At 34.5% G+C, this 230,686-nt stretch carries 180 protein-coding genes, 3 tRNA genes, 1 other RNA gene and 1 pseudogene (1 of these 185 only partly in view); 85 read left to right on the forward strand and 100 right to left on the reverse strand.

From position 1 onward, the window contains the following. Nucleotides 1-138 precede the first annotated feature (138 nt). The 3 genes from ACMDB5_RS08580 to ACMDB5_RS08590 form a co-directional block, all read right to left on the reverse strand. A complete protein-coding gene (locus ACMDB5_RS08580) occupies nucleotides 139-1,110 on the reverse strand; it encodes a DUF6600 domain-containing protein (RefSeq protein WP_413997849.1) in 972 nt (323 codons plus the stop codon). A gap of 249 nt (nucleotides 1,111-1,359) precedes the next feature. After that, nucleotides 1,360-5,013: a phosphoribosylformylglycinamidine synthase gene (gene purL / locus ACMDB5_RS08585; protein WP_413997850.1), complete on the reverse strand. Its 3,654-nt coding sequence runs from the start codon at nucleotides 5,011-5,013 to the stop codon at nucleotides 1,360-1,362. A 141-nt stretch (nucleotides 5,014-5,154) separates the two neighbouring features. After that, nucleotides 5,155-6,669, reverse strand: coding sequence for a hypothetical protein (locus ACMDB5_RS08590; RefSeq protein WP_413997851.1), 1,515 nt, complete (start codon nucleotides 6,667-6,669; stop codon nucleotides 5,155-5,157). A gap of 137 nt (nucleotides 6,670-6,806) precedes the next feature. On the opposite strand from ACMDB5_RS08590, the gene ACMDB5_RS08595 reads away from it, so the two are divergent. The 4 genes from ACMDB5_RS08595 (at nucleotide 6,807) to ACMDB5_RS08610 (ending at nucleotide 9,311) form a co-directional block, all read left to right on the forward strand. Then, nucleotides 6,807-7,244: a PaaI family thioesterase gene (locus ACMDB5_RS08595; RefSeq protein WP_413997852.1), complete on the forward strand. Its 438-nt coding sequence runs from the start codon at nucleotides 6,807-6,809 to the stop codon at nucleotides 7,242-7,244. 39 nt (nucleotides 7,245-7,283) lie between these two features. After that, on the forward strand, nucleotides 7,284-8,348 hold the full coding sequence (locus ACMDB5_RS08600; protein ID WP_413997853.1) for an isochorismate synthase: 1,065 nt from the start codon (nucleotides 7,284-7,286) through the stop codon (nucleotides 8,346-8,348). A 95-nt stretch (nucleotides 8,349-8,443) separates the two neighbouring features. Beyond that, nucleotides 8,444-9,160, forward strand: coding sequence for a bacillithiol biosynthesis deacetylase BshB1 (bshB1, locus tag ACMDB5_RS08605; RefSeq protein ID WP_413997854.1), 717 nt, complete (start codon nucleotides 8,444-8,446; stop codon nucleotides 9,158-9,160). A gap of 75 nt (nucleotides 9,161-9,235) precedes the next feature. Then, nucleotides 9,236-9,311 (forward strand) — tRNA-His (locus ACMDB5_RS08610). A 191-nt stretch (nucleotides 9,312-9,502) separates the two neighbouring features. Here ACMDB5_RS08610 and ACMDB5_RS08615 read toward each other — a convergent pair. From ACMDB5_RS08615 to ACMDB5_RS08630, 4 genes are all read right to left on the reverse strand, one after another. Beyond that, nucleotides 9,503-10,531 (reverse strand): M28 family metallopeptidase, encoded by a 1,029-nt coding sequence (locus ACMDB5_RS08615; protein ID WP_413997855.1) that lies wholly within the window; start codon nucleotides 10,529-10,531, stop codon nucleotides 9,503-9,505. A 9-nt stretch (nucleotides 10,532-10,540) separates the two neighbouring features. Further along, the gene (locus ACMDB5_RS08620) at nucleotides 10,541-11,596 is read right to left on the reverse strand and encodes a DUF3667 domain-containing protein (RefSeq protein WP_413997856.1); all 1,056 of its coding nucleotides are present in this window, start codon (nucleotides 11,594-11,596) and stop codon (nucleotides 10,541-10,543) included. Nucleotides 11,597-11,629: 33 nt separating this feature from the next. Continuing rightward, nucleotides 11,630-12,403, reverse strand: a complete 774-nt coding sequence (locus ACMDB5_RS08625; RefSeq protein WP_413997857.1) for a dienelactone hydrolase family protein — start codon at nucleotides 12,401-12,403, stop codon at nucleotides 11,630-11,632. A 106-nt stretch (nucleotides 12,404-12,509) separates the two neighbouring features. Continuing rightward, on the reverse strand, nucleotides 12,510-12,962 hold the full coding sequence (locus tag ACMDB5_RS08630) for an Lrp/AsnC family transcriptional regulator (protein ID WP_413997858.1): 453 nt from the start codon (nucleotides 12,960-12,962) through the stop codon (nucleotides 12,510-12,512). A gap of 218 nt (nucleotides 12,963-13,180) precedes the next feature. On the opposite strand from ACMDB5_RS08630, the gene rocD reads away from it, so the two are divergent. Further along, on the forward strand, nucleotides 13,181-14,431 hold the full coding sequence (gene rocD, locus ACMDB5_RS08635; RefSeq protein ID WP_413997859.1) for an ornithine--oxo-acid transaminase: 1,251 nt from the start codon (nucleotides 13,181-13,183) through the stop codon (nucleotides 14,429-14,431). 13 nt (nucleotides 14,432-14,444) lie between these two features. Beyond that, a complete protein-coding gene (gene rocF, locus ACMDB5_RS08640; RefSeq protein ID WP_413997860.1) occupies nucleotides 14,445-15,410 on the forward strand; it encodes an arginase in 966 nt (321 codons plus the stop codon). 81 nt (nucleotides 15,411-15,491) lie between these two features. Here the strand turns inward: rocF and ACMDB5_RS08645 are convergent, their stop codons facing one another. The 4 genes from ACMDB5_RS08645 to ACMDB5_RS08660 form a co-directional block, all read right to left on the reverse strand. After that, nucleotides 15,492-16,043, reverse strand: a complete 552-nt coding sequence (locus ACMDB5_RS08645; protein ID WP_413997861.1) for a DUF1697 domain-containing protein — start codon at nucleotides 16,041-16,043, stop codon at nucleotides 15,492-15,494. Between the two features lie 169 nt (nucleotides 16,044-16,212). Further along, on the reverse strand, nucleotides 16,213-18,051 hold the full coding sequence (locus ACMDB5_RS08650) for a right-handed parallel beta-helix repeat-containing protein (protein WP_413997862.1): 1,839 nt from the start codon (nucleotides 18,049-18,051) through the stop codon (nucleotides 16,213-16,215). Nucleotides 18,052-18,430: 379 nt separating this feature from the next. Further along, nucleotides 18,431-18,691, reverse strand: a complete 261-nt coding sequence (locus ACMDB5_RS08655; protein ID WP_413997863.1) for a heavy-metal-associated domain-containing protein — start codon at nucleotides 18,689-18,691, stop codon at nucleotides 18,431-18,433. Between the two features lie 50 nt (nucleotides 18,692-18,741). Next, nucleotides 18,742-19,794: a zinc-dependent alcohol dehydrogenase family protein gene (locus ACMDB5_RS08660; RefSeq protein ID WP_413997864.1), complete on the reverse strand. Its 1,053-nt coding sequence runs from the start codon at nucleotides 19,792-19,794 to the stop codon at nucleotides 18,742-18,744. A 430-nt stretch (nucleotides 19,795-20,224) separates the two neighbouring features. On the opposite strand from ACMDB5_RS08660, the gene ACMDB5_RS08665 reads away from it, so the two are divergent. Together ACMDB5_RS08665 and ACMDB5_RS08670 are read left to right on the forward strand one after the other, a co-directional pair. Then, on the forward strand, nucleotides 20,225-20,590 hold the full coding sequence (locus ACMDB5_RS08665; RefSeq protein ID WP_413997865.1) for a hypothetical protein: 366 nt from the start codon (nucleotides 20,225-20,227) through the stop codon (nucleotides 20,588-20,590). Nucleotides 20,591-20,691: 101 nt separating this feature from the next. Continuing rightward, the gene (locus ACMDB5_RS08670) at nucleotides 20,692-21,261 is read left to right on the forward strand and encodes a DNA polymerase ligase N-terminal domain-containing protein (protein WP_413997866.1); all 570 of its coding nucleotides are present in this window, start codon (nucleotides 20,692-20,694) and stop codon (nucleotides 21,259-21,261) included. 37 nt (nucleotides 21,262-21,298) lie between these two features. Here the strand turns inward: ACMDB5_RS08670 and ACMDB5_RS08675 are convergent, their stop codons facing one another. Beyond that, nucleotides 21,299-22,078, reverse strand: coding sequence for an RMD1 family protein (locus tag ACMDB5_RS08675; protein ID WP_413997867.1), 780 nt, complete (start codon nucleotides 22,076-22,078; stop codon nucleotides 21,299-21,301). Between the two features lie 396 nt (nucleotides 22,079-22,474). Here ACMDB5_RS08675 and ACMDB5_RS08680 point away from each other — a divergent pair, with 396 nt between their 5' ends. The 18 genes from ACMDB5_RS08680 (at nucleotide 22,475) to ACMDB5_RS08765 (ending at nucleotide 54,087) form a co-directional block, all read left to right on the forward strand. Next, nucleotides 22,475-23,647 (forward strand): acyl-CoA dehydrogenase family protein, encoded by a 1,173-nt coding sequence (locus ACMDB5_RS08680; protein ID WP_413997868.1) that lies wholly within the window; start codon nucleotides 22,475-22,477, stop codon nucleotides 23,645-23,647. A 355-nt stretch (nucleotides 23,648-24,002) separates the two neighbouring features. Further along, the gene (locus ACMDB5_RS08685; protein ID WP_413997869.1) at nucleotides 24,003-24,971 is read left to right on the forward strand and encodes a type I phosphomannose isomerase catalytic subunit; all 969 of its coding nucleotides are present in this window, start codon (nucleotides 24,003-24,005) and stop codon (nucleotides 24,969-24,971) included. Between the two features lie 246 nt (nucleotides 24,972-25,217). After that, entirely contained in the window at nucleotides 25,218-26,228 is a 1,011-nt protein-coding gene (locus ACMDB5_RS08690; RefSeq protein ID WP_413997870.1) for a LacI family DNA-binding transcriptional regulator, read from the forward strand. A gap of 324 nt (nucleotides 26,229-26,552) precedes the next feature. After that, on the forward strand, nucleotides 26,553-29,669 hold the full coding sequence (locus tag ACMDB5_RS08695; RefSeq protein WP_413997871.1) for a SusC/RagA family TonB-linked outer membrane protein: 3,117 nt from the start codon (nucleotides 26,553-26,555) through the stop codon (nucleotides 29,667-29,669). Nucleotides 29,670-29,690: 21 nt separating this feature from the next. Continuing rightward, nucleotides 29,691-31,595, forward strand: coding sequence for a SusD/RagB family nutrient-binding outer membrane lipoprotein (locus ACMDB5_RS08700; RefSeq protein ID WP_413997872.1), 1,905 nt, complete (start codon nucleotides 29,691-29,693; stop codon nucleotides 31,593-31,595). A 347-nt stretch (nucleotides 31,596-31,942) separates the two neighbouring features. Next, complete coding sequence (locus tag ACMDB5_RS08705; RefSeq protein ID WP_413997873.1) at nucleotides 31,943-33,943, forward strand: beta-mannosidase; 2,001 nt, start codon at nucleotides 31,943-31,945, stop codon at nucleotides 33,941-33,943. Between the two features lie 112 nt (nucleotides 33,944-34,055). Next, nucleotides 34,056-36,332, forward strand: coding sequence for a GH92 family glycosyl hydrolase (locus ACMDB5_RS08710; RefSeq protein WP_413997874.1), 2,277 nt, complete (start codon nucleotides 34,056-34,058; stop codon nucleotides 36,330-36,332). Nucleotides 36,333-36,384: 52 nt separating this feature from the next. Continuing rightward, nucleotides 36,385-38,673, forward strand: coding sequence for a GH92 family glycosyl hydrolase (locus ACMDB5_RS08715; RefSeq protein WP_413997875.1), 2,289 nt, complete (start codon nucleotides 36,385-36,387; stop codon nucleotides 38,671-38,673). A 6-nt stretch (nucleotides 38,674-38,679) separates the two neighbouring features. Further along, complete coding sequence (locus ACMDB5_RS08720) at nucleotides 38,680-40,140, forward strand: glycoside hydrolase family 125 protein (protein ID WP_413997876.1); 1,461 nt, start codon at nucleotides 38,680-38,682, stop codon at nucleotides 40,138-40,140. 114 nt (nucleotides 40,141-40,254) lie between these two features. Further along, nucleotides 40,255-42,564, forward strand: a complete 2,310-nt coding sequence (locus tag ACMDB5_RS08725) for a family 20 glycosylhydrolase (RefSeq protein WP_413997877.1) — start codon at nucleotides 40,255-40,257, stop codon at nucleotides 42,562-42,564. Nucleotides 42,565-42,696: 132 nt separating this feature from the next. Continuing rightward, nucleotides 42,697-43,614, forward strand: coding sequence for an ROK family protein (locus tag ACMDB5_RS08730; protein WP_413997878.1), 918 nt, complete (start codon nucleotides 42,697-42,699; stop codon nucleotides 43,612-43,614). A gap of 48 nt (nucleotides 43,615-43,662) precedes the next feature. Beyond that, nucleotides 43,663-44,661 (forward strand): isoaspartyl peptidase/L-asparaginase family protein, encoded by a 999-nt coding sequence (locus ACMDB5_RS08735; protein WP_413997879.1) that lies wholly within the window; start codon nucleotides 43,663-43,665, stop codon nucleotides 44,659-44,661. Between the two features lie 3 nt (nucleotides 44,662-44,664). Next, complete coding sequence (locus ACMDB5_RS08740) at nucleotides 44,665-45,336, forward strand: copper homeostasis protein CutC (RefSeq protein WP_413997880.1); 672 nt, start codon at nucleotides 44,665-44,667, stop codon at nucleotides 45,334-45,336. Nucleotides 45,337-45,909: 573 nt separating this feature from the next. Next, nucleotides 45,910-46,491 carry an RNA polymerase sigma factor gene (locus tag ACMDB5_RS08745; protein ID WP_413997881.1) on the forward strand — a complete coding sequence of 194 codons (582 nt, stop codon included), beginning with the start codon at nucleotides 45,910-45,912 and terminating at the stop codon, nucleotides 46,489-46,491. 61 nt (nucleotides 46,492-46,552) lie between these two features. Further along, on the forward strand, nucleotides 46,553-47,701 hold the full coding sequence (locus ACMDB5_RS08750) for a FecR family protein (RefSeq protein ID WP_413997882.1): 1,149 nt from the start codon (nucleotides 46,553-46,555) through the stop codon (nucleotides 47,699-47,701). A 196-nt stretch (nucleotides 47,702-47,897) separates the two neighbouring features. Next, entirely contained in the window at nucleotides 47,898-51,257 is a 3,360-nt protein-coding gene (locus ACMDB5_RS08755; RefSeq protein WP_413997883.1) for a TonB-dependent receptor, read from the forward strand. A gap of 15 nt (nucleotides 51,258-51,272) precedes the next feature. Further along, nucleotides 51,273-53,114, forward strand: coding sequence for a RagB/SusD family nutrient uptake outer membrane protein (locus ACMDB5_RS08760; RefSeq protein ID WP_413997884.1), 1,842 nt, complete (start codon nucleotides 51,273-51,275; stop codon nucleotides 53,112-53,114). Nucleotides 53,115-53,253: 139 nt separating this feature from the next. Then, a complete protein-coding gene (locus ACMDB5_RS08765; protein WP_413997885.1) occupies nucleotides 53,254-54,087 on the forward strand; it encodes a glycoside hydrolase family 16 protein in 834 nt (277 codons plus the stop codon). 244 nt (nucleotides 54,088-54,331) lie between these two features. Here ACMDB5_RS08765 and nagB (ACMDB5_RS08770) read toward each other — a convergent pair whose 3' ends face one another. From nagB (ACMDB5_RS08770) to ACMDB5_RS08785, 4 genes are all read right to left on the reverse strand, one after another. Then, nucleotides 54,332-56,260 (reverse strand): glucosamine-6-phosphate deaminase, encoded by a 1,929-nt coding sequence (gene nagB, locus ACMDB5_RS08770; RefSeq protein WP_413997886.1) that lies wholly within the window; start codon nucleotides 56,258-56,260, stop codon nucleotides 54,332-54,334. A 40-nt stretch (nucleotides 56,261-56,300) separates the two neighbouring features. Continuing rightward, nucleotides 56,301-57,683, reverse strand: coding sequence for a sugar MFS transporter (locus ACMDB5_RS08775; protein WP_413997887.1), 1,383 nt, complete (start codon nucleotides 57,681-57,683; stop codon nucleotides 56,301-56,303). Nucleotides 57,684-57,762: 79 nt separating this feature from the next. Then, on the reverse strand, nucleotides 57,763-58,638 hold the full coding sequence (locus ACMDB5_RS08780; RefSeq protein WP_413997888.1) for a sugar phosphate nucleotidyltransferase: 876 nt from the start codon (nucleotides 58,636-58,638) through the stop codon (nucleotides 57,763-57,765). A gap of 27 nt (nucleotides 58,639-58,665) precedes the next feature. After that, complete coding sequence (locus tag ACMDB5_RS08785; RefSeq protein WP_413997889.1) at nucleotides 58,666-59,742, reverse strand: mevalonate kinase; 1,077 nt, start codon at nucleotides 59,740-59,742, stop codon at nucleotides 58,666-58,668. A 680-nt stretch (nucleotides 59,743-60,422) separates the two neighbouring features. Here ACMDB5_RS08785 and ACMDB5_RS08790 point away from each other — a divergent pair. Next, nucleotides 60,423-61,463 carry a substrate-binding domain-containing protein gene (locus ACMDB5_RS08790; protein WP_413997890.1) on the forward strand — a complete coding sequence of 347 codons (1,041 nt, stop codon included), beginning with the start codon at nucleotides 60,423-60,425 and terminating at the stop codon, nucleotides 61,461-61,463. A gap of 2 nt (nucleotides 61,464-61,465) precedes the next feature. On the opposite strand, the gene ACMDB5_RS08795 is transcribed toward ACMDB5_RS08790, so the two are convergent. Further along, entirely contained in the window at nucleotides 61,466-62,116 is a 651-nt protein-coding gene (locus tag ACMDB5_RS08795) for a sugar-binding protein (protein WP_413997891.1), read from the reverse strand. A gap of 815 nt (nucleotides 62,117-62,931) precedes the next feature. On the opposite strand from ACMDB5_RS08795, the gene ACMDB5_RS08800 reads away from it, so the two are divergent. The 16 genes from ACMDB5_RS08800 to ACMDB5_RS08875 all read left to right on the forward strand — a co-directional run bounded on the left by ACMDB5_RS08800 (nucleotide 62,932) and on the right by ACMDB5_RS08875 (nucleotide 86,901). After that, on the forward strand, nucleotides 62,932-66,126 hold the full coding sequence (locus tag ACMDB5_RS08800; RefSeq protein WP_413997892.1) for a SusC/RagA family TonB-linked outer membrane protein: 3,195 nt from the start codon (nucleotides 62,932-62,934) through the stop codon (nucleotides 66,124-66,126). An 8-nt stretch (nucleotides 66,127-66,134) separates the two neighbouring features. After that, complete coding sequence (locus ACMDB5_RS08805) at nucleotides 66,135-67,961, forward strand: RagB/SusD family nutrient uptake outer membrane protein (protein ID WP_413997893.1); 1,827 nt, start codon at nucleotides 66,135-66,137, stop codon at nucleotides 67,959-67,961. 21 nt (nucleotides 67,962-67,982) lie between these two features. Then, entirely contained in the window at nucleotides 67,983-68,984 is a 1,002-nt protein-coding gene (locus tag ACMDB5_RS08810; protein ID WP_413997894.1) for a BT_3987 domain-containing protein, read from the forward strand. A gap of 620 nt (nucleotides 68,985-69,604) precedes the next feature. Beyond that, nucleotides 69,605-72,724, forward strand: coding sequence for a SusC/RagA family TonB-linked outer membrane protein (locus ACMDB5_RS08815; protein WP_413997895.1), 3,120 nt, complete (start codon nucleotides 69,605-69,607; stop codon nucleotides 72,722-72,724). 9 nt (nucleotides 72,725-72,733) lie between these two features. Then, nucleotides 72,734-74,431 (forward strand): RagB/SusD family nutrient uptake outer membrane protein, encoded by a 1,698-nt coding sequence (locus ACMDB5_RS08820; RefSeq protein WP_413997896.1) that lies wholly within the window; start codon nucleotides 72,734-72,736, stop codon nucleotides 74,429-74,431. A gap of 109 nt (nucleotides 74,432-74,540) precedes the next feature. After that, the gene (locus ACMDB5_RS08825) at nucleotides 74,541-75,869 is read left to right on the forward strand and encodes a DUF3472 domain-containing protein (RefSeq protein ID WP_413997897.1); all 1,329 of its coding nucleotides are present in this window, start codon (nucleotides 74,541-74,543) and stop codon (nucleotides 75,867-75,869) included. A 101-nt stretch (nucleotides 75,870-75,970) separates the two neighbouring features. Continuing rightward, a complete protein-coding gene (locus tag ACMDB5_RS08830; RefSeq protein WP_413997898.1) occupies nucleotides 75,971-77,347 on the forward strand; it encodes a Gfo/Idh/MocA family protein in 1,377 nt (458 codons plus the stop codon). Between the two features lie 333 nt (nucleotides 77,348-77,680). After that, nucleotides 77,681-78,691, forward strand: a complete 1,011-nt coding sequence (locus ACMDB5_RS08835; protein ID WP_413997899.1) for an aldose epimerase family protein — start codon at nucleotides 77,681-77,683, stop codon at nucleotides 78,689-78,691. A 59-nt stretch (nucleotides 78,692-78,750) separates the two neighbouring features. Next, the gene (gene galK, locus ACMDB5_RS08840) at nucleotides 78,751-79,920 is read left to right on the forward strand and encodes a galactokinase (RefSeq protein ID WP_413997900.1); all 1,170 of its coding nucleotides are present in this window, start codon (nucleotides 78,751-78,753) and stop codon (nucleotides 79,918-79,920) included. After that, nucleotides 79,921-80,973, forward strand: a complete 1,053-nt coding sequence (gene galT, locus ACMDB5_RS08845) for a galactose-1-phosphate uridylyltransferase (protein ID WP_413997901.1) — start codon at nucleotides 79,921-79,923, stop codon at nucleotides 80,971-80,973. A gap of 81 nt (nucleotides 80,974-81,054) precedes the next feature. Further along, complete coding sequence (gene galE / locus ACMDB5_RS08850; protein ID WP_413997902.1) at nucleotides 81,055-82,068, forward strand: UDP-glucose 4-epimerase GalE; 1,014 nt, start codon at nucleotides 81,055-81,057, stop codon at nucleotides 82,066-82,068. A gap of 173 nt (nucleotides 82,069-82,241) precedes the next feature. After that, entirely contained in the window at nucleotides 82,242-83,906 is a 1,665-nt protein-coding gene (locus ACMDB5_RS08855; RefSeq protein ID WP_413997903.1) for a sodium/sugar symporter, read from the forward strand. Nucleotides 83,907-84,118: 212 nt separating this feature from the next. Then, nucleotides 84,119-84,997, forward strand: coding sequence for a pirin family protein (locus ACMDB5_RS08860; RefSeq protein ID WP_413997904.1), 879 nt, complete (start codon nucleotides 84,119-84,121; stop codon nucleotides 84,995-84,997). A 17-nt stretch (nucleotides 84,998-85,014) separates the two neighbouring features. Continuing rightward, entirely contained in the window at nucleotides 85,015-85,896 is an 882-nt protein-coding gene (locus ACMDB5_RS08865; protein ID WP_413997905.1) for a pirin family protein, read from the forward strand. A 3-nt stretch (nucleotides 85,897-85,899) separates the two neighbouring features. Continuing rightward, the gene (locus ACMDB5_RS08870) at nucleotides 85,900-86,292 is read left to right on the forward strand and encodes an OsmC family protein (protein ID WP_413997906.1); all 393 of its coding nucleotides are present in this window, start codon (nucleotides 85,900-85,902) and stop codon (nucleotides 86,290-86,292) included. Between the two features lie 87 nt (nucleotides 86,293-86,379). Further along, nucleotides 86,380-86,901, forward strand: coding sequence for a DUF4833 domain-containing protein (locus ACMDB5_RS08875; protein WP_413997907.1), 522 nt, complete (start codon nucleotides 86,380-86,382; stop codon nucleotides 86,899-86,901). A 120-nt stretch (nucleotides 86,902-87,021) separates the two neighbouring features. On the opposite strand, the gene nagA is transcribed toward ACMDB5_RS08875, so the two are convergent. The 9 genes from nagA to ACMDB5_RS08920 form a co-directional block, all read right to left on the reverse strand. Beyond that, entirely contained in the window at nucleotides 87,022-88,140 is a 1,119-nt protein-coding gene (gene nagA, locus ACMDB5_RS08880) for an N-acetylglucosamine-6-phosphate deacetylase (protein ID WP_413997908.1), read from the reverse strand. Nucleotides 88,141-88,404: 264 nt separating this feature from the next. After that, complete coding sequence (locus ACMDB5_RS08885; RefSeq protein ID WP_413997909.1) at nucleotides 88,405-89,550, reverse strand: sialidase family protein; 1,146 nt, start codon at nucleotides 89,548-89,550, stop codon at nucleotides 88,405-88,407. 139 nt (nucleotides 89,551-89,689) lie between these two features. Beyond that, nucleotides 89,690-90,874 carry an AGE family epimerase/isomerase gene (locus tag ACMDB5_RS08890; RefSeq protein WP_413997910.1) on the reverse strand — a complete coding sequence of 395 codons (1,185 nt, stop codon included), beginning with the start codon at nucleotides 90,872-90,874 and terminating at the stop codon, nucleotides 89,690-89,692. A gap of 192 nt (nucleotides 90,875-91,066) precedes the next feature. Continuing rightward, nucleotides 91,067-92,311, reverse strand: coding sequence for an MFS transporter (locus ACMDB5_RS08895; RefSeq protein ID WP_413997911.1), 1,245 nt, complete (start codon nucleotides 92,309-92,311; stop codon nucleotides 91,067-91,069). Nucleotides 92,312-92,386: 75 nt separating this feature from the next. Continuing rightward, nucleotides 92,387-93,520 (reverse strand): galactose oxidase, encoded by a 1,134-nt coding sequence (locus ACMDB5_RS08900; protein WP_413997912.1) that lies wholly within the window; start codon nucleotides 93,518-93,520, stop codon nucleotides 92,387-92,389. Between the two features lie 75 nt (nucleotides 93,521-93,595). Beyond that, on the reverse strand, nucleotides 93,596-94,516 hold the full coding sequence (locus ACMDB5_RS08905; RefSeq protein WP_413997913.1) for a dihydrodipicolinate synthase family protein: 921 nt from the start codon (nucleotides 94,514-94,516) through the stop codon (nucleotides 93,596-93,598). A gap of 379 nt (nucleotides 94,517-94,895) precedes the next feature. After that, nucleotides 94,896-96,128, reverse strand: coding sequence for an ROK family protein (locus tag ACMDB5_RS08910; protein WP_413997914.1), 1,233 nt, complete (start codon nucleotides 96,126-96,128; stop codon nucleotides 94,896-94,898). Nucleotides 96,129-96,392: 264 nt separating this feature from the next. After that, nucleotides 96,393-97,967 carry a RagB/SusD family nutrient uptake outer membrane protein gene (locus ACMDB5_RS08915; protein WP_413997915.1) on the reverse strand — a complete coding sequence of 525 codons (1,575 nt, stop codon included), beginning with the start codon at nucleotides 97,965-97,967 and terminating at the stop codon, nucleotides 96,393-96,395. Nucleotides 97,968-97,971: 4 nt separating this feature from the next. Next, complete coding sequence (locus ACMDB5_RS08920; RefSeq protein WP_413997916.1) at nucleotides 97,972-101,406, reverse strand: SusC/RagA family TonB-linked outer membrane protein; 3,435 nt, start codon at nucleotides 101,404-101,406, stop codon at nucleotides 97,972-97,974. Between the two features lie 666 nt (nucleotides 101,407-102,072). On the opposite strand from ACMDB5_RS08920, the gene ACMDB5_RS08925 reads away from it, so the two are divergent. Further along, on the forward strand, nucleotides 102,073-102,669 hold the full coding sequence (locus tag ACMDB5_RS08925; RefSeq protein WP_413997917.1) for a dihydrofolate reductase family protein: 597 nt from the start codon (nucleotides 102,073-102,075) through the stop codon (nucleotides 102,667-102,669). Nucleotides 102,670-102,756: 87 nt separating this feature from the next. Here the strand turns inward: ACMDB5_RS08925 and ACMDB5_RS08930 are convergent, their stop codons facing one another. Continuing rightward, entirely contained in the window at nucleotides 102,757-103,386 is a 630-nt protein-coding gene (locus ACMDB5_RS08930) for a YiiX/YebB-like N1pC/P60 family cysteine hydrolase (RefSeq protein WP_413997918.1), read from the reverse strand. A 336-nt stretch (nucleotides 103,387-103,722) separates the two neighbouring features. On the opposite strand from ACMDB5_RS08930, the gene ACMDB5_RS08935 reads away from it, so the two are divergent. Then, the gene (locus tag ACMDB5_RS08935; RefSeq protein WP_413997919.1) at nucleotides 103,723-104,793 is read left to right on the forward strand and encodes an endonuclease/exonuclease/phosphatase family protein; all 1,071 of its coding nucleotides are present in this window, start codon (nucleotides 103,723-103,725) and stop codon (nucleotides 104,791-104,793) included. Nucleotides 104,794-105,106: 313 nt separating this feature from the next. Here the strand turns inward: ACMDB5_RS08935 and ACMDB5_RS08940 are convergent, their stop codons facing one another. From ACMDB5_RS08940 to ACMDB5_RS08955, 4 genes are read right to left on the reverse strand one after another with little or no spacing between them, the layout of a single operon-like run. After that, entirely contained in the window at nucleotides 105,107-105,493 is a 387-nt protein-coding gene (locus ACMDB5_RS08940) for a DUF2867 domain-containing protein (RefSeq protein ID WP_414000372.1), read from the reverse strand. A gap of 14 nt (nucleotides 105,494-105,507) precedes the next feature. After that, nucleotides 105,508-105,651 (reverse strand): hypothetical protein, encoded by a 144-nt coding sequence (locus tag ACMDB5_RS08945; RefSeq protein WP_413997920.1) that lies wholly within the window; start codon nucleotides 105,649-105,651, stop codon nucleotides 105,508-105,510. Next, on the reverse strand, nucleotides 105,651-106,019 hold the full coding sequence (locus tag ACMDB5_RS08950) for a hypothetical protein (protein ID WP_413997921.1): 369 nt from the start codon (nucleotides 106,017-106,019) through the stop codon (nucleotides 105,651-105,653). Before ACMDB5_RS08950 ends, ACMDB5_RS08945 begins: the two co-directional genes overlap by 1 nt. Next, the gene (locus ACMDB5_RS08955) at nucleotides 105,967-106,266 is read right to left on the reverse strand and encodes a hypothetical protein (RefSeq protein ID WP_413997922.1); all 300 of its coding nucleotides are present in this window, start codon (nucleotides 106,264-106,266) and stop codon (nucleotides 105,967-105,969) included. Before ACMDB5_RS08955 ends, ACMDB5_RS08950 begins: the two co-directional genes overlap by 53 nt. Before the next feature lie 162 nt (nucleotides 106,267-106,428). Between ACMDB5_RS08955 and ACMDB5_RS08960 the strand changes: the two genes are divergently transcribed. From ACMDB5_RS08960 to ACMDB5_RS08985, 6 genes are all read left to right on the forward strand, one after another. After that, nucleotides 106,429-107,097 carry a MarR family winged helix-turn-helix transcriptional regulator gene (locus ACMDB5_RS08960; protein ID WP_413997923.1) on the forward strand — a complete coding sequence of 223 codons (669 nt, stop codon included), beginning with the start codon at nucleotides 106,429-106,431 and terminating at the stop codon, nucleotides 107,095-107,097. 18 nt (nucleotides 107,098-107,115) lie between these two features. Next, complete coding sequence (gene uraH, locus ACMDB5_RS08965; RefSeq protein WP_413997924.1) at nucleotides 107,116-107,526, forward strand: hydroxyisourate hydrolase; 411 nt, start codon at nucleotides 107,116-107,118, stop codon at nucleotides 107,524-107,526. A gap of 35 nt (nucleotides 107,527-107,561) precedes the next feature. Beyond that, the gene (locus tag ACMDB5_RS08970; protein ID WP_413997925.1) at nucleotides 107,562-109,046 is read left to right on the forward strand and encodes a phytoene desaturase family protein; all 1,485 of its coding nucleotides are present in this window, start codon (nucleotides 107,562-107,564) and stop codon (nucleotides 109,044-109,046) included. 7 nt (nucleotides 109,047-109,053) lie between these two features. After that, on the forward strand, nucleotides 109,054-109,890 hold the full coding sequence (locus ACMDB5_RS08975) for a phytoene/squalene synthase family protein (RefSeq protein ID WP_413997926.1): 837 nt from the start codon (nucleotides 109,054-109,056) through the stop codon (nucleotides 109,888-109,890). Nucleotides 109,891-109,952: 62 nt separating this feature from the next. Next, nucleotides 109,953-110,342 carry a hypothetical protein gene (locus tag ACMDB5_RS08980; protein ID WP_413997927.1) on the forward strand — a complete coding sequence of 130 codons (390 nt, stop codon included), beginning with the start codon at nucleotides 109,953-109,955 and terminating at the stop codon, nucleotides 110,340-110,342. Between the two features lie 147 nt (nucleotides 110,343-110,489). Beyond that, nucleotides 110,490-110,945, forward strand: coding sequence for a beta-carotene hydroxylase (locus tag ACMDB5_RS08985; protein ID WP_413997928.1), 456 nt, complete (start codon nucleotides 110,490-110,492; stop codon nucleotides 110,943-110,945). 346 nt (nucleotides 110,946-111,291) lie between these two features. Here ACMDB5_RS08985 and ACMDB5_RS08990 read toward each other — a convergent pair whose 3' ends face one another. The 22 genes from ACMDB5_RS08990 to ACMDB5_RS09095 all read right to left on the reverse strand — a co-directional run bounded on the left by ACMDB5_RS08990 (nucleotide 111,292) and on the right by ACMDB5_RS09095 (nucleotide 139,630). Then, a complete protein-coding gene (locus tag ACMDB5_RS08990) occupies nucleotides 111,292-111,429 on the reverse strand; it encodes a hypothetical protein (protein WP_413997929.1) in 138 nt (45 codons plus the stop codon). 352 nt (nucleotides 111,430-111,781) lie between these two features. Continuing rightward, nucleotides 111,782-111,869: transfer RNA gene (locus ACMDB5_RS08995), tRNA-Ser, on the reverse strand. A 167-nt stretch (nucleotides 111,870-112,036) separates the two neighbouring features. Beyond that, on the reverse strand, nucleotides 112,037-113,170 hold the full coding sequence (ribB, locus tag ACMDB5_RS09000) for a 3,4-dihydroxy-2-butanone-4-phosphate synthase (protein WP_413997930.1): 1,134 nt from the start codon (nucleotides 113,168-113,170) through the stop codon (nucleotides 112,037-112,039). A gap of 9 nt (nucleotides 113,171-113,179) precedes the next feature. After that, on the reverse strand, nucleotides 113,180-114,619 hold the full coding sequence (locus ACMDB5_RS09005) for an LptF/LptG family permease (protein WP_413997931.1): 1,440 nt from the start codon (nucleotides 114,617-114,619) through the stop codon (nucleotides 113,180-113,182). Between the two features lie 7 nt (nucleotides 114,620-114,626). Beyond that, nucleotides 114,627-115,268: a LolA family protein gene (locus tag ACMDB5_RS09010; protein WP_413997932.1), complete on the reverse strand. Its 642-nt coding sequence runs from the start codon at nucleotides 115,266-115,268 to the stop codon at nucleotides 114,627-114,629. A gap of 4 nt (nucleotides 115,269-115,272) precedes the next feature. Next, entirely contained in the window at nucleotides 115,273-117,714 is a 2,442-nt protein-coding gene (locus ACMDB5_RS09015; protein ID WP_413997933.1) for a DNA translocase FtsK, read from the reverse strand. Nucleotides 117,715-117,732: 18 nt separating this feature from the next. Continuing rightward, nucleotides 117,733-118,107, reverse strand: a complete 375-nt coding sequence (locus ACMDB5_RS09020; protein WP_413997934.1) for a diacylglycerol kinase family protein — start codon at nucleotides 118,105-118,107, stop codon at nucleotides 117,733-117,735. A gap of 10 nt (nucleotides 118,108-118,117) precedes the next feature. After that, a complete protein-coding gene (gene tpx / locus ACMDB5_RS09025) occupies nucleotides 118,118-118,615 on the reverse strand; it encodes a thiol peroxidase (protein ID WP_413997935.1) in 498 nt (165 codons plus the stop codon). Nucleotides 118,616-118,804: 189 nt separating this feature from the next. Further along, the gene (locus ACMDB5_RS09030) at nucleotides 118,805-119,062 is read right to left on the reverse strand and encodes a DUF6952 family protein (RefSeq protein ID WP_072944863.1); all 258 of its coding nucleotides are present in this window, start codon (nucleotides 119,060-119,062) and stop codon (nucleotides 118,805-118,807) included. 118 nt (nucleotides 119,063-119,180) lie between these two features. Then, nucleotides 119,181-119,489, reverse strand: a complete 309-nt coding sequence (locus tag ACMDB5_RS09035) for a thioredoxin family protein (RefSeq protein WP_413997936.1) — start codon at nucleotides 119,487-119,489, stop codon at nucleotides 119,181-119,183. An 88-nt stretch (nucleotides 119,490-119,577) separates the two neighbouring features. Then, nucleotides 119,578-120,216: a peroxiredoxin gene (locus ACMDB5_RS09040; RefSeq protein WP_413997937.1), complete on the reverse strand. Its 639-nt coding sequence runs from the start codon at nucleotides 120,214-120,216 to the stop codon at nucleotides 119,578-119,580. Nucleotides 120,217-120,355: 139 nt separating this feature from the next. Continuing rightward, the gene (locus ACMDB5_RS09045; protein WP_413997938.1) at nucleotides 120,356-121,951 is read right to left on the reverse strand and encodes a glycoside hydrolase family 3 protein; all 1,596 of its coding nucleotides are present in this window, start codon (nucleotides 121,949-121,951) and stop codon (nucleotides 120,356-120,358) included. 24 nt (nucleotides 121,952-121,975) lie between these two features. Beyond that, nucleotides 121,976-123,256: an MFS transporter gene (locus ACMDB5_RS09050; protein ID WP_413997939.1), complete on the reverse strand. Its 1,281-nt coding sequence runs from the start codon at nucleotides 123,254-123,256 to the stop codon at nucleotides 121,976-121,978. Then, nucleotides 123,240-124,817 (reverse strand): glycoside hydrolase family 10 protein, encoded by a 1,578-nt coding sequence (locus tag ACMDB5_RS09055; protein WP_413997940.1) that lies wholly within the window; start codon nucleotides 124,815-124,817, stop codon nucleotides 123,240-123,242. Before ACMDB5_RS09055 ends, ACMDB5_RS09050 begins: the two co-directional genes overlap by 17 nt. Nucleotides 124,818-124,976: 159 nt before the next feature. Next, the gene (locus tag ACMDB5_RS09060) at nucleotides 124,977-126,248 is read right to left on the reverse strand and encodes an acyltransferase family protein (protein WP_413997941.1); all 1,272 of its coding nucleotides are present in this window, start codon (nucleotides 126,246-126,248) and stop codon (nucleotides 124,977-124,979) included. 77 nt (nucleotides 126,249-126,325) lie between these two features. Next, on the reverse strand, nucleotides 126,326-127,534 hold the full coding sequence (locus tag ACMDB5_RS09065) for an anhydro-N-acetylmuramic acid kinase (protein ID WP_413997942.1): 1,209 nt from the start codon (nucleotides 127,532-127,534) through the stop codon (nucleotides 126,326-126,328). A gap of 60 nt (nucleotides 127,535-127,594) precedes the next feature. Next, nucleotides 127,595-130,594: a glycoside hydrolase family 3 N-terminal domain-containing protein gene (locus ACMDB5_RS09070; RefSeq protein WP_413997943.1), complete on the reverse strand. Its 3,000-nt coding sequence runs from the start codon at nucleotides 130,592-130,594 to the stop codon at nucleotides 127,595-127,597. Between the two features lie 87 nt (nucleotides 130,595-130,681). Further along, entirely contained in the window at nucleotides 130,682-132,190 is a 1,509-nt protein-coding gene (locus ACMDB5_RS09075) for a sodium:solute symporter (protein WP_413997944.1), read from the reverse strand. 65 nt (nucleotides 132,191-132,255) lie between these two features. Continuing rightward, the gene (gene murQ, locus ACMDB5_RS09080) at nucleotides 132,256-133,083 is read right to left on the reverse strand and encodes an N-acetylmuramic acid 6-phosphate etherase (protein WP_413997945.1); all 828 of its coding nucleotides are present in this window, start codon (nucleotides 133,081-133,083) and stop codon (nucleotides 132,256-132,258) included. Nucleotides 133,084-133,156: 73 nt separating this feature from the next. Continuing rightward, nucleotides 133,157-134,356: an exo-beta-N-acetylmuramidase NamZ domain-containing protein gene (locus ACMDB5_RS09085; RefSeq protein WP_413997946.1), complete on the reverse strand. Its 1,200-nt coding sequence runs from the start codon at nucleotides 134,354-134,356 to the stop codon at nucleotides 133,157-133,159. 248 nt (nucleotides 134,357-134,604) lie between these two features. Next, nucleotides 134,605-136,338, reverse strand: coding sequence for a RagB/SusD family nutrient uptake outer membrane protein (locus ACMDB5_RS09090; protein ID WP_413997947.1), 1,734 nt, complete (start codon nucleotides 136,336-136,338; stop codon nucleotides 134,605-134,607). A gap of 25 nt (nucleotides 136,339-136,363) precedes the next feature. Beyond that, a complete protein-coding gene (locus tag ACMDB5_RS09095; RefSeq protein WP_413997948.1) occupies nucleotides 136,364-139,630 on the reverse strand; it encodes a SusC/RagA family TonB-linked outer membrane protein in 3,267 nt (1,088 codons plus the stop codon). A 244-nt stretch (nucleotides 139,631-139,874) separates the two neighbouring features. On the opposite strand from ACMDB5_RS09095, the gene ACMDB5_RS09100 reads away from it, so the two are divergent. From ACMDB5_RS09100 to ACMDB5_RS09145, 10 genes are all read left to right on the forward strand, one after another. After that, a complete protein-coding gene (locus ACMDB5_RS09100) occupies nucleotides 139,875-140,624 on the forward strand; it encodes a DeoR/GlpR family DNA-binding transcription regulator (RefSeq protein WP_413997949.1) in 750 nt (249 codons plus the stop codon). Nucleotides 140,625-140,758: 134 nt separating this feature from the next. Continuing rightward, the gene (gene nagB, locus ACMDB5_RS09105) at nucleotides 140,759-142,684 is read left to right on the forward strand and encodes a glucosamine-6-phosphate deaminase (protein ID WP_413997950.1); all 1,926 of its coding nucleotides are present in this window, start codon (nucleotides 140,759-140,761) and stop codon (nucleotides 142,682-142,684) included. A gap of 165 nt (nucleotides 142,685-142,849) precedes the next feature. Further along, on the forward strand, nucleotides 142,850-145,765 hold the full coding sequence (locus ACMDB5_RS09110) for an FAD-binding and (Fe-S)-binding domain-containing protein (protein WP_413997951.1): 2,916 nt from the start codon (nucleotides 142,850-142,852) through the stop codon (nucleotides 145,763-145,765). Between the two features lie 111 nt (nucleotides 145,766-145,876). Next, the gene (locus ACMDB5_RS09115) at nucleotides 145,877-146,704 is read left to right on the forward strand and encodes an alpha/beta hydrolase (RefSeq protein WP_413997952.1); all 828 of its coding nucleotides are present in this window, start codon (nucleotides 145,877-145,879) and stop codon (nucleotides 146,702-146,704) included. Nucleotides 146,705-146,714: 10 nt separating this feature from the next. Next, nucleotides 146,715-148,550, forward strand: a complete 1,836-nt coding sequence (locus ACMDB5_RS09120) for a PQQ-binding-like beta-propeller repeat protein (protein ID WP_413997953.1) — start codon at nucleotides 146,715-146,717, stop codon at nucleotides 148,548-148,550. 35 nt (nucleotides 148,551-148,585) lie between these two features. Further along, nucleotides 148,586-150,061, forward strand: a complete 1,476-nt coding sequence (locus ACMDB5_RS09125) for a glycoside hydrolase family 10 protein (protein WP_413997954.1) — start codon at nucleotides 148,586-148,588, stop codon at nucleotides 150,059-150,061. A gap of 10 nt (nucleotides 150,062-150,071) precedes the next feature. Then, nucleotides 150,072-152,576 (forward strand): beta-N-acetylhexosaminidase, encoded by a 2,505-nt coding sequence (locus ACMDB5_RS09130; RefSeq protein ID WP_413997955.1) that lies wholly within the window; start codon nucleotides 150,072-150,074, stop codon nucleotides 152,574-152,576. A 6-nt stretch (nucleotides 152,577-152,582) separates the two neighbouring features. Then, the gene (locus ACMDB5_RS09135) at nucleotides 152,583-153,887 is read left to right on the forward strand and encodes a serine hydrolase domain-containing protein (RefSeq protein WP_413997956.1); all 1,305 of its coding nucleotides are present in this window, start codon (nucleotides 152,583-152,585) and stop codon (nucleotides 153,885-153,887) included. Nucleotides 153,888-153,899: 12 nt separating this feature from the next. Continuing rightward, nucleotides 153,900-155,048 (forward strand): exo-beta-N-acetylmuramidase NamZ domain-containing protein, encoded by a 1,149-nt coding sequence (locus ACMDB5_RS09140; RefSeq protein ID WP_413997957.1) that lies wholly within the window; start codon nucleotides 153,900-153,902, stop codon nucleotides 155,046-155,048. Nucleotides 155,049-155,389: 341 nt separating this feature from the next. Continuing rightward, on the forward strand, nucleotides 155,390-157,321 hold the full coding sequence (locus ACMDB5_RS09145; RefSeq protein ID WP_413997958.1) for an amino acid permease: 1,932 nt from the start codon (nucleotides 155,390-155,392) through the stop codon (nucleotides 157,319-157,321). Nucleotides 157,322-157,496: 175 nt separating this feature from the next. Here the strand turns inward: ACMDB5_RS09145 and ACMDB5_RS09150 are convergent, their stop codons facing one another. Both ACMDB5_RS09150 and ACMDB5_RS09155 read right to left on the reverse strand, forming a co-directional pair. Next, nucleotides 157,497-158,003 (reverse strand): hypothetical protein, encoded by a 507-nt coding sequence (locus ACMDB5_RS09150; RefSeq protein ID WP_413997959.1) that lies wholly within the window; start codon nucleotides 158,001-158,003, stop codon nucleotides 157,497-157,499. A gap of 171 nt (nucleotides 158,004-158,174) precedes the next feature. Then, nucleotides 158,175-159,005 carry a UDP-2,3-diacylglucosamine diphosphatase gene (locus ACMDB5_RS09155; RefSeq protein ID WP_413997960.1) on the reverse strand — a complete coding sequence of 277 codons (831 nt, stop codon included), beginning with the start codon at nucleotides 159,003-159,005 and terminating at the stop codon, nucleotides 158,175-158,177. A 185-nt stretch (nucleotides 159,006-159,190) separates the two neighbouring features. On the opposite strand from ACMDB5_RS09155, the gene aroC reads away from it, so the two are divergent. The 3 genes from aroC to ACMDB5_RS09170 all read left to right on the forward strand — a co-directional run bounded on the left by aroC (nucleotide 159,191) and on the right by ACMDB5_RS09170 (nucleotide 164,056). Continuing rightward, nucleotides 159,191-160,261, forward strand: a complete 1,071-nt coding sequence (aroC, locus tag ACMDB5_RS09160; RefSeq protein WP_413997961.1) for a chorismate synthase — start codon at nucleotides 159,191-159,193, stop codon at nucleotides 160,259-160,261. Between the two features lie 95 nt (nucleotides 160,262-160,356). Further along, nucleotides 160,357-161,631, forward strand: a complete 1,275-nt coding sequence (locus ACMDB5_RS09165; RefSeq protein ID WP_413997962.1) for a dicarboxylate/amino acid:cation symporter — start codon at nucleotides 160,357-160,359, stop codon at nucleotides 161,629-161,631. A 289-nt stretch (nucleotides 161,632-161,920) separates the two neighbouring features. After that, nucleotides 161,921-164,056 (forward strand): response regulator, encoded by a 2,136-nt coding sequence (locus tag ACMDB5_RS09170; protein WP_413997963.1) that lies wholly within the window; start codon nucleotides 161,921-161,923, stop codon nucleotides 164,054-164,056. 77 nt (nucleotides 164,057-164,133) lie between these two features. On the opposite strand, the gene ACMDB5_RS09175 is transcribed toward ACMDB5_RS09170, so the two are convergent. The 3 genes from ACMDB5_RS09175 to ACMDB5_RS09185 form a co-directional block, all read right to left on the reverse strand. Continuing rightward, nucleotides 164,134-164,586 carry an Hsp20/alpha crystallin family protein gene (locus ACMDB5_RS09175; protein ID WP_413997964.1) on the reverse strand — a complete coding sequence of 151 codons (453 nt, stop codon included), beginning with the start codon at nucleotides 164,584-164,586 and terminating at the stop codon, nucleotides 164,134-164,136. A 179-nt stretch (nucleotides 164,587-164,765) separates the two neighbouring features. Next, nucleotides 164,766-166,019, reverse strand: coding sequence for a DEAD/DEAH box helicase (locus tag ACMDB5_RS09180; protein ID WP_413997965.1), 1,254 nt, complete (start codon nucleotides 166,017-166,019; stop codon nucleotides 164,766-164,768). Nucleotides 166,020-166,151: 132 nt separating this feature from the next. Then, nucleotides 166,152-167,189: a formimidoylglutamase gene (locus tag ACMDB5_RS09185; protein ID WP_413997966.1), complete on the reverse strand. Its 1,038-nt coding sequence runs from the start codon at nucleotides 167,187-167,189 to the stop codon at nucleotides 166,152-166,154. Between the two features lie 96 nt (nucleotides 167,190-167,285). On the opposite strand from ACMDB5_RS09185, the gene ACMDB5_RS09190 reads away from it, so the two are divergent. After that, complete coding sequence (locus tag ACMDB5_RS09190) at nucleotides 167,286-168,170, forward strand: hypothetical protein (RefSeq protein ID WP_413997967.1); 885 nt, start codon at nucleotides 167,286-167,288, stop codon at nucleotides 168,168-168,170. Nucleotides 168,171-168,219: 49 nt separating this feature from the next. Here ACMDB5_RS09190 and hutI read toward each other — a convergent pair whose 3' ends face one another. Both hutI and ACMDB5_RS09200 read right to left on the reverse strand, forming a co-directional pair. Further along, a complete protein-coding gene (gene hutI, locus ACMDB5_RS09195; protein WP_413997968.1) occupies nucleotides 168,220-169,458 on the reverse strand; it encodes an imidazolonepropionase in 1,239 nt (412 codons plus the stop codon). 13 nt (nucleotides 169,459-169,471) lie between these two features. Beyond that, on the reverse strand, nucleotides 169,472-170,548 hold the full coding sequence (locus ACMDB5_RS09200; RefSeq protein ID WP_413997969.1) for a glutaminyl-peptide cyclotransferase: 1,077 nt from the start codon (nucleotides 170,546-170,548) through the stop codon (nucleotides 169,472-169,474). Nucleotides 170,549-170,635: 87 nt separating this feature from the next. On the opposite strand from ACMDB5_RS09200, the gene ffs reads away from it, so the two are divergent. The 3 genes from ffs to fsa all read left to right on the forward strand — a co-directional run bounded on the left by ffs (nucleotide 170,636) and on the right by fsa (nucleotide 172,441). After that, an RNA gene (gene ffs / locus ACMDB5_RS09205) (signal recognition particle sRNA small type) lies at nucleotides 170,636-170,733 on the forward strand. Between the two features lie 112 nt (nucleotides 170,734-170,845). Further along, nucleotides 170,846-171,649 carry an SDR family oxidoreductase gene (locus tag ACMDB5_RS09210; protein WP_414000373.1) on the forward strand — a complete coding sequence of 268 codons (804 nt, stop codon included), beginning with the start codon at nucleotides 170,846-170,848 and terminating at the stop codon, nucleotides 171,647-171,649. A 135-nt stretch (nucleotides 171,650-171,784) separates the two neighbouring features. Then, entirely contained in the window at nucleotides 171,785-172,441 is a 657-nt protein-coding gene (fsa, locus tag ACMDB5_RS09215) for a fructose-6-phosphate aldolase (RefSeq protein ID WP_413997970.1), read from the forward strand. An 87-nt stretch (nucleotides 172,442-172,528) separates the two neighbouring features. Here fsa and fahA read toward each other — a convergent pair whose 3' ends face one another. Continuing rightward, complete coding sequence (gene fahA / locus ACMDB5_RS09220; RefSeq protein WP_413997971.1) at nucleotides 172,529-173,812, reverse strand: fumarylacetoacetase; 1,284 nt, start codon at nucleotides 173,810-173,812, stop codon at nucleotides 172,529-172,531. 107 nt (nucleotides 173,813-173,919) lie between these two features. Between fahA and glyA the strand changes: the two genes are divergently transcribed. The 6 genes from glyA (at nucleotide 173,920) to ACMDB5_RS09250 (ending at nucleotide 179,630) form a co-directional block, all read left to right on the forward strand. Beyond that, nucleotides 173,920-175,194, forward strand: a complete 1,275-nt coding sequence (glyA, locus tag ACMDB5_RS09225) for a serine hydroxymethyltransferase (protein ID WP_413997972.1) — start codon at nucleotides 173,920-173,922, stop codon at nucleotides 175,192-175,194. A 105-nt stretch (nucleotides 175,195-175,299) separates the two neighbouring features. Next, nucleotides 175,300-175,893 carry a tRNA-(ms[2]io[6]A)-hydroxylase gene (locus ACMDB5_RS09230; protein WP_413997973.1) on the forward strand — a complete coding sequence of 198 codons (594 nt, stop codon included), beginning with the start codon at nucleotides 175,300-175,302 and terminating at the stop codon, nucleotides 175,891-175,893. 41 nt (nucleotides 175,894-175,934) lie between these two features. Beyond that, a complete protein-coding gene (locus ACMDB5_RS09235) occupies nucleotides 175,935-176,432 on the forward strand; it encodes an N-acetyltransferase family protein (protein ID WP_413997974.1) in 498 nt (165 codons plus the stop codon). Between the two features lie 167 nt (nucleotides 176,433-176,599). Then, a complete protein-coding gene (locus ACMDB5_RS09240) occupies nucleotides 176,600-177,691 on the forward strand; it encodes an efflux RND transporter periplasmic adaptor subunit (protein ID WP_413997975.1) in 1,092 nt (363 codons plus the stop codon). After that, nucleotides 177,688-178,944, forward strand: coding sequence for an ABC transporter permease (locus ACMDB5_RS09245; protein WP_413997976.1), 1,257 nt, complete (start codon nucleotides 177,688-177,690; stop codon nucleotides 178,942-178,944). Before ACMDB5_RS09240 ends, ACMDB5_RS09245 begins: the two co-directional genes overlap by 4 nt. A 2-nt stretch (nucleotides 178,945-178,946) precedes the next feature. After that, complete coding sequence (locus tag ACMDB5_RS09250; RefSeq protein WP_413997977.1) at nucleotides 178,947-179,630, forward strand: ABC transporter ATP-binding protein; 684 nt, start codon at nucleotides 178,947-178,949, stop codon at nucleotides 179,628-179,630. A 5-nt stretch (nucleotides 179,631-179,635) separates the two neighbouring features. Here the strand turns inward: ACMDB5_RS09250 and ACMDB5_RS09255 are convergent, their stop codons facing one another. Continuing rightward, complete coding sequence (locus ACMDB5_RS09255; protein ID WP_413997978.1) at nucleotides 179,636-180,205, reverse strand: pentapeptide repeat-containing protein; 570 nt, start codon at nucleotides 180,203-180,205, stop codon at nucleotides 179,636-179,638. A gap of 188 nt (nucleotides 180,206-180,393) precedes the next feature. On the opposite strand from ACMDB5_RS09255, the gene ACMDB5_RS09260 reads away from it, so the two are divergent. After that, nucleotides 180,394-180,960: a DUF6642 family protein gene (locus tag ACMDB5_RS09260; protein WP_413997979.1), complete on the forward strand. Its 567-nt coding sequence runs from the start codon at nucleotides 180,394-180,396 to the stop codon at nucleotides 180,958-180,960. An 11-nt stretch (nucleotides 180,961-180,971) separates the two neighbouring features. Here ACMDB5_RS09260 and ACMDB5_RS09265 read toward each other — a convergent pair whose 3' ends face one another. Beyond that, entirely contained in the window at nucleotides 180,972-182,585 is a 1,614-nt protein-coding gene (locus ACMDB5_RS09265) for a tetratricopeptide repeat protein (RefSeq protein WP_413997980.1), read from the reverse strand. A gap of 482 nt (nucleotides 182,586-183,067) precedes the next feature. Between ACMDB5_RS09265 and ACMDB5_RS09270 the strand changes: the two genes are divergently transcribed. Together ACMDB5_RS09270 and ACMDB5_RS09275 are read left to right on the forward strand one after the other, a co-directional pair. Beyond that, complete coding sequence (locus tag ACMDB5_RS09270; protein ID WP_413997981.1) at nucleotides 183,068-191,047, forward strand: fibronectin type III domain-containing protein; 7,980 nt, start codon at nucleotides 183,068-183,070, stop codon at nucleotides 191,045-191,047. Between the two features lie 18 nt (nucleotides 191,048-191,065). Beyond that, nucleotides 191,066-191,971 (forward strand): type IX secretion system membrane protein PorP/SprF, encoded by a 906-nt coding sequence (locus ACMDB5_RS09275; RefSeq protein WP_413997982.1) that lies wholly within the window; start codon nucleotides 191,066-191,068, stop codon nucleotides 191,969-191,971. A 148-nt stretch (nucleotides 191,972-192,119) separates the two neighbouring features. Here the strand turns inward: ACMDB5_RS09275 and ACMDB5_RS09280 are convergent, their stop codons facing one another. From ACMDB5_RS09280 to ACMDB5_RS09330, 11 genes are all read right to left on the reverse strand, one after another. Beyond that, the gene (locus tag ACMDB5_RS09280) at nucleotides 192,120-192,893 is read right to left on the reverse strand and encodes an SDR family NAD(P)-dependent oxidoreductase (protein ID WP_413997983.1); all 774 of its coding nucleotides are present in this window, start codon (nucleotides 192,891-192,893) and stop codon (nucleotides 192,120-192,122) included. A 23-nt stretch (nucleotides 192,894-192,916) separates the two neighbouring features. Next, nucleotides 192,917-193,732, reverse strand: a complete 816-nt coding sequence (locus tag ACMDB5_RS09285; RefSeq protein ID WP_413997984.1) for a phytanoyl-CoA dioxygenase family protein — start codon at nucleotides 193,730-193,732, stop codon at nucleotides 192,917-192,919. A gap of 153 nt (nucleotides 193,733-193,885) precedes the next feature. Next, nucleotides 193,886-194,524, reverse strand: coding sequence for a phosphatase PAP2-related protein (locus ACMDB5_RS09290; RefSeq protein ID WP_413997985.1), 639 nt, complete (start codon nucleotides 194,522-194,524; stop codon nucleotides 193,886-193,888). Between the two features lie 340 nt (nucleotides 194,525-194,864). Beyond that, a complete protein-coding gene (locus ACMDB5_RS09295) occupies nucleotides 194,865-195,191 on the reverse strand; it encodes a class I SAM-dependent methyltransferase (RefSeq protein WP_414000374.1) in 327 nt (108 codons plus the stop codon). After that, nucleotides 195,188-196,165 (reverse strand): MlaD family protein, encoded by a 978-nt coding sequence (locus tag ACMDB5_RS09300; protein WP_413997986.1) that lies wholly within the window; start codon nucleotides 196,163-196,165, stop codon nucleotides 195,188-195,190. The genes ACMDB5_RS09295 and ACMDB5_RS09300 overlap by 4 nt, the downstream gene beginning before the upstream one ends. 3 nt (nucleotides 196,166-196,168) lie before the next feature. Next, the gene (locus ACMDB5_RS09305; protein ID WP_413997987.1) at nucleotides 196,169-196,948 is read right to left on the reverse strand and encodes an ABC transporter ATP-binding protein; all 780 of its coding nucleotides are present in this window, start codon (nucleotides 196,946-196,948) and stop codon (nucleotides 196,169-196,171) included. Nucleotide 196,949: 1 nt separating this feature from the next. Further along, nucleotides 196,950-197,744 carry an MlaE family ABC transporter permease gene (locus ACMDB5_RS09310; RefSeq protein ID WP_413997988.1) on the reverse strand — a complete coding sequence of 265 codons (795 nt, stop codon included), beginning with the start codon at nucleotides 197,742-197,744 and terminating at the stop codon, nucleotides 196,950-196,952. A 287-nt stretch (nucleotides 197,745-198,031) separates the two neighbouring features. Beyond that, entirely contained in the window at nucleotides 198,032-199,036 is a 1,005-nt protein-coding gene (locus ACMDB5_RS09315) for an FAD:protein FMN transferase (RefSeq protein WP_413997989.1), read from the reverse strand. An 18-nt stretch (nucleotides 199,037-199,054) separates the two neighbouring features. Continuing rightward, entirely contained in the window at nucleotides 199,055-201,253 is a 2,199-nt protein-coding gene (locus ACMDB5_RS09320; protein ID WP_413997990.1) for a PepSY domain-containing protein, read from the reverse strand. Between the two features lie 7 nt (nucleotides 201,254-201,260). Next, complete coding sequence (locus tag ACMDB5_RS09325) at nucleotides 201,261-201,746, reverse strand: DUF2271 domain-containing protein (RefSeq protein ID WP_413997991.1); 486 nt, start codon at nucleotides 201,744-201,746, stop codon at nucleotides 201,261-201,263. A gap of 4 nt (nucleotides 201,747-201,750) precedes the next feature. Next, entirely contained in the window at nucleotides 201,751-203,256 is a 1,506-nt protein-coding gene (locus tag ACMDB5_RS09330) for an ankyrin repeat domain-containing protein (protein ID WP_413997992.1), read from the reverse strand. A 395-nt stretch (nucleotides 203,257-203,651) separates the two neighbouring features. On the opposite strand from ACMDB5_RS09330, the gene ACMDB5_RS09335 reads away from it, so the two are divergent. Next, nucleotides 203,652-204,533 carry a helix-turn-helix domain-containing protein gene (locus tag ACMDB5_RS09335; protein ID WP_413997993.1) on the forward strand — a complete coding sequence of 294 codons (882 nt, stop codon included), beginning with the start codon at nucleotides 203,652-203,654 and terminating at the stop codon, nucleotides 204,531-204,533. A gap of 18 nt (nucleotides 204,534-204,551) precedes the next feature. On the opposite strand, the gene ACMDB5_RS09340 is transcribed toward ACMDB5_RS09335, so the two are convergent. The 13 genes from ACMDB5_RS09340 to ACMDB5_RS09400 form a co-directional block, all read right to left on the reverse strand. Then, nucleotides 204,552-205,361, reverse strand: coding sequence for a hypothetical protein (locus ACMDB5_RS09340; protein WP_413997994.1), 810 nt, complete (start codon nucleotides 205,359-205,361; stop codon nucleotides 204,552-204,554). 12 nt (nucleotides 205,362-205,373) lie between these two features. Continuing rightward, the gene (locus ACMDB5_RS09345) at nucleotides 205,374-207,404 is read right to left on the reverse strand and encodes a TonB-dependent receptor (protein WP_413997995.1); all 2,031 of its coding nucleotides are present in this window, start codon (nucleotides 207,402-207,404) and stop codon (nucleotides 205,374-205,376) included. Nucleotides 207,405-207,433: 29 nt separating this feature from the next. Then, nucleotides 207,434-208,315 carry an urea transporter gene (locus ACMDB5_RS09350; protein ID WP_413997996.1) on the reverse strand — a complete coding sequence of 294 codons (882 nt, stop codon included), beginning with the start codon at nucleotides 208,313-208,315 and terminating at the stop codon, nucleotides 207,434-207,436. A gap of 33 nt (nucleotides 208,316-208,348) precedes the next feature. Beyond that, nucleotides 208,349-209,047, reverse strand: coding sequence for a hypothetical protein (locus ACMDB5_RS09355; protein ID WP_413997997.1), 699 nt, complete (start codon nucleotides 209,045-209,047; stop codon nucleotides 208,349-208,351). A 7-nt stretch (nucleotides 209,048-209,054) separates the two neighbouring features. Beyond that, nucleotides 209,055-209,852, reverse strand: coding sequence for an urease accessory protein UreD (locus tag ACMDB5_RS09360; protein ID WP_413997998.1), 798 nt, complete (start codon nucleotides 209,850-209,852; stop codon nucleotides 209,055-209,057). 5 nt (nucleotides 209,853-209,857) lie between these two features. Continuing rightward, nucleotides 209,858-210,496, reverse strand: a complete 639-nt coding sequence (gene ureG / locus ACMDB5_RS09365; RefSeq protein WP_413997999.1) for an urease accessory protein UreG — start codon at nucleotides 210,494-210,496, stop codon at nucleotides 209,858-209,860. 17 nt (nucleotides 210,497-210,513) lie between these two features. Beyond that, nucleotides 210,514-211,209 (reverse strand): urease accessory protein UreF, encoded by a 696-nt coding sequence (locus ACMDB5_RS09370; protein WP_413998000.1) that lies wholly within the window; start codon nucleotides 211,207-211,209, stop codon nucleotides 210,514-210,516. Between the two features lies 1 nt (nucleotide 211,210). Next, nucleotides 211,211-211,714: an urease accessory protein UreE gene (gene ureE, locus ACMDB5_RS09375; protein WP_413998001.1), complete on the reverse strand. Its 504-nt coding sequence runs from the start codon at nucleotides 211,712-211,714 to the stop codon at nucleotides 211,211-211,213. Then, nucleotides 211,711-212,301 carry a hypothetical protein gene (locus ACMDB5_RS09380; RefSeq protein WP_413998002.1) on the reverse strand — a complete coding sequence of 197 codons (591 nt, stop codon included), beginning with the start codon at nucleotides 212,299-212,301 and terminating at the stop codon, nucleotides 211,711-211,713. The genes ureE and ACMDB5_RS09380 overlap by 4 nt, the downstream gene beginning before the upstream one ends. 90 nt (nucleotides 212,302-212,391) lie before the next feature. Further along, nucleotides 212,392-214,113, reverse strand: coding sequence for an urease subunit alpha (gene ureC, locus ACMDB5_RS09385; RefSeq protein WP_413998003.1), 1,722 nt, complete (start codon nucleotides 214,111-214,113; stop codon nucleotides 212,392-212,394). Further along, a complete protein-coding gene (gene ureB / locus ACMDB5_RS09390; RefSeq protein ID WP_413998004.1) occupies nucleotides 214,110-214,481 on the reverse strand; it encodes an urease subunit beta in 372 nt (123 codons plus the stop codon). Before ureB ends, ureC begins: the two co-directional genes overlap by 4 nt. A gap of 18 nt (nucleotides 214,482-214,499) precedes the next feature. Then, entirely contained in the window at nucleotides 214,500-214,802 is a 303-nt protein-coding gene (gene ureA / locus ACMDB5_RS09395) for an urease subunit gamma (RefSeq protein WP_301056723.1), read from the reverse strand. Nucleotides 214,803-215,371: 569 nt separating this feature from the next. Then, nucleotides 215,372-215,761, reverse strand: a complete 390-nt coding sequence (locus ACMDB5_RS09400; RefSeq protein WP_413998005.1) for a hypothetical protein — start codon at nucleotides 215,759-215,761, stop codon at nucleotides 215,372-215,374. Nucleotides 215,762-216,144: 383 nt separating this feature from the next. Here ACMDB5_RS09400 and ACMDB5_RS09405 point away from each other — a divergent pair, with 383 nt between their 5' ends. Next, nucleotides 216,145-216,372, forward strand: coding sequence for a zf-TFIIB domain-containing protein (locus ACMDB5_RS09405; RefSeq protein ID WP_413998006.1), 228 nt, complete (start codon nucleotides 216,145-216,147; stop codon nucleotides 216,370-216,372). A gap of 452 nt (nucleotides 216,373-216,824) precedes the next feature. Here ACMDB5_RS09405 and ACMDB5_RS09410 read toward each other — a convergent pair. The 6 genes and pseudogenes from ACMDB5_RS09410 to ACMDB5_RS09435 all read right to left on the reverse strand — a co-directional run bounded on the left by ACMDB5_RS09410 (nucleotide 216,825) and on the right by ACMDB5_RS09435 (nucleotide 219,841). Continuing rightward, a tRNA-Tyr gene (locus ACMDB5_RS09410) sits at nucleotides 216,825-216,905 on the reverse strand. 174 nt (nucleotides 216,906-217,079) lie between these two features. Next, nucleotides 217,080-217,466, reverse strand: a pseudogene (locus ACMDB5_RS09415) (TlpA family protein disulfide reductase); the annotation flags it as partial. An 18-nt stretch (nucleotides 217,467-217,484) separates the two neighbouring features. Then, the gene (locus ACMDB5_RS09420) at nucleotides 217,485-218,261 is read right to left on the reverse strand and encodes a DUF4369 domain-containing protein (RefSeq protein ID WP_413998007.1); all 777 of its coding nucleotides are present in this window, start codon (nucleotides 218,259-218,261) and stop codon (nucleotides 217,485-217,487) included. Nucleotides 218,262-218,595: 334 nt separating this feature from the next. After that, complete coding sequence (locus tag ACMDB5_RS09425; protein ID WP_413998008.1) at nucleotides 218,596-218,835, reverse strand: hypothetical protein; 240 nt, start codon at nucleotides 218,833-218,835, stop codon at nucleotides 218,596-218,598. 152 nt (nucleotides 218,836-218,987) lie between these two features. Next, entirely contained in the window at nucleotides 218,988-219,428 is a 441-nt protein-coding gene (locus tag ACMDB5_RS09430; RefSeq protein ID WP_413998009.1) for a KTSC domain-containing protein, read from the reverse strand. 164 nt (nucleotides 219,429-219,592) lie between these two features. Continuing rightward, a complete protein-coding gene (locus tag ACMDB5_RS09435) occupies nucleotides 219,593-219,841 on the reverse strand; it encodes a hypothetical protein (protein WP_413998010.1) in 249 nt (82 codons plus the stop codon). Nucleotides 219,842-219,927: 86 nt separating this feature from the next. Here ACMDB5_RS09435 and ACMDB5_RS09440 point away from each other — a divergent pair, with 86 nt between their 5' ends. Beyond that, nucleotides 219,928-220,476 carry a hypothetical protein gene (locus ACMDB5_RS09440; RefSeq protein ID WP_413998011.1) on the forward strand — a complete coding sequence of 183 codons (549 nt, stop codon included), beginning with the start codon at nucleotides 219,928-219,930 and terminating at the stop codon, nucleotides 220,474-220,476. A 39-nt stretch (nucleotides 220,477-220,515) separates the two neighbouring features. Here ACMDB5_RS09440 and ACMDB5_RS09445 read toward each other — a convergent pair whose 3' ends face one another. Further along, nucleotides 220,516-220,908 (reverse strand): response regulator, encoded by a 393-nt coding sequence (locus tag ACMDB5_RS09445; RefSeq protein ID WP_413998012.1) that lies wholly within the window; start codon nucleotides 220,906-220,908, stop codon nucleotides 220,516-220,518. After that, nucleotides 220,905-223,748 carry a PAS domain S-box protein gene (locus ACMDB5_RS09450; RefSeq protein WP_413998013.1) on the reverse strand — a complete coding sequence of 948 codons (2,844 nt, stop codon included), beginning with the start codon at nucleotides 223,746-223,748 and terminating at the stop codon, nucleotides 220,905-220,907. The genes ACMDB5_RS09445 and ACMDB5_RS09450 overlap by 4 nt, the downstream gene beginning before the upstream one ends. Before the next feature lie 285 nt (nucleotides 223,749-224,033). Here ACMDB5_RS09450 and ACMDB5_RS09455 point away from each other — a divergent pair, with 285 nt between their 5' ends. From ACMDB5_RS09455 to ACMDB5_RS09470, 4 genes are all read left to right on the forward strand, one after another. Then, entirely contained in the window at nucleotides 224,034-224,186 is a 153-nt protein-coding gene (locus tag ACMDB5_RS09455; protein ID WP_413998014.1) for a hypothetical protein, read from the forward strand. A 12-nt stretch (nucleotides 224,187-224,198) separates the two neighbouring features. Then, on the forward strand, nucleotides 224,199-224,429 hold the full coding sequence (locus ACMDB5_RS09460) for a hypothetical protein (RefSeq protein ID WP_413998015.1): 231 nt from the start codon (nucleotides 224,199-224,201) through the stop codon (nucleotides 224,427-224,429). 12 nt (nucleotides 224,430-224,441) lie between these two features. Beyond that, complete coding sequence (locus tag ACMDB5_RS09465; protein WP_413998016.1) at nucleotides 224,442-224,816, forward strand: YchJ family protein; 375 nt, start codon at nucleotides 224,442-224,444, stop codon at nucleotides 224,814-224,816. Nucleotides 224,817-224,993: 177 nt separating this feature from the next. Further along, nucleotides 224,994-225,587 carry a 2OG-Fe(II) oxygenase gene (locus ACMDB5_RS09470; RefSeq protein ID WP_413998017.1) on the forward strand — a complete coding sequence of 198 codons (594 nt, stop codon included), beginning with the start codon at nucleotides 224,994-224,996 and terminating at the stop codon, nucleotides 225,585-225,587. Between the two features lie 25 nt (nucleotides 225,588-225,612). On the opposite strand, the gene ACMDB5_RS09475 is transcribed toward ACMDB5_RS09470, so the two are convergent. From ACMDB5_RS09475 to ACMDB5_RS09495, 5 genes are all read right to left on the reverse strand, one after another. Continuing rightward, complete coding sequence (locus tag ACMDB5_RS09475; RefSeq protein ID WP_413998018.1) at nucleotides 225,613-225,816, reverse strand: YqaE/Pmp3 family membrane protein; 204 nt, start codon at nucleotides 225,814-225,816, stop codon at nucleotides 225,613-225,615. Nucleotides 225,817-225,849: 33 nt separating this feature from the next. Beyond that, nucleotides 225,850-226,560 (reverse strand): GYF domain-containing protein, encoded by a 711-nt coding sequence (locus ACMDB5_RS09480; RefSeq protein WP_413998019.1) that lies wholly within the window; start codon nucleotides 226,558-226,560, stop codon nucleotides 225,850-225,852. Between the two features lie 141 nt (nucleotides 226,561-226,701). After that, nucleotides 226,702-227,844 (reverse strand): saccharopine dehydrogenase family protein, encoded by a 1,143-nt coding sequence (locus ACMDB5_RS09485; protein WP_413998020.1) that lies wholly within the window; start codon nucleotides 227,842-227,844, stop codon nucleotides 226,702-226,704. Nucleotides 227,845-227,982: 138 nt separating this feature from the next. After that, on the reverse strand, nucleotides 227,983-228,543 hold the full coding sequence (locus ACMDB5_RS09490) for a 2'-5' RNA ligase family protein (protein ID WP_413998021.1): 561 nt from the start codon (nucleotides 228,541-228,543) through the stop codon (nucleotides 227,983-227,985). A gap of 9 nt (nucleotides 228,544-228,552) precedes the next feature. Beyond that, nucleotides 228,553-229,548, reverse strand: coding sequence for a metal-dependent hydrolase (locus ACMDB5_RS09495; protein WP_413998022.1), 996 nt, complete (start codon nucleotides 229,546-229,548; stop codon nucleotides 228,553-228,555). Between the two features lie 668 nt (nucleotides 229,549-230,216). Between ACMDB5_RS09495 and mgtA the strand changes: the two genes are divergently transcribed. Continuing rightward, on the forward strand, nucleotides 230,217-230,686 hold the start of the coding sequence (gene mgtA, locus ACMDB5_RS09500; protein WP_413998023.1) for a magnesium-translocating P-type ATPase. Its footprint extends 2,083 nt past the window's final position; only the first 470 of its 2,553 coding nucleotides appear in the window; the start codon lies at nucleotides 230,217-230,219; its stop codon lies off the right edge, out of view.

Raw genomic sequence — 230,686 nt, forward strand, 5'->3', positions numbered from 1 at the left:
GTATTACTGAACAGAATTTTTTTTAGAATTCAAGTTTATGATTGGCGATTAGAGAAGTTGTTTTTCCAGTCCCATCTGCCCCCAAAAGGGCAAGGGATTATCCTTCTTTTACCAATGTCTAATGAATTAATTGCTGTTTTAATGACGGTTATTACCTCTATTGCTTCTCGAAGGATAATTTTGGGAACGTTGCATCGGAAGTCTTTGTATATTGGTTCTTTGTTCACTTCTTTGCATCATTGGTCTTTGTTCCGGCTTGTTTATTGGTCGGTTTGTTCCTGCTCTTCTAAATTCTCTTGGTTGATTAAGCTGTTGCGGATGTTGTCTTGCTGTTTCTGCAGGATTCTGAATATTTGGTCTATAAACATTCATATTGTTTCCATTGTGTTTTACATCATTTATCCTATTCACATCCCTTACCGTATTTTGTTCAATTCTACGATTGACATGTTTTTGTACTTCCTGTACATCGGGTCCTTTTGAATAATACAAGTGATTTGCCCTGTTGCTGTTGTTAAAATTATTTATGACAGCTACTCGATTTTGGAAATTTGATAAACGTTCGGGTCTTACTAATGCACCTGAAAGATTTTGATCATAAATACGATTTCTGTTACAGACATTCCAATAAAATGAATTTGGTCTCCATGAATTGAATCGCTCTCGAGCATTTATGCCCGGCATTAATGGAGCCCAGCAATAATAATCATCAATATATCCCCAGGTTACCCATGCAGGAGACCAGTCATAACCCGGAATCCATAACCAACCATAAAAATCATCATACAACCAGCGCCCGTAATGAAAGGGTGCCCAACCCCAATTATAATTCGATACCCATGTCCATCCGTCATCGGAGGATGCCCAGTGTCCATTTGTAGCATAAGGTCTGAAGTCCCCATTTACATTAGGATTCCATACATGACCATATTCCGGATAGTCAATCCAGGTTCCGTAAGGTGATAAATTATCATAAAAAACTTGATAGCTGACAGTGCCATCACCGTAATCATTTCCATAGTTTCCAGCTGCTGAATAACTGCCCGAACAACTGGAAAGAAAAGTAGTAAATGCTATCAAAAAAAAACCGAATACGAATGACTTTTTCATTTCTTTAGGTTTTAAGTATTTATAATTTGTTCAAAACAATTTTTAGATACGTCTTGTCACTGAAAAATATATTTAAAATGTTTTTTGTTGATTTTTTAAATGTAATTAACTGTATATCAGTTTAATAAAGTTAGTGTTAATTTTGATTTTTATGAAAGATATTAACATTTTCTTGTGTTGTTAGTCAAAAAAATTCAATAAAAAAAGCGCTCCCTTTCGAGAACGCTTTTAGTATTTTAGAATAAAAACTTAGATTTTATCGATCCATTTTCTGGCATTGACAAAGGCTTCATGCCAAGGCGAAACCTCGTCGTTTCTGTCTTTTGGGTAATGCGCCCAGTTCCATTGGAAGGTAGAACGCTCAATATGCGGCATCATAACTAAATGGCGTCCCGTGATGTCACAAAGCATCGCCACATCATAATGAGAACCGTTTGGATTGGCAGGATAACCTTCGTAAGCGTATTTTCCAACGATGTTGTAACGCTCTTCGCCTAAAGGCAATTCAAATTTTCCTTCTCCGTGCGAAACCCAAACTCCTAATGTAGATCCAGCTAAGCTAGACAACATCACTGATTTGTTTTCTTGTATAGTTACTGATGTAAAAATACTTTCATGTTTGTTACTGTCATTGTGCAACATTTTCGGCATTTCTTCATGCTCTGAATGAATTAGTTGCAATTCGACAAACAATTGGCAGCCGTTGCAAATCCCAACTGAAAGAGTGTCCTCACGTTTGAAGAAATTATCCAAAGCGGTTTTTGCTTTTTCGTTGTATAAAAATGCTCCGGCCCAACCTTTGGCAGAACCCAAAACATCCGAATTCGAGAATCCTCCAACGGCACCAATAAATTGGATGTCTTCCAAAGTTTCGCGCCCCGAAATCAAATCGGTCATGTGAACGTCTTTTACATCAAAACCAGCTAAATACATCGCATTTGCCATTTCACGCTCGGAATTACTTCCTTTTTCACGGATAATAGCCGCTTTTGGTCTTGGTTTCGAATTGTCAATAACAGGAGCTTTACCAGTAAAATGAGCTGGGAAAGTATAGTTTAACGGTTGGTTTTTGTAATTGTCAAAACGCGCTTGTGCCATTTCGTTTTTAGATTGTTTTTGGTCTAATAAAAACGAAGTTTTAAACCAAACATCTCTGTATTTAGCGATGTCTAATTTGCAAGGACCAAAGTCTAAAGTCGCTTCAGTAGTTGCTGTTCCTAATTTGTAGAAAGAAACTCCATTAGCATTTAATTTGCTTTCCAAACTTGCATCGTCTTTCGCTTGGAAAACAATCCCGATATTTTCGGCAAAAAGATATTTTATGATGTCTTTTTCTTCAAAAACAGAGAAATCTATTTTAGCACCCAAATTCACATCGGCAAAACACATTTCCAATAAAGTAGTAATCAAACCACCGCTTCCGATATCGTGTCCTGCTAGAATATTGTCTTCCAAGATTAATTCCTGAATGGTGTTGAAGGCATTTTTAAAGAAAGCCGCATCTTTTATCGTTGGCGTTTCATTTCCAATTGTGTTCAAGGTTTGTGCAAATGACGAACCTCCTAATTTGAATTCGTCTTGCGACAAATTGATATAATAAATAGAACCACCGTCTTTTTGTAAAACTGGTTCTACTACTTTTCTGATATCGGTACAGTTACCACCTGCCGAAATAATTACCGTTCCCGGTGCAATTACTTCGTCATTTGGATATTTTTGCTTCATAGAAAGCGAATCTTTTCCAGTTGGAATATTGATTCCCAATTCAATTGCAAAATCCGAACAACCTTCAACAGCAGCGTACAAACGGGCATCTTCACCTTCATTTTTACAGGCCCACATCCAGTTCGCCGAAAGGGAAATTCCTTTCAAACCGTCCTTAATCGGTGCCCACACAATATTCGATAAAGATTCGGCGATTGCGTTGCGGCTTCCCGCAACAGGATCAATTAAAGCTGAAATAGGAGCATGACCTATAGAAGTTGCTATTCCTTCAATTCCTTGGTAATCCAAAGCCATGACACCACAGTTGTTCAATGGCAATTGCAATGGTCCGGCAGTTTGTTGCTTGGCTACTTTCCCGCCCACACAACGGTCTACTTTATTGGTCAACCAGTCTTTACAGGCAACAGCTTCTAATTGTAATACTTGCTCTAAATAAGTCGAAATGTTTTTTACTGAGTATTCTAATTCCGTATAATTGTAAGTAACCGTTTTATCAGTCATGACTGTTTTTGGTGAACTTCCAAAGAAATCTTCCAAAGCATAATCCATCGGTTTAGCTCCGGTTGTTTTTGATTCGAAAGTAAAACGGTGATCACCCGTTACGTCACCAACCTGATACATCGGGGAACGTTCTCTGTCGGCAATTCTTTGTAAAATATCGATGTCTTTTTTACCAATAACCAATCCCATTCTTTCTTGCGATTCGTTACCGATGATTTCTTTTGCCGAAAGGGTTGGGTCGCCCACAGGCAATTTATCCAAATCGATTAATCCTCCAGTTTCTTCGACCAATTCCGAAAGACAATTTAAGTGTCCTCCAGCTCCGTGATCGTGAATGGAAACGATTGGGTTGTTGTCGCTTTCCACCAAACCACGAATGGCGTTGGCAGCACGTTTTTGCATTTCTGGGTTCGAACGTTGGATTGCATTTAACTCGATTCCTGAACCGAATGCACCTGTGTCTGCAGAGGAAACCGCAGCACCACCCATTCCGATTCTATAATTTTCTCCACCCAAAATAACGATTTTATCGCCAGTTTGTGGTTTGTGTTTTATGGCTTGGTCTAATTTTCCGTATCCAATTCCACCCGCTTGCATGATCACTTTGTCGTAACCAATTTTGCGGTCGTTTTCTTGGTGTTCGAAAGTAAGGATAGAACCCGTGATTAAAGGTTGTCCGAATTTATTTCCAAAATCAGAAGCTCCGTTAGAGGCTTTGATTAAAATATCCATTGGGGTTTGATACAACCATTTTCTTTCTTGAACGGCATCTTCCCAAGGACGATTTTCTTCTAAACGAGAATAAGATGTCATATAAACAGCAGTTCCTGCTAATGGCAACGAACCTTGTCCACCTGCAAGGCGGTCACGAATTTCTCCTCCTGAACCAGTTGCAGCTCCGTTGAAAGGCTCTACGGTAGTGGGGAAATTATGCGTTTCTGCTTTTAACGAAATAACCGAATCGAATTCTTTTACTTCATAAAAATCAGGTTTGTCGGCAGTTTTTGGAGCAAATTGTTGTACTCTTGGTCCTTTTACAAAAGCCACGTTGTCTTTGTATGCTGAAACGATATCGTTCGGGTTTTCCTGAGATGTTTTCTTGATTAATTTAAAAAGAGAAGTTTCTTTTTCTTCACCGTCAATTACAAATGTTCCGTTGAAAATTTTGTGACGACAGTGTTCTGAATTGGCTTGTGAGAAAGCAAATATTTCAGAATCGGTTAGTTTTCTACCTAATTTAGTCGATAAATTATCCAAATATTCTACTTCATCAAGGCTTAAAGCCAAGCCTTCTTTTTTGTTGTAGCCATCAATATCTTCAATGTCTAAAATAGGTTCCGGCTGAACATTTATGGTAAAAATATCCTGATTTAATTCGGTATATTTTTGCGAAAGCATCGGGTCAAAATCCGTGAAATCTTCCGCTACTTTTTGAAATTCCTCAATTCGAATGATCCCTGAAATGCCCATATTTTGGGTTATTTCTACCGCATTGGTACTCCAAGGAGTTACCATGGTGGCGCGAGGTCCAACAAAAAAATCCGCAAGCACGGATTTTTCTATTTTATTTGAGTTGGCAAAAAGCCAGTTTAATTTTGAAATGTCTTGAGCTGAAATTTCGCCTTGCGTTTGTACGGCAAAAATAGCGTTGCTTTGGTTTTCAAAGAAATGGATCATTGTTGTGTAGTTTGTTGTATTTACAGTGCAAATTTAGTTTAAAAAAATAGTAACAACAAGTGTTAAAAAGCACTTTTAGAATTTATTGTGTTTTCAACAAAAGTGGAAAAAAAATGGTACTGTAGATATTTAAAATTTACGTTATTTCGGGAAAGGCATACTCTGGTAAGCACCCAAATCTGGTGGTGTAGTCCTAGCATTTCCTAAAATATCCAATGGAATTAGAAAAGCCGAATTCCCTTTTGCGAAAGCGGCAGAACTCGCATCAATATTGAGTTTGTTTTTCGAAATAGATTGAAATTTTGGATTTTGGTTCGAAATAATATTGTTATAATGTGCAATGTCCGTGCTAAAATTGTATAATGGATTGGTGTTGTTCGTGTCAAATTTTAGCAGGCAATTATTGAATTGGTATTCAAAAGCGGCAGCATTTTTTTTGTTCAAAACCATTTCGTTGGAATAAGAGCCATAGATAATGCAATTGTTGAAAGTGGCTTGCGTCAGGTCTTTTACTTCGGGAATTGCGCCTAAGCTATAATTACTCAAAGAAACCGCCACTTGTTGCGAACTGTTCCAATTGTTGTTGAAGGTGCAATGGGTAAATTTATAGTCTCCGCCATAGGAACAGCTTAGACTTGCCAGACCTGTATTGTTGATGACGATATTTTCGCCGATAATTTTTGCGGTCTGCGCCAAAATTCCATAGTTAGCGGAGTTGTAAATTTGGGTGTTTTTGATGTTTACGGTTGTTCCGTCATTATTTTGGATCAATAATCCAATGGTGGCGTTTTTGATCGTCAGGTGATTTAAATTATTATTAGTGCTTCCGTCGGTAAGCCAAATTGTTCCCCATTGTCCGGGAACATCCGAATATTCGGGTTCTAAGCGATCGCCTTCAAAAATAACTTCATTTTCTAATTTAGATGTAGTTGAAGTAGTTCCGTTTACTTGTATCGAAGCGGTATTGGAAACGATTAAGCCTGAATTGGCGTGAAAATGAACTCTGGTACCAGCATCAAAAATTGCCGTTTTTCCGGAAGGAACCGCCGCATAACCATAAATTACATAAGGTTTTGTATTGGTAAAATGGAGTTCATTTCCGTTTATTAGGTCGTTTTCATCCAAATAGAAGCCATCGATTTTTTGATTTTCTATCGGAAGCGTTTCTGTTGTTCCATCGCTAAAACGTTTTGGATACAAGAAAATAGCGTCCTGAATCAGGGTTGCCAATTCTACTTTTTGAAGGTTTTCGCCATTGTCAAACTGGATTTGGTCGGTATAGAGGAAATCGGTCGGATTGGCATCGGCAATATTGGCTGTTGTTTCTATGAAAATATACAGGCTGTCTTTGGCCAATAAATCTACATTGTTGAAAATTTTGCCATTGGTTCCCTGCATCCCATCAACGGTCATGCGGTATTTAGAATTCAATCCTTTCCCCAATTGTATAGTAGGAATGCGAATGTCGTTTTTACTTTTATTATAAACTTTTAAATGATAAGTACTAGAGCCGATGTTTGTGAAAACGGTGTCTAAATAGATAGTGTCTTTTGAAAATACCAAATCTCCCGTGCTGGCTACGGTCTCAAAATCCGAACGACAGGAGCAAACAAAGCATAATATTCCAATAAAAAATAGTAAAGTGACGGAGCGCATTTGGATTGTTTTTGTAAAAATAGGAAAAAACACATTTGAAAGTGAAAGGATTTTGAATTTGGATGCAGAATAAGTATTGTATTTACTTTTTGTGTCTTATCTTTTATTTATTTTTACAATCTATTAAAATATAATTCATGACATTCGATAAAAATAGAATATTGGAATACTGTAATCGTATTTCCAAAAACACTTTGATGGAAACCCTAAATATAGAATATATTGATGCAGGCGAAGGTTTTCTTGTTGCTAAAATGCCTGTAGATTCAACCGTTCATCAGCCTATGGGATTGTTGCACGGCGGCGCTTCTGTGGCATTGGCAGAGAGCGTGGGTAGTGCGGCTTCCTTTTTGTTTATCAATCCAGAACTTAGCGAAGTACGCGGAATCGAGATTTCGGCAAATCATTTAAAGGCAAAACGCAATGGAGTGGTGACTGCAACGGCAAGAATCATTCATCAGGGTAAGAGTATTCATCTTTGGGAAATTAGGATTGTGGATGAAAATGACAATCTGATTTCATTATGTAAGTTGACCAATATGGTTTTGCCAAAAAGGAAAAAGAAAGAAGAATAAACTTTTTATTAAAATTTGAACTTTTAAAGCGAAGTAAATATGATTGATTTTTTTATAAAAGTAAAACAACAACAAGCACAAAATTTGCCTTTTGTGATCTATAATAAGCCAAATAAAAAAAAGGTGATTGGTTTTTTTCAAAAAAACGATCATTTGTATTTTGCTGAGGATTTTAATGAAGTTGGTTTCGTTTTTGCTCCTTTTTCGGGAAATCAAATGATTCTGATTCCTAGAAAAGAATCTGTAAAATGGGTGTCTCAACTTGATTCTCTTGAAGAAAAAGATTCGTTTTATTTTCCCTTTCCTGAAAATGACCAAGACAAAGAACATTTTGAAGCATTGGTTCAAAAAGGGATTGATGCCATTGGGGAAGGCGTGTTTGAAAAAGTGGTGCTTTCCCGAGAAGAAATCATGGAGGTTCCTAATTTTGATTTGGTTTCGGTTTTTGAAAAATTGATTAAAGCCTATCCTACGGCTTGTGTTTATTGCTGGTATCACCCTAAGATTGGTTTATGGATAGGAGCAACTCCAGAACGATTGCTCAAAGCGAAGAAGGATAGATTTTATACGATGGCTTTGGCCGGAACACAGGTTTTTGATAAAAATTCTTCGAATGTTGTTTGGGGTGAGAAAGAAAAAGAAGAGCAACAATTTGTGACAGATTTTATCTTGGACAGTATAAAAATGCTGACTTCTGAGGTGGCCGTTTCGAGCCCTTACACCTTAAAGGCGGGAAATATATTGCACATTAAAACCGATATTGAAGGGATTATAAATAAAGATTCAAATTTGAAAGAGGTGGTTTCTGCTTTGCATCCTACACCGGCTGTTTGTGGATTACCTAAAAAAGCGGCTAAAGATTTTATTTTGGAAAACGAAGGTTATGATAGGCAATATTACACCGGTTTTTTAGGAGAATTAAATTGTGAATCGACCAATAAAGAAAAAACAAAAACCGATTTATTTGTCAATTTGCGATGCATGCAAATAAAGGACAAACAAGTTCATTTGTATATGGGATGCGGAATTACAAAAAACAGTATTCCGGAGAAAGAGTGGGAGGAAAGCCGTAATAAATCAATGACAATGAAAAGGGTTCTATAGTTCAATTGCTTTTAAAAAGCTTGGACTTGTATTGAATAAGATGATTATAATTATTAAAGTTATTTGAGCTTGTTTTAAGCTCTTAAATTAAAAAAATGAAATTAGATATATTAGCTTTTGGTGCACATCCTGATGATGTGGAATTGGGTTGTTCGGGAACTATTTTAAAAGAAATCTCATTAGGGAAAACCGTTGGAATTGTTGATTTGACCCGTGGAGAATTAGGAACTAGAGGTTCTGCCGAAATTAGGGATCAGGAAGCCAATGCGGCGGCTGCAATTTTGGGAGTTTCGGTTCGTGAAAACCTGAATATGCGAGACGGCTTTTTTGTGAACGATGAAAAACATCAGTTGGAAATCATTAAAATGATACGCAAATACAAACCAGAAATAGTTTTGTGTAATGCTATCGATGACCGACATATAGATCACGGAAAGGGAAGTAAGTTGGTTTCGGATGCTTGTTTTTTATCAGGTTTGATGAGAATAGAAACCTTACTCGATGGAGAGAAGCAAGAAGCATGGAGACCAAAATTAGTGTATCATTACATTCAATGGAAAAATATAGAACCTGACTTTGTGGTTGACATAACTGGTTTTACCGATAAGAAGATTGAGTCTATTTTGGCTTATGGTTCGCAGTTTTATAATGCGGCTTCTAAGGAGCCGGAGTCACCAATAAGCTCCAAAAATTTCTTGGAAAGCTTAAATTATCGCTCTAGAGATTTAGGAAGGCTCGTTGGGGTAGAACACGCCGAAGGTTTTACGGTTGAAAGATATTTGGCAGTCAATAGTTTAGCTGATTTGATGTAAAAATGATGCATTTTTTTGAAAAAAATATTTGCAGAAGTGAACTTTAGTTGTATCTTTGCCACCGCTAAGCATTATGGTGGTTGTAGCTCAGTTGGTTAGAGCATCGGTTTGTGGTACCGAGGGTCGCGGGTTCGAGCCCCGTCTTCCACCCAAAAAGGTAAAAGCCTCTCAGAAATGAGAGGCTTTTTTTGTGGATAAAACTCTCTTGCAGAATTATTAAAATGCTTAAAACTGTTTGTGAAATTCAGTTCACTTTGGTGAAAAAAAATAACCGCAGATTAGAAAATCTGCGGTTATTTTTTTTAGGTTTTTGGCTTAAGCCATTAATTTAAAGTGAAAAGCTTATTTCTTATCCACTACTGGGCGATTTTCTCTGTTTGCCAATTCCCAAGCTGTTACAAAAGCAAATTGAGTTCTTTTGGTCAAAGCATCGTATTCAATCTTATCGGGAGTATCACTTTCTTTATGGTAATCAGCATGAACGCCATTAAAAAGAAATACGGAAGGAATACCGTGTTTTGCAAAATTATAGTGATCAGAACGCTCATAAAAACGATTTGGATCTTTTGGGTCATTGTATTTATAGTCTAACTTCAGATTAGTATATTTTTTATTTACTTCAGTACATATATTATCTAAGTCAGAAGAAAGACGATCTGCGCCTATTACGTATACATAATTGTTGGAGTTGGCATTTGCTTCGTCACGACGACCTATCATATCAATATTGATATCGGTGATGGTGTTAGCTAATGGGAATAACGGGTTTTCTGAATAATATCGAGAACCGTGTAATCCGTGCTCTTCTCCGGTAACATGAAGAAATAAAATAGAACGTTTAGGACCGTGACCTTCTTTTTTAGCAATTTCGAATGCTTCGGCAATTTCTAGTAGTGCTACGGTTCCGGAACCGTCATCATCAGCGCCATTAAAAATTTCACCATTATTTACTCCCACGTGGTCGTAATGTGCAGAAACAACTACGATTTCGTTTGGTTTTTCTGAACCTTCAATGAAAGCCCAAATGTTTTCGGAATCTTGTAAGTTTTTATTGCGCTTGGCGTTCAGGTATGAAGCTGGAATGTGTTGGTAAAAGCTTGTAGCTCCTTTTGGAAAAGGAATGTTATTTTTTTTATATTGGTTTATTAGGTAAACTCCAGCTTTTTTTTGTCCTGCCGATCCTGTTTCACGTCCTTCCATTTCGTCAGAAGCCACAATATAAAGGTGTGTTTTTAACTCGTCGGCAGTAATGGTGTTCATGTATTTTGTAGGGTCGGAAACTTTTGAAGTGGTGTTTTCTAAAACAGTTTTCGTTGACGAGCAACCAATACATAGAGCCAGCAGGAGGCTTAACGGTACTATTCTTTTCATTTTTTTTGGTTAGTGTAAATTAATAAATGTGTAAAAGGAAAAAAACAAAAGTAATATTATTATCACAAAGAAATTTATGAAAAGGAGAAATATGGTTTTTATAAAGGAAATCAGCCTTGATTCGCCATAGAAACGATGATGAGCCGGAAAAAAATAGTAAAACATCCAGCTAAAACCGATGAAATAAATGAATCCATGGATGAAGTTTAATAGAGTTGAAGTTTTAAATAATGAAATTGTTTTATCGGTTAGGAAAAGTATTAAAATGATTAATAACAGGAATGAAAAATAGTGGAGGGTGAATATGCCGTGGTCAAAGTAATACCAACGTTTTTTGTTGTGAAATATCCACAAGAAAAAGGCGAAAAAAGGCATGTAGATAATTAATGTTTTTGGAATATCATGGATAAAAGATTCGCTGAATTTTTGAATAATTTCTTTTGTGGTGTTGTTTTCGGTAACGGTTACTATTTTTTTTATAATATAATATTCAAAGCTGGAGTACTTGTCTTTCTTCTTTGCAAATTTTTGGATAGAATCTAATTCTTGGATTGATTTTATTCCAAAATTAAAGGCACTGTCTTTCTGGATGTTAATTTCTTTGGATTTATTTATCTTCTTCTGAATGGTGTCGAGCTCTTCTTTTGATAGATAGCCGGGCGGAATTATATCATTTACTTTTGGATTCTTTTCAGTGATTATTTTTCCGATTGAGTCTCCAGCGTCTATTTTTAATAATTCGGAATCATTATTAGGGAATACACTGATTAAAAAAAAAGTGACAAAGCTGATAAAAATATAGAGACGAATAGGTGCTAAATAAGAAAGGCGTTTACCTGAAAGATATTCTTTGGTTAATGCAGCTGGTTTTATAAGTAGATTTTTGATGGTTTTCCAAAAAGCATTCTCATAATGTGTTAGGTCTTCAAAGAAGTGAACAAATAAATGAAAAAAGGTTTTTCTTGGATCAATATTTTCCTGACCACAGTTCGAGCAGAATCGATTCTCTACTACATATCTACAATTTAAACAGGTTTTGTCTTTTCTTAAGGGGCTTTTACTCATAAACGGTAATTTGAAATGGCAATTGGGTTTTAATTATTTCTTTAAGACTTCGTTTAGAAATAGTTTTAAGTGTTCGAAAGCGCGTTTAGCTGCGACTGCATTGTAAGCTGCGCCTTTGGAGTTGTCATTTCCGGATTCCGGATTGGTAAATGAGTGTACGGCATTGGCGTAATATATCATTTGCCAATCGGCTTTTGTATCACGCATTTCTTGTTGGAAAGCGGCAATTTCTTCTTTGGATTCGTAAGGATCATCTGCACCGTGGCAAACCATTACTTTTGCGGTAATAGGTTCAGTTGGTCTTGAGGCATCTCTTGCTAGTCCGCCATGAAAGGAAACCACACCTTTTACGTTGAGGTGTCCGCGAGCGGCTTCAAGTGCACCCGTTCCACCAAAACAATAGCCAATGACTACGATGTTATCGGGATTTGCGCCGGCGTTAATTAACTGTTTTAAGGCTAAAGCAATTCTGTTTTGATAGTCTTTGTAATTGGTTTTGTAATAGCCTGCTTTTTGACCCGCTTCGCTATTGTTTTTTGGATAATTGCCTTCGCCATATATATCGGCAATAAAGGCATAGTAGCCTAGATGAGCCAAGTCGGTTGCGATATCTTTGGATACTTTATCGATTCCTTTCCAAGCCGGAAGGATTAGAATTCCCGGTTTTGATTCCGTTTTTTTAGTTGGCTGAATTTTATATCCATTCAAAACCTGATTTTCGTCTTTGTATTTTACCTCTTTAAGTTGGGCAAAAGTACTATTTGAAAATAAAAATAATCCTAAAATTAGAATGCTATAATTTTTCATAATACCGTATTTTTATACAAATATCTGAATTATATGTAGATATTTAACTTTCTGTATCAGAATAAATTACTTGCTTGTTATTTTGGTATTTTTAAAATAAAAAAGTTTATAAGGAAATATTTCTTTTGAAAGCGCAACCCAATTCAATCATAGAATCTGTTTTTGAAATTCCGGGAATATTATCGATTTTCTCATAAAGCAGTTTTCTCATGTGCTCATGATTTCGGGCAATCATTTTTATATACAATGTGAAGGAACCAGTGACATAATAGCATTCGGTTATTTCGGGAATTTTTTTTAATTCTTCAATGATTCTACTGGAATCTGCATCTTTAGTCAAGGTAAGTCCGGTAAAAGCGCCCCAATCATATCCTATTTTTTTTTCATCTATAATAGGTTTAATTCCTGTTAGGATGTTTTGTTCTATTAAGCGATTGATGCGTTGATGCACCATGGTGTTCGAAATTTTCAAAGTATTGGCAATGGTCGAAAAAGCCATTCGTCCATCTTTTTCCAATTCTTTAATAATGTTAATATCGAATTCATCTAATACATCCATAATATTTGTTTTAAATAGTCGTAATTTTATAGCTACTAAGTGTATTTCACTTTTATAGTTCAGTTTTTTTATGTCGAAAATGAAATATAACTTTTTTATGTATTTTATTTGATTAAATTGACTTTTTAAAAAGCAAAACAAGTCAAAAATACTTAATTTAGTTGTGAAATAAAAAAACATTCTTATTTTTGTTTTAAAATTTTCAAAAAATAGATATCATGGAACAAACACATCCAACGCTTTCTTCGAAGTCAGAAGTGTTAATAGAGAAAGAAAATAAATATGGAGCCCATAATTATCATCCATTACCTGTAGTACTTGATAAAGGAGAAGGTGTATTTGTTTGGGACGTAGACGGAAAAAAATATTATGATTTCTTGTCGGCTTATTCTGCAGTAAATCAAGGGCATTGTCACCCAAAAATTGTTGGGGCAATGGTAAAACAAGCACAAACACTGACATTAACATCTCGTGCGTTTTATAATGACCAACTTGGAGTTTACGAAGAATATGTGACGAACTATTTTGGTTTCGATAAAGTATTACCTATGAATACCGGTGCCGAAGCGGTTGAAACAGCTTTGAAATTGTGTAGAAAATGGGCTTATGAAGTAAAAGGAATTCCGGAGAATCAAGCACAAATTATTGTTTGTGAGAATAATTTCCACGGAAGAACGACCACTATTATTTCGTTTTCAAATGATGAAGGTGCTCGCAAGAGTTTTGGACCGTTTACAGAAGGATTTATAAAAATTCCTTATGATGATACCGAAGCATTGGAAAATGTTTTAAAATCAACAACAAATATCGCTGGTTTCTTAGTAGAACCTATTCAGGGAGAAGCTGGTGTTTATGTTCCTACCGAAGGTTATTTAGCCAAAGCCAAAGCACTTTGTGAAGCGCATAATGTTTTGTTTATTGCAGATGAGGTTCAAACGGGAATTGCACGTACTGGGAAATTATTGGCGGTGAATCATGAAAATGTGCAACCCGATATTCTAATTTTAGGAAAAGCGATTTCGGGCGGAGTTTATCCGGTTTCGGCAGTTTTGGCCAATAATACAATTATGAATGTCATCCAGCCAGGGCAACACGGTTCTACCTTTGGAGGAAATCCTATTGCTGCGGCAGTTGCAATGGCAGCTTTGGAGGTTGTCAAAGACGAAAATTTGTCGGAGAATGCGGAACGTTTGGGGATTATTTTAAGAAAAGGTTTGAATGATATTGCCTCAAGAAATCCATTGATTTCTTTAGTGAGAGGCAAGGGATTGCTTAATGCGATTGTTATTGATTGTGATGAAGAATCTACATTGGCTTGGGAAATTTGTCTAAAATTTAGAGACTATGGATTATTAGCAAAACCAACCCATGGTAATAAAATAAGATTGGCTCCGCCATTGGTTATTACCGAAACTCAAATCCAAGACTGCCTTGCAATCATAGAAAAGGCATTAAACGATTTCAAATAATAGCAACAAAGGCATGGAGAGATTTATTAAGCTTATAAAAAACCGGTCGGATATAGGAGCAGGGACAAGAGGCTCTGATTTAGGAATTGATGCTATCGAAATTGCAGCGATTAATAAAAATAGTGATTACTTTAATCGATTTGAGTTTGATGATGTGAAATCGCATAATGAATCGATATACGATAAAAATAGAAACGCATTTGCCAAGAGAATAGAGCATGTTTTAGAGCAGTGTACCCGAGTTTGTTCTAGTGTAAAGAATAATTTAAAGGAGAATTTTTTTCCAATTGTTTTGTCTGGGGATCATTCTTCGGCTTTGGGAACAATTAGCGGTATCAAAGCTGTTTATCCGGATAAAAGACTTGGTGTTGTATGGATTGATGCTCATGCCGATTTGCATTCGCCTTATACTTCTCCTTCGGGAAACATTCACGGAATGCCATTGGCGGCAGCTTTAGGTGAAGATAATCTAAATTGCCAAGTCAATAAAATTATTCCTGAAACAAAGAAGCATTGGGAAGCATTGAAAAACATTGGTTATCCGGGAGCCAAAGTGGTTCCAGAGGATTTAATCTATTTTGGAGTTCGGGATACCGAAGAGGCAGAGGATAAGCAAATTGAAAAATTTAAGATCAAGAATTATAAGGTTGATGAAGTGCGTTATAGAGGTCTTGAAAACTGTGTTGAAGAGGCATTGGCAAGGTTGTCAAATTGTGATATGATTTATATTTCATTTGATGTGGATTCTATGGATTGCGACATGATTTCGTACGGAACAGGAACACCGGTGCCAAAAGGATTTGATCAATATGAAATAATCGATATCATCAACCAAATTATTAAAAGCCAAAAGGTAGTTTGTGTTGAATTTGTTGAGATAAACCCGCTTCTGGATACTAAAGGAAACAAGATGGCTGAAACTGCATTTGAGGTTTTAGAGCAGATAACACCTTCGATAATTTTACCAATCGAACAGTAATTGTTATTCTTTTGATTCAAATAAAAATCCCAAAATCTTCGATAGATTTTGGGATTTTTTTATAATTGGGAATATGGATTGTTATTCTTCCGATTCTTCATACATTTTAAGTAAATTAGAAACCGTGTTCCAATTTCGTATTGTAGCGGTTAGATTCAGCTTTTTTTCAATGTATTTTTGATCCAATCTGGTTTTTCCGGCAGAGAAGGCATATTTTATAAAAATTCGGCTAGAATCAATATGAACTTCATCGGGTTTCACGGAACTCATCTTAAGGTCATGAATACTTTGGTCATTTAAAACCGTGGACACAAAAGCGACATAAAGTTTTTTAGTATCTACTTCCTGTTCTTTCAAAAAAGGATTGTTTTTAAGACAGGCCAACAGATCTTCTTTGGCAATGACCACAACCGGAACATCATGTCCGAAAGTTTTGAAAATTTCCTGTTTAATATGGAACCCGACAGCCGCAGGGTTTTCTTCGGGGGTGCTTACAAATACATTTCCCGATTGGATATAGGTTTTAACGTCTTTAAATCCTGCTTTTTCCAATGCTTTTTGCAAAGCATCCATTTTAATCATATTGTGTCCTGAAACATTGATGCCACGAAGTAGGGCAAGATGTGTTTTCATAAATTTAAATTTTTTAAAAGCTGCTTGTTTATTGCAATTTCAAAGCTTTCGGATGTTGGCTTTATACTGACAGCAAAGTTAAGGCAAGTTTTTTTATTAGCGTAAAATTAATCAATGATGGATTGCAATGCTGTTTAAATGGAACGTTTTTTTTGATAGTTAATAATTGTTATTCATTAATATTGAATGTAAATGGCTTTCCATTAATAGTGTTGTTAGATATTTTACTGTTAATAACACGCTCAAAAAATATTTCCTTTTTATTCCAATGAAATGCTGGATATTCTTGATTCGTTTTTATTGTATTGTTGATAAAAGTAATGCCATCGACTGATTTTGCATATAGAATAGGTTTGTCAAAAGTTTCGAAAACGTTATTTTCGATTTTAATTCCACCATGAAAATATTTCTTTTGATTTTTTAAATCGGGGATTTCTGGGTAAATAGAGATAATCGCATTGGTAAATTGAAACATATTTGTCAACGCATTGATAAATTTATTGTTGCGAATAGTAATATCGCGGCAAGTGCCCGTCTCATACCAACCATTGCTGTCTCCACATAATAAAATAGCAGTTCCTGAAGTGTGATCGAATAGATTGTTCTCAACGATAGTTTTTTGAGGAGTACTGAATAAGGCTCCTCGTGCTCTGTTATTGCGTATTGTATTTCCTTTGAATACTACTTTTGGAGTCCACGTCAAATTTTCAATTCCAATATCCGTTCTTGTTGGATCAATAAAGGAATCTAGAGGTTCTGAAAATACAATTTTAAATTCTCGAATTGGGTCAGTTGATTTTTTACGAATGATATCAATAGATTGAATGGTATTTTTATTATCCCAAAGTTCCATTGTTTTGGATTGAATAAACTGTATCGAATCTCCGCTGTAGCCCCAGTCAAAACCATAAGATTGGTCATGCATATACTGAGCGATTACAGTTTTATTGTCAAGTTTTTTGATTACTTTCAGATAAGTACCATGTATATTGATTGCATCGTCCATCATATTTTCATACAAACCATTGTTGGAAACAATAACACCTTTACAGCCTGAAAAATGTGTTGCATCTGCTTGAGCTGTAAAATAACGAGGGTCATTTTTGCCTCTTAGCGAAACATTGAATTTTTCTAAGTAGATATTTTCAGTCAATTGTGCCAGCAAACCCATTCCTTCTGAGTAATGAACCGTGATGTTTTCTAATTTAATATCTTTTCCCTTGTGTACGAAAATGCCTGGATTGGGTCTTTGCCAGCTGCGCATTGCTACAACTGTACCTGGGATTAATTTTTTGTTTTTCCAATTATTTGCTTTAATAATGCCTTTTGACAATTCTACAACTTGCGATGTACCTACAGCAATGTCACTGGTATTGTATACAATTCGCTTTGTTTTTTCTTCGAATGCAATACCCGCTGTAGGTTTCATTTCCCAACCTTCGCCTGTGTTGTAGAAGTTTCCGTCTTTAATCGTGTAAGTGACCCAAGGAGCTGTTTGGTATGTTATTGAGCCCGATAAAGTGTCGTTTTGAATAATTTTTATTTGACAGATTTGGGGCTGTTCAAAATCGATATGGATATTTTTAAGTGTTAAGTTTTTGTTTTCAATTAATGAAATCGGTAACATTCTACCATGATAAATAAAGTCAGAGCCTTGACCGTCGATAGTGATATTATTAATCTGTTCTAAAGCAATACCAACTGTTTTTGGATTATCCTGATCATGATTTGATATGTAATATTCCCGTTTTACAGCACCCTCTGGATGGAAGTCATAGCGACCTTTTTTGAATTTTATAATGATAGGTGTGTTTTTTCCGGCTTGGGAAACTATTTTTTGAATAGCTTGATTAATTATTTCTGTACTATTTGCGCGGGTGTTTGGGTGAATTCCATATTTAGATAAGACATAGATTTTTGGTGGTTCAGCTGCATGTATAGGCATACCCAAGCCCATACTAATAACTCCTAATAATAAAATGATATTTGTTTTAATCCGATTTAACATAGTTTTTGTTTTAAAATATAAGGTTGAAATTTGTTACTATATTGGTTAATTATATTTTGCAAACATAAAATAAAGGCAATCATAAATTGAAATATATGTAAGAATTTTATTTTTATTTTTTTTAAAATAAATTGTGTTTTGTTATCACTAATCTATACCATCAGCGTGATTTAGAAATAGTAAAAATGCTAAAGTAAAACCAATTGTGCTTTTCTCGGGTGAAGCAGTAACTTAGTATCGATAGAAAGCTGGATGTTTGTTTTTTGATATAAATTACAAAATCCCAAAATCTACATTAGATTTTGGGATTCCTTATATTTTGTAATTTAAAAGCAATATTATTTTATGGGAATGGTATTCTAAATTAATTCGATAGATTTTACAATTCAAAAATTCCTTTTGGGATTGCATGAAAACCTAAGGACTTAATTGTTTTTTCAATTTCACTTATAGAGACTATTTTGTCAGTGTGTACGGTAAATTCTCTTGGGAAAATTTCGGTATTCAATATAACATCTTTGATGCCATCCAATTCTAATAACTTGGTTTTTATATGGGATAAGTCATTGTTTTCCATGGCATTTGTTCCGAAAACTCGACCGTGATTTCCCGGAATCACATTTTTAGATAATAAGTTCATATTTATTTTATTTTAAAAATAGATTACACAAGTTATTCAAGAAATCATTTTTAGGGCTCAATAATCACTTTCATTGCTTTTTCTTTTGCTGCATTGCCAAAAACTTCATAGGCTTCAAGGATTGTTTTCAACTTGAAATGATGGGTAATTAGTTTAGCAGGTTCCAGTTTTCCAGAAGATACTGTTTTCAAAAGCATTGGGGTGGTATTCGTATTTACTAATCCCATGGTTATTGTAATGTTTTGAATCCATAAATCCTGAATTTGCAATTCTACCGGTTTTCCATGAACGCCAATGTTGGCGATATGTCCTCCGGGGCGCACTATTTTTTGACAAACATCAAATGTCGCTGGAACTCCAACTGCTTCAATAGCTACATCTACGCCATCTTTAGTTTCTGATTGAATTCTTTTTAGAACGTCTTCTTTTGCGGAATTAATCGTATCTGTTGCGCCAAATTTTTTAGCTGTTTCCAAACGATTTTCATCAAGGTCAATCATATAAATTTTAGCAGGGGAGTAAAAGTGAGCAGTAAGTAAGGCTGACATTCCTATGGGACCGGCTCCTACAATTGCAATAGTGTCTCCAGGTTTTACATTACCGTTAATAATTCCAATTTCGTGCCCTGTAGGTAAAATATCGCTTAGCATGACTAGAGCTTCCTCATCAGATCCTTTAGGAATAAGATAAAGACTGTTGTCAGCATGAGGAATACGTACATATTCGGCCTGTGTACCGTTAATAAGATGCCCTAATATCCAGCCACCATCCTCACAATGAGAATACATTTGTTTTTTGCAATATTCGCAACTACCGTCAGAAGTGATGCAGGATATAATTACACGATCACCTTTTTTAAAATTCCTAACAGAAGTTCCAATCTCTTCAACTACACCAACACCTTCGTGCCCCAATGTCGTTCCGGGTTTTACAGATGGCGTTTTTCCGTGTAAAATACCCAAATCTGTACCGCAAATGGTAGTTTTAAGTATTTTTACCACTACATCTGTGGTTTTTTCAATTTTTGGTAATGGTACGTCTTTTAATTCAATTTTACCCGGACCTCCATATACGAGTGCTTTCATTGTTTTTGATTGTTCCATTTTTTTTTCTTTTTTAAGTGTGCTGTTTATTTTATTGGTAAGTGCTAAAAAAACACTTTATCCAAGTACTAAAATTTGCTTAATTAGAAATGGGTTTTTTTATTGTATTTATCTGTAAATCAAGTGTATCTGTATTCAAAGTTCGCTATTTTTTTCTTTAATTTCATGAAATAGACCAATTAATTAACATTAAATACTGAAAAAAAACAGAAAGGATAAAAAGATATTTTTTTTTGTACTACTGGAATAATTTTAATCAAAGAAATCAATTTGGCGAAGGTTTTTTATAAATAATTTAAAAAATAGATGATGTGTTTCTTTGGTCGATTTTAATTTGATTATCCACTTTTATAGTAAAAACAGAATATATTTTTGGATAAAAATGATTAACTTAGTGTGTTGAATTTTAGTTTCTTATAATATTGTAATTATGAAAGATAAAAAAGATAAAGCGTCCCCAATTACACCAAAATCCAGTAAGGAAGATAAAAATAAATTGCCGGATTCGCTCTTGTATCCACCTAAGGAAGATATTTACAATAAGTTTCATAAGGAGAGCGATATAGATCCCGAAGACATAACTCAAAAGAAAGCTCCTGTTGAAATAAATAACAGAAGAGAATTGAATGAAAAAGATTTTGAGGAAGATGTTTCCGGAGGTGACTTGGATGTTCCTGGTTCAGAATTAGATGATGAACAAGAAAATATTGGAAATGAAGATGAAGAAAATGGACATTATAGCATTGGCGGTGATAATCATAATGATTTAGAAGAGAATGACGGAAAGAAAAGCTAGCTTTTTTTTGAATCATTAGTGACGAGAATATTTTTACTGTTAGTTTGGTGAATCCCAAATTTTAAAGTTTTTTATCAGCTTCAATGATAATTCGATGCAAAATGTCATTAAATAGATATACTCAAAAACGCAATTTTAATTCCACTACCGAACCCCAGGCTAAGGAGGAAAAACCAAAAGCCGAATTGGTTTTCGTTGTTCAAAAACACGCTGCGACTCATTTACATTATGATTTTAGACTGGAAATAGACGGAGTATTAAAAAGTTGGGCTATACCTAAAGGCCCATCGATGAACCCAGAGGACAAAAGACTGGCGATTATGGTAGAAGATCATCCGTATGCCTACAAAGATTTTGAAGGCATTATTCCTGAAGGAAATTATGGCGCCGGTAAAGTGTTAGTTTGGGATCATGGAACCTACACTTTAACGGATGAAACTCAAGATATAAATTCTATCGGAAATACATTTAAATCCAATTTAGAGAATGAGCATCTTGGTTTTATTTTAAATGGGGAAAAGCTAAAAGGTGAATTTGCATTGGTGAAACTAAAAATCAAGCAGAAAAATGCGTGGCTTTTGATTAAGAAAAAAGACTCGTTTGCAACTGATGAAGATATTCTGAAAAAAGATAAATCCGTGATTTCAAATCTGACTTTGGAAGCTTTATAAAAAAGTGAAAAGCAGTGAAATTGAAATTGTTTTATTATCAATGAAAAAATGCCATAACTACTTCTATTGCAATTAAAATGATAACAATCCATTCCAGACGCGAGCTTTCCCGAACATTTAATACATCTGTAAAAAGAGTCAAATTATTTTCCACGATTTGTAGGCGATAATCCAAATCTTTGAAGCGGGTATTGATATCAAAATTAGCCTTTAATTGTCGGTTGAGTAAATTAAGTTCTTCGTTGTCCCAAACTAAATTTGGGTCATCCAATATGTATAAGTTATCGACAATACTGTTTTTAATATTCAGTACTTTACCAATATATTTGAGCAAATTGATTTTTGAAATCCTGATTTTACCTTCTTGTTCGAGTTGTTGAATATACAATTTTGATGAAGAAATAAGTTCATCCGTCAATACTTCATAATGCTCTAATGCTACCGACTGCCCAATATTGAGCATCATAATGCGTAAAATCGAGGAATCTATTATAGGAACAGTAGCAAAATTGTTTTTTACTGTAATTTTTTGCAGTTTTTCATCAGTTTCAATTCGGTACTCTTCAGATAAATCCAAATTTACAAGGTTAGTTGCATAATTTTTTATGAAGAGCATGAATTCACTTTTGGCAACGGCATCATAATTGGCAAAAACCACTACGCCATAATCAAAAACATATACAAAACGTTCATTATTTTCTATAGCATAAAAGACTTCGGTAGTGGAACCTGAATGGACTTCTGCGCGAAATTCTGCGCGAAATTTTTTGATGTTGAAGGATTCTGCAATTTGGATTGCTTCGATTCGAATTTCCATAATCAAATGATTTACACAAATTTACTGAAAATTATGGTTAATATATCGATACATTGTATTTTGTTTTAGGTCAAAATATTGGTTTGTAGTTGATTGTAGGTCTGAACTGTGGTTTTTAGATTACTCTTTTGTTTTTACGAGCGAGTTTTTTGAAGAAAACATTCTAGTCTATTAAAACTGTCTAAATAATGTAGCCAATAGAATAGCAATTGAAAGCAAAAATCTTGTAAATTGCAATAGGATCAATAGTTTATGTTTTGGTTTAGAGGAAAATGATTTTTTTGTTTTATTCATAAAACATCAGATTTCATCTGAATTTAATAAAATATTGATTTATTGTCTTTCTACATCTTTAATGATTCAATTCTATTTTGAAAATTGTAAACCGTAAAATATATGTTAGAAAATATTTTAATTGAGCGAAAAATTTATGCTTCCGAAGAGCATAAAATGATGCAAAATATGATTCAGGAGTTCATTTCGAATGAGATTTTGGATCAGATTGAAGAATGGGAAAAGAAAGGTATGGTAAGTCGTGAAATATGGAAGCGAGCCGGAGAATTAGGGTTATTGTGTTTAGATATGCCGGAAAAGTATGGAGGTGCAGGATTGGATTTTACCTATAATTCACTGTTAATCGAAGAATTGGCCAAAAAAGGAATTAACGGACCAGGCTTTTCGTTGCATTCTGATATTGTTGCTCCCTATTTATTAAAATATGGGACAGAAGCTCAAAAGGAGAAATATTTGCCACAAATGGCCAAAGGAACTATGATTACAGCCATAGGAATGACCGAGCCGAACTGTGGAAGCGATTTACAGGCCATAACAACAACGGCTGAAGACAAGGGGGATTATTATTTAGTAAATGGACAAAAAACCTTTATAACCAATGGTTATATGTGTGATATGGTAATTGTGGCTGTGAAAACGAACCCTAAAACGGATAATGAGGGGATTACTTTACTCATTTTAGAAGCCGAAATGGAGGGTTTTACGAAAGGATTTCCTCTCAAAAAAATTGGAATGAAGTCCCAAGATACAGCAGAACTCTTTTTTGATAATATAAAAGTTCCAAAAGTGAACCGACTTGGTGATGAAAAGATGGGATTCAAAATAATGATGCAGGAATTAGCCAGAGAAAGACTCACAGTGGCAATTAATGCGGTAGCTTGTGCTCAAGGCGCTATTGAAAGTACGATTGTTTATACAATGGAGCGAACTGCTTTTAAAACTCCAATTGCCGGATTTCAAAATACCCAATTTAAATTAGCAGAGTGTGCTTCGCAAATGCAAATTCATCAGGCTTTTTTAGATCGATGCATCGAATTATTGGTAGAACATAAATTAAGTTCCGAAAGTGCCTCAATAATTAAATATTCTGCAACCGATATGTGCTGTAATGTTGTTGATGAATGTTTGCAATTATTTGGTGGTTATGGTTATATGTGGGATTACCCAATTTCCCGAATGTATACTGATAATCGTGTTGCGAGAATATACGCTGGAACCAATGAAATAATGAAGCTATTGATTGCTCGTACATTGTTTAAAGATGTATTGAAATAATATAATCTTTTAGATTCTGGTTTTAAAGAATAGAATTCGATTTTGTACTATTTAAGCTAGATATTTATGTTTTAATGGTAATGATTTTTTAATACATTTGCTAAATCGATTTAGATGATATTTGATTAAAGTAATTATTGAAAATATTTTTTGGGTCAGTTTCTAAGTTTCAGATGCTAAAATTATAATTGTTTAATCATAATTTAAATAGTTTGGATGCTATTATTTAAGTCGGAATAAAATTAGTTTATCACTTTTTGGAGTTTTATATTGCCGCTTATTTACAATTGATATTTTAGATAATTAGTTAGATTCGCTTACGCTAAAGCCAATAATCATTAAAAAATAAAAATATATGAATGCAGAATTATACCCTTTGCAATTTAATCCGATTTTAAAAGAAAGAATCTGGGGTGGTGAAAAACTCAAAACGGTTCTCAATAAGCCAATTGAATCAAAAATTACTGGAGAAAGTTGGGAATTATCAACTGTAGAAGGAGATGTAAGCACAATTGCAAATGGTGTTTTGAAAGGGAAATCATTGACGGATATCATTGAGGAATTTCCAAACGAAATTTTGGGAACAGAAGTTTACGCAAAATTTGGTAAACAATTTCCGTTGCTTTTTAAATATTTAGACGCTCGTGAAGATTTGTCAATACAGGTCCATCCAAATGATGAATTAGCAAAAAAGCGTCATAATTCTTTTGGCAAAACGGAGATGTGGTACATCATGCAAGCCGATGATGACGCTCGAATAATTGTGGGTTTCAAAGAGAAATCAAATCCTGAGGAATATGTTCAGAGCCTAAAAAACCAAACTTTATTGAACTTACTAGATGATGTAAAAGTAAAATCAGGCGATGTTTTCTTCTTGGAAACAGGAACTGTTCATGCCATTGGCGCAGGGCTTGTTGTGGCAGAAATTCAGCAAACTTCGGATATTACTTATCGTATTTACGATTTTGATAGAAAAGATGCTCAAGGAAATACGAGGGAATTACATGTCGATTTGGCTCTAGATGCAATCAATTATAATAAAGTTGATACTTTTAAGGAATATACTAAGGAGATAAATCAATCCAATTCTATTGTAGATTGTCCTTATTTCACCACTAATTTTGTTCCATTGGATGGTGAAATTACAGCTAATAAAGATGGTAAGACTTTTACTGTTTATATGTGCATAGAAGGTAGTTTTGAAATCGAATATAAAAATTATAAGTTTCAATACAAAAAAGGGGATACTGTTTTAATACCTGCAGCAATGGATGTATACCTACTCAAAGGTAAGGCGTCAATTTTAGAAGTATTCATTTCATAAATATTTTTTTGGAATAAAATCAATAGACTTAGTAAGTATAGAATCCGTTCTAAATCGTATTCTATACTTATTTTAAGAATTGTACAATTATAATGATATCATTGTAAAAAACATCACCTTCGGAGTTTTTGATATTTTATTAACAATAAAAAAACACTTCTTTGAAAAAAAATATTTGCTAAAACGTTTTTGTAAATGTTTTTATATATATTTGTGATAGTATTAAGAAAAAAAATAACCCATTAGATGAAAAAAATCACCATTAAAGATATTGCATTAGAAGCTCAGGTTTCTATATCTACAGTATCTTTTGTACTTAATGATAAAGGTGAAAAAATGGGTATAAGTAAGGCGGTTATAAAGAAAGTCCAAGATATTGCGGATAAGTTACATTACAGACCTAATATGATTGCGACGAGTCTTAGAACAGGAAAGACAAGATCGATAGGCCTTATTGTTGAGAATATTTCTAATCAGTTTTTTTCTGTTCTTGCAAAAGTAATTGAAGAAGAGGCAAAGAAGTTGGGCTATAGAGTTTTTTATTGCAGTACAGGTAATGATGATGAAAGGTCTGCAGAGTTGGTACAGAGTCTTCTTCAGGCAAATGTAGATGGCTTTATCATTACTCCAACAGAGAAGTTAGACAAAAGCATTGATCAACTCTTAAAAATGAAAAAGCCTGTAGTTTTAATCGATAGGTATTTTCCAGGACAGGATGTTAGCCATGTGGTTATGGATAATTATGAAGGAGCTTATTCAGCAACGGAGTTTTTGATAGAAAAAGGGAGACGTAATATTGCCTTGATCAATAATAATTCTGGGATGATCCAAATGCAATTAAGAGAGAAAGGCTATGCAGATTCCATGAAAAAGGCAGGTCTTTATAATGAATCACTGATTCTTCATTTAGATTATCATAGTAGTGAAGAAAATAAAATTGAAGAGATGATTCAGTTCTTCGAAAAAAATAAAGCAATAGATGGAGTGCTGTTTTTGGCAAATTATATGGGACTTGCAGGTATTCAGGCTATCCGAAAAATAGGATTAAAGATACCGGAGCAATTGTCTATTATCAGTTTTGATGATCATTATAGTTTTAGATTGCATTCGCCATCTATATCTGTTGTTGAGCAACCATTAGATGCTATTGCAATAAAAACAGTTGCGTTGCTTATGGATCAAATGGTAAAAGAAGATGATTTTGTGGTTGAGAAAGTACTTTTAAAAGGAAAATTAGTAAAGAGAGAATCGGTATAAGTAAGTTCTCTAATTTGAGGTTTTGCTTTTTTAACATTTTACTAAATCGTTTTAGAAAATAAAGCTAATAGATTAAGAAGGTGTTGAAGGCATAAAACTAATAAAAAATTAAAAGGGTTGTTTAGGTAGAGAATGCGTTTCCAAAAAAGAATTTATTTTTAAAAAGATGTAAATTCTATTTTTTTATCTTTTTACTAAATCGATTTAGTAAAATGTAAAAGCAAGAAATGCAAATATAAAGGGGTGAACCAATAAATATAGATTGAAACTGAATTCTTATTTTATTAATATTTTTTACAAACCAAAACCAAAAAACAAATGCTTATGAAACGAATTTTAGCAGTGTTAGGATTAGTTGTGTTTAGCTGCCTAGGTGCAGTAGCACAAAACCGATCTATAACAGGTGTAGTCGCAGATGCGGATAACAAGGGTATTGTTTCCGCTACCATAAAGGTAAAAGGGATATCCATTAGTACAATAACAGATTTTGACGGAAAATTTACCGTAAGTGTTCCCGCAGGTAAAGCAACTCTGGCAGTATCATCAATTGGTTTTGTTTCGAAATCAGTAGATGTTGCAGCAAATGAAAATAATATCACCATTGTTTTAGCGGCCAGTTCACAAGAGTTAGGTGAGGTTGTGGTAACGGCCTTAGGTATTAAAAAACAAAAAAAATCGCTGGGTTACGCTGTTCAAGAAATAAAAGGGACAAGTCTGGTTGAAGCAAGAGAGCCCAATTTAGCTAATGCCTTAACGGGTAAAGTAGCAGGATTGCAAGTGGTTCGTTCCAGTGCTGGTCCTGGCGGATCTTCAAAATTGGTCTTAAGAGGTTTCAACTCTCTAACAGGGGATAACCAACCACTTATCGTTGTAGATGGAGTACCTATGGATAACTTTACAGGTGCTTCTAATAATGATTATTGGAACCCAAGTCTTGATATGGGAAATGGTATTTCAGATTTAAATTCTGAAGATATTGAAAGTCTTTCGGTATTAAAAGGTCCTTCGGCAGCAGCTCTTTATGGATCCAGAGCGGGTAACGGGGTAATTTTGATCACTACTAAAACTGGTAAAAAGCAAAAAGGACTTGGGATTACTTTTACTTCATCTGTTGGTTTTGAAAGTATTTTTACTAAACCCAAAATGCAAAATGATTTTGGTCAGGGATCTGATGGTGTATTTGAACGACTTTCAGGAGCGAGTTGGGGACCTAAAATTGCAGGACAAAGTGTAGTGAACTGGGATGGGAAAACAGAATCGTTAGCTGCTTATGATAATGTTGGTAATTATTTTAGCGCAAGCGGTATAACTAAAAACAACAGTATTTCGTTTCAACAATCAATTCAGAAAACATCTATTTATACTTCTATAAACCGTATGGAAGATCTTAGCATGGTTCCTGGTGCTAAACTTGGAAGAACGAACTTACTAGCAAGAGCTGTATCTAAATTTGGTGAGGGAGATCGTTGGACTGTAGATACTAAATTTCAATATACCAATGCAAAAGCACATAATAGAACAGTAGGTGGACCTAATGGTAGTAACCCATTTTATCTATTGAATCTCTTTCCAAGATCACTAGATATAAGACAATTTAGAGATGCCGTTAATACTGATGGTAATATGATTTGGTATGGAAGTGGAAGCGGTATTAATCCTTATTGGGCAAGTAGATATAATCTTAATGAAGATGTGAGAGACCGTTTTATGATGAATGCTTCTTTGAAATACGAATTTAACAGTTGGTTAAATGCCGAAATTAAGGGAGGTGCTGATATGTATACCAATAATTCTAACGCAAGAACATACAGTGGTAGTCCTTTGAGTCCTACAGGAAGATATAGTTTAGGAAAAGGAACATTTACCGAAACGAATTACCAAGCTTTGCTGGTAGCTAAAAAAGATGACCTTTTTGGGAAATTTGGAGGAATGGCTACTCTAGGAGGGAATTTGATGGCACGTAAGTCGTCCTCAATTGGTGCTAATGCAGGTCAATTAGTAGTACCTAATTTATTCACAATAAATAATGCTGAAGGTAATCCTTCTGTTTTTGAGGGTTTTAGTAGAAAATCGATTAATTCTCTTTTCGGATCAGCTCAGCTTAGTTATGATGGCTATTTGTACTTGGATGCTACTTTTAGAAACGACTGGTCATCTGCTTTAAGCAAGGCAAATCGTTCTTTCTTTTATCCTTCAGTGAGTTTTTCTTATGTGTTTTCTGATATGTTTACAGCTATGAATAAAGATTTACCAAAATGGTTTTCTTATGGTAAATTAAGAGCAAGTTACGCATCAGTAGGTAATGATCTAGATGCTTACCAATTAGAAAATGTTTATGGTATAGGAAAGGATCCTAACGGAAACGTTACGGCATCAAGAGGTAGAATTTTGTACGATAATAATGTGAAAAGTGAGTTGATAAAATCGACTGAATTTGGTGCAGAGCTACGCTTTTTCAATAGTAGATTTGGACTTGATGTATCGGTTTATAAATCAAATGCAACTAATCAGTTGATTAACCTTCCGCTGGATCCTTTAAGTGGGTACACAGCAAAGAAAATTAATGCAGGTGATATTCAAAATAAAGGGTTTGAGTTGGTGGTTGATGGGAAAATATTGACTAATCCTAATTCATTATTGTGGAATGTTACAGCTAATTTCTCAACTAACAAAAGTAAGATTATTGCACTTTCAGAAGGAGTAACAAAATATGGTTTAGGAGGATTTGATAATGTTTCTGTTGTAGCCGAAGTAGGTAAACAATATGGAGAAATCTATGGAACTCAATTCTTAAGAGTTACTGATAAAACCAGTCCTTCATTCGGACAGTTAATAATTGATGCAAACGGATTGCCACAAGCAGATAATGGACCAACAGTAAGTTTAGGAAACCAACAAGCAAAAGGTATGTTTGGTTTAACTAATACTTTTGCTTATAAAGGGATCTCTTTGGCATTTTTAATTGATGCAAGAATTGGTGGTAAAATGTTCTCAGGAACTTTAGCTGACATGCAAGCAAGTGGGAATTCATCTTTAACTGTGGTAAATGGTTTAAGAGATAATATTGTAGTGAATGGCGTTGTTACAAGCGGTTCAGGTTATACGCAAAACACAAAAACAGTTACTCCTCAATTGTATTGGGATAGGGTTGCCGGATCTGGTAATTTAGGAATAACTGAAGCTAATATATATGATGCTTCTAATATCCGTCTAAGAAATGTTCAGTTAAATTATGATTTTCCTTCTAGTTTCTTAGCGAAAACGTTTATACAAAAGGCTAAAATAGGTGTTTCTTGTAATAATGTTTGGATGATTAAAAGTCATATGAATGGTCTTGATCCAGAATCTGTTTTTGCAACTGGTACTAATGCTGTAGGTTTTGAAAATGGGGGAGCACCAACAACGCGTACCTTTTTGGTAAATCTGGCATTGAGTTTTTAAATCAATTATAAAATTTATATCATGAAAAATATATTAAAAAAATCAAGCTTGGCTCTGACAATAGTCGCTATGCTAGTATCTTGCGACAATTTCGACGAGATTAACACAGATCCTACTGCTGCAAATGCAGATCAGGTGCAAGTGGAGTATTTTATAAATAACTCCATAATCGGGGCACAAATGAATCCAGACGTAGCTGAAAGATCTTTTGTTCTATATTGGAAAACGGCAGGGCATCAAATGCTAAGTACTGGAATATCAGGTGGTACTTTTGATGATGGCTGGGCTACTGCTTATTACAATAGTTCTGCAGGTTGGTTAAATTCTATTAATACAGCTATTCAGGTAGCTGATGAAAAAGAGGCCAAAGGAATTATAAAACCTTATTCAGCTAACTTAAAGCAAGTAGCACGTATTTGGAGAGCCTATTTGATGAGTGAACTCGCTGATAACTTCGGACCTATAGCTATTGAGGCATTTCAGGCTAAAAATCCAGAATTTAATAATTTGAAAGATGTTTACTATTTCTTGTTGGCAGAATTGAAAGATGCTTCTGAGAAATTAAATGTTTCGGTTGTAAACCCTGATATCTTAAAGAAAGAAGATCCTGCCTTTGAATATAATTATGTAAAGTGGCGAAAATATGCTAATTCGATGCGTCTTCGTTTAGCGATGCGTTTGTCTGAAGTAGATCCGGCTAAAGCTAAAGCTGAATTTGAAGCAGCAGCCACTGGTGATTTGTTGAAAGATGTTTCGGATACTTTTCAAGTTCAAGAAAAATCAGGTTGGGATGATTTGACAGGCGTAATGAGTCGTGAGTGGAATGCACAGATTATGTCTGTAACATTAAATAACCTTTACATCGGTTTAGGTGGTGTTAAATCAACAGATCAATTGGCATCTTCTTTTCATGCAAGTGTCAAACCGGCAGATTATATTGGACTGAAATTTGCGGATCATTTCACAATGAAAACAAACGAACCGGCAGCAGGTTATTGGTTAGATGGTTTACCAAATACTATAGACCCTCGTGCTTACAAAGCATTTATAATTCCGGGTGATTTTGATAATCCTAATTTTTCTAAATACCCTTCATGGGATAATAGTGCTACGACTACATCTGCTAATTTATTAAATACCAGTGGTGCGGTAGTTAAGACAATTAATGCCACAAATACATGGAATGCTTTTGCTGTGGGTAATTGGGGAACTATGGCAAGTACAAATCAAGTAAGATCTTTTAATGGTACTATGCCACGTTTGTCTCAGGAATTTAGAGCAAGTAAGAGTAAACGAATCTTTTTTGCTCCATGGGAAACTTACTTTTTGTTGGCTGAGGCTTCTGTCAAAGGTTGGACAGTACCAATGAGTGGTAAAGCAGCTTATGAGGAGGGAATCAAAGCAAATTTTGCCTATTGGGGAGTTTCTTCTCATCTAAGCGCTTATTTAGCTTCTGAAGATTACAACAGAGTTGGTACTTCTGTAAGTTGGACGCATACGACTGAACCAGCAGCAAGCCATACAATGAATTATATAGACGGCTATACAAACGCAGCTGGGGTAGCTACAATTTTGTATCCTAACAATACCATTTATAAAAATGGTGTCGTGAAAAATGATTTGTTGACAAAGATTATAACCCAAAAATTCATTGCACAAACTCCTTGGTTACCGTTAGAAGGATGGAATGACCATAGAAGGTTAGGATTACCTTTCTTTGAAAACCCGGCAATAGAACAGCCTTTAGTTAATTTACCTGCTTTAACAAACTCTAATTTTATGAGTAATCAGGTTGGCTTCTTTCCGCAACGGTTAAAATATGTTTCAGGATTAAAAAATTCAAACCCTAAAGGATATGAGCAAGCGGTAGAATTTCTTGGAGGCGCTGACAATGTCTTTACGCCACTTTGGTGGGCTAAACATTAATGATTTAGTTTAAAATTTTGAGTTAGTTATAAAATGAGTCGGGTAGCAAATCTGCCCGGCTTATTTTTAATAATAAAAGTAGTAGCATAACTGATTAGAGTAATAAAAACTTAGTTATTAATAAAAAGATAGAAAAAATTTAAATCTCTTTTTTTTGCATAAAAACTATAAATGTTTCCTGCAAAAAAGATAGAATTTTAAACTTACTTATTTTAAGTATTAATCTGAAAAAGCTTAATGAGTTTATTTAAATATACTTTTATACTTGAGAAAAGTTTTGCCTTAAGTAAATTTGGAAAAGAAATCTACTGACTGTAGATTTCTGCATAATTTTTAAAAATGCTATAATGATGAAATATAAAAAAGGCTTTTATTGGTTAATTATTATTTGCCTGACAAATTTGTCTTTGGTAGTTAATGCCCAAAACAGCTCAGTCGTTTTAAAAAACGGTTGGCAATTTCGCCAAGAAGGAGCCACTAAATGGAATACGGCAACGGTGCCCGGTGAGGTTCATAGCGATTTGTTGAATAACAAATTGATTCCGGATCCGTATTACCGCGACAATGAGAAAAAAGTACAATGGATTGAAAAAAAGAATTGGGAATATAAAACTTCTTTTTCGGTAAGTCTGACAACTCTTAAAAATAAGCACGCAGAATTGGTTTTTGACGGACTCGATACTTATGCCACAGTGTATCTTAATGGAAAATTGCTGCTGAAAGCCGACAATATGTTTCGCCAATGGAGAGCTGATGTGAAATCGATTTTGCATTCAGGAAATAATGAATTAAAGATTGTGTTTCAATCGGCACAAAATGTGGTTGATTCATTGGCTAAAAAAGATTTACCATTTGTGATTCCGGATAACCCTCGTGTTTATGTTCGTAAAGCTCAATATCATTTTGGATGGGATTGGGGACCAAAATTAACAACTTGTGGCATTTGGAAAGAAGTAAGATTAGAGGCTTATAATGAAAAACCAAAAGAGAAAGAATATGTTCCAAGCCGCAAAATAGAATTGGTACAACAGCCGGATAGCCTCGGGAAATCATTTTATTTTAAAATTGATGGCAAACCGGTATATATGAAAGGGGCCAATTACATTCCGTCGGATGCATTGCTTTCGAGAGTTACTAAAAAAGAATACGAAAAAGTTGTAAAAATGGCCAAAGATGCCAATATGAATATGCTTCGTGTTTGGGGTGGCGGGATTTATGAAGACGATTATTTTTATGATTTATGCGATAAATACGGAATTAATGTTTGGCAGGATTTTATGTTCGCTGGGGCAATGGTTCCGGGTGATAAAGCCTTTTTTGACAATGTAAAAGAAGAAGTGAAATACCAAGTAAAACGTTTGCGTCATCACAAGAGTATTGTTTTATGGTGTGGAAATAATGAAGTTGACGAAGCATTCAATAATTGGGGTTGGCAAAAATCGATGAAGATGTCTAAACAGGATTCTACTCGATTGTGGAATGATTATGTTCGACTTTTTCAAGACAGTATTCCAAAATGGGTTAAGGAAGTGGATCCAACACGACCTTATATTAGTAGTTCACCATTATTTGGTTGGGGCAGAAAACAAAGCATAACCGAAGGTGATAGCCATTATTGGGGAACTTGGTGGGGATTGGAAGATATTGAAGTGACGAAAAACAAAACCGGCCGTTTTGTGAGTGAATACGGAATGCAGGCCATGCCTAATTATTCGACGGTAAAAAAGTTTACCGCTGAGGAAGATCGTTATTTATTTTCGGATGTTATAAAAGCGCATCAAAAAGCAGGTAATGGTTTTGCAAAGTTGAATTCCTATTTGAATCGTTATTTCATTGATTCCACCAAAGTGAAAAATATGAAGGTCGAAGATTACACCTATCTGACCCAATGTTTACAGTATTATTCGCTTAAAAATATAATTGGAATTCACCGTTCCAAGGCGCCTTATAATATGGGGACTTTGGTTTGGCAGCTCAACGATTGTTGGCCGGTGGCAAGCTGGAGTGTAACGGATTATTATAACCGACAGCCAAAAGCCGCATGGTATGCCATGCGAGAAGCTTATCGGGATGATATTGTTCCGGAAATTGATCTGACTCGTCCTATTGATTTGGCTTTAGAAAATCCGCATATAAGTTGGAAACTAAAAGGAAACGAAATTATCCTCATGGCTACTAAACCTGCAAAATATGTATATATAGAGATTGAAGGATACAAAGGAAAGTTAAGTGATAATTATATGGATTTAGAGCCCGGGAAAGCAATGAGAATTTCGTTTGAAGGCAAAATAGCCAAACCTGTAATTACCGTTATGTCATTGTATGATGTGCTTAACAGATACAAATAAAGAAGTGGAATTTTAGTTTTTTACAATTAAGAGATTAAGCTAAATTTCTTAATGGTTTCATTTTCTAGCAATTTCGAATTGCTAATAGGTATTAATAATAAAATAAAAAACAATGTTTACAAAATATAGTAAAATAGCTTACTCTGGTCTTGTCGCGCTCAGCGTTTTATTTGCCCAACCGACATTTGCGCAAGCGAAAGCCCAAAAACAAACTAGTTTAGATTACAGTCAATATGTAGATCCTATTATAGGTTCTGCTGGACACGGACACGTTTTTGTAGGTGCCAATGTACCTTTTGGGGCAGTCCAGCTCGGACCGGTTAATGTTTTTGAAGGCTGGGATTGGTGTAGCGGTTACAATTACGCCAGCAATACTATTTTGGGTTTTACCCACACGCATTTGAGTGGTACCGGAATAGGGGATTTGAGTGATATTCTATTATTGCCTGTAAGTGGAAAAGTGCCTCTTACCAAAGGGACCAAGGCAGATATGGAGCACGGTTATGGTTCTTACTTTTCGCATAAAAACGAAGTAAGCAAGCCTGGATATTACAGCGTTTTATTGGATAAATACAAAATAAAAGCAGAATTAACGGCCTCGGAAAGAGTGGGTTTTCATAAATATTCTTTCAATTCAGCGGATGATTCGCATATTTTGCTTGATCTAGCCGATGGTCTTGGCTGGGATAAACCCATGAAGACTTTTATCAAAAAAACAGGAAAAAACACCATTGTGGGTTATCGTCTTTCAAAAGGATGGGCAGATGACCAACGTGTTTATTTCGCAATTGAATTCTCAGAACCTATTGCAAATATATCATTGTATGACAGTATTTCAAGCGTAAAAGGAAATGAAGGGGAAGCGGTTCGAATGAAAGCAGTATTTGATTTTAATTTGAATAAAGGAAAAACAATATTGGTCAAAGTGGGAATTTCTCCGGTGAGTTATGAAAATGCTTTGGCAAATATAAAAACCGAAATTCCGCATTGGGATTTTGCAAAAACGACACAACAGGCCAAAACAAAATGGAATGCCGAATTAAACAAAATTCAGATAAAGGCTGATGAGGATACAAAGAAGGTTTTTTATACCGCTTTGTATCATACCATGTTTGCGCCTTCTATTTTTAACGATGCCAATGGCGATTACAGAGGAACGGATAAAAAAGTATATGAAAAAGCAGGTTTTACAAATTACACCACCTTTTCTCTGTGGGATACGTATCGCGCTTTACATCCATTATACACGATAACACAGCCGGATAAAATCAATGATATTGTAAAGTCTTTTCTGGCGATATACCAGCAACAAGGAAGATTGCCGGTTTGGCATTTGATGGGGAATGAAACCAATACGATGAACGGTAACCACTCGATAGCGGTTATTGTGGATGCTTATTTTAAAGGATTTAGAGACTACGATGTTAATCTTGCATACGAAGCCATCAAAAAAACATCGATGCAAACTCGCGCCGGGATGAACTACGTTCAAAAACTGGAATATATTCCTGCGGATGCTGAATTGGAAAGCGTAGGTAATGCTTTGGAATATGCTATAGACGATTGGTGCGTGGCGCAGATGGCAAAGGCAATGAACAAGCAAGAGGATTATGAGTATTTCTCTAAAAGAGCTAAATTATACACGCTTTATTTTGACTCGAAAACCGAGTTTATGCGTGGGAAATTGAAAAACGGACAATGGCGAGAGCCGTTCAACCCACTTTCTTCTTCGCATCGTGAGGACGATTATGTAGAAGGAAATGCCTGGCAATATACTTGGTTGGTGCCGCAAGATCCGTATGGCTTAATAAAATTATTTGGCAGCGAGGAAAAATTCATCAAGAAACTCGATACTTTATTCACTTTAGAAGAAGGTGTTGTGGGCGATAATGCATCGCCAGACATTAGTGGTTTTATAGGGCAATATGCGCAAGGAAATGAGCCAAATCACCATATTCCATATTTGTATGCCTATGTTGGTCAGCCTTGGAAAACGGCCAAATTAATACATGAAATTGCCGAGAAATTTTATACCTCAAAACCGGATGGTCTTTGCGGAAACGAAGATTTGGGACAAATGTCGGCTTGGTATATTCTTTCTACAATGGGATTCTATTCGGTTAATCCAGCCAATGGAATTTATGTTTTAGGAAGTCCCTTGGTTGAAATTGCTACTATCAATCATAAAAATGCATTGTCTTTCAAAATGACTGCGATTAATTATAAAAAAGAAAATATTTACATTCAAAAAGCGGAATTCAATGGAAAACCGTACACCAAATCATACATCACACACGATATGATTGCAAAAGGAGGCGAATTGAAATTATATATGGGAAGTAAGCCTTCGGCAACTTGGGGTGTGAAAAAAGAAGACAGACCTTTTTAGGTTTGATTTTAAAAAAAGGAGATTATTAAGTTTAGGAATTAATAGTATAAAAATGAAAAATAAGTATTTAGTTTTTATGGGTTTACTTTTTGTTTTGATGACTTCAAAAGCACAAACCAAAGCTATAGATCCGGTTGAATATGTGAATCCTTTGATGGGAACACAATCGGTTCACAGTCTTTCTAACGGGAATACATATCCTGCGATTTCAAGACCTTGGGGAATGAATTTCTGGACGCCACAAACCGGTAAAATGGGAGATGGATGGATATATACTTATACGGCCGAAAAAATACGAGGGTTTAAACAAACGCACCAACCATCGCCTTGGATGAATGATTACGGTCAATTCTCAATTATGCCGGTAACAGGGAAATTAGTTTTTACTGAAGATGAAAGAGCGAGTTGGTTCAGCCATAAATCAGAAATCGTAAAACCTTATTATTACAGCGTTTATCTGGCTGATCATGATGTGACCACTGAGATTACTGCAACAGAAAGAGCAGCTCACTTTCAATTTACTTTTCCTGAAAACGAAAAATCTTCGATAGTAATTGACGCTTTTGATAAAGGATCTTATATTAAGATAATTCCGTCTCAGAATAAAATTATTGGATACACGACACGAAACAGTGGAGGCGTACCTAGCAATTTCAAGAATTATTTTGTGTTAGTATTCGATAAGCCATTTGAAGCAAACCACACTTGGCGTGATGCTATTTTGGAGCAAGATAAATTAGAATTGAAGGATAATCATGTTGGTGGAATTGTCAGTTTTAAAACCAAAAAAGGCGAAAAAATAAATGTAAAAGTAGCTTCTTCATTCATCAGTTTTGAACAAGCAGAATTGAATTTGGCAAGAGAATTAGGCAACACTTCTTTTGAACAAACTGTTGTTGAATCTAAAAAAGAATGGAATAAAGTTTTAGGGAAGGTAGTGATTGAAGGAGGAAGTGACGAACAGCTGAAAACTTTTTATTCCTGTTTGTACCGAACTGTCTGTTTTCCACAAAAACATTATGAGAAAGATGCAACCGGAAAAATTATGCATTATAGCCCTTATAATGGAAAAGTGTTGCCGGGTTATATGTATGCAGGAACCGGTTTTTGGGATACATTTCGAGCGCTATATCCTTTGTTAAATTTGGTTTATCCTTCGATAAATAAAGAAATGCAGGAAGGCTTGATTAATGATTACAAAGAAGGAGGGTTTTTACCGGAATGGTCCAGTCCGGGCTTCAGAAATGTAATGGTAGGAAACAATTCGGCTTCTGTTGTTTCGGATGCGTACATGAAAGGATTGCGAGGCTATGACATCAATACATTGTATAAAGCATTGTTGCATGGAGCCAATAACGAAGGCCCAATGGATGCGGTAGGAAGAAAAGGTGCCGCTTACTACAACAGTCTTGGTTATGTTCCTTATGATGTAAAAATCAACGAGAATGCCGCAAGAACATTGGAATATGCCTATGATGATTTCGCCATTTGGAAACTAGCCAAGGAATTGAAACGACCAAAAAAAGAAATCAATTTGTTCGAAAAGCGAATGATGAACTATAAAAACCTTTTTAATCCATCAGTAGGATTAATGAGCGGAAGAAATAAAGACGGAAGTTTTCCTGCTAATTTCAATCCATTCAAATGGGGGGATGCTTTTACCGAAGGAAATAGCTGGCATTACAGCTGGAGCGTTTTTCACGATATTCAGGGACTGATTGATTTAATGGGTGGTGAAAGAAAATTCACAGATAAATTGGACTCGGTATTTACCATGCCTCCTATTTTTGACGAAAGTTATTATGGCTCCGTTATTCATGAGATTCGTGAAATGCAAATTATGAATATGGGGCAATATGCTCATGGAAATCAGCCTATCCAGCACATGATTTATTTGTATAATTATGCTGGCCAACCTTGGAAAACACAGTATTGGACAAGAGAGGTAATGAACCGCCTTTACAAACCAGAAGCTGATGGTTATTGCGGTGATGAGGATAATGGACAAACTTCGGCTTGGTATGTTTTCTCTGCGATGGGTTTTTATCCTGTTTGCCCGGCAACAGACGAGTACGTTTTGAGTGCGCCCTTATTTAAGAAAGTAACTTTGAATTTAGAAAACGGCAAACAGCTCATTATTAATGCTCCAAATAATTCTGAGACAAATAAATATGTCGAGGAACTGAAATGGAACAATGCAACTTATGACAAGAATTATATCAATCATTTTGATTTACTAAAAGGAACAACCTTAGACTTTAAAATGATTGACTCTCCTAACAAACAAAGAGGAACTTCGGAGACGAGCTATCCATATTCCTATTCAGCACAAAAAAAATAAAATCTTATGCAATCACGTAGAAAATTTATAAAAAATACAGGAATTTTATCGGCAGGATTATTGGCATTACAATCACAAGTTTTTGCTTCTGAGTCTAGTGTTTTTAATTTTGGAATTAAAGACTTTGTAAGTAATAGACCGCCATTAGCAGAAAGAAAATTTACCAGTAAGGCTATCGAAGCGGCCATTGTAAGAATCAAAAAACAAATAGCAAATCCTGAATTAGCTTGGTTATTCGAAAACTGTTTTCCAAATACTTTAGACACCACAGTCGATTTTGAAATTATAGATGGAAAACCGGATACCTATGTAATTACCGGCGATATTGATGCTATGTGGTTGCGTGACAGCACCGCTCAAATTTGGCCTTATCTTCCTTTTGTTAAAGAGGATTCAAAACTTAGAGAACTTATAAAGGGAGTAATAAATCGCCAAACCAAATGTATTTTACTTGATCCTTATGCGAATGCTTTTTATAAAGATTTTAGTCAGGTAAGCGAATGGAAGAATGATATTACTAAAATGAAGCCGGGAATTCACGAGCGCAAATGGGAGATTGACAGCCTGTGTTATCCGATCCGTTTGGCGCATGAATATTGGAAAAATACCGGAGATATCAGCATGTTTGATGCCGATTGGAAAAAAGCCATGCAATTGGTATTACAAACTTTCAAGGAACAACAACGATGGGAAAACAAAGGACCCTACACTTTTCAGCGCACCACCGCTTGGGCTACAGATGGCGTTCCTTTGAGCGGTTATGGTTATCCGGTAAAAGCTTGCGGATTGATCGTTTCTACTTTCAGACCTAGCGATGACAGTACCTTGTTTGGTTTTTTAATTCCAAGTAATATGTTTGCTATTGAAGTACTCGGTTATTTAGAAGAGATGTTCTCTTCTGCTAAATTGAAGGATGATGAAATGGTGCGTAAGGCTAGTGAATTAAGACAACAAGTAGAAAAAGGACTCCAAGAACACGGAATTATTGAGCACCCTAAATTTGGAAGAATCATTGCTTTTGAGGTAAACGGTTACGGCAGTTTCCACATGATGGATGATGCCAATGTCCCTTCTATATTGTCATTGCCTTATTTAGGAGCTATTGCTCCTGATGATCATTTGTATCTAAATACTCGAAAATTGGTCCTTTCAGAAAACAACCCATTTTTCTACAAAGGAAAAGCGGGCGAAGGTGTTGGAGGTCCACATACCGGTGCCGATACGATTTGGCCAATGAGTATTATTCTACGAGCGATCACTAGTGTAGATGAAAATGAGATAAAAAAATGCATTAAGATGTTGATTAACACCCATGGGGATACCGGTTTTATGCATGAGTCCTTTCATAAAGACGATGCGATGCAATTTACACGTAAATGGTTTGCTTGGGCAAATACGCTGTTTGGAGAATTGATTGTAAACACAAGTATCAATCATCCAAAAATATTGAGCAGTAAAGAGATCTGATTTTGAAATAAAGCTGTCTTTTTTAAACTTCAAAAGTAAGCCTCGTAAAAAATGGAGCATATCAGAAATGATTTAGATGTAAAAAAAATATACCCAAATTAAATAATTAAAAAAATGAAAAAAACAATTTTATTAGCCTGTCTGCTGTTCACTATGCTGCTACAGGCGCAACAAGCGGTTCATATCATTCCTCAGCCTTTGAGTTTGGAAATGAAAGCGGGCAGTTTTGTTATTGACGATAAAACATCGGTTAAAATCCCGAAAAACGATAAAGCAACTGCCGATGTGGTTCATTTTTTTACAGAATATGTAAAAAGAGTCACGGGCTTTTCATTAAAAACGAATCAGCCAAAAGGAAAGGCGATTGCTTTTAGCATCGAAAAAATAAAAGAAATAGGCGATGAAGGTTATTTGATTTCGGTAAATCCAAACGGGATTTTGGTGAAAGCAAACACTTCTAAAGGATTGTTTTATGGAGTTCAATCTTTACTGCAAACTTTACCTTTCATAAGAACTAACGATTTGGTGCAAATTCCAAGCATGGAAATCAAGGATTATCCTCGTTTTGGATGGAGAGGAATGATGCTTGACGTGAGTCGTCATTTTTTTGCACCCGAATTGGTAAAAGAGTTCATCGATTTGCTAGCAACCTACAAAATGAATGTTTTTCATTGGCATTTGGTTGATGGTGCGGGTTGGCGTTTGGAAATTAAAAAATACCCAAAATTAACCCAACAAGCCGCTTGGCGCGTTGATGATTGGGGAAAATCCTGGAATTGGTCTGAAATAGAATTTAATGCCGACAGAAGCAAATCGACTTACGGAGGTTATTACACCCAAGAACAGGCCAAAGATATTGTGGCTTATGCCAATGCAAGAAACATTACCGTAGTTCCTGAAATTGAAATGCCGGGCCACTCAGAGGCTGCAATGGCTGCTTATCCGGAGATGTCCTGTAATCCTAAAAATACTTTTGCTCAATCGGGGAATTTCTTTGCCAGTAAAGTAGAAAGCAATTATTGTGCAGGAAACGATCAGGCTTTTGCCTTTTTAGAAGATATTCTTACCGAGGTTATGGCTATTTTTCCATCTAAATACATTCACATAGGAGGAGATGAGGTTGACAAAACAAGTTGGAAAAATTGTGCCAAATGTCAGGCCAGAATGAAAAAGGAACATCTAAAAGATGAAAAAGAATTGCAGAGTTATTTCATTCATAGAATGGAAAAATTCTTGGTTTCCAAAAACAGAAAAATGATTGGTTGGGATGAAATCCTTGAAGGAGGATTAGCCCCTGAAGCTACCGTTATGAGCTGGCAAGGAGAAGCCGGAGGAATTGAAGCCGCCAAAATGGGACATGATGTAATCATGACACCGGGAACACCTTGTTATTTTGACCATTATCAGGGAGATCCGGAAACGGAACCTTTGGCAATTGGCGGATTTAACACTTTGAAAAAAGTCTATCACTACGAACCAATTCCGGCAGAATTGACAGCCGAAGAAGGAAAAAGAGTATTGGGATCTCAAGCTAATTTATGGACGGAATACATCCCAACTTACGAGCAGGCTGAGTATATGATTTTGCCTCGTATGCCCGCATTGGCAGAAGTATTGTGGTCTACAAAAGAACAACGCAACTGGGAAAATTTCAACCAGCGTTTACAACCTCATTTGGTAGGTTATGAGCAAAAAGGACTTCATTATTCAAAAGGAAATTATAAAGTAGATATTAAACCGATTGTGGCTAACAACTCGCTTTCTATTGCTCTTGAAACGGAGAATGCTGATGGCGTAATTTATTACACAACTGACGGTAGCATTCCTACAATTGGAAGTGCTAAATACGAAAAACCTTTCGTGGTAACGACTTCTATGACGGTAAAAGCGGTTATGGCATTGCACAACAAAGTGATGAATATTAAACCTGCGGAACAATCTTTTACTTTTAATAAAGCTACCGGGAAAACGGTGGTATACGAATCTAAAAACAGTCGTTATTATCCTGCAAATGGAGCAAATACTTTGACAGATGGTTTTAGAGGAACCAAGGAAATAGGTAAGCAATGGCACGCATTTAATGGCAATGATATGGTTGCAACAATTGATTTTGGAACTCCAGTTACGGCAAGCAGCATTTCATTGGGCTGTATTCAAAATTGGGGACAATGGGTGTTTTTCCCGCAATGGGTAAAGTTTGAAACATCTGTTGACGGAATCAATTTTAAGGAAGTAAAAACAGTTGCCAATACAATTCCTGTTGACGCAAGAGATACGCAAATCAAAGATTTTACAGCCAAATTTGCCGAACAAAAAATAAAAGCGGTTCGTGTTACGGCTAAAAACTTAGGACAATGTCCTGCTGGTCATCCGGGCGAGAAACAAGCTGCTTGGTTGTTTGTAGATGAGATTATTGTAGAATAAGTAGTGAAATAATTCGATGCTGTCTTTTGCATTGAGGGATTTGATGGAGAAATAGTTATGTGTCGGAGATAATTTAATTTGTAAATACATATTGAATTATTAAAAAGCGCATCGTACAATTAATAAAAATAAATGAAAGATATATTCGCTATAGGATTAGATATAGGAGGAAGCCATATCACAGCTGGAGTTATAGCTGTTAATGATATGAAATTGCTGGAACCTTCTTTATACAAAGAATCATTTGATTCTAATCTTCAGGCTAATCAGGTTATGGATATTTGGGAAAGAGTCATTCGTACTTCATGGAAAAACTCTGGGATCAAAGAATTCTTCGGAATTTCGGTATGCATGCCTGGTCCTTTTGATTATACAAATGGAATTTGTTGGATTAAAGGACAAACTAAATACGAACATTTTTATGGTTTAGATGTTCGGAAATTAATTCAAGATAGACTTAATTTGTCGGATGATTTTCCGGTTCTTTTTGAAAATGATGCTGATAGTTTTGGTAAAGGGGAAGTTTTTAAGAATGTTGAGAATCGTTCAAAGAAAGTTATGGCGGTTACCTTGGGAACTGGCTTAGGGGCTTGTTTTATCGATAAAGGAGAAGCAATTACAAGTGGTAATCAAGTGCCTACTGATGGCGAATTATACAATGCCCCTTATAAAGAAAGTATAGCCGAGGATTACGTTTCTGCGCGCGGATTAATTGCCAACTATCGTGAATTGAGCGGAGTGGCAATTGCCAGCGGCTTAGAAATATTTGATTTGGCTACAGCCGGAGACGTATTGGCGATACAAGCGTTCCGAAAGTTAGGTGAAGATTTGGCCAGAATTGTTGCGCCTTGGTTAAAAATATTCGAAGCAGACAGTTTTATTATCGGCGGAAAGATTGCAAATGCAAGCGTCTTTTTCTTGCCTTTTTTTGAAGAGAAACTCAAAAATGAAGGCTGTAAAGTGACTGTTTCAATTTCTTCGGATAATGAGATAGCGGCCTTATTGGGCGCTACAAGTTTGATTTACAAAGAATACTTTAATGAAAATTAATTCGTTTTTAGTTTTAAAATGAAATTATAGTTAATTAAAAATAATAAGATGAATAACCGTAGAAATTTTATAAAAACGGCAGCGGTTGCCTCTGTAGCTGTGGCATTAAATTCTTTTACATCAAAACCTGAAGAAGAACTAAATAATGTTACATCAAAAAAAGGTAAAAAACCTATTGTTCTTTCTACCTGGAGATTTGGTATTGAGGCTAATGAAGCTGCTTGGAAGGTATTGAAAAATAAAGGACGCGCTCTGGATGCAGTTGAAGCTGGAGTGAAAATTCCCGAAGGTGATCCAAAAGAGCGTAGCGTGGGATATGGCGGAAGACCGGATAGGGACGGACGCGTAACACTTGACGCCTGCATTATGGATGAAAATTCGAATATAGGTTCTGTGGCTTGTTTAGAATATATTAAGCATCCTATTTCTGTGGCACGAGGAGTGATGGAAAAAACGCCTCACGTAATGTTGGTGGGTGATGGTGCTTTACAGTTTGCGTTATCACAAGGTTTTAAGAAAGAAAATTTATTGACCGAGGAATCCGAAAAGGAATGGAAAGAATGGCTGAAAGATAGCAAATACAAACCTATAGCCAATATTGAAAATCACGATACCATTGGGATGATTGCTTTGGATGCCGATGGGAATCTTTCAGGCGCTTGTACCACAAGCGGAATGGCTTTCAAAATGCACGGACGAGTAGGGGATTCTCCTATTATCGGTGCGGGTTTGTATGTTGATAACGAAATTGGAGCCGCAACAGCCACAGGTCACGGTGAAGAAGTGATCCGTATTTCGGGTTGCCATTTGGTTGTCGAATTGATGCGTCAGGGGAAATCTCCACAGAAAGCTTGCGAAGAAGCCGTTGCCCGAATCGTAAAATTGACCAAGAGCAGAAACAAGGAACTAAAGGATATTCAAGTAGGTTTTATAGCCTTGAATAAGCAGGGTGAATATGGTTCTTATTGTGTTCAAGGAGGCTTTAATTATGCCGTTCATGACGATACAGGAAATAGATTAATTGATGCTAATTATTTTTTAAAATAATAAATGAAAAAAGACCAACTAGAAATTGCATGTTTTAATCTAGAATCCGCAATTATAGCGCAAGAAAATGGAGCAGATAGGGTAGAACTGTGCGCCGAGATGAAGGAAGGCGGAACAACGCCTGATTTTAAAATTACCGAACAAGCCCGAAAAGAATTGTCTATCGATTTGAATGTGATGATTCGCCCGCGAGGAGGGGATTTCGTTTACACAGATGCCGAATTTGAGCAAATGAAAGCAGAAATTGTACAGTTTAAAAAACTAAATGTCGATGGTTTTGTTTTCGGGATTTTAGATAAAGAGGGAAATATCAATAAAGAACAAAATAAGGAATTAGTGGCTTTGGCCAATCCGATTCCGTGTACCTTTCATCGTGCTTTTGATGTGGTGAATGTCGTTTATCAATCGCTTGAATCGGTAATAGAATGCGGTTTTAAAACAATATTGACTTCCGGACAGAAAGAAAATGTAGTAGAGGGAATTGATGTTTTGGCAGAACTAGATAAAAAAGCCAATAATCGAATTGTCATCATGCCGGGCGGCGGATTGCGCTCGACGAATATCGGTTTGTTAAAAGAAAAAACCAAGGCCGTTTTTTATCATTCTTCGGCAATTGTCGGTCCGGGTGAAACCGCAAATGGAGATGAGGTAAAAGCTTTGAAAACTAATTTGTAATAGAGATTATTATCTAATGGAGTAAATTCTGAACAGTTTTAAAGTTATTATAAAACAGTAAAAGGCGTCGTTTGCAATTTTGTAAATGACGCCTTTTTAATTGAAGAGTAGTAATGCTTTTATTTTGTGTTGTTGTTTGGTTATAATTCATGTAATTATTTAAATTATTTAATTATTTGCTTTTATTTATAAATTTTTTTGCAAATGCTTTATAAAATAACTAATATTGAAACTGCAAAAAAGAGTTTTATTTGTAGTTCTAAAACGAGTTTAGAATTACTGTTTTGATGAAAGTAAATTAGGTGCTTAATTCAAAAATATCCAAAGAAATCAATGATTCAAAGATTAAAAAAATAGAATTTTTTTGAAAAATATTAATTGAATAGTGGTTTTCTATATTGCATTCGGATTAAATAAAAAATTTGATTATTGAAATTCTCACGGAGTATAATAAATCGTATTGTATGAAAATAGCTTCATTTTTATAGCCTAATCTATTTTAGTTTTAACCGAAAAAACAGCAACTCTCTTATTTGTATTATTATAAAATTTAATTTTTTAAAGGATATTTTTTTGAAATCAATTAACACACATACTGATAAGGAGTTACTAATGCTGCTTTCTAATGATAATAAGACTGCCTTCGAGGAAATTTACCATCGTTATTGGCAGACCTTGATAGATATGTCATTTAAAAGGATAAAAGACATTGATAACAGTAAAGATATTGTGCAAAACGTTTTTATTGATCTATGGAATAGAAGAAGAAAAGTTGAAATTGAAAATTTAGCTGCTTACCTCAATACAGCTGTACGCTTTCAGGTTTTTAAACTTTTTTCTAAGAAAAAGACGAATCCTATGTTTATTGAATTGTTAGATACAATGATTTCAACTCAAAATAGCCCCGAAAATGAGTTACACGATAAGGAATTAACTATTGTTTTTGATACTTGGCTCAAGTGCTTACCCGAGAAAAGAAAAAAAATATTCATTTTACATTATCAGGAAAACCTTAGTACAAAAGAAATTGCTGAACGATTAGAAATTTCACAAAAGACAGTTCAAAATCAAATTGGTCGTGCAACTAATGATTTATATGATAAAGTGATACTTTCAACAATACTTTTGATAGCATTAAATGAAATTTTAAAATAAATTTCATTTTCATTTGGGAGTTCTACTTCTTTCCGGTACATATTAGTAAAGGGAAGATATTATGATCAAATCAAAGAGTAAAAAAATATTCATAAAAATTGTTAGAAAATACCTCAAGGGCAAAGCTTCTCAGGACGAAGTTTTGTTTCTCGAAAAGTATTACAATCTGTTTGAAAAGGAATTAGGGATTACTTCACAATTTTCGGAAAAAGAGAAAGAAACTTTTGAAAGGGAATTATTAGAGGGAATTCTGCAAAAAACGGAAGAAAAGAAGAAAACTTTCCAATTAAGTAAAATCAGCTGGTACAAACAATCGGCAGCAGCTTTAATCCTCTTGTTTATAGGACTTGGGGCTTATTATAATACTACTACATCTACGGAAGTTAAACCAATTATTTTAGCCAAAAATGATTTGCCTCCAGGAACTAACAAGGCTATCTTAACATTGGCTAATGGATCGCAAGTTGTTTTAGATTCTACTAATAATGGACTTGTTATACAGCAGTCCAATACTCAAATAACAAAGACAGCCAAAGGACAATTGTCCTATACTCTTTTGAAAAAACCGACTGCAGATGCGGGTTTTAATTCAATTAGTACTCCTCGTGGCGGTGAGTACCAACTTGTGTTACCAGATGGAACTAAAGTCTGGCTTAACGCATCTTCTTCCATTCGTTTTCCTGTTGCTTTTGTAGGTAAAGAACGAAATGTTACAATTAGTGGTGAAGCTTATTTTGAGGTTGCTAAAAATAAAAAAATGCCCTTCATTGTAAGTGCGGGCAAGATGAATGTTGAAGTTTTAGGAACGCATTTTAATGTTTTAGCTTATCAAGATGAGCCTGTACTAAAAACTACATTACTTGAAGGATCCGTGAAAATTATTAATGAAAAATCAGTAGCCTATCTTACGCCAGGGGAGCAATCTAGACTTACAGATAAGGGACAGTTATCCATTAAAAAAGATATTGATTTAAATAAAGAAGTCGCTTGGACTAAGGGCCAGTTTCAGTTTAATTCTAATACAATACAGGAAATTATGCTACAGCTTAGTCGTTGGTATGATGTAGAAGTTGTTTATCAAGGTACAATCAGTAATGAGACCTTTAGTGCGGTAGTAAAGCGTTCCAGTAATATTTCACAAGTTTTAAAATTAATGGAAACCTCAGGTGTAAAGTTTACAATTGAAGGACAAAAAATATATGTAAAATAAAAAACAAGACCATAAAAAACCGCGTAGTGTTTGCACCACTACACGGTTTAAAATTTAAAGTCAAAGTCAAAAAACTAATTGCGAAAAAAGTTATTTATCATGTTTAACCAAAATTCAAACCAAATTTATGAATTATTTATTTAAAAAGTACCCACCTAGAAATAATAGTAGGGACTATTCCAAAACATTACTAATTATGAAATTAAGTGTTGTTCTGCTTTTTGTTGCTTGTTTTCAGGTAAGTGCAGCTGTATTTTCACAAACAGTTACTTTGTCGGCTAATAAGATACCCTTAAAAAAGGTGTTTGAGGAGATTAATAAGCAAACAGGTTATGATTTTTTTATAAAAGATGCATTGCTTAAAAAAGTAGGTAATGTAAGTGTAAATGTTAAGAATGCATCTGTTAGTACTTTATTGCATCAGTGTTTAGATAACACGGATCTAAATTTTTACATTTCGAACAATACGGTAACAATTAATCAGAAGCAAATAAAAAATACCAGTATTGCAGTACAACAAAAAGTAACTGGTAAGGTTGTAGATGAGAACGGATTTCCTTTGGCAGGAGTTACTGTAAGCGTTAAAGGGAGTATTATAGCAACTGTTACCAAAGAAGACGGAACTTTTAGTATTGAAGTACCTGCAAAATCAGCACGACTTGTTATCTCATTTATTGGTATGGAATCACAAGAAGTGGCTGTAAGCAGTAATCCTATTACTGTTGTCTTAAAGGAATCGGACGAAAAATTAGATGACGTAGTTATCGTAGGTTATGGCAAACAAAAGAAAGAACAGATTGTTGGAGCTGTAAGTACAGTGAAAGGTCAGGATTTAAAATTTCCTACAAGAAGTTTGACCAATAATATTGCAGGACAAGTTTCCGGACTTCTTGCCATACAAAGGTCAGGTGAGCCAGGCTATGATAATTCAGAATTTTGGATTAGAGGAATAAGCACATTTGCAGGAGGTTCTCAGCCTTTGGTTTTGGTGGATGGAGTTCCTCGTTCTATTAATGATATTGAACCGGATGAAATCGAATCTTTTTCTGTACTTAAAGATGCGGCTTCAACAGCTGTTTATGGGGCTGAGGGAGCTAATGGTGTTATAATTATTACCTCTAAAAGAGGGAAATCCCAAAAGCCAGTTATATCTTTTAGAACAGAACACAGTATATCACGACCAACGAGGCTTCCTAAATTTGTTGGTTCAGCCGATTATCTTGAATTGTATAATGAATCATTAAAAAATGATGGAGATTCACCTATTTATAGTGATGAATTGATTTCAAATTATCGAAATGGGGTAGATCCAGATCTTTATCCTAATACGGATTGGATGGACGCCATGCTAAAGAACTTTACTGAAAATCATAGATATACCTTAAATGTAAGAGGAGGAACTGAAGCTTCTCGATATTTCGTTTCTGGGGCATATTATAATGAAAGTGGAATTTTTAAAGACAATCCTACCAATCGTTATGAGACAAATATAGGTGTGAAACGTTTCAATTTACGAAGTAATATTGATATGAATATTACACCTTCGACTTTACTAAGTGTTGATTTAAGCGGTCAATATTTGGTTAATAATTATCCTGGAACTGGTTCAGGTACTATATTTAGACAGATGTTGATTACACCAGCTCATGTTTTTCCAGCTGTATATAGTGATGGAACTATTGCCACTTTCAAGCAGGAAAGAGATGCAAATATGAGAAACCCTTATAATATGTTAATGAATTCTGGTTATGCTAAAGAATGGCGTTCCGGTATTCAATCAACAATACGTCTGGAGCAAAAATTAGACTTTATTACCGAGGGACTTTATTACCGAGGACTTGTGAGTTATGATTATAACGGAAATTTTTATTCCAGAAGATCTTACAACCCAAGCAGGTATTTTGCAGAAGGAAGAGATGCTGATGGCAAACTTATTTTTTCACGCACTTTTGCTGGTAGTGAAAACATGGACGAACCAACTGAAACTTCAGATGCTAATAAGAAAATTTATATGGAGTCAGCTATAAATTATAAGAGAAGCTTTGATGACCATTCAGTTGAAGGAATGTTGTTGTATATGCAAAAAGAAACCCAAATTAATACCGAGGCTTTGGCTTTTAGAAAGCAAGGTTTGGTTGGTAGATTAAGTTATTCTTATGATAAGAAATACTTTGTTGAAGGGAATTTTGGTTACACCGGAAGTGAAGCTTTTGCTAAAGGATACCGATACGGTTTTTTTCCTGCTGTGGGTGTGGGTTATCAAATATCTAATGAGAAATTTTATCCAGAGGGCTTAAAGGATTATGTTAGTACTTTGCGTTTAAGGGCGTCTATGGGACGTACAGGTAATGATAATACAGGAACATCAAGATTTCTTTACCGACCTACATTTAATTTAGCTGCTACGGGTTTCGACCAGGGTATTACTAGTGGTGGAGGATCAAATGGTTTAGGTGCTGGAGCTATTGAAGGCCAATTTGAAGCTCCTTATTTAAGTTGGGAAATTGAAGACAAACAAAATTATGGAGTTAATCTTGGATTGTTTAAAGGACGTGTAGAAATTGTTGCAGATTATTTCAATTCCGAAAGATCGGGTATTTTATTACAGCGTAGAACAATTCCAGGAAGTGTTGGTTTTAGAACTTCTCCTTGGCAAAATTATGGGAAAGTAAAAAATTGGGGAATTGATGGAAGTATCAATGTTAATGAACAAATCAACGATTTAAAAATTGGTTTTAGAAGTACATTTACTTTTGCCAGAAATAAAATTACTGAGTATGATGAGTTACCACAACCCTATCCTTGGATGGAAGTTACAGGAACAAGAGTTAATGAAAATGTACTTTACATAGCTGAACGTTTGTATACTGAGGATGATTTTAATGTAACAACAAACACAAATGGAACGAAATCCTATGCCTTAAAAAGTGGAATACCAAAACCTACTTTAGGAGGGTTGATAGCACCTGGGGATATTAAATATATAGATCTAAATGGTGATGGAGTTATTAATTCTTTTGACCGTAAAAGAGGAGTTGGTAATCCTCAAAATCCTGAAATTGTTTATGGTTTTGGGTTGAATTTGGAGTACAAAGGCTTTTATGCAAGTGCTTTTTTCCAAGGTGTAGCTAATACTTCAGTTGTTTTAGGTGGTAGTACACCGGAAGGATGGTTTCCTTTTGCTTGGGGTGTAGATCAATCGAATTACAGAACTTTTGCATTGGACAGATGGACAGAAGAAAATCCTAGTCAAAATGTACTAATGCCACGTATCCATAAGGATAATCGAAATTCTGCAAATAATACGGTTGGAAGTACTTGGTGGCTAAGAGATGGTAGTTTTCTTCGTTTGAAAAATGTTGAGGTTGGCTATAATATTCCTAAATCGATATTAAACAAGATAAATGCGCAATCAGCTAGAGTATATATGATGGGATATAACTTAACAGTTTGGGATCATATTAAACATTGGGATCCTGAAACAGGAAATGGTAACGGAGGTTTAAATTATCCATTGCCTACTACAATTACTTTTGGACTCGAATTGACACTTTAAAACTTAATTATTAGTATGAAAAATATAATAAAAATTATCCTATTCACCGTTTTAATAGGATCTAGTTCTTGTAGCAAAGATTATTTAGATGTATCGGATGAACTTGCAGGCGGTTTAAAATCTGTCGATGAAATTTTTGAGAATCCGAGCTATACCAGAGGGTGGTATGCAAATGTTTTTACAGGAATACCGGATTATTCAGAAATGGTTAGAGCTGATTGGGATGGTGGAGGACAAACTGGTCTACACAATCCTTGGACGGGAATAACTGATGAGATTAACAACTCTTACGGGGACAACGCTAATTATTCAATTTCTTTTTATAATCCTTCAAATGTAAAGTTCCACAGATGGTCAACTTTATATACTTTGATAAGACAAGCAAATATTTTCTTAGAAAGAGCTAAAGTCATACCGGCTTCAGGAACTAACTCAGATAAAATTGATCAAGAAGAGTTTGATAAGATGATAGTAAACGTAACGTTTATGCGTGCTTATTATCATTATCTTTTGCTAGAGCAGTATGGAGCTATACCTATCATGAATAGATCATATAGTATTCTAGAAGATCTTGATGTACCTCGTTCATCAGTTGATGAAGTGGTTAATTTTATAGATGCAGAGTTGGTAAAAGTTATTCCATTGTTACCTCAAGCACCAATTACCGATGATGCTTTCAAGGCTTTACCAACAAAAGGGGTGGCTTTGGCAGTCCGCGGGAAGTTATGGATCCACGCAGCAAGTCCTTTATTAAACGGAGGATTTGAGGAGGCACTTTCATTAGCTAATAAGGATGGTAAAAAATTATTCTCACAAGCTGATCCTGCAAAGTGGAATAAGGCGGCACAGGCTCTTAAAGATATGATCGATTATGCAAATGCTGGAAATTATCAGCTTTACAAAGAATTTACAGCAGGAGTCTTAGATCCTGATAAATCAGTTTATGGATTGTTTCAACAGTACAATAATGAAATAATTTGGGCTTCTTCTATTACTGGTTTTAATGGTATTCAGTGGGGAGATCGATTTGAAAGACGTTCAACGCCAAGAAGCGAGCCTAACGGAATTGGTAGTACTGCTGTTTTACAAGAACTGGTAGATGATTTTTATATGAAGGATGGATTACCAATTGCAAACACAAGTTTTTTAAGCTCTTCTCCTCTATATTCAGAAACTGGCAAAGGATTGTATAATGGGGTTCAAGTTTCTAATATGTGGGTTAATCGTGAACCAAGGTTTTACAACACCGTATTTTTTGCAGGTAGAAAATGGCATATTTCAAATAAAGAAACTTATTTTCATACCGGAACGCCAAATGACAGAACAGGGCAGCATACGCCTAATGGCTATTTACTTTATAAAAGATACAATAGAACGGTGCACTTTAATAGCCCAGGGGTTAGAAGTAAGTATAGGCCTTCTATCATTTTTAGATTGGGAGAATTTTATCTTCTTTACGCAGAAGCGCTTAATGAGGCTGATCCTGGAAATGCGGATGTATTGAAATATGTTAATTTAATTCGTGAGCGTGCAGGGATTCCTAAACTTGAAGTTTTAAACCCGTCGATTATTGGTAATAAAGCAGCTCAACGTGAAGCTATTAGGCGCGAAAGTAGAATTGAATTGGCAACTGAAGGGCAACGCTATTTTGATGTAAGACGATGGATGGTTGCCGAAACTCCTGAAGCAAAACAAGGCGGTGATTTCTTTGGGATGAATATGAGTGGCGATGCAACTACATTTTATCAAAGAACAAAATTTCAAACTCGAGTTTTTGAACGTAAACAGTATTTGTACCCAGTACCTTATGTTGAAATGCAAAAAAGTAAAAATTTAGTTCAAAACCCAGGCTGGTAATAGTTTAATTTTTGAAGTTTAAATAGATTATGCATTTCCTTCTTGATGGTAAAATGGTTGTTTTTCAATCCAAATAACATCATAGGAAATGCATTTTTTTAAAATAAATCTATTGATATAATAGAAAATTATTAGAGATATGAGTAGTATAAAAAATATAGGTTATGCATGCATTATCGCACTCTTTACTTATTGTGCGGATAAAGAAATTATACAAGAACCAATAATAATAAAACCTGCAGTAAAAGCTTGGAAATTAGTATACGTCGATGAATTTGATGGTACTGCATACGATCAGAAATATTGGACTAGCTATCAAACACAATCATGGACATCCCCTTGGAATCATTATGTGGTGCCTAACGATGCTTCGTTGGCAGAAGTGAAAAATGGAAATCTGCATTTAAGAGCTAGATGGAATACAATTACCGACTTACCTGAAACCGGTGCAATCCAAACCTTAAACAAGCTTAGTTTTAAATACGGGAAATTAGAGGTTCGAGCTAAATTTACTAAATCAGGAGTAGGAGCATGGCCAGCAATTTGGTTAATGCCACAAAAGCCAGTTTATAGCGGTTGGCCTCAAGGAGGTGAAATTGATATTATGGAACGACTTAATAATGATTCTTTTGTGCATCAGGTGGTACATCAAGTAGACGGAAATTCAAATCCAATTTCTACAGATAGTAAACCCTTAATATCCACATCAGATTATAATACTTTTGGAATCATAAAAACTCCTTATAAAATTGAGTTTTATGTGAATAACAAGCTAATTAGTACTTATGAGGCTACGGATAATAGAAAAGAAAAATGGCCCTTTGAAACCGATTTCTATCTTATTCTTAATTTTGCTTGCTCAGATAAGGGACAATCAGGAAAAAGTTTTTGGCCGGGAAATGTAACCTCTACTGCTAATTTTCCTTACGAAATGGCAGTTGATTACGTAAAAATTTGGGAGGAGGAAAAATAGATTTTAAATATTTTGTCATTCTATTTTAGTTTAAAAAAAGGCACTGTTTTACAATTTGTAAAATAGTGTCTTTTTTATTAAATTTAAATAATAACGAGTTGTTTTTTTGTCAATTAGAATATTTTGAACAAATTATAAAAAAATTCGTCCGTAAAAATCAACTTCGTTTAAATGAGGCAGATTTTTAGGACGAATTTTTTATTGAAATAGATTTAGTATTCTATTCTATTCTATTGGTTTTTTGTTAGAATTCCCATCTCACAAAAGCTTCCATAGCTGCATAACTAGACATTCCTAATTGATCGTATAATACTGCAGTTTCTCTGTTTCGGTCTTCGGCTCTTTGCCAAAATTCCCTTGCATCTGAACCTTGGAATACAACACCGTCTTTTTGAGATTGGTGTTTGAAAATCCCATGTCTTTTGGCCAATACTTGGTCTGGACTCATTGGAACAGCCATTTCGATTTCGTCGATTCCCCATTCCTGCCAAGCACCTCTGTACAACCAAACCCAGCAATCGTTCATGAAATCTTTCGATTTAAGATTTTTTACGGCTTCAAAAATAGCATCCAAACAAACTTTATGCGTTCCGTGTGGATCAGCCAAATCTCCGGCTGCATATATTTGGTGTGGTTTGATTTTTTCGATAAGATCCATTGTTAACTGAACATCTTCTGCTCCCAAAGGCTTTTTCTCGATAGTTCCAGTTTCGTAGAAAGGAAGTTCCATAAAATGGATTTGATTGTCTGTCAAGCCCACGAAATTACTCGTTGAGCGTGCTTCTCCTTTTCGGATCAAACCTTTTAAATACCTCACTTCAGCAATATCTATTTCACTATTCTTTTTGTTTTTAAGGAATTCAATCGATTTTTGAAAAATGGCATCAGCTTCAGGACTTTTAATTCCAAATTTTTCGTTGTAATCACATACAAAACGTGCAAAACGAAGCGCTTCATCATCAGCAACAGCAATGTTTCCTGAAGTTTGGTAAGCTACGTGAACTTCATGGCCTTGTTGTTGCAATCGCATAAAAGTTCCTCCCATACTAATGATATCATCATCAGGATGCGGACTAAAAATAAGGACTCTTTTTCTTGCCGGTTCCGCTCTTTCTGGACGATTCGCGTCATCAGCATTTGGTTTTCCACCTGGCCATCCAGTAATCGTATTTTGTAAATTATTGAATATTTTGATGTTGATGTCATAAGCTGGTCCTGAATCTGCCAATAAATCGCTCATTCCATTTTCGATATAATCGGCATCGGTAAGCATTAAAATCGGTTTTTTAAGATCAAGCGCCAATCCTAATACCGCTTTTCTGGTCAATTTTTCGGTCCACTCGATTTTATCAACTAACCAAGGTCTGTTAATTCGGGTTAATTTAGAAGCAGCTTCCTTGTCTAAAACATAAACGGCATTGTTGTGCTCTTGTAAGAAAGAAGCAGGAACTTGATTGGTTACGGCGCCTTCGGCAGAAGCTTTAACAATATTTGCTTTTCCTTCGCCCCAAGCCATCAATATAACTTGTTTGGCTTCCATTATTTTTTTAACTCCCAATGTAATGGCAGTTCTTGGCGTATTGTTTAATCCTGAGAAATCCTTACTGGCGGCTACTCTTGTAATGTGATCTAATGCAACTAATCTAGTTTTAGAATTTTGTAAAGAACCCGACTCATTAAATCCGATGTGTCCGTTTCCTCCAATTCCTAATATTTGCAAATCGATTCCACCTAAGGCTTCAATTTTTTCTTCGTAATTAGCACAATAATCCGCAATCGCTTCTTTTGTTAAAGTTCCATCAGGAATGTTGTAATTCTCAGGTAAAATATCAACATGATCCAACAATAACTCTTTCATAAATCGCACGTAGCTGTTTATGGAATTAGGTTCCATTGGATAATATTCATCAAGATTAAATGTAATTACATTTTTAAAACTCAGTCCTTCTTCTTTGTGCATACGAACTAATTCGGCATACAATCCTTTTGGAGAAGAACCAGTTGCCAATCCTAAAACACAGGATTGATTGTTTTCTTGTTTTGACTTGATAAGTGCTGCAATTTGTTGCGCAACGGCTTTAGATGCCGTAGTTGAATTTTCAAAAACTACGGTATCAATATTTTCGAATCTTTTTTCAAAACCCGTTGCCTTATCGATATTACTTTTTAGCATTGTTAGTTTTATTTTAAGTTATGGTATTTAGTAATCGGTATTATTTTCTAGACCAACTTCTGTATGTATTCCCTTTATAAGCAAAGAATAAAATCATTAAATAAGCTGGTAAAAGCATTAAATAAGCAATTTGATTTCCACTTTTTGCTGTTTCTGCAACTCCAGCGGCTTCATTGGCTAGATTGATGCTTTCGGCGATATAACCATAAACTAATGGAAAAATAGCTCCACCTATAATAGCCATAATCAATATAGCACCCGCTATTTTTGTATATCCACCTAAATCCTGAAGTGCTAAAGGCCAAATTGCAGGCCAACAAAGTGCATTAGCAAGTCCAAATAATGCAACTAAAATAATCACTAAAGGCATAGTTGGAAGAAATGGCAATTGAACCATAATATCTGGAGATAGCAATACAATTGAAAACACTAAAATTACACCTAGAATTCCCGAAGCTTTTAGCGCCGCAACCTGTGAAATATATTTTGGAATTAATGAAATTCCTAATATATAGCCAATTAGCATTGCTGTCATCGTAAATGAAGTTAATTTCAAATAAAAGTCGCCATTGTCGCCATAGACGCCTAATTGTTTACCAAAGGTTCCAATAGTGTCACCTGCAATAACCTCGGCAGCTACATACAACATTAAAGTAATCGAACCCAAAACTAGTTGAGGATGTTTTGACGCTTGAACCATTTGTTTAAAAATGCTTAAATGAGAAACATGACCATCTTCATCTAAATTAATTTCTGGTAATGGTGACAATTTAGCCAATAGTGCCAAGATAAGGATTACGACTCCCATATAAATGTAGGGAGTTTGCAATTGCAACGCAAGTGCATCTAAAGTTTGTGATTTAGCAACCGCATCCAATGCGTCTATTTTCTCTTTGGTATATTCTTTCATGTTTGAAAGTACCAAAGCAGTTAAAACTAAAGGCGCTATAAAACCTGCTAATTTGTTAGCAATTCCTAATACACTTATTCTTGCCGCGGCACTTTCTCTAGGGCCGATAACGACTACATAAGGGTTTGACGCTGTTTGCAAAATAGCTAATCCTGTCCCCATAACAAATAAAGCAATTAAAAATAGCAGAAAAGTTCGCATTTCAGCTGCAGGATAAAACATAAATGCACCGAGCGCAATTACAATTAGTCCCAATGAAATCCCGTTTTTATAACCTACTTTTTCTATTACCCATGAGGATGGAATTGCCATAACAAAATAGGCAATATAAAATGCAAAAGCCACAAAATAAGCTTGTGAACCGGTTAAGTCACAGGCTATTTCAAAGAATGGAATCAGCGGACCATTCAGCCAGGTTACGAATCCTAAAATGAAAAACAATAAGGTTAAAATAACCATCGGAATCAATACGCTGCCTTGATTTTTCTCTGTAGCACTTTTAATTTGTGACATATTTTATGTTTTTTAGCAATAGTTAAATTTATTTTTTTGAATTAATAAAAAGGCCTTAACCTAAATTAATCTTGTATTATTAGTTTTCCCAATCCAAGGTAGGATAATGTTTCTTTAAATATTCTTTCACTTCTGCGATATCCTCTTTTGCTGTTAAATCTGGAACGTGTTCAGAAAATGGGATTCCCAAAGCTATATTTCCATCTTCTTTCAATGAATTCAATAGTACAGTAGGTAATTCTTTCTCATCTCTTTCTGGATGTACAGGACAATTTTTTAGGTAAGGATATAGTGCTTCTCCTTTGAATTTAAAGGCATTCATGCTGACTCTTAATTTACCTTCGGCATCTTTATATTCTTCTAAAACATCGGCAGATGGTTTTTCAAGAATATCCACAAGACAGTTGTTCTGGTCTAATTTTGCAATCGCAAAACGAGAAATTCGTTCCAATGGAAATTCCATCGCATCTCTGTCATAACTGATAAAAGCATTAGGACTTTCGGTTTCTCTAAGAGCCAATAGGGCAGCAGTAGAATACAAATTATCACTATTACAAACAGAATAATATTTAGAATTTAACTCCGGATATTGCTCTACCGCCTGATATAAAGCATCAGCAGTACCAAATGGTTTTACTCTTCCTTCAGGAATATATTGCGTAGCAAAAGAGATGTTTAATCCATGGAAATTATTGTTTTTGTTTTCAGTTCCGTAAAATTCTTTAAACAAATCCCCTTGCTCTCCTATGATGATATATATGTTTTTATATCCGGCTCTTTTTGCATTTAATAAAAGATAATCCAATAGCGGTCTACCATTTGGACCAACACCTATTAGTCCTTTACTTCTTTCGTTTGCTTGTGCAATTTCCTCTTCACTTAAGTTGTCTAATACAACTTGCTTTTTCATTCTTGAGGAAGCCCCACCGGCTAAAATTATTAAATTATCGTGCATAATTAGTTCTTTATAGTTTTAATATATTTATTGAATTCTTGATCCCGGATCAACCGTTACGGCATAAGCCTCAATTGCACCTGCAGCAAGCATAGCCTCTACTATTGGAGCTTCATTTCCTGGTTCGGCCATTACCACAATACTGCCTCCGCCTCCAGAACCAACGATTTTTGCACCATAGGCACCCGCTTTTAGCGCTGCGTTGATCATGTCATCAATTCTTGGTACAGTTATTTTTAACAGATCTCTTAGTACGGCGTGATGTTGATTCATCAATGCTCCGATCGTTTTTAAGTCAAGAGAAGGTTTTTGAAATTCTATTAAAGCCATTTTAGTATAATGGTGATTTTTAATAGCGGCTTCAAAGAAAGGAATCAAACGATCCGGTAAATAATTACGGTATTTGTCTAAATCTTCAATTTCGGTTTTGTTTAAATCAAAATCAGGGAAACTCTGTTTTATGGTACCTATTGCTAATAAAGCATTTCCTTTCAAATCTCCAATTAAACCTATTGTTTCTTTAGGGACACCTGAAACACCGGTTATAAGTCCGCCTAATTCAGTTCCAATAACGGTAAAAGAAAACGGATCTCTTGTGTCTATATGTACAATATTTCCAACTCCGATACTGTAATGATCCATCATTCCTCCAGGTTCTCCGTGCTCTACAACTTCGGATAAATAACCCATTTTTGAAATAAACTCAGGAGTTACTTCTTCATTTACTCCATATGCGGTAACTAAAAAATTGATCCATGCCAATAATAAGGCAGACGAACTTGATGTACCTGAATTGATTGGGATATTTCCGGTTACTTTAATGTCATATCCAACATTTGGAATGCAACCGTGTCTTCTAAGAACTCTTAATGAAGATGCAAAATAATCACGTGGCTCTAATTCCGAAAAAATTTGATTAATATCAATGATTCTTTGTTGATCAATATCGATCATATCGAGTTTAAATACTCCAGTATTATTTTGTACTGCCGTTAATTTGATACTTCTACTGATTGCACAGGCGATGACAGGTAACCCAAGATAATCTTGATGATCTCCAAAAAGACAGGTTCTGCCGGGTGCCAATGATATGATTTCCTTCACTTTAAATTTGTTAAAATATTACTAAATAGTTGTTTATATTGTTATTAGTTGTGTTGTTTTCTTGTTTAAAATGTATTTAAAAACACGAAACTATAGATATAATTTTAATAAAACAAATAAAAACACAAAAAATGTGTTCGAACACATTTTTTGTGTTCTGTTATGAGTAGACTAAATAAATTGGTTAATATTGAATATTTCTTGATTAGAAAAATATCGTATACAAACTTGAGTTTAAAACAAAAACAACTTTTTTTAAATACTAGATGATCTTATTAATTTTAACTGATAAAATTTAGCTTGATTTTGGTATGCTTGTTTTTCGCAAACTTTATCTATCGGGTAATTTTAAAAAATGATTGTCCACTTTTAGTTTTGATGATTAATTTAGTCTAAACACCTGTATTATATCATAATTTAATATATTTTTAAGTGTTCTAATGAAAAATCAAAAATACTATAGTTTGTCAAAAAAACTACACCGGTACCTACCAGTTTATAACTGTTCTGATTGTTAAAATCATTTTATTTAGGTTGCTTGGCTTTAGTTATCAGTATTTTAAATGTTTTTAACAGTATGGTAGCGTATTTTTTAATAAAATAATTAAAATAATGCTATCGCTACGTAGTTTTTTGAATTCAAAATGGTTTAATGTAAAGTTTTTATATATTTGTTCATTATGGATAAAAAACTTACAATTAAAGATATCGCTCTGCTAGCCGGAGTTTCCAAAGGAACGGTTGATAGAGTCTTACATAAAAGAGGAAAGGTTTCTAAAAAAGCTTTTGATAGTGTGAATGCAGTTTTGAATGAGATAGACTACGAGCCCAATCTAATAGCGCGAAATTTAAAGAATAATAAAATTTATTCTATCAGTGTTGTTCTTCCTGATCCATCTTTTGATTCCTATTGGCTTCCTTGTGTAAAGGGAATTGAAGAGGCAATTAAGGAGTTTAGAGCTTTTAATTTATCTATCAAAACACATTATTTTAATCCAGAAAGTACCAAATCGTTTATAGATGTAAATGAGACTGTCTTGAATTTATCTCCAGATGCTGTTTTATTGGCTCCTTTGTTTTATAAAGAGGCTTTGAGTGCGATGGAAAAGTATCATCAGCAGGGTGTAATAGTTAATACGTTTAATAATCAAGTACAATCAGAAGATGTTAAGAATTTTGTTGGGCAGGATTTATACCGAAGTGGGAGAGTAGCAGCTAAATTATTGGATTTACTTTCTAATAATGGCGAGGTTGCTATTATACACATTAACGAAAGTTATGAGAATGCGGTACACATGCAGGAAAAAGAAAGAGGATTTAGGAAATATTTTAGCGAGAATGGTAGCCAAGATTCAAAAATTATAACCCTAAAATTAAAAAACCCAAGTATCGATAGTAGTTTTGCTAACTTTCTTGATGAGAATCCTAAGGTGGAAGGTATTTTTATTACCACATCTAAAGCATATCAAATAGCACGAATTATTGCTGATGCAAAGCGCAGTAAAATAGCCATTATTGGTTATGATTTGATAGATGAGAATGTGGCTTATTTAAATCAAGGCACAATTGATTTTTTGATACATCAAAATCCCAAAAGGCAAGCTTATCTTGGAATAACCTGTTTGGTTGATCATTTCGTTTTTGGCAAAGAAATTCCCAATACCACTCTTTTACCTATTGATATTGTTAACTCTGAAAACGCCAGTTTTTATATGGCGTAATTTTAATGCATTAAACGCAAGACACCAAAAGAGGATGCTATGTGGAAATTAGGAGTTTCAGTATTTGGATTTACCCATGTTATCCATGTAGGTTCAAAATTATTAGCACCTGTTGCGTTGTATTTTGCCCTGTAAATTCCGGTTTCAATTCGGTTTTCTTTAATCAAATGCAGTTTTTTTAGCGAGGCAATACTAATTGCGCCTTCTACTGTAAAGCTATTCCCGTTTTTGGATGATTTTACTGTAATGTCATTCTTTGGCCAATTCCAATCGTAATTAAATTTTTTATTTGGATAGGCAATAAAATCCATTATCCTTGCCTCGGTATCTATTTCAAGACAATAATATGGATTTAATGTATTATCAGGCCTGAAGAAAAGTTCTACTCTATCAGAATTACCAATGCTGTATTTACTATTGTCTTTTTTGTCAATATGAATTTGGGTATCATAAACAGTGAAACAGAAAAATAGAAATTTCTCATCCCATAAGGCTTTAAATTCAATTTTTGAAGGCGTTTCGGTATCCCAAGGTGATATAAAATTTGATAAAACTACGGCATCTTTCCATAATACGCTGTCTCCTTTTCCATTAATGTTCAGTTGCTCCTTTGCAATTAAATTTACTTCGTAGTTATTGGCGTCTTTTTCCATAATTATTCTAATGTTTTCTTTTTTGTCTAATGAAATTTTTACTGGTATAAAGTGTGTTTGTGTTTTGCAAAAGAAGTTAAATTTTAACAAAAAACAGATATGTTGACAGAAATATTTTTCACTAAAATTAATAAGATTGAAATTGTTAAATTAAATAAAAAAATGTGTTTTAAAATTATTGAAAATGAATTTGAATATAAAAAAGCACAGTGTTTTATTAAGTCTGTTTAGTTATTTATTTTTTTTAATTAAGGGGTGTTTTTTTTATATTATTTATAATTATTTGGCATTAAAAAAGTGTGATTATAATTTTTATTTTGATTACTGTTCTTTTGAATAATCTGTTAACACTTGTTGTTGTGGGTTTATTAGAGTAGTTTAAGACTTAATTGGTTTGTGTATAGTTTTAAATTTTCACAAAATACATATAGAATATTAATTTTTTTGTGCTCGATAACACATTTTTATTGTGTTCGTGCACATTTTTTTAGTGTTTTCTTGTTTTATTAAAATTTAATATATAGTTTCGTTAAATAATAAGAATTTACATATTTAAATTATGTTAAGTTGTTTTTATTTTTCAGCTATTCGAATGGCTAAAAAACTTTAGAAATACGATTCATTTTTAAATTGTAAAGGAGTAAAAGTTTTAAAAAGATCTTTTGCTATTGAGTTTTTTTATGGTCTGATTGAAAAAGACGCATTTGAAAAAGTGTTTGCTTTTTGCGGATCATTTATTAGGTAACTGTCATCAATTGATCCAAGAGTAACTCTAAATAAGAGCCATTATTATTAACTATTAACCAAACCAATTTATGAAAAAAAAATTACACTCGCGAGAGTCTAAGATGTCTAAGGGAAAGAAGAGATTAGTTCCTTGGATGTTAAAAAGATCAGCTATGATGTGTGTTGTGTTGTTCAACATCTCGGCTTTCGCAAACACCGAAGAGTTTTTAGTTACTTCTATAACTGCAGTAAGCAATAATGAAGACTTAAAAAAAAATGATTTTCAACAGAATAATATTAAAGGAAAGGTCACTGATAGTAGCGGTGCGCCAATACCTGGTGCCAATGTTATTGAAAAAGGCACAACCAATGGAGTGCAAACTGATTTTGAAGGAAACTTTTCTCTTTCAGTTGACAAAAAAAATGCAATTCTAATAGTTTCTTATCTTGGTTTTAATACTAAGGAAGTTTCTTTAAAAGGGCAGTCTTCTGTTAACATTCAGCTCGAAGAAAGTTCTTCAACTTTAAATGAAGTGGTTATTGTAGGTTACGGAAAACAAAAGAAAGAAAGTGTAGTTGGTTCTCAAGCTACTATTTCAGCAAAAGATTTAAGAAATCCTACTGGGAGCCTTACTGCTGCAATAGCAGGAAGGGTAGCGGGAGTTGTTGCCACCCAGAGAGGAGGTGGGCCTGGAGCTGCAGGAGCTGACTTATTCATTAGAGGTATTGGTACATTTGCGAGTAGTCCACAATCCCCTTTATTGGTTGTTGATGGTGTTCCAGATCGAGACATAAACAATATTGATCCAGAGGATATTGAAAGTTTTACCGTGCTTAAAGATGCTACAGCTACAGCGGTTTATGGAACAAGAGGAGCCAATGGTGTTATTCTGATTAATACTAAGACTGGTAAAATGGGTAAGCCAACCATTAATGCAGAATACAATCATGGAGTAACAAAATTCACTGAACTACCTGATTTTGTTGACGGTCCAACCTTTATGAGGTTATATAATGAAGGACTTGAGATGAGAGGAAGAGTGCCATTTTATAGTGAAGAGCGAATAGGAATGCATGAAAGCGGTATTGACCCAGATCTGTATCCTAATGTTAATTGGTATGATGTTTTGTTTAATAAATATGCTAACAACGATAGGGTTACAGTCAATGTTAATGGAGGTTCTGAATCAGCAAACTATTATCTTTCGGCAGGTTATTATGGAGAGACCGGCTTGTTTAAGACAGAAAATATCGATTCGTATAATTCTCAATTAAAGTTGAACAGGTTTAACTTTACTAGTAATTTGAACTTAAAAATTACAGAAAAGACGAAGTTAGATTTTGGTTTGAATGGCTATATTACCGATTACAACCGACCTGCATTCGGAGTGAATGAAATTTTTGGACTTGCTACGTCTACAGCTCCTCATACCATTCCTGCTCAATACAGCAACGGACAATGGCCACAAATTAAAGGAACATTACAAAGCCCGTATATGGCCTTAACTCAATCTGGCGTTACTAATCAGGCTAGTAATACGGTACGATCTAATCTAAGATTAACACAAGATCTGGATGTGCTTTTGGATGGCTTAAGTGCAACTGCAATGTTTGCATATGATATTAATAACAGCACTAATTTAACTCGATCAAGAACTTTGCAAACTTATTTTGCAACGGGTCGTGACGCTGAAGGAAATTTAATAACAGAAATCTCCTCTCCTGGGTCAGACCAATTGGGTTTTGGGCTTACACGTTTTGGAGATAAAAGATTGTACGTAGAATCAGCGCTAAATTATGCTCAGAAATTTGGCGATCACGATGTATCCGGATTACTATTGTTTAATCAATCTGATTATAAAGATGCATCATCACGCGTTGATACTTATAAAGCCGCTATTCCCTATCGACAACGTAATTTCGTAGGACGAGCAACTTACGGATACGCTAGTAAATATTTTGCAGAGGCAAACTTTTCTTATTCGGGTTCAGATAACTTTGTAGAAAGTGAACGCTACGGGTTTTTTCCTTCTTTTGGAGCAGGATGGATTGTTTCTAAAGAGAAATTTTTTGAACCTCTTGCAGATATTGTCTCACTATTCAAATTACGATATAGTTATGGCCTTTCAGGAAACGCAGCGGTAAGTAATCCAAATTTAAGATTTTTATATCTTACTACAATTGGTGATAGCGGCGGTTATACTTTTGGTGCTCCTGGCTCGCAACAATCTTTTACTGGATATAATGAGTCTCGTATAGGTGGTGATGTACGATGGGAAACCTCATACAGACAGAATTTAGGTATTGAACTTAAATTCCTTAATAATGATTTAGGACTTACTGTTGAACTTTTTCAGGAAAAGAGAGAAGGAATTTTACTCCCTAATTACGTGATTCCATACATTTCTGGATTTACAATAGGAAATATACCTTATAACAACGTAGGGAAAACAAATAATAAAGGGATAGATGTAACTCTTGATTACAATAAGAACTGGAGTAAAACAAGTTTCTTCACTTTTAAAGGTACCTTTAATTACAACAAAAATAAAGCTGTATTTGACGGACAACCGGAATGGAAATACCCATACCTAAATAGAATTGGTCAACCTATTAGTCAACGTTTTGGTTACATATCTCAAGGTTTCTTCGAGAGTGATGAGCAAATTCAGAATTCTGCAAAACAAGCGGGCGATGTACGACCAGGTGATCTACGCTATAAGGATTTAAACGGTGATGGAGTTATTAATAGTAGTGACCAGACCGCTATAGGTTACGGAAGTACACCACGTATCGTTTATGGATTAAACTTTGGTGGAGGTTATAAAGGTTTTGATATTAGTTTATTTTTCCAAGGAACTGGTCTTGTAGATTTTAATTATAGTGGAGGTTTTGGAACAACCCCGTTTTCTCAAGGTGCAAGTTATGGAAATATGTATACCACAATTAATGACAGATGGACACCAGAAAACCCTAATCCGAATGCATTTTATCCAAGATTATCTACAAATCAAGATCAGACTACTAACTATTACACCAGTACGCATTGGATTAAAAGAGCTGATTACATAAGATTAAAACAAGCTGAATTAGGCTATACTTTCAAGGATAATAGCTTTTTAGACAGATACGCTGTTCAAAAATTGAGAGTATTTCTGAGCGGAACAAATCTATTTACACTTTCACCTTGGAAATACTGGGATCCAGAGCTTGGCGATGGAAGGGGTGCCGCATATCCTAATATAAGTGTGTACAATGTAGGTGTGCGTTTTAATTTTCAATAAATATGACTATGAAAAAAATTAACAAAATAAAATTTATTACATTTTGCGTCTTTTTGTCAGCACTCTTTGTAGCCTGCGAAAAAGATTATTTTGACAGCCAACCTGATAATCTACTCTCTGTAGATAAAATTTTTACTAATAGAGGGCAAACAGAAAGATGGTGGGCAGGATTATTTACTAATATCCCAGATATTTGGGATCAGCCATACAGTTATCAATATGGTATTACTTCGGATGAACTTGATGCCAGCAATTGGACAAATCCAGGTATTAACAGTGGTGCTATAACACCCGATGGGACACCTTCAAATTTTGTCGCACTCTATGAAAGGATTCGTCTAGCTACTATTTTCTTGGAGCGCGTAGATGGAAACCAGGAAATTTTAGAACAGGCCAACGGAGCAGAAATTATTAAGCACTATAAAGCTGAAGCTCGATTTTTAAGAGCTTATTACTACTGGCTTATGATGAAGCAATTAGGTCCGGTGGCGATAGCACCGCTGGTATCTGCATTACCAGGCGATGATTTTCAAATACCAAGAAGTACTTGGGACGAATGCGTAAACTTTGTTTTATCTGAAATAGAAAAGGCAAAATTAGAGCTTCCTGTGGATTATTATTTGGATGGAACCACGGTAGATGGAACCAAAATAGGTAGAATCAATAAAATTATAGCTACTGCATTAGAATCTCAGATTTTGCTCTACCATGCGAGCCCACTTTTTAATGGTAATTCAGAATTAGCTGATTTTAAAAATTTGGATGGCACTGTCTTATTCAATCAAGTTTATGATGCTAACAGATGGGTAAAAGCTGCAGAAAAAGCAAAAGAAGCTATTGATATTGCTGAAAGCAATGGGAAAAGTTTGTACAAAGTAGTAGATGCTGATCCTTTTAGAGCAGGCTTTTTGTCTTGTCGCAATTTATATTGGGATGGCTGGAGAACCGAAGGAATATGGGTTAGACCTTCAACTAATGTATACCAGTGGGAAACACATACTTCGCCAAGATCTACGGCGGGAACTGCTTATAACGGAATAGCCGTAGTACAAAGTCTAGTAGATGAGTATAGAATGGCTGATGGGAAAAAGATCACAGAAAGCACCAACTATAACGAAACTAGTTATGCAACTACTGCTACACCCTATTATGTAGTAGGAACTAACGCAATGTACGCCAATAGAGAACCTCGATTCTACACCCAAATAACTTTCAATGGCGCTCTTAATCCAGGAGCTGCAAAGGCGGGTACGAATAATTCCCGTGTCGAGTTTTTTGCCAGTGGTACTTCTGGAAAATCTGGATCTGCTCGTGATTGGCCTAAAACGGGTTATTCTCCTAGAAAAAACATCCATCCTACTTTTAGTTTAAGTCCTGCTGTGAATGTAGACAGACCAGGAATGCTTATTCGATTAGCGGAATTATATCTTAACTATGCCGAAGCCTTAAACGAGTCAAGTCCAGGAAATCCAGATATCCTGAACTACTTGAATCAGATAAAAACCCGTGCTGGATTACCGGCTCTTGCGCCAGGACTTACTCAGGCTGAAATGCGGAACGAAATTCGCCACGAGAGACGAATTGAATTGAGCTTTGAAGGACATCGTTATTTTGATGTTCGCCGTTGGAAGATTGCAGATCAACCAGGGTCAAACCAAGGAGGTGCTTTTTACGGTATGGATATGAGCAAAGGAAGCGCATTAAATGATCCGGCTTTTCATCAAAGAACAATTAGTTTTTCTAGAGCAGCATGGCAACGTAAATTCTATTTTATGCCATATGGTCAAAATGAAATGGATAGAAACAAAAAACTGGTACAATTCCCAGGCTATTAGTAATTTAATACTATTTTAAAAATGAAAAAAAGATATTTACTCTACACTACGCTACTACTCGTATTCGGCCTATATTCTTGTGAGAAAGACACTCCTTCCTATGAAAAGTTGTCCGATTCTAAAGAAGGTGCTTTGGTTTATACTGCGAAAGCCAGAAATGGTATTCAAACATTGAAAACTTTTTCTTTTGAAGAAGATATGTATTTACCACAGGATACCGTTTCGTTTAATGCGGCAATTGGATCTTTAGGGCTTCCTGCTTCTGATATTGATGTAACTTACTCTATTAATAACAGAGCATTAGACAGTATAAATGTAATTCGCGAACTAAATGGACAAAAAAAATACAAACCATTTCCTGAAGATGCTTATACTATAAGCAGTTTGAAACTGACTATTCCAAAAGGAAAGGAATATTCTAATTCTTTGGAACTTGTATATAATCCTGAAAAGTTTGAGAAGGATAGTAATTATTTAATCGCCTTTAGTATCGTTGATGCTTCTGGCTATACTATCAATCCTGAAGTAAAAACAGTCATCTACGCTGTTACCGAAGCAATTGGGGTGCCAAGTAACTATACAAAAACCAACTGGGCCGTTATCAATTTTAGTACACAAGAAAGTACTGGTGAAGGGACGAATGGGTTTGCATCACTTATTATAGACGGAAAATTAGATACCTTTTGGCATTCTTGCTGGACTTGCGCTACTGCACCAACTTTTCCGCATTCTATTACTGTAGATATGAAAAATGCGCAGAAAGTGAACGGTATCGAATTTGCACAACGCCAACCTGGTGCTGCTCGGGCTGTCAAACTTATAGAACTAGAGGTTAGTGATGATAATGTGAATTGGAGAACACTTGGAGAATTTACTCTTGGTAGTGGCGCTGCACCTCAGTCAGTTGCGTTTCAAAAATTGGAAACTTTTCGATATTTCAAAACTATTATAAAAACTGGTTATAACGATGGCGGTGCTGGGTATACTGCTTTAAGTGAAGTAAGTCCTTATGTTTTAAAATAAAAACAAAGGTTCAGAACAGATTCTGGCCTCTAAGCGAGGGCGTTGAAAAGCCTTTAAGAAGTCAGTTTTTATTAAAAGAGTAGAAAATCTTAATTTTCTACTCTTTTTTTTTGTAGTAAATAAAAGATGTTTAAGCGGAAGCTGGGTTTTGATTGTTTATCTAAAATTAAGATTAATGGCTCTGTGGTTTATTGACTATAAAATAAATCGAATTAGAATTTTTAGTCTAATTATTTTATGGTATATGCTAAAATTTATCGAAAAAATTATTTTAACAAGATTTTTTGTGTTCGATAACATAAATATTATGTGTTCGAACACATTTTTATTGTGTTTTCTTGTTTTATTAAAATTTAATATATAGTTTCGTCATTCTTAAGCAAAAGGTTAACAAAAAAACAACACTAAAAGTGAAGTTTTTTTAGGATGAATTGTATGTGAATAGATTATGGTGTAGGGTATTTTCCTGGGGGTTAGCATGTTGTGGTTTTCTTTTATTTAAAAGATGTTAACAAAGACTTTGTCGATGTTAAGGGATTAATTTTTTTGAAAACAGATACGAAATATAATAAGTAAATGACCAAACAAAAATCAATATTAACTAATACTAATTCACAAGTATGAATTTATTAAACAAAAGCAAGCCGACTAATTTATGGGTAAATGCTATTTCGCAAAAAGCCATTAAATTAACGAGTCTATCATTGTTAACATTAGCGATTCCTATTTCGGCTTCGGCAGCTGAAAAAAATATTTCTGGAATAACTTTTAAAGAAAGTAATAGTCTTTTTGTTAATGCTATAGAGAAATTAGAAACTAATACTAGTTTTCAACAGACACAAAGAAGAGTTACCGGTACTGTGTATGATAAAAATGGGGAATCTTTGCCAGGTGCTAATATCGTAGCAAAGGGTACTAAGGCTTCTACACAAACTAATATTGATGGTACTTTTACATTAGATGTTCCAAGTAACGCAACTACCTTAATTGTTTCTTTTGTTGGTATGGAAGACCAAGAAGTTGCGGTTAAGGATACTCCGCTTAGAATTGTTTTAGTTGAAGCAGGACAAAAACTGGAGGAAGTTGTGGTGATGGGATACAACCGTGTGAAGAAAGAAAGTCTTACAGGTTCATTGCAAACTCTTGATAATAAAAAATTATTGGATGCTACTACATCATCTGTTGAGAATTTATTGGCTGGTAAGGCAACAGGAGTTTATGTAAATACAGGTTCAGGTCAGCCAGGAGGTAATGCTAAGATTGTTATCCGTGGAAAAAGTACTGTAAATGGAAGTACAGATCCTCTTTGGGTTGTTGATGGTGTTATTGTGGGGTCAGGTTCAAGTAATATTAATCCTTCGGATATCGAAACAATGACAGTTCTTAAAGATGCTGCTTCTACTGCTGTTTATGGTTCGCAAGGTGCAAATGGTGTTATTGTAGTGACCACTAAAAGCGGTAAGTCAGGAAAAGCTGTTATAAATGTATCAACTAAGATGGCTGCAACTACTTTAAATACGGGTAATTTCAAGATAATGAATAGTGCTGAATTGTACGACTTATATGATTCATTTCCTAATAAGGGGCAATTTTCAACTAATAAATGGTGGACTCCGGAGTTGAGAAACCAAAACTTTGATTGGTGGGATACTGCTACAAGAACAGGTTTGGTAAGGGATCATAATATATCTATAAGTGGAGGAAATGAAAATTTTAAAACTTATATGTCATTAGGAGCTTATGATGAAACAGGAGCTGTAAAAGGATACGATTTTAATCGTTATAATTTACTTATGAAAATCAGTTATAAAGTAAATGATTGGTTAACGGTACGCCCTCAAGTAAATGCAACCCGTAAAGATGTCTTAGATAAGCAACATTCTGTAGGTGCTATGTATGGTAATATGCCATGGGATAGCCCTTATTTAGCGGATGGTTCTTTGGTTGGGAATGCTCCAAATCCTACTTGGGTAAATACTACTGGATCTAACTATTTGTATGATTTACAATGGAATTATGGTGAGTCGCAAACCTATGACGTAAGAAGTAACTTTGATTTTGATGTCAAATTTAATGACTGGTTGACATTTACATCTACTAATAATTACATTTTCTCAAATGGAGAGTCAATGTACTATTCAGATCCACGTTCTTCAAGTGGTTTGGCTGTACAAGGTAGAATTCAACAAGATGGTTCATCATATAATAGAGCATATACGAATCAACTTTTTAAATTTAACAAATCGTTTGGTAAGCACGCTGTGAATGCCATTGCTGGTTATGAGTGGAACGAATACAACTCTAAATGGACTACAGGAATTGCTACTGGATTTGCTCCAGGATTTATTGTAGGTGATGTTGCTTCTATTCCTGAAAAAGTAAGAGGAAATAGGTCTCAATGGGCGGTACAATCTTTATTGACTAATACCAACTATTCTTATGATAATCGTTATTTGGGACAATTCTCAATTAGAAGAGATGGAGCTTCTAATTTTGGACCTAATGCACAATATGGAAATTTCTTTTCTGTAAGTGGTGGATGGAACATTCATAATGAGTCATTTTTTAAAGCAGATTATATTACAAATCTTAAACTAAGAGCTAGTTATGGTTCTGTAGGAAATCGTCCTAATAGTTTGTATCCGCACCAAGCGCTATATTCGCTTACTACAGGATATAATGAAAACCCGGGAGCACTTATTTCTCAAATATCCAATCCTGATTTAAGTTGGGAGAAAACATTTACGACCGGAATAGGATTAGATGTTTCTTTCTTGAAGCGTTTTAACTTGACTTTAGATTATTACGATAAAAACACTTCTGATTTATTATATCAAGTGCCTTTACCTGGTGTAATTGGAGTTACAAGTATCTGGAAAAATGTTGGAGCTGTAAGCAACAAAGGTTTTGAAGCTGCCCTTAATGTTGAAATCATTAATAACGATGACTGGAAATGGTCAGTAGATGCAAATATCGGTTTCAATAAAAATAAAGTAACAAGTTTATATGGCGATAGAACCCAAATAATTGTAGGAGACGGTAGTGGTATTGCTGGATCGGCTTCGAAATTATTAAAACCAGGATTGGATGTAGATACTTGGTACTTACCGGAATGGGCAGGGGTAGATCCTACTACAGGAAAGCCACAATGGTTTGGGACTAATACGGCAGGGGAACGCGTGAAGACATTCAGTTATAGTGAAGCTGCGAAAGCCCCAGTTGTAAAAGGAGCTTATACACCTGATTTCTTTGGAGGATTCTCAACTAATTTAGTTTACAAAAATTTTGATTTATCAGCTGTTTTTAGTTATTCTGTTGGAGGTCAAATCTATAATTATGCAAGAGCAGAATTTGATTCTGATGGAGCTTATACCGATCGTAACCAAATGAATTTGCATAGCGGATGGAACCGTTGGGAAAAAGAAGGAGATATAGCTACACACCCTCAGGCTTCTTATAACAATTCAAGTAATTCAAACAAGGTGTCTTCACGTTTCTTAGAAACAGGGACATACTTGAAAATGAGAAACCTTACATTTGGATATAACGTTCCATCAATTAATGCATTAGGTTCAACTAATATCAGATTGTTTGTATCTGGAGAGAACTTATTTACAATCACACACTTTTCTGGTGTTGATCCTGAAATTCCGCCAGCAAATGGTCAAATTACAGGAGTTGCTACTTCTGTATATCCACAGACTCGTAGAATTGTGTTAGGACTTAATGTTACACTTTAAACTAAAATCATGAAAAAAATATTTATATTAATTCTATCCGTTTCATTTTTGTCTTCTTGCGAATTAGAAAGGGATCCATTTAATTCCTATACTGAGGATAAAATTCTGGCTGATAAAGAAGCCTCAATCGATGTGCTTTTGAATGGCTGTTATGCACAACTTAAAGGTTGGTCGGATGTTATGCACCGTGTTGGAGAGTATCCGGGGGATAATATGATGATTAGAGGAACATCTACAGATTCATTTTATTCTTTTATCTCCTATCAACACATTCCAAACAACGATAGATTATCCGTTTTCTGGAATAACAGTTATAAAATTATTTCGCAATCAAGTGATTTAATAAAAATTATTCCTGAAGGAGAAAATAGCCAAATTGATCAAAAATTAGGAGAAGCCTATTATTTAAGAGGAATGATTTATTTTTATTTAAGTCGTGCTTATGGAAGACCTTATTATGATTCTCCAGAAACTAATTTAGGCGTGCCAATTGTAAATGGTATGCCGGCTAGTATCGACAATTTGAATCTTCCGGATCGTGCTACGGTAAAAGACACTTATGCGCAAGCGATTAGCGATTTGAGAAAAGGGGAGGCTTTAATGAATGAAAATAGAAATGCTGCCTATGCTACAAAAGAAGCTGCTCAGGCAATGCTTTCTAGAGTGTATTTATATATGAGCGGTACTTATGAAAATCCAAATCAACAATACGCTGATCTTTCTATTGAGTATTCTAATAAAGTAATCAATAGCGGAAGATACAATTTGTTAGGAAGATCAGAGTTCATGAAATACAATACTTATGCTCCTGATGATGCTGCACAAACGGAAACAATTTTCGCCGTAAAACGTGTCGCTTCAGAATATTCTGGATACGATCATTATTATGGAATTGGTGGTATGTATGCGAATATCCAAGGTCAAGGTTGGGGAGAAATGTATGCTAGTGCTGAGTATTTAGATTTATTGCGTAAAGCAGGTAAAAAGAATGATGCGCGTTGGGCATTTATCGATCCGCAATACGAACTTGATGCTTCAAAAAATAAAACGGAAGCTTTCCGTTTCATTTATGATTTAAAAGACAATAGCGGGACACAAACGGGTTACAACTATTTACAAGCACCTCTTGAGCGTAATGGCGATGGTTCGTTTTTTATAACTATAAGTAGCGTTAAATATAATTTAACAGTAGTTGATGCTAGTGAAAATAGTTACTCAATCAATTATCAAGGTAAAACCTATGTTGGAGAAAAAGACTATATGATGCTATTGAATCGTGTTTATCCAATGTATTATGTTACTAAATGTTCTTTGCAAAATAATGATTCGCATTTGCATTCTCCAATTATTTCAAGATTGGGTGAAATGTATTTGAACTTGGCGGAGGCTTATGCTAAAAAAGCGGACTATCAAAATGCACGTACTAACCTAAACGTAATTAGAGAAAGAGCAATTGTTGGTGGTGGATATACTTCATTGACAAGTACAAATGCTTCTCAATTAATAGATCAGGAACGTCAATTAGAATTAGCTTTTGAAGCACATAGAGGTTACGATGTGTATAGAAACGGACAAACGATGACTCGTCATTACCCAGGACCTCATACTCCTATGGTAGATTATCCGGCTTCTAGCTTGAGAGTGGTACAATACATTCCACAATCTGAAATAAATGCTTATCCGGGGATTTTAACACAAAATCCATAACCGCATACTTTTTAAGTAGTTTAATACCCCTTTTAATTTTGTTGATTAGAAGGGGTATTTTTAAAAGAACAATAAATTTTGTTTTGCCATTAACTATTAACCCAAAAAAATGAAAAAAATATATTACTTATTTTTTGCTTTTTTATCAGTGACAATTTCTTCTGCTAATAATAATGATAGTACAGAAATAGTAACTGGCAAAAAAAATCCAAAAACTTTAATTTCAATTCCTTTAGCGGGTAATGCTTACAGTTCTAAACACCTTGATGGGAGTAGAACTATTACTAATAAGGGAATAGAAAATTGGACAAATTCTGATGAGTATTTCACTACTTATTTTAGAGTTTCTAAACCTGGAACCTTTCAAATTAATATCGAAGAATCGGTGATTATTGAAGGGAAATCAGAATTGGAATTTTCAATCAACAACATTTCCAAAAAAGTAAAATTGGATGCTTCTTCTAAGAAAAAAGCGATTGTGGTAGGAAGTTGGAAAATTGATAAAGAAGGTTATGTTGCCATTGTAATTAAAGGTATAAATAAAACGGCAAAAAACTTTCCTTCTATTAGTCGTTTGGCTATTAGTAGTAATGATTTTGATGGAACAATTGCCTATGTGCCTAATAACGAAGGAAGTTTTTACCATTGGGGCCGACGTGGACCATCGGTACACTTAAACTATCAGGTTCCTGAAACGGTAAATGCCGAATGGTATTATAACGAACTGACTGTGCCTGTTGGTGAAGACAAAATTGGTTCCTATTACATGGCAAATGGTTTTGGTGAAGGATATTTTGGTATCCAAGTTAATTCAGCCAAAGAACGTAGAGTTTTGTTTTCAGTTTGGAGCCCGTTTACCACGGATGATCCTAAAAGTATTCCTGAATCGCATAAAATAAAGTTATTAAAAAAGGGAGAGAAGGTGACTACTGGAGAATTTGGTAACGAAGGTTCAGGCGGTCAAAGCTATTTGAAATACAATTGGATCACTGGAAATACTTATAAGTTTTTGCTTAAAGGGACTCCTCAAGGCAATAATTCTACGACTTATACAGCCTATTTTTTTGCGCCAGAGATCGGTCAATGGCAATTAATAGCAAGTTTCAATCGTCCACAAACCAATACTTATTTGAAACGTTTTCATTCGTTTTTAGAAAATTTTATTCCTGAACAAGGAGATTTTTCTCGAATGGTTTTATTCAACAATCAATGGTATTGTGATGATAAAGGAAATTGGAAAGAATTGAACACCGCTAAATTCTCTGTGGATAATACAGCTAAACAAGGTTATAGAATGGATTATTCCGGAGGTTTAAATTCAAATGGGTTTTATCTTAAAAACGGAGGTTTCTATAATGATTATTCTGTTCCGGGAGCTACCTTTGCGAGACCTGTTACAAATAATAAACCTAATATAGATTTCAGTAAATTGCCTTAAGTTAAATAAGTGCAATCAAAAATATACAAAGACATAAGTTGCTGGTCAATAAATGATTATCGACTTTAATTTTTAACCTTTAATAAATAAATTAATTTGACATGAAAAGTAGTATTTTTAAATTTTTTCTAATAGCCTGTCTATTCTTAGGCTGGGCTAGTGCATCTGCCCAGATGATTAAAACTCCAACGCCAAAAAGGGCAAAAGGACAAACTGATGTATTGCGTTTGGCACTTGATCCAATTCCTACAGTTCGTGTAGCATTTATTGGTTTGGGAATGCGCGGACCTGGAGCGGTAGAGCGTATGACACATATTCCAGGAGTTGAAATTGTAGCTCTTTGTGATATGTTAGAAGACAGAACGCAAAAAGCAAATGAAATTTTAGTTAAAGCTGGTCTTCCAAAGGCACAAGAGTTTTCTGGAGAAAATGCTTGGCGCAAAGTAACTGCTCTTCCTAACGTTGATCTTGTTTACATCGCAACAGATTGGAAACACCATGCAGAAATGGGAGTGCAAGCAATGAAAGATGGTAAAAACGTAGCGATCGAAGTTCCTGGAGCTATGACAATGAAGGAGATCTGGGATCTTATCAATACTTCAGAGAAAACTCGTAAGCACTGTATGATGTTAGAGAACTGTGTATACGATTTCTTTGAGTTGACTACATTAAACATGGCTCAACAAGGTTTGTTTGGAGAAATTCTTCATGCTGAAGGTGCTTATATCCACGGTTTACAACCATTTTGGGGAGCATATTGGGATAACTGGAGAATGGATTACAACAAGAAACATCGTGGGGATATATACGCTACGCACGGGATGGGACCAGCTGCACAAGCATTAAACATTCACCGTGGAGATAAAATGAACTACTTAGTTTCTATGGATACTAAAGCAGTTGGAAATCCCGCTTACATCAAAGAAAAAACGGGCGAAGATGTGAAAGACTTCAGAAATGGAGATCACACAATGACTATGATTCGTACCGAAAAAGGAAAAACAATCCAAATTCAACACGATGTAACTTCACCTCGTCCTTACAGTCGTATGTATCAATTAAGCGGAACTAAAGGTTTTGCTAATAAATACCCACAAGAAGGTTATGCATTAGACGCAAAAGAAATTGGTTCTGATGTTGCTCCTAACCACGAAAAACTAAACGCTCATAGTTTTGTACCTGCTGAAGTGAAAAAAGCTTTGATGGAAAAATACAAGCATCCTATAGTTAAAGGAATCGAGGAACAAGCGAAAAAAGTAGGTGGTCACGGTGGCATGGATTTCATCATGGATTACCGTTTAATCTATTGTCTTCAAAAAGGACTTCCATTAGATATGGATGTTTATGATTTAGCTGAATGGTCTTGTCTTGCTCCATTAACTGAGATTTCACTTGACAATAATTCTGCACCTGTTGAAATTCCTGATTTCACACGTGGAGGTTGGAACAAGCTTAAAGGTTTAGAATTTGCTAAATAATAATTTTGCATAAGTTTGGGAGAATTGCTTTTTTAGTTTTTCTTTCTGAATCCAAAAATAAAAACACCATTATGAATTCATAATGGTGTTTTTTTTATTTACTGTTTTTATTGGTTAATTTCATAAAACAGCTATTTTTATTGACTCGAGCAGTACTGAGATTGTTCTGAATGAATATGATTTCAGATTATATTTTTTTTGTAAAAGATTAGGCATAAAAAACTGGTAGGTACTGGTCCGTGTTTTTGTTGCTTTGTTTTACTTTTGGTTTTCAGAATTTAGTAAATAAAGATAAAAATTAAAGCTGATATCATATTTAAAGTTAATTATATAATGGAATTATTTGGTTTATTGACTGACGGGCAAGTTGTTAATTCTGTTGAATTGATTAACGAAAATGGAATGAAATTGAAGCTTATCAATTATGGAGCTACTATAACATCTTTGAAAATTCCTAAAAAAGGAGGCGGATTCGTAGATGTAGTGTTAGGGTTTGATACTTTAGATGCGTACTTAAAATCATTTGAATTAGCTGGTGCTCCTTATTTTGGATCAACTGTTGGCAGATTTGCAGGCAGAATAAATCAAGGTATATTTGGTTTGAATGGGACAAAGTTTCATTTGAATACAAATAATAATGGGCATTCCTTGCATGGTGGAATTAGTAATTTTAGCCAAAAAGTTTGGAAAGTTGAAAATGTAAAAGAAGGCAAAAATCCATCGGTAAGTCTGTCTTATTTTAGTCCTGACAAAGAGGAGAATTATCCAGGGGATTTATTGGTAACGCTAACTTTTACTTTGACAGAAGAAAACGAATTGATTTTGGATTATAAGGCAAGCACCAGCGAAGATACTGTTGTTAACCTGACACACCACAGTTATTTCAATCTAGACGGACATGATTCAAATATTGCCGATCAGGATTTAATTGTAAATTCCTCGAAAATATTGGAGAAAACGAATGAAAATATTCCAACAGGTAAATTTTTGGATGTGGCAAACGGGACTTTCGATTATAGAACAGCGAAAAAATGTCCTACTAATATTGATGATACTTTTGTTTTAGAAAACCAAAATGAATTTGCGGCTTCACTTTTTAATAAAGCCAACGATTTAAAAATGACAGTCTATACAAATCAGCCGGGAGTTCATATTTATGTTGGAGGAAGTTGCGGTTCCATAAAGGGAAAAAATGATGCTTTGTACCATTCATTAAGCGGAATATGTTTTGAAACACAAAACTTCCCTGACGCTCCCAATCAGGATCATTTCCCGAGTCCAGTTTTGAAAAAGGGCGAAACTTATCATCAGGAAACCAGATATAAATTCGAAATGGTTCAATAAACCAGATTCGTTTTTTATCATAATTAAAGAAAATAAAAACACTAAGAAAACACAAGATAATGAATGATGTTTTAATAAATAAAACGACAAGCTATTTTCAAAATGCATTTGGTTCATCCCCTGAAAAAGTAGTACTCTCTCCAGGGAGAATAAATATAATTGGTGAGCACATAGATTATAATGACGGCTATGTTTTGCCGGCGGCAATTGATAAAATTATATGTTTTGCTTTCAAGAAAAACAATTCCAATAGTTCTAGAATAATTGCCATTGATTTTGATGATGAATTTGAAATTGATCTTACAGAAATACCTCAGTTAGAGGAAAAAGTTTGGACTAATTACCTTCGAGGTGTAATCAATCAATTGAAAATAAATGGTTTTGAATTTAAAGGTTTCGACTGTGTTTTTAGCAGCAATATCCCTATTGGTTCCGGTTTATCTTCATCAGCAGCCTTAGAATGCGGTTTTTTATTTGGGATAAACGAGCTTTTTAATTTAAACATAAAACCAATAGATATTGCCCTTATGGGACAAAAATCAGAGCATTGGGTTGGAATCAATTGTGGTATTATGGACCAGTTCTCTAGTGTTATGGGAGTTGAGAATAAAGTTATAAAAATTGATTGCAAAACATTAGAATACGAATATCATGAAGCAGATTTCAGCGATTATTCGTTGATTTTATTTGATAGCAATGTAACGCATTCGCTGTTTACTTCGGCTTATAATAAAAGACGAGAAGAATGTGAAACGGGATTAACGATTATTAAAAACCATTTTGCGGAAGTTAATAGTTACAGAGATTGTACCGTAAGTCAAGTTTTGAGTTTAAAAAATGAAATGAGTGAAGATGTTTTCAAAAGAAGTCATTTTGTTGTAAACGAAATTAGCAGAGTTACTCAAGCTTGTGAAGCATTGGACAATGGAAATATCAAGCTTTTAGGGCAGCTAATGTTAGAGACACATGAAGGTTTGTCTTCAGAATATGAGGTAAGTTGTGCCGAACTTGATTTCTTGGTAAATACATTAAAAACAGAAAAAGCAGTTGTAGGTTCGAGATTAATGGGTGGCGGTTTTGGCGGTTGCACCATCAACTTGATTCAAAAAGGACATGAAGAAGAAATTAAGGATAAATTGAGCCAATTGTATTTTGAAGAATTTGGAATAGAATTAAAAATCTATGATGTTAAAATAGGAAACGGAACATCACTTTATACTAAGAATTAAATGAGAAAGTTTGATATCAACGAAGATCCGCACAGACGTTATAATCCCTTAATTAACGAATGGGTTTTGGTTTCTCCACACCGATCAAAACGACCTTGGCAGGGACAAAATGAAACACTGCCGTCTGATTCTTTGCCTGAATATGATCCAACTTGTTATTTGTGTCCGGGAAATCTACGTATCAACGGAGAACTTAATCCTTCGTACGAAAACAGTTTTGTTTTTGAGAATGATTTTGCGGCTTTAAAACAAGAAGAAATTGCTTTTGAGGATACTAAAGTGGATACTTTTTTCAAGGCGCAACCCGAGAGAGGAATTTCTAGAGTTGTTTGCTTTTCGCCAAAACACAATCTTACTTTACCTCAAATGTCGGTTGTTTCCATCGAAGATGTGATTCATACTTGGCAAAGAGAATATACCGATTTGGGTAAGATAGATTACATTAATCACGTTCAGATTTTTGAAAATAAAGGAAGTGTAATGGGCTGCAGTAATCCGCATCCACACGGGCAAATATGGGCACAATCATCATTGCCAACCGAAGTGGAAAAAACCCAGAATAATCTAAAGGCTTATTTTGATAAACATAAGACCAATCTTTTATTGGATTATTTACAGCAAGAATTAAATCTAAAAGAGCGTATTGTTATCGAAAATGAGCATTTTGTGGCATTGGTTCCTTTTTGGGCAATTTGGCCTTTTGAAACCATGATAATCAGCAAGCGTCATATTGAAAAAATCACTGATTTTAGCGAAGCGGAAGTAACCGGATTTGCAAAAATTTTGAAGCAATTGACCATAAAATATGACAATCTTTTTGAGACTTCATTTCCGTATTCTTCAGGAATTCATCAAGCGCCAACAGATGGAGAGTTGCATCCGGAATGGCAATTTCACATGCATTTTTATCCGCCTTTATTGCGCTCGGCAACCGTTAAGAAATTCATGGTTGGTTATGAAATGATGGGCGAATCGCAAAGGGATATTACACCCGAAAAGAGTGCCGAATTGCTAAGATCTCAATCCGAGATTCATTATAAAGATCAAAAATAAATTGATGCTGATTTAAGTCGTGTGGTTTTCTTATTAAAAAGGAATCCGTGATAGGCATTTATATAAATTAAAAAACAAATTATGAGAATATTAGTTACAGGAGGTTTAGGTTTCATTGGTTCCCATACGGTTGTTGAATTGCAAAATGAAGGTTTTGAAGTTATAATTATCGATAATCTTTCTAATTCTTCTGAAGAAGTTTTAAAAGGGATTGTAGCCATCACGGGTACGATGCCTATTTTTGAAAAATTAGATTTAAGAGATAAAAAATCGGTTCAAGACTTTTTTGCAAAATATCAAGATGTAAAAGGTGTTATTCATTTTGCTGCTTCAAAAGCGGTTGGTGAAAGTGTTGAAAATCCATTGTTGTATTATGAAAACAATATCAATGCGTTAGTGTATTTGCTTCAGGAATTGGAGAAGAAAGAAGATGCTAGTTTTATTTTTAGTTCTTCTTGCACCGTTTATGGTCAGGCCGAAACAATGCCTATCACCGAGAATGCATCCATTCAAACAGCAATGTCTCCTTATGGAAATACCAAACAAATTGGTGAAGAGATTATTACCGATGTAGCCAAAGTGAGTAGCATTAATGCTATTTTATTGCGTTACTTTAATCCGGTTGGTTCACATCCTTCGGCCGAAATAGGAGAATTGCCTATTGGAGTTCCGCAAAACTTGGTGCCATTTATTACCCAAACAGGTTTTGGTCTGCGTGATGTTTTATCGGTTTATGGAGATGATTATCCTACTGCTGATGGAACGGCGGTTCGCGATTACATTCATGTGGTCGATTTGGCTAAAGCGCACGTTATTGCTTTGCAAAGATTGGTAAACAAAAAGAATGAGACTAAGGTTGAAACTTTTAATCTGGGTACGGGTAAAGGAAGTTCTGTTTTAGAAGTAATTCACGCTTTTGAGAAAGTAAGCGGTAAAAAACTGCCTTATAAGATTGTTCCTCGTAGAGAAGGTGATATTACTGAAGCTTATGCCAATACGGATAAAGCAAACAAGATTTTGGGATGGAAAGCCAAATCTACTTTGGAAGAATCGATAGCAAGTGCTTGGAAATGGGAACAAAAGATTAGAGGATAAGAATCATTAATCTGAATGAAAATAAAGTTGCCCATAGAACGAGAATCTATATTTCTATTTGTACTTTTCGGCTTGAAAAAGGCCAAGGTTTATCAAAAGTAGAAAGGCTATCGTTTGGTTGTGGTACTTTATAATTAAAATAATAATTAAATAAACATTATAAGCTAAAAAGCATGGAAACACATTTTGGATTTATTGATTACTTGGTTTTTGCAGCATATGCCGTGCTGATTTTAGGTGTTGGATTGTGGGTTTCTCGAGAGAAGGAAGGTCATCAAAGAAATGCCGAAGACTATTTTCTTGCCAGTAAATCTTTGCCTTGGTGGGCAATTGGCTCTTCATTGATAGCCGCAAATATTTCTGCAGAACAATTCATCGGTATGTCCGGTTCTGGTTTTGCTTTAGGATTAGCTATTGCTTCTTATGAGTGGATGGCTGCTTTTACATTGATTATCGTTGGAAAATACTTTCTGCCTATTTTCATTGAAAAAGGTATTTATACTATTCCGGAATTTGTAGAAAAAAGATTCTCGACTAATCTTAAAACAATTTTGGCTGTTTTTTGGATCGCTTTATATGTTTTTGTGAATCTAACCACTGTTTTATATTTAGGAGGTTTAGCCATAGAAACCATTCTAGGTGTCGATATGATGTATGCAGTTATTGGATTGGCTCTTTTTTCAGCAGCATATTCTCTATACGGAGGATTATCTGCCGTTGCTTGGACAGATGTTATCCAAGTTGTGTTCTTAGTCCTTGGAGGATTAGTAACAACTTATTTAGCCTTAAATACGGTATCTGATGGTGCGGGAATGATAGAGGGATTAAAAGTAATTTACGAGGCTGCACCGGAACGTTTTGTTATGATTCTAGATGAAACCAATCCAGAATATATGAATCTTCCAGGAATTGGAGTATTGGTTGGTGGATTATGGGTTGCAAATATCTATTATTGGGGTTTCAACCAATATATTATTCAAAGAACTTTGGCGGCTAAATCTTTGGCTGAGGCCCAAAAAGGAATATTATTGGCTGGTTTCTTAAAACTGATTATTCCATTGATCGTTGTGATTCCTGGTATAGCAGCTTATGTAATGGTAAATGATCCTGCAATTATGGCTCGTTTAGGTGTTTCTGGATTAGAGAACTTACCAGGTGTTGGTACGGCTGATAGAGCGTATCCATGGCTATTGCATTTCTTGCCTGCGGGCTTAAAAGGATTAGCTTTTGCTGCTTTGGCAGCGGCAATTGTATCTTCATTGGCTTCGATGTTGAACTCAACTTCAACGATCTTTACAATGGACATTTACAAGCAGTACATTAATAAAAATGCTAGTGATAAAACAACCGTAAATGTTGGTCGTCTTTCAGCTGGTATCGCATTGTTGATTGCCGTAATTATGGCACCACTTTTAGGAGGAATAGATCAAGCATTTCAATTCATCCAAGAATATACGGGTATCGTGAGTCCTGGTATTTTGGCAGTATTTATATTAGGTCTTTTTTGGAAAAAAACGACAAACAAAGCCGCTATTTTGGGTGCATTGTTCTCTATTCCAATCGCTATGTTTTTCAAGGTAGGCCCTAAATCATGGGCTGTAGGAAGTGGTTTCGAATCCATTTTCCCAACACTGCCTTGGATGGACCAAATGGGTTATACTGCGGTTTTGACGATGATATTGATCATTGTTTTAAGTTTGTTCCAAAATAAAGGAGCTGATGACGCAAAAGGAATTCCATTGAAGAAAGAATTGTTCAAAACAAGCCCGCTTTTTAATATTTGCTCGTTTGCAATAATGATAATTCTTGTGGTAGTTTATGCTGTTTTTTGGAAATAATTTAAATTAGTTCAAGTAAAAAAGTGCGATTAAATTCTTTTAATCGCACTTTTTTTTTGGAGTTCTCGCATCTGCGGAAGAGGTCTGTTTTGCTTTTTTTTAGAATTAATATGGTCAATATTCTATTGCAATTGATTTGATTCATTTCTTAACACAGATTAAGTTTTTTCCTTTTTAAGAATCGTAAATTTGTTAAACTAAAAAGCATTACTATGAAAACTAAAAATATAGAATTAATTGTTGCTCCACAAACGCCTCATTTTGTTGGAGATGGATTTCGGGTACATAACTTTATTCCGAGTGTTCATGGCTTAGATATGAAACGAATGAGCCCGTTTATCATGATGGATTATAACTCCAAATACCATTTTCCGCCTTCTGAGATTCCAAAAGGGGTAGGAGTGCATCCGCATCGTGGTTTTGAAACCGTGACAATTGCCTACAAAGGAAAAGTTGCCCATCATGACAGTGCCGGCGGCGGCGGGATTATTGGCGAGGGCGATGTGCAATGGATGACGGCAGCATCTGGAGTTTTGCACAAAGAATTTCATGAAGCCGAATTCAGCAAAACTGGTGGCGAATTTCAGATGGTGCAGCTGTGGGTCAATTTGCCAGCAAAAGACAAAATGAGTTCGCCGAAATACCAGGGAATTACAAACGAAAAAATCAGTAAATTTATTCTTCCTGAAAATGCAGGAATTATTGAAGTAATCGCCGGAAATTATAAGGAAACCAAAGGCGCTGCTTCGACGTTTACACCGGTTCATTTGCAAAATACTAAACTAAACAAAGGCGGAAAAGCAAGTTTTTCTTTTCCGGCTAATTTCAATACCGCTTTATTGTTGATTGAAGGTAGTATTAAAGTAAATGATGCCGAGCTTGTTCCAACCGATCATTTTGCGTTGTTTAAGAATGAAGGCGAAGAATTCAGTATAGAAGCAATGGAAAATGCCACTGTTCTAGTGTTAAGCGGTGAACCAATTGATGAGCCTATTTTTGCCCATGGTCCGTTTGTAATGAATACGCGTGAGGAAATCATTCAGGCAATTGACGATGTGAATTCGGGGAAATTTGGTTATTTGGAAGATTAATTTTTAAAAGATATAAAATGTCAAATATTCAATTAATAATAGAAGAACGCGCAGCCGATATCGGTAATTTTCTCGTTGGGCGTTTGCTACCGTTTCGACAAAAACGAGCCGTTGGACCGTTTGTTTTTCTCGACCACATGGGACCGGCGCATTTATCGAATTATCAAAATCTGGATGTGGGCCCGCATCCGCATATTGGTCTTTCCACGCTTACTTATCTTTTTGAAGGAAGTATCATGCACCGAGATAGCCTTGGGAACGAGATTGAAATTAAACCCGGAGCCGTAAACTGGATGACGGCAGGAAAAGGCATCGTGCATTCTGAAAGAACCCCTGAATATTTGCGGACTTCGGAGAAAATGCTTCATGGCTTGCAAATTTGGGTAGCGTTGCCAATGGAATTGGAAAAAATGGAACCTTCTTTTGTTCATATCGAGGAAAAAGATATTCCCCATTGGACAGAAAATGGTCTTTCGTTTAAATTGATTGCCGGAGAAGCTTTCGGGAAAAAATCCGGCGTGCCTACTTATAGTCCGTTATATTTTATTGAAATTAAGAATACAGCAAGCCAAAAAGTGAATATCGGCAAGGATTTATTTGGCGAAGGTGCCTTGTATGTTCTGGAAGGAAGCATTAAAAGCGAGGGAACCACTTTTGGTGAAAAACAAATTTTAGTTGCCAAAGAAAGTACGCTCTGCGAATTTGAAATGGATGAGAATTCTACCGTTTATATTTTTGGAGGCGAAGCTTTCCCCGAGGAACGTTTTATTTACTGGAACTTTGTCGCCACAGATAAAGCCATTATAGAAGAAGCAAAAGAAAGATGGATTCAGCAAACATTTCCTGAAATTCCCGGAGAGACCGGATTTGTTCCTTTACCAGCACCAACTAAATTTTAAATTATGGAAAAGATAAAAACGCATCTTGGTCAGGAAAAATACAAAATCGAAATCAAATCGGCTACCAATACCATAATTGCCGATGAACCTGTAGAAAAAGGAGGTAAAGATTTAGGATTTAGTCCCAAGGAACTGCTGGCTTCTGCATTAGGTGCCTGTACTTCGGCAACAGTAAAAATTTATGCCGATTATAAAGGTTGGAACTTAACGGATATAAAAGTTGAAGTTACATTGAATTGGGATGATATTGCTTTAAAATCAAATATAACGCGAAATGTTGAACTCTTTGGAGATTTAGATCAGAAACAACGCGAAAGACTTTTAAGGGTGGCAAACAGCTGTCCTGTTCATAAAATTCTTTCTAATCCTGTTGAAATTGAAACTTTCCTAAAATAAAAAGGCAGCTTCATTAGTTGGCGAGATAGGAGTTTTAAATGGAATAATGACTAAATTTGTAAGTAACAATAACTTCAATAAAAAGCCATGAAAAAGTTATTTTTATTTTTTCAGTTACTATTGGTGAGCGTCGTGTCTGCCCAAAAAGATTATCCAATTCCGCCCGCTGCCGAAAACAGATTGTTCTATATTCAGCATGGCCAGAATCACAATACCTATGTTTATGACGCTAATTTTATTGAAACCACTTTTTTGAGTGATTCAGAACCAGTTAGTATTTATAGAATCGTTTATACGGAAGGCGGAGTGAAAAAAGAATTGACAAAGACTCAGCAAAAATTGGCTTACGGACTCAATACCAAAAAAGTTGGTCAAAATCAATATGAACTGAGTTTGGTTTCTTATCCAAAACAAAAATTATATCTCAGAGTTGATAAGAAAGCTAAGGCTTATGTGGAAACTACAATCAATGGAAAAAAAATGATTTTGGACCGAATGTTTTTGCAATCCAACAAGAAATCTTCCGGTTTTAAAGTGAAACTGGATTGTATTTTATTCTTTGGTAAAAATACAGCGGGCGAAAATATTTCGGAGAAATATCTCCTGTAAATTTCAATTATAACAGGATTTACTTAAATTAATCCCAAAATAAAAACTCCATAAATCGGTAAGATCTATGGAGTTTTGTTTGTATTTATATGGCAGAGTTGATTTATTATAAAGTCTATTTTAGTTGACGATTAAAGTTTGAATTTCTGATAAATCATCATTAAACTGAACGAAACTTGTCGGAAATCCGGGTTTTATTTTTCCAATTTCGTTTTCCATATTTATGGCACTTGCTACACGACTAGTAGCCATTTTTATCGCTTCTTCGGCGGAAACATTCAGATGTTTAAAAGCGTTTTGAACCGCATCAATCATTGATATACTGGCGCCGGCTAAATTGCCTTCCTGGTTTCTGTAAAAACCATTTTCCAGATGGGCATCAAAATTTTCCCATTTGAAATTAGTGACTTTTTTTCCTAAGAATGCCGCATCACTTATTAAGAAAAACTTGTCTTTCTTTAATTTGTACGCTATCCTTGCCGCTGCATAATCACAATGGGCACCGTCCAAAATAATAGGCGCATATACGTTTTCATTTTCAAAAGTGGCTCCAACCAATCCGGGTTCTCGATGGCGGAATTGACTCATCGCATTAAATAAATGAGTGACTAACTTGATACCTTTTGAAAAATAATATTGGGCTTGCTTATAAGTCATTTCAGAATGTCCGGCCGAGATGTTAATTCCGCTTTCTAATAGCATATCGATTTGCTCATCAGTAAAACATTCGGGTGCAATAGTGATGATTTTGATGGTATCTTTTCCATAACGGATGATTTCCTCTAATTCAGCATTAGTTGGTTTTCTTACTATAGCCGAGCTGTGTGCCCCTCTTTTTTTTGGGTTTAAAAACGGACCTTCTAAATGCATTCCTAAGACGCCATTGTTGTGTTTGCTCATGTAGTTACGAGTGGCTTCAATTCCTTGGAGAATCGTTTCATTAGAGGAGGACACTAGAGTTGGTAATGTATTAGTGGTGCCGTATTTTAGGCTGGATTGGTAAATGTCCTGAATGGTTTCTTCAGTAGGGAATTCGCTGAAAAAATATTTTTCACCCCCGTTGATTTGAATATCAATAAATCCCGGAGCAAGGTTTTTACCTTTTAAATCAATTTGTTGAATTGCAGACGGAATTTCTTTTTGAACCGAAATGATTTGTCCGTTTTCTATAATTACGACAGCCTTTTCGATTATTTCATCTCCAGTGTGAACGGTGGCGTTAACGATAGCTTGTTTCATTTTTAAAGGTTTATATGGTATTAACCTGAGTTCGGTTATTCATTTTATATCAGTTGTGGTTCTTCTGCTAGGTTTCCAAAAGATCATAGATGCTAAAATACTTTAAATTAATATCTACAAGGTCAAAAAAGACCTTACAGAAAACTAAAAGATGTTTTTTAAATTGAAAATCAGCTGTTTTATTTCAATGTATATTAATCGTAACTCAGGTTTTTTAAATTAAAACCCTCTAGGAATACTGAATTCGTAGAGGGTTAATAATTTTTATTTATTATTTGATTTTCTTTTTTTGGAGGCTTTTTTGAATTTGTCCTTTCCGTCAGTTAACCATTTCAAAGAAAAGCTTACAAACTCATTTTTGGTATGTTCATCTTTTTCAAAAAACACGGCGATATCTCCATTCTTTAATACAGTAAGCGAAGAATAGGCTGAACTTCCCGGATAAATAGTTTTTCCTTCTGACCATGTTTTACCTTCGTCATAACTGATACGAACATTCAAATTCATACGCCCTTTTTCCATTTTTGCATTCGAGAAAATGATTCGGTCTTTATCATAACCATCCGCTTTTGCAGTGTATCTAATAATGCTAGCATTACAACTTGGATCTATCAGCGCAGGCTCTGGCTTAGTTGTCCATGATTTTCCTTTATCTGATGAAGTATGTACATAACGCATTTTTCCACCGTTCACTCTTGCATTAACCATCCAACTTCCGTCGGCTAATTCGATAATTTTAGATTCATCTGCCGGTTTAATTGGCGTATCAATAAAGTACCAAGTTTTACCATGGTCATCACTTCCGAAAATGAATAAACCTTTACTTAGATTCACTAAAGTATGTAAAAGTTTCCCGTCTCTAGTTTGAATTCCGCGACCTGAGGTGATGAATTTAAAGTCTTTATGCCATTCTGGTTTTGCAATTTGGCTTGTAATGTCTTCTGGTTTACTCCAAGTTTTTCCGTTGTCCTTGCTTTTAACTACGTGTAGATAATAAATGTCTCTTTCTTTTTCAAAATCCATGTAATTATAAAAAAGAATGATTTCTTTAGTATCTCTATCTACAATCATAGAAGGATCTGAAGCTGATAGTCCCAATGGAAAATTAACTACCGTTTCAATTCCAGACCAAGTCTTACCATTGTCAGCACTTCGTCTCACAACAATATTAATATCACCGCTTCGGTTTAAATCACCGCAGTTAGGAACGCGCTCATCAATCGCGGCAATAAGATCACCGTTTGGAGCTGTAACAATTGCAGGAATTCTGAAACAGTTCACTCCTTCAACCATTGATGTATTGAATAGATCCTGATGACTAATGACACCTTCGGCTATTTGATGTGTTTTATTTTGAGCTGAAAGGCTCATTACAGTAATTAATATTAACGAGGTGAAAATTTTTTTCATGGTAAAAATAAATTAATGTTATTGTGTGTTTTTTGGTTATTGGATGAAATTAATATTAAAAATGGTTTTTGGTATATTTTGTTTCAATATACTGAAAAGTCAGAAATTTTTTTTAGGTAGTTTTCATCCTATATTTTGATTATTTATTCAAATGTTCATTCAAAATTTGAAGACAATACCATTCTTGTCTTGGCAAATGAAAGGGACCTTTAAACATATTCCCTTTTGCTGTTTGGGCAATAGTTCCGTCTTTATGTAAATATCCAAACCATTCTCCATTTTCTTTATCATGAAATTTGCTGTAGGCATAATCATGAACCATTTTGTGCCATTTTGCGTATTTCTCGTCGCCAGTCATCGTGTAGGCAAGGAGTGTGGCGATAATTACCTCGTTGTGTGGCCACCAAAACTTCATATCTTGCCAGTATTCTTGTACAGGTTTGTCGTACACATCACGGAAATATAAGATTCCGCCATGTTCTTTATCCCAACCGCGTTCCCACATATAGTCTAGCATTTTACATCCCAGTTCAATCAATCGGGGATCATTGTTTCTGTATTTCGCTTCATGCAAAATAAACCAAGCACCTTCTATGGCGTGTCCTGGATTCAGGGTGCGTCCGTCAATATGGTCTATAATTGAACCATCAGGCGCTACTTGTTCCATCACGCATTTGATATCGTCTTTGACAAAATAGGTTTCAATTTCGCTGATCCATTTATCAATCCATTCGTCACAACGTGGATCACCTATGGTTTCCCTTAATTGTTGCGCCGTGTTCATCATGATCATTGGTGCTCCAATTCCTTTTGTCGGACGAGTTGAAGTAAATTTGGGTTGCAATAAACCCGGTGTACTCGAATATTCAATACATTTTCCGAACAAATAACGGGCTTTTTCGGCAGCAGCCTCATCACCGCTTGCTTTGGCGTACGAAGCCATTGCGATAACCGCAAATGTTTCGGAGAAATAATAACGACGTTTGCGTATTGGTTGTCCGTCACGGGTTACATGAAAGAACATTTGTCCATCAGTGTCGAAACAATGCTTGTTTAAAAAATCAATTCCTGACTTAGCACCATCTAACCATTCTTGTTTAGGCTCTACAGTGTTGTAAAGTGTTGACAAAAGCCAGGCGGCACGACCTTGAATCCATACCGCTTTATCGTCATCTAGTAGACTTCCATCTTGATCCCGCATTAATAAATAGCCACCAAATTGAGTGTCTACAGAGCGTGGGAACCAAAATGGCACCGTGTCATTTAGTAATTGATTCTGATAAAACTCTTTTAAGTCTTGGAGATCTGTCGTTGAATAATTCATTTTTTAGAAGTATTTTTAAGTAGGTTTTTAAAACACCTACCTGCTTAATTTTATTTATTTTTATTGAGGCATCCTTTCGAATGCCTATTAATTTTTATTGTTTTGATTGAGTTCTAATTTAAAAGTAGAACAGGCCAAGCCGGCTTCATTTAGAAGATTTATAAATTAATATTTGATTTTGTGGATCAAATATTAAGCATCTACAAAATCATTTACTTTAGGTCGTAAAAAACTAATCTGAACAATTAATGCGACTAAGACAATAGATGCCATCAATGCAAATCCATTACCCAAAGTGCCACTATCAGAATATTTTCCTAATAGAGAAGTGACCAAAGCTCCACATCCAACTCCAATCATATTTAAAATTCCATAGGCTGTTGCTCTGTATTTTGATGATACAAATTGGCAAAGAATAGGCATATTGTTGGCGTCAAACATACCATAACCAATTCCGAAACAAAGCGCAGCTCCAACAACATTAAATAACGAATGACCAAAACCAATAAGTAATAGAGCAGGAATAGTCAATCCCAGACCAATTGCGCTGGTATAAACTCTGCCCTTAATGTTTTTTTGAACCCATTTATCGGATAATATCCCTCCAAAAATTACTCCCAAAAAGGAGGAGAATGATATAGTTATGGTAGCCAAAGGTCCTGCTTGTTCCATAGGAATGCTTAGGTTTTGAGAAAATAGGGTAGGTAGCCAGTTTTTGGTAGCCCAACCCGGTAAACTTGGTATGGCAAAATAGAATAAGATAATCCAAAAAGACATGTTGGTGAATAAAATTCCCAGCCCTTTGAACAAGGATTCTTTCCCTTTTTTTGTTAATGAAATGTTCTCATTTGTTTCCACTTCTGTACTTTTTTTCTCTTTCAAAAGAAAAACTAAAACTCCGGAATATACGATTCCGATTAACCCAAAATAATGAAAAGTGGTATGCCAAGAAAAAGAAGCAGCTATGGTAGCACCAAAACCTCCGATTGCCGAACCCATATATAATCCTGTCATGTGGATACCAATGGCAAGTGATCTTGTTTTTTGTTGATGATAATCGGCTATAAGGGACAAACCAGCGGGTATGTATAAGGCTTCACTAACTCCCATAAGGGCTCTTAACCAGTACACCTGATTATAAGTTGTTGCTAATCCCATGGCGTAAGTTACTGCCGACCAAACAAAAAGGCTACCTACAATTAACCATTTCCTATTCAATTTGTCGGCAATAATTCCTGATACGGGGCTCATTAAGGCATAAATCCAAAGAAATATAGCCATCAGTCGTCCAAAATTCTCGCCCGAAACTAATTCAGGAATATCGGTTTCCATTGACGGACGCATGGTTGCTAACATTTGTCTGTCCATGTAATTTAACAAGGCGACAATCCATAGTAAGCCCACGACTATCCAAGGATAATGTTTTGATTCTTTCATGTTTTGATTTGCTTTTTTAGTTTTTAGCCTGCTGTTTTGGAAAGAAACAACAGATTTTAAACTGTTCTATTTGTTTTATTTTTTGATCTTACCTAACATTACATCAGGAGTGCGAATTCCGGGTTTTATCTCTCCGTTTGATAGAATTATTTTTTTATCCCATAATACAGCCGGAGTAGTAACATGCGGCAGAAAAGGCAATTCGCCTATTTTTGACCATTTGTCCGTTAACGTATTGTATAATAAGATTCCATTATAGAATCCGGGATGATTTGTCACTAATTTATTCTTTTTGGCGATGAGGTCCGCTTTCTCTTCAGGAGATTCTACTTGAGCAATTTGGGATAGATAGGTTTCAATTTGATGAAAAATTACGCCATTGTCTCCACCAATAATTAAAACAGAATGGGATCCAATGGCAACTCCGGCTCCTGCAGAAAAGTTAGTGCTGTTTTTTCCATCGGATATTGTTGCGGCACTTTCCCACTTTTGTTTTTTTACATCAAAAACAAAAGTAGTTTTGTGTAAATCGCTTATTCCTGAATCGGTTTTTGTTCTTCCGCCTACAACATAAATGTTAGTTCCGTTTTTTCCTTTTTGGGCAATTACAACCGAATTGGCTAAAGCCAAAGGTAATTTGGGTAATGATTTCCATTGTGGATTTGCATCATTCAAATCAAGACTTGCAAAGAAGTCGGATGATTGTTTCGCTTCATCACCGCCAACTGCGTAAACAACATTGCCAATGTGGGTAAGCGCTATATTTGTAATGGCTAAAGGAAAATCCGGTAAAGATTTTGTCTCAACCTCTTTTTTGGTTGAATTCCATTTTAATAGAAACGATTTATTCGAAAGGCCATTTTCATTTTCTCCGCCTACATATACCACGCCTAAATCTGTTGATGTAGTTCCACAATAGGCAATAGGTTCCGGTAAGACGCTTTTTACTTTTTTTATCCAAGTAAATTGATTGTCACATTTTTGTAATACATGAATTACTTTTGAATAGTTCTTTTTTCCTCCTTCCCAAGGCATTTTATCAGGGAAATTTGCACCACCAGTTACAAGTAAAACGTCATTACTTATTCCATTAATAGCTCCTGCGAAGCCTAATGAAAGACTGCCGTCTTCATTTTGTAATTGGGCTGCTGTTTTCCATTCAACATGGTCTACATCTTTTTTTTGAGAAAAGGCATCAGTTGTTGACATAATAAGGGATATAAAAATTAAAGAAAAAATAGATTTGTTCATCGTTCCTATTTTAAAATAAAACGTGCTATTGGATTATTTTGATTTGAAAGTTTCAAAATTTAGGCTTGCAACATCTTTCTTGAATAATTCAAATTGATCTGCGCTCATGTTTTTGACAGGCAATCTGAATTCTCCTAGATTGTGTCCAACCAGTTTCATATAGGCTTTTCCTACTGAGATTCCGCCGTATTTCCCCAATAAACGAATCATATCGATTGATTTTTGTTGCAAGACACGTGCCTTAACCAAATCATTGGCATTGAATGCATCAATCAAATCATAGTATAGAGGGGCAGCATAATTAAAAGTACTTCCTACAGCACCTTTTGCTCCCAATACTAATGCAGATAACATATTTTCGTCACGTCCCCAAAGCATGTCAAATTTGCCATTTTCATAGCTCATACAGCTTTGGAAATCCATGAAATCTTCATGGGTATATTTAACTCCTGCGAAATTGGGAAGTTTTCCGTCCAAAGCCCTTACTAAATCGAACATTGGTAAATTTACACCTGTCAATACGGGAATATGATAGTAATAAAAAGGCATATTAGGCACTTCTTTTCCTACTTCAATACAAGTTTGTGCTAACATATCAACATTGGCTGGTTTGAAATAAAAAGGTCCCGTCATAGAAACAGCGTATAAACCTATTTCGTAAGCATGTTTAGCTAATTCGATGCAATCTGCAAGGCAGGTACCCGCTAAAAATGCCATTACCTTAAAGTCGGCATCATGATTACTACAATCAGCCCAAGCTTGAGCAACGGCTTTCTTTTCTTCTAAGGTTGTAGAAACTCCTTCTCCTGTAGAACCGTTAATGAATGCACCTGTTATTCCGTTTTGTTTTAAAAAAGAATAATAAGCAGGGATTAGACTAACATCTAATTTTCCATTGCTGTCAAAGGGTGTAAACGGAGCAGAGATAAGACCTTGTAGGTGTTGAATTTTCATAATATTTTTTTTAAGTTTTTTGTATCAAGTTGGGTGAAAATTTAAAATTTTCCACAGCAGAATATATATGATTTTATATTCAAAATAATAATGGTGGATGTTTTCAATGCTGAATCAGAGTCGTTTTGCTTTAAAAAAAAATAAAGCTAACTGCTATTGATTGAGGCTGTTGAATTGTAAATCCGATTTTTTAAAGCTAATTCTCTTTTATTCGATATATCTTTCAGTATTTATTTAGACAGATAAAACTGTAAAGAGATAAGTTAATTGAGAATTAAAAAAATGAAACATTCACTATTGAATTGTAAACATACGAAATAATTTAATAAACAAACAGTATTTATTAAAAAAATTTAATAATAAAATAAAAAGAATAATTTTAATTATTAATTAAGGAGGAGAGCATTTTTTCTTTGACAACGCAGCAAGCCCCAATAACGCCAGCGCGACGGCCTAAACTTGATTTTTTTAGTTTAACATCTCTATTGACTAATCCTAGAGAATATTTCTTTAAGGCTGATTGAATAGGTAATAAGGTATAATCTCCCAAGAGTGAAAAATCACCTCCAATCACAAGTAAATCCGGATTGAAAATGTTAAGGATAATAGATAAATAACGGCCCATTTTTTCACTTTGTTTAGAAACTAATTCTACACATAAGTTGTCTTCTAGGTTTAATGCACCAGCAATTATAGTGTGATGTTGCAAGCTTGTTGAATTTTCATCAAGTACGATCTTAGATTGTTTTCCTTCTTTGATGGCTTCCTTGAATTGATTTACTAAAGACCAACCGGATATTTCGGTTTCCAGACAGCCTAATTTGCCACATTGGCATAGAATGTCATTGTCTAATATGGTGCTGTGTCCAAATTCTCCTGAGTATCCCGATTTTCCGTAATATAGTTTACCATCTGTTATTATTCCTATTCCCACGCCCCAGCTGTAGTTTACATAGATTACATTTTGTTCTCCATCTACTACACCTTCACGATATTCACCAAAAGCCATTGCTCTGGTGTCATTTTCTAAACGAACGGGTATACCTAATTGATCTGAAATGATTTCAGTTAAAGGTCGGTTTTCGCTGAAAAAAAAGTTATAGCTAAATCCTTCCATCGAGTTAATACGACCTGATAAGTTGATGCAAGCCCCTACAATCATTTTTTTATCAACTAAACTATCTTCTATAAATGAATTGATTAGGTTGCATAACTCTAAAAGGGATTCTTGGGTGTTTTCTAAAACAAAGGAAGTTCCTAGTTCGATACTTACAAATTCATTTTTTATATTCTGTAATCCAATAGACATGCTGCTTCTGCCTACTTCAATACCTAAAAAGTAAGCACAAGTAGGATTGATGCTGTATAAAGAAGGGCGTCTGCCGCTGCTATTAGTGATTTTTCCCATGTCTACAACATAACCTTCAACAAGAAGTTCATTGACTGCCTTGGTAACGGTAGGAACACTTGATTGTAATTCGGAGCCTAATTCTGCTATTGTAGCATTTCCGGTAGATAATAAGCGTTTTACTATTGATTGTCTCAACATATGCCACTTTTGGCCCGAAAGGCTGTTGTCAATACTTACGTCTAATAAATCCTTTAAGCTCATTTTTTTTATTTTAATATTTGAAGGCATTTAATTACAAACTTAATATAATTTTTTTAAACTCAATGCGGATACAAACCGATGTTTGTTGATTAGCTAATCTAAATAATCTATTTAAGTGACTTCTGCTTTGTTTTTAAATAAATTATTGAAATTTAGTGGATTACTATCTTTTATTTTTTTAGATAATAAAAGTTTCAAGATGTAGCGAAATTAAAAAAAAAACCGACAAAGTATAGTTTGTCGGTTTTGATAATTATAATTGATTTAGGTTCCGCTGTACCCTGGATTTTGCTGTCCTTTTAAGGTTTCGTCGCTGTTTAGTGTACTTAGATCAATTGGCCATATTAATTTATGGTTTTGTCCTGTAATATTATCTAAAACACCTATCAGAGATAAATCTTTTCGGAATGCCAAAGGAGTTCCTGAGGCATCTTGCATACGACGTAAATCATACCATATTTTAGCTTCGGCTACAAATTCTTTTTGTCTTTCGGCAAAAATTGCTAATTCATTTTGCTCGAATGAACCATTTACATAAACCGGAGCAACACTTCCTGCATAAGCACGAGTTCTAATGGTGTTGATTTCAGCAGATGGATCCTGACCTTGTTTGTTTTTAATTTCGGCCAACATTAAGTAGGCATCAGCCAAACGATAAATAGGGAAATCATCTGTAAAAGAACGAGCGCCGTCAACGATTGTTCCGATAAATTTGCGCATGTTGGTGGCATGAACCGTTCCTTTGTTAAAGTTTAGGAAAGTAACATTGGCTCTGGTATCTGCAGCATCGTATTTTGCATATAACTCATATTTGTATTCGTAACGAATAATAGTTCCGCCACCATTTACTTTTAATGGATCAGCGGATGGAATAGCTACACCTTTGTCATCAACATAGTCTGCTAATGGATCGGTAACTGCATAAATAAATTGACTATAACTATTACTTGCTTCTCCAAAGCCATATCTCAAGGCAAAAATAATTTCATTATTCCCTTTTATAGCAGCCGTTGCAGCCGAGTTAAATACGTTAGCAAAACTAGGTTGCAAGCTGTATTTAGGTATAATTGCTTCAATTGCAGCTCGGGCTGTAGTTAAATCAGTAGTTGTTGTGGTTGGTGTAGCTCCGTCAATTTTAACTTTTGCTGACCATAAATACACTTCTCCTTTTAACATTTGTGAAGCAGCTAAAGACCATTGTGCTTTTTGCATCTTAGTTGTGTAATTATCAGCAAAATTAACGACAGACTTATCAATGTCTTCTTTGATGAAGTCTAAAGTTTCTTTCTCAGTTGCAGTACGTGGTAAATAGGCATCTTGAGCAGTAGCTGGCGTATTGATAGCTACTTTAGGCTCTTTTGCCAAAGGTACTCTACCATAAGTACGGTACAATTGGAAATAATAGAAAGCTCTTAAACCATAGGCCTGTCCTAAATAGTAACTTTTGTCAGCAGCGACCAAGTAATCTGCTTTTTCTACTTGATAGATAAAATTGTTTACCTGAAAAATGGCAGCGTACAAACCCGCCCAGCCTGAAATACCAGTAGAAGATTCTCTAATGTCTTGTCGAACAATGGAGCCTGAATTTAAAGATGCAGTTCCAGTAAAGCTAGTACCATCTCTTAATGTGCCTCCTCTTAGCTCTCCTAAGTTAAACAATGTAAATTGATAAGATCTTAACTGATTATGTAAGCCAACCATGGCTCCATCAACTTGAGATGGAGTTTTCCAAAAGCTTTCGCTGGCGTAATAATCTTCTGGAGCTAAATCTAAATTGTCGCATGCATTAAACGTAATTGATAACGTCAATAATGCAAATCCTAATACTATCTTTTTCATAATTTTATAAAATAAATTGAATACCAAATATTACTGTACGTGGCAATGGATATCCACCACCAACAGAAACTCCGTTGTCTGTTGCTTCTGGAGAGAAAAGAGTTGATTTGCTTAAATAACCTAAATTTTGTCCAGTTAAAGTTAATTTAATTCCATCAACCTTTAATTTACTCAATATAGCAGAAGGTATAGAGTAACTTAAGTTTATTTCACGGAAAGCAAGATAATCTGCTTTGTTGTAAAACATGCTTGAGGTACGGAAGGTATTGTTTTTGAATAATTGATCCGCCCAGTAATAGGTTGGGTATTTAGCATTTGGATTCTCAGGAGTCCAAGTATCTTTAACTTGTTCTATCGTGTTAAAAGTTCCTTGGGCATTACTTAAGAACCAAGTTCTAGGGCCATCATATTGAACAAAACCTAAAGCATAGTCAAAACGGCTACTCAATGTGAAAGCTTTATATCTTGCAGTGAAACCAAAACCTCCGGTCATTTTTGGTACTGTGCGACCCATGTATTGTCTGTCATAGGTGTTGATAATGCCATCACCATTAACATCTTTCCATTTTACATCTCCCAATGCTATAGGATAATGTAAAGATTTTTGCGCTGGAGTCATTGCATTGAAAGCATCTGGATGTACTAGTACTTTTGCGCCAATTAAATCGCGCAGTTGTAAAGCGTATGAATCCAACTCTGCTTGGGTTCTGATAATTCCCTCAGAAACATATGCATAAGCTATATTTGGATCTTGACCCTCTTGGAAACCGCCAACCCAAATAAGATTACCATTGTTGTCGTAAACCTGACTTCCTCCAATTCTATTGTTTTCTAATCCATTACTAGGTAATTTTAATATTTTATTTGCATTGGTAGCAAAATTGGCATTAATGTCTAATGACCAATCAGTTTTTTTAACTGCGCTATAATTCAAGTCTAACTCAATTCCTTTGTTCTGTAAACTACCTAAGTTTGTTGTAATTGTTGTAAACCCTGAAGTAGCTGGAAGGTTGAATGTCGAAATTTTATCATTGGTTTCTCTGTTATAATAAGCAAGAGAAAGGTCTAATTTATTAAATAAACGAGTATCTAAACCAAATTCATAAGTAGCGGAACGTTCCCATTTTAGGTTTGGAAAAGGCAATCCACCTACTTGATATCCTACAATACCATCGTATTTTGCTGACGAATAAGATCCTTGTAGTTGGTAAGGGCCAATACCACTAACATTACCGTTTTGACCATAACTAGCTCGCAATTTTAAGGTATTCACTACATCTGAAATTCCGCTAAAAAAATCTTCTTTATGCATGTTCCATCCTGCAGATATTCCTGGGAAATTACCCCAACGGTTGTCTAGTAATCTAGAATAACCATCTCGTCTTACAGTCAAGGTCATAAGGTATTTGTCGTCGTAGTCATAACTAACACGAGAAAAGAAAGATAAAATACGTTGACGTTGATGATAGGTATCGATAGCTCTTTTATCTTTATCTGAGCTGGTATATCCTAAGTCCATGAAGTCATCCGATGGAGCTCCTGAACCAGAGGCTGATAAGCCGTTTTGATAGATGTCGTAATACTCTGTTCCCACCATAGCATTTATATTATGCTTGTTTAAGATGGTTGTGTTATAGTTTAAAGCACCATTATAGGTTTGACTGAACTCCCTTCCGTAAGATGCACTTGATGAACGGGTTTTGTTAATGTTTCCTGGGCTTGATAAGAAATCTTTATTAAAGGCTTCATTGAATGCTAGGCTGTAAAACCAGTTAGCACTAGTCCTAAAACTTAGGTTTTTTAGTAGGTCTATTTTGAATGCCTGTGACATTGTAAACTTATCACTGTTATTATTTCGAATGAATTTAGCATCGTTTACTAGAGGGTTACCATCGGTGTAATCACGCCCTACTAATAGTTCACCATTAGCATTTGTACCTCTCATAGTAGGAGGTGCGCCTAAAGAACGAGTCAGATAATTACCTTCGCCGTTTGTTTGAGCATCTCTCCATTTGGCATCAGCAAAATTTAAACTAGAAGTGGAAGTTAACCAAGGCTTGATTTTGTATTCACCGTTAAAAACAAAAGTCAACCTTTTGTAGAAAGTGTTTATTGGTAAACCTTGTTCATCATAATATCCTAAACTGGCATAATAATTTCCTTTGTCGTTACCGCCAGTCATATTAATATTATAATCTTTAGTTAATCCCTGAGGTCTAAGAGCATAATCCTTATAGTTGAAATCCTTGTAAATAATTTCTTTATTGGTTCCGTTTGGATCGTAGGCTCCTAATGCGTTTGTTTTAACAGGATCCATTATACTTTGCCATCCTTGAGACAACAGTTCTTCATTTATAGGGCTTCTAAACATAGGGCTCCATACCGCTGAGGGGGTTTTGTTTCCGTCAAGAATGTTTCCAGCAGCATCTTTATAAAGATTTCCGGTACCAAAAGGACCTGTTGAATTCAATTGTCCTAATCGACTGGCATCATATTTTCCAGAATTTTCTATCGCTTTTCTAGACCAATATAAGTAGTCTTTGGCATCCAAGAAGTCAAAAGGGACGTTTAGTGTGTTAATTCCTATTTTTGAATTAATAGTAATATTAGAAGTACCGCTTTTTCCTTTTTTAGTGGTAATCAATATTACCCCATTATTTGCTCTTGCACCATAAATAGCAGTTGCTGATGCATCTTTTAATACTTCGATGGAAGCAATATCATCTTGGTTGATCTCATTAAAGCCGGCTCTTACAAATCCATCGACCATAACTAGAGGTGATCCAGAACCATCGTAGTTCGTTCCTCCACGTAAAACAATGGATGGTACAGCTCCTGGTCTACCTGAAGATTGCTGTACTCTTAATCCTGGAATGGTTCCTGCTAATGCTGAAGCTGGATTAGATCGAGTCCCTGTTTCTAGTACCTTGCTGTCAAGTTTAGATACAGAACCTGTTATTTTAGATTTCTTCTGAGTACCATAACCAACAATTACTACTTCATCTAAGCTTTGTCCAGATTCTTTCAAGACGATTGTTAGCGGAGATTTACCAATAGTTACTTCTTGTTGATCCATACCTATATAAGAAACAATAAGTTTGGTTACATTGTCAGGAACTTCAATGGTAAAATTACCGTCAAAATCCGTTTGTGTCGAGGCTGTGCTCCCTTTAGCGACAATATTTGCGCCTGGGATAGCGTTTCCATCAGCATCTAGTACTTTTCCGCTAATTTTCTTTAGAATTGCACTTGATTTAAATACTTCTGACTGTTTTTCTGTAGTGGTTTTATTTTCTAACAAAACTACTTTTTCCGAGGTGGCTGCCGTTGAAAGCTGAACCGTTAAGGCTGTAAGCAAAACAGTAGCTAGTTTTGTTGTGCCCCAAGCTGGCGAATCATGCCATAAATTTCTTGGTTTGTTTTTAGAAAAAATTTTCATAATTTTTTGATGGTTTGTTAATAATATATTTGTTTTCGTGGTTTTATTTATTTGCTCCCGGTCCTTATCTTTTGAAGGAATAAAAATGTTTACTCATTGTTTTTTATTGATTTGTTTTTAATTTTTATTAACTGCTTAAATTGTTTTCTTTTAAGATTAAATTGAAAGTTTAGCTTAAAAACGGATAAACAACCATTTTAATTTAATATGTGCAAGCAAATATATAAAAATATTTAAAATAAAGTACCTAATATTAAATAATTTTATTAACTTAAAAATAACCTTTTTTTTTAGGTTTTAATTTATTTTATTGATTTTCCTTGATAATTGTTGATAGTGAATTGTAGTAAAATGTTAAAGAGAGTTAGGGATAAGGCTGTAAATCGTCAGTAAAAATCGGGATGATTTAGGCAATAATTAAGGAAGATGTTTGTTGTTTTAAACCATACTTTACTTTGACAGATTAATCTTCTATAGGTAGGCTGCCTGTGTGTAATGCTTATGTTTTTTTTTTTTTTTTTGCTGATGGGATTTGTCTTGGGTTTTTGATGGCTCTCTATACATGACGATTAATATTTTCGTATCTTTATTTACGAGCTTTCTATTCAAGACAAAATTAATTTTGAAGAAGTTTTTTTTAATAAATTATAAATGAGGTGAGATAATATGAGAAAAATAATCGTTTTATCATTTATTACTTTAGATGGAGTAATGCAAGCGCCTGGTGGGCCTGAGGAAGATACATCGGGTGGTTTTAAATATGGAGGTTGGAGTGCACCTTATGAAGATGAAGTTGGTGGTAAGCTGGTGCAAAAAGAGCTGAAACAATCAGTGGATTATCTTTTGGGCAGGAAAACATTTGAGATTTGGGAAGACTATTGGCCTAAACATACGGGTATTTGGCCTGGCATCAATGATGGTATGAAATACGTTATGTCCAAAACTAGGAAAAAGTCAGATTGGAAAAATACCCTATTTATCGAAAGTTTGGAAGATATCAAAAAACTCAAGAATTCAGAAGGTTCTGATATTCAGGTTTGGGGTAGCAGTACCCTTATTCAACTGTTATTCAAGAATGATTTAGTTGACGAACTTCGGCTCAAAATTTACCCATTGACTCTTGGTACAGGAAAAAAGTTGTTTGACAATGGCACGATTGCAGCAGCGTTTACATTAATTGATAGTTCTGTTACACCAAGTGGAGTTGTTTTTGCCAATTACAAGCGAGCCGGAAAAGTCAAGACAGGTACTATTGGGTCTTAAAGAGAAGTAAAATGAAAAAAATGATTGTTTCACCAGATTATAGCTAGTTTTTTTAGATCTTAATTTTTACATAGGATCATTTTCGTTTTACTGAAAAGAATAATTCATTTTTTTTAACCTGATTTTTTGATCTAAACTCATTCCTCCTGGGTTGCAACCTGGTTTTCCTTCAGGTATTTCAATAGCCTGTTCTGCAAAATGTGCTACCCAAATAGGGAAGTAGTTTTGTGAATTTGGCTCTTTATATGTCATTGGAAACAACTGAAAAAAGGGTTGCTTTTTATTCGAAGATAGAAACGCGTCGTAAATTAATTCCGAGCAGTAATATTTGCCGTTATCGTATATAAAATCAGAATCATAAGCAACGCCTAATTGACTTTCGCAAAAGGCAATGGCTTCTGGGATAAGGTGACGGTATTTTCTTTTTAATTGTCCTATATAAACGGTTTGTTTTGTGTAAGAAAGAAATTCGTTTAGAGGTGTCTTAACTACGGCTTTTCCAATAGCTTCATACACATAAAAATCTTTATTGTTTTCTGAAACAACCAATCCCATGTGATTGAAATCGTTAGATTTATATCCTTCGGTTACGGCATTTATGGCTTCACACATCGGACCGCAATTGATGTTGATGAATAGTAAGTCACCATTTTTTAAGTGCGACTTTTGTGCAAATGTTGTGAAAGGAATTAATAAAAGTAAAAGTAGATTTTTCATACGGTTCATTTAAAAATTGTTTTGCTAAAACCAATGTCTAGAGGGCTGGTGTTGTATTAGCGGTAAAAATAGAATTTTGCGAATGAAGTACAATTGAATCGAGGCTAAAATTGATGTTGTTTTACTGGCGGAGGTGAAGTGTTTTTATATAGAGCATTTTTTTGGTGTTATAAATCAATTATATTTATTTTGTGCTGACAAGATAAAGCTCGTTTGTCGATTTTTAGACTTACTTATGTTAGTAATTAGTACAAATCATTAAAATATAGAGAATTTTATATTGTAGCATATCTTAGTTGGAAAAAAAAGAATTAAAATTATTATAACAAATCATTTATGAGTCGATATACGCTATTATTATATGTTCTTTTTGTTTGTATTGCATGTAAAAACGTTCCAAGAGAAAATAAAGCAAAAAAAGATAAGACAATAAATTCTGTTGAGCTTAAGCTAATGACTTTTAATATTTGGCAAGAAGGAACGATGGTTGCTAACGGATTGGATAAAATTAGAGATGTCATTTTAGCGACCGATCCAGATATTATAAGCTTTACCGAAGTTAGAAATTACAACAATGAAGATTGGACTTCAAAAATTTTAAAAAAACTAAAAGACAAAGGTTTTAATTATACGGGGAAATATGTGGGCGGTGACGTGTCAGTAATAAGTAAATACCCGATTACGGCGTCTGAAGTCATTTATGATGGAGAAGGCTCCGTCGTAAAGTACAATATAAAACTAAAAACCAAAACAATTGTGGTTGCGGTTGCTCATCTTGACTATACTAGTTACGCCTGTTATTTGCCAAGGGCGTATTATGGCGGAGTTCCAAATTGGGGTCTAATCGAAGATGAGAATGGAAATAAGGCTCCGATTACGAATATTGATGAAATTATAGCGTATAACTTAAAATCAAAAAGAGATGAACAGATCAATGCTTTTCTAAGCTCGGTAAAAAAAGAAACTAAGCCTGTGATTCTAATGGGCGATTTTAACGAACCGTCTCATTTGGATTGGACAGATAAAACAGCACAGTGTTTTGATCATAACGGAGTGGTTATTAAATGGCCGAGTACTTATGTGCTTCATAAAAAAGGCTTTATTGATGCCTATAGGAATTATTTTCCAGATGAAATAACTCATGCTGGAATCACTTGGCCTTCAAAAGCTCACGGTAAGGAGACAACTAGTTGGACTCCGCTTTCTGACGAGCGGGACAGAATTGATTTTATTTTCTATAAAGGAAATGGGATCAAAACGATTGATGCTTCTTTGGTTGGTCCAAAAGAATCTTATGCTTTTAATGAATTGGTTTCAACTTACACCTCCGAAGAAAACTTTGTTGCCGACACTTTAGAATGGCCATCAGATCACAAAGCTGTAATGGTAACCTTGAAGTTAGAATAAAAAGTCCTGTCTAAATGGTATCGTTTATAGTTGTGTTCTTAATACTGGATGTGATAACTTAGCATAAACTAAGAGAATGAATAAATCTTGAATTTAAACTAACTATGTTTGAAGCATGCTGTAAATTGGTAGTATAAATTGTTAATTTTAGCTTATTAATGATTTAATTTAACATTTACGACTGAACGAGAAAGTGTTGTAAAGCGAAAATATAGGCTTTTAAAAAAAAGCTAATTGAAAGCTAGAAAGTATTCACCTTTGTTTTCAAACTTCAGTAAATATTTTGACAATAAATTTTCAAAGTGTACTATAGCTATTTGGCAATTTTGTTTATCATCCCATTAAAAATAAAGTAGTGGAAAGGCAATACGGAGTACCAGTACAATCTACCAGCAACACCTAAAGGACTTAATGTGGCTGTTTGTGTTATTATATTGTTTTCAATCTTTAATTCCAGCCAGGCTTCACCAGGAAGTCTCATTTCGGCATATAAAAGCAGTCTTTTTTCTTTACGATCAGCATAAATAACACGCCAGAAATCAAGTGATATACCCACATCAATAAGTGTTTTATTTTTTCTGCCCCTTTTAAGACCTACACCTCCAAAAAGTTTGTCTAGAAATCCTCTGAAGTTCCATAGCCAATCGGCATAATACCAACCAGAATCACCACCTATAGCAAATATCCTCTCAAGTGAAATTTCAGGGTCTCTTGCTAAGGCAGTTCTTTATCAATAAATACTCCATACTGAGGTGTTTTAATTTCTTTTGATAAGCCCTTACTTAGCTTTCCATTTCCTATGGCATCTTTCCAACTTGACAATACAAGATTTTGCTCTATTTTGTCAAATGCTATCATTATTGCTTTTTGTAAGGCAGTAAGCTTATCCCTAAAGTTTCTCTAAGTTCATTTGGAATTGCTACAATGTCAATTTTCATACTCTCTACTAAGTTTTTGGCTAGTGGATAGGATGTGGAAGTAACAAAATAAAGCCAATATGAAGATAGGCGAGGTGTCATGATAGGCACAGTAATTACGAGCCTTTTGAGGCCTCTTATATTGGCAAACTCCAATAACATTTGTTTGTAAGTTAGAATATCGGGGCCATAAATATCATAGTGTTTATCAAAAGTAGTTTCTTTTAGTAAAACACCAGACAGAAATTCAATAACGTTACTGATAGCTATGGGCTGGCATTTTGTATTTAGCCATTTTGGAGCAATCATAAATTGGTAATTTCTCTACCAGATCGCGTATGATTTCAAATGAAGCACTTCCTGAGCCTACAATGATACCTGTTCTTAAGGTAGTTAAGTGTTTTTCTCCAGATACCAGTATATTTTCTACATTTTTCCTTGAGGAAAGATGCTTTGATAGTTTTTCTTTGTTAACGATGCCACTTAGGTAGATTATTTGCTTGCCTTTTGTTCTATTAATAGCTTCAACAAAGTTTTTTGCAGATTCTTCTTCCATTTTACTGAACTCTCCGCTTGAGCTCATTGAATGAACAAGACACTCTTTACACCAAATTTAGTATACTTATTTACACAAAAGTAATAATGTATTTAAATATACTAAATGTAAAATATAATAGTATATTTGTATACTAAATAATAATTTTCATACTCCAGTATTATGGACTATAACCTTATCAAAGAAGTTATGCACCTTATCGAGGAATTTGATACAAGTATTGAATCTAAGTTCTATTCAAAAGATTTATCTGGTTTTAAACGTTGGATATATGATGGTGAAAAAGATATAGAAAATATTATTGAAGAACCGGATTGGGAAGGCAAGGAAAACGGCAGAAGTGCAGAGAGTGTAATTAGTACTTTAATAGTACACATGAACAGGTATGCTAAAACATATTCCAAATCAGCTATTTACAATTCCAAATTCGCGACGCAGGAAGATTTTATTTATTTAATTAATTTAAAGGCTTTTGGCGCGATGACAAAAACAGATTTAATTAAAAAAAATATCCAGGAAAAGCCTGTTGGTATGCAAATAATCAATCGTCTCATTAAGCAAGGGTGGGTAGAACAAAGTGACTCGTTAGAAGATAAACGCAGTAAGATCATTTTGATAACAGCTAATGGGATAGCAGCTTTAGAGCAAAATATGAAACAAATTAGGAGGGCAACTGAAATTGTGACCGGTAATCTTATTTATGCAGAAAAAATTGAATTAATCAGGCTGCTTAAAAAATTAGAACATTTCCATCAACCTATATATACTGAAAATATTGACCCTTCACAACTGGTAGATATAGTATATCAACAATTGCATCGTAATAATTAAAATAAAAAAATATAAATTATGCTAAAAAGATTAATGTTTTGTGTGTTTTTATTTAGCTTTACTATATCTAGTGATGCTCAGGAACAAAAATTTCAATTGTCAAGTCATATACTTGATATCTCTCGGGGGTTACCAGTGGCAAATGTTCTAATAAAATTGGAAAAACAAACGGCTAATGGAAGTTGGGAATTTATTGCCAAAAATGAAACAGATAAAAATGGTCGTGTACAAAATTTCCTGCCTTATGCAAAAACTGAAAACAAAGGAATTTTTAAATTAACCTATTTTACGGAGCCATATTTCAATAATTTAAAACAAGATTCTTTTTACCCTTTTATTGAAGTAGTTTTTCAAATTAAGGACGATAAGCATTATCATGTGCCCATTACTTTAAGTCCTTATGGATATTCAACATATAGAGGGAATTAAAATAATTGTAATTTAAGCATCATTACTATTCATTTATGCAAAAAACAGATTCTAAGAAAACTATTGCTATAATTGGCGCTGGTATTTCCGGTCTTTCTGCAGCTGCTTATGCAGCGAAAGCTGGTAATAATGTACATGTTTATGAAAAACATGCACAACCAGGAGGAAGAGCCAGACAGTTTAAAACAGAAAACGGTTATGTTTTCGATATGGGACCCAGTTGGTATTGGATGCCTGATATTATTGATAATTTCTTTCAGGATTTTGGTTATAAAGCCACTGATTTTTATGATCTGGTATCCCTGAATCCTCAGTTTGAGATGATTTTTAACGATGGAAACATTGAGGTGCCGGAGACTTATGAAGACTTAAAAACCTTATTTGAAACTTTAGAAATTGGAGCTGGTAAAAAACTAGATGCCTTCATGAAATCTGCTAAATATAAATATGAGGTAGGAATGAAGGAGTTTGTAAACAAACCATGTCATAGTTGGTTAGAGTTTTTTTCTCCAAAGATTGCAATGAGTGCTTTGAAGCTAGATCTACTGTCTAATTTCAGAGATTATGTAAGCAAATACTTTTCTAATCCGAAGTTGAAAGCCCTGATGGAATTCCCTGTTATTTTTCTAGGTGCTTCACCTAAAAATATTCCGGCGCTTTATAGCCTGATGAATTATGGTGGCTACGTATTAGGAACATGGTATCCAATGGGAGGATTTTACCAATTAGTGCTTGGAATGAAAAAAGTAGCAGAAGAGCAGGGTGCAGTTTTCCATTTTAATCAGAATGTTGAAAAAATAATTACAGAAGATGGTGTTGCCAAAGGAATAGTAATAAATGGAGAATTTAAAGAATTTGATGCCATTATTGCCTCTTCAGATTATCATCATACCGAGACATTACTAAGTGATGAACTGCGTAATTATGATGAAAAGTATTGGAAAAACCGTACATTTGCACCTTCCTGCCTGATTTATTATCTAGGATTCAAAGAAAAACTTCCAAACCTTAAGCATCATACATTATTTTTTGAACATGATATGGACGATCATATCGATACTATCTATGAAGACAAAAAATGGCCTGAAAAACCTTTGTTCTATGTTTGTTGCCCGTCAAAAACCGATGCTCATTTAGCTCCTGAAGGACATGAAAATGTTTTTCTTTTAATGCCTTTGGCGACGGGTCTTTCTGATGATGAAAACACTCGTGAGCGCTATTTCCAAGAAATGATTTCCCGTTTGGAAAAACATACTGGAGTAAAGGATTTAGTATCAAAACTGGACTATAAAAAAAGCTATTGTGTAGCGGATTTTATTAATGATTACAATGCATATGAAGGTAATGCATATGGATTGGCCAATACGCTTTCGCAAACAGCAGTCTTAAAACCTGCCATAAAAAACAAACATTTGTCCAACCTATTTTACACAGGACAGTTGACAGTGCCGGGTCCAGGTGTTCCGCCATCAATTATTTCCGGTAAAATTGTTGCAAAAGAAGTAAATAACATTAGATAAAACAGGCATGAAAAAATTATATGATGAGTTGGCTTATAAAGTAAGTAAAATGGTGACTGAAAAGTACAGTACCAGTTTTTCTTTGGGTATTTTGGCCTTAAAGCCATCCATTCGCCCTTCTATTTATGCTATTTATGGGTATGTTCGTTTGGCGGATGAAATTGTGGACAGCTTTCATGATTATGATAAAGCAGTTCTATTAGAACGTTTTAAAAATGAGACGTGGAATGCTTTGGAAGAAGGGATATCTCTTAATCCGATTTTACAATCGTTTCAGGAAACAGTGCGTAAATTTGCTATTGATAAAGTCTTGATCGAAAAGTTTCTGCATAGTATGGAAATGGATTTACAGCAATTGGATTATAATTCAGATCTATATAAAGAATATATTTTAGGTTCAGCCGAGGTAGTAGGATTGATGTGCCTTCAGGTATTTGCAGAAGGTAATAAAGAAGTATTTGAAAATCTAAAACCTTATGCTATGAAACTGGGATCTGCTTTTCAAAAAGTAAATTTTTTACGGGACTTAAAAGATGATTTTGATGTTTTAGGGCGTACCTATTTTCCCAACATCGACATGAAAATTTTTAACAATAAAATAAAACGCCAAATTGAAAATGAGATTGAAGAAGAATTCAAGGAAGCATTAATTGGGATAAAAAAACTGCCGCCTTCTGCAAAATTTGGCGTCTATTTGGCTTATAAGTACTATTTTTCTTTATTTAAAAAAATAAAGAATACGCCGGCAGATAAAATTATGAATCAGCGGATACGTATTCCTAACGGGCAAAAGCTTTCACTGGCAATGAGCAGCTATGTTCAATATAGAATGTCGATACTATGAAATGCATAAAGATAATTTTATTGTTATTTACAGTATTAAGCTCTGTTTTTAATACACAAAGTATGGATTTGGAAACCATTAGAGCTAATTATGAAAAAGCTGTTTCCGATAAAAAAATTTGCCAGTTGATGATAGAGCAATTGAGTACAGCTAATGAAAGTGCAGTACATTTGGCTTATTTAGGTGCATTTCAAACAATATGGGCAAAACATAGTAGTGGACCTATTTCAAAACTTAGAACATTTACAACTGGTAAAAGGAATATTGAAGAAGCTGTAATATCAAAACCTAATAATATAGAAATTAGGCTTCTTAGGTTATCTGTTCAAAGTAATAGTCCATCTTTTTTAGGTTACAAAAAAAATATTGAAGATGATAAAAAATTCATTCAATCCAATAGTAAAAATATAACATCTGTTTTTTTGAAAGAATTAATGGCAGTTCTTATCTAAAAAAAACAAAAAATGATTTATCAGTTAAAAAGAATTCAGCAATTTTATTGCGATAGTCGTACGGATAGGTTTTTTTTTGTGGTCCTGGTAGTTTAATTATGGTTATCGAGTCTTGAAACAATTATTTAATAAACAAAAGAATTAAGTATGAACTTAATCATTATATTCATAACATTTCTACTGATGGAATGTGCCACCTGGCTTATTCACAAGTATATTATGCATGGTTTTTTATGGACATTGCATCGTGACCATCATGATCACAGCACTGATGGTGCTTTTGAAAAGAACGACTATTTCTTTGCTATTTTTGCATTACCGGCTATCGCTTTGATGTATTTTGGTTCCTTAAGCCATTTTAATTATTTGTTTTATATAGGCGTGGGGATTACTCTTTATGGTATGACCTATTTTTTTGTACATGATATTTTTATTCACCAACGAATAGATTTTTTGAAAAACACAGAAAATCCTTATCTATTGGCTATCCGCAGGGCACATAAGCAACATCACAAACATATAGGGAAAGGAGAAGGAGAATGTTTTGGATTTTTATGGGTACCAATAAAATATTTTAAAATGTATTTCAATAAAACAAAATAATGCCTAGTTAGATTAAATATTTAATTACATTAGACAGTTTTAATTGAAAATAAAATATGAAAAAAATAGTTGGATATGCAAACAAAAAGTGCACAATAAGTTAAGTAACATTTTTATAATTAATTTGATTGTTAAATTCTTCAATAGTTGAATAATTCAAAGCTGAATGTCTCCTTTTTCTGTTGTATCAAACTTCAATATATTCAAAGACTTCCAGTTTCATTTGTTCTTTAGAAATGAGTTTGTTTCAATAAATCAATTCCATTTTCAAGGATTTAAAAAAGCTTTCCGCTACCGCATTATCCCAGAAATTCACTTTTAGGCTCATACTTCGGGTTATTTTTTATTAGGAATCAAGAACATTTACAAACTTTTTGTTGGCATATTGAACACCTCTATCATAATGAAAAATCAGGTCTTCTTTAATATTTCGATTTTTAACAGCCATTTTCCAAGCTCCAAGCGTGGTTTGATCTGTACTCATTCCTGCAAATTCCAGCTATATTGACCACCCAATTCCAATTTAAAGTGACCACCTGATTCCAATTCAAAATGACCACCTCCATTTTTCATTAAAAACTACTTTTTTTCATTTGTTAATTAGTATTCAAATATACTTAAATATTAGCCTTTGTTTACAGGGAATTCCCGGGGAATTCTTCTGATTTAGTTACCCTAATTGAGCTTGATTAGCGCAAAAAATCGTAGGGTAACTTATAGGGTAACTGTTCTTTGATAAGATATGTGCTTTTTGAGACTTTGCAGAAAACAAAAAAGCCTTTAAACACTAGTGTTTAAAGGCTTTTGATTTTTAAAGTTTCTTTTGAAACTTCTACTGGCGGAGAAAGAGGGATTCGAACCCCCGGACCTGTTACAGTCAACAGTTTTCAAGACTGCCGCATTCGACCGCTCTGCCATTTCTCCAGTATGTCGCTTTCGTTATCTGATTGCGAGTGCAAATATAAGCACCTTTTTCGGTTTACAAAAACAATTTTGATAAAAATTTCAACTGTTTTTTAAAGTATTTTTTAATTGATTCATTTCCTTTGTTTTAGCTTGAAAATATTTTTAGGAAATAAAACCAAATAACTTTAGTAGCTTACGTATTCTGTTATTTCAAGACCGTAACCAATCATTCCAACTCGTTTTCCTTGCTCGGTATTGGATACCAATCGGATCTTAGAAATATCAATATCATGCAGAATTTGTGCTCCAATTCCAAAATCTTTATTATCAATTTTAATTTTTGGTGCTTTCATTTCTCCTCCAGCTTGTAATTCTTTCAATTCCGAGATACGACTCAGTAAATTTACCGATTGCATGTCTTGATTGATGAAAATTACAGCTCCTTTTCCTTGCTCGTTGATTTTTTTGAACATATCGTCCAATTGTTGATCTGCATTATTGGTCAAGGTACCTAATATGTCATTATTGACCTGTGAAGAGTTAATTCTAGTTAGAATAGGTTCTCCAAGATTCCACGTTCCTTTTGTCAAAGCAATGTGTATTTGTTTATTGGTTGTTTGTTGGTAAGCTCTTAAACGGAACGCTCCAAAACGAGTATTGATGTCAAAATCTTCTTTTTTTACAATCAGACTATCGTGTTGCATACGGTAAGCCACAAGTGCTTCAATAGAAACTAATTTTAAATCGAATTTTTTAGCAACTTTAACTAATTCAGGCAAGCGTGCCATCGTACCATCTTCATTCATGATTTCTACGATAACACCAGCAGATTTAAAGCCTGCCAAACGTGCAAAATCAATAGCAGCTTCTGTATGGCCTGTTCTTCTTAGAACTCCACCTTGTTTAGCGATAAGAGGAAAAATATGTCCTGGTCTTGCTAGATCATGTGGTTTTGTAGCAGAGTCTACTAATGATAAAACAGTTTTGGCTCTATCAGCTGCAGAGATTCCTGTTGTTACTCCATTACCTCTTAAATCCACAGAAACGGTAAAAGCAGTTTCCATAGGGTCGGTATTGTTTGTTACCATTACATGCAATCCAAGTTCTTTGCAACGGCTTTCTGTCAATGGAGCACAAATTAATCCGCGTCCGTGTGTGGCCATGAAATTAATCATTTCTGGGGTTACTTTTTCGGCTGCAGCCAAGAAATCGCCTTCATTTTCGCGATCTTCATCATCTACGACAATAATTATCTTTCCTTGACGAATATCTTCAATTGCTTCTTCTATTGTGTTGAGTTGTATTTTATTCTGAACCATGAGTGGTGTTTATTTTTGAGATGGAAATAGTTTTTGAAATAGTCTTTGAAATGGTGCTAAAATTACATCCATATTAATGAGTCCTATATCATTTGTTGCTCTGTAAGTCAGTAATATTGCTAGTGGAGAGAGAATAATGGATGACATCCAAGCTCCCATAAAAGGAGATAATCCGTTTTCTTGGGCAATTCTTTTTCCAAAAGTATTGATGAAGTGAAATGCAATAAAAATTAGAACTGCAAAAACAATTGGAAGTCCAAGCCCTCCTTTTCGTATAATTGCACCCAATGGAGCGCCAATAAAAAACATTAAAAAACAAGCAAATGCGATTACAAATTTATCGTAAAAAGCGAGTATGTGATTGTTGATGTTTTTCTGCTTGGTCTCTAAATTTACTTTTGTACTTTCAATGGAGTAGCCGGTGCTACTAACATTGCTGTTTGCCATTTTTAATATTTCTGTTTTTTGTTCATTGGAATACAATGATAAAATATTGTTAGGAAGCTCTTTTCTTTTCTGTTTGTCCTCTTTAATAATAGGAGTGCTATTGGGAATTCCTGTTCTTAAATTGATATTCTCTGCATAAGAAACAACTTCAGTCTTAAAACTTTTGTTCAAAGAATCTAAGCTGTAGTTTAGCTCATTTGCTGTCAACATAGTAGTGGTGTTAGCTATATCGTTGTTGTCAGCAGCAGTATTGTTCAATTGTGATAAGTCAATATTGATGGTGTATTTTTTGAAAGCGCTTTTAGCGAAAGGCAATTTGTTCCTATCTGTGTAATTTTTTGGTGTAATGTCTTCATAGTAGTTGCCCTCATTTAGAACTAATTGCAGGACGCTTGATTTTTCGCTACTGATTAATTCGCCATTTTTGGCTTTGATTACGGTTTTATTACCCTCACCATTATTTGATTTTTTGTGAATAGTTATTCCTGTTAGGATATTTCCGTTTTCGCCTGATTTTTTATTGACTTTGATATTGTAAGCACCCACATCGCTAAACTGGCCTTCGGCTATGGCTAGGGCTGGTTTTACCTGCGCAATATTTTTTCTGAAATTGATGAACTTGTATTCGGCATAAGGGATTACGTTATTGGCAAATAAAAAGGCAACAAAACTCAATAAAAGAATAAATATGGTTAGACTTCTCATGGCTCTTTGCAATGATATTCCGGAAGACTTCATAGCGGCAAACTCATAGTTTTCGGCTAAATTCCCAAAAGTCATAATGGAGGCAAGTAATATAGATAGGGGTAATACCAACGGAATTATTCGAGGCATTGAAAATAGCAAAAATTTAATAATCATGAATATATCTAAATCCTTGCCGGCTAATTCGGCAATAAACAACCAAATGGTTTGGAGTATGAATATAAAAAACAAGATTACAAATACCGTGGTAAATGTAATCAGGAATGTTTTTAATAAGTATTTGTCAAGAATTTTCACCTACAGATTAATCTAATTTATTGATGTAGTAATTTGGATATTTACTTTCTGCAAAGGTAAATTGATTTTTTGATAAAGGTTGGTTGGTTTTAAAAGAATTAACGGTTAAAGTTGTTTTTGTTCCTTTTTTACCTATTTCAATTAAATTGTAGATGTGTTTAGTTTGAATATCGATTCCTAATAATATTTCTTTTCTCTGATCTTTTGCATTGGTTGGAACCAATTTAACGTATTGAATCTTTCTACCTCTTATGTTTTGTAAATTATCCATAGTATAACGATATCCACTATTGAAAAAAGTTAAAAGTTTTGATGGAGTGATAGCGCTGTCGTCTTTTTCATTAAAATTCGAAATAGTGATTTCTTCATCTTCTGGTACAATAGTATACGTTTTTTTTCCGTCAAAAATTTTAGTGATTCCCATGAAGTTCAAAACATATTGATTCTTCTTCATTGTTACGTTTCCTTTACTATCCTGATTGATGTTTTCTTTAGAATTGTTCAAGGAATATTTAAAATCGATTACAATATTGTCATAACTTTTTACTTTTGAGGTTACCTGATCTAAAAGTTCTTTTGCTTTTTTGTCTTGGGCTTGTATCGAAAAGCTAAAAAGTAAAATAAATGCAACCTGAATAATTTTGTTCATAATATTAATTGTTTTGTTCATTGTTGAAAAATTGATCAAGAGAACTCATGTCAAGGATATTTACACTTCGCGCCTTACTACCTTCAAACGGCCCTACAATTCCGGCGGCTTCGAGTTGGTCAATTAATCGACCGGCTCTGTTGTAACCCAACTTTAATTTTCTTTGCAACAATGATGCCGAACCTTGTTGGGCATTCACAATAATTTCTGCTGCTTCTCTAAATAAAGTATCTCTTTCGGAAATATCCATATCAAGATTGATGCCACTATCTTCTCCTACAAATTCTGGAAGTAAATATGCGGTAGCATAAGCTTTTTGAGAACCTATAAAATCGGTTATTTTTTCCACTTCGGGTGTGTCTATAAAGGCACATTGTACACGTACCACATCATTACCATTGGTGTAAAGCATATCTCCACGACCAATTAGTTGATCTGCACCTTGGGTATCCAAAATAGTTCGGGAATCAATCTTAGAAGTAACTCTAAAGGCAATTCTGGCAGGAAAATTGGCTTTTATCAAACCAGTAATTACGTTTACCGAAGGTCTTTGTGTTGCAATAATCAAATGAATTCCAATAGCACGTGCTAACTGGGCTAAACGGGCAATAGGAACTTCAACTTCTTTTCCGGCTGTCATGATCAAATCGGCAAATTCATCGACAACTAATATAATGTAAGGCAAAAATCGGTGTCCATTTTCAGGATTTAGTTTTCTGGCTTTAAATTTATCGTTGTATTCTTTGATGTTCCGAACCATCGCATCTTTCAATAAAGAATAGCGATTATCCATTTCCACACAAAGTGAATTCAAGGTATTTACCACCTTGGCATTATCAGTAATAATGGCGTCTTCGGTATCAGGAAGCTTGGCCAAGTAATGTCTTTCAATTTTATTAAAGAGTGTTAATTCTACTTTTTTAGGATCGACCAAGACAAATTTAACTTCGGCAGGGTGTTTTTTGTAAAGTAAAGAAGTTAAAACAGCATTCAAACCAACCGATTTTCCTTGTCCGGTAGCACCAGCCATTAATAAGTGAGGCATTTTGGCTAGATCGACAACAAAAGTTTCGTTCGAGATTGTTTTTCCTAAGGCGATAGGAAGTTCCATTTCGGCTTCTTGAAATTTGGCTGAGCCAATAACGCTTTTCATCGAAACCATCGTAGGATTCTTATTCGGAACCTCGATTCCTATCGTTCCTTTTCCTGGAATAGGGGCGATGATACGAATTCCTAACGCGGAAAGAGATAAGGCGATATCATCTTCCAAACTTTTAATCTTAGAAATACGAATTCCGGCTTCAGGAACAATTTCATATAAAGTAACCGATGGACCAACGGTTGCTTTTATTTGCGCAATCTCAATTTTGTAATTGCGAAGCGTGTCAACAATTTTATTTTTATTTTCTTCTAATTCCTCTTGGTTTATTGTAATTCCACCAGTTGAATATTCTTTTAATAATTCAATTGTTGGGTATTTATAATTGGATAAATCCAAAGTAGGGTCGAATAATCCAAAATCAGAAACTAATCTAGAAGCTAAATTTTCCTCAATTATATCTTCTTCGGGAGCTGTTTCAATCACGAAAGAATCTGAAGAATCTGCTGTCTCATTGGTAAAAGGAGGAGGAACAGTAATAGGTTTCGAGATAGGATCCAAGTTAATTTCGGAAGAATTTGAAATCGTAGGTTTCAAAGATTCTTTGTTAATCTCAAATTGTGAAGTCTTTGGTTTTAAAACAATATCCTCAAGTCCGCTTTCATCTGTAATGGCGAATTCTTCTAAATTATAGGCACTATCATTCTTGTTAACTGTAATCGATCCTAAATCTGTTTTGATTTCTTTTTTGGTATTTTCAAAGACAGATTGGATTCTTTCAGGAGACAATTTGAGTTTAAAAATTACATAAATAATAAGACCAAAAAGGAGCGTAAGAAGAGTTCCTGTTTTTCCGATGTAATCCTGTAAAAATAAATTTAATTCATAGCCAACAACTCCGCCTAATTCTGGCAAAGAAGTTGCGAAAAAGCCAAATAAAATCGATATAATAATTAAGGCAAATAAATCCCAAAACCAGATCCCTTTGAGTTTTTTTGAAGAAAGACCCAGTATTAAAAAGATTCCAGACAAGAAAAACAAACGAACAAATAGGAATGAAGCTAGTCCAAAGCCATTATATACAATTAAATCAGCCAAAAATGCACCAAATTTTCCTAGCCAATTTTGAACAGTTTCTGCTCTGTTCGCTAATTCGGCTACGGCACTCTGATCTTGTTGTCCGTGAATGTAAAATGAAATAAAGGCAAGCGATAAAGCAATAGAAAATAATACCAAAAGACAGCCCAAGACAATCTTATGCTGTTTTGTTATCTCCCAGGTTTTGCTAGTCTCAGATTTGGACTTGTCTTTTTTTTGTAAAGGTTCCTTTTTTGTTGTTTTGGCCATTCTAAATTGTTATAATACCTAAAATAAGATTGGTATATATATGATTAAACCGATTGCGATTGCCGTCATTGCAGCAAAGAAAACAGCTCCAGCAGCAATGTCTTTTATAAATCCAATTCTCTCGTGATAATTTGGATGAATAAAGTCGGCAATTTTTTCTACAGCTGTGTTCAAACCTTCAACACTAACTACTAATCCTATCGCTAAGGTTTGAAAAAGCCATTCTGTTTTAGTAATGCCAAAATAGAACCCAGCAATAGTCATCAATATTCCTATTGAAAATTGAACCATTATACTGTGTTCGGTGGTGATTAATTTTACTGCTCCCTGAAAGGCATAAGTCATGCTTTTCATTCGTCCTGTAACGAAGGTATTGTCTTTTTGAAATTCCATTAAAGATGTATTATAGTGCCGCTAATGCCGCTTCGTAATTTGGTTCGTCAGCAATTTCAGAAACTTGTTCTGTATGAGTAATTGTTCCATTTTCATCAACAATTATAATTGCTCTAGAGTGCAATCCTGCCAAAGGTCCGTCAGTGATTTCTAATCCATTTGTTTTACCAAAATTTCCTTCTTGGAAATCAGATAAATTGACAACATTTTCAAGTCCTTCGGCACCACAAAAACGTTTTTGAGCAAAAGGTAAATCTCTTGAAATGCATAATACGGCTGTATTTGCTAAGTTTGAAGCGGTTTCATTAAATTTTCTAACTGATGTTGCGCAAGTTCCGGTATCAACGCTTGGGAAAATATTTAGGATTAATTTTTTTCCGGCAAAGTCATTCAATGAAGCAATAGAAAGATCGCTTTTAACTAATTTGAAATCAGATAGTTTTGTTCCTACTTTTGGTAACTCTCCTGAAGTGTGTATTGGATTTCCTCCTAATGTTATTGAAGCCATGATATGTGTTTTTTTGTGAGGTTCAAAAGTATGAAAATTATTTAAGATTTAGGTTTTAAGGTTTAAGATTTTAGAACAATAAGAAAAGCAATGTAATTCGATGTCTTTTTGATAAATAAAGCTAGGATAAAAAAAAACGCGCTTATTTCTAAGTGCGTTTCTATCTTTTAATAATAATATAAAGTGCCATTATTTATCAATTGAGCCTAAAACTCTTTTCATAAAAGTATTTAATGCTTCTTTTTTATCCGTTCCGTTTTTTACTAATTTGTGAACTTCTAATGCGCCATACATATTAGAAATCAGTTCGCCTATAACATCCAATTCTTCATCTTTCAATGAAGGTATTTCTGTCATTGCTTCCAAAACTTCAATAGTTTCTATGATATAATCTTGATCGTTTTCTTCTATAAACTGAGTTAGATGCTTAATTACAGGTAATTTCATTTTTTAGATTTTTAGAATAGTTAGATTTTTTAGATGAATTATATTGCCAGAGATTGTCGTAAAATCAAAGAACAAAACAGTCTAGCTGTTCTGAAATTCTAATGATCTAACAATCTAATTATACAATTTCGTTTACTAAATCAATCAGTACTTCTTGTTTATTTGTTTGGGTTTCGTTTACTAATTTTCCATTTACAAAAGTTGCAAAAGTTGGTAAATTGCTTACATTGGCTAACTTTCTCGATTCAGGAGAATTTTCTGCATCTACAAGAACAAAAGTAATCGCATCGTTTTCTGAAGCCAATTTTTTAAATTTTGGTTTCATGATTCTACAATTTCCACACCAAGATGCCGAAAATTGAACCACCACTTTATCGTTTTTAGTGATTAAATCAGCTAAAGTGTCTTCGTTTAAGTCTATTAACATAATTTGTGTTTTTTAAGGAGGTGAAAAAAATAATGGCAATTAAAGATACCACAAGTACTTTAATTGCCATTGTGATTTAAGCTAAATATTAGTTTAAGCTTAAGTATTCAGCAGTACTTTTTCTGTCAGCGCTCATCGCTTCTTTTCCAGCTTCCCAGTTTGCAGGACATACTTCTCCTTTTTCTTGAATGTGAGTGTAAGCGTCAACCATACGTAGGTATTCGTTTACATTACGACCAAGAGGCATATCATTTACACTTTCGTGGAAAATTTTACCTGTTTCATCAATTAAATAAGTAGCTCTAAAAGTTACGTTAGATCCTTCAACAATTACTGAATCAGTTTCTTCGCTGTATTCAGTTGAATCAATATCAAGAATACCTAAAATGTTAGATAAGTTTCTGTTAGTATCAGCAAGAATTGGGTAAGTTACACCTTCAATTCCACCATTATTTTTTGGAGTGTTTAACCATGCAAAGTGTACTTCGTTTGTATCGCAAGAAGCACCAATTACGATTGTATTTCTTTTTTCAAATTCCGGCAAAGCTGCTTGAAAAGCGTGAAGTTCAGTTGGACAAACAAAAGTAAAATCTTTTGGATACCAAAACAAAAGTACTTTTTTGTTGTTTTTTGTAGCTTCTTCAAAAATGTTGATTTTCAAATTATCACCCATTTCTGAGATGGCGTCAACTTCAATGCTTGGGAATTTCTTTCCTACTAATGACATATTATTTATTTTAGATTAATTTATTATTCTGCTGCAAAAATACGACAAACAGAAGGCTTAAAGCAATAAGATTTGATTGTAAAATTTTATCTATTGATAAGATTTAGCTATCATTTTGCTGTTAAGTCATAATAAAATATTATAAATCGCTGATAATTACCGGAAGTGCTCCTTTGCATTCAGAATTATCCAGCAATTGTTGTGCGGCATTTTCTTGAAATTCTGTAAAATCTTGGTATACTTGAACGATTCCTAAAGCCGATTTTAAGTTTGGAATTATTTGCAACGCATAAGGATTTCCAAATACATATAAAACACAGCGTTTAGCACTAAATATTTTTTTCAAAAAGGCTAAAACTTCCTCTTCGATATCAAAATTATTCAATGGCTTTGCCTTTGGAACAAATAGAGAAATTATTAAAGTATCATAATCAGTCAGGCTTTTTTCTATGCTTTCAATTGAATCGATATCCTCCATTTCAATGGCAAATTCCGGCGAAGGAATTGTCTTATTTAAGGTTTTGAAAAAAGCATTATCTGCGTTTTTGTAAAGACTTACTTTGGCGATTTTTCCTTTTTTGGATGCATCCAAAACAACCGCGGTATTGTTATTATCTCTTATTTTAGTGATGGAACTTTGAGCAATTTTACGGTTCAAAACGGATGCCGCTTCAAAATCTAAATTGCCTTTAGGCTCGTTATCAAATAGTATTCCTGCTTTTTGCTTGCATTTCATCAAACGATTATAGCTTGCTTCTATTCTTTCAGGCGTGGCTTTTTCGAGGATTTCCTGAATTCCTTCCTCAACATTTACGGCAAAACACAATATATCATTTCCGGCATTGAAAGCTTCCCATTCCAGCTGGCCTTTTTTGTCATATAGTTTAGAAACACTATGCATATTCAAGGCATCCGAAATCACCAAACCATCATAATTTAATTGCTTTCGCAAAAGGGTTTCAATTACCGATTTTGATAAAGTGGCCGAGGTATTTGCTCCGTTATTCAAAGCAGGAACAGCCAAATGGCCAATCATTATTGAATCGACATCGCTTTCTATTCCTTTGATAAAAGGATACAATTCATTTTCGAGTAATTCTTCCAGACTTTCCTCTAAAACAGGCAGACCAAGATGCGAATCTACGTTGGTGTTGCCATGCCCTGGAAAATGTTTCAAACAACCTAAAACGCCCACATCGTTCATTCCTCTTAAGTATTCAAGAGCAAATTGAGCCACTTTTTCTTTGTTTTCGCCAAAAGAACGATAGCCAATTACGGGATTATTTGGGTTGTTATTGATATCCGCCAAAGGAGCCAAATTATAATGAATCCCGGCCGATTTTAGGTCTAAACCAATTTGTTTTCCTACTTCATAAACTAAATGTGATGCATCAGTTGGCAAAGCACCAAGGGTAATGGCATAAGGATATTGCGGTGTTTTTTCGACACGCATGGCTAAACCCCATTCGGCATCGATACTCATTAATAATGGAGTAGTAGCACATTTTTGATAACGAACAATAAGATCTTTTAGGCGCTGGTAACTATCGTCGTTGAAAACAATTTTTTTCTTGGTTTCATAATTAGTGGCAGCACTGGCTCTACTGTGAAAAAAGGTAAGTCCGCCAATATTATGTTTTTTTATTAATTGTTCTGTTGCTTGAATGTTTTCTTCGGTATCGTTTATGAAAACGGCAGGAAAAAAAAACTGTCCTATTTTTTGTTCTAATGTCATTCGTGAACTATTGTTATTGTAAATTTAAGTTTTTGATTCTTCTGTTTTTTTGCCAAAATCATAAGGGAAAATCAAGAAACGAGACAATATCAGCCCCGGTATCGTTGCCAGAAACACCCAAATAAAGAAATTAGTGTAACCTAAATATTCTTGAATATAACCGCTAACCATTCCGGGAAGCATCATGCCTAAAGCCATAAATCCCGTAGCAATAGAGTAGTGGGAGGTTTTTGACTCGCCATCGGCTACATAAATTAGAAACATCATAAAAGCAGCAAAACCAAAACCATAGCCAAATTGCTCGGCAACCACCACAGCGTATACGTAATGAACAGATATAGGATGAAAATGGGCAAGTAAAATAAACCCAAGGATAGGCAAGTGCATGGCTAAGATCATGGGTAACATCCATTTACCAAGTCCGTCTCTAGAGATGACAATTCCGCCAATGATTCCGCCAACAGTCAAGGCAATCACTCCAAAAGTTCCATAAATAACGCCCACATCTTGGGTAGTTAGACCTAATCCGCCAACGCCTTTTTCGTCAATTAGAAAAGGAGTCAGCATCTTTAACAATTGCGATTCGCCTAATCTAAATAATAAGATAAAGGCCAAAATGAGTCCGATTTGTTTTTTTTGAAAAAAACTGGCAAATACAGCTCCGAAACTGGCGTTTGAAGTTTTGCTTGTTTCTTTTAGAGGAGTGGCTATTTCCGTTTTTGGCGTAGCAAAATAATTGTAAATGGTAAGCAGAGTCATAATTAATCCAACGATGATCATCGTGTAGGACCATGCTTTTTGTTTATCGCCATATTCTTGTTCGAGGTATCCTCCAATAATTACAACTAAACCATTTCCGGTAAGCATCGAAAGGCGGTAAAAAGTACTTCGTATTCCCAGAAAAAAAGATTGTTGGTCTTTTTCTAAAGCCAACATATAAAAACCATCGCTGGCCACATCATTTGAAGCCGACGCAAAAGCAGCTACCCAAAAAACAGCTAGACTTATCACAAAAAAATGATTCATTGGAATGGTTAATCCAACAACTAAAAAGGCAATTGAAATTAATAATTGCATGGCTATAAACCATTTTCTTTTGGTGGCATAAAGATCAATAAAAGGGCTCCACAAAGGTTTTATAACCCAAGGTAAATACAAAAGGCTGGTGTATATTCCGATGTCTTCATTGCTGATTCCCAGATTCTTGTACATGATTACCGAAACCGAAATGATAATAGCGTAAGGCAGGCCCGAGGCAAAGTTTAAAACAGGTATCCAATACCAAGGTCTATTGTCTATTTTCATTATTTGAAGGGCTTTGGATTATACTTGTTTGTGTTGTAGTGTTCAATAAAGTAGCTTCACTTTCATTGCCGTAAAAATCAACAAAAGATATGGCGTAGTTATAATTTGGATCTAAAATATTATTTTTAATAACAATGTTGATAGCATCTTTTTTCTCTGTGAAAGCTATTTTATCTATAATTTGACTTGGATCATTCACATCAATTTTTGAATTGTTTTGAACACCGTAGACCATAACATAACGCACCTTACTGTTGAGTGGATAATTAAGTGTGTATGTACAAGAGTTATCGTTATTAGTGGTGTTGCACACTGTTGGGATATCAATTACCGTTTTTCTTGAATTGGGAACTACGTTTGGAAGTGCTGGGTATTTATACTGATTTTCCATAAGTAGTTTGGTAACGGCTTTGTTTTTATTGACAAATGATTTGGCACTAAAAAAAGCATTACCGTTAATATTTTTATAAGAACGAGTCACATCGATTTGATTGGGAATTTCACTTGGATTATTCCATCTTTTATCAGAATCGGCATTTACCTTATAGCTTCCGTTACCTATATATACAGCGGTATTTTTAGAATTTTCGGACCACCATTTTATTAGTTTCGAATAGGAAGCCGTACGATGATCTAAACTCCAATACAATTGTGGAAGTATATAATCAACCCAGCTGTGTTCCATCCATTCCATCGGATCGGCAAACAAATCGTCATAATTTGTTTGGCCAGCCTGAGTATCGGAACCCTTTGGATCTACCGATTTATTTCGCCAAACTCCAAATGGGCTAATGCCAAATTGTACCCAAGGCTTGATGTTTTTTATAGAATAAGAGGTGTATTTTACAAAATTATTCACATTTAAACGACGCCAATCATCTAACCTCATTCCATTTCCATATTTTTTGAAAGACTCTGTATCATTGAAGTTTTCTCCGGTTATTTTATAAGGATAAAAATAATCGTCAAAATGAATCGCGTCAATATCGTAATTCCTAACGACTTCATCCACAACGGCAATCAGATGCGTTTGAACTTCAGGTAGGGCAGGGTTGTAATAATATTTTCCGCCATATTTAATCATCCATTCCGGATGTTTGAAATAATCATGCTCAGGACTCAAGGCTTCCGTTTTCAAATCCATGGTGGCGCGGTAAGGGTTTAACCAAGCGTGAAATTCAAAGCCTCTATTATGTGCTTCGGTAATCATCCATTCTAATGGGTCAAAATAAGGATTAGGCGCCTGTCCTTCTTTTCCGGTCAAATATTTAGACCAAGGGGCTAATTTTGAAGGGTAAAAAGCATCACCAACACTGCGTATTTGAACAATAACCGCGTTGTAATTTAATTTTTTATAGGTATCCAGAATCTCAAGATAATCCGCTTTTTGTTTCTCTACGGGATCAGCGCCAGCTTTTGGCCAGTCAATATTTACAACTGTAGCAATCCAAACAGCTCTGAATTCGTTTTTGGGATACATCAAATTTTCTTGTGCATTTCCATTAGAAAATGATAATAGAAATATGGGAAGCAGCAATAAGATAAAATTTTTTGGATTCATTGGTTTGAATGTTTTTTATGGAAATCAAAATTAGCCTTTTTAGTGACATTTATAAGATATAAAGGACCTAAAATTGTAATTGTTTAGTTCGTACAATTTCTTTGCCAAATTATTGATATTCATTACAAAAAGTAAATTTGGAAATAATTATTTTACGGGTTATACTTTAAAAATCAATTTGTATTTATAAAATATCCATAGGATTATTGACCAAAAAACGGCATAGGCTAATGCAAAACTTAATGACGCATTCAATGGATTGCTAAAAAGAGGAACAATACAAAATTTGTAAAAGTAATTCTGAAGATTGATTCTTTCAGCTGCTATTTCTGGATTTTCGATCTTAATTGCACTCAAAACTCTAGGAATTATTCCTGAAAATAAAAACACAATCATGGGATTTACTCCCCAAATTAAAAATAACTTAGTCCATTTTTTATAGTTTGCCACATCTATTATATAGTACAATATTGCTAAAGATAATGTTGCAATACCAGCGGTGTATAATACATAAGAGCTTGTCCAAAGTGATTTGTTTATAGGGAATATGATGTTCCATACTAAACCTATAATTACCAGAACAATTCCTGTGATTGCTGTTTTTTTTACAATTTCAATTTTTGGAATTTGAAGGTTGAGTATTTGTCCAATGAACATTCCTAAAATTCCTGTAGCTATGGCAGGTAAAGTGCTCAGTATTCCTTCGGGATCCCAAGTTTTAGAATAACTCCATAAATGCCCGTTTAGAAGTGAATTGTCTAGCCAAGCAGCTAAGTTGGTTCCTTTTTCAAAATTTGCCGCTCCATATCCTGGAACTGGTGCAAAAGCCATTAAAAGCCAATATCCTAATAACAGTGAAGCAGCAACCAGAAGTTGTGTTTTTAGGTTTGTTTTCAAAAATAAAAGAGAAGTAAAGAAATATACAATTCCTATTCGTTGTAAAACCCCAGGTATTCTTACATTCTGATAAGCTTCAATTTGACTGTATGCCAAGAATAGTAGAATTGCAAAAATTCCGAAAACCAAGTAGGTTTTTATTTTTAAACTGAAGTTTCCTAAAAGGGCATAAGCCACTGCAAAAGTGATAAGCAATCTGAGGATCAATAAAGGAATTCCTTCTAAACCCAAGATTTCTATTCGGCTAAAATAATTTAAGAATAATCCTAAACAGAAAATTCGTAACGAACGAACGATAATTTTATTAAAAACGGCAAAATCGAATTGTTTAGTTGGCATTGCAAAAGGAATTGCGGTACCCATTATGAAAATAAAAAAGGGAAAAACTAAATCGGTAGGAGTACAGCCATGCCATTCAGCGTGTTGTAAAGGCGGATAAATGGAAGCCCAGCTTCCGGGATTATTGACAATAGTCATCAATAAAATAGTAAATCCTCTGAATACATCTAGTGAAATTAAACGTTCTTTTATCATTGTTTTTGGTTGGTTTCTTGGTTTATTAATTAGTGAAAGAGTGAAAGTTTTTTAAACTTTAAATTTGGTTTTTATTTTTAACTGGGAAATGAAATTTTTCCCATGGAAACCGATGGAATTCCTTTGCGTATTCCAAAATCAGAATTTCCTCCAGAAACTGTCTCATTGGCTAAAATGGCAAATAATATTGCTTCTTTGGCATCGCCTGAAATCCCTAAGTCATCGGTTCTCGAAAAATTACAGGGCAATAATTCTTTTAGCCATTGTACTAATAGAGGATTATGAGCTCCGCCACCGGACATATAAATGGTAAAACTTTCAATAGGATATGTTGTATTGTCTATAGTTGAGCGTATTGCACTAGCTATAGTTTCGGCACTAAATCGAGTTAATGTTGCCAATAAATCTTGAATAGTAATGTTCTCAGTGTTGCTTTCAGTTTGTACTTTTTTGACGTATTCAATATTAAAAAGTTCCGGGCCTGTAGTTTTAGGATAAGGTTTTTGGAAGAATTCATTGGATTTTAAGGCATTCAAAAGTGATGGATTTATTGTGCCTTTTTTAGCAATTTCAGCATCTTTATCGTATGATTTGTCTGGGAAATAAAGTTTGGTAAAAACATCGATCAAGGTATTTGCCGTTCCGGTATCTGTTACAAAAACTTCCTCGGGACTCATACTCGAGGGCAAGAACGTAAAATTAGCAATCCCGCCCATGTTGAGCATAATACGATTTTTGCCTTTTTTCCCAAATAGAAAATAATCGCCGTAAACCGCAAGTGGAGCACCTTCGCCACCTGCTGCAAGGTGTTTTTGCCTAAAATCTGAGATAGTAATAATTCCTGTTTTTACTGCAATATGATCACCGTCTCCAATTTGTAAAGTGGCATTCGGGAATTTTTCTTGTTGGTGCAGAATCTTCGGAGCATGAAAAACGGTTTGTCCATGTGAGGCTATCAAATCAATTTTATCTGTTGAGATTAGCCAACGTTTCAGACAGTCCAAAATAATAGTAGCGTGAAGAACTCCAATCCATTCATTCAATAATACCAGTTTCTGGAAATCAATAGTTTGTTTTGCAAATACCGTTCTGATTTCTGATTTAATATCTTCAGAGTAAGCAACAGTCTCAAATTGGATTAATTTGACTTCTGTATTTTCGCCAGAACCTGAAATCTCACATAAAGCCACATCCAAACCATCCAAAGAAGTACCGGACATTAAACCAATAATAGTTCGCGATGGTTTTTGGGCAATTTTATAGAGCGATTCCAGATTTGCGTTCATGATTTGATTTTAAAAAGTTAATCCAATATTGAGATTTTTTCTAAATATATAGAAGTGTTTTTATTTTATAATGGCTTCCTGAATTATTTTCTGAATATCTTCTCTAATTCTTTCTTTGGCCAATTTATTTCCTTCGGCGCCAACTTCTGGATAGGTTCTGTTGGATAGAAACACATATACAATTTCTGTTTCTGGATCCACCCAAGCAATGTTTCCTGTAAATCCGGTATGACCAAAACTGGATTCAGAAATGCAGTTACAGGTAGAACCGTCTTTTCCTGTTCTTTTGTCAAAGCCTAATCCTCTTTGAACTCCTTCAGAAGCATAATGGGAAGTATTGAAGGCATCGAATGTTTTTTCAGAAAAATAACGTTGATTGCCATAAGTTCCTTTTTGTAAAAATAACTGCATCATTTTGGCAACATCCATCGCATTCGAGAAAATTCCGGCATGACCAGCAACTCCGCCTTCCATGGCCGCGGCCATATCGTGAACATATCCCTGAATAACTTGATGACGGAAATAATTGTCAACTTCAGTAGGAGCAATCACATTTTTATCGAATTTTTCTAACGGATTATACAGCGTATTATTCATTCCCAGTGAGCTGTAAAATTTTTGCTGACTTAGCTCTTCTAATTTATGTTTCGTCTTTCTTTCTAGGTATTCTTTCAGGATAATAAAGGTGAAATCACTGTATTTGTATTCTTTTTTAAGAGATAATGGAGTATCGGCAATGATTTTCATAATAGAATCATGATAGTCATTTCTAAGGTATAGATTATCTGCCACTTTTGTTGAAAATTGGGTATCTGCTACTTTGCGATAGTATTTTTCCGAAGGATTATTTTCACTGTCCAAGGTTGCTTTGTAAAAAGGAATCCAAGCCTGAAGTCCCGCATAATGGGTTAGTAAATCCTTGAAGTTGATATTTTCTTTATTTGTTTTTGCAAAAAACGGAACCATATCTTTTAATTTGGTATCAAGGTTCACTTTGTTTTGATCGTACAATTGCATCACGTTTGGAAGCGTCGAAATCATTTTTGAAATCGAAGCCACATCATACAAATCTGAATTTGAAACTTTTGTAGTAGCATCATATGTATGGTTGCCATAGGATTTTTGGAAAATCACATTTCCTTTTCGAGCTACCAATACTTGCATTCCTGGAGCCATTTTGCCATCAATTGCTTTTTGGGCTATCCCATCAATTTTGGATAAAATTTGCGGATTCATCCCTTCATTTTCCGGTGCGGTAAAACCCAAACGGTTTAATTTCTCAGTCGATAAACCATCATTTGCTTTGAAAAAATTATTTATAGATACCGGTAACTTTCCTTTGGCTTCAATAGCCCCAAATAATAATTCTGCCGAAACGACCTGACTAATATCCGAGTTTTGGTAGGAAACCACCAATCCTTCAATGTCATCAAAATTAGTGATTGGCAATAAAGAATACGGTTTTGTAAAAATGTCCAGAATCACTTTGTTTTGCTGCGCAATTTTTTGCAACCAAAGCAATTCCGTTTCGGTAAAATTCTGTTTTTCCCAAATTTTGTTTAATTTATGGAAACCAATAATAACAGTTTCGTACTTTTTTAATTCGTTGTTTAGGCTGTCAATATCGGTATGGGATACTTCGGTTACTTGCGTGTATTTTTTTAACGTAGTTACAAAAGCACTGTTTACATCATCTCCCAATTTTACGTAAGCAATTTTTTGATTCAAATTTTTGATCGGAAGTATTTCCTTTTCATTCTTTAAAACCGTAATAGCATTTTCGTACAATTGATAATGTAAAGCGTCATTTTCTGATGGATTAAGGGCAGCAGACAAATTTGTGGTATCAATAGGTTTGTATTTGTTTAAACCTACTTTGAATTTATAACGCAGTATTTTTTTAACCGAATGGGCCAAACGTTCTTCAGTGAGAATGCCTTCGTTATAAAATTTTTCCAATTTTTCAAACCCAACAGCTACATTTTCAGGGAAAAGTAAGATGTCATTTCCAGCAAGTAAAACGGCTAATTCAAGATCGCCAGGACCTTTAAAATTACTGGCGCCTTTCATGCCTAAACCATCGGTAAAAATCAAGCCTTCAAAGCCTAACTCTTTTTGAAGTACGTTGGTTACGACATTGTAAGAAGCCGAAGAAGGATAATTTTCTCTTGGTTCTAAACTTGGAATATTGAGATGTCCAACCATTACAGATGCCAAACCTTCATCAAACATTCGTTTGTAAGGATACAATTCGACCATATCGATTCGTTCTTTTGAAAAATCAACCAAAGGCAAGGTATGGTGAGAATCAGTAGAAGTATCGCCGTGGCCAGGAAAGTGTTTACCAGTGCTAAAAACGCCTTGACCTTGAACACCTTTCATCAAAGCGGTCGCTTTATCGCTGACATTGCGTTTGTTTTCGCCAAAAGAGCGGTTTCCGATAATCGGATTTTTAGGATTGGTATTGATGTCAATAACAGGAGAGAAATTGAAATGGATTCCCATTCGTTTGCTTTCTTTGCCCATATTTCGGCCCACTTTTTCTATTAAATCTAAATCTTGAATGGCTCCTAAAGTCATATTCCAAGGAAAAACATAAGTCGAATCCAGTCGCATGCTCAAACCCCATTCGGCATCAATTGCTACGAATAAAGGCACTTTTGCTTTTGACTGATACAGATTTGTTAATTTGGCCTGACGACCTGGACCACCTTGGAAAAAAATTACGCTACCGATATTATACTTTTGAATTAGTTCCTTGGTTTTATTTACATGAGCTGAATCTTTATTAGAATAAGCCGAAATCATATACAGTTGGCCTATTTTTTCTTGGGGCGTCATTTTATTGTATATACTATCTACCCAACGGGTTTCGGCATCAGAATCTTTTAGAAAAGTTTTTCTTTCGGATTTATTTAGCGGAACATAAATGTCTTTATCTTCTGTAAAGGAGGCTTTTTTTAAATCGGTAATCGTGTTGCTTTTTTTGGAAATAGCACAATTGGTAATTAAAAATATAAATGCGGCGTAAATGCTAATCTTTATAAAGTAATTTTTCATTTAATTGTTTTTTAGGGCAATTGAATTCCAATTTTTGCAAGCAGTTGGACTTCAATTAATTAATCAATTATTCTGTTTTTAAGGGGCTTAAAAACTTATTTTTTCACTGCTACGGGAACTGGTTAGGAACAATCCTAGATAGGTTATTAATCCGTTTAGCACTATTAATTCGTTGTCAAACACATATCCTGAAAACAATATTGTTGAATTTTCATTTATCAGATAAGTAAAGAAAGGAGATAACAAGCATATGAATGGAACCAGTTTGTCTTTTACGTTTCTTGATTTTTGAAATAAACCAAAGGCATACAATCCTAATAAAGGGCCATAGGTATAAGAAGCAACTTTGAAAATCATTCCCACTACAGAACTGTCATTGATGGAATTAAAAATAAGTATTACGAAGAAGATTAAGGCCGAAAAACTGATGTGAACTAAATGTCTTAGACGTACGGAGTTTTTCTTATTGCTGTTCTCAGCTTTATCCATGCCTAAGAAATCAACGCAAAAAGAGGTTGTTAATGCCGTTAATGCTGAATCTGTAGTGGCAAAAGTTGCTGCAATAATCCCTAGTAAAAACACAATTGCGGGAATCGTAGCTAAATGATTCAATGCTATTTCAGGAAAAAGTAAATCGGTTCTTGGTTTGCCTGTAATTAAGTCAGTAGGAATTGCAATTCCGTTTTTGTTAGCATAAATGTATAGTAAAGCACCAACACTCAAGAAAAAAATATTTATAAGAACAAAAATACCTGTAAAGGTAAACATGTTTTTTTGCGCTTCGCCAATGTTTTTACAGCTTAGATTTTTTTGCATTAAATCTTGATCCAGACCTGTCATTGCTATAGTGACAAACATTCCTCCTAATATTTGTTTTACAAAATGGAATTTGCTTCCTAGAAAATCATCAAAGAAAAATATTTTTGAATAGTTGCTGTTTTTTACTTCTTCAAAAGCGCCAATGGCACTTAAATCCATACTGTCGCAAATAAAATAGATTGTCAGGAAAACCGAAGTTACCAAGAAAAATGTCTGTAAAGTATCTGTTATAATAATTGTTTTGAGTCCGCCTCTGTAGGTATAAGAAAAAATAAGAAGTAAGGAGATTAATACCGTCATTGCAAACGGAATGTTGTAATAATCAAAAACGAAACGCTGCAATACAATAACCACTAAATACAGTCTGAATGCGGAGCTTACTGTTCTGCTGATCAAGAAAATAGTTGCCGCCGTTTTGTAGCTGAAAACCCCCATTCGCTGCTCTATATAGCCATAAATAGAGGTTAAATTCATTCTGTAATATAACGGTAATAATAATTTTGTAATTATTATAAAACCGATGGCATTACCCAATACAAACTGGAAATATTTGAATTGTTCGCCACTTGCGGCACCTACTTCTCCTGGGACAGATATAAAAGTTACCCCAGAAAGAGCGGTTCCTATCATCCCAAAAGCAACTAAATACCATTTCGAATTCTTATTGGCTGTAAAAAAAGCTTCGTTTCCGTCATCTTTTCGGCTGACTCTATGCGAGATATAGAATAATGTTCCGAAATAAACGATAATAAGGATTAGGATTGCACTTGGTGTCATTTTATATCTTTAGTGTTTTTCTATTTTTTTATAAATCTATGAAAAGAGTTTAAATAGTTTGGTTATTAAATTTCTAGATTTTTATTTTCAGCCAGTAAAACAGCTCTGACACTTTTGTGTTTTTTTAATAATTCAGAAGCTAATTTTTCATCAATATTGAGTTCCTCAACAATCATTTCGACACCTCTTTGAACTAGTTTTTTATTGGATAACTGCATGTCTATCATTTTGTTTCCGTAAATGCGCCCTAGTTTTATCATAACAGATGTTGAAATCATGTTTAAAACCAATTTCTGAGATGTTCCTGCTTTCATTCTGGTACTTCCGGTAAGGAATTCCGGACCAACAATCAATTCAATAGGATAATCAGCTTGTTTTGAGATCAGACTTTGACTATTGCAAGAAATACTTCCGGTAACAATATTGTTTTCTCTGGCTTTTTTTAATCCACCAATGACATAAGGGGTATTTCCTGAAGCTGCGATTCCTATTACTACATCTAAAGATGAAATATCGTAGGCTGATAAATCTCTCCAAGCTTGATCAATGTCGTCTTCAGCATTTTCGACTGCTTTTCTAATGGCTGAGTCACCGCCTGCTATGATACCAATAATCCAATTGTCTGGAACGCCAAAAGTAGGAGGACATTCAGAGGCATCAAGAATACCGATTCTCCCAGATGTTCCTGCTCCGATATAAAACAATCTTCCGCCAAGTTTCATTTTAGAAACAATAATATCTACTAATTTTTCGATATTAGGAATTTGTTTTTCAATTATATCCGCTACTTTTTTGTCTTCATTATTTATATTAGACAGCAATTCATTAGTACTCATTTTATCTAAGTTTGAATAAAGAGACTCTTGTTCTGTATCGGGATTGAATTTTGCCATTTTTATTTTTTGAATTTTTAACTTATTAGAGATGTTTTTTGTAGACTCATTTAGCTAATGAGTAAGCATTGATTTAATAGATTAGATATTTCACTCTCATTTTTTTGAAGGAAGTCAAATCTTTCTGCCAACTTTTTCTTATTTTATTTTCCGAAATTCCACTTTCAATTTGCTGTTGTAATTTCTTTGTTCCGGCAAGTTTTGTAAAAAAAGGATTGAAGAATTTAGTTTTATCACTGGTGTTTTGATAGGCTTTAATTAGCCATTTTAGTTCTAATCTTGTTAGTTTTGGGTAAGTTGTTAAATCTTCACCAAAACACTCTTTCCCGTTATAGAGGGGATCTTTGGCACCAAAATTTGGTTTAGGAGTAAAACTAAAATTAGTTTTTGTTAAATAAGGAGAACCATAAATTTGGAATTGTTTTTCAGTTCCGCGTCCCATACTTACATTGGTACCTTCAAAAAAGCACAAACTTGCGTATAGATTTATAGATTGATCGTTGGGTAAATTTGGAGATGGTTTTACGGGTAAACTATATTCCATTTTTCGGTTATAGTCAACGCAAGGAATAACGGTTAGCGTACATTGTGCCGCATTTTTAAGCCATTTTTCTCCATTAATCATTTTGCTATATTCTCCAATTGTCATTCCATGAAGTAACGGAATAGGATGCATTCCTACGAAACTGGTAAATTCTTTTTCTAAAAGTGGGCCATCTATAATGTTTCCATTCGGATTTGGTCTGTCAAGAATTATAAGTGGAATGCCATTTTCTGCACAAGCTTCCATGACATAATGCAAAGAGGAAATATAGGTATAGAAACGTGCGCCAACATCTTGTAAATCAAATAACATGACATCAATTCCTGCTAATTGTGCTGGTTTTGGTTTTTTATTGTCTCCATAAAGGGAAATAATTGGCAGTCCGGTTTTGGGATCTTTTCCGTCAACTATGTGTTCGCCTGCATCGGCAGTTCCTCTAAATCCGTGTTCTGGAGCAAAAATGGTTTGAATGGCTATTTTTTTCTCTAATAAAAAATCGACCAAATGTGTCTTATCGGATAAAATTCCTGTTTGATTGGTAATGATTCCTACCTTTTTATCTTTTAGTAAGGGTAGGTATTTCTCGTAATTATCGGCTCCGGTTTTAATTTTAGTGCTATTGTTATCTAGATGGTTATTTTTTACAATCGTTTCAAATGAATTAGAATAGGACTGAATGTAAAATATAGAAAAGGCAAGAATCGCACTTTTTTGTATGAATTTTATCATTTTAAATCAGAGTTTAATAGTTAGATCAAGAAATTAACTAAATTAGGTTTTGACCGCTATTTAGCGTTTTCTGGTTTGCATTGGAAGAGTTTATCTGAATGTGTCAGATAGTATTTTTAATATAGGAGGTTTTATTCTTCAAGTTCTATTTTGAATGAAAAATAGAATTTTAAAATACTAGCTCTGGGCTATATATGTCCAGAGCTAGTTTATTATTTTGTCAGTAATCAGAATCTAGGAATTCTAAATTACCAACCTGGGTTTTGTTTTAATTCTACACCTTGAGCTTTATATAAATCGATATCATTTGTAGGGATATTCAATAAATAATGTTTGGCTTCAAAGTTTCTTGTGCTTGTAGGATATATTTTTACATATCCGTTACCATCTACTGTAATTTGTGTTCCAACTGGAGTACCCACTCTTGCGCCAAGATTTACATCTGGATTTTTTGTATTATTCAAATAATCCCCTTTTTTCCAACGGTAAATATCCATTTGTCTTAGAGTTGTCCAACTAATAAATTCAGTTCTACGTTCACGACGAACTTCCCAAATTAAAGGGGAAACAGCTCCAGAGATTTGTTCTAAAGTTGATGTTCGTATTGGGTCATTAATCTGTACACCTCCAGCAAAAGCATTATTTCCGTCTGTAGTCAAAGGCGCTATTCCTGCTCGATTACGCACTTTATTGATAGACATATCAAGGTCGGCATTTGTTGCGGTACCAAGTTCAGCACAAGCCTCGGCATAGTTCAAATAAACCTCACTAAGAGTAAACAATGGACTATCAGTATAATTACGTCCCCCTGTTGTAACATCTGGACCACTTGTGGTTGGATTGTTGTATAATTCAAAAACATATCCAGACATTGATGTCAACGCAGTAGTTCCAAAAGGTTTTCCCTTATATCCATAATTACTAGGATTTACGGTTTTTGCAAAACGCGGGTCTCTATTTGTAAGTGTTTTTGTAAGATTGTCATCACCAATGTATTGTGTGTTTCCCGCTTGTTGTATAGGCAATCCGTTTGTAGTTACATAGCTATCGGCAGCCCATTTTGTTAAACCGTACTGGGTAGTAGATGTATTGGTATAGTTTTGAAGGGAATGCATTAATACGTTTGTTAGATAACGTTTTGCAAGTATCACCTCTGTATTACCAGCTAATTCAACAGAATTATAAAGGGATTTCCAATCCGCATTCAGTTTATAAGCTGAATTATCCATTATTGCTAGTGACGCTATTTTAGCCTTGTTGAGATATGCATTTCCGTCTTGACCTAAATGATATTTTCTATAGGTCCCTTCGTAAAGACAAACATTACTCAAAGCTGCAAAAGCAGTGTATTTATTAACTGTAACATTTTTATCATCAATTGGAAGTAGTAGGTTAGTTGCTTCTTCCAAATCAGCAATAACTTTGTCTATAATTTCTGCCCTTGGCTTTGCAGGTGCATAAACTAAGGGATCGCTTTGAGCCAAATATTTATCAGTATATGGTACGTTTCCAAATTTTTGGACTAAACGATAATAGGTATAGGCTCTGAAAAATTTGGCTATACCGATGTAATGATTCTTTTTTGCTTCAGACATAGCAACATTTGGCACTTTTTCAAGCATCAAGTTGCAACGACGAATAAGTGTGTAGTATTCATTCCAAGAATAAACATTAGTAGTAGTAGCAGTTACAGGCATTTGAAAAAATGTGAATGCCGCCAAGTTATCATCTATTCTATTATCGGTCCCATGGTAATAGAAAAAAGAAAGTCCAATTGTAGTACCATTTCCGTATCCGTAAAACGTATCGTAATTAATCCACGAAAATGTTTTTACATTGTCCTCAGTTTGCCAAAAGTTATCATTTGTAAACTTATCTGCGGGATCTTCTGTTAAGTAGTCTTCACAACCAACTGAAGACATTGCTACGATAGCAGTAACAAACATCAGTAGTAATTTAGATTTTATAGTTGATTTTTTCATTTTAAAAAAATTTGAATAGTTAGTATTAGAAAGATAACTCAAGTCCAAATGACCAAGATTTAGTATAAGGATAAGCCCTTCCCCAAAAAATTTCAGTTTCATTAATTTCAGGATCTACAGGAAGACGTTTATCAGCCCATGTCAATAAATTTTCACCCGAAGTATATAGTCTTACTTTTTCTAATCCTGCTTTTTTTATAATTTCTTTAGGTAAAGAATATCCAAGGGTAAAGTTTTTCATGCGCAGATAAGACATATCAAGCAAATATCTCGTTTGAGTAATGAAGTTATTTCTACCGGTAGTACTTCCACCAAAACCACCTGCTTCATCACCATAATATGGATTAGGCCAGTAAGCATCTGTATTATCAGGTGTCCAATAGTCTAATTGATCTGCATACATTTGTTGAGGCGCACGATAGAAAGGTAAAACCGCATCAGAAGCAGCCCAATAATCACGTTTAGCAACTCCTTGGAAGAAAGTAGAAATATCAAATCCATGAAACTTTCCACCTAATGTTATACCGTATTTATAACGAGGAGTTGAATTACCAATTTTAGATAAATCTCCATGGTCGTCAGCAGTTCCTGCTCCACGGGATATAGCGCCATCTCCATTTGTGTCTACATAATGTACGTCTCCTGCCCCAAATTTGAAATTACCACCCATTGCTTTTGTATAGTCAATTCCATTTACAGTTTTGCCGTTATTTGTTATTACATCATCTGCCTGAAGAAGTCTATCACTTGTTAATCCCCATATTTGACCAATTTCGTAGCCATCATAATAACTTGTCAATAATTTTGAACTGTTATTCCATTTAGTTATAACTGATTTGTAATCAGATAAAGCAAGATCTACAAATACAGAAGCGTTTTCGTTTATTTCTTTATTAAAATTCAAAGATAACTCCCATCCTCTTGTTCTCATATTTCCTGAGTTTGTTTGTGCAGCTCCTTGGCCAAATGAACCAGGAAGTGTTATACCAGGGGCTAACATTCCTTTAGTATCACGTTGGTACAAGTCTAATGAGGCTCCAAACATGTTAAAGATTCTTATATCCAAACCAATATCGTTTGTATAAACTTTTTCCCAAGTTAATCTTGGATCAACATTAGTTGGTAAACCTGTAGAAGGAGGCAACGTAGCTCCACTATTTATCCACCAAGGATTCGAGGAATTTAATACAGACAAGAATGCATTATTTCCTACGTTTTGATTTCCAATTGCTCCAATAGAAGCACGTAATTTAAGGTCATTTAACCAATCACGTGTGTTTTCCATAAATTTTTCATTAGCAATCTTGTATCCCACAGATGCAGATGGGAAAAATCCCCATTGTTGTTGTGTTGGAAATTTTGAAGAACCATCATAACGAGCATTTAGTTCTAATAAATAAATTCCGTTGTAATCATAATTTACTCGAGCAAAGAAACCTGCAATCGAATAAGCTGTGACTGCAGGATTCAATGAAGAATTTGCGGATCCTGAAACAAATTGCTCACCTACAGCAAGGTTAAATTCTGGTTTTGATTTATCTAAAAGAGTATTTCTTCTTGCATAGGTGCGTGAAAAATCTTGCCACTCAGAGTTGAAACCTCCCAAAACTTTGAAATTATGGTTTTCAAATTGTTTTTTATAGTTTGCATAGACATTAATAACGTTTGTTTTTGATTCAGCCTTTGATTGGGCTACATAATCATTTCCTGCTTCAAGCGTAGTAGGTACAGCCGTTTGAATAGTTGTAGCATCATAAGGCATAGCGGACCAGCTATCCCAAGCTAGGAATTTACCACCGTTTTGCTTTCTTGAATAATAATCGGTTACACTGCTTACTTCAGTTATTAAATTAAGATCTTTTGTGATATCAGCTGTAAATTTAGCACTTAATCTGCTATTATATTGGTTGTTTTCATTCATAGAAGCATTAGATAAGTAACCTCCAGCGCTACGGAAATTATATCCTCTATAGGTTCCAAAATTAGGTGTATACTGACCCCAACGTAGGGCATAACCAAAATAGCCTCCATAACTTGTGTCATCAGTACCAGATCCACCATAATAGTTAAAGGGTTGTTTGTAATTGCTAAGGATTGTCATTACTTTGAAATCACCAGTAAGCCAATCAGCTAGTTTTGTTGTAAATCCTAAATTTATATTTGTTCTTTGTTTTGATTCTTGATTAACTCTTAACATACCGTCTTGTTCTGTAAGGCCTAATGAAGCAAAGAAAGAACTGTTGTTTCCTAGATTTCCTTGTGCAGAGAAATTATGGTAGGTTTGTAATGCATCATTTGCATACAACTCTTTATTTGTGTCCCAAACTCTATAAAAATAAGGTGTTCCGTTTTTAATTTCCCAATCTTCACCATAAACCATCTCATTACTAGTACGATTATTAGCATATTTTTGCTTCCAGTTTTGAATTCCTGTCAACATAGTGTTATAATTTGCACCAAAAAATTCTGGTACAGCTCCATCTGTACGTGTTCCTGCTGCAATTAAGCCGGGAATTTCATCTGTAGGGTCTAAGAATTCTAATGTTGAGATTGGATTATAGAAAGCTGCATTTCCAGTATATGAAAATCTAACTTTTCCTTCTCCTGTTTTTCCTCCTTTAGTGGTAATGAGTATTACACCAAAAGCTGCTCGAGCTCCATAAATAGAAGCAGAAGCTGCATCTTTAAGTACCGACATTGTTGCTACATCATTTGGGTTGATAAGCGCTAAATCTGTTGGAACCCCATCAACTAATACTAACGGAGAATCCGAACCATTAACAGTTCCTGATCCACGTATATTCAAATTTGCTGAACGATTAATATTTCCTGAATTAAAGCTGACATTCACACCGGGAGTTGTGCCTTGTAATGCTTTACTTATGTCTGTTAAAGGTCTGCTTCCAAGTGTTTTACTGACGTCAATTGATGCAACCGCACCTGTTAGATTCGCTTTTTTCTGAGAAGCAAATCCTACTACAACCACTTCGTCTAGTTTTAAAGTGCTCTCTGAAAGTTCAACATTGACTGTTTGCTGTCCTGTAATTTTTATTTCTTTGGTTTCAAACCCCATATAACTGAAGCTAAGCGTTTGTTCTGACGATATAGCTATATTGTATTTCCCATCAAAATCAGTTGTACTACTTTTAGTTGTTCCCTTAACAACTACACTAACTCCGGGTATAGGAATCCCGTCGGCTTTGTTTTTAACAGTTCCAGTAATTGTTCTTGTTTGAGCAAATGTTGATTGTACCAACAAAAACAAGAATGAAATAAGGAATAATTTCTTCATAATTATTTGGTTTTTTTTATGGTTATTAGGCAAATATATTTATTTATTGCATATAAATGCAATATTTTGTATTTTTTTTGAAAAAACAAATTAAAAAACGCAAAAAAACGCAATATTTTTAAATTCCACTTTTCTTAGTTAATTGTTGATTAAAATACATTTAACAATTGTAGTTGGGTTAGTGTCTCTGTTTTTTGAATTAAAATATTTGATATATTTGTCACAAATTTTTAATTTTTAAAAAATGCTAAAAGCCGAAAGACATAATTATATAATGACTAAACTTACTGAAGAACAGAAGGTTATTACGGCAGATTTGGCTTTGGCTTTAGAATTGTCAGAAGATACTATAAGGAGAGATTTAAACGAATTGGACAGTAAAAGGCTTCTTGAAAAAGTTTATGGTGGAGCTATTCAAATTGTAGATAAACCTGTTGATGTTTTTGATATTGTGATAACATCTGAAGAGGAAAAGAAACAAATAGTCACAAAAGCTTTGTCGTTATTACATGATGGACAGGTTATTATAATGAGTGGAGGTAGTACAAATTTAGTTTTTGCAAAGTTGATTCCTTCCAGTTTGAAGGCTACTATTTATACTTATAGCTTGAGAATAGCGATGCAGCTATCTCAGCATCCAAATATTGATTTAATATTTATAGGAGGGAAAATGCAAAAAAATGCAATGGTTACTATAGGAATGGATGTGATTCAGGTTTTGTCAAAGATTAAAGCTGATATTTGTTTTATAGGCGCCAGTAGCATTAATGTTAAACAAGGTTTGACTGAAATTGGTTATGAGGTATCTATCGTCAAAAAGGCCATGATAGAGTCCTCTGATAAAGTAGTTTCTATGTTTGCTTGTAATAAATTGGATACTAAAATGCCGCATGTTGTTTGCGAATTGAACCAGTTAGACACCATTGTTACGGATTTAGATCCGGAAGATTTAAGGTTGGAAGAATATAGAAAAGCGGGCGTTTTTATATTGTAACTTATAATTCTATGAAATTAGTTGCATTATGTTGCGTTATTTAGTTTTTATTTGATTAAATAATGCAAAATAAAATGTTTGCTTTGTTTTTTGTATATATTTGTTAAACTATTTTTTTAACTAAGATATATATAATGAAAACGAATACTTCTTTGGCTTACGACATACCTGGGAAATTTGAAGAAACTCGATTTGAAAAAAATCATAATGTGATTTTTAAAAGTTCTGCAGAAGCTTCAAAAATTGTTGCTCAGGAAATAGCAGAATTAATACGTTCAAAACAAGCCGAGAATAAATCTTGCGTTTTAGGGCTTGCTACAGGTTCTTCGCCTATAAAGGTATATGAAGAATTGGTTCGAATGCATAAAGAGGATGGACTCAGTTTTCACAATGTTATCACTTTTAATCTGGATGAATATTATCCGATGACTAAAGAAAACCGCCAGAGCTATCATTATTTTATGCATCAGCATCTGTTTAATCATATCGATATTAAGCCAGAAAATATAAATATTCCGGATGGAACCGTTGTATTAGAAGAGCTGAATCAGTATTGCGTTGATTATGAAATGAAAATTAAAGATGTCGGTGGAATTGATTTTCAATTATTGGGAATTGGTCGTACCGGACACGTAGGTTTCAATGAGCCGGGTTCTCATATTAATTCAGGAACCAGAATTATAACATTAGACCATATTACTAGAGTCGATGCTTCTTCGGATTTTAACGGAATTGATAATGTTCCCAAAAGAGCTATTACCATGGGAGTTTCAACGATTCTAAGATCTAAAAGAATTGTATTGATGGCTTGGGGACAAAATAAAGCAGCTGTTATTAAGAGAACAATTCAAGGCGAAATAACTTCGGATGTTCCAGCCACTTTTTTGCAGAATCATTCTAATGCTAGTTTCGTTTTAGACCAATTTGCTGCTTCTGAATTGACACGATTTGAAACGCCTTGGTTGGTTGGTGAATGTATTTGGACGCAAGAATTAAAAAGTAAAGCTATTATTTGGCTTTGTAAAGAAACCAAACAATCTATACTAAAACTTACTGATAGAGATTATAATAATAATGGTATGTCGGATCTTTTGGCACAAGAAGGTTCTGCTTATGATTTGAATATTAATATGTTCAATGTTTTACAACATACTATTACTGGTTGGCCGGGAGGCAAACCTAATACTGATGACTCACACAGACCGGAAAGAGCTAATCCTGCCCAAAAAAGAATTATTCTTTTTAGTCCACATCCGGATGACGATGTAATTTCTATGGGAGGAACATTTTCTAAATTAATAAAACAAGGTCATGATGTGCATGTTGTGTATCAAACTTCTGGAAATATAGCTGTAACTGACGATGAAGCATTAAAGTTTGCTGAAGTTTGCAATGATTTTATTGGAAAAGAAAATGGCGGAGTTGATTTCTCATCGGTTATTAACTTTCTAAATAGTAAAACCGAGAATCAAGTTGATTCTTTAGAAGTTCGAAAATTGAAAGGGCTTATCAGAAGACGAGAATCGTATGCTGCTACCAGATATATTGGCTTGAAAGATGAAAATACTCATTTCCTGGATCTTCCATTTTATGAAACGGGGCAAATAAAGAAAAACCCATTAGCAAAAGAAGACATCGCTATCGTAGCTGCTATTATTGCTAAAATAAAACCGCATCAGGTTTTTGCCGCAGGGGATTTGGCAGATCCACACGGAACGCATGAAGTATGTTTGAATGCTATTTTTGCCGCAATGAAACAATTAAAACCGGAACCTTATATGGATGATTGTTGGTTGTGGTTGTACAGAGGGGCTTGGCATGAATGGGATATTCATGAGATAGATATGGCTGTACCATTGAGTCCAGATGAAGTAATGATTAAAAGACATGCTATTTTGTATCATCAATCTCAAAAAGATAGAGTTATGTTTCAAGGAAACGATTCCAGAGAATTTTGGGTACGAGCAGAAGACCGAAACAAAAACACAGCAAAACTATATGATGATTTAGGTCTTGCGGAATATGAAGCTATTGAAGCATTTAAACGTTTTGATTATTAAAAAATAAATATAATAGATTACCTATTATATTTAGGGGACTAATTTAACTTTACATTTTTTTGTAAAAATCATCAGTTGATAGAAACTGTAGGATTTTACTAAAAACATTTAATAAAAAGTACTATATCTTATATTTAACCCAACAACAGCAATATAACTAATTAAATGTCGGACTCTCTTCAATTACAGCAATTATCCCAATCATTAGAAGGAACAATTTTACATGATGACCTTCATAAAATAGTTTACGCGACCGATGCTTCTGCTTATCGAATTATGCCAGAGGCTGTGGCGATTCCAAAATCAGAAGAAGATATTGTCAAAATTATCCGCTTTGCGGCAGAAAATAAAATTTCAATTACACCCAGGACTGCCGGAACTTCCTTAGCCGGACAAACTGTGGGCAATGGAATAATTGTCGATGTTTCTAAACATTTTACAAAGATTGTAGCTTTTGATCACATAAATAAAACTGTAACGGTTCAGCCTGGTGTGATTCGGGACGAATTGAATTTATTCTTAAAACCTCACGGATTATTTTTCGGTCCCAATACATCTACCTCAAATCGGTGCATGATTGGCGGAATGGTAGGGAATAATTCTTCGGGAACGACATCGATTCGCTATGGAGTAACGAGAGATAAAGTAGTTGAGATAAAGGCCGTTTTGAGTGACGGAAGCATTGCTGTATTTAATGAAATGAGTTCAGAGGAATTCATGGAAAAGACAAAAGGGAATACACTTGAGAGTAAAATCTATAAAACAATTTACGAGGAACTTTCAAATACCGAAAACCAAGAAGAAATTGTAAAAGAGTTTCCAAAACCTGAAATTCACAGAAGAAATACCGGATATGCTATTGATTTATTATTGAAGTCGGAGCTTTTTTCGGGTACAGAAAAAACGATAAATATAGCGGAATTACTTTGTGGAAGTGAAGGGACTTTAGCATTCACAACTGAAATTACCTTGAAAGTAGATAATTTGCCGCCAACCAATAATGTGATGGTGGTAGCGCATTTTCACACCATTCAAGAAAGTTTAGAAGCGGTGGTTACCGCGATGAAACATCATTTATATACCTGTGAAATGATGGACGACACTATTTTGAATTGCACTAAAACAAATAGGGAACAAGCCAAAAACCGTTTTTTCATTCAAGGTGATCCCAAGGCTGTTATTATGCTCGAAGTAGCCTCACATTATAGCATGGAGGATGCCGAAATACAAGCGAATGATTTGATTGCGGATCTCGAAAAAAATAATTTTGGTTATGCGCTGCCTAAAATTTATGGTGCTGATATTGATAAAATAAATGAGTTGCGAAAAGCCGGTCTTGGGCTTCTAGGAAGTATTGTTGGCGATGATAAAGCAGCCGATTCCATAGAAGATACAGCCGTTGAGTTGAGTGATTTGCCTAATTATATTGCCGAATTCTCGGCCATGATGGAACGCCACGGACAGAGCGCTATTTATTATGCGCATGCTGGAGCTGGTGAATTGCATTTGCGTCCCGTTCTGAATTTAAAAACAAAAGAAGGATTACACCAGTTTAGAAATATTGCTACCGAAGTAGCAGTTTTGGTAAAAAAATACAGAGGTTCGCTGAGTGGAGAACACGGTGACGGAATTGTTCGTGGCGAGTTTTTGCCTTTTATGATTGGAGAGAAGAATTATGAATTACTCAAACGAATAAAAAATGCTTTTGATCCTAATGCAATTTTGAACATTGGAAAAATTGTAAATGCTTCCAAAATGGATGAAAATCTTCGAGTAGAGGCGGGTAGGATAGAACCGGATATCAAAACAATTCAGGATTTCTCTGATAGTATGGGGATTTTGCGCGCTGCGGAGAAATGCAATGGTTCAGGTGATTGTAGAAAATTACCTTCGGCAGGAGGTACTTTGTGTCCGAGTTATCGTGCTACCCGAAATGAAAAAGATACCACTCGTGCCAGAGCGAATGCGCTGAGAGAATACTTAACATATTCTGAAAAAGACAATAAGTTTGATCACGAAGAATTATATAAGGTGTTTGAATTGTGTGTGAGTTGTAAAGCCTGCGCCAGCGAATGTCCAAGTAATGTGGACGTAGCGACTTTAAAATCGGAGTTCTTGTACCAATACCAAAAAGCAAACGGGTTTTCAATCCGTAGCAAAATATTTGCTTTTAATTCTAAATTGAACAAGTTAGGAAGCATTGCACCATCAATAACTAATTTTGTAGCCAATTTATATTTGGTCAAAAAAAGCATGGGAATTGCATCCAAGAGACAAGTTCCACTTTTGGCACCAACGACTTTTAGAAAATGGTACGAAAAGAATAAAAATTCAGCAGAAAGCAATTCTTCTGAGAACGGAAAAGTCTATCTTTTTTGTGATGAATTCACCAATTATTATGATGTTTCTGTTGGAATTGATGCCTATGAGTTGTTAACCAAAATAGGTTACGAAGTAATTGTTGTAGATCATGAAGAAAGTGGAAGGCCTTTTATATCCAAAGGTTTTTTAGAAGAAGCGCAAGTTATAGCCAATAAAAATGTAGCTATTTTTAAGGATTTAATTTCAGAAAATACACCGCTGATTGGTATTGAACCATCCGCGATTCTGACTTTTAGAGACGAATATCTTCGACTGGCAAAAGACAAAGAAAATGCCGAAAAATTATCCAAAAATGTATTCACTATTGAAGAATTTTTCAAAAGAGAAATAACGTCTGGAAAAATTCATTCAGAGCAATTTTCGGATGTAGAGAAAACAATTAAAATTCACGGACACTGTCATCAAAAGTCCTTGAGTACAATTGAAGCTTCTTTTGCTATGCTGAATTTGCCTAAAAACAGTTCGGTTACTATTTATAATTCGGGTTGTTGTGGTATGGCGGGTTCATTTGGTTATGAAAAGGAGCATTATGATATTAGTATGCAAATGGGTGAAGACACTTTGTTTCCAAAAATTCGTTCAACAGAGTCCACAACAGCAATTGCTGCTGCTGGAACGAGTTGCCGTCACCAGATTTTTGACGGTACCAATAGAAAAGCAATGCATCCGGTGACAATTTTGAGAGATTGTTTGAGATAAATTTCTCGAATTTTATTTTATATTTTTCACAAAATGTATCAGGAATTTTTTTCTCATACATTTTAAAGGAAAATTATTGCTTTTTTTTAAAGAAAAAAACACCATGATTTTATGAAAAAAACAATTTATATAATACTCTTAGTATTCGTATTTTTTTCTGCCAAAGCGGCTAAAGTTGATACTTTAGAAGTTTTTAGTACTTCGATGAATAAAAATATAAAAACCTGTGTAATAACTCCAGAAGGGTATAAAAAAAAGAATAAAAAATTCCCGGTTGTTTATCTGCTTCATGGGTATAGTGGAAATTATGCGACTTGGTTAAAAAGTTTTAAAGAGGTTGGTGAGCAGGCCGATAAATATGGTTTTATAGTAATTGGTGTTGACGGGAATTATTCAAGTTGGTATTTTGATAGTCCGATAGATCCTACTTTTAAATATGAAACTTATATAATCGATGAATTAATTCCTTTTATAGACAAGAAATACAAAACGATAGCAAGTCGCGAAGGTAGAGCTATATCAGGTCTAAGTATGGGTGGTCACGGAGCCTTGTATTTGTCGTTCAAGCATCAGGAAGTATTTGGTGCGGCAGGAAGTATGAGCGGAGGAGTTGATTTTCGTCCATTTCCTGAAAAGTGGGATATAAAAAAGCGTCTAGGTTCAATAACGGATTTTCCTGAAAATTGGGACAAAAACACGGTTGTCAATATGCTAAAATTAGTAGAAGGCAATAAGCTAAATCTTATTATTGATTGCGGTGTTGATGATTTTTTTATTGATGTAAACAGACAGCTTCACGAGAAGATGTTGACTTTAAAAATAAACCACGATTATATAGAACGTCCTGGTAAACACAACATCGACTATTGGGAAAACTCCTTAAAATTTCAATTGCTGTTTTTCTATAATTTTTTTAATGATAAAGTAAAAATAAAATAAACGTCAGCTTATGAAATATCTATATTCCAAAATTCTATTCCTTTTTATAATTGCGTCTTGTTTTTCTCAGAAAACAGGAGAAATAGGAAATATTAAATTTGTGCAGCTTACCGATTTGCATGTTTCTGTTGGAAATGATAATGACTTTTTATTGCAAAATATTGTAAAAGAAATTAATAATTCGGATTACGAATTTGTGGTGGTAACAGGCGATTTAACCAATCGTGGTGCCGATGATGAACTGAAACAGGTTCATTCTATTCTCTCTAATTTAAAAATTCCCTATTATGTAATTTCTGGAAATCACGAAACCAATTGGAGTGAAAGTGCGGGTTTGACGTATAAAAAAATATGGGGAGCTGACCGGTTTGTATTTTCAAAAGGCGAGTATCTTTTTATAGGTTTTCCCTGTGGACCTTACATGAAAATGGGAGACGGATTTGTGAAGCATGAAGATGTTCTTTGGCTCGATAAAACATTAAAAGACAGTCTTAAAAACAGTAATAAAAAAGTATTGAATTTTGCACATTATCCATTAGATAACAGTGTTAGCAATTATAAAGAAGTACTTTCTGTTTTAGAAAAATACCCTACAGTTGCTAGTTTCTGTGGTCACGGACATACGTTGAAAAAATATAATTTCTCTGGTTTGAGTGGTATAATGGGAGCATCGATTACGTCACGAGATGGGAAAACTAAGAGTTATAACGAAGTAATTATTAGCAAAGATAGTATTAGTGTTTATCAGAAAGAGTTAGATAAATCGGGCGTTTTTAAATTTTCAGTTCCAACAAAACCTTCAAAAATAGAAATTGAAAAAGATTCAAAAACAGATTTTTTGCCTTTTATAAAAGACATTGCGTCACTTTATAGTATTCCTAGTTTTGATAAAAAGAGTATTTATTTTGCCAATTCTATTGGAGAAATTCAATCGGTTAGTTTGAAAAATAAGACTGTGAATTGGAAAATAGAAACAGGAAATTCCATTTATTTCGAACCAAAGATTATAAAAAACAGACTCGTTATTGGAACAATAGAAGGGAATATTTTGGGATTTGATAAACAATTGGGCCAGCAAAAATGGAGTATTCCTGTTGGTGGAGTTTTGGTAGGTTCGCCAATTGTAGAAAATAATAAATTGTATACAGCGAGTTCAACAGCCTTTATTAGCATCGATGCAGTTAGTGGACAAATAATTTGGCAAAATAAATTGCCATTGTCTTATTCGCAAGGAACGCCTTTAATACAAGGTGATAAAATCATTTTTGGAGCATGGGATACTAATATGTATGGCTTGAATAAAAATACGGGAGCACTTATCTGGAAATGGAATAACGGAAATGATAAACAAGTTTTGTATTCAGCAGGAAATGTAAATGTAGTGTCGTCAAAAAGTAGACTTTATTTTGTTACTCCCGAACGCTTTTTGACAATTTTAGACATAGAAACAGGACAAACTCTTTTGAGAACTTCTAAATGGAAAGTTAGGGAATCGATGGGGAAAAGCCAAGATGGAAAATGGTTTTACGCGAAAACAATGAACGGCGAACTTTTGAGATTACCGCTTACTGATGATTTGGAATTAACCGAAGAAAATCTAGTTAGCCAAAGCAAAGTTTTAGATTTAAAACTGGGTTACGAGCATAATCCTGCGCCAATACTGGAGAATAATAACAAGATCTACATAGGCAGCCGAAAAGGGGAGGTTGTAATTGTTGATGCTGAGAAATTTCAGATTATAAAACAAATCAATTTAGGAAGTTCCAGTGTAAATGGATTTTCAGTCGATAATAAAGGAAGAGTTTGGACATCTCTTATAGAAGGCGGAATTTATTTGTTAGAGTGATTTTAAAGCATATTAATTAACCAAAAACAGTAATTATGAAGAGTATAAAACTTTTGATTCTAGTGCTATTGTTTCAAACCAATCTTTTTAGCCAAGAATCGCCAAAAAGAGAAATGCGAGCGGCTTGGATATCTACCGTAGATAATATTGATTGGCCATCAAAACCGGGTCTTTCTGATACAGAAATGAGAGCCGAAATGATAACGATTTTAGATAATTTACGGTCGTATAATCTGAATACCGTAGTTTTTCAAATTCGTCCTACGGCTGATGCTTATTACAAATCAACCAAAGAGCCAGCATCACATTGGATAACTGGAAATCAGGGAATTGCTCCCGGTTTTGATCCATTGCAGTTAATGATTGATGAAGCAGGGAAAAGAGGAATGAGTGTACACGTTTGGTTGAATCCTTATCGCGTTCAAAAAGACACAACCAAAGAGGTACTTGCAAAAACACATTTGTATTTTAAGAAACCAGACTTGTTTCTTACTTATGGAAAAACCAGATATTTTAATCCGGGTTATAAAGAAACTAGGGATTTTGTTTCCTCGGTAGTGGGCGAAATTGTTCGAAATTATGACATTCAGGCCATACACATGGATGATTATTTTTATCCGTATAAAATTGCAGGGCAAGAATTTCCTGACCAAATAGCATTCGAAAAAGAACCGCGTCAGTTTAAAGACAAAGACGATTGGAGAAGAAATAATGTCGATTTGATAATTAAACAAATAAGAGACACTATTACAGCCAATAAACCAGAAGTCGAATTTGGAATTTCCCCTTTTGGAGTATGGCGAAATAAATCGAAAGATTCAGATGGTTCAAACACGGTGGCGGGCGTTACAAATTATGATGATTTGTATGCCAATATTTTGAAATGGCAGAAAGAAAATTGGATTGACTACGTAACACCTCAATTGTACTGGCATATTGGTTTTGATAGAGCCGATTTTGAAGTTTTGACAAAGTGGTGGGCAGCTCACAAATATGGAGCTAATGTTTATATCGGTCACGGTGAATATAAGATTTCCAAAACTGCTAAAGAGGTAGAGTGGAGAAGCCCAGATCAAATTGTGAAGCAAATAGAACTGACAAGAGCTGTTCCTTTAATTGATGGCTCGATGCATTTTACTGCAAATGTTTTTAAGAGAATGGGAGACACACTTAGAAAACCGATTATCCAGAAGCACTATAAACACATCGCATTGACACCCGAAGCCAATAGAATTACAAGAATAAAACCACAACCACCCATAAGTGCTTCGATTGCTCAAAAAGCTGGTAAAACACTTCTTGATTGGAAGCCGGGAGCCAACAATCAAAAATATGTGATTTATAGATTTACTAAAGGAAAGTTAACTGATTTTTCCAATGCGGAGAATATCTATTATGTAACCACAGCTACAAAATTAGAAGTGCCCAATGCTAGTTTAAAAAATTACACTTATGCTGTTACGGCTTTGAGTCCAACGCAAACGGAAAGCGCCCCAATACAATTTAAATAAAATGAAAAAAATGAAAATAAGTATTTTACTAATTGCAGTTTTATTGAGTTCTTTGAATGTAGTACAAGCTCAAAAATTGGATTTAATTCCAAAGCCTGTACAGATAGAACAGCAAGGAAAAGTGTTTGTAATTCCCTCGTCTGTAAAGATTATCATTGATAAAAAAATACAAAATAGTGCAGATTATATTGCAAGTGGTTTTTTAAAAAATTCAGGTATTAATTCGAAAGTTTCTGTTGGAAACAAGCAGGAGAAAAATGCAATATCATTTTTGGTAGATGAAAAAATGAGCCTTCCTAATGATGGTTATGAATTAAGCGTAACTAAAAAAGGAGTTCTGGTTAAAGGGAAATCTCGAAACGGAGTCCTGAATGGTTTTCAGACTTTACTTCAAATTTGTTCTGCAAAAGAAGTAAAAAAAGGAACAATTCCTTTTGTAAAAATAGAAGATTATCCTCGTTTTGAATGGCGCGGAATGATGCTTGATGTTTCAAGACAGTTTTTTGATAAAGAAACCGTTAAAAAATATATTGATTGGTTAGCGGCGCACAAAATGAATGTTTTTCATTGGCACCTTACCGATGATAACGGTTGGAGAGTCGAGATTAAATCGATGCCAGATTTAACTTTAAAAGGTGGATTTAGAGGACCTGGTGAAGTTTTATTGCCTTCGTATGGTTCAGGCAATAAGCGTTACGGAGGATATTATACCCAAGAAGATATCAAAGAAGTTGTCGCTTATGCTCTCGAGAGAGGAATTTCGATCATGCCCGAAATCGAAATTCCGGGACATTCTCGTGCCGTAACAGCATCGTATCCAGAAATTGGCTGTGTAACAACACAGGAAACCAAAAGTGTTCAAGGGGAAGTGAAGAACGTATGGTGCGTAGGACGTGAAGAAAATTTTGAAATTTTAGATGGTATAATCAAAGAATTTACAGAAATGTTTCCTTTTGACTACATTCATATTGCAGGCGATGAGGTGAACCGTGCCAATTGGGAGCAATGTCCAAAATGTAAAGCGGTGATGGTAAAAGAAGGATATACAGATACTTTTCAGCTTCAGAATTATTTCTTTAAACGTGTTGAGAAAATTGTTGAGAAATACAATAAGAAATCAGCAGGTTGGAACGAAATTATGAAAGGTGGAGAGCTGAGTCCTAAAACAGAAATTTTTGCATGGCAAGGTATAAGCTCCGGAATAGAATCTGTTAAGAAAGGACACCCAACAATTATGATTCCGGGGCAATATACTTATTTTGATATGGCACAATCTGAGAATGAACGTGGCCATCGTTGGGCTGCTATTACCGACACAAAAAGAGCCTATTCGTTTGAACCTATTCCAGAAAGTGATCTAACAGCAGAGGAACAAAAATTGATAAAAGGAGTTCAAGGAGCTTTGTGGAGTGAATATTTAGACCGTCCGACACGATTTGTAGAATACCAAAGTTATCCAAGGATAAGTGCCTTGGCCGAAATTGGATGGACACAAAAAGAAGGTAAAAACTGGGATGACTTTTATGCAAGATTAACAAATAGCCATTTGCAACGTTTGGCTAATATGGGAATTGCCTTTAGAGATTTTCCACCTACAGCAATTTATAAAAGCGGTAGTATTACTGTAACGCCACCTTATGAAGGTGCTGTTGTACGCTATGATGCACAAGGAAACGAACCGACGAGACAATCACCTTTATATACAAATCCGATTCAAACAAAAGATTACGAGCAATACCAATTCCGTACTTTTTTTAATGAAGATACTGCAAGTCCAGCTGTGAAAGTAGAGAAACTGCCAGTTGCAACTTGGAATACTTCAAAAGTAGAAACCTTAACTATTTCAGAGAATATTTCAGAACATATCGATAAAAAAGGAATTTGGTACTTAACTTTTAATCCAACGGCAGACGGAGCAACTAGTGGCGTAATAAGAGCAATTTCTCTTTTTGAAAATGATAAATTGATACAAACGTATTCAGAAGATAGAACATTAAAATCAAAACCTCGTTTGCGTTTTGTGGTTGAAAATTACAATGATAAAAATACGTATCGTTTAGACTTTACGGTTGAAAATAAAGAAGCTAATGAATCCGCTGCAAGCGTAAACTTTAATTGCACGCCTTATTTGGAACCAGAAGTAAAAGTTACTTCGTCTATGGCTGAAAATCCAAAATTTCCATTCACAAGATTAGAAGATTATAATATAGAAACTTATTTGCGTACAGATGCTCCATGTGTAAATGGAGATTGGATTCTATACACTTTTACAAATCCAGTTGTTTCATCTAAAATTGATGTGTTGACAGGAATTCCGCACCATCCAAGATTTATTATCAATGATGGTCATGTTGAGTATTCTTATAATGGTGTTGATTTTATAAAGGGAGATGCCTTTGATTATGGAAATGCATCTATCTACCCAAAACAAGCTGTAAAAGCAGTAAAAATTGTGATCACAGGAACAAACAATGAACCTCTTATGGCAGGTCAGGATTTAAGAATTAACCCTTAAAAAGAAATGAAAAAGTCAGCAATTAGAATAGTCCTTGTTTTTTTGATCCTTTTAGGGATTAGTTGTCGTTCGGTTAAAAAATCAAATAAAACTTTCGATACAAAGCAAAATGAAGTTTACATCGATTCGATGATGAATAATGCGCTCGAAAAAGGGTTTTTTCCAGGCGGTCAAATTGTTGTGGGGAGCAAAGATTCTATTTTTATATCGAAAAATTACGGCTATCAGGATTATTCCAAAAAAGAAGTGGTAAAAACTGACGATGTATATGATTTGGCTTCAATGTCAAAAGTTTTGGGAGCGACCGTTGTGGCTATGCGTTTGGTTGGAGAACATAAAATAAATCTGGACGACAAATTGGGTGATGCAGTTCCCGTGTATAAAAATACTGCTATTGCCGATTTGACTCTTTTTGAATTACTGACGCATACAACAGGGCTAAAATCAGGAATCACTTTTTATCAAAGTTTGCTGTCTACATCCGATGGATTGCCTTTTTTAAATAGTCAAAAGTCGGAGAATTATCCGGATTTATTTGACAATATGTATGTAAACAAAAATATAGTTTACGATACCACCTACTTGTCTTTCGAACCAAAAGACAAGTATATTCAGGTTTATAAAAACATGTGGTTGAATCCTGAATTTTATAAATCGATGTATGAAAAAATAGCGTTGGCCAAGACCAATCCACGAGGAAATTATTTATACAGCGACCTCAATTTGATTTTGGTACAACAAATGATGGAAGCAAAAACTGGTTTGAAACTGGATCAGCTAGCAAGAGAGATTTATAATGAATTAGGAATTTCAAAAATAGGTTACAATCCTTTGAAATGGACTTCGGCGCAAGATGTTATTCCAACTGAAATTGATAATTTTTTTAGAAAAGACACTATTAAAGGATATGTGCACGATGAAGCGGCTGCTCTTTTAGGAGGCGTTTCTGGAAATGCAGGATTGTTTGCAAATGCAGCATCCATTTCAGTGCTATGTCAAATGTTGCTTAATAATGGAAACTATCAAGGAAAACAAGTTTTAAAAGCAAAGGTGGTCGCAGCGTTTACAAAATCACCTTTGGCTAAAAAAGGAATTTATCGCGGATTGGGTTTTGATAAACGAAAACCGGATGCATTTTATAATAAAAATGATTTTGGGCATACCGGTTTTACGGGAACTTTTTTCTTTTTGAATCCTGAGAATAACAGATTTCTGATTATTCTTACGAATCGTGTCAATCCCACTCGAACCAACAAATTAATGTATAATGATAATTTTTCTCCGAAAATTTGGAAAAAAATAAACCAATAAACAATTACCTCTATGAAAAAACTAACCCTAATTTGCGTGCTGATTGCAACAGTTTCTTTTGCACAAAAGATACAAACAGGCGCCGAAAATTATAAAGAATACCTGCCTTTGTTGAAAGGTAAAACTATTGGGATTGTAACCAATCAAACAGGAATTATTGATAAAAAAACGCATCTCGTTGATTTATTAGTCGAAAAAAAAATAAAGATAAAAACCATTTTCGCTCCAGAACATGGCTTTCGTGGTACTGCCGATGCAGGAGAGCATGTATCGGATGAAGTTGATGCTAAAACGGGTTTATCCATTGCATCGCTTTATGGAAAAAACAATAAACCAAGTCCTGAGCAATTGAAAGGTATTGATGTTATGGTTTTTGATTTGCAAGATGTGGGAACTAGATTGTACACTTATGTTTCTACGATGCATCGAATAATGGAAGTGTGTGCGGAGAATAACATTCCGCTAATTGTAATGGATCGTCCCAATCCAAATATCGCAATTGTTGATGGTCCAGTTTTAGATATTGCTTTTCAAAGTGGCATTGGTATGCACCGAACTCCTTTGTTGCACGGAATGACTTTGGGAGAACAAGCTAAAATGATTAATGGCCAAAAATGGCTGAAAGATGGTATTCAATGTCAATTGACTGTCATTCCTTGTTTGAATTACAACAGAAGTATGACTTATAGTTTGCCTGTTAGGCCTTCACCGAATTTGCCGAATGACCAATCCATCAATTTATATGTTAGTTTGTGCCTTTTTGAAGGAACGAATATAAGTATGGGACGCGGAACTGAAAAACAATTTCAAATTTATGGTTCGCCTGATTTGCCAAAAAGCGATTTTGCATTTACTCCCAAACCTAATTTTGGCGATAAAGACCCTTTGTACAATGGAATAGAATGTAATGGTGAGGATTTATCGGCAATTCCAAGAATTAACAGACTGGAAATAAAATGGCTTATCAAAGCGTATCAATCGTGTTTAGATAAGTCAAAATTTTTCGATAAAAGAAAGTTTGCAATACGAGCTGGAAATGATAAACTACAGCAACAAATTGAAGCCGGAATTTCAGAAGAAGAAATCAGAAATAGCTGGAATGATGGTTTGCGTGATTTTAAAAAAATGAGAAAACAGTATCTAATTTACAACGAAAAATAAAAAAATAACTCTGACTCTGCTGAAACCCAAACTGCTTTTATCTTTATATTTTAAAGCAATAAATAAAGCCTTTTTATTCTTGCCTTGTCCTGAAACGGGGGAGAAATGATGTCTTAAAAACAGATCAAAATCTCAAATCTCGTTTTAAATTTAATGCTAATTTTTAGGTAGTATTAAACCTGCTATTTGACTTTTATCTGTAGAGTTTTAAAAAATGCTGAATCAAATCTTTCAGAATTGAATTTGTTTTATACATTTGGTTTTAAATAATATTTGCGTTATTTCTAATATAATTGAGTGTTATTTACAGAATATTAATTTTTAATGAGAAAGTTTAAATTATGGCATTTTCAAGTTTATTTAGGAAAAAGACAGTAGAGGATATTTTAAAACAAGTTGAAAAAAACGAAACTGATGGTCATAATGCATTAGGTAGGTATTTAACAGCTAGAGATTTAACAGCTTTTGGTATCGCGGCAATTGTTGGTGCCGGTATTTTTAGCACTATTGGAAAAGCTAGTTCGGATGGAGGACCTGCAGTAATCTTTCTTTTCATATTTACCGCTTTGGCCTGTAGTTTTGCAGCTTTTGCTTATGCTGAATTTGCTTCGATGGTTCCTGTTTCCGGAAGTGCGTATACCTATTCTTATGTAGCTTTTGGTGAATTAATTGCTTGGATTATTGGTTGGGCACTTATTATGGAGTATGCTGTTGGTAATATAACGGTTGCCATTTCTTGGAGTGATTATTTTACAGGTCTGCTCGAAAGTGGCGGAATTAAACTCCCCCAATGGGTTCAGATGGATTATTTAACGGCTTCAAATGGATTTAATGACGCCACTGCTTTACTACAAGGTGGGAAATCTTTTGAGAATTTAAGCACATCGATGCAGGCTGCTTACACAGCTTGGACGACTTCGCCAACGATTGGCTCTTTCCATTTAGTTGCCGATTTGCCCGCTCTATTTATTATTATTCTGATTACTACTTTAGTGTATCGTGGTATGAAAGAATCTAGAAATGCTAGTAATATGATGGTGGTGGTAAAATTGAGTATCATCCTTTTAGTTATCGCGGTAGGTGCGTTTTATGTTGATACTGAGAATTGGTCTCCTTTTGCACCAAATGGGGTTAGTGGAGTTTTGAAAGGAGTTTCGGCTGTTTTCTTTGCTTATATTGGTTTTGATGCTATATCTACCACTGCCGAAGAATGTAAGGATCCGCAACGCGATTTGCCTCGCGGGATGATGTGGGCTATTATAATCTGTACTATTTTATATGTTGTTATTGCTTTGGTATTAACCGGAATGGTAAATTATACTGAATTGAATGTTGGCGATCCTTTGGCTTTTGTTTTTCATAAATTAGATTTAAAATGGATGTCTGGTATTATTGCAGTAAGTGCTGTAATTGCTATGGCGAGCGTTTTATTGGTTTTTCAAATGGGGCAACCTCGTATTTGGATGAGCATGAGCCGTGACGGTTTGTTACCGAAGCGCTTTTCTAAAGTGCATCCAAAATACAAAACACCTTCCTATGCAACCATTGTAACAGGTTTTGTAGTAGCGGTTCCTGCTTTATTTTTGAACTTAACCATAGTTACTGATTTGTGTAGTATCGGAACTTTGTTTGCCTTTGTATTGGTTTGTGCAGGTGTATTGGTTTTGCAAAATAAACCTAATATTCCAAGAGGGAAATTCAAAACACCTTATGTAAATTCGAAATACGTTGTTCCTTTTATGCTAATTGCGGGTCTTTATTACGCGTTTAATTATAACAATAAGGCCACGATGGATTTTATTATTAATGAAACCCAAATATATGCGGCTACTGATATTATTACATCGTTGAACAAAGAAGAATCTGAAAAGGTTTATAATTATTTAGTAAGCATTGATGCTAAAAATAATACGAATGAGGTTTTGGATTTAGAAAAATTATTAAGCCAGTACCAGCAAGATGAAACAAAATATGCTTCGATTGTAGCGGGATTGCCAATAGATAATTCTCTAAAATATGAAAGTGGTTTCGGCTTATTTAAGCACAAAATTCCAATGTGGATTTTCTTGATCGTTTTAGTTGGACTTACATTTTGGTCATTCCGTAAAAATTTATCTTTAATCCCATTATTAGGCCTAGTTTGTTGTTTGTACATGATGGCAGAACTAAGCGTTTGGAATTGGATTTACTTTACGATTTGGTTGCTTATAGGGCTTGTGATTTACTTTGGCTTCAGTCGTAAAAACAGTAAGCTGAATACAATCGAGTCTTAATTATTGACGAATCTGAATTTATAAGAAAGAGGCTGTTTCAAAATGGATTTGAAACAGCCTCTTATTCTTTTGATTAGCCAATACTAGAATTTGGTATTTAAGGTTTAAATCTTAATAAACCATAAAAAAAAAGCTACCTTTTTTAGGCAGCTTTTTTTGGTATTTCGATTAAGTCTTAGAATTGGTATCTAACCCCTAATGCGATATCAGAACCATAATTGTTTTTGTAGTAACCATTTCCTCCAAATTCAGGTCTGAAATCTAAAGAAATCAACAATGGAATGTCAAAGTTGTATTCAATTCCAATGTCTCCTGCTGCAAAAACGAAGGTGTCATTATAGGAATTACCATTTTTGTCATCATAACCGTAATTACCTAAACCTCCACCAACACCAGCATACCAGTTGAAGCCACCATCAATGTTCCATACCCATTGATACAATCCTGCTAGTTTAACAGCATGAGAATCATATCCGTTATTGTTGAAGTTATCTCTACTTCTCCAACCTAAATCCAATTCAAGTCTGTTATTGTTGGATAATCCTCTTTGATAAGAAACTTCTCCACCAAAACCGCTGTTATCTCCTAGACGTAAACCTAATGCATTTTTCGAAATGTCTTGTGCTTGTGCGCTAATTGCTAATCCTAATAGCATAATAGCCGATAAAATAATTTTTTTCATAAATAAATATTTGTTGTACAAAGTTACAATGCAAATTAACGAATGTATTATGTTATTATTATAAAAGATTATATAATTTACTTATTTGTTTTCTTTGTTGTTTCTTAAGTATTTGTAAGTCAGTATTTTAGTTTTGTTTTATTAACTTTGAAATTAAAGTAAAAAAAGGGCTTATTTCGAATTAATTATAGAATTGATCAATTGAGAGCCTAAGATGTCTTCCATTTCAAATAAATTGTCATCTTCTTCTTCAATATAATTAGATTCCTGATAATTGTATAATTTCCAACGTTTTTTATTGTATTCTAAAGCTGTTAAGTTTTCGACCCAATCGCCCGAGTTTAAATATAGTGTTGAGCCATTCTTGTTTTCTTTTCGAATCATTTTAGGCTCGTGAATGTGACCACAAATGACATAGTCGTATTTTTTTTCGATAGCTAGTTCAGCTGCGGTTTCTTCGAAATCTGAAATATGTTTGACCGCTTTCTTTACTCCAGCTTTTATTTTTTTTGAAAATGAATAAGGCTCTTTTCCAATTTTTTTTAAACACCAATTCACAAAGCGATTTGATAAAATCAGATAGTCATATCCCAAGCCGCCTAGTTTTGCAATCCATTTTGCATGATTTACCGAAGCATCAAAAATATCCCCGTGAAAAATCCATGCCTTTTTATCGTCGAGTTCCAGAACTAATTTGTCCACCAAGGTGAAATTCCCCATGCTTATATCGCTGAATTTTCGGAGCATTTCGTCATGATTCCCTGTGATGTAATAAATTTTTGTGCCTTTGGATGCAAAACCTATTATTTTTTGAATGACTTTTAGATGCGTTTTTGGAAAATAGGATTTTCTAAATTGCCAGATGTCTATGATGTCTCCATTTAGTACCAAAATTTTCGGTTTTATAGAGGATAAATATTTATTGAGTTCTAAGGCATGGCTACCGAAAGTTCCAAGATGAGTATCGGAAATTACGACTAATTCAACTTTTCTTTTTTTCAATTTATTCTAATTAATTTTTAACAAAATTAAGTGTACTATTATTCGCTGATATTTTAAAAAGGTTATCATTTTGTAGGATTCTTTAACGTAACGTAAAGTTTTTGTCAATTGATTTTAAAAAACAATCGCAATTTTTAATTTTTTACTTTAAGTCATAAAACATATATTTGTTCAAAATAATTATAATGGCAGGAAATAACTACGGAACACTATATAGAATAACTACTTTTGGAGAATCACATGGAGAAGCTTTAGGCGGAATTATTGATGGTTGTCCATCGGGAATAGAAATAGATTTAGAGGCAATTCAATTTGAAATGTCTAGAAGAAAACCAGGACAGTCAGCAATAGTTACCCAACGAAAAGAGCCGGACGATGTCCAGTTTTTATCTGGAATTTTTGAAGGTAAAACAACAGGAACACCAATAGGATTTATAATTCCCAATACGAATCAAAAATCAGACGATTATTCCCATATAAAAGACAATTACCGACCAAGTCATGCCGATTATGTATACGAAAAAAAGTATGGCGTTCGTGATTATCGTGGCGGAGGAAGAAGTTCGGCTCGTGAAACAGCCAGCAGAGTAGTGGCGGGTGCTATTGCAAAGCAGATGTTGCCTGAAATTAAAATAAATGCTTATGTTTCTTCAGTAGGACCTATCACCCTTGATAAACCCTATCAGGAATTGGATTTTTCTAAAATAGAAAATAACCCTGTTCGTTGTCCTGATGAAGAATCGGCTGTAATTATGGAGGAATATATTCGTGAGATCAGAAAAGAAGGAGATACGGTAGGAGGAGTTGTAAGCTGCGTAATTCAAAATGTCCCAATAGGTTTAGGCGAGCCCGTTTTTGATAAACTTCATGCTGAGCTTGGTAAAGCCATGCTTTCTATTAATGCCGTAAAGGGATTTGAATACGGAAGCGGTTTTAGTGGAGCAGAAATGAAAGGAAGCGAGCATAACGATTTATATAATCCTGATGGAACAACAAGAACTAATCTTTCTGGAGGAATTCAAGGAGGTATTAGTAATGGTATGGATATTTATTTTCGAGTTGCATTCAAACCTGTAGCTACAATCATGCAAAAACAAGAGTCATTAGATAATAAAGGAAATATTACCGAAATGACTGGTAAAGGACGTCATGACCCTTGCGTGGTACCACGTGCGGTTCCTATTGTTGAAGCAATGGCTGCAATTGTTCTTGCCGACTTTTATTTGATAAACAAAACATACGATACAAATATTTAAGGGAATTTATTTTTTCAATACAGCTAAAAGAATAATTATAATAGCTGTATTTTGAAATCAAAACCAATATCTAAATAATAATTAATATAAAATCGATGCATTCAACAACAGTTAAAAAGAAATCTATATTTGCTAATCTGACCACGCAAATACTTATTGCAATGGTATTGGGAGGGATTTTGGGTATTATTATTCATAATTCAGCTTCGCAAGAGGCTGCTTTATCATTTAGTAATAAAATCAAAATACTCGCGACTGTATTTATTAGATTGGTCCAAATGATTATTTCCCCATTGGTATTCACGACACTTGTTGTAGGTATAGCCAAGTTAGGGAATGTAAGCGCAGTAGGGAGAATTGGTGGGAAAGCATTGGGTTGGTTTTTTACCGCTTCTTTGGTTTCTTTGTTGATAGGAATGTTTTTTGTAAATATTCTGGAGCCTGGAGTTGGGCTTAATTTGTTAAATGTTGATATGACATCAGCTACAGAAGTGGCTGCAAAAACACAAAGTATTTCCTTCGAGAATTTTATTGAGCATATTGTGCCAAAAAGTATTTTTGAGGCAATGGCAACTAATGAGATTCTTCAAATCGTTGTTTTTTCTATTTTCTTTGGCTTAGCCGCTGCTTCTATTGGTGATGCTGCTAAACCGGTTGTTAATGCGCTGGATAAGACTTCGCATATTGTTTTAAAAATGGTAAACTATGTGATGAATTTTGCTCCAATTGGAGTTTTTGGAGCTATTGCAGGAGTTTTTGCTGTAAGGGATTTTCAAGAATTAGCGATTACTTATTTCAAGTTTTTCGGTTCTTTTTTAGTAGGGATTTCATCATTATGGGTAATATTAATCTTGGTGGGTTATATCTTTCTAAAAAGTAGAATGACACTACTTCTTAAAAGAATTGTAAGTCCGTTAATCATTGCTTTTGGGACTACGAGTAGTGAGGCTGTTTTTCCAAAGTTGACAGAAGAACTGGAAAGTTTCGGAGTAAAAGATAAAATTGTTTCGTTTATGTTGCCTCTGGGTTATTCTTTTAACCTTGATGGAAGTATGATGTATATGACTTTTGCCAGTATTTTTATTGCACAAGCCTATGGAGTTCATTTAGATATAGGAACACAAATGACGATGCTTTTGGTGTTGATGTTAACCAGTAAAGGAATTGCAGGAGTTCCTAGAGCCAGTTTAGTTGTTGTTGCTGCTACTTGTGGTATGTTTGATATTCCAATTGAAGGTATTGCATTAATATTGCCAATAGATCATTTTTGTGATATGTTCAGAAGCGCAACAAATGTTTTAGGAAATGCTTTGGCTACATCAGTGGTTGGAGAATGGGAAGCTGATAATGAAATCGAAGTATCTGAATAATTTTTTAGAAATAAAACATAAAAAAAATAGTAAGCCTGTTTGATTATTCAAGCAGGCTTTTTTATTGACTTCTATTAAAAAAAGAATATTTTTTTGTTGTACATAAAATATTTTGAATATAGATATTTTTTATAAAGCCTTAAAAATTAATGAAATATCATTCATTTGTTTAGAATATAAATGTATATTTGAGTATTAGTAGTAGTTTATGTACAACAAGAATCTAATTGTTTTTTTGGTAGTATTCTCCTTTAATCTTTTAAGTAGCCAATCGGTTGCTAAAAAGGATATGTTGTCAAATAAAGAAATTCTAAAATTAATAAAAGAAGCTTCAACGGATTTACATAATTATAAATTCGAAAAATCTTTTGAGACTTCTAGAAATGTTTTACATCATGCTATTATTAGTAAAGACGATTACTTAATCGCAAGATCCTATAATAATATTGCAGCCAATTATCAGGGGTTATCAGAAGTTGATAAAGCTATTATTTATTTTAAAAAAGGCTTAAGTTATGCCAATAAAACCAATAATGACACTATAAAAAATTGGTTAAATAATAATTTGGGAAACTTATATTGTTTTGACAAAAATCAATTTAATGTAGGGTTAAATTATTATAAAAAAGCTTTGAAGCATAGCGAAAAAATAAATGACACTACTCAGATTTATGTCACCAAGCTAAATATTACCTGGGCATATTTTCATATAGGTAATTTTGATGAAGGGAAATATTATTTAAATTTCATTAACGAATATAAAAAAAGATATAGCAAAAGCAGTACTATTATTGCTGTAAATATGCTCAATGGGATGTTTTACAGTCATAAAAAAGAATTCGACAAAGCAAATTTATTTTTTTTGGAAGCCATTAAATTAGGGAATAATGGAAATGAAATAGAAGATTTGTCTTATGCTCATGAAGAATATGCAAAGTTGTTATTTAAAACAGAGAATTATAAAGAGGCATATGAAAATATGGCGATTTTCAATAGAATTACCAGTGAACTTAATGATTCCAAAAAATTAAGAAGAGCTGGTCTGGTAGGAATTAATCTAGAGTTAGATGAATACAAAAGGAAGGTTGATATTATTGAATCGGAAAAAAAGCTTCAATACCAAAATCTAAGAAAATCTAAGATCATTGTGGTATTGTTTATTATTACTTTGTGTGTTTTTTTGCTCTTGTTTTATACCTTATTTAAAAGTTATATTTTCAAGAAAAGAAAGAACGAAGAACTTATTATAGCCAATAAAGAATTATCTGTTGCAAAGGAAAACGCAGAAGTCGCATCTCAAAAGAAATCACAATTTGTATCAACCATTAGTCACGAACTAAGAACACCTTTGTATGGAGTTGTAGGCATCACCAATATGCTTTTGGATGAACACAAAGAATTAGCAGATAGTCCGCATTTAAGTTCACTTAAATTTTCAGCAAGATATCTATTGTCACTTGTTAATGATATTCTCCAAATTAATAAAATAGAAGAAAATAGGATCATATTAGAAAGTAAGACATTCAATATTGCTGATGAAATTCATATGATTAAGAATGCTTTGACTTTTATTGCCAAGAATCATGACAATGTTATTATTATCAATATAGATCCAGAAATTCCGGAATATTTAATTGGAGATAAATTAAGACTTTCTCAAGTTTTGATGAATCTAGTTGGTAATGCTTTAAAATTTACTAAAAATGGCAAAGTAAACATAAACGTGAATCTGTTTAAAGTAGAAGGCAAATCTTGTTTTATTGAATTCAATATTGAAGATAATGGAATTGGAATTGCAATAGAAGATCAAGATAAAATTTTCGATACTTTCGTTCAGATCGACAGAAAAGAGATAGATTATCAAGGAACAGGTTTAGGCTTGGCTATAGTTAAACGTTTATTGGGATTATTCAATAGCACCATCCATCTTGAAAGCGAGAAGGGAAAAGGAACTAAATTTAAATTCGTTATAGCATTTGAATCCGACGCTGTTAAAACACTGGAGATTATTAATAATATTCAGGTCGAATTAAACTCAGAGCAATCGTTCAAAATTTTAGTTGTCGAGGATAATAAAATTAATCAAGTCATTATTAAGAAAATTATAGAAAAGCAAAATAGTAATTGTGTTGTAGCCAATGACGGTTATACTGCCCTTGAAATTTTAGATAAAGAAAGATTTGATGTTATATTGATGGATATTAATATGCCATTAATTAATGGTTTTGAAACTACAAGAAAAATTCGGCAAAAAGGGATTTATACACCAATTATAGCCTTGACAGCCTTTAGTAAAGAAGAAATCACCGAAGAAGCAATTTCGGCTGGTATTGATGATATTATAAATAAACCTTTTGAATCCGAATTATTATTTAAAACAATCAACTATATATTATCTAAAGAAAAAGAATGTTTTTTAAACTAAAAAGATAGAGTATTTTATTAAAATACAAGATATTAGAATTTATAAAAACGGCTAATATCTTGTATTCAAATCAATGTTTATTTGACTGCGATAGTCTTGGTTATTTTATTATTAGTGCCTTCTTTTTTTGCAATTTCCACACGAAGAATACCGTCTTTATAGTTTGCGGTTACATTATTTTCATCGGCATAATCAGGGAGACTAAAAGCTCGAGTGAATGATTGATAGTTGAATTCTTTTCTGTAATAATTGTCTTTTTTTCTTTTTTCTTCTTTCTCCTCTTCTTTTTCTGAGGAAATACTGAGCATGTTATTGTCGATTTGAATTTTAAAATCTTCTTTTTTTAAACCGGGAGCGGCTAATTCAACTTCAATTTTTTTATCAGTTTCTTTTAAATTTACAGAAGGTAAATTACTGCCTATTGACGAAAAATTCTTGCCACTCCAATCCATTAGATCTTTTGATAAGAAATCATCAAAAAAGGAATTTACAATTGGAGTAAAATTGTTTCTTTTTACTATAGCTTCCATAATTTTTTAGTTTTAGACGATTAATAATTAAGCTTAAAGTTAAAAAAAAGCCCTCTAAAAACTTTTAATTTAAATATTAATTAACTCATTATTAGTATTTTATAGACATAAAAAAAACACCTTTTACGATATTGGTAAAAGGTGTTTTTTAAGGTTGATTAACTAAAATAAATTACTAATTAATACCAGCGTTTTTTATTTTGCTTTGAAGCGTTCGATTTTCTAGATTTATGGGCGCCTCCGCTTCTGTTTGAGTTTTTTTGTGCTGATGCCGGAGCCGTTTCAGGGCTTCCAGAATGCCAAGGATAAGGATGTTCGTTTATCGTTTTGACATCTACTTTAATTAATTTTTGAATGTCTTTCCAATAGGCATGCTCGTCTTTACTGCAAAAAGAAATGGCAATTCCTCCATTTCCGGCACGACCTGTTCTACCGATACGGTGAACATAAGTTTCCGGGATGTTTGGTAAATCAAAATTGATTACAAAAGGCAGTTGGTCAATGTCAATTCCTCGAGCTGCAATATCAGTTGCTACAAGTACGCCAATTTCTTTGTTTTTGAAAGCTTCTAAAACGCGTTGTCTCGCGTTTTGAGATTTATCACCGTGAATGGCTTCGGCTGCAATGTTGTTTTTGCGTAGGGCTTTTACAACATTATCAGCTCCGTGTTTGGTTCTGGAAAAAACCAGTATATTAGATAAATCTTGGTTCTTTATTAAATGATATAATAAGTTTCTTTTCTCTGTTTTTTCGACAAAATAAACGTGTTGTTCTACATTTTCAGCCGTAGATGAAACAGGGGAAACCGTTACCGTTTCTGGATCTGTCAAAAACATTTCGGCAAGTTCGCGAATTACTATTGGCATTGTTGCCGAGAAAAAAAGAGTTTGTCTGTTTTTTGGAGTTAGCTTTACTATTTTTTTTACATCATTAACAAATCCCATATCAAGCATCTGATCAGCTTCGTCTAGGACAAGCGTATGCAAATGATCTAAATCAATAAAGCCTTGTTTGTGTAAGTCTAACAGCCTTCCGGGAGTTGCAACCAAAATATCGACACCTTTTTTTAGGGCATCAACCTGTGGGTTTTGTGAAACTCCTCCAAAAATGGTGAGTTGGGTTAAGTTGGTGTACTTTCCGTAATCATCAAAATTTTGTCCAATTTGTACCGCTAATTCTCGAGTTGGAGTAACCACTAGAGCACGGATTTGTTTGGCTTTTTTTGATGAACCTACAATGCGGTGCAATTGGTGAATAATTGGAATGGCAAATGCCGCCGTTTTTCCTGTTCCTGTTTGAGCGCAGCCTATTAAATCTCTTCCCGCTAAAACTAAGGGAATAGCTTGTTCTTGAATGGGAGTGGGGTTTGTATAGCCTTGTTCAAATACGGCTTTTTGTATACTTTTTGAAAGCGATAAATCTTCGAATAACATATTTTTGATATTAATTATCTTGTATTAAGTACATAGATAGTTTTGCAAAGGTAGTATTATTATTTTTGGCATCTTTTTTCAAAAAAAATCCAGGAGTACTATTGGCTTTTATGGTCTATTTTATGAAGGCACTTAGCTAATGGTGTTATTGGATTTTATAAAGTCTGTCACAAGATACCCAATCAATTTACCAATCAAATGACTGTTTTTTTCTTCGCCTAAATCAGGGGCGCCTTCGCAAATGTGTAAATAAGCGGCATTTTTGTTTTTGCCAAAGAAAGAGATAAATTGTCTTAACTCTTCAACAGAAAAACCGCTCATTGTCATTGCGCTACTGGCTATATTTGGGATGGCATCCAGATCGATTTCAATTCCATAACAATCTGTTTTTATGAATTCCAACGCATTAATCATTTCTTGGTAAAACTCTTTTTCTTTTCGAATGTTTAGGCTATCGTAAGTATTATAGCGCACTCGATCTTCTTTTTTCTTGATAATATCCAAGACACTTTTTGAGGTGTAATTTTCGTGTAAGCCAAAAATGAAATATTTTTTCAAGAATCCTTCTTCGTAGGCATAAGAGAAACCATTTCCGCTATGGCGTCCTTCTAGAATTCTAAAATCAGAATGTGCATCAAAATTGATAGCGTTGACGGGTTTTCCTTTTGCCAATGCGGTACCTTTTATATTTCCGTAGGAATTATTGTGTCCGCCACCTATAATTATAGGAGTTTTTCCTGATTTTATAATGTTGAAAATGACATGGGAAACATCCTTATCAATTTTTTCGACTAATTGGCTTAATTTAGTGCGGTCACTTGTATTGTTGAAATCCAAATGTTTCACTTCTTTCATTTCATCAGTAACATCTATTTGACCTAAAACAATCAATTGACTGCCTTTGCAAAAACGATTGTGCTGAATATTGGCAATGTTTTTTATAGCTATATCCCAAGCCGATGCAGCTCCGGGTCTTCCGAAATTTGCTCTAACGCCTATGTCTTCTGGAATTCCCAATAATACATATTTAGCTTCGCAAGTATTTAAAAATGAGATCAAATCAGTCTCTTTAGGTACTGTGATCATCTTTTCTCCAAATTTTATTTCGCCACTTCTATGGTTAGTGATCTTTGCTAAATCATTAGCTGTAAAACGCAGGAGCTTTTCCATATAAAGGTAAAAATTTCTCCAAAAATAATATAAATGTGTTAACTTACGTTATAACTTAAATATATATTATTAAATTTGATAAAAAAATTATTAAAAATGGAAAATCAAAAAAGTAGTTCAAGTTTAAAAGTTGTTATAGCTGTATTAGCTGTATTATTAGTGGGAAGTTTAGTTTATATTTTCAAAATTACCTCGGATGCAGATACTGTACAAACTGAATTAAAAACTACCATGACTGAAAAAGAATCAGTTATGAAGGACTTACAGGAATTAAAAGCAACTTATGATGCTGCGATTTCAGAGAATACTTCGATGTCTGAAGAGTTAATTCAAGAAAGAGATAAGGTTGTTAATTTAATGGCCGACTTGAATAAATCTAAAGGCGATGTTGCTTCATTGGCAAAATATAAAACTCAATTTGCTGCCTTACAAAGCAACATGAAAGTTTTAATAGCCGAGAATGATGGTTTGAAAAAACAAAATACAACTTTAACCACGCAACGCGATAGTACTATTGTGGTGTTAGGAGAGTCTAAAAAATACAATGAAGTATTGGTAGGACAAAACGAAGAATTGTCAAAAGCAGTTGAAAAAGGTTCTAAATTGTCTGTTTTGAATATGAAAACTTCTGCTTACAAATTAAGAAGTTCAGGGAAACAAATTGAAACGGATAAAGCTAGTAGAGCCGATGTACTTAAAATTAGTTTTACCATTGCCGAAAACCAAATTGCAAAATCGGGTGATAAAACTTATTACGTACAGGTAATCGATAGCAAAAACAATGTTTTAGGAGATAAGAAAACAGAGAACTTTGGTGATAAATCGTTGACTTATAGTTTTGAGACAAATGTGAAATATGAAAACAAAACAGTTAATGTAACAGAAGATTTGCCAGGTAAGGATTTTGCTAAAGGAACTTATTTTGTAAATGTTTTTGATAGAGATGAATTGGTTTCAAAAACAAGTTTTACTTTAAAATAATAGTATAATATAAGAATAAAAAAAGAGGAGCAATTAAGCTCCTCTTTTTTTATGCAACAATTTGTCCTTCTATAAGCACAGTATCTATTAAGTTACTGCCAAAAGCATAAGGCAATTGATAATAAGTGGGAATTGCTTTTGTAAGAATGAGATTTGCTTTTTTACCAATGGTAATACTTCCATGTGTTTCTGAAATTCCCATTGCATAAGCACCATTTATTGTTGCCGCATTGATTGCTTCTTCTGGAGTCATTTTCATCTTTATACAGGCCGTAGCAACAACAAAGTTCATGTTTCCGGATGGAGTAGAGCCTGGATTGTAATCTGTGGCCAGTGCCAGCGGAAGTCCCGCTGCAATCATTTCTCGGGCAGGAGTATAAGGAATACTCAAGAAGTAGGAACAAGAAGGCAAGGCAACTGGCATGGTTTCGGAATTTTTTAAAGCCATTATGTCTTCATTTTTCATGATTTCAAGATGATCTACAGAAAGTGCATGGTGTTTTACACCGGCTTGAATTCCGCCAATAGAGTTGAATTGATTGACGTGAATTTTTGGCTTTAAGCCAAAACTAATTCCAGCTTCCATTATTTCTTCGAGCTCTGGAACTGTAAAATAGCCGGTTTCACAAAAGACATCGATATAATCTGCGAGTTTGTTTTTGGCAATTTCCGGAAGCATATCATTGAGTAAAAGATCGATATATCCTTTGCGGTCTTCTTTGTATTTTAATGGAATAGCATGGGCTCCTAGAAAAGTGGCTTTTATCGCTATCGGATAATTTGCTGCCAAACGTTGAATTACGCGAAGCATTTTTAACTCTCCATCAACGGTCAATCCGTAACCTGATTTTATTTCGACGGCACCAGTTCCCAAACGCATGACTTCTTCCAGACGCGATTTCGACTGTTCGTAAATTTCTTCTTCTGAGGATTCGTTGAGTTTTTTTGCCGAATTTAAGATTCCTCCACCACGGTTAGCGATTTCTTCATAAGTCAATCCATTAATGCGATCTACAAATTCCTGTTCTCTATTGCCTGCATAAACAATGTGGGTGTGACTGTCGCACCAAGTTGGCAATACTATTTTTCCGGCGGCATCGATAACTTTATCAGCTTTGATTTGCGGTAAATTATCCATTGAACCAAAATTGGCTATCAAATCATCCTGAATTAATAAATACGCATTTTTGATTGTTGGTAGAATTGCCATTTCTGCGCCAGAAACTTTCGGAATTGAAGTTTCTCTTACCTGAAGTAATTCCTTGATATTTATAATCAGTGTTGTCATTTTTGTATTTTGTTTACTCCGTAACTTTGATTTCAAACATTTTGTCCCAGTTTTTCCCGGTTACAAAAAAAGTTTTAGTTTTCGGGTTGTAAGCAATTCCGTTTAAAACATCGGTGTCTGGCAATTGAGTGATTTTGCTTTTTAAATCGATAAGGTTGATAATTCCTTCAACGGCACCATTTTTTGGATTTATGATAGCAATCGCATCTTTTCCATAGATATTTCCATAGATTTTTCCATTAACCCATTCTAGTTCATTTACCGCTTTTATTTTTGTTTTATAGGAGTACACATTAATGTAGTCTACTTCTTTAAGGGTCTTTGGATCTAGTTTCCAAATTTTTTCGGTTCCGTCTGATTGGTATAAATAGGTTCCGTCATTCGTTAATCCCCATCCTTCAATTTTTTTAAAATAAGAGAATGTTTTTTCTTTTTTGAAAGTATCGGCATTATAGACATAGCCTTCATTGGTTAGCCAAGTAAGTTGGTATACTTTATTGTTAAGTATCGTTATTCCTTCGCCAAAATATTGATCTGCCAATTCTACTTTTTTATAGACTTTCCCGGTTTTGTAGTCTGTTTTCCTTAAACTAGAAATACCTCTAGTTTTTGTAGTGTTTCCCTCGCCATTTCCAGTTCCTTCATAAAGCGTGTCTCGATAAAATTCCAATCCTTGGGTGTAGGCTTTAATGTCGTGTGGATAGGTGTTTACAATTTTATATTCAAGTAATTTAGGTTGCACATTCGAAACCAATTCTACTCTTGCCGAAGCTTCAGAATTTCCGCCATCATAATATACCAATGCTTTTAGGTTTTGGTAACCCAATTTCTGGTCTTTCAATTCAAATGATAATTTTTCGGTTGCCTTAGTGATTCCAATTTTAGTATCATTCACATAATATATAATGCTGTCAATTGTCTTCTCTTTTGGGTTCAAAATTTCCAGACTTAGTGCTTCTTGAGGCTGATATTGTTCTTTAAATTTTGAAGTATCGAAATTAAATATAGAATTTTCACCTTTTTTTGTATCTCCACAATTAGAAAGAGTGATTCCTAATAAAATGATAGATAGTAAGTTATATTTTTTCATGGTCGAATTTTTTAATACCCCAATATACAATGTTATTTTAAGGCAGCAAAGGGCTTGCAAAAATATAAAAAGATTGTATATTTGCATCGGCAAGTCCTACACGACCAGCTCCTGCAGACTCCCCCAGGATGGGAACATAGCAAGGGTACGTGGTTGAGCGGTGCGATGTAGGTCGCTTGCCATTTTTTTTTAAATCTGAATTTATTTCAGCTTCTTTTCAAAGTTTATACAAAAGTAGTCTTCCTTATGGAGGATTTTTTTATTTTTGGGCCTTTCTATATCAAACAATCATACAGCATGGATAAAGTCGTTTTAATAACAGGAGGTTCCTCGGGAATAGGGAAATCGATTGGGGAATTTTTGCATAAAAAAGGTTTTGTCGTTTATGGCACGAGTCGAAATCCCGAAAAAATACTTAATTCTATCTTTCCTCTTGTGGCTTTAGATGTTAGAAATGCTGATTCTATAAAGTCAGCTGTAGATAAAATTATTGCAATAACAGGGCGTTTAGATGTTGTAATTAATAATGCTGGTGTTGGAATCACAGGTCCGATGGAAGAAATTCCGATGGAAGAAATAAAGAATAACTTCGAAACTAATTTCTTTGGGCCAATTGAGGTTATGAAAGCGGCCTTGCCACAAATGCGCGAGCAAAAATCGGGATTGATTATCAATATTACTTCTATTGCGGGTTATATGGGGTTGCCTTACCGCAGCGTTTATTCGGCTTCAAAAGGTGCTTTAGAATTAATTACCGAAGCTTTGCGTATGGAAGTAAAGCCTTTTGGAATAGATATTACCAATGTTGCGCCAGGCGATTTTGCAACCAATATTGCTTCAGGACGTTATCATGCGCCGGTAATTTCTGGTTCTGCTTATGAAAAAGTATACGGAGAAACGCTGGCTACAATGAACGATCACGTTGATGCGGGGAGTAATCCTAACGAAATGGCCGAAGCAATCTATAAAATCATGCAAACTAAGAGACCAAATGTGCACTATAAAGTGGGTGCTTTTATGCAGAAATTTTCGATTGTTTTAAAGCGAATATTGCCTGATAAAGTATATGAAAAAATGCTAATGAACCATTATAAGTTGTAATTTTACCGTGATTTTGCGTGAGGGATCATAATGAAAATCCTTTTATTTTTTCTTTTAAAAATAAAAGATTGAAATGTAGAGCCCGACCCTTGGGGGCACGCCCAACAATAAACACACAATTAAATTAAATATATTATGAAATTTTTTATTGATACAGCTAATTTAGCTCAAATTAAAGAAGCACAAGCATTAGGTGTTTTGGACGGAGTTACTACTAATCCATCATTGATGGCTAAGGAAGGAATCACCGGAAAAAATAACATCTTGAAACATTATGTAGATATTTGTAATCTTGTTGAAGGTGATGTAAGTGCCGAAGTTAATGCGCTTGATTATGATGGAATGATTAAAGAAGGTGAAGAATTGGCTGATTTACACCCACAAATTGTGGTAAAATTACCTATGACTAAGGAAGGTGTAATGGCTGCAAAATATTTTTCGGATAGAGAGATAAAAACCAATGTAACTTTGGTATTCTCTGCCGGACAAGCTTTATTAGCTGCTAAAGCGGGTGCTACTTATGTGTCTCCTTTTATTGGTCGTTTAGACGATATTTCTACAGATGGTTTGGCTTTAATCGAAGAAATTAGAGAGATTTATGATAACTACGGTTATGAAACGCTAATTCTTGCTGCTTCAGTACGTCACACAATGCATATTGTAAACTGTGCCAAAATTGGTGCCGATGTAATGACAGGACCATTATCTGCAATTTATGGTTTGTTGAAACACCCATTGACGGATATCGGATTAGCTCAATTTGTGGCTGATTTCGAAAAAGGAAATAAATAAAAATTTAGTTTCAATTTTTTACTACTTATAAAAAAAATCCCATTTCAATTGAAATGGGATTTTTTTATGATTATTATTTGTTGAAAACTATTTCTTTACATATGGAGGTAATAGTTTAGAAGAAACTTCTCCAAAACCAATTCTTACTTCTTCATTTTGACAAAAACCTTTCATAATTACTGTGTCGTTGTCGTTGATGAATTTACGTTCCGTACCATCACTCATTTTTACAGGATTTTTCCCTCCCCAAGTTAATTCTAACATCGAGCCATAACTATCAGGAGTTGGTCCTGAAATAGTTCCAGATCCCATCATATCTCCCGAATTTACACGACAACCGTTAGAAGTATGATGTGCCAATTGTTGGCTCATGGTCCAATACATGTATTTGAAATTGGATTTGCTGATTATTGTTGGTTCGGCTTTTTCTGGCTGAATGGCAACTTCTAAATTGATGTCAAATGAATGTTTTCCTTTTTGTTGTAAATAAGGAAGTGGAGTAGGTTCCTGTTTTGGGCTAGCTGTTCTAAAAGGTTCTAATGCATCCATTGTTACAATCCAAGGAGATATCGAAGAGGCAAAGTTTTTTGCCAAAAAGGGTCCAAGGGGTACGTATTCCCATTTTTGAATGTCGCGAGCACTCCAGTCATTCAATAAAACCATTCCAAAGATATATTGCTCGGTTTCATCTACAGGAACGCTTTCGCCCATTATATTGACATCTGTGGTGATAAATGCGGTTTCTAATTCAAAATCGATTGATTTTGAAGGACCAAAAATAGGAGACGTTTCGCCAGCAGGCAAAGTTTGTCCCATAGGCCTGTGAACAGGAATACCGGAAGGAATTATAGTCGAACTTCTACCGTGATAGCCTACCGGGATATGAAGCCAGTTAGGTAATAAGGCATTTTCTGGGTCGCGGAACATTGCCCCTACATTGGTAGCGTGTTCTTTGCTGGAATAAAAATCAGTATAGTCACCTATTAAAACGGGTAGTTGCATTTCGACATCTTCCATTTTAAAAATCACAATATCACGATGTTTAGTGTTATCTCTTAGCTTTGGGTTTTTTCCGTCAAAAATATCGGCAATGCGATTACGAACCAATCGCCATGTTTTTTGACCATCAGAAATAAAATCATTTAGGGTATCCTGCATGAACATGTCATCAGTCAATTCAATACCATCAAAGTAATTTAATTGCTGTAAAGCACCAAGGTCAATCGCAAAATCACCAATTCGAGTTCCAACAGTTACTACATTTTCTTTGGTAAGGAAAACGCCAAAAGGAATATTTTGAATCGGAAAATCACTATTTTCAGCTACTTCTAACCATGATTTTCTATTTGTATTATTGGCAGTTATTGGCATATTATGTTAATTATTTTGTTGAAAATTATACATCAAATATATTATAATCTAACTGTTTGGCAAGCGTTTTTTTGTATTTTTGCTCCAAATTAACTAAATTCAAAAAAATGCAACGCGACGAACAAATTTTTGACCTTATTCTAGAAGAACAAGAAAGACAAATACACGGATTAGAACTTATTGCCTCAGAGAACTTTGTAAGTGACGAGGTAATGGAAGCCGCTGGTTCCGTATTGACCAATAAATATGCTGAAGGATATCCTGGTAAAAGATATTACGGAGGTTGTGAAGTAGTTGATGTTATTGAGCAAATTGCGATTGACAGAGCTAAGGAATTATTTGGTGCTGAATATGCCAATGTGCAACCACATTCAGGTTCACAGGCCAATACAGCCGTTTTCTTTGCTTGTTTGAAACCAGGTGATAAAATATTAGGTTTTGACTTATCTCATGGTGGGCATTTAACTCACGGTTCGCCTGTAAATTTTTCAGGACGTTTATATACTCCAGTTTTTTATGGTGTTGATGCCGAAACGGGACTTTTAGATTACGATAAAATTCAAGAAATAGCCACTAGAGAACAACCAAAATTAATTATCGCTGGAGCTTCGGCTTATTCTCGTGATATGGATTTTGAGCGTTTTAGAGTAATTGCCGATAGTGTTGGTGCTATTTTGTTTGCTGATATTTCTCATCCTGCCGGACTTATTGCCAAAGGATTGATGAATGACCCAATTCCACATTGTCATATTGTATCGACTACTACACATAAAACTTTGCGTGGACCGCGTGGAGGTTTGATCATGATGGGGAAAGATTTCCCGAACCCATTTGGTTTAACAACTCCAAAAGGAGAAATCAGAATGATGTCTTCTTTATTGGATTTAGCTGTTTTTCCTGGAAATCAAGGAGGACCTTTGATGCACATTATTGCTGCTAAAGCGGTTGCTTTTGGAGAAGCTTTGAAAGACGAATTCTTTACTTATGCTTTGCAATTGCAAAAAAATGCCAATGCTATGGCGGAAGCTTTTGTAAAAAGGGGATACAATATCATTTCTGGAGGAACTGACAATCATATGATGTTAATTGATTTGAGAAATAAAAATATCTCAGGTAAAGAAGCCGAAAATGCATTGGTAAAAGCAGAGATTACCGTAAATAAAAATATGGTACCTTTTGACGATAAATCACCATTTGTAACTTCTGGAATCCGTGTTGGAACGCCTGCAATTACCACTCGTGGATTAGTTGAAGAAGACATGGAAACTATTGTTGCTATGATTGATAAGGTTTTAATGAACCACACAAACGAAGATATCATCGAAGAAGTTGCTAATGAAGTGAATGAAATGATGAGCGAAAGAGCAATTTTCGTTTTCTAATAAAAAATAAGTTTTTAAAATTTTAAAGTCGAAAGTCAAATGCATTAGTTTTGACTTTCGATTTTTGCTTTAGAATTATTGACTTTTAACTTTAAGACTAAAATTATGTCTGTACTTAGATTAAAATTACCAACCGATCCAAGATGGGTAAATATTGTTGAAAAAAATATAGAAGAAATCTTGACGGATCACGCTTGGTGTGAGCAAAAGGCGGCTACAAATGCGATTACGATTATCACCAATAATTCAGAACATCAAGATTTAGTTCAGGATCTTTTGGCTTTGGCCAAAGAAGAAATTGACCATTTTGAGCAGGTACACAATATCATCATCAAACGCGGATTGAAGTTAGGACGCGAACGCAAAGACGATTACGTTAATGAATTGTATTTGTACATGAAAAAAAGCGGTAACGGTAGCCGAGTTTCTAGTTTAGTAGAGCGATTGCTTTTCTCGGCGATGATTGAAGCCAGAAGTTGTGAGCGTTTTAAAGTGCTTTCGGAAAACATTCAAGACGAAGAGTTATCGGTATTTTATAGAGATTTGATGGAAAGCGAAGCAGGACATTATACTACTTTTATCACTTATGCCCGAAAATATGGAACCGGCATCGATGTAGAAAAAAGATGGCGTGAATGGATTGAATTTGAAGCCTCAATTATCGAAAATTATGGCAAAAGCGAAACCATCCACGGTTAGTTTTTAGTAACAGTTATTCATTATCTAATTTCTAATTTTATATGATTACAATAAGAGAAGCCCAATCAAAAGATTTCAAAACAATTCAAGAAATTGCGTATAAAACTTGGCCGGATGTCTACGGAAAAATACTTTCGGCAGCCCAATTGGATTATATGTTAAAAGCCTTTTATTCTCTGGAGACATTAACGGATAATGTTTTCAATAAAGGGCATCATTTTATTTTAGCTTTTGAAGGCGATTTTTGTCTTGGTTTTGCTTCTTTTCAGCATGATTATTTAGATAAAAAAGTGACGCGTTTGCATAAGATATATTTGCTTCCGGCGGCACAAGGAAAAGGTGCGGGTAAACAGCTAGTCGACGCTGTCATAAATTATGCAAAAGAGAATCATTCAACTGTTATTTCCTTGAACGTAAACCGATTCAACAAGGCATTGACTTTTTACCAAAAATTAGGTTTTGAAATTGTGGGTGAAGAGAATGTAAAGTTGGAACACGGCTATTTGATGGAAGATTACAAAATGGAAAAGCTGTTGTAGCCTATATCTTGGATTATCATTTAAGATATATTTCTAAAGTACTGATTTATTTTTTTGAATATATCGCTTTAGTTTATTAAAAGTTATTTCGTTAATAGATTGTTTTACAGAAAAAAGAGTTAAATTTAAGTGTTTATTTTCTACTTGTTTTTCTAAAAACCATCAAGATGAAATGCATAAAATTTTCTTTACTGAGTGCATTATTTTTGATTCTTTCTTGTTCAAAAAATACTGATGCAATAAAACCAGATCTAGGCAATATAACCGAAAGCGTTTATGCTTCGGGCGTTATCAAGGCTGATGGTCAATACACAGTATATTCTACCGTAAACGGAATCTTGCAAAGCGTGAATGTTACTGCTGGTCAAACGATAACCAAAGGGCAGTCGCTATTTCAACTGGAAAGTGATAAAGCGGAATTAAATACTGAAAACGCACGATTAGCCTATGAATTAAGTCAGCAAAACAATAGATTTATCCAGGATAAAATTGCTGATATGGAATTGAAAGTTCAATCTGCAAAAGATAAACTCAGCTTAGACGAATCCATTTACAACCGAAATAAAAACATAAGAAATCAAGGAGGAATTTCGGAAGTTGATTTTGAAAGAGTAGAACTTGCTTTTAAAAGTTCTAAAATCAATTATGAATCGGCAAAAAAACAATTGGCACAACTCAAAGCGCAATTGGAAAATGATCAAAATAGAAATAGCATCAATCTGAAATTTAATCAAAAGTCACAAAGCGATTTTAGTATTAAAAGTGCTTTTTCAGGAGAACTTTTTGATGTTTTGGTCAAAGAAGGAACATTGGTTACACCACAAACTCCTTTGGCAATAATAGGTCAGGCTAATTCATTTTTATTGGAATTTGAAGTAGATGAAAATGATATGGTTCGGGTTGAATTAGGTCAAAAAGCACTCGTAACAATGGACAGTTATAAAGGTGAAGTTTTTGATGCCATTGTAGATAAAATTTACCCTATTATGGATGAACGTTCCCGTACGTTTAAAATAGAAGCACATTTTGTAAATACACCCAAAAAACTCTATCCCAATCTTACGGCGGAAGCCAATATCATTGTCCAAACGAAAGAAAACGCCATTACCATTCCCAAAAATTATTTGATAGACAATGAATACGTTTTAGTTGATAAAAACGAAAAGCGGAAAGTGAAAATAGGTTTGAGTGATTACCAAAAAGTGGAAATTTTAGAAGGACTAAAAAAAGAGGAAACCATCTATAAACCCAAAGAATGAACTTCAAACTGATTTTAAATATTGCCTTCCATTTGCTAAAAGCGAGACTAAAACAAACCGTAGTTGCTGCTGTTGGCGTGACCTTTGGGATTGCAATGTTTATCGCTTTGGTCAGTTTTATGAATGGATTGAATAAAATGTTGGATGGATTAATGCTCAACAGAACACCACATATCCTTTTATACAATGAGGTGAAACCATCGGAAAATCAGCCCTTATCTTTGTCTGAGAACTATAAAAAGAATGCGAATTTTATTCATTCTATAAAGCCAAAAGACAGGGGGAAATCAATTTACAATAATATGTCTATTATTTTAACTTTAAAGCAAGACAAACGCATTATAGATGTGGCGCCAAAAGTGACTGCTTCGGTTTTATTTAACTCAGGAACGATTGAGATCTCCGGTTTTGTCAACGGTATCGATATACTTGCAGAGGACAAACTTTTTAAGATAAGCGATTACATAAAAGAAGGAAAGGTGACTGATTTAAGTCAAGTAGGCAGTATAATAATTGGAAAAGGTTTGGCTGATAAAATGTTACTTTCAATAGGTGATCTTATAAAAGTTTCAACTTCTAATGGAAATCTAGCTTCCTTAAAAATTGTGGGGATTTCTGAAATAGGAATTGCCGAGATAGACAATGTAATGAGTTATACTTCATTGGCTACAGCCCAAAAAATAGTGGGACAGCCTAAAAATTACATTACAGACATTCAAGTGAATTTGTATGATAAGGAGACCGCACCAGCCGTTGCAAAAGAGTTTAAGGACAAATTCAATTTGGATACAATTGATTACCAAACTGCAAATGCTCAATTTGAAACAGGGAGTACGATAAGAAGTATTATTTCATATTCAGTAGGGGTAGTGTTGCTAATAGTAGCCGGTTTTGGAATTTATAATATTTTGAATATGATGATTTATGAAAAAATGGATAGCATTGCCATTCTTAAAGCCACCGGTTTTTCTGGAAGCGACGTAAAATGGATATTTATTTCATTATCTATTATTATAGGACTTGCCGGAGGATTATTCGGATTGCTATTTGGATATATTTTTTCCAATATCATTGATGTCATTCCATTTAAAACTACTTCTTTGCCCACGGTAAAAACCTATCCGATTGATTATAATATCATTTATTATGTCATAGGAATTACTTTCGCGCTTTGCACAACAATTATTGCGGGTCTTTTTCCTGCTTTAAAAGCAAGCAAGGTTGATCCGGTCGAAATCATTAGAGGGAAATAGGTATGGAAGAGAATAATAAAGTCATTGAAACCATTGGTTTGACCAAATATTTTTATGATCCTGTGAAATTTCAGGTAATCAAAGGGATTGATTTGAGTATTAATCATGGTGATTTTGTCTCTATTGAAGGAAAATCAGGCTCAGGAAAATCGACCTTATTGTATTTGCTTTCTACGATGGATACTGATTATGAAGGACAATTGCTCATTCATAATGAGTTAGTAACAGGGCAAACGGATACTAATTTAGCCAAAATTAGAAGTGAAAAAATTGGCTTTGTTTTTCAATTTCATTATTTGCTGTTGGAATATAATGTTTTGAATAACGTAATGCTTCCCGGTTTAAAATTGGGGAAATATTCCAAAGAGGAATTGGAGCATCGTGCTATGGAGCATTTAAAAACGCTTGGGATGGAAGAACATGCTTTAAAAATGGCAAACCAGTTGAGCGGAGGTGAAAAACAGCGTGTTGCCATAGCTCGAGCATTGATAAATGATCCTTTGATTATTATGGGAGATGAGCCTACTGGAAACCTGGATAGAAAAAATGGAGATTTAGTTTTTGATATTTTCAATAAACTAGCGCAAGAATTCAATCAAACAATATTAGTTGTAACCCATGATAATGACTTTGCCCAAAAGACCGATAGAATAATCACCATGGAAGACGGCAGAATTCTTTCTTGATTCCCTTATTGAACCACGATATCGTATTTAGTCAATAATCCTTTTAGACCTTCTAAAGAAAACTGTGCTTTTTTGAGTTTTGTTTTCATCGGATCGATAGAGTAGTTGTAGCTGGTTCTAAAATCAGCTTTGTTAGCAATAGCTTTTTCAAATTCAGAACGATACAAATCACAATTGTTAAAAAGAACCTCGGTCAAGTCCGTACTCATAAAATCAACCGCAATAAGTCTGCAATTGGTGAACGTGGTTCCTTTCATTTTCAAGGTATAAAATTTAGAGAAATCCAAAACGCAATCCTTAAAATGAATTTCAAAAATGAGTTTGTCGCACATGGAAAAGTTAACGTCTTTTATTTTGCAATTATTAAAAGATACAGTTCTTAAAGCAACGTGATTTATTTTAGAATTATTGAAATTACAATTGTTGAAACTACAATCTATAAATGTGACAGCTATAAAATTGCATTGCGAAAAATCGCAATTGTTAAAAACACAGGATTCATATTCCTTGAAATTGACTTCCTCAATCCCATAAGTAATGTCATTGTATTGTAAGTCAAGGTTGTAATCGGGCATTTTTAAGAGATGTAAAGTTTGGTAAATATAGGCTAAACTAGAAATAAAAAATTGATTAATTTCTTATTTGTAAATCTTAAGTTTCTTGCGGAACATAAAAGGGAAATTCGCAGCTAAAATCAGCCAATTTTTGTAATATTGATTTTTAAATTACAAAATTCTATTCCAAATACAACAATCAATTAGCGATGTACGACAATTCAGAAAACTTAAAACTCTTTTGCCTGGAAGGCGTAAAAGATATAAGCGCTCCCGGTTCGAGCGTTATTTTTCGTTCGTTAGAAAATTTAGCTCTGCATCAGAGAATCACTAATATCTATAAAACCTGCGACAGTATTGAAAGTCTGGAGGAAAGTTTGAGCGCTTTACTTTATGCCGACCGCAATTTTAAGGATTATGAAATTTTATATCTGGTTTTTGAAGGAGAAGGAAATGCCATTGTTTTGGATGATTACTATTATAGCCTTGGTGAAATAGCAGAGTTCTTTGAAGGAAAACTTAGCGGTAAGATTTTGCATTTTGCCAATACCAAACTATTGGATTTGGATGAGGAAGAAGCGCAGTATTTCTTAGATGTAACAGGTGCAAGAGCTGTTTCGGGTTATAATAAAAAGGTGCCTGTTTTGAGCAGTATTATTGATAATGAATTCTTTGGATTGTGCCAGCAATATGATGATGTTGTAGAAATAGTAGAGGAATTGTATGCGCGTCATTATGCTTTGTGTAGCACAATGGGATTTACACTCTATTATTAAAAGCTAATATACTAGGCAGATTTAACGCTGATATGGTCGAATAACATATCAGATTTTGCTCCTAATTTTTTCTTGAGGCGTTGTTTCGATTTTTTAATAGCTTCTGTAGTGACCCCTAAGAGTTCTGCAGTTTCATTGTTGCTGAAATTCAATTTTTGCAACAATAATATCCTGATATTGGAGTCCGTGAGCTCCGGAAATTCAGTCAGCAACATATTGTAGAACTCTGAATGCTCTTTTTGAAATTCCCGTTTAAAGATATTCCAATTGCTTTCGGTCATTAAATGCGATTCTAACAAAGCATTAAGTTTTCCTTTTTTCTTTTCTAGATTATCGGATGGGGATTGTTTTAAATGCTCAATTTCATTTTTTAATTTCTTGATTTGTACATTCTTGTTTTTTAAATAGTCAATTTGAGCATTTAGATTATCATGAGCCAGAACCAGTTTTTGCTCTATTTTCAGCTTTTCCAATTCCATTGCTATTGCCTTTTGTTTGTATTCGAGTTGTTTGTTTTTTAGTTGTTTTTTGAAGTTTAGATAAATGAAAAAAGCTAACAAAATTAGCAATAGCGCTATAAAGGCGTAAATGTTTTTATGAAAAGATTCTTGTTTGTATTGGGCATTAGTTTGATCAAGCTTTTGCTGGAATTTTGTTTTCTCAATTATCCAGTTTACATTGTTTATTACTAAGGAACCATTTTTTGTTTTTATGGAGTTTTCCAGAATGCTCATTCGTCTTCTAAGTTCCAGTTCGTTATCGGTTTTATGGAGTTTTTGTAAGAGTGCTAATTTGAGTTTGACAATACTTAATTCCGAATTTTTAAAATAGGATTTTGATAGTGAAATTGCCTCGGCTTTTTTCAATGCAGCGTCAGCCGCTTCAAGATTATTGGTGTCAAGATATAATTGAGCCAATATAATTGAAGCAAACATGGTGTTTTGATGACTTTGGCAATATTCCGAAATGGCAATATCTTCTTTGATTAGGGAGATTGCTTTTTTAAAGTCTCCCTTTTTTTGGTATACTCGGGCAAGATTCCCCAAGACTTTGGCATAGCGTAGGCTGTCTTTAATTTTTTTGGATTGTTTAGCAGCCTCATTAAAATAGGATATTGCTTTTTGAAGATGGTTAGTATTCAGATAGTTTATACCTATGGCATCTGTAATACTGGCGTATTCTGAAGTGTTCTTAGAGGTATAGGTTTGTGCCAACTTTAAATAGTGCGAGGCTTCTTCATAATCGCCGATGGTTTGCATAATCCAGCCTATTTTTTTGAAAGATTCTCCCGGAAAAATCATTTCGTTGGGCGTTATATTCTTCATTTTGGCGAAGACTTCTAATAGTTGGGGAGTCATATTAGTATAATCCAAATAATGATAAAGGTAGCTTACATAGTTTAGCTGGGTCCATATCTCTAGTGGGAGATTCTTGATTTGAGCCGCATTGCTTATGGATTGCAAATAATAATAATCACTTCGTTTGTTGATTCGGTCATAGTAGTTACTATAACCGTTAGCAAGTAAGGCTTGATGAAGAACACTAAGAAGAGGTGTTTTAGCTAGAGGCTGGAGGTACTTTTTTAAGGCAATACTGTCTTTTTCAAAATGCTTTTGCTGGAGCAAAATTGCTTCAATATTTTTAATTTCATTTTTTGTTGACGGAATACTAAGGTTTTGAGACTGTAGATGAGCAACAAAAAACAATAGCAAAAAACAATAAGTCTTTTTAGAGAGCATTTACTTTTATCTTATTTTTCTGATTTGAGATAACGAAGATAGTAAAAATTAGCTACTTGCAAAAGAGGTGTTTTTTCTAAAATATTGATTTTATAGGAATTAATGCTAAAAATGTCCCCCATTTGTCCCCCTTTCTCTTGTATGTGTAGGTGACTTGTTGTAGTATTTTTGTGTTCCTAAATTATTTTAAAGACTGTAGTGACTCAAATAGATTTAATCTCAACTACCACTATGAATCAAAAAATCTTTTTACTGTTGTTCTAAATGGAGATGTGTGAGAATTTGTGGCTGGCTAGTAAACAAGTTGATTTGGGAGATTCTAAGAGTCTCTGTTACTTTTAATAAATCAAAATTATAAAATAGAATAGATGAAGAAACTTTACGTATTAATATTTAGCTTATTGTTTTTTACCTTAAATGCACAAATACATATTGGCTCAGGCAGTACAAGTACTACTGACATATTTCCTGTTTACGATAAGTGGTATGGTAATTCGTATACTCAGCAAATTGTATTGGCTAGTGAATATCAAAATGAAGAGGGTATTGCTGGGCCAATTACACAAATTAAATGGAAAATAACCAGTGGTGCCGAGGATGCTTCAGGATTTAATGACTTGGTCGTTTATTTGGGGCATACTACTAAAACTTCTTTTTCAAGTGCGAGTGATTTTATAGCTCCAGCAGCTCTTACTTCTGTCTTTTCAGGTGTTGTTTCTATTACCGCAAATAATCAGTGGTTCACAATTGATTTGGTTGTGCCTTTCAATTATAATGGTACGGATAATTTAGTGGTAGCGGTTTTCCAAAAGAGTGACGGTGTTTCATATCCTTATTTTGCTTCTTATACACCTTCTACTTCTGGAAATAGAGGTATATTGGCATATGGCTTTACTGTTGATGATAACAACCCAACGGCTAGTGCTATTTATTCTCAAGCACAAATAGCTCAAATTCAATTCACGGGTATAAAAGCGAATTGTTTAAAGCCAAACAATATAATTGTTTCGGATATTTTGGCTACTTCTGCCACTATTTCCTGGACGGCTTCTTTGTCTAACCCGGCCGCTGGTTACGAATACGAGATAAGAACTTCTGGCGCTCCCGGTAGCGGAGCCACAGGTTTGGTAGAAGCAAATACATCAGCTGCTGGAGTTACAACAGTGGCTATTACAAATTTAGATCCTAATAGGACGTATAATGTATTTGTTAGATCGAATTGTGGAGCGAATGATTTTAATTCTTGGTCAAATGTAGTTTCATTTACTACTCACTGCGATGCTGTAAATGTACCGTATACAATGCCTATTGATGCGGTGACAGTTCCAGCAATTCCTAATTGTGTGACGGTTCAAGATGCCAATAGTGATAGTAATACATGGAGAAGTACAACTACTCCGACTGGGTTTACCGGAAAAGCAATGGTATATTCTTCTAATAATACTGCCAATGATTGGTTTTATACGCAAGGCTTGAACTTGACGGCAGGACAAAATTACCGACTGAAATTTAAATATAGAAATTCAGGTGCTGTAGAAAAATTAAAAGTAAGTTATGGATCTGGTACAATCAATACCGCAATGATTACGGACTTATTTAACTTGGCCACAGGTACATCGAGTACGACTGTTGAAAAAATAATTGATTTTGCCCCCACAACATCGGGTGTTTATTACATCGGATTTCAAGCAAATACGAATATGTATCAATCAGGATCTTTGTACGTAGGAGATATATCGGTAGAGGAGTCCCCAACTTGTTTGGAGGTTACAGCAGTTTCTTATTCGGCAGTTACCAATTCTACTGCTACCATTTCCTGGAGTGCAAATGCTTTGGCTAGCCCAACTACTAGTTACGAGTATGAAATCAGAACTTCTGGAGCTCCCGAAAGTGGTGCTGACGGTTTGGTAACGGCAAGTACAACAGCCGCTGGAGTTACAACAGCTGCGATTACTAATTTAGCCCCCAATTCAACGTATAAGGTATATGTGAGAGCGAATTGCGACGCGAATGGTTTTAGTTCATGGTCGGATGCCGTTTCATTTACTACGCTCTGTACGGCCACCAATGTACCCTATACAATGCCTATTGATGCCGCGATAATTCCAGCAATTCCTGATTGTGTGACGGTTCAAGATGTCAATAATGATAGTAGAACATGGCAAAGTACTAATACTATTCCGACGGGCTTTGTTGAAAAAGCAATGGTATATATTAGTAATTACAACAATGCAGCCAATGATTGGTTGTATACGCAAGGTTTGAACTTGACGGCAGGACAAAATTACCGACTGAAATTCAAATATAAAGATTCAGGTTCTGTAGAAAAATTAAAAGTGAGTTATGGAGCTGGTGCAATCAATACCGCAATGACTACGGACTTGTTTAACGTGACCACAGGTACATCGGCTGCTACAGTTGAAAAAACAATTGATTTTACACCTACTACATCGGGTGTTTATTTCATAGGATTTCAAGCAAATACGAATGGGTATCAATCAGGATCTTTGTACATAGGAGATATATTGGTAGAGGAGTCTCCAACTTGTTTGGAGGTAACGTCAGTTTCTTTTTCAGCAGTTACCACTTCTACCGGTACCATTTCTTTGACTGCTAATGCTTTGGCTAGCCCAACTGCTAGTTACGAATACGAGATTAGAACTTCTGGTACAATGGGGAGCGGTTCTGTAGGACTTTTTCAAGAAGGTTCCCTAACAGTAATTAGTAGTACTAGTTTAAATATTTCAAATCTTCCTGTTGGTATTACTTATACTTTTTATATTAAATCAAATTGTGGAGGAGGTGATTTTTCAAGTATAGTTTCTACTTCATTTTTTATTGATGGACCTCCAGTTATTTTAAATAATAATAAAATGCGTATAGGTGATGGTAGTGTAACTTCAATCAATAGTAACGCCATTATGAAGCAGCCTTTTTATTATAATACCGCTACAAATAATTGGGTCCAGTTGACCTATGGTAATAGATCTTTTAAGAATGCTATTGGTATAAATGGTGCCGGAGCAAATGAATGGAATACTAATGGAAATATTGTAGCTGATCCAGTACTTAATAATATTAGTTTTGATTATTCTAATTATATTGTTACTGCAACCAATAAGGGTTATGGGGAAATTATTGCTACCGGGTACACAACAATTGATGGAAAATTATTGCAAATAAAATATACGTATAAACTAGAACGAAGTAGTAACTATTTAGTGGTTACTTGTTCAGTAAAAAACATGAGCTCCTCAACAATTACAAATGTAAGGAGTTGGTTTGGTGCGCAAGATGATTGGATTGGAGATGACGATACAACGACTAAAACAAAAGGTAATGTTGTAAATAATGAATTTTTGCCTATTAACAACATTTCAGATCGTTCGTCTTTTTTAAAAATTGAATCAAACCAAGAAGGAGCCTTTTTTTATACAACAAACGCCAAATCAAATACCCTAATGGGATCGTATAGTACTGCATTCGAAACCATAGATCCATATACTTCTCCAAAGTTGAATACGAATGATGGATGTTATGCTATATATACAAGACTGGGTGATTTAGCCCCTAATGAAAGCGAAGAATACGATGTGTATTATGCTGCAGGTTTGTTAACAGAAATAGAAGAAATTATTACACAAGTGGTTAATGCTAGTGGAGCAGTCTCAAACATAAAAATAAATTCTGCAGTATTCAAACCAACAACTAATCAAGAAGTTCATGGTTATTACGTTATTGTTCCTAATGGAGCCTTAGCACCAACAGCGGCTGAAATTATAACAGGAACTGATTATCAAGGGGTTTTGGTTGTGGATTCAGAAAATAAAATTATTATTCCGAATGCAAATAGTACTTTTCAAATAACAGGACTTGTACCAACTACAGATTATACGTTGTACTACGTAGCAGTAAATGAGAGTCTTAATAATATTCAGTCAGATATTGTAAGTGTGAATTTCACTACACTATCTCCACTAATAGCTAATATTAGTAAAACGGATGTTTGTTTCAATTCTTCAAATGGTATTGCAAAAGTTGAGCCAACAGGAGGGTTACCTCCTTATACTTATTTATGGAATAACGGAGCAACTACTCGTGAAATAACCAATTTAATGGTTGGAGATTATTCAGTAACAGTGACGGATTCTCAAAATAATTCAATAACAGGTAATATAAGTACTAATCAACTTGATGAAATAGTCATAGATAAAACAGTCAATGATGTTAGTTGTTTTGGGCAGAGTGATGGTTCTATTTCATTAGATATCTTAGGAGGAACAGGTCCATATTCCTATTTATGGAATGATGCCAATGCGAAAACTACAGCAACAGTGACAGGATTACCTAAAGGAATATATACTGTAATTGTTACCGATGCAAAGGGGTGTAGTGAAGAAAAAGAGATTACAGTAGCAGAACCTGCTTTAGTAACTGCTCCAACAGCAGCGGCTCAAGAATTCTGTATTGCGGAGAATAAAACGGTAGCTGATTTAACCACAACAAGCGGTACTGCTGTTAAGTGGTACGATGATGCCACAGACGGAACCGCTTTAGCTGTTACGACTGCTTTAACTACAGGAACCACTTATTACGCATCTCAAACGTTAAACGGTTGTGAGAGTGTGGGTAGAACACCAGTAGTCGTTACCATTCACAATACGGCTGCTCCAACAGCAAACGATCAAAGTTTCTGTATAGCAAATAATAAAACGGTAGCTGATTTAAGCACAACAGCTGGTACTGCTGTTAAATGGTATAGCGCTGCCACAGGCGGAACAGCTTTAGCAGGTACGACAGCTTTAACTACAGGAATGACTTATTATGCTTCTCAAACGTTAAACGGTTGTGAGAGTGTAGGTAGAACGCCAGTAATAGTTACGATTCACGATACGGCTGCTCCAACAGCAAGCTATCAAAGTTTCTGTATTGCAGAGGATAAAACCATTGGAGATTTAACAGCTACGGGAACTGCTGTTAAATGGTACGATGTTGCAACTGGCGGAAGTGTTTTAGCAACTTCAGAAGTTTTAGCAACGAAGATTTATTATGCAACGCAAACTTTAGACGGATGCGAAAGTGTAGGTAGAACTCCGATTAATGTTACCATTCACAATACGGCTGCTCCAACTGCAACAGCTCAAGAATTCTGTATTACAGAAGGCAAAACAGTTGGAGATTTAACAGCTACAGGAGCTGCTATTAAATGGTACGATGCTCTAACTGGCGGAAGTGCTTTAGCTATTTCAGAAGTTTTAGAAACTAAAATCTATTATGCAACGCAAACTTTAGACGGATGCGAAAGTGTAGGTAGAACATTAGTGAATGTTACTATTCACAATACGGCTGCTCCAATAGCAACAGCTCAAGAATTCTGTATCGCAGAGGGCAAAACAGTTGGAGATTTAACAGCTACAGGAGCTGCTATTAAATGGTACGATGTTGCAACTGGTGGAAGCGCTTTAGCAGGAACTACAGTTTTAACGACGAAGATTTATTATGCAACGCAAACTTTAAACGGATGCGAAAGTGTAGGAAGAACATTAGTGAATGTTACTATTCACCATACGGCTGCTCCAATAGCAGCAGCTCAAGAATTCTGTATTGCAGAGGGCAAAACAGTTGGAGATTTAACAGCTACAGGAGCTGCTATTAAATGGTACGATGTTGCAACTGGTGGAAGCGCTTTAGCAGGAACTACAGTTTTAACGACGAAGATTTATTATGCAACGCAAACTTTAAATGGATGCGAGAGTGTAGGTAGAACTCCAATTAATGTTACTATTCACAATACGGCTGCTCCAATGGCAACAGCCCAAGAATTCTGTATTGCAGAAAATAGCACTATAGCTAATTTAGTTTCAACAGGAACTGCTATTAAATGGTACGATGCTCTAACTGGCGGAAGTGTTTTAGCTATTTCAGAAGTTTTAGAAACGAAGATCTATTATGCTTCTCAAACTTTAAACGGATGCGAAAGTGTAAGCAGAACTCCAATTAATGTTACTATTCACAATACGGCTGCTCCAATGGCAACAGCTCAAGAATTCTGTATTGCAGAGGATAAAACCATTGGAGATTTAACAGCTACGGGAACTGCTATTAAATGGTACGATGCTCTAACTGACGGAAGTGCTTTAGCTATTTCAGAAGTTTTAGAAACTAAGATCTATTATGCTACCCAAACTTTAGACGGATGCGAAAGTGTAAGCAGAACTCCGGTTAATGTAACCATTCACAATACGGCTGCTCCAATGGCAATAGCCCAAGAATTCTGTATTGTAGAAGGCAAAACAGTTGGAGATTTAACAGCTACAGGAGCTGCCATTAAATGGTACGATGTTGCAACTGGTGGAAGCGCTTTAGCAGGAACTACAGTTTTAACGACGAAGATTTATTATGCAACGCAAACTTTAAATGGATGCGAGAGTGTAGGTAGAACTCCAATTAATGTTACTATTCACAATACGGCTGCTCCAATGGCAACAGCCCAAGAATTCTGTATTGCAGAAAATAGCACTATAGCTAATTTAGTTTCAACAGGAACTGCTATTAAATGGTACGATGCTCTAACTGGCGGAAGTGTTTTAGCTATTTCAGAAGTTTTAGAAACGAAGATCTATTATGCTTCTCAAACTTTAAACGGATGCGAAAGTGTAAGCAGAACTCCAATTAATGTTACTATTCACAATACGGCTGCTCCAATGGCAACAGCTCAAGAATTCTGTATTGCAGAGGATAAAACCATTGGAGATTTAACAGCTACGGGAACTGCTATTAAATGGTACGATGCTCTAACTGACGGAAGTGCTTTAGCTATTTCAGAAGTTTTAGAAACTAAGATCTATTATGCTACCCAAACTTTAGACGGATGCGAAAGTGTAAGCAGAACTCCGGTTAATGTAACCATTCACAATACGGCTGCTCCAATGGCAATAGCCCAAGAATTCTGTATTGCAGAAGGCAAAACAGTTGGAGATTTAACAGCTACAGGAGCTGCCATTAAATGGTACGATGTTGCAACTGGCGGAAGTGTTTTAGCAACTTCAGAAGTTTTAACGACGAAGATCTATTATGCTTCTCAAACTTTAAACGGATGCGAAAGTGTAGGCAGAACTCCAATTAATGTTACTATTCACAATACGGCTGCTCCAATAACAACAGCCCAAGAATTCTGTATTGCTGATAATAGCACTATAGCTAATTTAGTTGCAACAGGAACTGCTATTAAATGGTATGCTGCTCTAACTGGCGGAAGTGCTTTAGCTATTTCAGAAGTTTTAACGATGAAGATTTATTATGCAACGCAAACTTTAAACGGTTGTGAAAGTGTGGATAGAACGCCAGTAATAGTTACTATTCACAATACGGCTGCTCCAACTGCAACAGCCCAAGAATTCTGTATTGCAGAGGGCAAAACAGTTGGAGATTTAACAGCTACGGGAACGGCTATAAAATGGTACGATGTTGCAACTGGCGGAAGCGCTTTAGTTATTTCAGAAGTTTTAGAAACTAAGATCTATTATGCTTCTCAAACGTTAAACGGTTGTGAGAGTGTGCTTAGGACAGCTGTTAATGTGACTATTCCAAACACAACAGTGCAAGTAGTTTCAAATCAAGAGTTTTGTGCAATTGATGAGCCTGTTGTTGCTGACATTGCAATAAACAATCAAAACGTTCAATGGTACGCCAATGCAACTACTACCACGGTTTTGTCGGTTACGACAAGACTAATATCAGGTACTTATTATGTAGCTGCAGCGATTGGAAATTGTTATAGTGAGCGTGTGCCTGTATCTGTTATTGTAAATGACGCAGCAATTCCTACCGGTGAAGCAATACAATATTCTTGTACGGAGAAAAAAGCAACTATAATTGATTTGAAAACCGATCAAAGAGAAGTGGTTTGGTATGACGCAGCTACAGGAGGAACTCCATTAGATTTTACAACTCCACTTGAAAATAACAAAAGATACTATGCTGCTTATTTGGGAGAAAACTGTGAAAGTGCACAACGATTAGAGGTTGAAGTCATTCAACGTTATTGTGATGTTAGAATACACAATGGAATATCTGCCAATGGAGATGGGAAAAATGATTATTTATCCGTTGAAGGTGTTACTCAATTCACTGATAATACGATTGAAATTTTTAATAGTACGGGAGCGTTGGTTTACAAAACGGAACGATATGGTTTAAACGGAAATGTATTTAGTGGTTATTCTAACACTGGATATAAATCAAGTGGGACATTACTTTCTATAGGAACCTATTATTATGCATTTAACTTTACCAACAACGATGGGAAACCTATTGTTAAAACAGGATTCTTGCATTTAACCTATTAATTTACAGAAAAGAAAAAAATGAAATTTAAATACCTCTATATTCTATTTATTGCTGCTTTATTTTCGGTAAAGGCGCAACAGAATCCTCAGTTTTCTGATTATAAATTAAATAGATCTATTTTTAATCCAGCCTTTGGAGGCTTCTTTGACGGAAGTGTTTTACTTCTTAACAGAAGTCAGTTCTCAGGTATGGACGGAGCTCCTAAAAGTATAAACTTAAATGTAAATGCGCCACTTTCCGTTAATACGGGAATGGCCGTTAACGTTTTGAGTGAAAAAATTGGAGTTACAGATGAGTTTACCCTTGCGGCGGATTACTCATATACCCTTTATCTTGGCGAAATAAACATGTTAACCTTTGGTCTAAAAGGCGGTTTTAGTAATCTGAATGTCGATTATTCAAGACTTGATTTAGATGATAATACGGATGTTAGTTTTGCCAATAATATCGAAAATAAAATATCGCCAAGAGTGGGTGTTGGGTTTTTATTCAATACCGCTAATTGGTATATTGGTGTTTCTACTCCTAATTTTATTAAAGAAACTTACAATCCAACAATAGGTGGAGTGACGGTTTCAAAATCACCTAATGTTTTTTTCAACACAGGTTATAATATGGAGTTGAACAGCGATTTGGTTTTTGAACCATCAATATTGGCCAAGTATGTTGAGGATGCTCCTTTAGCAATTGATTTTGCTTTTAATTTTGAATACCGAGAAGTATTTCGTTTTGGAGCATCTTATCGTTGGGATAATGCCATCACCGGTTTAATTGGCTTTGAACTTTTGGAAGATTTTCAAGCGGGCTATGCCTATGATTACAACATTAATGCACTGGCTAAATATGCTCCAAGTTCGCACCAATTTTACTTAAAATATACCTTTAAGCGTCCGAAAGAGCTTTTCAGGCAATGGCAGTTGTAGTTTTACGGATTCGACGAACAATATTGGTTTTTAATAATAATTTAAATTTATTTTATTTTCAAGTTTTGGATATATTAACTAGCGAAGAAATATCGTTAAGAAAAAGTGGATTCAATTTTAAATAAAATCAATCATAGTTCGAATTAGCTTATTTATACAAATTTCCGGCTACTCGTTCTAGAATCGATTTTGGCAAAAGCCAGGCAAAGAAAACTCCTAATTGGTTGACAAATCCAGTTACAATTTCAGCTTTCTTAGCAAACATTCCATTTAAGGCTATTTTGGCTACCTGCTCAGGAGTCATGTTTAGTTTTTCGGCAGCTTTTAGTGCTTTTTCCCCCACTTTTGCTCTAAAAGCAAAACCGGTATCGGTAGCTCCAGGGGAAACGGAAGTGACCGAAACGGAAGAGCCTAATAATTCGTGACGGAGTCCTCTGCTGAAATTTAAAACAAAAGCCTTCGTAGCGGCGTATAAACTCAATCCCGGAACTGCTTGATAAGCAGCCGTACTGGCTATATTGAGGATATAAGCTTGTTTTTGTTGATTTAGCATTGGTAAAAACAGCTGACACATTTGAACCAAGGTATTCATGTTTAAGAGCATCATGTTCATATTATCATTAATAGAAGATAACTTAAAGAAGCCGCTGAGTCCGTATCCGGCGTTATTTATTAGAATATGAACCTGATAATTATTATTTTCACACCAATGATATACTTGATTGGCGCTGTCATTTATAGATAGATCGATGGCCAGATATTCCACTTTTATTTGATGTTTTTCGGAGAGATTAGCAGCTATTTTTTTTAATTCATCACCAGAACGGGCAACTAAAAGTAAATTGTATTTTCGGTTTGCTAATTCTTCGGCAATGGCTTTACCAATACCCTTGCTGGCACCGGTAATAAGGGCGTAGGTCATCTGTTTAGATTTTTATTAACTATTTATCGATGTACTTTTCGGGTAAACCAGTGATAAAAAGGAGTTTTACTGTTTTCGGATTTTGGATTGTATTTTCCGGTAATGATGGGAACATACATTACTCTCCGTCGGCTTTTTTCGCCAAAATGGGGTGATTGTTGTACCCGATGCCAAATTCGTCCATCATGAACTGTCAAATCACCTGCATCGATGTCAAAACCTACTTCATCTGGGTCAGGAGTATGGTCGACAAAATATTTTTTACCAAATAATAGATGTAGCATATTTTGTTTATGCGTACCGGCAAGTACCCTTAATCCGCCATTTTCGTATGGACAATTATCTAAATGGATACCTACATTTAACATGGGCATCATTTTTTGACCTAAAAAGAAATCCCTAGGGCAATCAGTATGCCAACCCATTTGCGAAAAGGAGCTATTTGGAGTTCTAATATAATTGTTAAGCACCAAGCCGTCTTTTTCATCTTCGCCAATTCGACCCTCATAGGGCTGTAATAAATCTATTAAAGCTTGTAAACGGGAATCTTTCAATAAATCATGTAGCATCTCGCTTTCTTTTGAAAGGAAACAAAAACGCTGGATTGTTTTGTTGTCATATTCATCCTTTCCAAATTTCAGTGGAATCCCATTTACTTTATCCCTACCATCTTCAAGCCATTTTTTTTCAATTCGGGAAGCTTCTTCTAAAAGTAATTGTACAGTGGATTTTGGAAAGAAATTACGGAATTTAATAATTCCATATTGGTTAAAATAAGAAACTTGTTCTGGAGTGATTTCATTTCCTAGGGTGAAATTGGGACAGTCTAGTTTTTTCATAATTCTGATCCATCTCGTGCTTAGCTTTACCGTTGTGTATTTATAATTAACTACAGCTTAGGTAATTTTTTTTTTTGTACTTATCAAATATAATGAATTTAGCTTTTGGCAGAAAATTTAATGAGAATTTTCTTTGTTAAAAATAATTTTAGTTTAATGTTGTTGGGTTATTTTTTTGGCTAATCGCCATATTAAATAAGTAAAAATCGGAGCCGCAACAATATCAATAGTATAGTGTACGTGCTGAATTAATAATAAGATGGAAACTGCTGAGGTTACCACAAAAACGATAATTTTCTCTTTTTTGTTAACTAAACACAATCCCATTAAAAAAACAGTGGCAGTATGCCCCGAGAAAAATAGATCTTTGGTGATGAATTTAGAGCCATAAAAAGCATTACTTAATGGATCCGCTAAGGCAATTAATCCAGTAGGGGCGTTTAATGGTACTAAACTAATGCTGATAATACGTGATAAACATAAGATGACATAGGCCGATAGAAAAGTGAGAAGAATTTGAGGGTTCTGGATTGACCGGACAAGAATCAAAATGGCCGAAGCCCATATACAGATAAAAATAGCTAAAGATACATTATGAGCTGGAATCAGGTTGAGTAACCAATCGTTTAGTAAAATACCGTTTCTAGCTTCGATTGTTTGGAAAAACCATGGAAAAAAGGCTAGAATAATAAGAATTGACCCAATACTAATAGATAGCTGTTTGCAATAACTGCTGGAAGCGAAAGCATTACTCCAATTTTTTTTAAAAGAAAAGCTATTACTATTAGTCATATTTTGCGTTTAGAAATGAACTAATTTACGTTAATTCATTTTTAAGTCCAAAAAACATTGTAAATTAACTAATATATTGATTTTTAGAGTTTTTTGTTGTCGTAAAAAACCATTCACAAAAGAACTGTCATAGATGAGCAATTCAAATTATTTAAAGTATAATCAAGTAAATTAAAATCGGATGGATTCGTATTGTTGATAAAAACTTTGTTTTGTCAAAATGATTTGCCACAAGTTCAAACGTCGTGATCGGAAAGAAGCAGCTGCAGTACACAAATAATAATTCCACATTCTGTAAAAAGTAGTGTCGTAATCTAGGCTTAGCGTTTCCTAGGAATTTTTAAAATTTTCTTTCCATGACATCACCTTTTTCGGTTAAATTTCGGTAAATCATATCGATGAATTTTCCGTAATTTTTAGGCCCTACATGCTCCAGCATTCCGATAGAAACGACGCGGTAAAACTTTTCATCGATATCTCTATAATCTTGAAATCGAATTTCTACATTTAAATTCCTGCATCTTTCGATAGCTAATTTCTTCTGTTCGTTCGAAATAGTCATTCCTACTACATTTACTTTGTAATTCTTTGCAGCATAACAGGGAAATCCTCCCCAACCACAACCAATATCAAGTACTTTCAGGTCGGGTTTTAAATCTAATTTTATTCTTTAGCGGGTGTTTTTTTAGCTTCTTTGGCTTTCTTTTTAAAATATCCTTTTAATAGAAAATTGTGTCGAACAGCCTCAAGATCTTCATCTAATTTTTCGGAACTACTTTCCAAATTTTTTATTGTCTTTTTCAAATAGAGAGCCGTCTCTTCATCCTGTAACAAAACGCCAATAGTAGTGTTGGGATTGTTGCTCGCTTCTTTTAGATTGGTTACAAATAAATTAGCTGCTTCGGACATTTGGTGCAATTGTAAAGCTGATTTTTTGATTGAACTAAAAACGATTGTATCTGTTACTAATTCATTGGCAAGAGTTCCTCTTTTATTTAATTTTGAACTGAAATTACTAAGGGAACCGATTAATTCTTTTGCTTTTGCAGAAGCATCATTAAGCGATACAGTTGCCGAATTGATGTTGTTGTATAAGGTATTATCGTTCAATAATTTCCCAATTGTTCCTTCGCTGGTGGTTAGTTTTTTGCTGATGGATTTAAAATCGGTTGTGATAGCTAGAATATTTTCATTGTTTTTCTGTAAAGTATTCAAAATATTTTCAGTTGAAATTGATTTTTCAACTGATAAGGTGTCACCTTCTTGCACAGCATCGTACTTTGAAGTACCGCCATAAATAACAATAACTTTGTTCCCTATAAGTCCATCAGTACTTATTTTGACCTTGGCATCTTTGCGAATATAATTTTGAGCGTTTTTTTCAACATTTAAGTTTACTAAAACATAGGTTTTATCATTGATGCTTACTTTGCCTACAGTGCCTATTTTGACGCCTGAAAACCAAATATTATCTCCCTTTTGAAGCCCATTTACGTTATCGAAAAGAGTAACTAGCTGCATTTTTTTTTTGAAAGTTTCATGCAAATTACCTACCATTAGAATTCCCACAATTAGAAAAACTAATCCTAAAAAAATAAAAAGACCTACAATTATAGCGCGTTTATTTGGTGATTCGTTCATGGCTTATTGTATAAAATTATATGCAAAAAACTCTTTTACTTGTTCATTATCTAAGTTTAAAACGTCTTCAAATTTTCCGACTTTCAAAAAATTTCCATCAATCAACATGGCGATGCGGTCACAGGTATTTTTGGCGCAGGTAAGATCGTGGGTAATAATAATTGAAGTGGTTTTATATCTTTGTTGCACTTCGATAATAAGGTCATTAATTTCAGCACAGGTAATTGGGTCTAATCCGGCGGTAGGTTCATCGTATAGCATTATTTCGGGCTTAAGAATCAATGTTCTTGCAATGCCTATTCTCTTGCGTTGTCCTCCGGAAAGATCTGCCGGCATTTCCTTTATTTTGTCTTTTAAACCTACTGCATCCAGTGCCTCTTCAACCGCATTATCTACTTGTTTTTTAGTGAGATGTTTTACATTCATTCTCAACGGAAATGCCAGATTTTGATAGACATTCATACTATCATATAAAGCGCTATTTTGAAAAGAAAATCCAATTCGCAACCGCAATTCGTCTAATTCTTTTCCGTGTAGTTTATCGACTTGCTTTCCTAAGACTGTTACTTCGCCTTTGTCTTGTTTCAATAATCCCACGATAATTTTTATCAAGACTGATTTACCAGAACCGGATTTGCCCAATACCGCAATATTTTCACCTCTATAAACAGTCAAGTCGATGCCTTTTAAAACCTCTAATTCGCCAAAGGATTTATGCAATTCACTAATGATTACTACCGTTTCTTCCTTGTTAATAGTATGTTGTATTTTGTCTTTTTCCATTTTAAAAATATCGAATCCAATTAACGACCTGTACAATAATAACTTCTTCAAAAAAGATAAGGAACATGGCAAGTACTACGGCTTGATTCGTTGCCTTGCCAACGCCACGAGTTCCTTGTGTGGCATTAAATCCTTTGTAACAACCTATAATTCCAATGGTAAATCCGTAAACAATGGATTTGACCAGCGATGAAAAAATGTCTAAAAAAGAAATATTAGAAAAAGCATTTTTATAGAAAATTACTAAACTGGTAGCTTCTTCGGAATGAACATTATAATAAGATCCCAAAAGTCCGATGCAGCTGCAGTACAATGACAGAATAGGAATAGAAATTGTTGTTGCAAGTACCCGGGTAACTACCAAGTATTTAAAAGGATTAATTGCCGATACTTCCATGGCTTCAATTTGTTCGGTAACTTTCATAGAACCCAATTCAGCACTAATACTTGAACCTACTTTACCCGCACAAATTAATGCTGTTACCAATGGACCTAGAGCTCTGATAATGGCTATTCCCATTAATGAAGGCAACCAGGAAACAGCTCCAAAAGTTTCTAAAGAAGGTCGCGATTGTTTTGTAAAAACGATACCAACAATAAATCCGGTAAGCGTTATTAATGAAAGTGATTTTAATCCAACTTCGAAACACTGATTAATAATTTCGCGCCAATGAAAAGGAGGTCTAAATGCTTCTTTAAAAAAGCGAGCAGTAAATTGATAGCCTTGGTAAACGCCTTCTAAATAAGAATCTATTCCTTTTGAAAACAAATGTTTTTTTGTTCCGATAGTATTCATTTTAGAGTGCTTTATTATATTATCATTCTATCTCATAATCTGAATCTGCAAAAAATATTTTTTTTGAATGAATTTATCTATATTGAATAGTGTTATAAATTTACAAAAATAAAGTTGTAATTTTTATATTATTTGTTTCAAAGGTGTTGGTGCTTAGTTGAATAACTATAAAAAGCAAAGGACTTTGATCCTTTTTTATGAAGTGGATTTACAAACAAAAGCTACATAGAATATGAAGTTAGGTTTGTATAATTATGCGAATTCTTCAAAACTGTAAAGCAAAGTGTTTACTTTTTTAGTGAGCCAAATTTTTTGGATTTAATAATTTTGCCCTTATCTGTAATCATTAAGAAACCGTAATCGGGATATTTATTAATTAATTCAATTCCATTTTTTTTACCCAAAACCATTATTGAAGTACTCAAACCATTGGCTGTTTCGGCATTTGGACCCAAGACGGTTACACTACATAAACCCGTAGATGGATAACCTGTAGATGGATTGATAATATGAGAATAACGTTTGCCATCAAAAACGACAAATTTTTCGTACGAGCCAGACGTTGTAACTGCTCCCTGTTTTAAATGGATAATTTTTGAAATTTTGTCAGGACGAAAAGGGTTGGTAATACCAATGTTCCAAGGTTTGCCATTTGGCTGCATACCCCAGGTACTCATATCTCCGGTTGCGTTTACAATTCCAGCTTTGATGCCTTGTGCTATCATCATATTTCGGCATTTATCGGTTGCATAACCTTCTCCTAAGGCTCCAAATCCAATTTTCATTCCTTTAAGTTTTAGGAAAATGGTAGATTGTACACTATCTAAAATAATGTTTTTGTATCCTACTTTTTCTACCGATTTCTGAATTGCTTCGGCAGATGGCATTTCGGTCATAGAACCGTTAAATTTCCATAGTTTGTCCATGGCGGCAAAACTGATATCAAAAGCACCGTTGGTAATTTCAGATAAATGAAGTGCTCTTTGCGTCAATTGAAAAACTTCCGGATCCACTTTTACGGGACGGATTCCTGCATTTTTATTGACTTCGGACACTTGAGAAGTAGGTTTCCAATCAGAAATTAAATTTTCTATTCTTGTTATTTCAGAAATAACGCTATCTATATTTTGTTCTGCCGATAAAGAATCTTTTGCTACAATTGTAATATCAAAACGCCCCCCCATAAGCATGGTTGTTCTTTTTCGTAAGGTTTGGGCGTTGCTGATAAAACAGAACAATAACAGCGCAATAGCGATTGTGTTTTTGGACAATAATTTAATATCAAGTTGCATATTCTCTTTTTTTTAATACTAATAGCAGTCTGTTAGTATTTGCCCGTTAGCTTTGAAATAAGAAATTGAGGTGTTATTTTTGGCCATACATATAGATTCAATAACTTTTTCGACATCCTGTTGCATCGCCAGTGAGCCACAAATCATTATAACGCCACCATTCAGCAGTAAATTAGTAAAAAAATCAGCATCTCGCTTGATAAGATCCATTACATAATGGTGGTTTGCTTCACGCGAATACGCCAAATTAAAATTTTTCAATCTTTGCTTTTCTATCATTTTTGAAGCAAATTTTTGATAGTGTAAGGTGGTTTCGGTTTCCATTCGGAAGCCACTATAGAGATGAATTTCAGTTTTTTTCTTGTTTTGTTCTACCATTCCCAGAAAAGGAGCAATCCCAGTTCCGTTAGAAATGAGTGCTACTTTGGATGCTTTTTTAGGAAAATGAAAAGCATTGTTGTTAATGATTCTTGCTTTTATGACAGTTCCAACTTCCATATTATATAAATAACTAGAGCCTAAACCCGATGGATGTAATTTTACAGCAAGCTGAATGTTCCCTTTGCTATTTCCTATAGAGTACAATCGTTCTCTGTTGTCGTTTGCGGGATAAATTGCTAAAAGATCACCCGAAGTGAATTTTGTTCTCATTCCGGCACGCAAGGTGAGTAGAAATGTTTGATCGGTATCTGAAATAGTAGTTTTTTCAAGAACCATCATTTTCTCCAAACCTTTTGGGATATTATTGTACAAAGATGGAGTGGTAGCAAGAGGAATTTCGGTTTTGGCACTCCATAATTTTACCCAATTGACAAATTCTTCGGCAGATTTATCATTTACAGTTTGCAAATCCAGAAAGCGTTCCGCCCAAGTTTCTTGCACCAATAAGTTATCGATCTGACTTGCATAACCGCAAAAATCCGGATAAGCTTTTGAACCAAAACCAATAACAGAAAAATTAATTTTTTGCTGTTGCTTGCTTTGACTGATTAATGATACAAATTTACTCGCATTAGATGGTGCATCTCCTAATCCGTAAGTTGAGGTAAAAATAATCAGATGTTCTGCCTTTGGATAAAGACTGTAATTATTCAGCTGAGCGATATGAGCTTTTTCTCCATTAGCTGTTAATTGTTTTAGAATGGCATTGGCAAATCGCAGAGAACTTCCGTTTTCCGAACCTACTAATAAGATGAATTTACTTTCTTCGGCTTTGAACTTGTTTTTAATGCGACTGGCTCTTCGTTTGAGTGTCATTGCAAAACCGGAATAAATGAAAAACAGAATATTCAAACAGGCTATTGCTAAAATCACTGCCCAAATAATACTTGCACGACCCGTGTGTAAGTCAAGACTCAAATCGGATAAAACGGCCGACATCGGGAAATGTTTTTCGCTAATGATGGCATTTGTAAATTGATCAACTTCTATTTTTCGATCTTTCAACTCAAATGTATAATAGTCTTCGGGATCATCTGAAAAGGGGAATTCTATTTTCTTAACATCTGTTAATAATGCGTTTTTGAAATCAAAAATTTTCGTTTCGTTTTTCGAAATTGGCAATTCCCCAACGGTTTTAGCAATGCTTTGATTCGATTGGGTATCTTCGAAAAGATTGAATCGTACCATCGATAAATAAGTTCCCGAAAGGGCAATTATCAAGATAGGGATTAGCGCCAATCTGCCCAATAAAACGTGGTAGTATTGTGCAAAATAATCTTTTATAATTTTAGAAAAGAAGTTGCGCAAACCTTTTTGTCGGTTGATCACTAATGCGAAACCGGAAATAGAAATTAGTACTAACAGAAAGGCACTAAATCCAACAAAAAAACGACCTGCTTCGTGCAGAAATAAAGAGCGATGAAGTGCCGTAATCCATTGGATAAATTCGCTTTTTTTTTGTGGTGTACCTAAAATTTTCCCTGTCAAAGGATCGATATAAGCATTGACGTCGTTTCCTTCGTTATCAATAGCCTGCAAGCTTACAAATTGCTTGTGATCGATACTTATTTCTGTTATTTCAGGATATGTTGAGCGAAGCATAGGCAACGTTCTATCCAAAGTAATTTTCTCAAAATTTTCCACTCGATAAGAAGGCATTTTCTCCTGAATCGCATCAACTGCAAGTATAGCACCAGTTACAGATGCTAAAACTAAAAATAAAGAAGAAAACACCGCCAAAGCCAAGTGTGTGTAACGCCAAAAAGAAAGAGTCATTTATTAGCTATTGAATTTTGCTTAATCTTACATATCTAATATAACCTTTACCTTCTGCTTTTTCAGCAATTGCTGCAGAGGTTAATGGCATTTCTAAATCTGCTTTATGGTATTTTTGGTCCTCTACAGCTGTCTCAAAACGCAATTTGTAACCAGTATTGATTTTAGAATCTTCAATTTCAATGGTGGTAATACTGCGATCGCCTCCGGTAACTGAAGCGCCTGTTTTGGCACTGATATTCGTAGGTTTTTTAGAATGAAATTTATGCCATTCTTTAAGAGTGTTGTACCATTTTTTATCATCGCCCATTACATAAAGTGTTTTTTCATATTCACCTTTAGGGTTGATGAGTGATACTACAATATATGCGCCTTCTCCCATGTAATTTGACATTTGTAGCATGCATTTGTATTTACTGCTTTGTGCGGTAGCCTGAAAAGATAAAAGGCATAGTAGCGCACCTACTAATGATATTTTAAGTATTGATTTCATTTTTTTATTTTAAAAATTCTACAGAGATGTTGTTTTTGGTTAAAGTTTCATTTTCTTTTGCCAAGGCATAAGCACTTTCGTCAAATTCAGTGATAATGTCTTTTTTGGCACCAATAGAAACCAGATATTTTAAGATCGTATCGTCTTTAGAAATCATGGCAGCTTTGTGTAAAGCTGTTAAACCATCTTTGTTTTTAGCATTTATATCAATGTTTAAAAGACTAATGTTTTTTAATAGAACTAAGTCATTTTTTAATACGGCTAAATGGTAAAGTGTGCTTTCATCTTTTTGAGCTGTAGCCAAGTTTAGTCCTTTATCTTGTAGTAATTCCATTTTAGCGGTAAAAGGATCTTGTTTTTGACCGGCAGCTTCCGGAGCACGACCGCTTTGTGGCTTGTAGGATTGAATTAAGTAATATCCTAGATTGTTTCCATCTTTGTCTAGCACTTTTGCATCGGCAGCTTTATCTAATAAGAGTTTTACCGGATTTGCTGTTTCTGATTGAACAGCCTTAGTTAATGCCGATTCGCCTTTATTATTTTGAACATTGATATTTTTTACGATCGGAATCAATAATTCTAATGCTTCAGTATCTTTTGCTGTTGCAGCTTTCATCAAAGGAGTATTTCCTTCTTTATCAGCTTTATTGGCATCAACTCCTTTTGCTAAAAAGTAATTAATAATCTCAATTTGTTTTGGTTTATTTGTTAGAAAATGAAGTACCGTTTCTCCTTCTGTAGAAAGTGCTGTTGGTTTTATTTTTAAATCCTCTACTAAGTATTTGTAAACTTCGATAGTATTAGACTCACGACGAGAACCTTGTGCGGCAATAATAAGTGCATTATCAGTATATTTTACTCCTTTTTGCAACAACGTTTTTAAAAGGCTTAAATTTCCATTTCGAGCAGCATAATTAAAGGCTGTATTCCCATTGTTATCAACATCTTTAAGAGACAGTCCTTTAGAGATTAGGTAATTGCTAAGGCTTAGATCTTTGTCATTTGGAATTGCAATAAGTAACAAATTGGCACCGTCCTTATATTTTTTCTTTGGATTTATTCCTGCTTTAAAAAAGGTATCATAAATAGCTGTATTATTTTGACCGCTATTGGCTGCAAATATTAGTGGAGCCGACCCATTACTGTCTTCGGAATTTATATCAGCTCCTTTGGCAATCAGGTAATTTACAATTTCGGTATTTCCTTTACTAGCTGCCCAATGAAGGTAAATACGGCTGTCGTGTGTCGACTTATTAACGGTATTTCCAGGTTGCTCTAATAAAAATTTTATTGTCTCTATTGGCGCATCGCCATTAATAGCATAAACAACTGGATCAAAAGATCTATCGTTGAGTTCTGACGGATTATTACCTTTGCCTATTTCAGCTTGAACAGCCGTTATAGCAGGGTTGGTTTTCCAAAAAGACGGCTCTAATAATGTGTTTTTTTGCTGTGCACTAGCTAATAAAGTAGCAGCAAATGCAAAAGAAATGAAAATATTTTTTTTCATGATATTTGATAAATGTTTTTTTGATAATAGGTTTCTATCCTTTATTTTGATTGTTTATCCTAGTCTTTATTTTGATTAAAAAATGTAAAACCTATTTAGAATAAATAAAAATAAGGCAAATATAGAAATTAAAACTATATTTTCAATCGCTTTTTTTTAATTTTTAAAAACACTTTGTGAAAATTCTTTCATTCCAATATATCAGAAGAAACAAATTCTAGGTGTAACTTTTTTTCTTCTAAATAAATGATAGATGGCTACTAAGTTTTCATATCAAAGAAATGATGATTGTTTTATAGCATTCGAGGAAGTATTAATGAATATTTAACACTTAATAGATAAACTATAGATGCTGTACTTTTTAACTTTGCTGAAGTTATAACTTCTCGGCCTAAATGAAATCATCTATAAAATTGATCAGTAATTACGAATACAAGAAATTGTTTCTTCCTAAGGTGTCTACACATGATCTTTTTAATGAATCGAAACTACAGGTTTACAGGATTGAGAATTATCTTAAAAGCATTGTAATTCCGGTTAATCCCTATCGGACGTCTTTTAATTTTTTAATTTTTGTAACCAAAGGCTATGTGAAGCAGCAATTAGAAACTTCAGTTTTTGAGATAAAAGCTAATGAAGCACTGAATATTAAACAAGGAAATTTTACGGCAACATTAGAACTTTCTGATGATGTGGAAGGATTTTTTGTAGTATATGAAAACGAAATTATCACTGATATTGCTTTGAATAAGAATGATTTGAGCTTTTTCTATACTTCGCCGTTTTTAATTTTGAATGAGGTATCGTTTAATTGGATTGTACGTGCGTTTGAATTATTAGAGGAAGAATTGTTTACTAGCGATCGAGTTATGGAAATTTGTGTAGCCTTATTTCAATCTATTTTATTAAAGATAATTCGTTTAGAAAATAAAGGAAATGAAGTGCTCTCTCGTGTTCGCTATATTTCTTTCCATTTCCGTGAATTGGTTCAGAAAGAACACATTAAGCATAAAAACATCTCTTTTTATTCAGATGCATTAAATATATCAGACAATTATCTGAATAAATGCGTAAAAGACGCCACGGGAAAACCACCAAAACAGTGGATAAACGAGATTAGTATTCTGCACAGCCAGATTCTCTTGCAGGACAATTCGAGAGATGTGGCCGGAATTGCCTTTGAGTTGAATTATCAATCTCCGTCCTATTTTTCGAGATTATTTAAAAAAGTAACGGGCTATTCGCCATCTGATTATCGATTGCAGATAGCAAAATAGCACGTTTATTGTTGAAATCTAAAATGTTTTTCCGAACGGATTATTCCAGATTACATCTATTGCCAGATAATGCACACCAGATGTTTTAGCACCTTTTCCGATTAGATTATAGGCGTATCCAAAGTCAAATGTAAAAGGAATTTCACGTGGTGTCAGCGAATAATATAAGGCAAATCGACTTTCTTTATAGTCAAATTTTGTCCATTCGCTTTTTGGACTATGTTCTTTACTTATTGAGAATAATGCTTCGGCGCTACCGATAATATGGTGTAATTTCTGAGTTCCGAGATCTACATTTAATTGTGTTTTTAGACGTGTTCGAAACTGATAATCTTCATCACTTTTTGTAAAATCGGGATTAAAGAATTTTCGGTATTCTTGTCGAAAAGTGTTTTTCCATTTAAGGCGGTTATTTCCTGTCAGATAGGAATATCTACCATAAATACGAAATTCTTGTTTTATAGCCGGATCAGCAGTTTCGTATGGAGCTGTAGACTCATATTCATTTTGACGCCTGTAACTTATGGCATATGAATATTGCCAATTTTTAGCATATCGGTTAGAAAATTCCTGATTAAGCACAAGAATAGCCATCTTATTAAAAGGATTCGTGTCGTCAAGAGTACTTTTCCTTCCGATACCAATATAAGTCATTGATTCTTTCTTTTGCAAACTGTCTAATGATTGTTTGACACCAAAAGCAAACCAAGATGCGGTTTTTCCTTTTCCAAGACCTGGAGCGCTCAATTGTCCATAGGAAGCAGTAAAGGCAATCAGGAATATGATCGCCGTTAGTACTGTTTTTTTACTTTTAAATAATTTTCTCATGATTTCTAATTGTTAGAATTTATAACTAAGACCTGCCTTTACAGCAAAGGGTGTACCTGGTGTGAAACACAAGTCAGATACCGGATTAGACTCATTTTTAAGTCTGGTTTCTGTTTCAAATTGTGCTTCGTTCCATTTGGTATTAAATAAATTTTGGACTAGTAGATTTACTTCCCAACTTTTTTTGCCGTATGCCAATACGAGATCATTTACAAAATAGCCTCTAGCAGTTACCGAATTGTCTTCTGTCGCTGGTTTTGAATCCATATAACGATATCTGAGATTTGCGGAGAATCCGGATGGAGTTTTTATTGCTACACCACCAGTACTTGTCAAGGCTGGTACTAGCGGAATATAATCTTCTCCTCTTGGCTGCTCGATTGCACGTGCATGAGCATAATTGATGTCGCTATCTATATATAACCACGAAAAGGGTTGGTAACGTAAGCTTAAGTCAGCGCCCAACCGGCGTGTTTTGCCAGATGGTTCAACAACTGCTTCATCGCCAACATACACAAATTCCTGTTGCAGAAAAATGTACCATAATGCAGGTTGGATAATCATATTTTTAGTAGGACGAATGATCACACCTAAATCGCTACCGATAGAGTAGGGCAAGATCTCCTTTCCTTGCTGTTGCACAACTACTCGAACATCATTGGAATGGAAACCCATACCAGATTTCAAATACCATTGAAGATTGCTGTTTTGAGCATATGAAATATTTAATTTAGGACTCACCCTTGTAGCAGATGCGTCTTGTCCCGCGGGAATACTATTAAGACGATCGTGAAGATTAAAAACGAAATGATCTATGCGAACCGCTGGGTTGATTGTCCATTGTCCAATTTTCCAGTCCATCGTGGTATACGCATGCATATTAATTTCTGTCGCTGCTACATCAGAGAGTCTATTCAACAGCAGATCGCGCTGAAATACATGGCTGAGCTGTAGATCTTTGATGTCGTCAAAACGCAAGCCCATACCTGAAGTCCAGGTTATTTTGCTGTTTTCTAATGCATAACGATGGATGTATTTGTTGTCAAAACCATAAATGCTGCGGTTATCTGTCTGCTCTATCTCATCGCCATTTACGGGGTCATTCAAGAAAAAGGTAAAGTCAGAGAACAAATTGAATTTATACCTTGAATAGAATAGATTACTGGACACTTCTTCATTTTCGTTGATAAGGTATCGATAGTTTACCGCAAGATTAGTTCTAGAAGTACTTCCACCTTCTGTAGGATCAATAGAACCCCAGCGGTCTATTATTCCTTGCGCTACAGCTCTTTCGGGGATTTGCCCTGATGCGTTCCAACCGGAACTAAAAGTGGAGCCAAGGATGGAGATGTATTGTTTACTATCGATCCATTGATTGTATTTGGCAAGAACATTAATGCGATTAAAATTCTGCTTTATATCAAATGGACCATCAGAATAATTAAATTCACCCGCAACGTAAAAGTTCTTGTCTTTAGCATCTCTGCTTAATAGATTTAGCATTGTTACTGCGCGCATGGTATTGAACGATCCGCCTTCAATCTTGAAAAGGTTATTTTCTAATCGGTCAAATGTGGTGAAATTGACATAGCCTGAAGTATTAAAATCTCCTTTTTCTGCATAGTAGGCACCTTTTCCAAAATCGATATCCTTTATGGTTTCTGGGATTAGAAAATGTAAATCAGCATATCCTTGTCCGTGTGCATGTGATACAATATTTACCGGAATACCATCGGCAGTAACACTAATATCGGTACCATGATCATTGTCAAATCCGCGTAAAAAAATCTGCTCGGCTTTTCCTCCTCCTGCATGCTGCGCAATAAAGAGTCCTGGTACTTTGCGCAGAATATCTTGTGCAGAGTTTACGGGTGCCATTTTTAAATCGACTTGCATCACTTGTTTTCTAAAATCAGCATTATTGATAATAATCTTGCCGAGATGTATTGTATCTGCTTCCGTTTTCTTTACATCTTGTGCGAATCCATTTTGAAAAAGAAGCAAAATTGTTCCAACAGCAAGAAATTTAGATTTAAAATCCAATTTATTTATTTTATGTTATTAAATTATTTTTATTTGGTAGGTTTTTCTGTTATATGTTCTACACGACCAATTAATTTTTTTAATGGGACAATTACCCACATTGATAATACAAAAGGGAAAGTTAAGGTAATCCAGCCGTTGTGCATCATAAAAATATCAAAGTAAGTTGCAATAACAACCGATAGGAATACGTAAATTCCATCACGAGGTTTGGTACCACTACACGCTATACCGCAAAGTACGGCATTAAAGCTGAACATTCCATCATTAATTAAACTAGATGAATCATGATTATAATGGGCAATAGCAGCCGCGAAAATCGCACCCACAAATCCATACAAAGCCGCAGTTGGATTACTTACAAATACGCCTAAGAAGAAGATTAATCCAGCTACGATCGTACCTTGAAAGATTACCTCGCTATAGGCATGACCAACTACAATGAAATCTTGCAACTCATCAATTACAACTGTATTTTGTGGGACACTAGGAACAGCTAAACTAAAATGTTTTATTATTATTATTGCAATTGCTGTTATGACAATAAATGGGAAAGTGAAAAAAGGGATCTTCTTACGAATTGAAAATTCCATCAACAAAGTTGATAGTATAGTGCCTACGATTATTGCTGTCCAAATAAAAGGGTTTGTCTGAAAAAAAAACACCAAACCTACGCCAATTAAGGTTGCATTAAAACCATAAAGCCCCGCTTTTATATTGTCTTTGTCGAAGTTACATATTTTGGCTGTCAATGCACCAATAAGAGAACTTAGCACAGCAACCATTCCCATAAGAAGCGAATCATAGCATATTGCAATCAAAAAAAGCAATCCGGTCCATACGCTTTCTTGAAGCATAATTTGACCTATACCCTTCAATATAGTTTCTACACTTATTTTTATATTTTTCATATTAATTGAATTCGATCATTAAAAAAGTTTAATTTACCAGCCTAAAAAAACCATGCCTACACCACATAGCGTTACTACTGCACCGCTAATTGCAGGGGTAAAGCGTTCTAGTTTTTCTGTTTTTATAAAAGAATATCCATATACACCCAGTAACACCATAGCGAGCATGGTTAGTACTGTACTTATAGTAAAAATACTGATCAGTGTAAAAATTTCTGTTATGGAACGATTCAGTCCAGAATAAAATAACAATGGTATAAGCGGTTCGCTTGGCCCCATCACAAAGATGGCAAACAATACTAATGGTGTTACTTTAACCCGATCTTTAGGCATAACCATTTCGCCATGTTTGTGGGTATATACAAATACATCTTCACCCATTACATCAAAATGTTTGTGCGCCTTATTTTTATAAGCTAACCAAAGACCATAAAGTAAATAAATGGCACCAAATAACAGCAAAGCCCAACTGGCAATGTTACCTCGAAAATCTTGAAAAAAAGTGATTTTATTGAGTTGCCATCCCAAGAAAACTCCAATTAAACCAAGAACTACAGAGCTCAAGATGTGTCCAAGTCCACATATTATCGTGAGCATAATAGTTTTGGAGATACTCCATTTTCGAGAACGCGATAATACAATGAATGGTAGATAGTGATCTGGTCCAGACGCGGTATGAAAAAAACTAATGCTGATGGCGGTTATCGCCAATGCGAATAATGTTGTGGTCATTTTATCGTTATTTTATTATTTCAATATGTTTCTCCCAAAGGAATGTCTCTACCTTTTTAAAGAAATCAAACATTTGTTCTCCACCATTACCCAAAATACGAATAACAAATCCGTTGTTTTGTATCTCGCTAATACCAAATGAAACTGCCTCTAAATTTTCCATTTCTGTATAAAAATGCTCAACTAGTTCCGTCACATCTTCCTCTTTTGTGTTGAGGTATACCAAAGTACCTTGATGTGTAAAACCTTCTAAAAGACCTAAAGAATTCAATGGCATTATCTCTGGCTTTAGCAATACATTATCCTTTAAAATTAGTCGATCATGGTGATACACTTCTATAAGATTTTGGAAATGCGCATATTTAAATGTTTCTCCATAATGTTTTCTGCCACAGGTAATAATTTCGCTGATTGTCAGTTCGCAGCCATCTTCGATATTAATTGTATTTATGCTTTTAAAATTCGAATCTTCATGCGGTACAATAGGATGCGGTACATAAGAAAATGCAGTGTTTTTTTCCATATTTATCGCAATGACTTGCGAAGCACTGCCTTCCATATTGAACAATCGTTGGTAGGATTGCGATTGTAATTGCAAACGCGCATTTTTCTTTACGTGAACCTTGATGTCATAAACATCACCACTGAGGATTCCTGGTGATGTACTCGAAATCATTAGGTAAGCAGCACCGTCGGTTTTGTATTGACCAACGGGTGTTACTCTAAAGGGTTGCATAACAAAAGCATCTCTTAAAAACGATTGTCCTTGTCTTTCTTCTACTTCTATTTTTAAGGTACTTACCATTTGCCTTATCTAATTAAATTTGGTTCTTCAACATCTTCTAACAACGCATATTTCTTGATCCAACCAATAACTTCGTCGATTCCTTCGGTAGATCTAAGGTTTGAAAAAACAAATGGGGCTCCTTTTCTCATTCTTCTGGCATCATTTTCCATCACTTCTAGGCTTGCACCAACATAAGGAGCTAAGTCAATTTTGTTAATCAAAAGCAGATCTGATCTTGTAATACCAGGACCACCTTTACGTGGAATTTTTTCTCCTTCGGCAACGTCAATTACAAATATGGTTACATCTGCAAGGTCCGGTGAAAAGGTAGCAGAAAGGTTATCTCCGCCGCTTTCAATTAGAATTAATTCGATATCCGGAAAACGCGATACCAATTCGTCCACTGCCTCAAGGTTCATACTTGCATCCTCGCGAATTGCAGTGTGTGGACAGCCACCAGTTTCAACACCGATGATTCTTTCTTTAGGTAATAAACTATTTTTTACCATATATTCGGCATCTTCCTTGGTATAGATGTCGTTGGTGATTACACCAATTTTATAATCATTGAGCATTTTGCGACTCAAGCGTTCTAGTAAAGCTGTTTTTCCAGAACCTACCGGACCCGCAACACCTATTTTAACATATTTTCTTGTTACCATTTTTTTTTATTTTATTTTTAAGACATGTATAATCTTGAATAAAGTCTTTCGTGCTGCATGCAGCGAATATCGAAAGCTATATTACATAAGCCTACAAGTTCTCTTTCTACTGTTAATGTTTCTTTTGCAAGTTGTTTAATTAAAGGTTGTAATTCAAAAAGAATATCCTGTCCGTCCAACTGACCTAGCGGTATCAGTTTTACAGAATTTGTAATCATCCCGATGGCAGCGTTATAATAAAAAGCAAATAGTGCTTCTGCAAGGGGAATCTCAAGCAGTTGTGCATACATTCCAAAAGCAATGCAATAATGTGCTGTGGCCTCTTTTTTATTAATTGCGTTTTCGTACTCTTTAATGATGTCAAATGCTTTTTGTCTGCGGAAAATTTTTATCAAACGTATTCCCAGCTTTTGACTGGCTTCCCTTATTTCTCTTGGACTTTTTAAAGCCGTGCATTCCTGATCCAGTTTGATAATTGTTTCCATATCTCCTGCAGCAGTCGCTTCATACGCCAACTTCAAAAAGGAAGCATCATTGTATTTTACGTTGTACATCAACATATTTGTGACAAATAACTTTGCAGCGGCAACACTATTGACATTCTCATCTTGAACATAAGTTTCCAATCCATTAGAGTGTGAATATCCTCCAATTGGTAATGTTGGATCCGCCAAATGCAATAAACTGCCCAAATACGTGATTGTGTTTTCCATATTAGTCATTTGATGATGCGATATTTAAAATTTTGGTAAATAACGAAGTGTTTCCGTGACCGTGTGGCGCTACGTTCGATTTTAATAAATGCAATAATTGAAGTTCTTGTTTTTCTGGAAAATAACCGCTAGCCTCCAACCATCGGAACATTGGCATTTCAAAAGGCATCATTATCTTGTCGTCTTGGATGAAAAGAGGCAGATGTTTGTTGCCAATCTCATAACAAATGGTTCCCATTTCTAGCAGTGATGCCGGTGTCATTACAATAGCTTCACAAGGTTTAATATGTACCAAAACCACTTTTTTGTCGTCCTGATATAATATGTCGTCTTGGTGTAAACGTTGGCCTTCTTGTATAAATTTAATCGCAATTTCCATCCCGGAATTACTGTTTTTGCGTTGTATTCTTTTGGTGGTTTCAAACCATTCGATTTCTAAAAGATCGATTTCAAGACCATCAACTGGATGCGTTACTTTATTTCCAATTATTTGCTGTATAATCATTGTGTTTTCTTTTTAAGAGAGATGTTTTTAGAAACGCCAATACCAAGAGTAGAGCCATTTACACCAGCGATAAGTGTGCGATCGCGCGTTTTATTTGCATCATCTCCGGTTGTTTGTTGGAATGAAAATTCGGCAAATTTAGCTTTAAGCGCCCATCCATGACCTAGCGAAACAGCAACTATGGGATATATCCTAGTCAGATAGCCGTTATAGCCATATCCAGTTGGCATATTCATCAAAGTATTCCCCCAAACGTAATGTGCGTCAACTTGTGCGATGATTACAAAGTGATCTCCAATTTTCCATGAATCGCTATAGAAAGGACCTACTTCGTTATGTGAACTAATAAGGTCTCCTATTGCGTTTTTCTCTCTGTCAAAAGCGTAATTCATACCAGCTACCACATGATCATTAAAAAAATATCCTAATCCGAGTGGGTTGGCACCAAAACTGCTACCGTTGTTGTTATTGTTTTTATAGTTTAAAGAACCATATGCCATTAATGATCCTTTTTGAGCATATACTCCAGTAAAAGAAGAACATAATAGTACAATGGTTAAAACCAAATTGATTTTGAACTTATTCATAAATTGTTAATTAATAAAGTCAATAGTGTATCTTCCTGATTTCACTATGATAACCTTAGCTACCATAGTGAAATTAGAAAGTAGTACTATCTAAAATAAGAAATATAGTTGTGCTAATGAAAGCTTGTCAGCAGGAGGACAAGTTATCTTTTCGCCATCAATCGTTACAGTATAATTCTCCGGATTAACTATGATTTCTGGCGTAGCATCGTTGTGGATCATATCTTTCTTGCCGATATTTCTACAATTGGAAACTGCTAAAAGTGTTTTTTCCAATCCGTATTCTTCTGCAATTCCTCTATCTATAGATACCTGAGATACAAATGTAAAGACTGTTTTTGTTAAAGCCCTGCCATATGAACCAAACATATTTCGGATGATAATTGGCTGTGGAGTAGGGATAGAAGCATTGGCGTCTCCCATTTTGCTGGCTGCAATCATTCCACCTTTTACAATCATTTCTGGTTTTACTCCAAATAAAGCCGGTTTCCAAATAACTAAATCGGCAATTTTTCCAACTTCAATAGAACCAACATGATTGGAGATTCCGTGCGCTATTGCCGGGTTGATTGTATATTTAGAAACATACCTTTTAGCACGGTAGTTGTCGTTATTGTTATTTGCATCTTCAGATAAATGACCTTTTTGTTTTTTCATTTTATCTGCAGTTTGCCAGGTACGAGTAATTACTTCACCTATACGTCCCATCGCTTGAGAGTCAGAACTCATGATGCTAAATACACCCATATCTTGAAGAACATCTTCGGCTGCAATAGTTTCAGGACGAATACGAGAATCGGCAAAGGCAACATCTTCCGGGATATTAGGGCTCAAGTGATGACAAACCATTAACATATCTAAGTGTTCGTCAATGGTGTTTTTTGTATAGGGACGAGTTGGGTTTGTAGAAGCCGGCAATACATTTGGATACATTGCTGCTTTGATAATGTCTGGAGCGTGACCTCCACCGGCGCCTTCGGTGTGGAAAGTATGGATAACACGACCAGCAATTGCATTCATCGTATCTTCTAAAAATCCACTCTCGTTTAAGGTATCGGTATGGATGGCAACCTGTACATCGTATTTGTCGGCCACTTTTAATGCTGCGTCAATAACGGACGGAGTTGCTCCCCAGTCTTCGTGTATTTTTACCCCTAAAGCACCCGCTTCGATTTGTTCTTCAATTGGCGCTTCGGTAGCTATATTTCCTTTTCCGAAGAAACCTACGTTTACAGGAAATGTCTCTGCTGCTTGAAGCATGCGTTTGATATTGTGTTTTCCAGGGGTAACAGTAGTAGCAAGTGTACCATCAGCAGGGCCTGTTCCTCCTCCAATCAATGTCGTGACACCACTATATAAAGCAGTTTCCATTTGCGTCGGACTGATAAAGTGAATGTGAGTATCAATACCTCCAGCAGTGACGATATATCCATGACCGCCGTGAACTTCGGTTGCAGCACCGATAATCATACCAGGTGTAATATTATCTGTAATATCCGGATTTCCAGCGCGACCGATACCTATGATTCTACCGTCTTTGATACCGATATCTGCTTTTACAATTCCCCAGTGGTCAATTATTGTGGCCCCACAAATTACAAAATCCAGAACTCCTTCATCTCTCAATGCAGTTGACGATTGGCACATTCCATCTCTAACGGTTTTACCACCACCAAATTTGGCTTCGTCCCCATAAGAACAAAAATCTTTTTCAATTTCGATGATAATTTCAGTGTCACCAAGTCGGATTTTATCACCCACAGTAGGGCCAAAAATACTGGTGTAATTTTTTCTATTTACTTTTAAGCTCATGATTTAACATTTTTAAATTGACCTAATTCTAATTTTTGTAGTGCTGCTGCCTTATTTTGGGGAGAGGTATCTCCGTTGACTAAGTCATTGTGGCCAAAAAGACGTTGGGCGCCTCCAAACTCGGTCAATTCAACTTCTTTTTCTTCTCCTGGCTCAAATCGGATTGCCGTGCTGGCAATAATGTTTAATCGCATGCCAAATGCTTTTTCTCTATCAAAAGACATCTTTCTGTTTACTTCAAAAAAATGAAAATGAGAACCTACCTGAATAGGTCGGTCACCTGTATTTGTTACTTTTAATTTTATCGTATTTCGACCTTCATTACAAATGATATCGCTATCTTTTATAAATATTTCTCCTGGGATCATAATAATAGTTTGTTTAGTTTAACGGACTGGATTGTGAACAGTTACTAGTTTTGTTCCATCAGGAAATGTCGCTTCGATTTGTATATCGTGGATCATTTCTGGAACGCCTTCCATTACATCTTCTCTTCGAAGAAGTGTAGCGCCGTACTGCATTAGCTCGGCTACAGTTTTGCCATCTCGAGCACATTCTAGTAATTCACTACTTATAAGTGCAATCGTTTCTGGATAATTTAATTTTAAGCCTCGAGCTTTTCTTTTTTGAGCTAGTTCGCCAGCTGTATGTAGCATCAGCTTTTCGATTTCCCTGGGTGTTAAGTGCATAATTTAATGATTTAGTGGTGAGATATTTTGACTAATTTGTTTTTTATATTTTGATAAATCGGAACATTAATTTTGTCTAGTTTTTTTAGGGTTTTACTACAAAAAATTAGTTGTAAATACACTCAAATTTAACATTAATATTTTATATATTTCAGTGTATCAGTAGCTTAGTTTTGTTATTTTCTTGTTTTTGTTGTGTTTTGTGCGTTTTTATGTAATTTCGATTTGGTTTAATTTTTGGTTTGTTAAGTATTGATAAAAAGGTTTTGACTTCACTCAATCTGAAGAGAGTTTTTATTAAATTTATTCAGGAAAATTAATGCCTAGAATAATTTAATATTTAGCTTTAAATAACAGATTGAACTAACCAAAAAAGACGTATGGGAAGGACTTAACTAGTAAATATAAGATGCACAAATCCTGACAAGGACGAGAAGCTGTTAATTTTGCTTTCAAGTTCTTTATCGAAAAAAGGTATTTCTACTAAAAAGTACTCACTTATGAAATCTAGAATGATTTTATTTGAAAACGGCAATGCCATTATCACAACTTAGCAGTAGCAAATAAAACTAGAAATGAATTTGTAAAGTATGGAAGAGTATATATCTAGGCATGTTCCTTACGGGAATCATGTTCCCTAGAAGGGATTGTTTGTCTTTTAGACCGTTTTTTGCAGTATGCGAAGAATTGGTATTGTATAAGATTGAATTTAATAAAAATGCTGATTTTACATAATCTAAATTGGAGGAATCCTCTTCATTAACATCATCAGATAAATTCAAATCCTTTTGACAGGAATCAACAAATGGACTTATAAATAAAAGATTAGCTTCAGTTGAATCTGTGGTGATAACTTGAGCACTTTTGTTCCCGCTTATATCTTTAGCTATACATTGGCCGGAGCTTAAAAAGCCCATCAGTATGGCAAAGGGTAAAATTAAACGGTAAATTGTTTTCATTGTTGTTGTCTGGATTGAAGACTTATTTCTTCGACAATGACAAAATTAGAACAAAATGAATAGGGTTGAATAGCACAAATCTTGAATTTTCTGTAATAAAACGGTACCAATTCTTTGGTCATTTTTTCAGATACTTATTGGTTGTGTTGTTATTTGTGATGAAGTTGTAGTTAAAGATTTGGGTTACAGTTGGATGTTATATTCTCTTATTGTATAAACTAGGCTTGAAACGTTATATTCTTTCTGAATTTTATTCAGATATTGTAATAAAATGTTAAGTTTTATATTTACAGATGTTTATGTTTTATTTTTTTTACATTTGAAAGTTACATAAAACTTTAATAGAAAATATGAAATGTCCTGCCTGTAATGAGACGCTCTTAATGAGTGATAAAAATGGAATCGAAATTGATTATTGCCCAAATTGTCGCGGTATTTGGCTTGATCGTGGTGAATTAGATAAAATTATTGAAAGATCGTCAAATCAAAATTATTCAAAAGCCAATAATGATAATTTTAAAGTTGATAGAGAACATAGAGGAAATGATTATGATCAAAGGAATTCAAATTATAAAAAGAAATCTTTTTTAGGTGAAATATTTGATTTTTAATCTCTAATGTTTTTATTTAAGACATTTTTATCTTTAGATGAAAAAGCTATTCAGGTTTTGAATAGCTTTTTTTTGTTTTTGATTGCTTTTATTCGCTAAAAGTTGTTGATCGTGGTGTATGTTGGTTAGTTTATATGGAATAAAAAAGATCAAATTGATCATCAAATTTCAGTTTTAAATGAACATCTGGGTTTTTACCTAAAACTATTTTTTTCGATGTGGTAGTTTTTATAGAAATTCCGTTTTTAAGCGTTATAGACGTCGAAAATAGGTGACAGACTACAATTGAGTGTAATTTCTTTTTGAATCCCGCAAACACCTCCAATTTCTTTAAAGTTGCTATTCATTTTCTGATTGCTTAGGTTGGGTAAAGTTTTACACTTTATACTTGATCTATAAAATATCCAAAATATAGTATAAAAAAAACGCTTCAATTTCTTGAAGCGTTTTTGTGGGGAGAGCAGGATTCGAACCTGCGAAGTTTTCACAGCAGATTTACAGTCTGCCCTCGTTGGCCGCTTGAGTATCTCCCCTAAGCCTTTGAGTACAACAGTTAGCTGTTGTTAGCGGTGCAAATATAGGAACAGTTTTTGTTTCTGCAAACTAATTTTACACTTAATTTTAGTATTGTTTTTAACGTATTGGTATTGAATAAAATAAAAAAAAATCTCCACTAGGGAGATTTTAATTTTATAGGAAGAAATGGATTATTTAGCCAAAAGTTCTATGATTTTTGCTCTAAGTTCATCACCTCTTAAGTCTTTTGCGACTACTTTTCCAGAAGCATCTAGTATAAAAGTAGCAGGAATAGATTCAACTTGATATTGTTTGGCTATTGGTTCATCCCAAAACTTTAGATTAGAAACCTGTGTCCAGGTTAATTTATCTTTAGCGATGGCTTCTTTCCATTTAGCGGCATCTTTGTCTAGTGAAACACCAATGATGTTTAATCCTTTTGAATGCAACTCTTTGTAAATTGCAACTACGTTTGGATTTTCTTGACGACAAGGACCACACCAAGATGCCCAGAAATCTACAATTGTTACTTTTCCTAAACTTTCTTTTAGAGAAACAACTTTCCCTTGAGGATTAGGAGCCGAAAAATCGGAAGTTCATTTAGCGTCACCAACAGTTGGAGCAGAAGCACCAACAGAAGGCGATTTCATTTCAGTAAGCCTTGTTTTGATTGCTTTACCTGGTTTTGTGTTTTTTAAAGACTCGTCTAAGCTGTTGAATATAGATTCTGTTTTTTTAACGTCAGCACTTGGGTCATTAAGCATTCCTTGTATAATTAGGGCGCTTATGAAAGATTTTGGATGTGTTTCAGCATAAGTTGTGTATTTTGCTTTAGAGGCAACACCAACTTCTTCTTGTATTTTTGAATAACCTTTCATTAAATTGTTGATTACAGCAGTATCTTGAGTTTGTTGTGCTGTTTTCATTGCTTCCATGTTTTTATTCTGAAAATCCATTAGGCTCTTTTGAACTACTTTCATTTCTTCATTGAATTTAACATACTCGTCATTGCTATAAGTTCCTGAAACTTTAGAATTTTGAATACTGTCTTTGTTTATTGCTATAGTAATTTCACCGTTTTCTAGGATAAAAGGAATTTTTCCATAAGGCTCTTTACCAGGAACTGATTCTAATTGCAACATATGGAAAGACGGTTCAGTAACTTTTCCTTTAATTTCAAATTTACCATTCTCGACTTTTACGGTATCAATAGAAACTAATCCCATACCGTTAGCATCTTGTGTTTCTAAGATTATTGTTTTGCCGTTTTCAATACCGGTTGCGGTACCTGTGATTAGGAATTCATCTTTTCCAACTTTGCTACAAGAAATAAAAACAACAGTAGCTGAAAGTAATAAAACTATTTTTTTCATTATTAATTTAGTTAATTAAGTTAAGTGTGCAAAAGTATCTAATTTTATTAAAGTATAAATGTTTTTATGACCTAAATTTTTGTTATATTTTAATATCGTAAATACCGCTTATTTGTTAATTTTTTTAATAGGGTTTTTATGTTTAAGTGTTTTTTCTACAATTAGTTGTAAGGCTAAAGTAGTTGCTTAAATGAGAATTAATTTTTTTTTTAATTCTTAAATAGTCGACAAGAAAAAGAGTATAAATTAAAATTTTATTTAATTTATAAATGAGTAATAGCTAGACTAATGCAATAAATTGTAAAATAGTCTGTTTTATTGTTTTAGACCCACTTTAATTTCGAGTTAGATTGTATTTTACTTCACAATCTTGAAGACTAGACTCTGCATGTTCCAACTCGTTTAAAGTAATTTTGATATCTAGATTTACCGTTCTTAATTCTTTATGAAGAGCAGCACTAATAGGATCGGATTCTAGTTTTAAGTCGATATCAGTTTTTTGTGCTAATAATTGGTCTAGTGTTTCTTTTGCTTTTTTGCACTGTGATTTGTATAAACTGCAAGGGTCATCCATGATAAATAGATTTGGTTTTTTGAATTAGTTCTTAAAAGTACTAAAACCAAGTTAATTTAACAATCGTTTTCCTTTGTTTTCCATTTTTTAAAATATAAAGCATAAAAAAAACACCCTCGATAAGGGTGTTTTTTAATTTATTCTGTTTAAATCTAATCTTGGTTAAGCGTTTTTCTCCAAGTAAAAGAATTAAGGATATGTCTTTTTGCAAATCTTCCAGGAGAATCAGCATTTACCATTTTTACATAAGTTGCTTTCGGAACACTGATGTATTCGTAAACACTACCGTTAGAAAAATTGATAATCAATCTACCTTCAACAAATTTGTAATCTGTAATTGTAGATGTAGAAATCGTTTCAGTATATTCTGGCAAGTTTTGTTTGATAGTTTCTGGATTGATACTTACCAAAAAATGATAAGCTTCAATAATTTTTTTGCTGTTTTCTTCGGCAGCTTTTAAACCAGCATCATCTCCTTGAAATTTATCAGGATGTGCTTCTTTCATCGCATTGCGGTAGATGGTTTTTAAATCTTTTAACTCTGCAGTTTTTTCTACGTTTAGCAGCTTGCGGTATTCAACTATTTTTTTCATAAATATGGTAACTACTTGTCTTTTAATATGGAACTAATATGATATAATTCCAAAATCAACAATTTTTTGCAAAGGTACACTTTTTTTTAAGTTTTTACTTTATAGTAAAAAAAAAATCAAAAAATGAGCTTTTTATTTGTTTTTAGTGTCTCTAAAAATAAAAATTATTGCTGTGGTTTATTGTTTGCTTTGTCAAAGTTTTTTGACTTTTTTGGGTATTTATTGTAGCTGATGTCACTTGGATTTTCTATTACTGATTTGATAGTAATCATATCGCCAACAGCGTGTTTAGCCTGAACCATTTTGTAATCTAAAAGAAATTCACCACAAAAAAAATTGTTGTTTTCATCCTTTTCTATTATTCCTGTAAAAACCCCTTTTTGTAACATTCTTTCTTCGGCACCTTTGGTCATAATCTTATTTTTTAATTTCGAATGGGCAAAGTTAATCAATTATTGCTTGTATTGCTATGTTCGTGTCTTTCTGATTATATTTGCCCATGGAAAAAATTTTTCGACCTAGCCCTAATTCGTTCAAAAATACCTTTTGTGTTTTTAATGAAATGTTTTTGGATTCTATCGAAGGACTACAGCCTCAGTTTCAAAGTAAAGCAGGAAGTTCTTACTATTACACCGAGGCGGGGATGTATAGATTATCCAATCATTGGGGAAGATTAGCAAATAGTAAATGGCGTTTAGAGCCGATGGAGCCCGAATCGCAATCGAAAATAAAATTAGGTTTTGCTCTTTGGGAGGATTTTTATCCTGATAATGCTTTGGAGGAATTGTATTATTTAGCTGCCGATTACGCAAAAGGAACCGTAAACTATCAGCATAAGAACAATCCCAATTATGATAATAAGGCGGTACTTCGAACTAGTTTTGAAACGACTAAAAAGATCAAACAAATTCGGAATCTTTTTAATTTGACTTCATGGGCCAAACATTTCGAATACGATGATTTGGATGTTTTAAGAAAAGAAATAATCGATCAATTGATTTTTACCACTAAAACATTAGAGGAAATAAAAAGAGAATTAGGATCTTAAAAAGTACTCTAAAATCGAATGATTAAGCTAGTCTAGATCTTAATCATTCGATGCAATAAGTATTAAATCATCTATAGAAAGAGGTTTTGACAGATAACCTAAAATTTCAGGATGGTTTTTTGCCTTTTTTTTGTCTTCTTGCGCTATAGAAGAGCTCACAATATACACCAGGATTTGTTTATTGATAGCAGTTTTAATTTCGGTCATTTTGGCCATAAATTCCCATCCGTCCATAATGGGCATGTTGATATCCAGTAAAATAAAATCTGGAAGCAGCTCATTGTTTTGTGTTGAATTATATAAAGTATCGAACGCCGTTTTTCCGTTTTGAAAGGAAACTGCTTCAGAAAACATTTGTGATTTTTGAATGATTTTTTTTGCTATAATTTGGTATATCGGATCATCGTCAATTACCCATATTGTTTTTCTCATTGTATACAGATTTTAAATGTTGTCCCTAGGTTGGGTTCACTTTCTACGGTTATTTTCCCACCCATAGCGTCAATTTGGTTTTTTGTAATGAATAATCCAATTCCTTTAGAATTTGGGTTATTAGTGAAAGTTTTATACATTCCAAAAATTTTATCAGCATTTTTAACTAAATCAATTCCAATCCCGTTATCAGAAACATGCAATGTTTTTGTTCCATTTTCTTCAGTGAAAGAGATCGTTATGTTGGGGATTCTTTCGGTATGACTATAACGAATTGCATTTGAAATAAGGTTGTAAAGTATGCTTTCTAAATAGGCAGGATTAAAATTTACTTCGATTGTATCGGCTATATCACAAATAATAATAGCGTTTTTTATTTTGATTTGGTCCGAAAGAACCTTTAAGGTATTTGTAATGTATTGTTTTAGATTTAGTTTTTCGCTAATCAAAGTCGTGTTTCTTTGAATATCAACAATTTCGTTTAGATTGAATATAGTTTCATTAAGAGAATTTGAAGTCGATCTTAGTAATTGGATCATTTCTTTAGTTTCTTCCTCAGATTCTGAAGTTTCTATCAAATTAGTAATTGACGAAATATTGCTGGTATGTGATCGTAAATTGTGTGAAATAATATGTGAGAAATTTAATAATCGTTTGTTTTGTTCGTTGACCAAATGGAACGAATTATTCAAATCTTTTTCTATTTGTTTTGTTTTGGTAATATCAATCATAATCCCGCGCATACTTATGGGCTGACCATTTTCATACATTATATTTACGATATCTCTTAGCCATATTATACTGCCATTCTTGGCTACCATTCGGTATTCAAAATCATGCTCTAAATTTTTCCGGGCTTTACTGGAACAGTATTTTAATACCGAATCGAGATCATCGGCAAAAATGTGATCCTGCCAAAAAGTGGGACAAGCTAACCATTCTTCGGCTGAATAACCCAGTATGTTTTCTACTTTTTTACTTATGAAATTAAATTTTTCGGTTTTCACATCTGATTCCCATACAATACCGTCAATAGTATTAATAAGCGATTCAATTTTTTGTTGTGAATTGAAGATAGTCTTTTCCTGTTTTTTGCGCTCTGTAATGTCTTCGGTAGAAATGATTACTCTTTCCAAACTTTTTTCATAGCCCTTTACTACGCTATAAATTAGATTGATATCCCTTATTTCTCCATTTGGATTTTTGATTTTCGCATCCATCTTTAAGTAATTATCTCCTTTGCAAATGGCTTCCAAATTCTTTGTAAAAGAAGGAATTGATTCTTTATCAAAAATGATTTCTGTATTCGTTAGAATTTCTGACTTGGTCCTCGGAGCGTATTGAATCAGACATTGTTTATTGATATCAATAATTCTTACCAATGAGAAAAATTTTTGCAACACCTCAGGATGGTTTTTAAAATAAAGAGAAACCTTTTCTGGACTTTCATTGATGAGATTCAAATCCTGAAGGTATTGTTTTACAGCGGAATAATCTTGTTCCCATAATGCTACTGGGGAGTTTTCAAAGAGGCTTTTAAAACGCAATTCACTCTCAGTAATTAAATTTTCACTTTCTTTTTTTATTGTAATGTCTTCAATTATAGCAATGTGGGTAGTCACTTTTTGATTTGGTTCCCAAATTGGCGAGATCGTAAGTTTTCCCCAAAAGTAACCTCCGGATTTTGTTAAATATCTTTTTTCTATTGAATAATTTCTAATTTCTCCCTCTTTGATTTTTTGCATATAAAATAGACTGGTCTCTAAATCATCGGGATGTGTAATAGACTGAAAGTTTTTGTTTTTCATCTCCAAAGAGGTGTATCCTAGTAAATCACAGTATTTTTGATTGATCTTAATGAAATTTCCGGTATAAGAATCCATTTGAGCAATTCCTATAGAAGCCTGATCAAAAATGGTTTTGAATTTTGTTTCACTTTTAACAAGATTCGTTGCTTGCTCATTGACTAAAAGTTGTAATTCGGCCGGTTTTTTGAGTAATAATGTTACTAAAAAACCAGATAAACCCGCTAAAATAACCCCTAAAATAGCAAGAATCAATAAAGGAAGATAGAAACTATTTGGGTTTTTAGCAATCAAATAAAGTTTCCAGTCTCCATCTGGAACTGTACTGCTTACATAATAGGTTTCGGATAGGTCTTTTTTAAAAGGTAGAAAAAAATCTTCTTTTTGAGTAACAGGATTTTTCTTAGAGAGTTGAAAATAGTATTTTGAACTGTCTATAGCGTTAATACCTGAGATTTTTAATAAGTTGTCCAATTTAATGACAACCCCCGAAAATCCCCAGAATTTATTTTTGATATAAACTGGAAATCGTCCTACAATCCCTTTTCCTCCTTGTTTTAATTCAAAAGGACCTGCAAAATGCATTTTCTGATTTGTAATGGATTTTAAAGCTTCTTTTTGATGGATTTTTGACTTTAAAATATTAAAATTCATTGCAGCTTCATTCTCTTTGAAAGGATAGATGTATCGAATGATACCATTTGGAACCAATTGAACTGCACTGATGCTATTGTTAGATTCCAATAGTTTTTTGCTAATAGAATCGAAGTTTTCAGGAATCCCTTGGTCATTGATGGTAAGTGCCAGCGTAAGAGATGATATATAGCAACTTTTTAGAGATTGTTCAATATTTTGTTCAATAGTTTTAAGTGATTTATTCATCTCTAAATGTTCACTTTCTTTTGCAATTTGATACTGTTGTGAAACGATATAAAAAACAGTTATACTAAGAATAATCGATATGGAAAAACCTATGCTTTTTGGTTTTTTTAAAAGACAATTTATGAATTGCAACCAATATTTTTCAGAATTCATTTGTATTATTAGGTAGATTTTTCGCGAACTTTTTATAATTTGATAAATATAAATAAAAAAATTTAGCAAGCATGAAAAATAGAAATTTGAAGCAAATTTAATGCTGAAATATAGGAGTTTTTAGTTGAGAAATAGGATTTTACTAGTTAATATTTAAAACCTATTTTGTCTGAATAAAAACAGCCTTTTTTTTGAATTAAAAAGCCGAACTTTGCAGCAAAATTAAATAGTTGTTAGAAAAGGATATATTATCGTTTGTAAAGGCAACAAAAAGAATAGTATAAAATGGGTAGAAATAACGAAAGAAATATCAAGAAACATAACGACAAGTTGCATAAAGCCCAAGATAAAGTAAAACAGGCTCAAATTCTTCGCAAGGAAAAATTAAAACAAATTACAAAAAAGTTTAATGAGAATAAAACTTCAGAAGAAATTTAATTTATAAAGAATATGGAAGACAATAAATACAATGGTTTAAAAGCTAATGTTCAGGAAATAATAGACTTAATAGCTAATAAAAATGCGAAGGAAGCTAATAATAAATTAGTTGAAGTTAGTGCGGAATTAGACGACTTGCTAGACTTTTCTGAAGATGACGAAGACTTAGTTGAAATTAGCAAATACCAAGTTTTATTAAACCAATTACATCAAAAAATAATTGCACTTGACGGTCAATTATAATTATTATATAAAATGATAAAATGCTATTGTGGTTCACAACTCGATTTTGAAATTTGTTGTCAGCCTTATATTAATGGGATTAAAAAGGCTCCAACGGCGGAGGCTTTGATGCGTTCTCGTTATTCCGCTTTTGCCACTCATAAAGCGGATTATTTAATAGAAACCACGCACTTTTCAACCCGTAAGCACCATATAAAGGAGGATATCCTAGAATGGGCTGTAAGTAATCAATGGATTAAATTATTGGTAATGAAAGCTACCATAAATTCCGTAACATTTAAAGCTTTTTATATCGATAGCGAATTACAGTCTCAAATACATCAGGAGCATTCTATCTTTAAACTTGAAGATGGAAGTTGGTATTATGTTGACGGAACTTTTCATTAAAAAACAGCTGAGTTTTATTGAATCTTATTTGTTTTTGTGAGAAAAGTTCTTTTTTTAATTTTTTTAGGATAGTTTTCACATCTTTTTTAACGCTATTTTTTTCTTTCTTGATGTTATATATGGTGTAATTTATATTACCTTTCAACGTTGACCGTCTATGCAGTCAATGCAAAAGACATGAAAAATAGCTTTGAAGCTTTAATTGCTTCATATATTGAAAATAAAGTAGGGATATCTGAAAATTTTCTAAGTGATGATTTGGCTAATAACTTAAAGCAAAATTTATTTGCTCTACAACAAAGAAGTTTATTAGTTGATGCAGGAATAGGCAACTCAGAAACTATTTCTTATGATAGTGCTGTAAGAAGCGATTCTATTTATTGGTTGGATAAAAAAAATAACAATCCATTCGAGAATGAATTTTTTATCCAGATTGAAGCTTTTATAAGCTATTTAAATCAAAGTTGTTATGCCGGTATAACTGGTTATGAGTTTCATTATTCTTTGTATGAAAAAGGCGATTTTTATCTAAAACATTTAGATCAATTCAAAAATAATTCCAGCCGAAAATATTCCATGATCAGTTATTTGAACAGCAATTGGCAACCTAGTGATGGAGGAGAGTTATTAATACATCAATTAAATAACAACCAAAAAATTGCTCCCACTCAAGGGAAAACTGTTTTTTTTAAAAGCAACGAGTTGGTACATGAGGTTTTGGTAACTCAAAATACCAGAATGAGTATTACAGGCTGGTTAAAAAGCGATTAAGACTTGTAATAAATTCAAAAAAATCTCAATTATTTTTTCTAATTTCTCTAACAATTTTTTGAGTTCTTCGGTCGGCATACATCCTATTCAATGAGGTAAAAGCCCAAATAAAAGCAGGAATCCATCCGATAATTGTTATTTGTAAAAACAAACAAATAATTCCGGATAGAATTTTTCCTTGTAAAAGCAAGGACAACCAAGGCAAAAAAAAGGCAATTAGGTATCTCATTTTTTTAGTTTCGTATTTTTAACGAATCAGATATTAGTGAATTCTCTCTAATTCTAAGTTTAATTGATTGCTTTCCTCTTCCAGTTTTTCAATTTCATTTTTCAAGGTTTGAATATGATTCTGGATCAAATTTATTTCTTCATTTCTTTCATCGGGAGTTCTAAAAAATTTGAAACCTGAAACGTCAATTAATTTGTCTTTTAAGATTTCGAAATTGTAGTAATCATCAGCAAGTGTTTTTTTGATTTCCGAAAGTCTGCTTGTAATGGTTTCCTTTCTCTCCCTTGTAATCCTTTCTGCCTCTATTCGCTCTTGTTCTGCAAGTTGTTGTTTTTGCTCTTCAATTTCTTTTTGCTGCAGCAGGTATTGTTGGTTGTCTTTTTCAGTTACGCTGTTTTTTTGTTCTAAATCGGCTCTTCTGTTTTCTTGGGCAACATTAAAAATTAATGTTCCAATGATTAAAACAAATAATCCGCTAGCTAAGAAAAAGTAGCTTTTTTTGATTCCTAAAACAGTGTGATTTTTGACTTCTTTTGGCGCCTTTGGTTCCGGAGAAACTATTTTGATAGGAGGAGGGACAATCATTAGAATGCTTTTTAATTCTGTTACTTCTCCCGCATTTTTCCAATCTTCCATGCCTTGACACCAAACAGGAGTTGTATGGGTAATTTTTTTGTTTTTTAATTCCTCCAGTCCAAATGGACCACTACTTTCATTTCCGTTGTGTATGTAATAGGTATTCATTTTTAGCATTGAGGCTTTTTTACTTTTTTGTTACTCTTTTATGTTTCAAAAGTACAAAAACAAATCATTTTTTTATCTACTGTTTTAAGGTTCAAATTTCAAGAACTTGATTGACATTAAGATTTAAAAAAAATGTAAATTTTACATTTTTCCGTAAACGTTTACGATAAATCTTCCGTTTAAAAACAGCAAAGGATCTATTTGACTTTGAAGAATAATTCCCGAGTACGCGTTTTCGAGCAATAATTGTGCCGCTTGTGCTAAAGGTGCCGCTGTTGTAGTTTGAATGGCTCTCAATTGATTTTTTCCCACTTTTTGAGGTAATATGCGTTTGGCAATTTCGCGTCGGCGTAAAATACCATCTGCGTCTTTGCCTTCTACTGCGGCATATAAAACAATTTGATCGTCTTCGATATGCGGAACAACAGCTTCCATTTTTTGTTGTAGCTGATTAATGGTATCATTCGAGTTTTCAATATTAGAGAGTTGCTTTTCAACCCAAGCATAATGCCCCGGAAAACGCAAGGTTTTGTAGTCCAGTGAACGGACTTTTCCAGACAAAGCATCCGGTAAATCAGCTGCGCCACCTGAAGTAAGATCTTCTTCGTAGGTAAAACCATCAATGATAATTGTAGCTCTTTCGGATAAAGACGGAAGCGTAGTTTTTATATAATCCCTAAGGACAATAGTATCTTTTAGGTACTCGGTGGCAACGCCCACGGGACTCCAAGTAAAACCATAATAATGCGGCGCAATAGCATGCTTGGTAAGTGCACCAACTTTTAATTCGAGCTTATCGACTTTATTGACTTTAAAATCAGTGCAAAATTGTTGAAAAAGACCGTTGCCAAGCAAGTCGATGTAGCCAGGAGCAAGACCGGTTTGAAGTATAAAAGCTGTTTTAGCATCTTTTGCCAATGCTATTATTTTTTCTGTTTCGGAGACGTATTCGGTAAGGTTTGCGTAATGGAGTTTGTAGTCTTTGGCAAACTGAGCTATCCTTGGCGCTTGGCTACCCGGCAAGCAGTCAAGAATGATATCTCCTTGATGTAAGAGGGTTTCCATTTCATCTGTTAGACCATTTTCAGGCAGATGATATGGTTTGACGGAGCAGGGTTTTGTTGTTCCTTCTTCAACCCATTGAGCTACTTTTTGGGCTTTAGCAAGACTCCGGTCACCAATAAAAATACTGGGAGTTACCTCGCTCCATTCGGTCAGTAACATAGCAACTGCTTCGGCAATACCGCCGGCTCCGGCAATAATAATATTGAAATGCTTTTTCATAACTTAAAGTTACGCTTTTTTCTCGGAATACTATTTAAGATAATTGGAGCCTTTTTCTTTAGTAAAATCAAGCATTTATTTTCTGTCTTATAATTATGCGAAATTGCAATTGTACGCTTAAAATATAAAACCGGAAAACTAAAAAAGAGTTCCTTGCACAAAAGTTGGACTCGGATTATTCTTAAATTCAAAGGTATCCGTTATCTTAAATTGCTTTTTGTTTGGATCAAAACAGCGTAGCGAAACGCTATTACAAAGGAAATTGATGTCTACCTCAGTAAACAAACGATAGGCTGCTGAAATTTCATCTGGTTTTAGTTGGCGTCCAATGGATAGATGTGGTTCGTTATTTTTGAACAATGTTTTAACGCGAAGTAATTGATGTATTTGTTTAATGATTTTCTTCAGTTCATTTTTAGAATTTTCGTCTGGCGCAATGAAGAAAGCACCGTTAGGATAGGTATCAAAACTATTTAAATGTACCGTTGCAGGCTCTAAGGTGTCGCAAATTGCTGTCAACTGTTTCTTGATACTTTCAATCTCGATCTCGGTTGTCATAAACTCATTAATGGTAATATGAGCCAAAGAATTTTTAGAGTGAAACCAACCTATTTCCTCCGCTAATTGCTCTTTCATCAACTTAACTAAGACAATAATGGTATCCGGTGGACTGATTACTATAGAATAACGGTTTTGCATATTTTATGATTAATTTCCTTTTAATCGTTTGAAAATCTTTTTTAGCAATAGTTTGCCGTCTCGTTTTTCTTTGGTTACTTCAACCGCTTTTAATCCGGAATTGGTTGGGATAAATTGATAACTGAAAGCAAACTGAGGCTGTTTTGGATTATCGTTTAATAGACCGAAACGCAAATCGTTGAAGTATAAGTTTTCCTTTTGTTTCGAAATAATGTACCATCCTTCGCTCACTTTCTTCAACTTTTCAAAATCGGAGTTTCCTTTTAGTTTTGACTCCAAATTAATGTTTTTTGCATAAGCTTTAAATGAAATGGGTTGACTGTCAAAAAGGGAATAATCTCCCAGCAAATAATTCTCAGTAGTTGAAACGTTCGCATTCCATAAAATCAGATTGAAAGCCGTTGGTTTTACAATAATTTCAGAATAATTGATTCCCTGTTTTGTTAGTGCTTTTTCAAATTGATTCAAAGCGTATAATTTTATAAAACAGGACAAAAGCAGATAGGCACTACTTATGAGCAAGCCTCTGATTATATATTTTTTTCGAAGCACTACTTCCTTTGTTCTCCAAACCATTAGCAATGCAATAAGTAAGGGAATAGTGTATAAAGGATCAATTACGAATATGGTTTTTAATGCAAAACGATGACTAAGCGGCCATAAAATTTGTGTGCCCCAAGAAGTAAACATATCGAGTAATACATGAGTAAATAAGCACCAAAAGACCATAGATGTCGCTCCGAGAAAGTTGATGTTTTTCTTTTCAATTTTTGAAATTAGCCAACCTAAAAAAGGGGATAGAAATAAGAAAAGCAGTAACGAATGACTGATTCCGCGATGAATTAAAACCCCATCAACTGGATTTAAGAATAAACCGATTAAAATATCTAAATCAGGAATTGTCCCTAAAATTGCACCGTATAAAAAGCTTTTGTTTTTAAGTTTCTTGCCGGCACATACTTCGGCAACGGCAATTCCTAAAGCAATTTGTGTTAATGAATCCATTTATAATTTTATTTCAGTACCCTTTTTTTGAATTTTGATGTACAGTTGGGTACAAATCTAAAGAAAATATAACAGACAAAATTTTAGGTGTTTTTAAAACAATTTTAATAAGTAAAGAATCCTTATCAATTAAATGATAGATTAGAATTTAATTCTTTCACAAAAGAAAACATATAATTCAAGACAAAGGATAAAACTTGTTTTTTTACGGTAATGATTTTTGATTAAAAGAATCGCATTTTGTGCTAGTTTTTTGTAAATTTAATACGTTTTTATCCAAAAAAATGACATTGCAAATAAGTAAAGTGTGTTTTTATTAGTTGATGTGTTGCCTTTTTTATAAATGTTAGGTTTTCATAAATCAAAGAAGAGTCGCAATCAAAATCTACTGAACATTAAAAAAAAAATAAAGCTAATGAAACCAAGTCAAGCTTAAATGTTTCCAAGCAAGAATACACAAATATTAAAAGAGAAACAGACAAGTTTAACTGTTTTACTCTCACTAGTAGTAAAAAATCTCTTTTAGCATAGCAGTTATAAGAGGATTTTGAGATACTGATTCTGTTTAAAGACAAGGATAAAATCTAATTTATATCACGCAAGAAAAATTTATGATGCAGAATTAACTGTTCTTGATTGCCTTTATGTAAAATAATATTTTGCTAAACATGGAAGAGAAATCGGATATTGAAAATTGTTTTTGGAATATAAGCCCAGAAGTCGCTTTTCATAAATTAGCGTCTATTCCGGAAGGACTCAGTGATTTGGAAGCAACCAAGAGATTGACCGAATATGGACCGAATACATTGAAGGATAATTCTCATTCCTCTATGCTTATTTTATTTTTTTCACAATTTAAAAGTCCTATTACATTGCTGCTCATTGTTGCTGCTTTATTATCTGCTAGTTTAGGAGATTTCTCAGATGCCACAATTATTCTCTGTATAATATTGCTAAGCAGTTTTCTAGGTTTCTGGCAGGAAAAAGGAGCTTTAAATTCGGTAAAAGAATTACTTAAGATGGTGAGGTTAAAATGTCTGGTAATCAGAAATAAAAAACCTAAAGAAATATCCTTTGAAGAAGTTGTTCCAGGTGATGTAGTTGTTCTCTCTGCAGGAGATATTATTCCGGGTGATTG

Source organism: Flavobacterium sp. W1B (assembly GCF_047344965.1).
Lineage (GTDB): Bacteria > Bacteroidota > Bacteroidia > Flavobacteriales > Flavobacteriaceae > Flavobacterium.

Excerpts from the sequence above, each read along its gene's own strand:
- ACMDB5_RS08920 (WP_413997916.1), bottom strand. The coding sequence starts at position 101,406 with ATGAAAATTTTTTCTAAAAACAAACCAAGAAATTTATGGCATGATTCG.
- ACMDB5_RS08620 (WP_413997856.1), bottom strand. The coding sequence starts at position 11,596 with ATGAGTAAAAGCCCCTTAAGAAAAGACAAAACCTGTTTAAATTGTAGA.
- ACMDB5_RS08895 (WP_413997911.1), bottom strand. The coding sequence starts at position 92,311 with ATGAAAGAATCAAAACATTATCCTTGGATAGTCGTGGGCTTACTATGG.
- ACMDB5_RS09490 (WP_413998021.1), bottom strand. The coding sequence starts at position 228,543 with ATGCAAAACCGTTATTCTATAGTAATCAGTCCACCGGATACCATTATT.
- ACMDB5_RS08805 (WP_413997893.1), top strand. The coding sequence starts at position 66,135 with ATGAAAAAAATTAACAAAATAAAATTTATTACATTTTGCGTCTTTTTG.
- purL (WP_413997850.1), bottom strand. The coding sequence starts at position 5,013 with ATGATCCATTTCTTTGAAAACCAAAGCAACGCTATTTTTGCCGTACAA.
- ACMDB5_RS09425 (WP_413998008.1), bottom strand. The coding sequence starts at position 218,835 with ATGGATGACCCTTGCAGTTTATACAAATCACAGTGCAAAAAAGCAAAA.
- ACMDB5_RS08865 (WP_413997905.1), top strand. The coding sequence starts at position 85,015 with ATGTCAAATATTCAATTAATAATAGAAGAACGCGCAGCCGATATCGGT.
- tpx (WP_413997935.1), bottom strand. The coding sequence starts at position 118,615 with ATGGCTTCAATAACATTAGGAGGAAATCCAATACACACTTCAGGAGAG.
- ACMDB5_RS08930 (WP_413997918.1), bottom strand. The coding sequence starts at position 103,386 with ATGAAAAATCTACTTTTACTTTTATTAATTCCTTTCACAACATTTGCA.
- galE (WP_413997902.1), top strand. The coding sequence starts at position 81,055 with ATGAGAATATTAGTTACAGGAGGTTTAGGTTTCATTGGTTCCCATACG.
- ACMDB5_RS08625 (WP_413997857.1), bottom strand. The coding sequence starts at position 12,403 with ATGAAAAATTATAGCATTCTAATTTTAGGATTATTTTTATTTTCAAAT.
- ACMDB5_RS09240 (WP_413997975.1), top strand. The coding sequence starts at position 176,600 with ATGAAATGCATAAAATTTTCTTTACTGAGTGCATTATTTTTGATTCTT.
- fahA (WP_413997971.1), bottom strand. The coding sequence starts at position 173,812 with ATGCCAATAACTGCCAATAATACAAATAGAAAATCATGGTTAGAAGTA.
- ACMDB5_RS09245 (WP_413997976.1), top strand. The coding sequence starts at position 177,688 with ATGAACTTCAAACTGATTTTAAATATTGCCTTCCATTTGCTAAAAGCG.
- ACMDB5_RS09110 (WP_413997951.1), top strand. The coding sequence starts at position 142,850 with ATGTCGGACTCTCTTCAATTACAGCAATTATCCCAATCATTAGAAGGA.
- ACMDB5_RS08685 (WP_413997869.1), top strand. The coding sequence starts at position 24,003 with ATGAATGCAGAATTATACCCTTTGCAATTTAATCCGATTTTAAAAGAA.
- ACMDB5_RS09210 (WP_414000373.1), top strand. The coding sequence starts at position 170,846 with ATGGATAAAGTCGTTTTAATAACAGGAGGTTCCTCGGGAATAGGGAAA.
- ACMDB5_RS08855 (WP_413997903.1), top strand. The coding sequence starts at position 82,242 with ATGGAAACACATTTTGGATTTATTGATTACTTGGTTTTTGCAGCATAT.
- ACMDB5_RS08580 (WP_413997849.1), bottom strand. The coding sequence starts at position 1,110 with ATGAAAAAGTCATTCGTATTCGGTTTTTTTTTGATAGCATTTACTACT.
- nagB (WP_413997950.1), top strand. The coding sequence starts at position 140,759 with ATGAAAACGAATACTTCTTTGGCTTACGACATACCTGGGAAATTTGAA.
- ACMDB5_RS08630 (WP_413997858.1), bottom strand. The coding sequence starts at position 12,962 with ATGGATGTATTAGATGAATTCGATATTAACATTATTAAAGAATTGGAA.
- ACMDB5_RS09420 (WP_413998007.1), bottom strand. The coding sequence starts at position 218,261 with ATGAAAAAAATAGTTTTATTACTTTCAGCTACTGTTGTTTTTATTTCT.
- ACMDB5_RS09475 (WP_413998018.1), bottom strand. The coding sequence starts at position 225,816 with ATGAGATACCTAATTGCCTTTTTTTTGCCTTGGTTGTCCTTGCTTTTA.
- ACMDB5_RS08960 (WP_413997923.1), top strand. The coding sequence starts at position 106,429 with ATGGACTATAACCTTATCAAAGAAGTTATGCACCTTATCGAGGAATTT.
- ACMDB5_RS09315 (WP_413997989.1), bottom strand. The coding sequence starts at position 199,036 with ATGCAACTTGATATTAAATTATTGTCCAAAAACACAATCGCTATTGCG.
- ureC (WP_413998003.1), bottom strand. The coding sequence starts at position 214,113 with ATGAGCTTAAAAGTAAATAGAAAAAATTACACCAGTATTTTTGGCCCT.
- ACMDB5_RS09465 (WP_413998016.1), top strand. The coding sequence starts at position 224,442 with ATGATAAAATGCTATTGTGGTTCACAACTCGATTTTGAAATTTGTTGT.
- ACMDB5_RS08810 (WP_413997894.1), top strand. The coding sequence starts at position 67,983 with ATGAAAAAAAGATATTTACTCTACACTACGCTACTACTCGTATTCGGC.
- ACMDB5_RS09060 (WP_413997941.1), bottom strand. The coding sequence starts at position 126,248 with ATGATAAAAGAACGTTTAATTTCACTAGATGTATTCAGAGGATTTACT.
- ACMDB5_RS08985 (WP_413997928.1), top strand. The coding sequence starts at position 110,490 with ATGAACTTAATCATTATATTCATAACATTTCTACTGATGGAATGTGCC.
- ACMDB5_RS09040 (WP_413997937.1), bottom strand. The coding sequence starts at position 120,216 with ATGTCATTAGTAGGAAAGAAATTCCCAAGCATTGAAGTTGACGCCATC.
- ACMDB5_RS08660 (WP_413997864.1), bottom strand. The coding sequence starts at position 19,794 with ATGGAACAATCAAAAACAATGAAAGCACTCGTATATGGAGGTCCGGGT.
- ACMDB5_RS08595 (WP_413997852.1), top strand. The coding sequence starts at position 6,807 with ATGACATTCGATAAAAATAGAATATTGGAATACTGTAATCGTATTTCC.
- ACMDB5_RS09030 (WP_072944863.1), bottom strand. The coding sequence starts at position 119,062 with ATGAAATTACCTGTAATTAAGCATCTAACTCAGTTTATAGAAGAAAAC.
- ACMDB5_RS09430 (WP_413998009.1), bottom strand. The coding sequence starts at position 219,428 with ATGAAAAAAATAGTTGAATACCGCAAGCTGCTAAACGTAGAAAAAACT.
- ACMDB5_RS08970 (WP_413997925.1), top strand. The coding sequence starts at position 107,562 with ATGCAAAAAACAGATTCTAAGAAAACTATTGCTATAATTGGCGCTGGT.
- ACMDB5_RS08870 (WP_413997906.1), top strand. The coding sequence starts at position 85,900 with ATGGAAAAGATAAAAACGCATCTTGGTCAGGAAAAATACAAAATCGAA.
- ACMDB5_RS08715 (WP_413997875.1), top strand. The coding sequence starts at position 36,385 with ATGAAAAATAAGTATTTAGTTTTTATGGGTTTACTTTTTGTTTTGATG.
- ACMDB5_RS09190 (WP_413997967.1), top strand. The coding sequence starts at position 167,286 with ATGGAAAATCAAAAAAGTAGTTCAAGTTTAAAAGTTGTTATAGCTGTA.
- ACMDB5_RS08720 (WP_413997876.1), top strand. The coding sequence starts at position 38,680 with ATGCAATCACGTAGAAAATTTATAAAAAATACAGGAATTTTATCGGCA.
- ACMDB5_RS09325 (WP_413997991.1), bottom strand. The coding sequence starts at position 201,746 with ATGAAATCAATACTTAAAATATCATTAGTAGGTGCGCTACTATGCCTT.
- ACMDB5_RS09100 (WP_413997949.1), top strand. The coding sequence starts at position 139,875 with ATGCTAAAAGCCGAAAGACATAATTATATAATGACTAAACTTACTGAA.
- ACMDB5_RS08860 (WP_413997904.1), top strand. The coding sequence starts at position 84,119 with ATGAAAACTAAAAATATAGAATTAATTGTTGCTCCACAAACGCCTCAT.
- ACMDB5_RS09075 (WP_413997944.1), bottom strand. The coding sequence starts at position 132,190 with ATGACACCAAGTGCAATCCTAATCCTTATTATCGTTTATTTCGGAACA.
- ACMDB5_RS08760 (WP_413997884.1), top strand. The coding sequence starts at position 51,273 with ATGAAAAATATAATAAAAATTATCCTATTCACCGTTTTAATAGGATCT.
- ACMDB5_RS09380 (WP_413998002.1), bottom strand. The coding sequence starts at position 212,301 with ATGAATAAGTTCAAAATCAATTTGGTTTTAACCATTGTACTATTATGT.
- ACMDB5_RS09165 (WP_413997962.1), top strand. The coding sequence starts at position 160,357 with ATGCATTCAACAACAGTTAAAAAGAAATCTATATTTGCTAATCTGACC.
- hutI (WP_413997968.1), bottom strand. The coding sequence starts at position 169,458 with ATGACAACACTGATTATAAATATCAAGGAATTACTTCAGGTAAGAGAA.
- ACMDB5_RS08925 (WP_413997917.1), top strand. The coding sequence starts at position 102,073 with ATGAGAAAAATAATCGTTTTATCATTTATTACTTTAGATGGAGTAATG.
- ACMDB5_RS08730 (WP_413997878.1), top strand. The coding sequence starts at position 42,697 with ATGAAAGATATATTCGCTATAGGATTAGATATAGGAGGAAGCCATATC.
- ACMDB5_RS08990 (WP_413997929.1), bottom strand. The coding sequence starts at position 111,429 with ATGAGTACAGATCAAACCACGCTTGGAGCTTGGAAAATGGCTGTTAAA.
- ACMDB5_RS09230 (WP_413997973.1), top strand. The coding sequence starts at position 175,300 with ATGTCTGTACTTAGATTAAAATTACCAACCGATCCAAGATGGGTAAAT.
- ACMDB5_RS08655 (WP_413997863.1), bottom strand. The coding sequence starts at position 18,691 with ATGAACTTATTATCTAAAAATGTGATTCCGGGAAATCACGGTCGAGTT.
- ACMDB5_RS08915 (WP_413997915.1), bottom strand. The coding sequence starts at position 97,967 with ATGAAAAAGATAGTATTAGGATTTGCATTATTGACGTTATCAATTACG.
- ACMDB5_RS09340 (WP_413997994.1), bottom strand. The coding sequence starts at position 205,361 with ATGAGAAAATTATTTAAAAGTAAAAAAACAGTACTAACGGCGATCATA.
- ACMDB5_RS08710 (WP_413997874.1), top strand. The coding sequence starts at position 34,056 with ATGTTTACAAAATATAGTAAAATAGCTTACTCTGGTCTTGTCGCGCTC.
- rocD (WP_413997859.1), top strand. The coding sequence starts at position 13,181 with ATGGAACAAACACATCCAACGCTTTCTTCGAAGTCAGAAGTGTTAATA.
- ACMDB5_RS09085 (WP_413997946.1), bottom strand. The coding sequence starts at position 134,356 with ATGATAAAATTCATACAAAAAAGTGCGATTCTTGCCTTTTCTATATTT.
- ACMDB5_RS09185 (WP_413997966.1), bottom strand. The coding sequence starts at position 167,189 with ATGGAAAAGCTCCTGCGTTTTACAGCTAATGATTTAGCAAAGATCACT.
- ACMDB5_RS09450 (WP_413998013.1), bottom strand. The coding sequence starts at position 223,748 with ATGAATTCTGAAAAATATTGGTTGCAATTCATAAATTGTCTTTTAAAA.
- ACMDB5_RS08750 (WP_413997882.1), top strand. The coding sequence starts at position 46,553 with ATGATCAAATCAAAGAGTAAAAAAATATTCATAAAAATTGTTAGAAAA.
- ACMDB5_RS09115 (WP_413997952.1), top strand. The coding sequence starts at position 145,877 with ATGAAAAAAACAATTTATATAATACTCTTAGTATTCGTATTTTTTTCT.
- ribB (WP_413997930.1), bottom strand. The coding sequence starts at position 113,170 with ATGGTTCAGAATAAAATACAACTCAACACAATAGAAGAAGCAATTGAA.
- ACMDB5_RS08680 (WP_413997868.1), top strand. The coding sequence starts at position 22,475 with ATGTTAGAAAATATTTTAATTGAGCGAAAAATTTATGCTTCCGAAGAG.
- ACMDB5_RS09120 (WP_413997953.1), top strand. The coding sequence starts at position 146,715 with ATGAAATATCTATATTCCAAAATTCTATTCCTTTTTATAATTGCGTCT.
- ACMDB5_RS09300 (WP_413997986.1), bottom strand. The coding sequence starts at position 196,165 with ATGAACGAATCACCAAATAAACGCGCTATAATTGTAGGTCTTTTTATT.
- ACMDB5_RS08755 (WP_413997883.1), top strand. The coding sequence starts at position 47,898 with ATGAAATTAAGTGTTGTTCTGCTTTTTGTTGCTTGTTTTCAGGTAAGT.
- ACMDB5_RS09370 (WP_413998000.1), bottom strand. The coding sequence starts at position 211,209 with ATGGAAAACACAATCACGTATTTGGGCAGTTTATTGCATTTGGCGGAT.
- galK (WP_413997900.1), top strand. The coding sequence starts at position 78,751 with ATGAATGATGTTTTAATAAATAAAACGACAAGCTATTTTCAAAATGCA.
- ACMDB5_RS09405 (WP_413998006.1), top strand. The coding sequence starts at position 216,145 with ATGAGTGATAAAAATGGAATCGAAATTGATTATTGCCCAAATTGTCGC.
- ACMDB5_RS09445 (WP_413998012.1), bottom strand. The coding sequence starts at position 220,908 with ATGAGAAAAACAATATGGGTAATTGACGATGATCCGATATACCAAATT.
- ACMDB5_RS09235 (WP_413997974.1), top strand. The coding sequence starts at position 175,935 with ATGATTACAATAAGAGAAGCCCAATCAAAAGATTTCAAAACAATTCAA.
- ureA (WP_301056723.1), bottom strand. The coding sequence starts at position 214,802 with ATGCACTTAACACCCAGGGAAATCGAAAAGCTGATGCTACATACAGCT.
- ACMDB5_RS09045 (WP_413997938.1), bottom strand. The coding sequence starts at position 121,951 with ATGACATTAGAACAAAAAATAGGACAGTTTTTTTTTCCTGCCGTTTTC.
- glyA (WP_413997972.1), top strand. The coding sequence starts at position 173,920 with ATGCAACGCGACGAACAAATTTTTGACCTTATTCTAGAAGAACAAGAA.
- ACMDB5_RS09170 (WP_413997963.1), top strand. The coding sequence starts at position 161,921 with ATGTTGTCAAATAAAGAAATTCTAAAATTAATAAAAGAAGCTTCAACG.
- bshB1 (WP_413997854.1), top strand. The coding sequence starts at position 8,444 with ATGAAATTAGATATATTAGCTTTTGGTGCACATCCTGATGATGTGGAA.
- ACMDB5_RS09305 (WP_413997987.1), bottom strand. The coding sequence starts at position 196,948 with ATGGAAAAAGACAAAATACAACATACTATTAACAAGGAAGAAACGGTA.
- murQ (WP_413997945.1), bottom strand. The coding sequence starts at position 133,083 with ATGGCAAAATTCAATCCCGATACAGAACAAGAGTCTCTTTATTCAAAC.
- ACMDB5_RS08775 (WP_413997887.1), bottom strand. The coding sequence starts at position 57,683 with ATGTCACAAATTAAAAGTGCTACAGAGAAAAATCAAGGCAGCGTATTG.
- ACMDB5_RS09360 (WP_413997998.1), bottom strand. The coding sequence starts at position 209,852 with ATGGTAAGTACCTTAAAAATAGAAGTAGAAGAAAGACAAGGACAATCG.
- ACMDB5_RS08885 (WP_413997909.1), bottom strand. The coding sequence starts at position 89,550 with ATGAAAAAAATTTTCACCTCGTTAATATTAATTACTGTAATGAGCCTT.
- ACMDB5_RS08675 (WP_413997867.1), bottom strand. The coding sequence starts at position 22,078 with ATGGAAATTCGAATCGAAGCAATCCAAATTGCAGAATCCTTCAACATC.
- nagB (WP_413997886.1), bottom strand. The coding sequence starts at position 56,260 with ATGCTAAAAAGTAATATCGATAAGGCAACGGGTTTTGAAAAAAGATTC.
- ACMDB5_RS08670 (WP_413997866.1), top strand. The coding sequence starts at position 20,692 with ATGTCATTAAATAGATATACTCAAAAACGCAATTTTAATTCCACTACC.
- ACMDB5_RS09290 (WP_413997985.1), bottom strand. The coding sequence starts at position 194,524 with ATGACTAATAGTAATAGCTTTTCTTTTAAAAAAAATTGGAGTAATGCT.
- ACMDB5_RS08890 (WP_413997910.1), bottom strand. The coding sequence starts at position 90,874 with ATGAATTATTCAACGACAGATCTCCAAGACTTAAAAGAGTTTTATCAG.
- ACMDB5_RS09285 (WP_413997984.1), bottom strand. The coding sequence starts at position 193,732 with ATGAAAAAACTAGACTGTCCCAATTTCACCCTAGGAAATGAAATCACT.
- ACMDB5_RS08815 (WP_413997895.1), top strand. The coding sequence starts at position 69,605 with ATGAATTTATTAAACAAAAGCAAGCCGACTAATTTATGGGTAAATGCT.
- ACMDB5_RS09335 (WP_413997993.1), top strand. The coding sequence starts at position 203,652 with ATGAAATCATCTATAAAATTGATCAGTAATTACGAATACAAGAAATTG.
- ACMDB5_RS08955 (WP_413997922.1), bottom strand. The coding sequence starts at position 106,266 with ATGGAAGAAGAATCTGCAAAAAACTTTGTTGAAGCTATTAATAGAACA.
- ACMDB5_RS09010 (WP_413997932.1), bottom strand. The coding sequence starts at position 115,268 with ATGAACAAAATTATTCAGGTTGCATTTATTTTACTTTTTAGCTTTTCG.
- ACMDB5_RS09330 (WP_413997992.1), bottom strand. The coding sequence starts at position 203,256 with ATGAAAAAAAATATTTTCATTTCTTTTGCATTTGCTGCTACTTTATTA.
- ACMDB5_RS08665 (WP_413997865.1), top strand. The coding sequence starts at position 20,225 with ATGAAAGATAAAAAAGATAAAGCGTCCCCAATTACACCAAAATCCAGT.
- ACMDB5_RS09280 (WP_413997983.1), bottom strand. The coding sequence starts at position 192,893 with ATGACCTACGCCCTTATTACCGGTGCCAGCAAGGGTATTGGTAAAGCC.
- ACMDB5_RS08900 (WP_413997912.1), bottom strand. The coding sequence starts at position 93,520 with ATGTCAACAACTGATGCCTTTTCTCAAAAAAAAGATGTAGACCATGTT.
- ACMDB5_RS09200 (WP_413997969.1), bottom strand. The coding sequence starts at position 170,548 with ATGAAAAAATATAACTTACTATCTATCATTTTATTAGGAATCACTCTT.
- ACMDB5_RS09270 (WP_413997981.1), top strand. The coding sequence starts at position 183,068 with ATGAAGAAACTTTACGTATTAATATTTAGCTTATTGTTTTTTACCTTA.
- ACMDB5_RS08825 (WP_413997897.1), top strand. The coding sequence starts at position 74,541 with ATGAAAAAAATATATTACTTATTTTTTGCTTTTTTATCAGTGACAATT.
- ureE (WP_413998001.1), bottom strand. The coding sequence starts at position 211,714 with ATGATTATACAGCAAATAATTGGAAATAAAGTAACGCATCCAGTTGAT.
- ACMDB5_RS09175 (WP_413997964.1), bottom strand. The coding sequence starts at position 164,586 with ATGGAAGCTATAGTAAAAAGAAACAATTTTACTCCAATTGTAAATTCC.
- ACMDB5_RS09035 (WP_413997936.1), bottom strand. The coding sequence starts at position 119,489 with ATGTTAATAGACTTAAACGAAGACACTTTAGCTGATTTAATCACTAAA.
- ACMDB5_RS08945 (WP_413997920.1), bottom strand. The coding sequence starts at position 105,651 with ATGATAGCATTTGACAAAATAGAGCAAAATCTTGTATTGTCAAGTTGG.
- ACMDB5_RS08980 (WP_413997927.1), top strand. The coding sequence starts at position 109,953 with ATGGATTTGGAAACCATTAGAGCTAATTATGAAAAAGCTGTTTCCGAT.
- ACMDB5_RS08590 (WP_413997851.1), bottom strand. The coding sequence starts at position 6,669 with ATGCGCTCCGTCACTTTACTATTTTTTATTGGAATATTATGCTTTGTT.
- ACMDB5_RS09125 (WP_413997954.1), top strand. The coding sequence starts at position 148,586 with ATGAAGAGTATAAAACTTTTGATTCTAGTGCTATTGTTTCAAACCAAT.
- ACMDB5_RS09400 (WP_413998005.1), bottom strand. The coding sequence starts at position 215,761 with ATGAAAACAATTTACCGTTTAATTTTACCCTTTGCCATACTGATGGGC.
- ACMDB5_RS09050 (WP_413997939.1), bottom strand. The coding sequence starts at position 123,256 with ATGAAAATAGACAATAGACCTTGGTATTGGATACCTGTTTTAAACTTT.
- ACMDB5_RS09320 (WP_413997990.1), bottom strand. The coding sequence starts at position 201,253 with ATGACTCTTTCTTTTTGGCGTTACACACACTTGGCTTTGGCGGTGTTT.
- ACMDB5_RS09350 (WP_413997996.1), bottom strand. The coding sequence starts at position 208,315 with ATGAAAAATATAAAAATAAGTGTAGAAACTATATTGAAGGGTATAGGT.
- ACMDB5_RS09460 (WP_413998015.1), top strand. The coding sequence starts at position 224,199 with ATGGAAGACAATAAATACAATGGTTTAAAAGCTAATGTTCAGGAAATA.
- ACMDB5_RS09275 (WP_413997982.1), top strand. The coding sequence starts at position 191,066 with ATGAAATTTAAATACCTCTATATTCTATTTATTGCTGCTTTATTTTCG.
- ACMDB5_RS08835 (WP_413997899.1), top strand. The coding sequence starts at position 77,681 with ATGGAATTATTTGGTTTATTGACTGACGGGCAAGTTGTTAATTCTGTT.
- ACMDB5_RS08820 (WP_413997896.1), top strand. The coding sequence starts at position 72,734 with ATGAAAAAAATATTTATATTAATTCTATCCGTTTCATTTTTGTCTTCT.
- galT (WP_413997901.1), top strand. The coding sequence starts at position 79,921 with ATGAGAAAGTTTGATATCAACGAAGATCCGCACAGACGTTATAATCCC.
- nagA (WP_413997908.1), bottom strand. The coding sequence starts at position 88,140 with ATGAAACAAGCTATCGTTAACGCCACCGTTCACACTGGAGATGAAATA.
- ACMDB5_RS08905 (WP_413997913.1), bottom strand. The coding sequence starts at position 94,516 with ATGAAAATTCAACACCTACAAGGTCTTATCTCTGCTCCGTTTACACCC.
- aroC (WP_413997961.1), top strand. The coding sequence starts at position 159,191 with ATGGCAGGAAATAACTACGGAACACTATATAGAATAACTACTTTTGGA.
- ACMDB5_RS08695 (WP_413997871.1), top strand. The coding sequence starts at position 26,553 with ATGAAACGAATTTTAGCAGTGTTAGGATTAGTTGTGTTTAGCTGCCTA.
- ACMDB5_RS08975 (WP_413997926.1), top strand. The coding sequence starts at position 109,054 with ATGAAAAAATTATATGATGAGTTGGCTTATAAAGTAAGTAAAATGGTG.
- ACMDB5_RS08830 (WP_413997898.1), top strand. The coding sequence starts at position 75,971 with ATGAAAAGTAGTATTTTTAAATTTTTTCTAATAGCCTGTCTATTCTTA.
- ACMDB5_RS08765 (WP_413997885.1), top strand. The coding sequence starts at position 53,254 with ATGAGTAGTATAAAAAATATAGGTTATGCATGCATTATCGCACTCTTT.
- ACMDB5_RS09070 (WP_413997943.1), bottom strand. The coding sequence starts at position 130,594 with ATGAAAAATTACTTTATAAAGATTAGCATTTACGCCGCATTTATATTT.
- ACMDB5_RS08600 (WP_413997853.1), top strand. The coding sequence starts at position 7,284 with ATGATTGATTTTTTTATAAAAGTAAAACAACAACAAGCACAAAATTTG.
- ACMDB5_RS08935 (WP_413997919.1), top strand. The coding sequence starts at position 103,723 with ATGAGTCGATATACGCTATTATTATATGTTCTTTTTGTTTGTATTGCA.
- ACMDB5_RS08645 (WP_413997861.1), bottom strand. The coding sequence starts at position 16,043 with ATGAAAACACATCTTGCCCTACTTCGTGGCATCAATGTTTCAGGACAC.
- ACMDB5_RS09020 (WP_413997934.1), bottom strand. The coding sequence starts at position 118,107 with ATGGAATTTCAAAAAGACAATACCTTCGTTACAGGACGAATGAAAAGC.
- ACMDB5_RS09095 (WP_413997948.1), bottom strand. The coding sequence starts at position 139,630 with ATGAAGAAATTATTCCTTATTTCATTCTTGTTTTTGTTGGTACAATCA.
- ACMDB5_RS09355 (WP_413997997.1), bottom strand. The coding sequence starts at position 209,047 with ATGACCACAACATTATTCGCATTGGCGATAACCGCCATCAGCATTAGT.
- ACMDB5_RS08875 (WP_413997907.1), top strand. The coding sequence starts at position 86,380 with ATGAAAAAGTTATTTTTATTTTTTCAGTTACTATTGGTGAGCGTCGTG.
- ACMDB5_RS09260 (WP_413997979.1), top strand. The coding sequence starts at position 180,394 with ATGTACGACAATTCAGAAAACTTAAAACTCTTTTGCCTGGAAGGCGTA.
- ACMDB5_RS08725 (WP_413997877.1), top strand. The coding sequence starts at position 40,255 with ATGAAAAAAACAATTTTATTAGCCTGTCTGCTGTTCACTATGCTGCTA.
- rocF (WP_413997860.1), top strand. The coding sequence starts at position 14,445 with ATGGAGAGATTTATTAAGCTTATAAAAAACCGGTCGGATATAGGAGCA.
- ACMDB5_RS09455 (WP_413998014.1), top strand. The coding sequence starts at position 224,034 with ATGGGTAGAAATAACGAAAGAAATATCAAGAAACATAACGACAAGTTG.
- ACMDB5_RS09310 (WP_413997988.1), bottom strand. The coding sequence starts at position 197,744 with ATGAATACTATCGGAACAAAAAAACATTTGTTTTCAAAAGGAATAGAT.
- ACMDB5_RS09470 (WP_413998017.1), top strand. The coding sequence starts at position 224,994 with ATGAAAAATAGCTTTGAAGCTTTAATTGCTTCATATATTGAAAATAAA.
- ACMDB5_RS09140 (WP_413997957.1), top strand. The coding sequence starts at position 153,900 with ATGAAAAAACTAACCCTAATTTGCGTGCTGATTGCAACAGTTTCTTTT.
- ACMDB5_RS09145 (WP_413997958.1), top strand. The coding sequence starts at position 155,390 with ATGGCATTTTCAAGTTTATTTAGGAAAAAGACAGTAGAGGATATTTTA.
- ACMDB5_RS09180 (WP_413997965.1), bottom strand. The coding sequence starts at position 166,019 with ATGTTATTCGAAGATTTATCGCTTTCAAAAAGTATACAAAAAGCCGTA.
- ureG (WP_413997999.1), bottom strand. The coding sequence starts at position 210,496 with ATGGTAACAAGAAAATATGTTAAAATAGGTGTTGCGGGTCCGGTAGGT.
- ACMDB5_RS08800 (WP_413997892.1), top strand. The coding sequence starts at position 62,932 with ATGAAAAAAAAATTACACTCGCGAGAGTCTAAGATGTCTAAGGGAAAG.
- uraH (WP_413997924.1), top strand. The coding sequence starts at position 107,116 with ATGCTAAAAAGATTAATGTTTTGTGTGTTTTTATTTAGCTTTACTATA.
- ACMDB5_RS09480 (WP_413998019.1), bottom strand. The coding sequence starts at position 226,560 with ATGAATACCTATTACATACACAACGGAAATGAAAGTAGTGGTCCATTT.
- ACMDB5_RS09250 (WP_413997977.1), top strand. The coding sequence starts at position 178,947 with ATGGAAGAGAATAATAAAGTCATTGAAACCATTGGTTTGACCAAATAT.
- ACMDB5_RS09485 (WP_413998020.1), bottom strand. The coding sequence starts at position 227,844 with ATGAAAAAGCATTTCAATATTATTATTGCCGGAGCCGGCGGTATTGCC.
- ACMDB5_RS08650 (WP_413997862.1), bottom strand. The coding sequence starts at position 18,051 with ATGTTAAATCGGATTAAAACAAATATCATTTTATTATTAGGAGTTATT.
- ACMDB5_RS08615 (WP_413997855.1), bottom strand. The coding sequence starts at position 10,531 with ATGAAAAGAATAGTACCGTTAAGCCTCCTGCTGGCTCTATGTATTGGT.
- ACMDB5_RS09135 (WP_413997956.1), top strand. The coding sequence starts at position 152,583 with ATGAAAAAGTCAGCAATTAGAATAGTCCTTGTTTTTTTGATCCTTTTA.
- ACMDB5_RS08950 (WP_413997921.1), bottom strand. The coding sequence starts at position 106,019 with ATGATTGCTCCAAAATGGCTAAATACAAAATGCCAGCCCATAGCTATC.
- ACMDB5_RS08690 (WP_413997870.1), top strand. The coding sequence starts at position 25,218 with ATGAAAAAAATCACCATTAAAGATATTGCATTAGAAGCTCAGGTTTCT.
- ACMDB5_RS09495 (WP_413998022.1), bottom strand. The coding sequence starts at position 229,548 with ATGGATTCATTAACACAAATTGCTTTAGGAATTGCCGTTGCCGAAGTA.
- ACMDB5_RS08700 (WP_413997872.1), top strand. The coding sequence starts at position 29,691 with ATGAAAAATATATTAAAAAAATCAAGCTTGGCTCTGACAATAGTCGCT.
- ACMDB5_RS08780 (WP_413997888.1), bottom strand. The coding sequence starts at position 58,638 with ATGCACGATAATTTAATAATTTTAGCCGGTGGGGCTTCCTCAAGAATG.
- ureB (WP_413998004.1), bottom strand. The coding sequence starts at position 214,481 with ATGATCCCAGGAGAAATATTTATAAAAGATAGCGATATCATTTGTAAT.
- ACMDB5_RS09150 (WP_413997959.1), bottom strand. The coding sequence starts at position 158,003 with ATGAAAAAAATTATTTTATCGGCTATTATGCTATTAGGATTAGCAATT.
- ACMDB5_RS09435 (WP_413998010.1), bottom strand. The coding sequence starts at position 219,841 with ATGACCAAAGGTGCCGAAGAAAGAATGTTACAAAAAGGGGTTTTTACA.
- ACMDB5_RS09065 (WP_413997942.1), bottom strand. The coding sequence starts at position 127,534 with ATGAACGCAAATCTGGAATCGCTCTATAAAATTGCCCAAAAACCATCG.
- fsa (WP_413997970.1), top strand. The coding sequence starts at position 171,785 with ATGAAATTTTTTATTGATACAGCTAATTTAGCTCAAATTAAAGAAGCA.
- ACMDB5_RS09090 (WP_413997947.1), bottom strand. The coding sequence starts at position 136,338 with ATGAAAAAATCAACTATAAAATCTAAATTACTACTGATGTTTGTTACT.
- ACMDB5_RS09130 (WP_413997955.1), top strand. The coding sequence starts at position 150,072 with ATGAAAATAAGTATTTTACTAATTGCAGTTTTATTGAGTTCTTTGAAT.
- ACMDB5_RS09440 (WP_413998011.1), top strand. The coding sequence starts at position 219,928 with ATGGAAAAAATTTTTCGACCTAGCCCTAATTCGTTCAAAAATACCTTT.
- ACMDB5_RS09255 (WP_413997978.1), bottom strand. The coding sequence starts at position 180,205 with ATGCCCGATTACAACCTTGACTTACAATACAATGACATTACTTATGGG.
- ACMDB5_RS09015 (WP_413997933.1), bottom strand. The coding sequence starts at position 117,714 with ATGGCCAAAACAACAAAAAAGGAACCTTTACAAAAAAAAGACAAGTCC.
- ACMDB5_RS08735 (WP_413997879.1), top strand. The coding sequence starts at position 43,663 with ATGAATAACCGTAGAAATTTTATAAAAACGGCAGCGGTTGCCTCTGTA.
- ACMDB5_RS08795 (WP_413997891.1), bottom strand. The coding sequence starts at position 62,116 with ATGGAAAAAGACGCCAATAACTACGAAGTAAATTTAATTGCAAAGGAG.
- ACMDB5_RS09055 (WP_413997940.1), bottom strand. The coding sequence starts at position 124,817 with ATGAATCCAAAAAATTTTATCTTATTGCTGCTTCCCATATTTCTATTA.
- ACMDB5_RS08705 (WP_413997873.1), top strand. The coding sequence starts at position 31,943 with ATGATGAAATATAAAAAAGGCTTTTATTGGTTAATTATTATTTGCCTG.
- ACMDB5_RS08790 (WP_413997890.1), top strand. The coding sequence starts at position 60,423 with ATGGATAAAAAACTTACAATTAAAGATATCGCTCTGCTAGCCGGAGTT.
- ACMDB5_RS08740 (WP_413997880.1), top strand. The coding sequence starts at position 44,665 with ATGAAAAAAGACCAACTAGAAATTGCATGTTTTAATCTAGAATCCGCA.
- ACMDB5_RS08910 (WP_413997914.1), bottom strand. The coding sequence starts at position 96,128 with ATGAGCTTAAAGGATTTATTAGACGTAAGTATTGACAACAGCCTTTCG.